217 protein-coding genes and 1 tRNA gene (2 of these 218 running past the window's edge) are annotated in these 224,871 nt (G+C 67.6%); 103 read left to right on the forward strand and 115 right to left on the reverse strand.

Translation table 11 applies throughout. The features are described 5' to 3' along the window. Both HAV18_RS27215 and dprA read right to left on the reverse strand, forming a co-directional pair. Positions 1-257, reverse strand: the 5' portion of a protein-coding gene (locus HAV18_RS27215) for a thioredoxin family protein (protein ID WP_166962370.1). Its footprint begins 124 nt before the window's first position; only the first 257 of its 381 coding nucleotides appear in the window; the start codon lies at positions 255-257; its stop codon lies off the left edge, out of view. A gap of 36 nt (positions 258-293) precedes the next feature. Beyond that, positions 294-1,613: a DNA-processing protein DprA gene (dprA, locus tag HAV18_RS27220; protein ID WP_243771784.1), complete on the reverse strand. Its 1,320-nt coding sequence runs from the start codon at positions 1,611-1,613 to the stop codon at positions 294-296. A 185-nt stretch (positions 1,614-1,798) separates the two neighbouring features. On the opposite strand from dprA, the gene def reads away from it, so the two are divergent. The 14 genes from def (at position 1,799) to HAV18_RS27290 (ending at position 14,621) form a co-directional block, all read left to right on the forward strand. Continuing rightward, positions 1,799-2,302: a peptide deformylase gene (def, locus tag HAV18_RS27225; RefSeq protein WP_166962376.1), complete on the forward strand. Its 504-nt coding sequence runs from the start codon at positions 1,799-1,801 to the stop codon at positions 2,300-2,302. A 34-nt stretch (positions 2,303-2,336) separates the two neighbouring features. Beyond that, the gene (fmt, locus tag HAV18_RS27230; protein ID WP_166962379.1) at positions 2,337-3,320 is read left to right on the forward strand and encodes a methionyl-tRNA formyltransferase; all 984 of its coding nucleotides are present in this window, start codon (positions 2,337-2,339) and stop codon (positions 3,318-3,320) included. Positions 3,321-3,440: 120 nt separating this feature from the next. Beyond that, positions 3,441-4,076 (forward strand): LysE family translocator, encoded by a 636-nt coding sequence (locus HAV18_RS27235; protein ID WP_166962382.1) that lies wholly within the window; start codon positions 3,441-3,443, stop codon positions 4,074-4,076. A 100-nt stretch (positions 4,077-4,176) separates the two neighbouring features. Next, positions 4,177-5,034 (forward strand): zinc metalloprotease HtpX, encoded by an 858-nt coding sequence (gene htpX, locus HAV18_RS27240; RefSeq protein WP_014895693.1) that lies wholly within the window; start codon positions 4,177-4,179, stop codon positions 5,032-5,034. A 220-nt stretch (positions 5,035-5,254) separates the two neighbouring features. Next, entirely contained in the window at positions 5,255-6,646 is a 1,392-nt protein-coding gene (gene rsmB / locus HAV18_RS27245) for a 16S rRNA (cytosine(967)-C(5))-methyltransferase RsmB (protein ID WP_166962385.1), read from the forward strand. Beyond that, a complete protein-coding gene (locus HAV18_RS27250; RefSeq protein WP_166962388.1) occupies positions 6,643-7,233 on the forward strand; it encodes a DUF4390 domain-containing protein in 591 nt (196 codons plus the stop codon). Before rsmB ends, HAV18_RS27250 begins: the two co-directional genes overlap by 4 nt. Beyond that, positions 7,223-9,637 (forward strand): sensor histidine kinase EsaS, encoded by a 2,415-nt coding sequence (esaS, locus tag HAV18_RS27255; RefSeq protein WP_166962391.1) that lies wholly within the window; start codon positions 7,223-7,225, stop codon positions 9,635-9,637. The genes HAV18_RS27250 and esaS overlap by 11 nt, the downstream gene beginning before the upstream one ends. After that, positions 9,638-10,339, forward strand: a complete 702-nt coding sequence (gene esaR / locus HAV18_RS27260) for a response regulator transcription factor EsaR (protein ID WP_021163978.1) — start codon at positions 9,638-9,640, stop codon at positions 10,337-10,339. A gap of 60 nt (positions 10,340-10,399) precedes the next feature. Continuing rightward, positions 10,400-10,475: transfer RNA gene (locus tag HAV18_RS27265), tRNA-Phe, on the forward strand. Between the two features lie 357 nt (positions 10,476-10,832). Further along, positions 10,833-11,567: a 7-cyano-7-deazaguanine synthase QueC gene (queC, locus tag HAV18_RS27270; RefSeq protein ID WP_166962394.1), complete on the forward strand. Its 735-nt coding sequence runs from the start codon at positions 10,833-10,835 to the stop codon at positions 11,565-11,567. Between the two features lie 75 nt (positions 11,568-11,642). Next, a complete protein-coding gene (gene queE, locus HAV18_RS27275; protein ID WP_021163976.1) occupies positions 11,643-12,275 on the forward strand; it encodes a 7-carboxy-7-deazaguanine synthase in 633 nt (210 codons plus the stop codon). An 18-nt stretch (positions 12,276-12,293) separates the two neighbouring features. Then, entirely contained in the window at positions 12,294-12,746 is a 453-nt protein-coding gene (gene queD, locus HAV18_RS27280) for a 6-carboxytetrahydropterin synthase QueD (protein WP_089451443.1), read from the forward strand. A 307-nt stretch (positions 12,747-13,053) separates the two neighbouring features. Continuing rightward, complete coding sequence (locus HAV18_RS27285; protein ID WP_166962397.1) at positions 13,054-13,839, forward strand: HpcH/HpaI aldolase/citrate lyase family protein; 786 nt, start codon at positions 13,054-13,056, stop codon at positions 13,837-13,839. Then, on the forward strand, positions 13,836-14,621 hold the full coding sequence (locus HAV18_RS27290; RefSeq protein WP_166962400.1) for a tetratricopeptide repeat protein: 786 nt from the start codon (positions 13,836-13,838) through the stop codon (positions 14,619-14,621). The genes HAV18_RS27285 and HAV18_RS27290 overlap by 4 nt, the downstream gene beginning before the upstream one ends. 110 nt (positions 14,622-14,731) lie before the next feature. On the opposite strand, the gene rodA is transcribed toward HAV18_RS27290, so the two are convergent. The 5 genes from rodA to HAV18_RS27315 form a co-directional block, all read right to left on the reverse strand. Further along, positions 14,732-15,880, reverse strand: coding sequence for a rod shape-determining protein RodA (gene rodA / locus HAV18_RS27295; protein WP_039353786.1), 1,149 nt, complete (start codon positions 15,878-15,880; stop codon positions 14,732-14,734). Between the two features lie 11 nt (positions 15,881-15,891). After that, positions 15,892-18,171 carry a penicillin-binding protein 2 gene (mrdA, locus tag HAV18_RS27300; RefSeq protein WP_166962403.1) on the reverse strand — a complete coding sequence of 760 codons (2,280 nt, stop codon included), beginning with the start codon at positions 18,169-18,171 and terminating at the stop codon, positions 15,892-15,894. Positions 18,172-18,285: 114 nt separating this feature from the next. Continuing rightward, positions 18,286-18,798 (reverse strand): rod shape-determining protein MreD, encoded by a 513-nt coding sequence (gene mreD / locus HAV18_RS27305; protein ID WP_166962406.1) that lies wholly within the window; start codon positions 18,796-18,798, stop codon positions 18,286-18,288. Further along, entirely contained in the window at positions 18,795-19,853 is a 1,059-nt protein-coding gene (mreC, locus tag HAV18_RS27310) for a rod shape-determining protein MreC (protein WP_166962409.1), read from the reverse strand. Before mreC ends, mreD begins: the two co-directional genes overlap by 4 nt. 126 nt (positions 19,854-19,979) lie before the next feature. Further along, positions 19,980-21,023 carry a rod shape-determining protein gene (locus HAV18_RS27315; protein WP_004189550.1) on the reverse strand — a complete coding sequence of 348 codons (1,044 nt, stop codon included), beginning with the start codon at positions 21,021-21,023 and terminating at the stop codon, positions 19,980-19,982. A gap of 367 nt (positions 21,024-21,390) precedes the next feature. Here HAV18_RS27315 and gatC point away from each other — a divergent pair, with 367 nt between their 5' ends. The 5 genes from gatC (at position 21,391) to HAV18_RS27340 (ending at position 26,500) form a co-directional block, all read left to right on the forward strand. Beyond that, positions 21,391-21,690 (forward strand): Asp-tRNA(Asn)/Glu-tRNA(Gln) amidotransferase subunit GatC, encoded by a 300-nt coding sequence (gene gatC, locus HAV18_RS27320; RefSeq protein WP_039353798.1) that lies wholly within the window; start codon positions 21,391-21,393, stop codon positions 21,688-21,690. A gap of 69 nt (positions 21,691-21,759) precedes the next feature. Further along, positions 21,760-23,250: an Asp-tRNA(Asn)/Glu-tRNA(Gln) amidotransferase subunit GatA gene (gene gatA / locus HAV18_RS27325; protein WP_166962412.1), complete on the forward strand. Its 1,491-nt coding sequence runs from the start codon at positions 21,760-21,762 to the stop codon at positions 23,248-23,250. A gap of 2 nt (positions 23,251-23,252) precedes the next feature. Next, a complete protein-coding gene (gene gatB, locus HAV18_RS27330; protein ID WP_166962415.1) occupies positions 23,253-24,728 on the forward strand; it encodes an Asp-tRNA(Asn)/Glu-tRNA(Gln) amidotransferase subunit GatB in 1,476 nt (491 codons plus the stop codon). 118 nt (positions 24,729-24,846) lie between these two features. Continuing rightward, the gene (locus tag HAV18_RS27335; RefSeq protein WP_166962418.1) at positions 24,847-25,686 is read left to right on the forward strand and encodes a polyphosphate kinase 2 family protein; all 840 of its coding nucleotides are present in this window, start codon (positions 24,847-24,849) and stop codon (positions 25,684-25,686) included. A gap of 40 nt (positions 25,687-25,726) precedes the next feature. Then, positions 25,727-26,500: an exodeoxyribonuclease III gene (locus HAV18_RS27340; RefSeq protein ID WP_166962419.1), complete on the forward strand. Its 774-nt coding sequence runs from the start codon at positions 25,727-25,729 to the stop codon at positions 26,498-26,500. Between the two features lie 125 nt (positions 26,501-26,625). On the opposite strand, the gene HAV18_RS27345 is transcribed toward HAV18_RS27340, so the two are convergent. Further along, a complete protein-coding gene (locus HAV18_RS27345; protein WP_166962422.1) occupies positions 26,626-27,678 on the reverse strand; it encodes an NAD(P)-dependent alcohol dehydrogenase in 1,053 nt (350 codons plus the stop codon). 229 nt (positions 27,679-27,907) lie between these two features. Between HAV18_RS27345 and HAV18_RS27350 the strand changes: the two genes are divergently transcribed. After that, positions 27,908-28,852 carry an AraC family transcriptional regulator gene (locus HAV18_RS27350; RefSeq protein ID WP_166962425.1) on the forward strand — a complete coding sequence of 315 codons (945 nt, stop codon included), beginning with the start codon at positions 27,908-27,910 and terminating at the stop codon, positions 28,850-28,852. 9 nt (positions 28,853-28,861) lie between these two features. On the opposite strand, the gene HAV18_RS27355 is transcribed toward HAV18_RS27350, so the two are convergent. The 7 genes from HAV18_RS27355 to argB all read right to left on the reverse strand — a co-directional run bounded on the left by HAV18_RS27355 (position 28,862) and on the right by argB (position 35,911). Beyond that, a complete protein-coding gene (locus HAV18_RS27355) occupies positions 28,862-29,929 on the reverse strand; it encodes a M48 family metallopeptidase (RefSeq protein ID WP_166962428.1) in 1,068 nt (355 codons plus the stop codon). Next, on the reverse strand, positions 29,919-31,340 hold the full coding sequence (locus HAV18_RS27360) for an AmpG family muropeptide MFS transporter (protein WP_166962430.1): 1,422 nt from the start codon (positions 31,338-31,340) through the stop codon (positions 29,919-29,921). The genes HAV18_RS27355 and HAV18_RS27360 overlap by 11 nt, the downstream gene beginning before the upstream one ends. A 119-nt stretch (positions 31,341-31,459) precedes the next feature. After that, on the reverse strand, positions 31,460-32,068 hold the full coding sequence (metW, locus tag HAV18_RS27365) for a methionine biosynthesis protein MetW (RefSeq protein ID WP_166962431.1): 609 nt from the start codon (positions 32,066-32,068) through the stop codon (positions 31,460-31,462). Further along, positions 32,065-33,210, reverse strand: coding sequence for a homoserine O-acetyltransferase (locus HAV18_RS27370; protein WP_166962434.1), 1,146 nt, complete (start codon positions 33,208-33,210; stop codon positions 32,065-32,067). The genes metW and HAV18_RS27370 overlap by 4 nt, the downstream gene beginning before the upstream one ends. 384 nt (positions 33,211-33,594) lie before the next feature. Continuing rightward, a complete protein-coding gene (gene slmA, locus HAV18_RS27375; protein WP_166962436.1) occupies positions 33,595-34,257 on the reverse strand; it encodes a nucleoid occlusion factor SlmA in 663 nt (220 codons plus the stop codon). Further along, positions 34,224-35,015 (reverse strand): pyrimidine 5'-nucleotidase, encoded by a 792-nt coding sequence (locus HAV18_RS27380; protein ID WP_166962438.1) that lies wholly within the window; start codon positions 35,013-35,015, stop codon positions 34,224-34,226. The genes slmA and HAV18_RS27380 overlap by 34 nt, the downstream gene beginning before the upstream one ends. Continuing rightward, positions 35,012-35,911: an acetylglutamate kinase gene (argB, locus tag HAV18_RS27385; RefSeq protein ID WP_006754950.1), complete on the reverse strand. Its 900-nt coding sequence runs from the start codon at positions 35,909-35,911 to the stop codon at positions 35,012-35,014. Before argB ends, HAV18_RS27380 begins: the two co-directional genes overlap by 4 nt. 305 nt (positions 35,912-36,216) lie before the next feature. Between argB and HAV18_RS27390 the strand changes: the two genes are divergently transcribed. From HAV18_RS27390 to HAV18_RS27400, 3 genes are all read left to right on the forward strand, one after another. Next, entirely contained in the window at positions 36,217-36,441 is a 225-nt protein-coding gene (locus tag HAV18_RS27390; protein WP_166962441.1) for a cysteine-rich CWC family protein, read from the forward strand. A 91-nt stretch (positions 36,442-36,532) separates the two neighbouring features. Then, positions 36,533-37,951: an ATP-binding protein gene (locus HAV18_RS27395; RefSeq protein ID WP_166962443.1), complete on the forward strand. Its 1,419-nt coding sequence runs from the start codon at positions 36,533-36,535 to the stop codon at positions 37,949-37,951. Positions 37,952-37,964: 13 nt separating this feature from the next. Further along, positions 37,965-38,507 (forward strand): response regulator transcription factor, encoded by a 543-nt coding sequence (locus HAV18_RS27400; protein ID WP_021156278.1) that lies wholly within the window; start codon positions 37,965-37,967, stop codon positions 38,505-38,507. Positions 38,508-38,529: 22 nt separating this feature from the next. On the opposite strand, the gene HAV18_RS27405 is transcribed toward HAV18_RS27400, so the two are convergent. From HAV18_RS27405 to dapF, 9 genes are all read right to left on the reverse strand, one after another. Next, entirely contained in the window at positions 38,530-38,892 is a 363-nt protein-coding gene (locus HAV18_RS27405; RefSeq protein WP_166962446.1) for a hypothetical protein, read from the reverse strand. A 178-nt stretch (positions 38,893-39,070) separates the two neighbouring features. Next, positions 39,071-40,414: an ATP-dependent protease ATPase subunit HslU gene (hslU, locus tag HAV18_RS27410; protein ID WP_166962448.1), complete on the reverse strand. Its 1,344-nt coding sequence runs from the start codon at positions 40,412-40,414 to the stop codon at positions 39,071-39,073. Positions 40,415-40,424: 10 nt separating this feature from the next. Further along, complete coding sequence (hslV, locus tag HAV18_RS27415; RefSeq protein WP_011353540.1) at positions 40,425-40,961, reverse strand: ATP-dependent protease subunit HslV; 537 nt, start codon at positions 40,959-40,961, stop codon at positions 40,425-40,427. A gap of 234 nt (positions 40,962-41,195) precedes the next feature. After that, positions 41,196-41,612: an RNA polymerase-binding protein DksA gene (gene dksA / locus HAV18_RS27420; RefSeq protein ID WP_006477498.1), complete on the reverse strand. Its 417-nt coding sequence runs from the start codon at positions 41,610-41,612 to the stop codon at positions 41,196-41,198. Positions 41,613-42,108: 496 nt separating this feature from the next. After that, the gene (locus HAV18_RS27425; RefSeq protein WP_208102152.1) at positions 42,109-43,281 is read right to left on the reverse strand and encodes a GTP-binding protein; all 1,173 of its coding nucleotides are present in this window, start codon (positions 43,279-43,281) and stop codon (positions 42,109-42,111) included. Positions 43,282-43,384: 103 nt separating this feature from the next. Continuing rightward, positions 43,385-44,599, reverse strand: coding sequence for a class I SAM-dependent rRNA methyltransferase (locus HAV18_RS27430; RefSeq protein WP_059236576.1), 1,215 nt, complete (start codon positions 44,597-44,599; stop codon positions 43,385-43,387). 76 nt (positions 44,600-44,675) lie between these two features. Further along, positions 44,676-45,596 carry a tyrosine recombinase XerC gene (xerC, locus tag HAV18_RS27435; protein WP_166962452.1) on the reverse strand — a complete coding sequence of 307 codons (921 nt, stop codon included), beginning with the start codon at positions 45,594-45,596 and terminating at the stop codon, positions 44,676-44,678. A 14-nt stretch (positions 45,597-45,610) separates the two neighbouring features. Continuing rightward, the gene (locus tag HAV18_RS27440) at positions 45,611-46,339 is read right to left on the reverse strand and encodes a DUF484 family protein (protein ID WP_048025614.1); all 729 of its coding nucleotides are present in this window, start codon (positions 46,337-46,339) and stop codon (positions 45,611-45,613) included. A 37-nt stretch (positions 46,340-46,376) separates the two neighbouring features. Then, on the reverse strand, positions 46,377-47,246 hold the full coding sequence (dapF, locus tag HAV18_RS27445; protein WP_166962455.1) for a diaminopimelate epimerase: 870 nt from the start codon (positions 47,244-47,246) through the stop codon (positions 46,377-46,379). Positions 47,247-47,662: 416 nt separating this feature from the next. On the opposite strand from dapF, the gene HAV18_RS27450 reads away from it, so the two are divergent. After that, on the forward strand, positions 47,663-47,941 hold the full coding sequence (locus tag HAV18_RS27450) for a type II toxin-antitoxin system RelE/ParE family toxin (protein ID WP_166962457.1): 279 nt from the start codon (positions 47,663-47,665) through the stop codon (positions 47,939-47,941). Between the two features lie 13 nt (positions 47,942-47,954). After that, positions 47,955-48,257 (forward strand): HigA family addiction module antitoxin, encoded by a 303-nt coding sequence (locus tag HAV18_RS27455; RefSeq protein ID WP_166962459.1) that lies wholly within the window; start codon positions 47,955-47,957, stop codon positions 48,255-48,257. Positions 48,258-48,287: 30 nt separating this feature from the next. Here HAV18_RS27455 and HAV18_RS27460 read toward each other — a convergent pair whose 3' ends face one another. Beyond that, entirely contained in the window at positions 48,288-49,172 is an 885-nt protein-coding gene (locus HAV18_RS27460) for a lipid A biosynthesis lauroyl acyltransferase (RefSeq protein WP_166962462.1), read from the reverse strand. A gap of 266 nt (positions 49,173-49,438) precedes the next feature. On the opposite strand from HAV18_RS27460, the gene metK reads away from it, so the two are divergent. Continuing rightward, positions 49,439-50,626: a methionine adenosyltransferase gene (metK, locus tag HAV18_RS27465; RefSeq protein ID WP_166962464.1), complete on the forward strand. Its 1,188-nt coding sequence runs from the start codon at positions 49,439-49,441 to the stop codon at positions 50,624-50,626. 122 nt (positions 50,627-50,748) lie between these two features. On the opposite strand, the gene HAV18_RS27470 is transcribed toward metK, so the two are convergent. Beyond that, on the reverse strand, positions 50,749-51,090 hold the full coding sequence (locus tag HAV18_RS27470) for a hypothetical protein (protein WP_166962467.1): 342 nt from the start codon (positions 51,088-51,090) through the stop codon (positions 50,749-50,751). A gap of 352 nt (positions 51,091-51,442) precedes the next feature. Here HAV18_RS27470 and HAV18_RS27475 point away from each other — a divergent pair, with 352 nt between their 5' ends. Beyond that, positions 51,443-52,216 (forward strand): phytanoyl-CoA dioxygenase family protein, encoded by a 774-nt coding sequence (locus tag HAV18_RS27475; RefSeq protein ID WP_166962470.1) that lies wholly within the window; start codon positions 51,443-51,445, stop codon positions 52,214-52,216. A 140-nt stretch (positions 52,217-52,356) separates the two neighbouring features. Here HAV18_RS27475 and HAV18_RS27480 read toward each other — a convergent pair whose 3' ends face one another. Next, the gene (locus HAV18_RS27480; RefSeq protein WP_006482797.1) at positions 52,357-52,563 is read right to left on the reverse strand and encodes a DUF3185 family protein; all 207 of its coding nucleotides are present in this window, start codon (positions 52,561-52,563) and stop codon (positions 52,357-52,359) included. A gap of 191 nt (positions 52,564-52,754) precedes the next feature. Between HAV18_RS27480 and mgrA the strand changes: the two genes are divergently transcribed. After that, the gene (gene mgrA, locus HAV18_RS27485) at positions 52,755-53,798 is read left to right on the forward strand and encodes an L-glyceraldehyde 3-phosphate reductase (protein ID WP_166962472.1); all 1,044 of its coding nucleotides are present in this window, start codon (positions 52,755-52,757) and stop codon (positions 53,796-53,798) included. A 111-nt stretch (positions 53,799-53,909) separates the two neighbouring features. Here the strand turns inward: mgrA and HAV18_RS27490 are convergent, their stop codons facing one another. Further along, positions 53,910-54,095 carry a hypothetical protein gene (locus tag HAV18_RS27490; protein WP_011353526.1) on the reverse strand — a complete coding sequence of 62 codons (186 nt, stop codon included), beginning with the start codon at positions 54,093-54,095 and terminating at the stop codon, positions 53,910-53,912. A gap of 353 nt (positions 54,096-54,448) precedes the next feature. Beyond that, complete coding sequence (locus HAV18_RS27495) at positions 54,449-55,330, reverse strand: DMT family transporter (RefSeq protein WP_166962474.1); 882 nt, start codon at positions 55,328-55,330, stop codon at positions 54,449-54,451. 794 nt (positions 55,331-56,124) lie between these two features. Here HAV18_RS27495 and HAV18_RS27500 point away from each other — a divergent pair. Continuing rightward, entirely contained in the window at positions 56,125-56,337 is a 213-nt protein-coding gene (locus HAV18_RS27500) for a hypothetical protein (protein WP_011353523.1), read from the forward strand. Positions 56,338-56,395: 58 nt separating this feature from the next. Further along, positions 56,396-57,418, forward strand: a complete 1,023-nt coding sequence (locus HAV18_RS27505) for a serine/threonine protein kinase (RefSeq protein WP_208102154.1) — start codon at positions 56,396-56,398, stop codon at positions 57,416-57,418. An 81-nt stretch (positions 57,419-57,499) separates the two neighbouring features. Here the strand turns inward: HAV18_RS27505 and HAV18_RS27510 are convergent, their stop codons facing one another. Both HAV18_RS27510 and HAV18_RS27515 read right to left on the reverse strand, forming a co-directional pair. Continuing rightward, a complete protein-coding gene (locus HAV18_RS27510; RefSeq protein ID WP_166962479.1) occupies positions 57,500-58,942 on the reverse strand; it encodes a coniferyl aldehyde dehydrogenase in 1,443 nt (480 codons plus the stop codon). Positions 58,943-58,981: 39 nt separating this feature from the next. Next, a complete protein-coding gene (locus tag HAV18_RS27515; RefSeq protein WP_166962482.1) occupies positions 58,982-59,446 on the reverse strand; it encodes a hypothetical protein in 465 nt (154 codons plus the stop codon). A 416-nt stretch (positions 59,447-59,862) separates the two neighbouring features. On the opposite strand from HAV18_RS27515, the gene HAV18_RS27520 reads away from it, so the two are divergent. Continuing rightward, a complete protein-coding gene (locus HAV18_RS27520; RefSeq protein ID WP_166962485.1) occupies positions 59,863-61,503 on the forward strand; it encodes a GMC family oxidoreductase in 1,641 nt (546 codons plus the stop codon). 29 nt (positions 61,504-61,532) lie between these two features. Here HAV18_RS27520 and HAV18_RS27525 read toward each other — a convergent pair whose 3' ends face one another. The 6 genes from HAV18_RS27525 to fliF are packed head-to-tail and all read right to left on the reverse strand — an operon-like array spanning position 61,533 to position 68,360. After that, positions 61,533-62,894, reverse strand: coding sequence for a flagellar hook-length control protein FliK (locus HAV18_RS27525; RefSeq protein ID WP_166962488.1), 1,362 nt, complete (start codon positions 62,892-62,894; stop codon positions 61,533-61,535). A gap of 30 nt (positions 62,895-62,924) precedes the next feature. Then, positions 62,925-63,383: a flagellar export protein FliJ gene (gene fliJ / locus HAV18_RS27530; protein ID WP_166962490.1), complete on the reverse strand. Its 459-nt coding sequence runs from the start codon at positions 63,381-63,383 to the stop codon at positions 62,925-62,927. A gap of 5 nt (positions 63,384-63,388) precedes the next feature. After that, the gene (gene fliI, locus HAV18_RS27535; RefSeq protein WP_208102161.1) at positions 63,389-64,903 is read right to left on the reverse strand and encodes a flagellar protein export ATPase FliI; all 1,515 of its coding nucleotides are present in this window, start codon (positions 64,901-64,903) and stop codon (positions 63,389-63,391) included. A gap of 32 nt (positions 64,904-64,935) precedes the next feature. Continuing rightward, positions 64,936-65,619 carry a flagellar assembly protein FliH gene (gene fliH / locus HAV18_RS27540; protein WP_166962496.1) on the reverse strand — a complete coding sequence of 228 codons (684 nt, stop codon included), beginning with the start codon at positions 65,617-65,619 and terminating at the stop codon, positions 64,936-64,938. Then, positions 65,612-66,607 (reverse strand): flagellar motor switch protein FliG, encoded by a 996-nt coding sequence (gene fliG / locus HAV18_RS27545; RefSeq protein WP_166962500.1) that lies wholly within the window; start codon positions 66,605-66,607, stop codon positions 65,612-65,614. Before fliG ends, fliH begins: the two co-directional genes overlap by 8 nt. After that, positions 66,597-68,360 (reverse strand): flagellar basal-body MS-ring/collar protein FliF, encoded by a 1,764-nt coding sequence (fliF, locus tag HAV18_RS27550; RefSeq protein WP_166962503.1) that lies wholly within the window; start codon positions 68,358-68,360, stop codon positions 66,597-66,599. The genes fliG and fliF overlap by 11 nt, the downstream gene beginning before the upstream one ends. A 249-nt stretch (positions 68,361-68,609) precedes the next feature. On the opposite strand from fliF, the gene fliE reads away from it, so the two are divergent. The 6 genes from fliE (at position 68,610) to HAV18_RS27580 (ending at position 72,722) form a co-directional block, all read left to right on the forward strand. After that, entirely contained in the window at positions 68,610-68,954 is a 345-nt protein-coding gene (gene fliE, locus HAV18_RS27555; protein WP_166962506.1) for a flagellar hook-basal body complex protein FliE, read from the forward strand. A 200-nt stretch (positions 68,955-69,154) separates the two neighbouring features. Next, complete coding sequence (gene fliS / locus HAV18_RS27560) at positions 69,155-69,589, forward strand: flagellar export chaperone FliS (RefSeq protein ID WP_166962509.1); 435 nt, start codon at positions 69,155-69,157, stop codon at positions 69,587-69,589. Then, the gene (locus HAV18_RS27565; RefSeq protein WP_166962512.1) at positions 69,586-69,918 is read left to right on the forward strand and encodes a flagellar protein FliT; all 333 of its coding nucleotides are present in this window, start codon (positions 69,586-69,588) and stop codon (positions 69,916-69,918) included. Before fliS ends, HAV18_RS27565 begins: the two co-directional genes overlap by 4 nt. A gap of 130 nt (positions 69,919-70,048) precedes the next feature. Continuing rightward, positions 70,049-71,404: a flagellar hook-length control protein FliK gene (locus tag HAV18_RS27570; RefSeq protein ID WP_166962514.1), complete on the forward strand. Its 1,356-nt coding sequence runs from the start codon at positions 70,049-70,051 to the stop codon at positions 71,402-71,404. Then, positions 71,401-71,718 (forward strand): EscU/YscU/HrcU family type III secretion system export apparatus switch protein, encoded by a 318-nt coding sequence (locus HAV18_RS27575; protein WP_166962517.1) that lies wholly within the window; start codon positions 71,401-71,403, stop codon positions 71,716-71,718. The genes HAV18_RS27570 and HAV18_RS27575 overlap by 4 nt, the downstream gene beginning before the upstream one ends. A gap of 269 nt (positions 71,719-71,987) precedes the next feature. Beyond that, positions 71,988-72,722 (forward strand): PepSY-associated TM helix domain-containing protein, encoded by a 735-nt coding sequence (locus HAV18_RS27580; RefSeq protein ID WP_166962520.1) that lies wholly within the window; start codon positions 71,988-71,990, stop codon positions 72,720-72,722. Between the two features lie 98 nt (positions 72,723-72,820). On the opposite strand, the gene HAV18_RS27585 is transcribed toward HAV18_RS27580, so the two are convergent. The 10 genes from HAV18_RS27585 to HAV18_RS27630 all read right to left on the reverse strand — a co-directional run bounded on the left by HAV18_RS27585 (position 72,821) and on the right by HAV18_RS27630 (position 82,618). Next, positions 72,821-73,846: an XdhC family protein gene (locus HAV18_RS27585; RefSeq protein ID WP_166962523.1), complete on the reverse strand. Its 1,026-nt coding sequence runs from the start codon at positions 73,844-73,846 to the stop codon at positions 72,821-72,823. Between the two features lie 210 nt (positions 73,847-74,056). Next, on the reverse strand, positions 74,057-74,560 hold the full coding sequence (locus HAV18_RS27590; RefSeq protein WP_166962526.1) for a hypothetical protein: 504 nt from the start codon (positions 74,558-74,560) through the stop codon (positions 74,057-74,059). Between the two features lie 544 nt (positions 74,561-75,104). Further along, positions 75,105-76,511, reverse strand: a complete 1,407-nt coding sequence (locus HAV18_RS27595; RefSeq protein WP_166962529.1) for an amino acid permease — start codon at positions 76,509-76,511, stop codon at positions 75,105-75,107. Between the two features lie 228 nt (positions 76,512-76,739). Continuing rightward, positions 76,740-77,396 carry a response regulator transcription factor RqpR gene (rqpR, locus tag HAV18_RS27600; protein ID WP_166962532.1) on the reverse strand — a complete coding sequence of 219 codons (657 nt, stop codon included), beginning with the start codon at positions 77,394-77,396 and terminating at the stop codon, positions 76,740-76,742. Positions 77,397-77,403: 7 nt separating this feature from the next. Next, positions 77,404-78,219: a quorum system sensor histidine kinase RqpS gene (gene rqpS / locus HAV18_RS27605; RefSeq protein WP_166962535.1), complete on the reverse strand. Its 816-nt coding sequence runs from the start codon at positions 78,217-78,219 to the stop codon at positions 77,404-77,406. Between the two features lie 415 nt (positions 78,220-78,634). After that, positions 78,635-79,405: a ferredoxin--NADP reductase gene (locus HAV18_RS27610; RefSeq protein ID WP_011353501.1), complete on the reverse strand. Its 771-nt coding sequence runs from the start codon at positions 79,403-79,405 to the stop codon at positions 78,635-78,637. A 234-nt stretch (positions 79,406-79,639) separates the two neighbouring features. After that, positions 79,640-80,287, reverse strand: a complete 648-nt coding sequence (locus HAV18_RS27615) for a LysE family translocator (RefSeq protein ID WP_166962538.1) — start codon at positions 80,285-80,287, stop codon at positions 79,640-79,642. Positions 80,288-80,442: 155 nt separating this feature from the next. After that, on the reverse strand, positions 80,443-81,258 hold the full coding sequence (locus tag HAV18_RS27620) for an endonuclease/exonuclease/phosphatase family protein (RefSeq protein ID WP_039354781.1): 816 nt from the start codon (positions 81,256-81,258) through the stop codon (positions 80,443-80,445). A gap of 5 nt (positions 81,259-81,263) precedes the next feature. Further along, positions 81,264-81,752, reverse strand: coding sequence for a hypothetical protein (locus HAV18_RS27625; protein ID WP_166962541.1), 489 nt, complete (start codon positions 81,750-81,752; stop codon positions 81,264-81,266). A 146-nt stretch (positions 81,753-81,898) separates the two neighbouring features. Further along, a complete protein-coding gene (locus HAV18_RS27630) occupies positions 81,899-82,618 on the reverse strand; it encodes a nitroreductase (protein ID WP_166962544.1) in 720 nt (239 codons plus the stop codon). Positions 82,619-82,848: 230 nt separating this feature from the next. Between HAV18_RS27630 and HAV18_RS27635 the strand changes: the two genes are divergently transcribed. From HAV18_RS27635 to HAV18_RS27680, 10 genes are all read left to right on the forward strand, one after another. Continuing rightward, positions 82,849-83,829 carry an AAA family ATPase gene (locus HAV18_RS27635; RefSeq protein ID WP_166962547.1) on the forward strand — a complete coding sequence of 327 codons (981 nt, stop codon included), beginning with the start codon at positions 82,849-82,851 and terminating at the stop codon, positions 83,827-83,829. A 176-nt stretch (positions 83,830-84,005) separates the two neighbouring features. Beyond that, complete coding sequence (locus tag HAV18_RS27640; RefSeq protein WP_166962550.1) at positions 84,006-85,115, forward strand: NAD(P)/FAD-dependent oxidoreductase; 1,110 nt, start codon at positions 84,006-84,008, stop codon at positions 85,113-85,115. Positions 85,116-85,596: 481 nt separating this feature from the next. After that, the gene (locus tag HAV18_RS27645) at positions 85,597-85,908 is read left to right on the forward strand and encodes a high-potential iron-sulfur protein (protein ID WP_021163765.1); all 312 of its coding nucleotides are present in this window, start codon (positions 85,597-85,599) and stop codon (positions 85,906-85,908) included. A gap of 190 nt (positions 85,909-86,098) precedes the next feature. Beyond that, positions 86,099-87,406: an MFS transporter gene (locus tag HAV18_RS27650; RefSeq protein ID WP_166962553.1), complete on the forward strand. Its 1,308-nt coding sequence runs from the start codon at positions 86,099-86,101 to the stop codon at positions 87,404-87,406. Between the two features lie 327 nt (positions 87,407-87,733). Beyond that, the gene (locus tag HAV18_RS27655) at positions 87,734-89,362 is read left to right on the forward strand and encodes an ABC transporter substrate-binding protein (protein WP_166962555.1); all 1,629 of its coding nucleotides are present in this window, start codon (positions 87,734-87,736) and stop codon (positions 89,360-89,362) included. 110 nt (positions 89,363-89,472) lie between these two features. After that, positions 89,473-90,483, forward strand: coding sequence for an ABC transporter permease subunit (locus tag HAV18_RS27660; protein WP_166962557.1), 1,011 nt, complete (start codon positions 89,473-89,475; stop codon positions 90,481-90,483). A 4-nt stretch (positions 90,484-90,487) separates the two neighbouring features. Then, positions 90,488-91,405: an ABC transporter permease subunit gene (locus HAV18_RS27665; RefSeq protein WP_166962559.1), complete on the forward strand. Its 918-nt coding sequence runs from the start codon at positions 90,488-90,490 to the stop codon at positions 91,403-91,405. A gap of 1 nt (position 91,406) precedes the next feature. Beyond that, positions 91,407-92,405: an ABC transporter ATP-binding protein gene (locus tag HAV18_RS27670; protein WP_166962561.1), complete on the forward strand. Its 999-nt coding sequence runs from the start codon at positions 91,407-91,409 to the stop codon at positions 92,403-92,405. Then, positions 92,402-93,418 (forward strand): peptide ABC transporter ATP-binding protein, encoded by a 1,017-nt coding sequence (locus tag HAV18_RS27675; RefSeq protein WP_166962563.1) that lies wholly within the window; start codon positions 92,402-92,404, stop codon positions 93,416-93,418. The genes HAV18_RS27670 and HAV18_RS27675 overlap by 4 nt, the downstream gene beginning before the upstream one ends. Then, on the forward strand, positions 93,411-94,556 hold the full coding sequence (locus HAV18_RS27680; RefSeq protein WP_166962565.1) for a TraB/GumN family protein: 1,146 nt from the start codon (positions 93,411-93,413) through the stop codon (positions 94,554-94,556). Before HAV18_RS27675 ends, HAV18_RS27680 begins: the two co-directional genes overlap by 8 nt. A 547-nt stretch (positions 94,557-95,103) precedes the next feature. On the opposite strand, the gene pxpA is transcribed toward HAV18_RS27680, so the two are convergent. The 3 genes from pxpA to pxpB all read right to left on the reverse strand — a co-directional run bounded on the left by pxpA (position 95,104) and on the right by pxpB (position 97,656). Continuing rightward, entirely contained in the window at positions 95,104-95,868 is a 765-nt protein-coding gene (gene pxpA, locus HAV18_RS27685) for a 5-oxoprolinase subunit PxpA (protein WP_048026612.1), read from the reverse strand. Positions 95,869-95,935: 67 nt separating this feature from the next. Next, complete coding sequence (locus HAV18_RS27690) at positions 95,936-97,003, reverse strand: biotin-dependent carboxyltransferase family protein (RefSeq protein WP_166962567.1); 1,068 nt, start codon at positions 97,001-97,003, stop codon at positions 95,936-95,938. Continuing rightward, positions 97,000-97,656, reverse strand: a complete 657-nt coding sequence (gene pxpB / locus HAV18_RS27695) for a 5-oxoprolinase subunit PxpB (RefSeq protein WP_166962569.1) — start codon at positions 97,654-97,656, stop codon at positions 97,000-97,002. Before pxpB ends, HAV18_RS27690 begins: the two co-directional genes overlap by 4 nt. Before the next feature lie 148 nt (positions 97,657-97,804). Here pxpB and HAV18_RS27700 point away from each other — a divergent pair, with 148 nt between their 5' ends. Then, positions 97,805-98,317 carry a winged helix DNA-binding protein gene (locus tag HAV18_RS27700; RefSeq protein WP_027788908.1) on the forward strand — a complete coding sequence of 171 codons (513 nt, stop codon included), beginning with the start codon at positions 97,805-97,807 and terminating at the stop codon, positions 98,315-98,317. A 74-nt stretch (positions 98,318-98,391) separates the two neighbouring features. Here the strand turns inward: HAV18_RS27700 and HAV18_RS27705 are convergent, their stop codons facing one another. After that, the gene (locus HAV18_RS27705; RefSeq protein ID WP_166962571.1) at positions 98,392-99,000 is read right to left on the reverse strand and encodes a 5-formyltetrahydrofolate cyclo-ligase; all 609 of its coding nucleotides are present in this window, start codon (positions 98,998-99,000) and stop codon (positions 98,392-98,394) included. A gap of 8 nt (positions 99,001-99,008) precedes the next feature. Between HAV18_RS27705 and HAV18_RS27710 the strand changes: the two genes are divergently transcribed. The 4 genes from HAV18_RS27710 (at position 99,009) to HAV18_RS27725 (ending at position 103,928) form a co-directional block, all read left to right on the forward strand. Then, positions 99,009-100,961 carry a lytic transglycosylase domain-containing protein gene (locus HAV18_RS27710; protein WP_166962573.1) on the forward strand — a complete coding sequence of 651 codons (1,953 nt, stop codon included), beginning with the start codon at positions 99,009-99,011 and terminating at the stop codon, positions 100,959-100,961. 57 nt (positions 100,962-101,018) lie between these two features. Beyond that, on the forward strand, positions 101,019-101,978 hold the full coding sequence (locus HAV18_RS27715; RefSeq protein WP_166962575.1) for a complex I NDUFA9 subunit family protein: 960 nt from the start codon (positions 101,019-101,021) through the stop codon (positions 101,976-101,978). Between the two features lie 64 nt (positions 101,979-102,042). Further along, the gene (locus HAV18_RS27720) at positions 102,043-102,690 is read left to right on the forward strand and encodes a glutathione S-transferase family protein (RefSeq protein ID WP_166962577.1); all 648 of its coding nucleotides are present in this window, start codon (positions 102,043-102,045) and stop codon (positions 102,688-102,690) included. Further along, positions 102,687-103,928 carry a multifunctional CCA addition/repair protein gene (locus HAV18_RS27725; protein WP_166962579.1) on the forward strand — a complete coding sequence of 414 codons (1,242 nt, stop codon included), beginning with the start codon at positions 102,687-102,689 and terminating at the stop codon, positions 103,926-103,928. Before HAV18_RS27720 ends, HAV18_RS27725 begins: the two co-directional genes overlap by 4 nt. Before the next feature lie 45 nt (positions 103,929-103,973). On the opposite strand, the gene HAV18_RS27730 is transcribed toward HAV18_RS27725, so the two are convergent. Continuing rightward, the gene (locus tag HAV18_RS27730; RefSeq protein ID WP_166962581.1) at positions 103,974-104,759 is read right to left on the reverse strand and encodes a helix-turn-helix domain-containing protein; all 786 of its coding nucleotides are present in this window, start codon (positions 104,757-104,759) and stop codon (positions 103,974-103,976) included. 432 nt (positions 104,760-105,191) lie between these two features. Here HAV18_RS27730 and HAV18_RS27735 point away from each other — a divergent pair, with 432 nt between their 5' ends. Further along, positions 105,192-107,042, forward strand: a complete 1,851-nt coding sequence (locus HAV18_RS27735; protein ID WP_166962583.1) for a M24 family metallopeptidase — start codon at positions 105,192-105,194, stop codon at positions 107,040-107,042. Positions 107,043-107,061: 19 nt separating this feature from the next. On the opposite strand, the gene HAV18_RS27740 is transcribed toward HAV18_RS27735, so the two are convergent. The 4 genes from HAV18_RS27740 to flgA form a co-directional block, all read right to left on the reverse strand. Then, positions 107,062-108,417, reverse strand: a complete 1,356-nt coding sequence (locus HAV18_RS27740; protein WP_166962585.1) for an SGNH/GDSL hydrolase family protein — start codon at positions 108,415-108,417, stop codon at positions 107,062-107,064. 184 nt (positions 108,418-108,601) lie between these two features. Next, positions 108,602-109,042, reverse strand: coding sequence for a flagella synthesis protein FlgN (locus HAV18_RS27745; protein ID WP_166962587.1), 441 nt, complete (start codon positions 109,040-109,042; stop codon positions 108,602-108,604). Between the two features lie 355 nt (positions 109,043-109,397). Next, positions 109,398-109,727 (reverse strand): flagellar biosynthesis anti-sigma factor FlgM, encoded by a 330-nt coding sequence (gene flgM / locus HAV18_RS27750; RefSeq protein WP_166962588.1) that lies wholly within the window; start codon positions 109,725-109,727, stop codon positions 109,398-109,400. A gap of 118 nt (positions 109,728-109,845) precedes the next feature. Next, positions 109,846-111,102 (reverse strand): flagellar basal body P-ring formation chaperone FlgA, encoded by a 1,257-nt coding sequence (flgA, locus tag HAV18_RS27755; RefSeq protein WP_166962590.1) that lies wholly within the window; start codon positions 111,100-111,102, stop codon positions 109,846-109,848. Positions 111,103-111,306: 204 nt separating this feature from the next. On the opposite strand from flgA, the gene HAV18_RS27760 reads away from it, so the two are divergent. The 12 genes from HAV18_RS27760 (at position 111,307) to flgL (ending at position 123,216) form a co-directional block, all read left to right on the forward strand. Further along, positions 111,307-111,795 (forward strand): flagellar basal body rod protein FlgB, encoded by a 489-nt coding sequence (locus HAV18_RS27760; RefSeq protein WP_166962592.1) that lies wholly within the window; start codon positions 111,307-111,309, stop codon positions 111,793-111,795. Positions 111,796-111,835: 40 nt separating this feature from the next. After that, complete coding sequence (gene flgC / locus HAV18_RS27765; RefSeq protein ID WP_011353470.1) at positions 111,836-112,261, forward strand: flagellar basal body rod protein FlgC; 426 nt, start codon at positions 111,836-111,838, stop codon at positions 112,259-112,261. A gap of 64 nt (positions 112,262-112,325) precedes the next feature. Further along, positions 112,326-113,087 (forward strand): flagellar hook assembly protein FlgD, encoded by a 762-nt coding sequence (flgD, locus tag HAV18_RS27770; protein ID WP_166962594.1) that lies wholly within the window; start codon positions 112,326-112,328, stop codon positions 113,085-113,087. A 33-nt stretch (positions 113,088-113,120) separates the two neighbouring features. Then, entirely contained in the window at positions 113,121-114,362 is a 1,242-nt protein-coding gene (gene flgE / locus HAV18_RS27775) for a flagellar hook protein FlgE (RefSeq protein ID WP_166962596.1), read from the forward strand. Positions 114,363-114,381: 19 nt separating this feature from the next. Then, a complete protein-coding gene (gene flgF / locus HAV18_RS27780) occupies positions 114,382-115,140 on the forward strand; it encodes a flagellar basal-body rod protein FlgF (protein ID WP_166962598.1) in 759 nt (252 codons plus the stop codon). 34 nt (positions 115,141-115,174) lie between these two features. Continuing rightward, positions 115,175-115,963 (forward strand): flagellar basal-body rod protein FlgG, encoded by a 789-nt coding sequence (gene flgG / locus HAV18_RS27785; protein ID WP_166962600.1) that lies wholly within the window; start codon positions 115,175-115,177, stop codon positions 115,961-115,963. A gap of 21 nt (positions 115,964-115,984) precedes the next feature. After that, the gene (flgH, locus tag HAV18_RS27790; protein ID WP_166962601.1) at positions 115,985-116,677 is read left to right on the forward strand and encodes a flagellar basal body L-ring protein FlgH; all 693 of its coding nucleotides are present in this window, start codon (positions 115,985-115,987) and stop codon (positions 116,675-116,677) included. Between the two features lie 5 nt (positions 116,678-116,682). After that, entirely contained in the window at positions 116,683-117,867 is a 1,185-nt protein-coding gene (locus tag HAV18_RS27795) for a flagellar basal body P-ring protein FlgI (RefSeq protein WP_166962603.1), read from the forward strand. After that, positions 117,868-118,851 carry a flagellar assembly peptidoglycan hydrolase FlgJ gene (gene flgJ, locus HAV18_RS27800; RefSeq protein ID WP_166962605.1) on the forward strand — a complete coding sequence of 328 codons (984 nt, stop codon included), beginning with the start codon at positions 117,868-117,870 and terminating at the stop codon, positions 118,849-118,851. Between the two features lie 218 nt (positions 118,852-119,069). Further along, positions 119,070-119,825: a flagellar brake protein gene (locus HAV18_RS27805; protein ID WP_021164374.1), complete on the forward strand. Its 756-nt coding sequence runs from the start codon at positions 119,070-119,072 to the stop codon at positions 119,823-119,825. 194 nt (positions 119,826-120,019) lie between these two features. Next, positions 120,020-121,963: a flagellar hook-associated protein FlgK gene (gene flgK / locus HAV18_RS27810; RefSeq protein WP_166962607.1), complete on the forward strand. Its 1,944-nt coding sequence runs from the start codon at positions 120,020-120,022 to the stop codon at positions 121,961-121,963. A 17-nt stretch (positions 121,964-121,980) separates the two neighbouring features. Next, positions 121,981-123,216 (forward strand): flagellar hook-associated protein FlgL, encoded by a 1,236-nt coding sequence (gene flgL, locus HAV18_RS27815; RefSeq protein WP_166962609.1) that lies wholly within the window; start codon positions 121,981-121,983, stop codon positions 123,214-123,216. 117 nt (positions 123,217-123,333) lie between these two features. Here the strand turns inward: flgL and HAV18_RS27820 are convergent, their stop codons facing one another. Beyond that, positions 123,334-123,963 (reverse strand): hypothetical protein, encoded by a 630-nt coding sequence (locus HAV18_RS27820; RefSeq protein ID WP_166962611.1) that lies wholly within the window; start codon positions 123,961-123,963, stop codon positions 123,334-123,336. A gap of 389 nt (positions 123,964-124,352) precedes the next feature. Between HAV18_RS27820 and HAV18_RS27825 the strand changes: the two genes are divergently transcribed. Then, positions 124,353-125,660: a solute carrier family 23 protein gene (locus tag HAV18_RS27825; RefSeq protein ID WP_166962613.1), complete on the forward strand. Its 1,308-nt coding sequence runs from the start codon at positions 124,353-124,355 to the stop codon at positions 125,658-125,660. Between the two features lie 58 nt (positions 125,661-125,718). Here the strand turns inward: HAV18_RS27825 and HAV18_RS27830 are convergent, their stop codons facing one another. After that, positions 125,719-126,603 (reverse strand): transcriptional regulator GcvA, encoded by an 885-nt coding sequence (locus HAV18_RS27830; protein ID WP_166962615.1) that lies wholly within the window; start codon positions 126,601-126,603, stop codon positions 125,719-125,721. A gap of 96 nt (positions 126,604-126,699) precedes the next feature. On the opposite strand from HAV18_RS27830, the gene HAV18_RS27835 reads away from it, so the two are divergent. The 9 genes from HAV18_RS27835 to HAV18_RS40210 all read left to right on the forward strand — a co-directional run bounded on the left by HAV18_RS27835 (position 126,700) and on the right by HAV18_RS40210 (position 135,662). After that, positions 126,700-127,338, forward strand: coding sequence for a chromate transporter (locus HAV18_RS27835; RefSeq protein WP_166962617.1), 639 nt, complete (start codon positions 126,700-126,702; stop codon positions 127,336-127,338). Further along, positions 127,335-127,862: a chromate transporter gene (locus HAV18_RS27840; protein ID WP_166962619.1), complete on the forward strand. Its 528-nt coding sequence runs from the start codon at positions 127,335-127,337 to the stop codon at positions 127,860-127,862. Before HAV18_RS27835 ends, HAV18_RS27840 begins: the two co-directional genes overlap by 4 nt. Before the next feature lie 57 nt (positions 127,863-127,919). Next, on the forward strand, positions 127,920-128,621 hold the full coding sequence (locus HAV18_RS27845) for a YoaK family protein (RefSeq protein ID WP_166962621.1): 702 nt from the start codon (positions 127,920-127,922) through the stop codon (positions 128,619-128,621). A 316-nt stretch (positions 128,622-128,937) separates the two neighbouring features. Then, positions 128,938-130,059 carry a porin gene (locus tag HAV18_RS27850; protein WP_166962623.1) on the forward strand — a complete coding sequence of 374 codons (1,122 nt, stop codon included), beginning with the start codon at positions 128,938-128,940 and terminating at the stop codon, positions 130,057-130,059. 375 nt (positions 130,060-130,434) lie between these two features. Further along, complete coding sequence (locus tag HAV18_RS27855) at positions 130,435-130,665, forward strand: hypothetical protein (protein WP_166962625.1); 231 nt, start codon at positions 130,435-130,437, stop codon at positions 130,663-130,665. Positions 130,666-130,908: 243 nt separating this feature from the next. Continuing rightward, positions 130,909-132,264, forward strand: a complete 1,356-nt coding sequence (gor, locus tag HAV18_RS27860) for a glutathione-disulfide reductase (RefSeq protein ID WP_166962626.1) — start codon at positions 130,909-130,911, stop codon at positions 132,262-132,264. Positions 132,265-132,372: 108 nt separating this feature from the next. After that, positions 132,373-134,775, forward strand: a complete 2,403-nt coding sequence (locus HAV18_RS27865) for a DUF3274 domain-containing protein (RefSeq protein WP_243771785.1) — start codon at positions 132,373-132,375, stop codon at positions 134,773-134,775. 11 nt (positions 134,776-134,786) lie between these two features. Then, positions 134,787-135,500, forward strand: coding sequence for a hypothetical protein (locus HAV18_RS27870; protein WP_243771786.1), 714 nt, complete (start codon positions 134,787-134,789; stop codon positions 135,498-135,500). Positions 135,501-135,539: 39 nt separating this feature from the next. Next, the gene (locus HAV18_RS40210) at positions 135,540-135,662 is read left to right on the forward strand and encodes a hypothetical protein (RefSeq protein WP_279573958.1); all 123 of its coding nucleotides are present in this window, start codon (positions 135,540-135,542) and stop codon (positions 135,660-135,662) included. A gap of 88 nt (positions 135,663-135,750) precedes the next feature. Here the strand turns inward: HAV18_RS40210 and HAV18_RS27875 are convergent, their stop codons facing one another. The 11 genes from HAV18_RS27875 to HAV18_RS40070 form a co-directional block, all read right to left on the reverse strand. After that, positions 135,751-137,052: an FAD-binding oxidoreductase gene (locus HAV18_RS27875; RefSeq protein WP_166962630.1), complete on the reverse strand. Its 1,302-nt coding sequence runs from the start codon at positions 137,050-137,052 to the stop codon at positions 135,751-135,753. Between the two features lie 25 nt (positions 137,053-137,077). Continuing rightward, the gene (locus HAV18_RS27880) at positions 137,078-138,382 is read right to left on the reverse strand and encodes an FAD-binding oxidoreductase (RefSeq protein WP_166962632.1); all 1,305 of its coding nucleotides are present in this window, start codon (positions 138,380-138,382) and stop codon (positions 137,078-137,080) included. Positions 138,383-138,494: 112 nt separating this feature from the next. Beyond that, positions 138,495-140,069, reverse strand: coding sequence for a DUF3138 family protein (locus HAV18_RS27885; RefSeq protein ID WP_166962634.1), 1,575 nt, complete (start codon positions 140,067-140,069; stop codon positions 138,495-138,497). Between the two features lie 116 nt (positions 140,070-140,185). Further along, complete coding sequence (locus HAV18_RS27890; protein ID WP_166955215.1) at positions 140,186-141,025, reverse strand: ABC transporter permease subunit; 840 nt, start codon at positions 141,023-141,025, stop codon at positions 140,186-140,188. Then, positions 141,022-142,008 carry an ABC transporter permease subunit gene (locus HAV18_RS27895; RefSeq protein ID WP_166962636.1) on the reverse strand — a complete coding sequence of 329 codons (987 nt, stop codon included), beginning with the start codon at positions 142,006-142,008 and terminating at the stop codon, positions 141,022-141,024. Before HAV18_RS27895 ends, HAV18_RS27890 begins: the two co-directional genes overlap by 4 nt. Before the next feature lie 10 nt (positions 142,009-142,018). After that, positions 142,019-143,173, reverse strand: a complete 1,155-nt coding sequence (locus HAV18_RS27900; protein WP_166962638.1) for an ABC transporter ATP-binding protein — start codon at positions 143,171-143,173, stop codon at positions 142,019-142,021. Between the two features lie 188 nt (positions 143,174-143,361). Then, complete coding sequence (locus tag HAV18_RS27905; RefSeq protein ID WP_166962640.1) at positions 143,362-144,477, reverse strand: polyamine ABC transporter substrate-binding protein; 1,116 nt, start codon at positions 144,475-144,477, stop codon at positions 143,362-143,364. 61 nt (positions 144,478-144,538) lie between these two features. Next, positions 144,539-145,981 (reverse strand): aspartate aminotransferase family protein, encoded by a 1,443-nt coding sequence (locus HAV18_RS27910; RefSeq protein WP_166962642.1) that lies wholly within the window; start codon positions 145,979-145,981, stop codon positions 144,539-144,541. A 37-nt stretch (positions 145,982-146,018) separates the two neighbouring features. Beyond that, complete coding sequence (locus tag HAV18_RS27915) at positions 146,019-147,356, reverse strand: glutamine synthetase family protein (RefSeq protein WP_166962644.1); 1,338 nt, start codon at positions 147,354-147,356, stop codon at positions 146,019-146,021. 29 nt (positions 147,357-147,385) lie between these two features. Beyond that, positions 147,386-148,174: a gamma-glutamyl-gamma-aminobutyrate hydrolase family protein gene (locus tag HAV18_RS27920; RefSeq protein WP_166962646.1), complete on the reverse strand. Its 789-nt coding sequence runs from the start codon at positions 148,172-148,174 to the stop codon at positions 147,386-147,388. Between the two features lie 283 nt (positions 148,175-148,457). Further along, on the reverse strand, positions 148,458-148,682 hold the full coding sequence (locus HAV18_RS40070) for a hypothetical protein (RefSeq protein WP_072437498.1): 225 nt from the start codon (positions 148,680-148,682) through the stop codon (positions 148,458-148,460). A 413-nt stretch (positions 148,683-149,095) separates the two neighbouring features. Here HAV18_RS40070 and HAV18_RS27930 point away from each other — a divergent pair, with 413 nt between their 5' ends. After that, positions 149,096-149,647: a cupin domain-containing protein gene (locus HAV18_RS27930; protein WP_166962648.1), complete on the forward strand. Its 552-nt coding sequence runs from the start codon at positions 149,096-149,098 to the stop codon at positions 149,645-149,647. Positions 149,648-149,744: 97 nt separating this feature from the next. Then, the gene (locus tag HAV18_RS27935; protein WP_166962650.1) at positions 149,745-151,235 is read left to right on the forward strand and encodes an aldehyde dehydrogenase; all 1,491 of its coding nucleotides are present in this window, start codon (positions 149,745-149,747) and stop codon (positions 151,233-151,235) included. 63 nt (positions 151,236-151,298) lie between these two features. On the opposite strand, the gene HAV18_RS27940 is transcribed toward HAV18_RS27935, so the two are convergent. Continuing rightward, complete coding sequence (locus tag HAV18_RS27940) at positions 151,299-151,499, reverse strand: heavy-metal-associated domain-containing protein (RefSeq protein ID WP_011353438.1); 201 nt, start codon at positions 151,497-151,499, stop codon at positions 151,299-151,301. 363 nt (positions 151,500-151,862) lie between these two features. On the opposite strand from HAV18_RS27940, the gene HAV18_RS27945 reads away from it, so the two are divergent. Beyond that, complete coding sequence (locus HAV18_RS27945; RefSeq protein WP_059521142.1) at positions 151,863-152,195, forward strand: cupredoxin domain-containing protein; 333 nt, start codon at positions 151,863-151,865, stop codon at positions 152,193-152,195. A 12-nt stretch (positions 152,196-152,207) separates the two neighbouring features. Continuing rightward, positions 152,208-153,044, forward strand: a complete 837-nt coding sequence (locus HAV18_RS27950; RefSeq protein WP_166962652.1) for an FTR1 family protein — start codon at positions 152,208-152,210, stop codon at positions 153,042-153,044. Between the two features lie 117 nt (positions 153,045-153,161). Here the strand turns inward: HAV18_RS27950 and HAV18_RS27955 are convergent, their stop codons facing one another. The 7 genes from HAV18_RS27955 to HAV18_RS27985 form a co-directional block, all read right to left on the reverse strand. Beyond that, a complete protein-coding gene (locus HAV18_RS27955; protein ID WP_166962654.1) occupies positions 153,162-153,380 on the reverse strand; it encodes a hypothetical protein in 219 nt (72 codons plus the stop codon). Further along, positions 153,380-153,832 (reverse strand): hypothetical protein, encoded by a 453-nt coding sequence (locus HAV18_RS27960; RefSeq protein ID WP_166962656.1) that lies wholly within the window; start codon positions 153,830-153,832, stop codon positions 153,380-153,382. Before HAV18_RS27960 ends, HAV18_RS27955 begins: the two co-directional genes overlap by 1 nt. A gap of 59 nt (positions 153,833-153,891) precedes the next feature. After that, positions 153,892-155,709 carry a glutamine--fructose-6-phosphate transaminase (isomerizing) gene (gene glmS, locus HAV18_RS27965; RefSeq protein WP_166962658.1) on the reverse strand — a complete coding sequence of 606 codons (1,818 nt, stop codon included), beginning with the start codon at positions 155,707-155,709 and terminating at the stop codon, positions 153,892-153,894. 54 nt (positions 155,710-155,763) lie between these two features. Beyond that, on the reverse strand, positions 155,764-157,125 hold the full coding sequence (gene glmU, locus HAV18_RS27970; RefSeq protein WP_166962660.1) for a bifunctional UDP-N-acetylglucosamine diphosphorylase/glucosamine-1-phosphate N-acetyltransferase GlmU: 1,362 nt from the start codon (positions 157,123-157,125) through the stop codon (positions 155,764-155,766). Between the two features lie 135 nt (positions 157,126-157,260). Next, positions 157,261-158,256, reverse strand: a complete 996-nt coding sequence (ttcA, locus tag HAV18_RS27975) for a tRNA 2-thiocytidine(32) synthetase TtcA (RefSeq protein ID WP_166962662.1) — start codon at positions 158,254-158,256, stop codon at positions 157,261-157,263. Continuing rightward, complete coding sequence (locus tag HAV18_RS27980; protein ID WP_166962664.1) at positions 158,253-158,657, reverse strand: dihydroneopterin aldolase; 405 nt, start codon at positions 158,655-158,657, stop codon at positions 158,253-158,255. Before HAV18_RS27980 ends, ttcA begins: the two co-directional genes overlap by 4 nt. Positions 158,658-158,735: 78 nt before the next feature. Further along, positions 158,736-159,479: an SDR family oxidoreductase gene (locus HAV18_RS27985; RefSeq protein WP_166962666.1), complete on the reverse strand. Its 744-nt coding sequence runs from the start codon at positions 159,477-159,479 to the stop codon at positions 158,736-158,738. Positions 159,480-159,492: 13 nt separating this feature from the next. Between HAV18_RS27985 and HAV18_RS27990 the strand changes: the two genes are divergently transcribed. Beyond that, positions 159,493-160,686 (forward strand): class I SAM-dependent methyltransferase, encoded by a 1,194-nt coding sequence (locus HAV18_RS27990; RefSeq protein ID WP_166962668.1) that lies wholly within the window; start codon positions 159,493-159,495, stop codon positions 160,684-160,686. A 12-nt stretch (positions 160,687-160,698) separates the two neighbouring features. Continuing rightward, positions 160,699-160,893 carry a DUF2905 domain-containing protein gene (locus HAV18_RS27995; protein WP_059667113.1) on the forward strand — a complete coding sequence of 65 codons (195 nt, stop codon included), beginning with the start codon at positions 160,699-160,701 and terminating at the stop codon, positions 160,891-160,893. A gap of 24 nt (positions 160,894-160,917) precedes the next feature. Here the strand turns inward: HAV18_RS27995 and HAV18_RS28000 are convergent, their stop codons facing one another. From HAV18_RS28000 to HAV18_RS28025, 6 genes are all read right to left on the reverse strand, one after another. Then, on the reverse strand, positions 160,918-161,139 hold the full coding sequence (locus HAV18_RS28000; protein WP_011353424.1) for a hypothetical protein: 222 nt from the start codon (positions 161,137-161,139) through the stop codon (positions 160,918-160,920). Positions 161,140-161,239: 100 nt separating this feature from the next. After that, entirely contained in the window at positions 161,240-162,148 is a 909-nt protein-coding gene (locus HAV18_RS28005) for a carbohydrate kinase (protein WP_166962670.1), read from the reverse strand. Continuing rightward, a complete protein-coding gene (locus HAV18_RS28010; protein WP_166962672.1) occupies positions 162,145-163,425 on the reverse strand; it encodes an AGE family epimerase/isomerase in 1,281 nt (426 codons plus the stop codon). The genes HAV18_RS28005 and HAV18_RS28010 overlap by 4 nt, the downstream gene beginning before the upstream one ends. Continuing rightward, entirely contained in the window at positions 163,422-164,441 is a 1,020-nt protein-coding gene (locus tag HAV18_RS28015; protein ID WP_166962674.1) for a LacI family DNA-binding transcriptional regulator, read from the reverse strand. Before HAV18_RS28015 ends, HAV18_RS28010 begins: the two co-directional genes overlap by 4 nt. A gap of 481 nt (positions 164,442-164,922) precedes the next feature. Next, on the reverse strand, positions 164,923-166,761 hold the full coding sequence (locus tag HAV18_RS28020) for a phosphodiesterase (RefSeq protein ID WP_166962676.1): 1,839 nt from the start codon (positions 166,759-166,761) through the stop codon (positions 164,923-164,925). Positions 166,762-167,247: 486 nt separating this feature from the next. Continuing rightward, positions 167,248-168,273 carry a bile acid:sodium symporter family protein gene (locus HAV18_RS28025; RefSeq protein ID WP_166962678.1) on the reverse strand — a complete coding sequence of 342 codons (1,026 nt, stop codon included), beginning with the start codon at positions 168,271-168,273 and terminating at the stop codon, positions 167,248-167,250. Between the two features lie 346 nt (positions 168,274-168,619). Here HAV18_RS28025 and HAV18_RS28030 point away from each other — a divergent pair, with 346 nt between their 5' ends. From HAV18_RS28030 to HAV18_RS28040, 3 genes are all read left to right on the forward strand, one after another. Continuing rightward, positions 168,620-169,102: a peptide-binding protein gene (locus HAV18_RS28030; RefSeq protein ID WP_166962680.1), complete on the forward strand. Its 483-nt coding sequence runs from the start codon at positions 168,620-168,622 to the stop codon at positions 169,100-169,102. A gap of 345 nt (positions 169,103-169,447) precedes the next feature. Further along, on the forward strand, positions 169,448-170,524 hold the full coding sequence (locus tag HAV18_RS28035) for a porin (RefSeq protein WP_048247776.1): 1,077 nt from the start codon (positions 169,448-169,450) through the stop codon (positions 170,522-170,524). 180 nt (positions 170,525-170,704) lie between these two features. Then, on the forward strand, positions 170,705-171,667 hold the full coding sequence (locus HAV18_RS28040) for a LysR family transcriptional regulator (RefSeq protein ID WP_166962682.1): 963 nt from the start codon (positions 170,705-170,707) through the stop codon (positions 171,665-171,667). 122 nt (positions 171,668-171,789) lie between these two features. Here HAV18_RS28040 and HAV18_RS28045 read toward each other — a convergent pair whose 3' ends face one another. Further along, on the reverse strand, positions 171,790-172,749 hold the full coding sequence (locus HAV18_RS28045) for a nitronate monooxygenase family protein (RefSeq protein ID WP_166962684.1): 960 nt from the start codon (positions 172,747-172,749) through the stop codon (positions 171,790-171,792). A 267-nt stretch (positions 172,750-173,016) separates the two neighbouring features. Here HAV18_RS28045 and HAV18_RS28050 point away from each other — a divergent pair, with 267 nt between their 5' ends. Then, complete coding sequence (locus HAV18_RS28050) at positions 173,017-173,913, forward strand: alpha/beta fold hydrolase (protein ID WP_166962686.1); 897 nt, start codon at positions 173,017-173,019, stop codon at positions 173,911-173,913. Positions 173,914-173,946: 33 nt separating this feature from the next. Here HAV18_RS28050 and HAV18_RS28055 read toward each other — a convergent pair whose 3' ends face one another. After that, complete coding sequence (locus tag HAV18_RS28055) at positions 173,947-174,438, reverse strand: Lrp/AsnC family transcriptional regulator (RefSeq protein WP_166962688.1); 492 nt, start codon at positions 174,436-174,438, stop codon at positions 173,947-173,949. A 112-nt stretch (positions 174,439-174,550) separates the two neighbouring features. Here HAV18_RS28055 and HAV18_RS28060 point away from each other — a divergent pair, with 112 nt between their 5' ends. Next, the gene (locus HAV18_RS28060) at positions 174,551-175,453 is read left to right on the forward strand and encodes a DMT family transporter (RefSeq protein ID WP_166962689.1); all 903 of its coding nucleotides are present in this window, start codon (positions 174,551-174,553) and stop codon (positions 175,451-175,453) included. A gap of 263 nt (positions 175,454-175,716) precedes the next feature. Here the strand turns inward: HAV18_RS28060 and HAV18_RS28065 are convergent, their stop codons facing one another. From HAV18_RS28065 to HAV18_RS28085, 5 genes are read right to left on the reverse strand one after another with little or no spacing between them, the layout of a single operon-like run. Then, complete coding sequence (locus tag HAV18_RS28065) at positions 175,717-175,923, reverse strand: DUF1289 domain-containing protein (RefSeq protein ID WP_166962691.1); 207 nt, start codon at positions 175,921-175,923, stop codon at positions 175,717-175,719. Then, positions 175,920-176,426, reverse strand: a complete 507-nt coding sequence (locus HAV18_RS28070; RefSeq protein WP_166962785.1) for a YbaK/EbsC family protein — start codon at positions 176,424-176,426, stop codon at positions 175,920-175,922. Before HAV18_RS28070 ends, HAV18_RS28065 begins: the two co-directional genes overlap by 4 nt. Before the next feature lie 26 nt (positions 176,427-176,452). After that, a complete protein-coding gene (locus tag HAV18_RS28075; protein ID WP_166962693.1) occupies positions 176,453-177,385 on the reverse strand; it encodes a hydroxymethylglutaryl-CoA lyase in 933 nt (310 codons plus the stop codon). A 32-nt stretch (positions 177,386-177,417) separates the two neighbouring features. Further along, on the reverse strand, positions 177,418-178,359 hold the full coding sequence (locus HAV18_RS28080) for a glyoxylate/hydroxypyruvate reductase A (protein ID WP_166962695.1): 942 nt from the start codon (positions 178,357-178,359) through the stop codon (positions 177,418-177,420). 4 nt (positions 178,360-178,363) lie between these two features. Beyond that, entirely contained in the window at positions 178,364-178,537 is a 174-nt protein-coding gene (locus HAV18_RS28085) for a hypothetical protein (RefSeq protein WP_166962697.1), read from the reverse strand. Between the two features lie 303 nt (positions 178,538-178,840). Here HAV18_RS28085 and HAV18_RS28090 point away from each other — a divergent pair, with 303 nt between their 5' ends. Then, positions 178,841-179,464 (forward strand): alpha/beta hydrolase, encoded by a 624-nt coding sequence (locus tag HAV18_RS28090; RefSeq protein WP_166962699.1) that lies wholly within the window; start codon positions 178,841-178,843, stop codon positions 179,462-179,464. A 54-nt stretch (positions 179,465-179,518) separates the two neighbouring features. Here HAV18_RS28090 and HAV18_RS28095 read toward each other — a convergent pair whose 3' ends face one another. The 3 genes from HAV18_RS28095 to HAV18_RS28105 all read right to left on the reverse strand — a co-directional run bounded on the left by HAV18_RS28095 (position 179,519) and on the right by HAV18_RS28105 (position 183,157). Then, positions 179,519-181,639 carry a phosphocholine-specific phospholipase C gene (locus HAV18_RS28095; protein ID WP_166962701.1) on the reverse strand — a complete coding sequence of 707 codons (2,121 nt, stop codon included), beginning with the start codon at positions 181,637-181,639 and terminating at the stop codon, positions 179,519-179,521. Between the two features lie 45 nt (positions 181,640-181,684). Further along, positions 181,685-181,969 carry a hypothetical protein gene (locus HAV18_RS28100; RefSeq protein ID WP_166962703.1) on the reverse strand — a complete coding sequence of 95 codons (285 nt, stop codon included), beginning with the start codon at positions 181,967-181,969 and terminating at the stop codon, positions 181,685-181,687. A 267-nt stretch (positions 181,970-182,236) separates the two neighbouring features. Then, complete coding sequence (locus HAV18_RS28105) at positions 182,237-183,157, reverse strand: LysR substrate-binding domain-containing protein (protein ID WP_166962704.1); 921 nt, start codon at positions 183,155-183,157, stop codon at positions 182,237-182,239. A gap of 112 nt (positions 183,158-183,269) precedes the next feature. Between HAV18_RS28105 and HAV18_RS28110 the strand changes: the two genes are divergently transcribed. Beyond that, entirely contained in the window at positions 183,270-183,908 is a 639-nt protein-coding gene (locus HAV18_RS28110; RefSeq protein WP_166962706.1) for a glutathione S-transferase family protein, read from the forward strand. A gap of 55 nt (positions 183,909-183,963) precedes the next feature. Here the strand turns inward: HAV18_RS28110 and HAV18_RS28115 are convergent, their stop codons facing one another. Then, positions 183,964-185,244, reverse strand: coding sequence for an MFS transporter (locus HAV18_RS28115; protein WP_166962708.1), 1,281 nt, complete (start codon positions 185,242-185,244; stop codon positions 183,964-183,966). 106 nt (positions 185,245-185,350) lie between these two features. On the opposite strand from HAV18_RS28115, the gene HAV18_RS28120 reads away from it, so the two are divergent. The 3 genes from HAV18_RS28120 to HAV18_RS28130 all read left to right on the forward strand — a co-directional run bounded on the left by HAV18_RS28120 (position 185,351) and on the right by HAV18_RS28130 (position 187,104). After that, on the forward strand, positions 185,351-186,400 hold the full coding sequence (locus tag HAV18_RS28120) for a LysR substrate-binding domain-containing protein (protein WP_166962710.1): 1,050 nt from the start codon (positions 185,351-185,353) through the stop codon (positions 186,398-186,400). 96 nt (positions 186,401-186,496) lie between these two features. Then, positions 186,497-186,724 (forward strand): type II toxin-antitoxin system Phd/YefM family antitoxin, encoded by a 228-nt coding sequence (locus HAV18_RS28125; protein WP_407062441.1) that lies wholly within the window; start codon positions 186,497-186,499, stop codon positions 186,722-186,724. Continuing rightward, positions 186,724-187,104: a type II toxin-antitoxin system VapC family toxin gene (locus HAV18_RS28130; RefSeq protein WP_166962714.1), complete on the forward strand. Its 381-nt coding sequence runs from the start codon at positions 186,724-186,726 to the stop codon at positions 187,102-187,104. The genes HAV18_RS28125 and HAV18_RS28130 overlap by 1 nt, the downstream gene beginning before the upstream one ends. A gap of 21 nt (positions 187,105-187,125) precedes the next feature. On the opposite strand, the gene dapA is transcribed toward HAV18_RS28130, so the two are convergent. Further along, a complete protein-coding gene (dapA, locus tag HAV18_RS28135) occupies positions 187,126-188,019 on the reverse strand; it encodes a 4-hydroxy-tetrahydrodipicolinate synthase (RefSeq protein WP_166962716.1) in 894 nt (297 codons plus the stop codon). Positions 188,020-188,470: 451 nt separating this feature from the next. Here dapA and HAV18_RS28145 point away from each other — a divergent pair, with 451 nt between their 5' ends. Both HAV18_RS28145 and HAV18_RS28150 read left to right on the forward strand, forming a co-directional pair. After that, positions 188,471-189,490 carry a sulfate ABC transporter substrate-binding protein gene (locus HAV18_RS28145; protein WP_166962718.1) on the forward strand — a complete coding sequence of 340 codons (1,020 nt, stop codon included), beginning with the start codon at positions 188,471-188,473 and terminating at the stop codon, positions 189,488-189,490. A gap of 179 nt (positions 189,491-189,669) precedes the next feature. Next, positions 189,670-190,632, forward strand: a complete 963-nt coding sequence (locus HAV18_RS28150; protein ID WP_166962720.1) for an ion channel — start codon at positions 189,670-189,672, stop codon at positions 190,630-190,632. A 43-nt stretch (positions 190,633-190,675) separates the two neighbouring features. On the opposite strand, the gene HAV18_RS28155 is transcribed toward HAV18_RS28150, so the two are convergent. Beyond that, on the reverse strand, positions 190,676-191,290 hold the full coding sequence (locus HAV18_RS28155; RefSeq protein WP_166962722.1) for a glutathione S-transferase family protein: 615 nt from the start codon (positions 191,288-191,290) through the stop codon (positions 190,676-190,678). 198 nt (positions 191,291-191,488) lie between these two features. Beyond that, positions 191,489-191,716: a hypothetical protein gene (locus HAV18_RS28160; RefSeq protein WP_243771787.1), complete on the reverse strand. Its 228-nt coding sequence runs from the start codon at positions 191,714-191,716 to the stop codon at positions 191,489-191,491. 57 nt (positions 191,717-191,773) lie between these two features. Between HAV18_RS28160 and HAV18_RS28165 the strand changes: the two genes are divergently transcribed. The 3 genes from HAV18_RS28165 to HAV18_RS28180 all read left to right on the forward strand — a co-directional run bounded on the left by HAV18_RS28165 (position 191,774) and on the right by HAV18_RS28180 (position 197,828). Then, on the forward strand, positions 191,774-192,331 hold the full coding sequence (locus tag HAV18_RS28165) for a sugar O-acetyltransferase (RefSeq protein ID WP_166962726.1): 558 nt from the start codon (positions 191,774-191,776) through the stop codon (positions 192,329-192,331). A 1,005-nt stretch (positions 192,332-193,336) separates the two neighbouring features. Then, positions 193,337-193,561 (forward strand): hypothetical protein, encoded by a 225-nt coding sequence (locus HAV18_RS28175; RefSeq protein ID WP_166962728.1) that lies wholly within the window; start codon positions 193,337-193,339, stop codon positions 193,559-193,561. Positions 193,562-194,255: 694 nt separating this feature from the next. Further along, positions 194,256-197,828 (forward strand): indolepyruvate ferredoxin oxidoreductase family protein, encoded by a 3,573-nt coding sequence (locus tag HAV18_RS28180; protein WP_166962730.1) that lies wholly within the window; start codon positions 194,256-194,258, stop codon positions 197,826-197,828. A 94-nt stretch (positions 197,829-197,922) separates the two neighbouring features. On the opposite strand, the gene HAV18_RS28185 is transcribed toward HAV18_RS28180, so the two are convergent. Beyond that, the gene (locus HAV18_RS28185; protein ID WP_166962732.1) at positions 197,923-199,590 is read right to left on the reverse strand and encodes a Na+/H+ antiporter; all 1,668 of its coding nucleotides are present in this window, start codon (positions 199,588-199,590) and stop codon (positions 197,923-197,925) included. A 296-nt stretch (positions 199,591-199,886) separates the two neighbouring features. Between HAV18_RS28185 and HAV18_RS28190 the strand changes: the two genes are divergently transcribed. The 5 genes from HAV18_RS28190 (at position 199,887) to HAV18_RS28210 (ending at position 204,096) form a co-directional block, all read left to right on the forward strand. Further along, on the forward strand, positions 199,887-201,173 hold the full coding sequence (locus HAV18_RS28190; RefSeq protein ID WP_166962734.1) for an EAL domain-containing protein: 1,287 nt from the start codon (positions 199,887-199,889) through the stop codon (positions 201,171-201,173). A gap of 164 nt (positions 201,174-201,337) precedes the next feature. Next, positions 201,338-201,721 carry a hypothetical protein gene (locus tag HAV18_RS28195; RefSeq protein WP_166962736.1) on the forward strand — a complete coding sequence of 128 codons (384 nt, stop codon included), beginning with the start codon at positions 201,338-201,340 and terminating at the stop codon, positions 201,719-201,721. Beyond that, entirely contained in the window at positions 201,718-202,122 is a 405-nt protein-coding gene (locus HAV18_RS28200; RefSeq protein ID WP_166962738.1) for a hypothetical protein, read from the forward strand. Before HAV18_RS28195 ends, HAV18_RS28200 begins: the two co-directional genes overlap by 4 nt. Positions 202,123-202,204: 82 nt before the next feature. Then, positions 202,205-202,930 carry a copper homeostasis protein CutC gene (locus tag HAV18_RS28205; RefSeq protein WP_166962740.1) on the forward strand — a complete coding sequence of 242 codons (726 nt, stop codon included), beginning with the start codon at positions 202,205-202,207 and terminating at the stop codon, positions 202,928-202,930. A gap of 77 nt (positions 202,931-203,007) precedes the next feature. After that, positions 203,008-204,096, forward strand: a complete 1,089-nt coding sequence (locus HAV18_RS28210) for a suppressor of fused domain protein (RefSeq protein ID WP_166962742.1) — start codon at positions 203,008-203,010, stop codon at positions 204,094-204,096. 72 nt (positions 204,097-204,168) lie between these two features. On the opposite strand, the gene HAV18_RS28215 is transcribed toward HAV18_RS28210, so the two are convergent. The 6 genes from HAV18_RS28215 to HAV18_RS28240 all read right to left on the reverse strand — a co-directional run bounded on the left by HAV18_RS28215 (position 204,169) and on the right by HAV18_RS28240 (position 210,111). After that, entirely contained in the window at positions 204,169-205,524 is a 1,356-nt protein-coding gene (locus HAV18_RS28215) for a cytosine permease (RefSeq protein WP_166962744.1), read from the reverse strand. A 220-nt stretch (positions 205,525-205,744) separates the two neighbouring features. Continuing rightward, positions 205,745-206,740 (reverse strand): biotin-dependent carboxyltransferase family protein, encoded by a 996-nt coding sequence (locus tag HAV18_RS28220; RefSeq protein ID WP_166962746.1) that lies wholly within the window; start codon positions 206,738-206,740, stop codon positions 205,745-205,747. Further along, on the reverse strand, positions 206,730-207,605 hold the full coding sequence (locus tag HAV18_RS28225; RefSeq protein ID WP_166962748.1) for an allophanate hydrolase subunit 1: 876 nt from the start codon (positions 207,603-207,605) through the stop codon (positions 206,730-206,732). The genes HAV18_RS28220 and HAV18_RS28225 overlap by 11 nt, the downstream gene beginning before the upstream one ends. Next, entirely contained in the window at positions 207,602-209,059 is a 1,458-nt protein-coding gene (locus HAV18_RS28230; protein ID WP_166962750.1) for an acetyl-CoA carboxylase biotin carboxylase subunit, read from the reverse strand. The genes HAV18_RS28225 and HAV18_RS28230 overlap by 4 nt, the downstream gene beginning before the upstream one ends. Before the next feature lie 4 nt (positions 209,060-209,063). Beyond that, positions 209,064-209,306 carry an acetyl-CoA carboxylase gene (locus tag HAV18_RS28235; RefSeq protein ID WP_166962752.1) on the reverse strand — a complete coding sequence of 81 codons (243 nt, stop codon included), beginning with the start codon at positions 209,304-209,306 and terminating at the stop codon, positions 209,064-209,066. Between the two features lie 22 nt (positions 209,307-209,328). Further along, entirely contained in the window at positions 209,329-210,111 is a 783-nt protein-coding gene (locus HAV18_RS28240; protein WP_166962754.1) for a 5-oxoprolinase subunit PxpA, read from the reverse strand. A 258-nt stretch (positions 210,112-210,369) separates the two neighbouring features. Between HAV18_RS28240 and HAV18_RS28245 the strand changes: the two genes are divergently transcribed. Then, entirely contained in the window at positions 210,370-211,287 is a 918-nt protein-coding gene (locus tag HAV18_RS28245; protein WP_166962756.1) for a LysR family transcriptional regulator, read from the forward strand. A gap of 68 nt (positions 211,288-211,355) precedes the next feature. On the opposite strand, the gene bioB is transcribed toward HAV18_RS28245, so the two are convergent. The 9 genes from bioB to aceK form a co-directional block, all read right to left on the reverse strand. Further along, complete coding sequence (gene bioB, locus HAV18_RS28250) at positions 211,356-212,375, reverse strand: biotin synthase BioB (RefSeq protein WP_166962758.1); 1,020 nt, start codon at positions 212,373-212,375, stop codon at positions 211,356-211,358. A 55-nt stretch (positions 212,376-212,430) separates the two neighbouring features. Next, positions 212,431-213,150, reverse strand: coding sequence for a dethiobiotin synthase (gene bioD / locus HAV18_RS28255; RefSeq protein ID WP_166962759.1), 720 nt, complete (start codon positions 213,148-213,150; stop codon positions 212,431-212,433). Further along, positions 213,147-214,373, reverse strand: coding sequence for an 8-amino-7-oxononanoate synthase (gene bioF / locus HAV18_RS28260; protein ID WP_166962761.1), 1,227 nt, complete (start codon positions 214,371-214,373; stop codon positions 213,147-213,149). Before bioF ends, bioD begins: the two co-directional genes overlap by 4 nt. Beyond that, positions 214,370-215,716: an adenosylmethionine--8-amino-7-oxononanoate transaminase gene (gene bioA, locus HAV18_RS28265; protein WP_166962763.1), complete on the reverse strand. Its 1,347-nt coding sequence runs from the start codon at positions 215,714-215,716 to the stop codon at positions 214,370-214,372. The genes bioF and bioA overlap by 4 nt, the downstream gene beginning before the upstream one ends. A gap of 512 nt (positions 215,717-216,228) precedes the next feature. Continuing rightward, entirely contained in the window at positions 216,229-217,500 is a 1,272-nt protein-coding gene (locus HAV18_RS28270; protein ID WP_166962765.1) for a dienelactone hydrolase family protein, read from the reverse strand. Positions 217,501-217,606: 106 nt separating this feature from the next. Continuing rightward, a complete protein-coding gene (locus HAV18_RS28275; protein WP_166962767.1) occupies positions 217,607-218,044 on the reverse strand; it encodes a YchJ family protein in 438 nt (145 codons plus the stop codon). Between the two features lie 37 nt (positions 218,045-218,081). Continuing rightward, complete coding sequence (locus HAV18_RS28280) at positions 218,082-218,711, reverse strand: SDR family oxidoreductase (RefSeq protein ID WP_166962769.1); 630 nt, start codon at positions 218,709-218,711, stop codon at positions 218,082-218,084. 161 nt (positions 218,712-218,872) lie between these two features. Beyond that, a complete protein-coding gene (gene can, locus HAV18_RS28285; RefSeq protein WP_166962771.1) occupies positions 218,873-219,640 on the reverse strand; it encodes a carbonate dehydratase in 768 nt (255 codons plus the stop codon). Between the two features lie 56 nt (positions 219,641-219,696). After that, on the reverse strand, positions 219,697-221,514 hold the full coding sequence (aceK, locus tag HAV18_RS28290; RefSeq protein WP_166962773.1) for a bifunctional isocitrate dehydrogenase kinase/phosphatase: 1,818 nt from the start codon (positions 221,512-221,514) through the stop codon (positions 219,697-219,699). A gap of 304 nt (positions 221,515-221,818) precedes the next feature. Here aceK and HAV18_RS28295 point away from each other — a divergent pair, with 304 nt between their 5' ends. Continuing rightward, positions 221,819-222,898 carry an MBL fold metallo-hydrolase gene (locus HAV18_RS28295; protein WP_166962775.1) on the forward strand — a complete coding sequence of 360 codons (1,080 nt, stop codon included), beginning with the start codon at positions 221,819-221,821 and terminating at the stop codon, positions 222,896-222,898. Positions 222,899-222,914: 16 nt separating this feature from the next. Here the strand turns inward: HAV18_RS28295 and HAV18_RS28300 are convergent, their stop codons facing one another. Together HAV18_RS28300 and HAV18_RS28305 are read right to left on the reverse strand one after the other, a co-directional pair. Continuing rightward, on the reverse strand, positions 222,915-224,561 hold the full coding sequence (locus HAV18_RS28300; protein WP_166962777.1) for an ABC-F family ATP-binding cassette domain-containing protein: 1,647 nt from the start codon (positions 224,559-224,561) through the stop codon (positions 222,915-222,917). 299 nt (positions 224,562-224,860) lie between these two features. Further along, a protein-coding gene (locus HAV18_RS28305) for a tetratricopeptide repeat protein (RefSeq protein ID WP_166962779.1) crosses the window boundary here: on the reverse strand, positions 224,861-224,871 show its end. The gene runs 1,378 nt beyond the window's last position; the window shows 11 of its 1,389 coding nt (coding positions 1,379-1,389); its start codon lies beyond the right edge, outside the window; it ends in the stop codon at positions 224,861-224,863.

The following is a 224,871-nucleotide window of genomic DNA, read 5'->3' on the forward strand; positions in this document are numbered from 1 at the left end:
GCGGTGTGGGTATCTTCGATCAGGATCGTCGGGAAGTTCTCGACGTCGAGATCGTCGAGCTGGTCGGCATGCGTTTCGATGTCGATCCAGGCAAAGCAGGCGTCCGGATGCGCGTCGGCGAGCTGGTCGAAGGCCACCCGGTAGTCGCGGCACGTGCCGCACCACTCGGCGCACAGGCAGGCGACGAGCAACGTGCCGGGATCGGCGAGGCGCTCGGCGATCCGATCCGCATCGGTGTCGAGGTTCAGCGCGGGCATGGATTTCCTTGGGTATCGTCGGCGGCATGGCCGCCCCTATGCGGGGGAATGTAGCATGCCGCGCACCGGCGGGGTGCGCGCCGCGTCAACCCGCGCGAAGCGTCCGCCGGGGAGGCTGGCGACGCGGCCGGCCAGTTCCAGCGCGAGCAGCGCACGATGCAGCACGTCGTCGGACAGGCCGCTGTGATCGGCGAGCCATTCGTAGGTGACGGGGCCGTATCCCAATGCGGCAAGCACGGCCTGTTCGGACGGGTTGTCGGGTAGCGGTGGCGGTGCTTCGATTCGGGCTGGCGGCGCGACCGCAACGACCGGATCGGCTGGCGCGACGCCGGCGGCCTCGGTTCCGCGGCGGTCGGTCGCGCTGGCAAGCCGATTTCCGGGGCGCGATGCGTCGCCCGTCGCGCAAACCGTCGGTTCGCCCAGCCCGTATTCCTCGAGCACGTCGAGCGGTGCCGCCGTCAGCTTCGCGCCTTCGCGGATCAGTGCGTGGCAGCCCTGCGCGAGCGGTGCGTGGATCGAGCCCGGCATCGCGAACACATCGCGCCCCAGTTCGTTCGCGAGCCGCGCGGTGATCAGCGAGCCGGAGCGCGGGGCGGCCTCGACGACGAGCGCGCCGATCGCCAGCGCGGCGATCAGCCGGTTGCGCTGCGGGAAATGCGCCGCGCGGGCCGGCGTGCCGAGCGGCCATTCCGACACGATCGCGCCGTGCGCGGCGATCTCGTGGGCGAGCGCACGGTGTCGCGCCGGATAGACGAGATCGGCGCCGGTCGCGATCACCGCGACCGTGCCTGAGCGGCCGTCGAGCCCGCCGCGATGCGCGGCGCCGTCGATCCCGAGCGCGAGGCCTGACACGATCGGAAGCCCGGCGTCGGACAGTTCGCGTGCGAAGCGCGTCGCATCGGCGAGCCCCTGCGGCGTCGCGTGACGGCTGCCGACCACGGCGAGACCGCGCGCGTGCAGCAGGTCGAGCCGGCCCTTTACATATAGCAGCGGCGGCGGATCGTGCAGGTCGCGCAGCCGCGGCGGGTAGGCCGGATCGTTGAGCGTGACGAGCGCGTTGCCCGGCGCGTCGAGCCAGGCGAGCGCGGCGTCGGTGCGCGCGTCGAGATCGCCGCGCTCGCTCGCGCTCACGGCCTGGGCGGCGGCGGGGCTGGTGATGGCGGCGATCGCCTGGCCGGATGCACGCAGCAGCGCGTCCGGCGAGCCGAATGCGTCGAGCAGTGCCTGCAGCGCGGCGGGGGTGAGGCCGGGTGCATGCGCGAGCTGCAGCCACGCGCGCAGCGCGGAAGTGGTCAGCGCTTGCGGCGACATGAGGCGCCCCTCGAATGTGGTGGCCAGCGGACCGCGTGGCGCCATGATAAAATTTTCATCATCCGAAATACTCGACAGGGCCGCGCGCGCAGGCGCCCGGCCAATTGCAGGAGGCGTGATCCGCGGCATTGAATGGCCACGCGTCCGCCTCATCTTCATTGCATACCGGCGGCAGCGCCAGCCGGCCGGATGGCCGATGCGGCACGCCACTCCACCGAATACCGAACGCCATGGCATTACTCAATATTCTTCATTACCCCGACAAGCGGCTGCACAAGGTCGCGAAGCCCGTCGACAAGGTCGACGACCGGATCCGCAAGCTCGTCGCCGACATGGCCGAGACCATGTACGCGGCGCCCGGCATCGGCCTTGCAGCCACGCAGGTCGACGTGCACGAGCGCGTGATCGTGATCGACATCTCCGAGGAGAAGAACGAGCTGCGCGCGTTCATCAACCCCGAGATCGTGTGGTCGAGCGACGAGAAGCAGATCTATGAAGAGGGCTGCCTGTCGGTGCCGGGCATCTACGACGAAGTCGAGCGTCCCGATCATGTGCGCGTGCGCGCGCTCAACGAGCAGGGCGAGACCTTCGAGCTCGACTGCGAGGGCCTGCTGGCCGTGTGCGTCCAGCACGAGATGGATCACCTGATGGGGCGCGTGTTCGTCGAATACCTGTCGCCGCTCAAGCAGACGCGTATCAAGACGAAGATGAAGAAACTCGAACGCGCGATGTGACGCGCGTTCGCCCTGCCCGCTCCCGAAAGCTGTCATGACCCATACGTTGCGCGTGATTTTTGCCGGCACGCCGGAATTCGCCGCGGCTGCCCTCGCCGCGATCCACGAGGCCGGTTTTCCGGTGCCGCTCGTGCTTACCCAGCCCGATCGCCCTGCCGGGCGCGGGATGAAGCTGCAGGCAAGCGCGGTGAAGCGCTACGCCGTCGAGCACGGGATGCCCGTCGCGCAGCCGCCGTCGCTGCGCCGCGCGGGCAAGTACCCGGCGGAGGCGGCCGACGCGATCGAGCTGCTGCGCTCGACCCCGCATGACGTGATGGTGGTCGCCGCATACGGCCTGCTGTTGCCGCAGGAGGTGCTCGACATTCCGCGCGGCGGCTGCATCAACATTCATGCGTCGCTGCTGCCGCGCTGGCGCGGCGCTGCGCCGATCCACCGCGCGATCGAGGCCGGCGACGCCGAGACGGGCGTCACGCTGATGCAGATGGACATCGGCCTCGACACCGGCGCGATGATCGAGGAGGCGCGCATCGCGATCGTGCCCGACGACACGACCGCGACGCTGCACGACCGCCTCGCCGCCGACGGCGCACGGCTGATCGTCGACGCGCTCGTGCGGCTCGAGCGCGACGGCGTGCTGCCGGCGACGCCGCAACCGGCCGACGGCGTGACCTATGCGGAAAAGATCGGCAAGCACGAAGCGGCGCTCGACTGGCGCAAGCCTGCCGACGTGCTCGCGCGCCAGGTGCGTGCGTTCGATCCGTTCCCGGGCGGCGTCGCGACGCTCGATGGCGCGGCAATCAAGCTGTGGGCGGCCGAGCCCGTGGCGGCGCGCGGCGACGCGCTGCCCGGCACGATCGTCGAAGCCGCGCCGGAAGGCGTGGTCGTCGCGTGCGGCAGCGGCGCGCTGCGCGTCACGCAGTTGCAGAAACCGGGCGGCAAGCGCCTGCCTGCCCGCGAATTCCTGGCCGGCTCGCCGCTCGCCGCAGGCCAGCGTTTCGCGCTGACTGACGTTGCCTGAAGCGGCCTGACCGCCATTCGACACGGCCTGCCGGGCGTACGCAATCGGCCGGATGGCCGAGTCGCGCGGCGCGGCAGGCGCGCGTAGAATTTCCCTGCGCTCTCCGGTTTCGAGGTTTTCATGTTCGGCATCACCCATTTCGGCTTCTTCGTGCTGGCAGTCTTCCTGCTGAACGTCACGCCCGGCCCCGATACGGCCTATATCGTCGGCCGCAGCGTCGCGCAGGGCCGCGGCGCGGGGCTGATGTCGGCGTTCGGCATTTCGGCCGGCTGCTGCGTTCACGCGCTCGCCTGCGCATTCGGCCTGACCGCGCTGCTCGCGGCGTCGGCTGCCGCGTTCACGGTGATCAAGCTGGTTGGCGCCGCCTACCTGATCTACCTCGGCGTGCGGATGATCATCGCGAAGCAGGCGGTCGAGCCGTCGGGCAAGGCGGCCACGCAAGCCGCGAAGCCGCTGCGCCAGCTGTTCATGCAGGGCTTCTGGACCAACGTGCTGAACCCGAAGGTGGTGCTGTTCTTCGTGTCGTTCTTCCCGCAGTTCGTGTCGGCCGACAGCCCGCACAAGGCATTGGCGTTCCTGACCCTCGGCGGCGTGTTCGTCGCGATGAGCACGGTGTGGACCAGCCTCGTCGCCTGGGTCGCGGGCAGTGTCACGGAGCGCTTTTCCGGCAAGCCGGGTGTCAAGAAGTGGCTCGACCGCACGATCGGCAGCGCTTTCGTCGGCCTGGGCCTTCGTCTTGCAGCATCGCAACGCTGAGATTGAATTTTTCCGGCAAGACCTTATCTAACAAATCGCTTACAATTTTCCGTCGCGCCCTGTGATGCGCGGCGGGTCCCCTGACGGATAAGGAGTGGGTATGTTCAATTGGGTCAAAACGGCGATGCTGATGGCCGGGATCACGGCCCTGTTCATCGTGATCGGCGGGATGATCGGCGGCTCGCGCGGCATGACGATCGCGCTGCTGTTCGCGCTCGGCATGAATTTCTTCTCGTACTGGTTCTCCGACAAGATGGTGCTGCGCATGTACAACGCGCAGGAAGTCGACGAGAACACGGCGCCGCAGTTCTACCGGATGGTGCGCGAGCTGGCCACGCGCGCGAACCTGCCGATGCCGCGCGTCTACCTGATCAACGAGGATGCGCCGAACGCGTTCGCGACGGGCCGCAACCCCGAGCACGCGGCGGTTGCCGCGACGACGGGCATCCTGCGCGTGCTGTCGGAGCGCGAGATGCGCGGCGTGATGGCGCACGAACTCGCACACGTGAAGCACCGCGACATCCTGATCTCGACGATCACCGCGACGATGGCGGGCGCGATCTCGGCGCTCGCGAACTTCGCGATGTTCTTCGGCGGGCGCGACGAGAACGGCCGGCCGGCCAACCCGATCGCGGGTATCGCGGTCGCGCTGCTCGCACCGATCGCCGGCGCGCTGATCCAGATGGCGATCTCGCGGGCACGCGAGTTCGAGGCCGACCGCGGCGGCGCGCAGATTTCCGGCGATCCGCAGTCGCTCGCGACCGCGCTCGACAAGATCCATCGCTATGCGGCAGGCATTCCGTTCCAGGCGGCCGAAGCGCATCCGGCCACTGCGCAGATGATGATCATGAACCCGCTGCATGGTGGCGGATTGCAGAACCTGTTCTCGACGCACCCGGCCACCGAGGAGCGCATCGCGCGCCTGATGGAGATGGCGCGTACCGGCCGCTTCGATTAAGCCACGGCGCCTCGCGCGGCAGTTGCCGCGCGGGGGCCGCCACGACACCCCGCACGCTTTGCGCTGCGGGGTGTTTCATTTGTGCGTGCCGTAAAGGGGCCAAAGGGGCTGCAGCGTCGCACGCTACAATGCCCGGTTTGGGATCGCAGGGCCATGCGAGCACCGTGATCCCGCCGTTTGCCGTATTTGTTTGCCGCGCTTGTTTGCCGAATTTGCTCCGATGACACGAACCCGTTCTACCGCTCCGTCTTCTTCCGGCCGCCCGGCGCGCCTGTCCGCGCTGCATCTCGCGCCCGATTCGCTCGGTTTCGCACTCGACGCGGCCGCGCAGGCGGTCGATGCGGTACGACGCGGCACCGCGCTGCCGGCGGCACTCTCGGCGGTATTCGCGCATATGGCGCCCGATACGCAGGCACTCGCGCGCGGGGCGACGCAGGACGTCGCGTACCGGACGATGCGCCGCCTCGGCAGCGCGGACTGGCTGATCGGCCGGCTCGTCAGCAAGGCGCCGCCCGCGCACGTGCAGGCAGTACTTGCCGGCGCGTTTGCGCTGCTGCTCGACCCGGCGGACGAGGCCGCATATCCGGCGTTCACGGTGGTCGACCAGGCCGTGACCGTGATCGGCGCCCGCCGCGAATGCGCGTTCGCGAAGGGGATGGTCAACGCGGTGCTGCGCCGGTTCCTGCGCGAGCGCGACGCGCTCGTCGCGGCGCTGCAGGACGATGTCGTCGCACGCTGGAATTACCGTGCGTGGTGGGTCGATTCGGTGAAGCGCGCATGGCCCGACGCATGGCAGGAGATCCTCGCTGCCGGCGAGCGCCAGGGGCCGCTGACGCTGCGCGTGAATGCGCGTCGCGCGAACGTCGACGCGTATCTCGATACGCTGCGCGCGAGCGGCATCGAAGCGACCGCGATCGGCCGGCATGCAGTGCGGCTCGCGTCGGCGTTGCCGGTTGATCGCATCCCGGGGTTTGCCGACGGCGTCGTGTCGGTGCAGGATGCCGGTGCGCAGCTCGCCGCCGAATGGCTTGGCGCGCGCGACGGCATGCGCGTGCTCGACGCGTGCGCGGCGCCCGGCGGCAAGACCGGCCATATTCTCGAACTCGCCGACGCGGAAGTCGTCGCGCTGGAAAGCGACGCCGCGCGCGCGGCGCGGATCGGCGAGAACCTCGTGCGGCTGTCGCTCGAAGCGGACGTGTGCGTCGGCGATGCGGGTGCGCCCGGCGCGTGGTACGACGGGCGCCCGTTCGATCGTATCCTGGCCGACGTGCCGTGCTCGGCGTCCGGCATCGTGCGTCGGCACCCCGACATTCGCTGGCTGCGCCGCGAGGCCGACATCCCGGCGCTCGTCGCGGAACAGCGCCGCATCCTGTCGGCGTTGTGGCCGCTCGTGAAACCGGGCGGCGAACTGCTTTACGTGACCTGTTCGGTCTTCCCCGAAGAAGGCGAATTGCAGGCCCGCTGGTTTGAAGCGGCCTGTGAAGATGCGGTACGATTGGACGCCCCCGGCCAGCTGCTGCCGGGCGGAGTGCAGGGAGGGGCTGCCGTCGGCGCACTCGACCAGAACACCGATCACGACGGATTTTTCTACGCGCGGTTTCAGAAACGGTGACGATCAAACACCTTTTTCCACTTCGGCTCGCGGCCGTCCTGATGGTCGCGTTGACGCTGTGCCTGGCCGTCGTCCGGCCGGCGCATGCCCAGTCGATCGCCGTGCAGCGCGCGTCGCTCCAGGCCGACGGAAGCGGCTGGAGTCTCGACGCCCGTTTCGATTTCGAGCTGAACCCGAACCTCGAGGATGCCGTGAACAAGGGCATTCCGGTGTATTTCACGACGGATTTCGAGTTGAGCCGCGCGCGCTGGTACTGGCTCGACGAACAGCCGGTATCGGTGTCGCAGACGATCCGCCTGTCGTTCCAGCCGCTCACGCGCGAGTACCGCGTGTCGACGGGCGGCCTGCAGCTCGGCTTCCCGTCGCTGAAGGACGCGCTCGCAGTCATCAGGCACATCACGTCGTGGCACGTGATCGATCGTAACCAGGTGCGCGCGGGCGAAACCTACACGGCATCGGTGCGGATGCAGCTCGATACGGCGCTGATGCCGAAGCCGTTCCAGGTCGATGCCGTGAACAATCGCGACTGGACGCTCGGGTCCGACTGGAAGCGTTTCAACTTCACGGTGACCGAACGTGCTAAATAAAGTGCGCCGCGCGGCCAGCGGGAAGAGCCTCCTCGTTCGCGTGATCGTCTCGACCGTCGCGCTCACCGCGCTGCTGCTGCTCGTGCTGCTCGCGGCCGCGAGCGCGAACACCGAATTCTTCGATCGCTACTACTCGTGGCTGTACGCGACGAACATCGTCGTCGCGCTCGTGTTCCTGCTCGTGGTGCTCGGGCTGATCGGGATGATCGTCGTGCGCCTGAGGAGGGGCAAGTTCGGCACGCGGCTGCTCGCGAAGCTCGCGGTGTTCTTCGCGCTCGTCGGCGTGGTGCCCGGCGGGATCATCTACATCGTGTCGTACCAGTTCGTGTCGCGCAGCATCGAGTCGTGGTTCGACGTGAACGTCGAGACGGCACTGACGGCCGGCCTGAACCTCGGCCGCGGGATGCTCGATGCATCGCTGTCCGATCTGCAGACGAAGGCGCGGCTGATGTCCGACCAGCTCGCGAGCGCCGATGCGAACACGAACGGCACGACGCTCACGCTGCTGCGGCTGCGCGACCAGTTCGGCGTGCAGGACGCGACGATCGTCGAGCCGGGCCGCGGCGGCTCGGGTGCGGCACCCGAGCTGCACATCGTCGCGCAGGCGTCGGGCAATTTCGCGGCGCTGATTCCGGACGACCTGCCGACGTCGCTGATGTTGAGCCAGGCGCGCGAGCATGGCGCGTACGCGGCGATCGAAGGCGAAGTCGACGGCGATCCGCGCGCGCACGGCGCGAAGGGGGCGCTGCGATTGCGTGTCGTGCGGCCGATTCCCGATGCAACGACATCGCTGCTGCAGCCGGCGGAACGCTTCCTGCAGCTCACGCAGCCGGTGCCGCCCACCCTCGCCCACAACGCGGACGCCGTACAGCGCGCGTATCGCGAGTATCAGGAAAAGGCGCTCGGCCGCACCGGGCTGCGCAAGATGTACATCGGCACGCTGACGCTCGCGCTGTTCCTCGCGACCTTCATCGCGATGATGCTCGCGCTCGCGCTCGGCCAGCAGCTCGCGAGGCCGCTGTTCCTGCTCGCGCAGGGCACGAAGGAGGTCACGGAAGGCGACTACACGCCGAAGCGCGAGATCAAGACGCGCGACGAGCTCGGCTTCCTCACGCAGTCGTTCAACGCGATGACGCGCCAGTTGTCCGAGGCGCGGCTCGCGGTCGAGAAGAACCGCGTCGCGCTCGAGCATTCGAAGACGTATCTCGAGAGCATCCTCGCAAACCTGACGGCCGGCGTGTTCGTGCTCGACCGCCAGTTCCGGCTGACGACGGCCAATCGCGGCGCCGAGCGGATCTTCCGGCAGCCGTTCAACGCGCTGATCGGCGCGACGCTCGACCGGATCGGCGTGGCCGCCGGGTTCGGCGCGATGGTGCGCAAGGCGTTCGCCGATCGCGAGGCAGCGTCCGATGGCGGCAGCGGCGATCGCGGCCACTGGCAGCAGCAGTTCGCGATCGAGGTGCCGGGCGAAGCCGATCCGCTGACGCTGCTCGTGCGCGGCACGCGCCTCGTGTCGACGATCGAGGGGCAGGCCGACGATCCGCAGACGTCCGGTTACGTCGTCGTGTTCGACGATATTTCCGACGTGATCTCCGCGCAGCGTTCGGTCGCGTGGGGCGAGGTCGCGCGCCGGCTCGCGCACGAGATCAAGAATCCGCTGACGCCGATTCAGCTGTCGGCGGAGCGGTTGCAGATGAAGCTGTCCGACAAGCTCGCACCGTCCGACGCCGATGTGCTCAAGCGTGGCGCGACGATGATCGTCAACCAGGTGGCCGCGATGAAGCGCATGGTCGACGATTTCCGCGAGTACGCGCGCACGCCGCCGGCGGTGCTCGCGAACCTGCAGTTGAACGAACTGGCGAGCGAGGTGCTCGGGCTGTACGGCGTGGGCGAAGGCAAGAGCCCGATCGTCGCCGAGCTCGCGCCGTCGCTGCCGGTGATTCGCGGTGACGCGACGCAACTGCGCCAGGTGATTCATAACCTGCTGCAGAATGCGCAGGATTCGGTCTCGGAGTCAGCGCATCCACGTGTGTTGATCGAAACCAAGACAGTAGAATATGGCGATCCCGACGCCGAGGGCAAAACGCGCGTCGCGGTACGTCTCACCGTGTCCGATAACGGGCCCGGTTTTCCGGCGCGCATCCTGACCCGCGCGTTCGAGCCTTATGTGACGACGAAGGCGAAGGGCACGGGGCTGGGGTTGGCCACGGTCAAGAAAATCGTCGATGAGCACGGTGCGCGGATCGATCTGCGCAATCGCATGCACGGCGAGACCGTCGAGGGTGCGCAAGTGTCGATTCTGTTCCTGCAGATGGCGAGCGATGCGCCAGGCGCCGAATCGGGCGTGCAGGACGGGACGGCCCCCGCCAAGACAAAAGCAAGTGAGCAGACAAAGGCAGCGTAAATGGCAACCATCCTGGTGGTAGATGATGAAATGGGCATCCGGGAATTGCTCTCGGAGATCCTCAGCGATGAAGGACATGTCGTCGAGGCGGCGGAGAACGCGCAGGCCGCGCGGGAATACCGGTTGAATCAGGCGCCCGATCTCGTGCTGCTCGATATCTGGATGCCCGATACCGACGGCGTGACGTTGCTCAAGGAGTGGGCGGCGCAGGGGCTGCTGACGATGCCCGTGATCATGATGTCCGGGCACGCGACGATCGATACGGCCGTTGAGGCGACGAAGATCGGCGCGCTCGATTTCCTCGAGAAGCCGATCGCGCTGCAGAAGCTGCTGAAGTCCGTCGAGCACGGTCTCGCACGCGGTGCGGCGCCGGTGTCCGCGAACGCGGCGGCGAAGGCCGGTGCAGGGCAGGCGGCGGGGCCCGCGGCGGTCGCGTCCGCAGCCGCGCTGCCGACGCTTGGCGACGACATGGCCTCGGCACTCGGCCTCGCTGGGCAGACGGCAGCGATCCCGTTCGACATCCCGTTGCGTGAAGCGCGCGATGCGTTCGAGCGCGCGTACTTCGAATATCACCTCGCGCGCGAAAACGGCAGCATGACGCGCGTCGCGGAGAAGACGGGCCTCGAGCGCACGCACCTGTATCGCAAGCTCAAGCAGCTCGGTGTCGAGCTCGGCAAGAAGCCGTCCGAAGGCGCCGTATAAAATATTTTGCGAAAGCGCTTGCTCAGGTACGAATAGCTCGATATACTTTCATTCTTCGTTGGCCCGGTAGCTCAGTTGGTAGAGCAGCGGATTGAAAATCCGCGTGTCGATGGTTCGATTCCGTCCCAGGCCACCAGAATTAAAACCCCAAGAATCGGAAGGTTCTTGGGGTTTTTCGTTTGTGGTGGGGTTTGCGTGATGAGCGCGTGGGGCGGCATGCCCGGCAGTATTCGCGAGGGCATGATAAAATCCGTGTCCGCTCAATAACTTAGCGCATCGCTTCATGCGCACGGCAGGCTGCCAGCGTGGCGCCGCCGTGGCGCGCGGCAACGATGCCGCGCGATGGGCGGTATAAGCGCCTGGCCGCGTTCGCGGCCGACTGCGCTGCCTATACTGGTCGAGCCGGCCCAGGCCGGCACGCGTCGGGCCGCCCGGCGGCAGCCGGCCCCGGGGCGCAGCGCGACGCGAGCCTACACATTCACGGAGTATCACGGTGATTCGGACAGACGCTAAAGACGGCGCGCTCGTGTTGTTTTCCGGCGGGCAGGACTCGGCCACGTGCGTGGCATGGGCACTCGAACGCTACCAGACGGTCGAGACGCTCGGCTTCGATTACGGCCAGCGCCACCGCGTCGAGCTTGAATGTCGCGAAGGCGTTCGCGAAGCGCTGAAGAGCCGGTTTCCCGCGTGGTCGGACCGGCTCGGCGACGATCACATGATCGACCTGTCGGTGCTCGGCGCGATCAGCGATACCGCGATGACGCGCACGATCGAGATCGAGACGGCGGCGAACGGCTTGCCGAACACGTTCGTGCCGGGCCGCAACCTGATGTTCATGACGATCGCCGCGGCGATCGCCTATCGCCGCGGGCTGCGCGTGCTGGTCGGCGGGATGTGCGAGACCGACTTTTCGGGCTACCCCGACTGCCGCGACGACACGATGAAGGCGCTGCAGGTCGCGCTGAATCTCGGGATGGACACGCGCGTCGTGCTCGAGACACCGCTGATGTGGCTCGACAAGGCGCAGACCTGGCAGCTCGCCGAGCAGCTCGGCGGCGAAGCGCTCGTCGAACTGATCCGCGTCGAGACGCACACGTGCTACGTGGGCGAGCGCGCGGAATTGCACGATTGGGGCTTCGGCTGCGGCGAATGCCCGGCCTGCAAGCTGCGCAAGCGCGGCTACGAGGCTTACCTGAAGGGCGAGCGGGTGACCGAAGCGCCGCTGTGACGCGGATGCGCCGGCAGCGCTGGATGGATGACGGATTCTGATCGATAACGAGCGGCGCGAGCCGGACGAAGGACGATGACTTACGCGGTCAAGGAAATTTTCTACACGTTGCAGGGCGAGGGCGCGAACGCGGGCCGGCCGGCCGTGTTCTGCCGGTTCGCCGGCTGCAACCTGTGGTCGGGCCGCGAAGAAGATCGTGCGGAGGCCGTGTGCCGCTTCTGCGATACCGACTTCGTCGGCACCGACGGCGAGAACGGCGGCAAGTTCAAGGACGCCGAGGCACTCGTCGCGACGATCGCCGGCCTGTGGCCGGAGGGCGAGGCGCACCGCTTCGTCGTTTGCACGGGCGGCGAGCCGATGCTGCAACTCGACCAGCCGCTCGTCGATGCGCTGCACGCGGCGGGCTTCGAGATCGCGATCGAGACCAACGGCTCGCTGCCGGTGCTCGAATCGATCGACTGGATCTGCGTGAGCCCGAAGGCCGATGCGCCGCTCGTCGTCACGAAGGGCAACGAGCTGAAGGTCGTGATCCCGCAGGACAACCAGCGGCTGGCTGACTACGCGAAGCTCGACTTCGAGTATTTCCTCGTGCAGCCCATGGACGGCCCGTCGCGCGACCTCAATACGAAGCTCGCGATCGACTGGTGCAAGCGTCATCCGCAGTGGCGGCTGTCGATGCAGACCCACAAATATCTGAACATTCCCTGAGCCACGGCTTTTGACATCGTGCTGATTACCCGAAAACTCGAATTCGACGCGGGCCACCGCATTCCCGATCACCGCAGCCAGTGCCGGAACCTGCATGGTCATCGCTACGTGCTCGAAGTCACGCTGCGCGGCGATCTCGTCGATACCGAGGGGGCGCCCGACCGCGGCATGGTGATGGATTTCGCCGACGTGAAGGCGCTCGCGATGGAGCACCTGGTCGGCAAGTGGGACCACGCGTTCCTGGTCTACGCTCGCGACGATGTCGTGCGCTCGTTCCTCGAGCAGATGGCCGACCACAAGACGGTCGTGATCGACCGGATCCCGACCGTCGAGAATCTCGCGGCGATCGCGTTCGATATCCTCGCGAGCGTGTACGACGCGCACTACGGCGTGAACCTGCGGCTCGAGCGCGTGCGCCTGTACGAAACGCCGAACTGCTGGGCCGACGTCGAGCGCCAGCCCGGCCGCTGATCCCGCCATTCCTGCAGCCCCGCCAGCCGGCGCGGGCTGCCTGAAGCTGCACCTCGCGGCTTCGTCCCGCCTCGCTCCCCGCCGTTCCCACATTCCGCGTAACGCCGCGCTATGATCGTTGCGTGGCGCCGAAAAACGCAGCCGTGCGCCGTCGCGCGGCCGGCGCTGTCAGATCGGCCGCCCACGGCCGACCAAGGTTCCAGGGCCTGGTCCTGGCGCCGCCGTGCTTCGCTGCCCGGCATGCCGCGCTCCGCCTTGCCCGTTGCTTGTCCCGTTCGATTGCCGTTCCGTCCAGGAGGCCGTATCGATGAGCACGCTCACCAATTCCCTCAAACAACGTCTGCGCGACGGCGACGAGCCGCTGTACGGCCTGTGGCTGTCGCTCGGCAGCGACTCGGCCGCGGAAGCGCTCGCGCATGCCGGCTACGACTGGCTCTGCATCGACATGGAGCACGCGCCGAACGACAGCCGCGATGTTGCATCGCAGTTGCGCGCGATCGCAGCCGCCCATCTGCCGAGCGAACCGGTCGTGCGCGTGCCGGCGCGCGAGCCGTGGCTCGTGAAGCGCGCGCTCGACGCGGGCGCGCGCACGCTGATGTTTCCATGCATCGAGACGCCCGACGATGCCGCGCACGCGGTGCGGCTGACGCGCTATCCGTCGCCCGAATCACCGGATGGGCTGCGCGGTGTCGCGGGCATGGTGCGCGCGGCGGCGTTCGGGATGCGCCGCGATTACGTGCAGACGGCGAACGCGCAGGTCGCGGTGATCGTGCAGATCGAATCGGCGCGCGGCGTCGACGAAGTCGAGCGGATTGCGGTGCTGCCCGGCATCGACTGCCTGTTCGTCGGCCCGGCCGATCTCGCGGCGAGCCTCGGGCATCTCGGCGACATCCGCCACCCGGATGTCGAAACGGCGATGGCGCGCGTGCTCGCGGCCGGCAGGCGGGCCGGCGTCGCGGTCGGCATCTTCGCGGGCGATACGACGGCCGCGCGCCAGTATCGCGAGGCCGGCTACCGGATGATCTCGCTGTCGGCCGACGTCAGCTGGCTGTTGCGCGCAACGCGGCAGGCGCTGCAGGAGGTACGGTCATGAACGGTGGCGACGGCGCGCGCCGTGGGCGCGCGCAGGGTGGGATCGGGGTGCGCGGGCGGATCGGCGCGATGCTCGGCCTGTGGTGCGTGTGTAGCGTGTGTATTGCGGCCGGCGCGCAGGACGCGCCGCAAGCGAAGCCCGATCCGTCGCACGAGACACAATCGGCGGTCGCCGACTACAACGCCGGCGACTATCGTGCGGCGCTGGTGCAGTTCCACGACGCGGCGGAGCGTGGCGACCGTCTCGCGCAATTCAACTACGCGATGATGCTGCTGACGGGTGAAGGCGTGACGGCGAACGTAGACGAAGGGCTGCGCTGGCTGAAGCGCGCGGCCGACGCGAACATGTCGCATGCGCAGTACGTGTACGGCCGGATGCTCGACGACGGCGAGTTCGTCGCGCGCAATCCGGCCGAAGCGCATCGCTGGTTCCTGCGGGCGGCGAAGCAGGGGCACGTACAGGCGGCGCTGTCGCTCGCGAACCAGTTCCTCGACGGGCGCGGCACGCCGCGCGACAACCGGCAGGCGTTCACCTGGTACAAGCAGGCCGCCGACGCGGGCGAGCCGACCGCGCAGTACGTGACCGCATCGTTCTACGAGCGCGGTGGCGACGGCGTCGCGCAGAACCTGAACATCGCACGGGCGTATTACGCGGCGGCGGCCGCGCAGGGCGACGAAACGGCCGGGCTGAAATTCAAGGAGCTGAGCGCGCGGCTGAAGGCGCAGGGGCCGGCATCGGGGGCTGGCGCGGAGCCGGGAGGGTCGCACGCGCCGGCGCCGTGAACGGGGGCCGCGCCACTCCACACCGCACGATGCGGCCGTGTGCGCCATGCGCAGTCGAAAAAAAACGGCGCCGGGGCGCCGTTTCTCTTTCTGCGCTGCGTGCCGCGCGGTCAGCTCTTCATCAGCCGCCGCTGCCGCCCGACGCTCATGATCATCCCGATCGCGATGCCGAGCGTCGTGAGCGCCGTGCCGCCATAACTCATGAACGGCAGCGGCACGCCGACGACCGGCAGCACGCCGCTCACCATCCCGATGTTGACGAACGCATAGACGAAGAACGCGAGCGTGAGCGAGCCCGCGAGCAGGCGGCCGAACAGCGTCGCGCCCTGCGCGGCGATATAGAGCCCGCGTGCGATCAGCGCCATGTACAGCGTCAGCAGCACGAGCCCGCCGACGAGCCCCCATTCCTCGGAGAACACCGCGAAGATGAAGTCGGTGTGCTTCTCCGGAATGAACTCGAGGTGCGCCTGCGTGCCTTTCAGGTAGCCCTTGCCGAGCACGCCGCCCGAGCCGATCGCGATCACGGCCTGGATCGTGTGGAAGCCCTTGCCGAGCGGGTCGGAGGTCGGGTCGAGCAGCGTGCACACGCGGTGCTTCTGGTAATCGTGCATCAGCGGCCACTGCACTTCGGGCTGGCAGATGCGCTCTTCGAACACGGCGATCGAGCCGACCGCGATCACGCCTGCGACGAGCACCGGCACGATCAGCTTGAACGACAGGCCGGCGAGGTAGATCACGAAGAAGCCGGCCGCGAATACGAGCAGGCCGGTGCCGAGGTCGGGCTGCTTTGCGATCAGCCCGACCGGTACCAGCAGGATCCCGAACGCGGCGATGAAGTCGTACCAGCGCAGCCCGCCCTCGCGGCGCTGGTAGTACCACGCGAGCATCAGCGGTGTCGCGATCTTGAGGATTTCCGACGGCTGGATCACGACGCCGACGTTCAGCCAGCGCTTCGCGCCTTTCTTGGTCATCCCGAACAGTGCGACCGCGACCAATAGCGCGACCCCGAACGTGTAGAGCGGGACCGCGAAGCGCATCAGCGTCGTGGGCGGGATGTTGGCGATCACCCACATCAGCACGAACGTCAGCAGGATGTTGCGCAACTGGTCCTCGACGCGGCCCGGCATGTCGATCGCCGCGCTGTACAGCGTGACGATGCCGACGCACAGCAGCAGGAACACGATGAGGGCGAGCGGGCGGTCGAAGCCCGCGAACATCTGCTTGATCTTGTCGAGCCAGGCGCGCTTGTCGAATTGCATGCCTTTCTCCGTTAATGAGCGGTGCCGGCGTCCGCCGCCTTCGCGGGGGCGGTCGCACGGTGGTTGTCGTCGCGCGGCGTGGCGACGAGCGGCTGCGCGTCGCTGGCGGGCCGGCGTGGCCGGTGCGGGCGCCGGATCGGCGGCAGGCTCGCGGCCCTCGGCGCGGCGGCGCTGGCCGACGGGGCGGCGCCCGCGACGGCGGCGGCCGACGCTTCGGAGGCCGCCGCGGCCGAAGCCGCTTCCGCCGCGCTGGCCGGGGTCGGCACGACCGGTTGCGGCAGCGCCGTGAAGCCGGCCGCGACGGCAGCAGGCCTGTTCGCGTCGCCGATCACCGGCGCGTTGACGGGTTCGGTTGCCGACGCCGCAGCAGCCACGGCCGCGGCCTCGTTCTGCGGGTTCTGGCGGTCGACGAGGTAGAAGTCGAGCACGCGGCGCGCGATCGGGCCGGCGGCCTGCGCACCCCAGCCGCCGTTTTCGACGACCAGCGCGACGGCGATCTGCGGATGGTCGACCGGCGCGTACGCGATGAACAGCGCGTGGTCGCGCAGGTGCTCGGCAAGCAGGTGGCCCTTGTAGTTGGAGCCTTGCAGCGAGAACACCTGCGCGGTGCCGGTCTTGCCGGCGGCGAGGTACGGCGCGCCGCGGAACACCTTGTACGCGGTGCCGGACGGGTTCTCGATCACGTTCTCCATCCCGCGCTTCACGACGTCGATGTCGGCCTGCTTGAGCGGGATCACTTCGCTTTCCTTCGGCACGGTCAGGCGGCGCCCGCGCGAAATCGGATCCTCGATTTCCTTCACGAGATGGGGTTTCATCACGACGCCGTTGTTCGCGAGCGTCGCGGTTGCGTGCGCGAGCTGCAGGATCGTGAACGAGTTGTAGCCCTGGCCGATCCCGAGGCTGATCGTCTCGCCGTCGAACCACTTCTGCTGCGCGGCCTTCTTGAACGCCTTCTTCTTCCAGTCGGTCGACGGCAGGATCCCGCGCGCCTCGCCCTGGATGTCGATCCCGGTGATCTGACCGAAGCCGAACGGCTTCATGAAGTTCGCGATCGAGTTCACGCCGAGGTCGCGCGCGAGCATGTAGAAGTAGGTGTCGTTCGACACCATGATCGCCTTGTTCATGTCGACCCAGCCCTGGCCCGAGCGCACGTCGTTGCGGAACGTGTGGCCGCCGAACGTGAAGTAGCCGGGATCCTGGAAGCCCCAGCCCGGCGTGCGCTTGCCGAGCGTCAGGCCGGCGAGGGCCATGAACGGCTTGTACGTCGAGCCGGGCGGGTAGGTGCCGTGCAGCGGGCGGTTCAGGAGCGGCTTGTCGGTCGAGCTGTTCAGCTCGTCCCAGGTCTGCTGGTCGATGCCGTCGACGAACGAGTTCGGGTCGAAGCTCGGCGACGACACGAACGCGAGCACGTCGCCCGTCTTCGGCTCGATCGCGACCAGCGCGCCGCGCTTGCCGGCGAACGCCTGCTCGGCGACCTGCTGCAGCCCGATGTCGAGCGACAACACGAGGTTGTTGCCGGGCGTCGCCTGCGTGCGCGACAGCGTGCGCACGGGCCGGCCACCGGCCGTCACCTCGACTTCCTCGAAGCCCGTCAGCCCGTGCAGCTCGGTCTCGTAGCTCTGCTCGACGCCGATCTTGCCGATGTAGTCGGTGCCCTTGTAGTTGTTCGCGTCGCGGCGCGGATCGTAGTTTTCCTGGTCGCTGTCGTTGTCGTCGCTCATCGCGTCGATGCGATCCTGGTCGCGCTTCGAGATCCGGCCGATGTAGCCGATCACGTGCGCGGCCGTGGTGCCGAGCGGATATTGGCGGAACAGCCGCGCGCGCACGTCGACGCCGGGGAAGCGGAAGCGCTGCGCGGTGAAGCGCGCGACTTCCGCGTCGGTGAGCCGCGTGCGGATCGGCAGGCTCTCGAAGTTCTTCGAGTCTTCCTGCAGCTTCTTGAAGCGGCGGCGGTCGCGTGCGTCGATCGGGATGATCTCGGACAGCTTGTCGATCGTGTTGTCGAGCGTGTCGTCGAGCTTCGACGGCGTGATTTCGAGCGTATAGGCCGAGTAGTTCTTCGCGAGGATCACGCCGTTGCGGTCGGTGATGATCCCGCGGTTCGGCACGATCGGCGCGACCGAGATGCGGTTTTCCTCGGCCTGCAGCGCGTATTTGCCATGCTGCATCAACTGCAGGTAGAAGAAGCGGCTCGCGAGCAGCCCGAAGCAGACGAACACGAAGATGCCCGCTGCCGCGACGCGCAAGCGGAACTTCGAGAGCTGCTGTTGGGTGTCGTTGAATTCGGTCATGCGGTTACGATCGATCTGGCCCGCGCACGGCGTGCGGGTGCGGGCGAGGTGCCGCCCCGGAGCGCGGCGCGCGGCGGGCGTGGAGGCGGCGGGTGTTCAAGGCGGGCCCCTGGCTCAGATGGGGCGCGTATCGTCCGGATCGACCGGGCGGCGTTGCGGCATCAGCAGCAGGTGGCTCGCGATCGGCCAGAGCGCGGCCTCGACGAAACCGTCGACCAGGTAGCGCCAGCCCGGGAACGCGGCGCCCATCACAAGGCGGATCACGAACGGGACGAGCTGCGCGACGACCAGCAGCGGCGTGACGTACAGCACCTGCACGCCAATCGGCATCCACAGCACGCGACGGTGGATCGTGATCGCGCCGTACGACAGCAGCGTATACGCGAGCGCATGCTCGCCGAGCAGCCCCGCGTCATGCACGTCCATCAGGATGCCGAGCGCGAACGCGACGCCCATCCCGACCTTGCGCGGCTGGTGGATGTTCCAGAACAGCACCACGAGCGCGACGAAGTCGGGCACGCCGGGCAGGCGGCCCCACGGCATCAGGTTCAGCAGGAACGCGGCGGCGAGGCTGAAGACGATGAAGTACGGATTGACCGGCTGCAGGATGTATTGCGGGCGATTCATCGCTGGGCTCCTGGTTGCCCGGCCGCGGGCTTCGCGGGCGCGGCGGCGGGCTTGGCCGGAGCGGCAGGCGCCGGCTTGGCGCCGGGCTGGGCCGCGGCGGCCGGCTTCGCACTTGCGTCAGCCTTGTCGGCCTTCTCGCCCTTCGCGGCGGCTTTCGCGCCCTTCTTGCCCTTCGCGTTCTTGTCGGCGGCCGGATCAGGCTCGGCCGGGCGCGGCGGGATGTCGTTCTGGTAATGCAGCACGAGCATCTGGCGCGCGCCGCGCACGGCGGCGATCGGCGCGCAGGTCACGCGCGCGAACGCCGTATCGGCGAGCTTGTCGACCCGTGCGACCTTCGCGACCGGCAGGCCGGGCGGATAGACGCCGTCGAGGCCGCTCGTGACGAGCTCGTCGCCGACGACGAGATCCGCGCTCGTCGGCACGAAGCGCAGGTCGAGCGAATCGCCCTTCGGCGTGCCGTAGATCACGCTGCGCAGGCCGGTGCGCAGCACCTGCACGGGAATCGCGAGATCGCGGTCGGTGATCAGCGTGACTTCGGCCTGCAGCGGGAACACGCGCGTGACCTGGCCGATCACGCCGTCCTCGCTGACGACGGGTGAGCCGCCCTGGATGCCCTGCTGCGAACCTTGCCCGATCACGATCTTCTGCGTGAACGGATCGCTCGTGTCGTACTGGATCTCGACCGGCGTCGATTGCGTCGCGATGTGCTGGCGCAGCTCGAGCACCGCACGCAGATGCGCGTTTTCCTGCGAGAGCACGGCGGCCTGGTTGGCCTGCGTGGACAGCTGCAGGTTGCGCTTGCGGAGATCGTCGTTCTCGTGGCGCAGCGACGCGCCGGTGACGGCGATGTCGGCCGCGCCCATGAACAGGTCGCGCGGCACGAGCGCGGCGCGCTGCAGCGGATAGAGCACGGTACCGAGCACGCCGCGAACGATTTCGAGCGTGCTGAAGCGCGCGTCCGACACGAGGAGCGCGATGGCGAGGGCAACGAAGAAGATGAGCCGCGCGAGCGCGGGCGGACCTTGCTTGAAGAGGGGCGGCGGACTGTATTCCATGGTCGGCGCCGGGCGCGTGTGATCGGTTAAATGATGCTCAGACGCGCAAACGGCGCGGCGGTTCGTTCTAAACGAGCGATCCGGCCACGCCGCGGGTGCGTCATATCAACGAAACAGCTTAGACGATCACTCGTACGAGAAGATGCTGCCCAGCTTGTCCATGCGCTCGAGCGCCATGCCCGAACCGCGTACGACGCAGGTGAGCGGATCTTCCGCGACGAGCACCGGCAGGCCGGTTTCTTCCGCCAGCAGGCGATCGAGGTCGCGCAGCAGCGCACCGCCGCCCGTCAGCATCATCCCGCGTTCGGCGATGTCGGCGCCGAGTTCCGGCGGCGTCTGTTCGAGCGCGATCTTCACCGACGACACGATCTGGTTCAGCGGATCGGTCAGCGCTTCGAGGATTTCGTTGCTGGAGATCGTGAAGCTGCGCGGAATGCCTTCCGACAGGTTGCGGCCCTTCACTTCCATTTCCTTGACTTCGGAACCCGGGAACGCGGAGCCGATTTCCTTCTTGATTGCCTCGGCGGTTTGCTCGCCGATCAGCATCCCGTAGTTGCGGCGGATGTAGTTGACGATCGCCTCGTCGAACTTGTCGCCGCCGACGCGGACCGAACCCTTGTACACGATGCCGCCGAGCGAGATCACGCCGACTTCGGTCGTGCCGCCGCCGATGTCGACGACCATCGAGCCGGTAGCTTCCGACACCGGCAGGCCCGCGCCGATCGCGGCCGCCATCGGCTCCTCGATCAGGTAGACCTGCGATGCGCCGGCACCGTGCGCGGCTTCCTTGATCGCGCGGCGCTCGACCTGGGTCGAGCCGCACGGCACGCAGATGATGATGCGCGGCGACGGCGAGAACATGCGCGACTCGTGGGCCGTCTTGATGAACTGCTTGATCATCTGCTCGGTGACGGTGAAGTCGGCGATCACGCCGTCCTTCATCGGGCGGATCGCCTCGATGTTGCCCGGCACCTTGCCGAGCATCTGCTTGGCTTCCTTGCCGACCGCCTGGATCGTCTTCTTGCCGTTGGGGCCGCCTTCCTGGCGGATCGACACGACGGACGGCTCATCGAGCACGATGCCCTTGCCGCGCATGTAGATCAGGGTGTTTGCGGTGCCGAGGTCGATCGCGAGATCGTTGGAGAAGTAGCTGCGCAAAAAACCGAACATTCAGAATCCTGTTTCGCTCTGGGCCGGCCCTGCATAGCGAGCGCTGAGGGCGGCAGCGGAAAAAATAACAGCCTCGGGAAGCGTGGCGGAAGCGGCCGCCGCGGCGCACGAAGCTGCGAGTGATGTCTACCGGGGATCGCACGATGCACGCACGGCTTGCCGAAGCGAGGCGAAACGGTGCGGGAAAAGGCTGCCGGGTTTGGGTCGAACGCGTAATGATACCTTATAATTTCACGGTATTTGAATCGAAACGGGCGGTATTTTTGCCGCTTCGGTCCCGATTTTTGAGGGTGGGATCGCACCCTCCAACCCCCCGCCGCAGTGCTGCTTTTGATGCGCTGCGCAGCCTTGTTTTTCCGGTGATCGCATGGCCCTGACCCTGACCGATGTGAAACGCATCGCGCACCTGGCGCGACTCGAAATGGCCGACGCCGACGCCGAGCACATGCTCGGCCAGCTCAATGAACTCTTCGGCCTCGTCGAGCAGATGCAGGCGGTCGACACCGCCGGCATCGCGCCGCTCGCCCACCCGATCGAACAGATCCAGGAAGTCGCGCAACGCCTGCGCGACGACGCCGTGACGGAAGTCGTCAATCGCGACGACAACCAGCGTCCGGCGCCGGCCGTCCAGGACGGCCTCTATCTTGTGCCGAAGGTGATCGAGTAAGCATTCGATGACAAGCGCGCCGCCGCGTTCGCGCCGCGCGCCACCCAGAATTCCCAGGAAAACCACTCAATGCACGCAAAAAGCCTGACCGAACTGCGCGCCGCGCTCGCCGCCAAGGAATGCTCGGCCGTCGAGCTCGCGCAGCACTACCTGAAACGGATCGATGCCGCGCGCGACCTGAACGCGTTCGTCCACGTCGATGCCGATCTGACCCTCGCGCAGGCGAAAGCCGCCGACGCGGAGCTCGCGCGCGGCGCGGGCGGCGCGCTCACCGGCCTGCCGATCGCGCACAAGGATGTGTTCGTCACGCGCGGCTGGCACTCGACCGCCGGCTCGAAGATGCTCGCGAATTACGAGAGCCCGTTCGACGCGACCGTCGTCGCCCGCCTGCAGGCGGCCGGCATGGTCACGCTCGGCAAGACCAACATGGACGAGTTCGCGATGGGCTCGTCGAACGAGAATTCGGCGTTCGGCGCGGTGAAGAACCCGTGGGACACGAACGCGGTGCCGGGCGGCAGCTCGGGCGGCAGCTCGGCCGCCGTCGCCGCACGCCTCGCGCCGGCCGCGACCGGCACCGACACCGGCGGCTCGATCCGCCAGCCCGCGTCGTTCGCGGGCGTGACGGGCATCAAGCCGACCTACGGCCGCGTGTCGCGCTACGGGATGATCGCGTTCGCGTCGTCGCTCGACCAGGGCGGCCCGATGGCGCAGAGCGCGTCCGACTGCGCGCTGCTGCTGAACGCGATGGCCGGCTTCGACGAGCGCGACTCGACGAGCCTCGAGCGTGACGACGAGGATTTCACGCGCCATCTCGGCCAGCCGTGGGCAGCCGGCAACGACGCGGGCAAGCCGCTCGCGGGCCTGCGCATCGGTTTGCCGAACGAATATTTCGGCGAAGGTCTCGCCGACGACGTGCGCGCGACGATCGACGCGGCACTCAAGCAGTATGAAGCGCTCGGCGCGACGCTCGTGCCGGTGTCGCTGCCGAAGACGGAACTTTCGATCCCCGTGTACTACGTGATCGCGCCGGCGGAAGCCTCGTCGAACCTGTCGCGTTTCGACGGCGTGCGCTTCGGCCACCGCGCAGCGCAGTACGGCGACCTGCTCGACATGTACAAGAAGTCGCGCGCCGAAGGCTTCGGCCCCGAGGTGAAGCGCCGGATTCTGGTCGGCGCGTACGTGCTGTCGCACGGCTACTACGACGCGTACTACCTGCAGGCGCAGAAGATCCGCCGCATCATCGCGAATGACTTCCAGGAAGCGTTCAAGTCCTGCGACGTGATCATGGGCCCGGCCTCGCCGACGGTCGCATGGGATCTCGGTTCGAAGGGCGACGATCCGGTGCAGATGTATCTCGCGGATATCTACACGCTGTCGGTGAGCCTCGCCGGCCTGCCCGGCATGAGCGTGCCGTGCGGCTTCGGCGCGGGTGCGAACGCGAAGCGCCCGGTCGGCCTGCAGATCATCGGCAACTATTTCAACGAAGCCCGGATGCTGCAGGTCGCGGATGCGTTCCAGCGCGCGACCGACTGGCACAAGCAAGTTCCGGCAGGGGTGTAAGCATGGCTACTCAATGGGAAGTCGTTATCGGTCTCGAGACGCACGCGCAACTGTCGACCGTCTCGAAGATTTTCTCGGGCGCGCCGACGCAGTTCGGCGCCGAGCCGAACACGCAGGCGTGCCCGGTCGACCTGGCGCTGCCGGGCGTGCTGCCGGTGCTGAACCGCGGCGCGGTCGAGCGGGCGATCCGCTTCGGCCTCGCGATCGGCTCGACCATCGCGCCGCGCAGCATCTTCGCGCGCAAGAATTATTTCTACCCCGATCTGCCGAAGGGCTATCAGATCAGCCAGTACGAGATTCCGGTCGTGCAGGGCGGCCAGATCACGATCCAGGTACCCGCCAACGAGAAGGCCGGCAAGGCAGCGTACGAGAAGACGGTCAACCTGACCCGCGCGCACCTTGAGGAAGACGCCGGCAAGTCGCTGCATGAAGACTTCGCCGGGATGACGGGGATCGACCTGAACCGCGCGGGCACGCCGCTGCTCGAGATCGTCACCGAGCCGGAAATGCGCAGCGCGGCCGAGGCGGTTGCCTACGCGAAGGCGCTGCACGGGCTCGTCGTGTGGCTCGGCATCTGCGACGGCAACATGCAGGAAGGCTCGTTCCGCTGCGACGCGAACGTGTCGGTGCGCCCGGTCGGCCAGGAGAAGTTCGGCACGCGCGCGGAAATCAAGAACCTGAACTCGTTCCGGTTCCTCGAGGAAGCGATCAATTTCGAAGTGCGTCGCCAGATCGAGCTGATCGAGGACGGCGGCGAAGTCGTGCAGGAAACGCGCCTCTACGATCCGGACAAGCGCGAGACGCGTTCGATGCGCAGCAAGGAAGACGCGCACGATTACCGCTACTTCCCCGACCCCGACCTGATGCCGCTCGTGATCGGCCAGGACTGGATCGAGCGCGTGCAGTCCGGCATGCCCGAGCTGCCGGCCGTGATCCAGCAGCGCTTCGTCGAGCAGTACGGCGTGTCCGCGTATGACGCGGGCGTGCTGACGTCGAGCAAGGCGATGGCCGCGTACTTCGAGTCCGTGGTCGCGAAGGTCGGTGCGGCGAACGCGAAGATCGCCGCGAACTGGCTGATGGGCGACGTATCGTCGCAGCTGAACCGCGACGGCATCGAGATCGACGCGATCCCGGTGTCGGCCGCGCAGCTCGCGCTGTTGCTGCAGCGCATCGCCGACGGCACCATCTCGAACAAGATCGCGAAGGAAATCTTCGCGACGATCTGGGACGAGAAGGCGGACGACGAAGGCGCGGCCGACCGCATCATCGACGCGAAGGGCCTGAAGCAGATCTCCGACACCGGCGCGCTGGAAGCGATCATCGACGAGGTGCTCGCGGCGAACGCGAAGTCGGTCGAGGAATTCCGCGCGGGCAAGGAGAAGGCGTTCAACGCGCTGATCGGCCAGGCAATGAAGGCAACGAAGGGCAAGGCCAATCCGCAGCAGGTCAACGAACTGTTGAAGAAGAAGCTCGGCTGAGCATGAGCGCGCGTCTGAACCGCGCTTGACGACGGGCCGCCCCGAACCAGTTCGGGGCGGCCCGTTGCGTTTGGTGGATGCGTTATCGTATGCACCACAGCGTTCAACGGAGGAACGAATGGCGAAACAACCCGCGCTCGACGATTTCCGCGTGCCTTACAGCACGCGTGAGAAGGAAGCCGCAGCATTCAAGCTCGATGCGTTCGACCCGGCCGCGAAGCCGTTCTCGTCCGGTTCGAAGGACGACGACCGCGAACGGCTGTCGGCCGTGTCGACCGAGCTCGACGTGCAGCAGGAGCGCCTGCACACGCAGCAGAAGAAGCGCGTGCTGCTCGTGCTGCAGGGGATGGATACCAGCGGCAAGGACGGCACCGTGCGCGCGGTGTTCCGCGAGGTCGATCCGCTCGGCCTGCGCGTCGTGCCGTTCAAGGCGCCGACGCCGATCGAGGCCGCGCACGACTTCCTGTGGCGCGTGCATGCGCAGGTGCCGGCCGCGGGCGAGCTCGCGATCTTCAACCGCAGCCACTATGAAGACGTGCTCGTGCCGCGCGTGCTCGACCTGATCGACGCGAAGGAATGCGAGCGCCGCTACCGGCAGATCCGCGATTTCGAGACGATGCTGGTCGAGAACGGCACGACGATCATCAAGTGCTTCCTGCACATCTCGAAGGACGAGCAGCGCGAGCGGCTGCAGGCGCGTATCGACGATCCGACCAAGCACTGGAAGTTCGACATCTCCGACCTCGACGCGCGCAAGCACTGGGACGCGTACCAGTCCGCCTACCGCGACGCGCTCGCCGCGACGTCCGCCGAGCATGCGCCGTGGTACGTGATTCCGGCAAACTCGAAGACGCACCGCAACGTGATGATCGCCGAGCTGCTGCTGCGCACGATGACCGACATGAAGCTGGAATTCCCGCCGCCGAAGCCCGAGCTCGAAGGCGTGAAGATCCGTTAAGCTGCCCCCCTGTAAAACATCGAACTGAACGGAATCCGACATGATGCGAGTGATTACCGCCAACCTGAACGGCATCCGCTCCGCCGCGAAGAAGGGCTTCTTCGAATGGCTCGGCGAACAGAACGCCGATTGCGTGTGCGTGCAGGAAATCAAGGTCTCGGCCGACGACCTGCCGGCCGAATTCGTCGAGCCGCACGGCTTCAAGAGCTATTTCCACCACGCCGAGAAGAAGGGCTACAGCGGCGCGGGCGTGTACAGCCGCCGCGAGCCCGATGACGTGATCATCGGTTTCGGCAGCAGCGAATTCGATACCGAAGGTCGCTATGTCGAGGCGCGCTACGGCAAGCTGTCGGTCGTGTCGGTGTACGTGCCGTCCGGCTCGAGCGGCGAAGAACGCCAGCAGGCGAAGTACCGTTTCATGGACGAATTCATGCCGCACCTCGCTCAGCTCAAGAAGAAGCGCGAGGTGATCCTGTGCGGCGACGTGAACATCGTCCACAAGGAAATCGACATCAAGAACTGGAAGAGCAACCAGAAGAACTCGGGCTGCCTGCCGGAAGAGCGCGAGTGGCTCACGAAGCTGTTCGACGATGTCGGCTATGTCGACGTGTTCCGCACGCTCGACCCGCGCGCCGAGCAGTACACGTGGTGGAGCAACCGCGGCCAGGCATACGCGAAGAACGTCGGGTGGCGGATCGACTACCAGATCGCGACGCCGGGCGTGGCCGGCACCGCGAAAAGCACGTCGATCTTCAAGGACATCAAGTTCAGCGATCACGCGCCGCTGACGATCGACTACGACTACAAGAAGTGATCTTCTGCGCTACGCGTTGCGCGTAGCGGTCGAACCCTCCGGTCGCCGGATGCAGAACGGGCCGCATGTCGAACATGCGGCCCGTTCCGTTTGGGGCGGCGAGCGTGCGAGCCGCCCGGCGGCGCTTACTGCTTGATCGACGCCATGTCGATCACGAACCGGTACTTCACGTCGCTCTTCAGCATCCGCTCGTAAGCGGCATTGATCTGCTGCATCGGAATCGTCTCGATATCCGACGTGATCCCGTGCTCCGCGCAGAAGTCGAGCATCTCCTGCGTTTCCGCGATCCCGCCGATCAGCGAGCCCGCGAGGCGGCGGCGCTTGAAGATCAGGTTGAACACCTGCGGCGACGGGTGATCGTGCTCCGGCGCACCGACGAGCGTCATCGTGCCGTCGCGCTTCAGCAGGTGCAGGAACGGGTTCAGGTCGTGCTGCGCGGCGACCGTGTTCAGGATGAAGTCGAAGCTGTTCAGGTGCGCGTTCATCTGCGCTTCGTCCTTCGAGATCACGACTTCGTGCGCGCCGACGCGCTTGCCGTCCTCGATCTTCGACGGCGACGTCGTGAACAGCACGACGTGCGCACCCATCGCGCGCGCCAGCTTCACGCCCATGTGGCCGAGGCCGCCAAGGCCGACGATGCCGACCTTCTTGCCGGGGCCGACGTTCCACTGCCGCAGCGGCGAGTAGGTCGTGATCCCTGCGCACAGGAGCGGCGCGGCGCCGGCCGGGTCGAGCGTCTCGGGCACGCGCAGCACGAATGCCTCGTCGACGACGAGCTGCGTCGAGTAGCCGCCGAACGTGACGTCGCCCGTCACGCGATCCTGGCCGTTGTAGGTGCCGACGAAGCCGTTCTCGCAATACTGCTCGAGGCCGTCGGCGCAGCTCGGGCAGGTGCGGCACGAATCGACGAGGCAGCCGACGCCGACCAGCTCGCCGACCTTGAAGCGCGAGACCTGCGGGCCGGTCGCGGTCACGCGGCCGACGATTTCATGGCCCGGCACGACCGGGTAGATCGTGTTGCGCCATTCGTTGCGCGCCTGGTGCAGGTCCGAGTGGCAGACGCCGCAGTAGAGGACGTCGATCTGGACGTCGAGATCGCGCAGCGCGCGACGCTGGAATTCGAACGGGGCGAGCGGCGACTGCGAATCGGTTGCCGCGTAAGCGTAGGTGGTGCTCATGCAGGGGGCTCCTTGTCCGGGAAAAACTTCCGGCGAAACGAACTGCCGTCGCACCATGTGGCGATGCGGCGAGGCAGGACGTCATCGTAAGGAGAGCGGCGGCGCAGCGAAATACACGAAGGTCTGGAAGATTTGCCTATTCCTCTCGAATTGCACGCGAACGCCCGTCAAAACGCATTCAAGGTGCTACATTGCGAGCCAGATTCTCTTGCCGGACAGGACCACGCCGATGAGCTTCCAGCCCCTTTTTGCCGATGCGGGCGACCATGTGCAGCGCCGCATGATCGAGCTGCACACGCGCCTCGCGCCTAACGAGGGTGACACGCTCGCGGCGCTCGATGGCGTTCGCTTTTTTCGCGTGAGCCGTCCCGCGCCGCGCATGCCCGTGCTGTACGAACCGAGCATCATCGTCGTGTGCCAGGGGCGCAAGCTCGGTTATCTCGGCGGCCGTTCGTTCGTGTACGACGCGCAGCAGTACCTGGTGCTGTCGGTGCCGCTGCCGTTCGAGTGCGAGACCTTCGCGAGCATGGACGAGCCGTTTCTCGCAATCTCGATCCGCGTCGACCTCGCGGTGATCGCCGAGCTCGCGATCCTGCTCGACGAGACGCTCGGCGCGGCCGCGAGCGAGCCGCTCGGTGTCTATTCGACGCCGCTCGACGCGCCGCTGGCCGACGCGGTCGTGCGGTTGCTCGAAGCGCTGGCTTCGCCGCACGACACGCGCGTGCTGGGGCCGGCGATCATGCGCGAGATCGCGTATCGCGTGCTGACGGGCGCGCAGGGCGACGCGATCCGCGCGGCGCTCGTGCAGCAGCATCACTTCGGCCGCGTCGCGAAGGCGCTGCGGCGCATCCATGCGGACCTGAAGGCCGACCTCGATGTGGAGACGCTCGCGCGCGAGGCCGGGATGAGCCTCGCGGTGTTCCACGCGCAGTTCAAGCACGTGACGGCGACGTCGCCGATGCAGTACGTGAAGGCCGCACGCTTGCACCAGGCGCGGCTGATGATGGTGCAGGACGGCGTCGGCGCCGGTACGGCGGCCGCGCGCGTCGGCTATGCGAGCGCGTCGCAGTTCAGTCGCGAGTTCAAGCGGCTGTTCGGCCGCAGTCCCGGTGACGAAGTGCGCTGGATGCGCGAAAGCGGGGTCCGCCTGGCCGTGGTCGATACGGACGCGTAGCGTCCGGCGTCAACCGGCGCGCCGCACGACCTTGCGCCGCTGCGCGCTGATGCCCGCGTAGTCGGGCAGCGTATCGACGTGCTTGCCGATCGCCTTCGCGTACAGCGGCATCAGGTCCGGCAGCCGGTTCAACAGATCCTGGCGCCGCGCGGTGCTGTACGGGTGCGTGTAGATGAAGCCCGTTGCCTTGTTCGCGCGCGTCGCGACCGCGAGCTTGTCCCACAGCGTGATCGCCGCGCGCGGATCGAAGCCCGCGCGTGCGGCGATGTCGCCGCCGATGACGTCGGCTTCGGTCTCGTCGGTCGGGTCGTAGTGAAGCGACTGCAGGCGCTCGCCGAGGTTCAGCGCCTGCGGCAGCGGATCGCCGACGCCGAACAGCGGCGGCAGCGCGGCGGCGCGCAGCGAAGTTTGCGATGCCGCGCTGAAGTTGCTGCGCGCATGTTCGCGCAGCGCGTGCGCGATGCCGTGCGCGACCAGCACGCCGAGCTCGTCGTCGTTCAGCCGGATGCGGTCGAGCAGGCCGCCGTACACGAGCACCTTGCCGCCCGGCAGGCAGGTCAGGCGGATGTCGCGCGAGCGAATCACGTTCACGTCCCACGCCCAGTTCTTCACGCGATCGTTCCACTTCACCGAATACGGCGCGAGCTTCGCGACGATCGCGCGCAGGCGCTTCACGCGCGGCTGGTTCGCGGGCAGCAGGCGGTTGCTGTCGGCGGCCGCCTGTACGATCTGCGCGTATTCGTTCGCGGTGAGCTGCTCGAGCAGCGGCGACGGCAACAGCGTGCGGAATGCGATCGCATTGCCGTAGCGGACCTGTGGCGTCGTCGGCGCATAAGCCTTCGTCGACGCGGCGGCGCCGGTCGGCTGCGCGGGTTCGGCGGCGGCCGGTTGGGCGGGGACGGCGGAAGTCGACGTTGCAGGCGGTGAAGCCGGTGCAGCGGCCGGCGCGGAGCCCGCGGCGGTTGCGCTGGGCGCGCCGGTGTCGGCCGCATGGGCGAACCCCGCGGCGAGCGCTGCGGCACCGACGCTCCACGAAGCCGCAACGCGTGCGAGGCGGTGCAGGCGGTCACTGCGCACGGCTGGCCTCGCCGTTGCGTGCGGTGCCGTTCCACGGCGCGATCTTGAACAGCAGCAGCATGCCGGGAATCGCGAGCGCGGTGCACGCGATGAAGTAGTCGAACCAGCCGATCTTCGCGACGATGAAGCCGCTCGCGGCCGACGCGAGCGTGCGTGGCACCGACGCGAGGCTCGTGAACAGCGCGAACTGCGTGGCCGTATAGCGCGGGTCGGTCGTGCTGGCGATGTACGCGACGAACGCGGCCATCGTCAGGCCGGTCGTGAAGGTTTCGAAGCCGTAGACGAGTGCGAGCGCGACGGTCATCGGGCTCAGATGCGGCGTGACCTCGAAGCCGAAGATCGACAGGAACGACGCGAGCGCGTGGCTTGCCGTGACCGTGAATTCGTAGAGCACCGCGAGCACCGGCGAGCTGGGGCCGACCTGCGCAAGCCACGCGAAGCCGAGCGTCGACACCATCTGCAGTGCGCCGAAGACCCACAGCCCGCGGCCGATGCCGATCTTCACGAGCCAGATGCCGCCGATGATGCCGCCGGCGACGCTCGCGACGAGCGCGGTGGTTTTCGCGACGATGCCGATCTCGGTGCGCGAGAAGCCGATGTCGAGGAAGAACGACGTCGACAGCGTGGTGGCCATCGTGTCGCCGATCTTGAACAGGAAGATGAACGCGATGACGAGCAGCGCGCCGGCCCAGCCGTCGCGCTGGATGAATTCGCGGAACGGCAGCACGATCGCGTCGCGCAGGTTGCGCGGCGGTGCGCCGACCACTTCGGGCTCGCGCACCAGCAGCGTCATCAGGATGCCCGGCAGCATGAACGCGCCGGTGAGCGCGAACACGGCGTCCCACGGCATGTGGTCGGACAGGATCAGTGCGAGCGAGCCGGGAATCAGCGCGGCGAGCTTGTACGCGTTCACGTGCACCGCGTTGCCGAGGCCCTGCTCGGTGTCGCGCAGCAGCTCGCGGCGATACGCGTCGATCACGATGTCGGAGCTCGCGCCGAAGAATGCGACGAGCGTGGTGAGTGCGGCAACCGTCCAGATCGAGTCGCGCGGCGACACGAAGCCGAGCGCTGCGATCGCGCCCGCGACCAGCACCTGCGTGAGCAGCATCCAGCCGCGCCGGCGGCCCGGCCGCCAGCCGGGCAGGCGCGGGATGTAGCGGTCCATCAGCGGCGCCCACAGGAACTTCCACGTATACGGGAACTGGATCAGCGCGAACAGGCCGATTTCCTTCAGGTTCACGCCTTCCGAGCGCAGCCATGCCTGCACGAGGTAGACGAGCGTGAACAGGGGCAGGCCCGACGTGAAGCCCAGGAACACGCAGATCAGCATGTGCGTGTTCAGATAGGCTCGCCAGCCGGGGTGCTCCTCGTGAGCGGTGAGTGCGGGCGCCTCGTGTGGCGTTTTCGACATGGACAGAAACTGGGTAGCGTTGACTGATTGCGGCGGCAGCGCAGGCGGTGGCGCGGGTAGCACAGGAGCGCGGCCGCGCGTGCGTGCGGGCCGTCGGCGTTCGTCAACGGCCTCCCGGCTCAGCTGCGCTTGACGCGATAGACAGCAAGACTACCACGCCAGTTCGCTCCCCATCGAATCGGCTGGCCTTCGTGCAGCACGACGCGGTCGAGGATCGTGACGCCGACTTCGGGCGCGAGCGCCTCGAAATCCTCGATCGTCAGCACCCGCACGTTCGGCGTGTTGTGCCACTGGTACGGCAGCGATTTCGACACGGGCATCCGGCCGTGCAGCACCGACAGCCGGTGCGACCAATAGCCGAAGTTCGGGAACGACACGATGCACTCGCGGCCGACGCGCGCCGTTTCGCGCAGGATCGCGGCCGTCTGGTGAATCGTCTGCAAGGTTTGCGACAGGATCGCGATGTCGAAGCTGTGGTCTTCGAACAGCCGCAGGCCGTCCTCGAGATTCTGCTGGATCACGTTGATGCCGTTCTTCGCGCTCGCGAGCACGCCCGCATCGTTCAGTTCGATGCCGTAACCGGTGACGTCCAGTTCTTCCATCAGCAGCGCGAGCAGCGAGCCGTCGCCGCAGCCGAGGTCGAGCACGGTCGAGCGCGGCTCGACCCAGCGCGCGATCGTGCGGAAGTCCGCGCGCGCGGACAGGGAATTCAGCGCTTGCTGGTTCATGCACCCACCTCGTTGGCGATTCGTTCGTAATACGCGCGGATCAGGTTGTGATAGCGCGCGTCGTCGAGCAGGAACGCGTCGTGACCGTGCGGTGCGTCGATTTCCGCGTAGCTGACCGTGCGCTTGTTGTCGAGCAGCGCCTTCACGATCTCGCGCGAGCGTGCAGGCGCGAAACGCCAGTCGGTCGAGAAGCTCGCGATCAGGTATTTCGCCTGCGTCTGTGCGAGCGCGGCCGTCAGGTTGCCGTCGAATGCCTTCGCCGGGTCGAAGTAGTCGAGCGCGCGCGTGATCAGCAGGTAGGTGTTCGCATCGAAGTAGTCGGCGAACTTGTCGCCCTGGTAGCGCAGGTACGACTCGACTTCGAACTCGACGTCGAAGCTGAAGTTGTACGCGTCGAGCGCGCCGTCGGCGCGGCGCAGCGCACGGCCGAATTTCTCCGCCATGTCGTCGTCGGAGAGATACGTGATGTGGCCGATCATTCGCGCGACGCGCAGGCCGCGCTTCGGCTTCACGCCGTGCGCGTAGTAGTCGCCGCCGTGGAAATCGGGATCGGACAGGATCGCCGAGCGCGCGACCTCGTTGAACGCGATGTTCTGCGCGGACAGCTTCGGCGTCGACGCGATGTCGATGCAGTGCGCGACGCGCTCCGGATACATCAGGCTCCATGCGAGCGCCTGCATGCCGCCGAGGCTGCCGCCCATCACCGCGGCGAAGCGCTCGATGCCGAACGCGTCGGCAACCCGCGCCTGCGCGTGCACCCAGTCCTCGACGGTGACGACCGGGTAGCGCGCACCGTACGGCTTGCCGGTCGACGGATCGACGCTCATCGGGCCGGTCGAGCCGAAACACGAGCCGAGGTTGTTCACGCCGATCACGAAGAAGCGGTTGGTGTCGAGCGGCTTGCCGGGGCCGACCATGTTGTCCCACCAGCCGGTGCTGCGCGGATCGTCCGCGTAGACGCCGGCGACGTGGTGCGACGCGTTGAGCGCGTGGCAGACGAGCACCGCGTTCGAGCGCGCGGCGTTGAGTTCGCCGTACGTCTCGACGACGAGCTGATAGTTGCCGATGACGCTGCCGCTTTGCAAGCGCAGCGGTTCGGCGAAGTGCATGGTCTGTGGAGCGACGATGCCGATCGATTCCATTCGTTCCGCCTTATGCCTTGTGACTGGGCGGCTAAATGGTGTCGGCAAGGCGCGGAGTCGGAGATGCGCGGCTGACGACCTCTTTAGCCGCATTTGTAGTGAACCGCCGGGGAACGACGCATCGACGCATCAAGCCCCGGCCGGTTCGCGCGCCCGCAATCGAGTCAGCAAATCGGCGCGCTTCCGGCCTGCCGCCAAGGAGGCGGCAAGTCGGACGAGTATAGCGGAATTCGGCAGGGCACGGATTTCGCGGCACAGCCGCCGGTTTGCAGGCGCGAATCGTCGAGTATCGACGGAGAGGCGCCCGGCATGAACAGGAGCGACGCGCAGTCGCCAGTCGTGCCGGAGCGGCGAGCGTGGTTTTGCTGTCGGCGAACGCTCCGCTTACTGCAGGATCAGCAGCAAATGCGCATCGGCCTGCTCGCCGGGCGATTTCTGGAACCCGCCCTTCGCGAAGCGGTGCCACCTGCCGATCACGTAGCTGACGAGCAGGCTGGCGCGCGCAGCGGGGTCGTAGTCGGCCGGCAACGCGAACGACGCCGCGCCGTCGGGCGCATGCGCTTCCGTGCGCGCGACCCGCAGGCACTGCTTGACCGTCGCCTCGATGCGATCGAGCAACTGGTTCACGCGCTCGGTGAGCCGCTCGTCCTCGCCGACGAGCGCCTCGCCGGTCAGCACGCGCGTCATCCCGGGGTTCTTCGCGGCGAAATTGAGCATCGTCAACGCGATCGTGCGGGCCTGCAGCACGCCGTTCGGCTCCTTGGCGACGATCTGGTTGACGAGACCGAACAGCGCCTCCTCGATGAACTCGATCAGGCCTTCGTACATCTTCGCCTTGCTGGAGAAATGCCGGTACAGCGCGGCTTCCGACACATCGAGCCGGGCCGCGAGCGAGGCCGTCGTGATTTTTTCGGGCTTCGGTGCCTCGAGCATCGCGGCGAGCGTCTGCAGGATCATCACGCGCCGCTCGCCCGGCTTCGGGCGCCGGCGGGACGGCGTGGCCTGGTCTTCCGTTACGGCTTGGTCCTGCGGGTAAGTCGGCTGCATTTTTGTCGCCCCGATCGTGTGCCCAGTCGCAGCGATTTTAACGAACGAATGCGCTGGTCGACATAATGCGGCCGGCCGATGTTCGGCAGATCACCCGGCAGGTGGCCGGTGATCCAGACCGTGCCGATGCCGAGGCGCTTGTAGTGCTTCAGGTGGCTGCGGGTATCTTCGACGAGGATCGCGTCGCTCATGCGTGCGTGCGCGGCGCGTAGCGCCCGGCGCAACATCGTGTGATCGGGCTTCGCGCGCCACGTGCGGCGGTCGCGCATGTGCTCGATCGCGATCACGCGCTCGAACAGCCGTTCAATGCGCAATTCGCGCAGCACCGCGCGCGCGTAGTTCTCCGGCGCGTTGGTCAGCAAGAGCTTGCGGCCCGGCAACGCGGCGAGCATCCGCGCGAGGCCGCGTTCGGCGCGCACCATCGCGGGCAGGTCGGAAAACGTGTGGACGACCCGCAGGAAGTCGTGCGGATCGATCGGATGATGGCGCGTGAGGCCGAGGAGCGCCGCGCCGTAGCGCTGCGTGTAGCCGGTGCGCAGCCGGTCGGCCTCAACGCGCTCGACCTCCAGCGCGTCGATGATGTATTGCGTCATCGCCCTGTTGATCTCGGGAAAGATCGCGTGCGATGCGTGGTGCAGCGTGTTGTCGAGATCGAACAGCCAGACGGGCGAGCCGGCGCGCGGCCGGCTGCGCGAAATGCGCCGGCGTCGCAGTGGCGCCGGCAGATCGGGACGGGTGGTTTTGCGGCGCGCGCTCAATGCGAGCGGATCATCGTGCCGAACGGCTGCTCGGTCAGGATTTCCAGCAGCACCGAGTGCTCGATCCGGCCGTCGACGATGTGCACCGACTTCACGCCGCTCTTCGCAGCATCGAGCGCCGACGAGATCTTCGGCAGCATGCCGCCCGAGATCGTGCCGTCCTCGAACAACGCGTCGATCTCGCGTGCGGACAGGTCGGTCAGCAGGTTGCCGTCCTTGTCCATCACGCCGGGGATGTTGGTCATCATCAGCAGCTTCTCGGCGTTCAGCACCGTGGCGAGCTTGCCCGCGACCAGGTCTGCGTTGATGTTGTACGAGAGGCCGTCTTCGCCGAAGCCGATCGGCGAGATCACCGGGATGAACGCGTCGTCCTGCAGCGCCTTCACGACCGCCGGGTTGATCGCCTCGACTTCGCCGACCTGGCCGATGTCGATGTACTGGCCAGGGTTGTCGCGGTCCGGCATCAGCAGCTTGCGCGCGTGGATCAGGCCGCCATCCTTGCCCGTCAGGCCCACCGCGTGGCCGCCGAAGTGGTTGATCAGCGTGACGATGTCCTGCTGCACTTCGCCGCCCAGCACCCACTCGACGACTTCCATGGTCTCTTCGTCGGTGACGCGCATGCCCTGGATGAAGGTGCCGGCCTTGCCGATCTTCTTCAGCGCCTGGTCGATCTGCGGACCGCCGCCGTGGACGATCACCGGGTTGATGCCGACCAGTTTCAGCAGGATCACGTCGCGCGCGAAGCCTTGCTTGAGCCGCTCTTCCGTCATCGCGTTGCCGCCGTATTTGATGACCACGGTTTTCCCGTGGTAACGGCGGATATACGGCAGCGCCTCGGCGAGGATTTCTGCTTTCAGCGTCGGGGCGATCTGCGAGAGGTCGATGGGCTCGGACATGGCGGCGGCTCTGGCTGGGAACGGTTGAAACACGGCGAATTGTACAGGAGTGGCGCAGCGCAGCATCGGGTTTTTGGGCGGGCCGGAACACCGGCGCGCGGCTCGGGCATCGCGCGCCGCGGCCCGCCGGCTATGGCGCGGCGCGATGCGGGCAGCGATACGGGCAGCGGTGCGCGGGCGGCGGCGGCGAGGTGGCGCGCGGGCGTTCGCGACGGCCATTGGCCGAGTGGCCGGCGTGCAAAATCCGTTCGCCGCGCTATGCTTGTCGCGTAGGGCGGCTTCACGCCCGCTTCCGCGCTTCCGCCATGACCGATTCTGCCGCCGACGCCCGTTCCGCCCCGCGCCGTGCGCGCTGCCCGCACTGCGGGCGCAGCTTCGACTGCGGCGCCCGCACGCAGCCGTTCGAATGCTGGTGCGCGTCGATGCAGGCATTGCCCGACGGTACGCCGCCCGCAGCCGGCACGCGCTGCCGGTGCCCCGAGTGCCTGGCCGACGAGATCGCGCAGCGGTTGGCCGGCGCGACCGGCTGATGGCACCTGCCGCGCACGCAGGCATCCCGCTCACCGCACGCCGATCCGGCCCCGCTAGAGGCGCTGCCCGCTAAACGGGTAAACTGCTCGGATGCAACGAATCACCACCACCGGGCGCGTCAACCTCAGTCACCTGTTCTGGCTCCGCAATCTCGCGATCATCGGCCAGCTCGTGACGATCGGCGTCGTGCAGACCTATTTCGGCGTGCATCTGCCGTTGCCGGCGATGCTGATGGTCATCGCGCTCGAAATCGTTTTCAACGCGCTGACCTGGGTGCGCGTGCTGCGCGCGCGGCCCGAGACCAATTTCGAGCTGCTCGGCCAGCTGTGGGTCGACCTCGGCGCGCTGTCCGCGCTGCTGTTCCTGTCGGGCGGCACGACCAACCCGTTCGTGTCGCTGTACCTGCCTTCGCTCGCAATCGCGGCGGCGGTGCTGCCGTGGCACCTGATGATCTGGCTCGCGGCGTTCGCGGTCGCGTGCTACGCGGCGCTCGGCTTCGACTCGGTGCCGCTCAACATGGACAACCCCGCGAACCTGTTCGACTACTACCGTACCGGGATGTGGGCGAACTTCATGGTCAGCGTCGGGCTGATCGCGTGGTTCGTCGCGCGCATGTCGAACGCGCTGCGCCAGCGCGACGCGGCGCTCGGCGAAGCGCAGGCGCACCTGCTGCGTGACGAGCGGGCGGTCGCGCTCGGCGTACAGGCCGCCACCGTCGCGCACGAGATGGGCACGCCGCTGTCGACGATCGCGATGCTCGCCGAAGAGCTGCGCGACGCGGCGCGTGCCGACCCGGGGCTGGCCCGCTACGAAGCCGACCTGAAGGTGCTCGAAGAGCAGATGACACTCTGCACGTCGGCGCTCGCGCGCCTGCGCAGCCGCGCGAGCGCACCCGCGAGCCGCCAGCCGGTGGATGACTGGCTCGACACGTTCGTCGAACACTGGCGCTTGCGGCATCCGCACGTGCAGTTCGAGCTGCTCGGTGCGCGTCCGGCGGGCGTCGCGCTCGACGACACGGTCGCGGCCGGCCAGATCCTGACGATCCTGCTCGACAACGCTGCGCGCGCGAGCCCGCAGCGCGTGACGCTGGCCGCGAAGGTCGCGCACGCCGGCACGGCCGACGAGATCGAATTCGAGGTGTGCGACGACGGGCCCGGCATTCCGGCCGCGTTGCGCGAGTCGCTCGGCGCGATGCCGGTCGACAGCACGCAAGGCGGGCACGGGGTCGGCCTGTATCTCGCATTCAGCGCGGCCGCGCGGCTCGGCGGCGAGATCGAACTGTCCGACGTCGTGCCGCGCACGACGGGCGGCAACGGGCGGGCCGGCAGTGCGGCGAATGGTCACGCCGCGGCAGGCTCGGGGCAACGCGCGGGGCAGCGCGTGGCCGAACGGACAACCGGCACGCCGGACAACCGCCCGGCCGGTACGCCCGCCTCGCGCGGCACGCGGGCCGTGCTGCGCCTGCCTGCCGTGCGCGTCGCGGTGCCGGCTGCCTCAACCAACACGTAGACGGAGAAACCACATGAGCGAGAACAATTTCCTGGTGATCGACGACAACGAGGTGTTCGCGGGCACGCTCGCGCGCGGCCTCGAGCGCCGCGGTTACGCGGTCCAGCAGGCGCACGACAAGGAGGCGGCGCTGCGGCTCGCCGCAGGCGGCAAGTTCCAGTTCATCACCGTCGACCTGCATCTCGGCGAGGATTCGGGCCTGAGCCTGATCGCGCCGCTGTGCGACCTGCAGCCCGATGCGCGGATCCTCGTGCTGACCGGCTACGCGAGCATCGCGACCGCCGTGCAGGCGGTGAAGGAAGGCGCCGACAACTATCTCGCGAAACCCGCGAACGTCGAGTCGATCCTCGCCGCGCTGCAGACCAACGCGACCGAAGTGCAGGCCGACGAGGCGCTCGAGAATCCGGTCGTGCTGTCGGTCGACCGGCTCGAATGGGAGCACATCCAGCGCGTGCTGGCCGAGAACAACAACAATATTTCGGCGACGGCGCGCGCGCTGAACATGCATCGCCGCACGCTGCAGCGCAAGCTCGCGAAGAAGCCGGTGCGGCAGTAAGCGGGCACGTGCGCCCGGCGCGTCAGGCGGGTGTGCCCGGGGCTCGCGACAGGCAGGCGACGATCTCGCGTTTCAGCAGGAGCGTGAGCAGCGCCGAGTAGACGATATTTCCGAGCAGCGGCGCGAGCCCGCCGATCAGGATGGCGATGGCCAGCGGCCATGGCTTTGCCGATACGCAACTCGCGACGAAGCGGATGCCGATGCTGAACGCCACGCTGGCGAGTGCGATACCCGCCAGCGTGCCCAGCCACGCGAGCACAAACGCGACGTTGTAGCGCCGCAGCGAATCCCGCCTGATCCGGCGCATGAGCGACAGGATGTCGGCGCGCGTGAGTGCGAGCAAGGCCGGCACGATTCGGCCGGCGACGGACGGGTAGAGGATCATTCGAAAGCGGCGACGAATGCGTCTGTTCGTAGTCTGAGGAATCCAGATTATAGGGACGCACCAGAGCGCTTGCCATCTGCCCCGTTCCAGGGGCAGGCACGTGCGCTGCATCATGTGGCCATGAAAAAACGGGCGACCCCGGAAGGGGCCGCCCGTTTTTCGTCGGACGCTGCGCGCGTTACAGCACGTAGCGCGACAGGTCTTCGTCCTGCGACACTTCGCCGAGCGCGCGATCGACATACTTCGCGTCGATCGTCACACGCTCGCCCGCATGGTTGCCGGCCGAGAACGACACTTCCTCGAGCAGTTTCTCGATCACCGTGTACAGCCGGCGCGCACCGATGTTCTCGGTCTTCTCGTTGACCGCATAGGCGATCTCCGCAAGACGGCGGATGCCGTCCTGGGCGAATTCGAGCTGCACGTCTTCGGTCGCGAGCAGCGCCTGGTATTGCTTGACGAGGCTCGCGTCGGTCGCGTCGAGGATCGCCTCGAAGTCTTCCACCGACAGCGAGTCGAGCTCGACGCGGATCGGGAAGCGCCCCTGCAGTTCCGGAATCAGGTCGCTCGGCTTCGCGAGGTGGAACGCGCCGCTCGCGATGAACAGGATGTGATCGGTCTTCACCATCCCGTACTTCGTGTTGATCGTCGTGCCTTCGACGAGCGGCAGCAGGTCGCGCTGCACGCCCTGGCGCGACACTTCGCCGCCGCTGCCTTCGTTGTTGCGCGACGTGATCTTGTCGATCTCGTCGAGGAACACGATGCCGTTCTGCTCGACGTTCTGCACGGCCTTCGTCTTCACTTCCTCGTCGTTCAGCATCTTCGCCGCTTCCTCGTCGGTCAGCAGCTTCAGCGCTTCCTTGATCTTCACCTTGCGGCGCTGTTTCTTGCCGCTGCCGAGGTTCGAGAACATCGAGCGGATCTGCTCGGTCATCTCTTCCATCCCCGGCGGCGCCATGATGTCCATGCCGGCCGACGGCTGCTCGAGGTCGAGCTCGACTTCCTTGTCGTCGAGCTGGCCTTCGCGCAGGCGCTTGCGGAACGTCTGGCGCGTCGCGTTGTTGTCGTCGTTCGCGTGTTCTGCGTTGCCGCCGAAGCCCACCGCGCGCGGTTGCGGCAGCAGGATGTCGAGGATGCGGTCTTCCGCCTGGTCGGTCGCCTTGCTGCGCACCTTGCGCATCTCGGTTTCGCGTGTCTGCTTGACCGAGGTCTCCATGAGGTCGCGCACGATGCTGTCGACGTCACGGCCGACGTAGCCGACTTCGGTGAACTTGGTCGCTTCGATCTTGATGAACGGCGCATCGGCGAGCTTCGCGAGGCGGCGCGCGATTTCGGTCTTGCCGACGCCCGTCGGCCCGATCATCAGGATGTTCTTCGGCGTGATTTCCGTGCGCAGCGGATCGGCGACCTGCTGGCGGCGCCAGCGGTTGCGCAGCGCGACCGCGACGGCCTTTTTCGCCTTGTTCTGGCCGATGATGTGCTTGTCGAGTTCCGAGACGATCTCGGCAGGGGTCATGGTGCTCATGGTGCGGTCCTTACTCGATCGTTTCGATGATGCGGTTGTGGTTCGTATAGATGCACATGTCACCGGCGATCTCGAGCGACTTCTCGACGATCTCGCGCGGCGACAGCTCGGTGTTCTCCGCGAGCGCGCGGGCCGCGGCCTGCGCATATGCACCGCCCGAGCCGATCGCGCAGATGCCCTCTTCGGGGTCGAGCACGTCGCCGTTGCCGGTAATCACGAGCGTGGTGGTCGCATCGGCCGTGATCAGCATCGCCTCGAGGCGGCGCAGCATCCGGTCGGTGCGCCAGTCCTTCGCGAGCTCGACGGCCGCGCGGGTCAGGTTGCCCTGGTGCTTCTCGAGCTTCGCCTCGAAGCGGTCGAGCAGCGAGAACGCATCGGCGGTGCCGCCCGCGAATCCGACCAGCACCTGGTTGTTGTAGATCCGCCGCACTTTCCGCGCGCCACCCTTCATGACGATGTTGCCGAGGGTTACCTGGCCGTCGCCGCCGAGCGCGACCTTGTCGCCGCGCCGGACCGAAACGATGGTCGTGCCGTGAAATTGCTCCATCTGCGTTCCTTGAGAAAAACGGGGAAGAGTCGGGCGGCGCGAGGCGCCGCCGCGTAACTCGCAGTGCGCCGGGAAGCGGCCCGGCGCGCGTCCGTTTCATTTTAGGGCGGGCGCGGGGATATCAAGAGGCGGGAGGCAAATCGGCGAACCGGGAACCGGTGCCGGAAAAACAAAAAGCGCGCGGCAGGCCGCGCGCTTTCGGGAAGCAGCGTGTCTGAGCGGAACGCCGCTCGATCAGTCGCCGAACAGCTTCTGGCGCAACTCGCGGCGCTCCTGCGCTTCGAGCGACAGCGTGGCGGTCGGGCGGGCGAGCAGGCGCGGAATGCCGATCGGCTCGCCGGTTTCCTCGCACCAGCCGTAATCGCCGGAATCGATGCGGGCGAGCGACTGCTGAACCTTCTTGAGGAGCTTGCGTTCGCGATCGCGCGTGCGCAGCTCGAGCGCGTGCTCTTCCTCGATCGTCGCGCGATCGGCGGGATCGGGCACGATCACCGTCTCGCGCAGGTTCTCGGTCGTCTGGCCTGCATTCTTGAGGATGTCCGCCTGCAACTGTTCGAGCCGATTTTTGAAGAAGGCGAGCTGATCCTCATTCATGTAATCCTTGTCGCTCATCTTCAGGATTTCGGCTTCGGTCAAGAGTTTCTTCGTCATCTGCTTGCTTCTTCAATGTGCGGCAAATCAAGAGATATTGCCTGCACTTTGGGATTACCCGCAACCGCGCTTGCAATCATTTGCGATTTGCCGCCGCGGGGCCGAAAGCCTCTGGAAAACCGGTTCTCAAATACCAGGATAGGCCTGGCGCGGAGTTGCGCGCGCTGCGAACCGGTGTGCTGCGCGGCACATCGCATCGGCCGCGGCCGGGAGGCGGATTGGCGATCCGGCGCGGTTGCGATGCCCGGAAAACTGGTTCAGCAAGAACCGGGCCTGTTTGTTGCCGTACTCCAGCGGGCACGTATTGTAACTGAATCGCAAGCGGGCGCCGTATCGGGTCGATCCCCGTCGGCTGCGCCAATATCTAGAAAATATAACGCGCAAATCGCGAAAAAGCGATGACGGCGAAACCCTGCCCGAAAAGGCGGCTCCGCGGCCGCCGCAGCCGCCTGCGAGGCGGCCGCGCGGCGGCGTGTGCGGCGGTTGCCCGCGCGCGTCAGGCGAGGCAGGCGTCGAGGCCGTCGGTGATCAGGTCCTGCGGCAGATCGACGCCGATGAACACCATCTTGTTCGTCTTCTTCTCGACCGGCAGCCACTTCGCGGCGAGGTCGCTGCCCATCATCTGGTGCACGCCCTGGAACACGACCTTGCGGTCGACGCCCTTCATGTACAGCACGCCCTTGTAGCGCAGCATCCGCTCGCCGTAGATCTGCAGGATGCCGCCGAGGAAGTCTTCCAGCTTGTTCGGGTCGAACGGGCGGTCGTTGCGATACACGAACGACTTGATCTTGTCGTCGTGGTGCGCGTGGTGATGGTGGTGGCCGTGGTCGTGATCGTGCGCGCATTGACCGTGATCGTGGTCGCAATGGGCGTGATCATGGCCATGGTCGTGATCGTGGTGGTGGTGCGCGTGATCGTCTTCGGCGAGGAAGTCGGGGTCGATCTCGAGCTTCGCGTTCAGGTTGAAGCCGCGCAGGTCGAAGATTTCCTTGATGTCGGCTTCACCGAAGTTCACGACCTTGATCGCGGCCTTCGGGTTCATGTGCATCAGGCGGTGCTTCAGGCCGGCCACCGTCTGGTCGTCGACCAGATCCGACTTCGTGATGAACAGCCGATCGGCGAAGCCGACCTGGCGCTGCACGACTTCGTGCTCGTCGAGCTGCGCGTTCGCGTGCTTCGCGTCGACCAGCGTGATGACCGCGTCGAGCAGGAAGTCGTCGGCGATTTCGCTGTCGATGAAGAAGGTTTGCGCGACGGGGCCCGGGTTTGCGAGGCCGGTGGTTTCGATCACGATGCGGTCGAAGTCGAGCTTGCCTTCGCGCTTCTTCGCGGCGAGATCGCCGAGCGCGCGTGCCAGATCGCCGCGGATCGTGCAGCAGATGCAGCCGTTGCTCATCTGGATGATCTGCTCGTTCGAATCCTGTACGAGGATTTCGTTATCGATGTTCTCTTCGCCGAACTCGTTCTCGATCACGGCGATCTTCATGCCGTGCTGTTCGTTCAGGATGCGCTTGAGCAGCGTCGTCTTGCCGCTGCCGAGGAAGCCGGTGAGGATGGTGACGGGAGTGGCCATGTCAATCGCCTGTGGTTCGTGAATCGGGGTCAAAACCAGGATGTGCGTCGCGCCCGGGCGTTGCCAGCTGGGGCGCACAACCATCCATTGAAACATACCTGTCAAGCCCCCGCCCGTCGTCCGGACGACAGGGGAGAGCGCGAATCCGCCGGGCGCCAGGCCGCGGCCGGCGGACGGTTACGCGCGTAGATCGGGGCGATCAGACGATTTGCAACAGCAGGCCCTTCAGATATTCGCCTTCCGGGAATGCCGCGAGCAGCGGGTGATCGACGCCCGCGCCGAGGCGCTTCAGGATGCGCGCGTCGACCTTCGCGTCCGCTGCCGCGCCCGCGACGATCTTCTGGAACAGGTCCATGTCGATCGCGCCCGAGCACGAGTACGTGAACAGCAGGCCGCCCGGGCGCAGCAGCTTGAAGCCGCTCAGGTTGATGTCCTTGTACGCGCGCGCCGCGCGATCGACGCTGTCGCGGGTCGGCGCGAACTTCGGCGGATCGAGCACGATCAGGTCGAAACGCTCGCCTTCGTCGACGAGGCGGCGCAGCGTCTTGAATGCGTCGGCGTCGAGCCAGGTCGCGCGTTCGGCGTCGAAGCCGTTGGCGACGACGTTCTGCTGCGCGAGCGCGAGTGCATCGCCCGACGAGTCGATCGACACCACACGCTTCGCGCCGCCCTTGAGCGCCGCGAGCGAGAAGCCGCCGGTGTAGCAGAAGCAGTTCAGCACGTCGCGGTCGGCCGCGTACTGCGCAACCAGCGCGCGGTTGTCGCGCTGGTCGACGTAGAAGCCCGTCTTGTGGCCGTTCGGCACGTCGACGTGATAGCGCACGCCGTTTTCGTTCGAGATCAGCGTCGCGGGCGGCGCATCGCCGGCCAGCACGCCGGTCGTCTGTTCGAGCCCTTCCTTGTCGCGGATCGACACGTCCGAGCGCTCGTAGACGTTCGGGCAGCCGGTCGCGCCGGTGAGCGCCGCGACGATCGCGTCCTTCCACGCTTCGACGCCCGCAGCCATGAACTGGCAGACGAGCTGGCCGCGCGGCGCGGCGCCGGCTTCGGCGGTGTCCGCGACGTAGTAGTCGACGATCAGGCCCGGCAGCCCGTCGGCTTCGCCGAACACGAGCCGCACCGCGCCCGTGCCCGACACCATCGTCGTGCGGTGCGCGACCGCGCGCTGCACGCGGCGCTTGAAAAACGCGTGGTCGATCGGCTCGTTCTCGTCGAAGCTCCACACGCGCACGCGGATCTGCGACTGCGGGCTGTACGCGCCGCGCGCGAGGAAGCGGCCGTCGTGCGCGCGCACGAGCACGGTCGCGCCGGGCGCGGGCTTGCCGTCGACGCGGTCGATCGCATTGGCGTAGACCCACGGATGGCGGCGCAGCAGCGATTTTTCCTTGGACGGCTTGAGGGTGACGGTTTGCATGATGAGATCGAAATGGGCCGCGACGGAAGCCGACCGTGATCGGTCGCCGGGCGCGGCGGGTAACACGGGAAGCGCGTCAGTCGCGCTTCTTCGCGCGCGGATGCGCGCTGTCGTAAATCTTCGCGAGGTGCTGGAAGTCGAGCGACGTATAGACCTGCGTGGCGGACACGCTCGCGTGGCCGAGCAGTTCCTGCACCGCGCGCAGGTCGCCGCTCGACTGCAGCACGTGCGTCGCGAACGAGTGGCGCAGCACGTGCGGATGGACGTTGGCGGGGATGCCCGCGGCAAGCGCCGCGCGCTTCACGCGGTCGCGCACGACGCCCGGCGACATCCGGTTGCCGCGCACCGACACGAACAGCGGATGCGGATCGTGCTTCACGAATTCGCCGCGCACCGCGAGCCATGCGTTCAGCGCATCGATGGCCTTGCGGCCGACCGGCACCTTGCGCTCCTTGTTGCCCTTGCCGCGCACGGTGACTTCGGCTTCGGCGAGATCGAGCCAGCCGGCCGACCGGTAGCCGTCGGCCTGCGTGTACATGACGTCGAGCCCGATCAGCTCGGCGAGGCGCAGCCCCGACGAATAGAACAGCTCGAGGATCGCGTGATCGCGGATGCCTTCGGTCGTGCCGGCGAGCGGTGCGTCCATCAGTGCCGATGCATCGTCGACCGACAGCGCCTTCGGCAAGGTCTTCGGGCGTTTCGGCGCGCGCACCGCGGCGACCGGGTTCGCGGGCATCTCGATGCGCTGCGCGAGCCAGCGGTAGAACGCGCGCCACGCGGACAGCCGGTGCGAGATCGACCGGGCGGACAGCCCGCCCGAATGCGCGCGCGCGACCGCGCCGCGCATGTCGGCAGCCGTCAGCGCTTCGAGCGGCCGGCCGTTCGCGAGCTTCTTCAGTTCGTCGAGTTCGTGCGTGTATCCGCGCAGCGTGTGTTCCGACAGCTGCCTGACGTGCTTCAGGTTCGACAGGTAGGCGGCGACCGGATCGTCTGTCATCGCGTGCGGACGGGTCAGTGCGGCAGCAGGCGCGTGAGCGCCGCGCTCGCGAGCGTCGCGATCTGCGCGAGGAAGTCGGTGGCCATCCCGTCGTGGAAGCGGCGCGGGTCGGGCGAACCCAGCACGAGCAGGCCGAACGCGGGCGCATCGGTGCCGGCGAGCGGCGCGCGCAGCGCGAGCAGCGCGACCGATGCGGCCGAGCCGTCGCCGGCCGGCGGCGCGGCTTCCGCGCCTTCCGCCGCATTCGCGGCCGGTGCGGCGACCGCGGGTGCGAGCCACTGCGCGGCCTCGAAGCCCGTGTTCGCACCGCAGTACGGCGTCGACAGGCCGTTCGTGAACAGGCGTACTTCCTCGCCGACCTGGCGGGCGAAGTCGGCCTGCGAGTAGGTGTCGGCGACGTCCCACACGCGCAGTGCCGTCTGCGGCACGTCGAATACGTCGGCGATGCCGTCGGCGATCGTGCGCGGCAGGGCGTACGGATCGCGTTCCGCGATCACGCGCGCGGTCCAGCGGCTGAACTTCGCAGACAGGCTGTCGTTCTCGTGGCCGTAGCGCACGAGTTCGGCGAGCCGGCGCTCGAGATGCTTGTTCTTGTCGCGCAGCATTTCCATCTGCCGCTCCTGCAGCGAGATCGCGGCCTTGCCGTGCGGGTTCGCGAGACGGATCGTCGCGAGCAGTTCGGCGTGCTGCGCGAAGAATTCGGGATTGGCGAGCAGGTAGTCGGCGACTTCGCGATCGTTCATGTGGCTGGAGCGTTCAGTTATCAAGGACGTTGCAGGGTCAGGCGTGCAGCTCGATCTCGCCTTCGAACACGGTCGCGGCGGGCCCGGCCATCATCAGTGCGGCCGCTTCGTCGCGCGCGCCGTCCCAGCTGATCGTCAGCGTGCCGCCGTGCGTGTGCACGGTCACGGGCGAATCGAGCAGGCCGCGCCGGATGCCGGCCGCGACCGCCGCGCACGCGCCGGTGCCGCACGCGAGCGTTTCGCCCGCCGCGCGTTCGTACACGCGCAGCTGCACTTCGCTGCGCGACACGATCTGCATGAAGCCGGCGTTCACGCGCTCCGGGAAGCGTGCGTGGTGCTCGATCAGCGGGCCTTCTTCGAGCACCGGATACGCTTCGGCGTCGTCGACGATCTGCACCGCGTGCGGGTTGCCCATCGACACCGTCGAGATCCAGCGCGTCGCACCGCCGACGTCGAGCGGCCACAGCGTGTCGCGGCCCTGGGCGCGGCCGTCGAGGCCCGCTGCATCGAACGGCACCAGCGCCGGCGCGAACACGGGCGCACCCATGTCGACGACGACTTCGCCGTTGTCCTGCATCGTCAGCGTGATCAGGCCCTTCATCACCTGCACGCGCACGCTGCGCTTGTCGGTCAGGCCGCGGTCGCTGACGAACTTCACGAAGCAGCGCGCGCCGTTGCCGCAGTGTTCGACCTCGCCGCCGTCGCAATTGAAGATCCGGTACTTGAAATCGGCGCCGTCGACGGTCGGTTTTTCGACGAGCAGCAGCTGATCGGCGCCGATGCCGAAGTGGCGGTTGGCGAGCGCACGCACCTGCGCTTCGGTGAGCGGCGGCAACGCGCGCGAATAGCCGTCGAGCACGACGAAGTCGTTGCCCGCGCCGTGCATCTTGGTGAACGAGAGTTTCACTGGGTCCGGATTTCCATGACGAACAAGGCGGTCGGCACGGTGCGAACGGTCGGTCGCCATGCAGGGAGGCGTCGTTCGTCGTGCTGATCTCAACCGCAAATGATACATGCAGCCGACAGGGGCGTCCTGCGCGGAGGCGGGGCTTCGCGTCGTCCCGGCGGGCCGGGCGGGCGGCATCTGTCGATTGGTCGACTGTTCGATGAGGTGGCGAGCAGACAAATTGCCATGGTGTCGCGGGCGCAGTCGCAGCGGAGGCGGGGCGGGCGATGCGTACCCGATGCGCGGCGAACGTACGGGACGACCCGCACGCGCGTTTTCGTACCGGTCAAATTGACAGGGAAATCAAGTGATTCGTATAGTCTGGCTATACACATTCGGGCCATGCTTTCGATATCGCGCTCGAGTGTGGGAGGTCCATGATCAAGTCATGGGTACACAAGGGGCTGGAAGCGTTTTTCGTCACCGGGAACAAGGCGGGCATTCGTCCCGATCACGCGCCCAGGCTGCGGCGCATGCTGGCGCGTCTCGATGTCGCTGGCACGCCGCACGACATGAATGTGCCCGGCTGGCGCTTTCACGGCCTCGTCGGCGGGCTGGACGGATATTACGCAGTCGGCGTCAACGGCAACTGGCGGCTGACATTCCGATTCGAGGGCCCCGATGTCGCTCTGGTCGATTACCAGGACTACCACTGAGGTGATTCAAGCCATGACCCGCATCTTCAATCCGCCCCATCCGGGCGAAACGCTGCGTGACGACGTGCTGCCGGCGCTTGGCCTGACCGTCACCGAAGCCGCGTCGCAGCTGGGCGTGACGCGTGCCGCATTGTCGCGGATCCTGCATGGCCACGCCGGCATCTCGCCGGAAATGGCGCTGCGCCTCGAAGCGTGGCTCGGCGAGGAAAATGGGGGGAGGGCCGATCTGTGGCTCGCGCAGCAGTCGGCCCACGATCTGTGGCGGGCGCGCGCGAAGGGCGCGCCGAAGGTGGCACGAGCGCAGGCGCGCGTATGACTGCACGCCTGCGAACGTCTTCCGGCAGGGTCAGTACAGGCTCGGCTCGCCGGGCGGGCGCGTCTTGAAGCGCTTGTGGACCCAGTAGTACTGCTCGGGCATCAGCGGGATCTGTTCCTCGAGGAATTCGTTCATCCGCCGCGCGTCGAGATCGTCGTCGCCGGTCGGGTAGTTGGCCCACGGCTTGAAGACCTTCAGCCGGTAGCCCTTGTAGTTCGGCAGCACTTCGCCGATAAAGGGCAGAACCTGCGCGTGGCCGGTCTTGGCGAACCGGCCCACGGCCGTCAGCGTGCAGGCGGGTATGCCGAAGAAGGGCACGAACGTCGAGTTGCGCAGCCCATAGTCCATGTCGGCGCCGAGCATCACCGGCTTGCGGTCGCGCAGCCAGCGCAGCACGGTACGCGCGCTGTCGGCCCGGCTTGCGAGTTCCGCACCGAAGCGGCTGCGGCCTGCTTTGGCCGCAGCTTCTATTTCCGGGCTCTTCATCGGCGTATAGAGCGAGCCGCACGTCCGGCCGAGTGCGAGATTGATCGCCATCGAGCCGGCCTCGATGCCGACGAAATGGAACCCGAGCAAGAGGGTCGGCGGCATGTCCGGATCGGTGAGGTCGACCTCGCTCTCTACCGTGAACAGCTTGCGATAGGTCGCTTCCGACGCGAACCACTGGTAGCTGCGCTCGACGTAGCTGCGGATCGCATGGCGGAAATGCTGGCCAGCCACTTCCTCGCGCCGCGCGTCGCTCCAGTCCGGGAAGCAGAGTTTCAGATTGGTGTGTACGATGCGCTTTCGCCGGCTGGGGATCTTGTAGAGCAGCCAGCCGAGACCATCGCCGAACCGTGCGGTCAGGCCGTACGGCAACAGGGCGAGCAGTTTCAGCAAGCCAATGGCGAGGTGCGTGCCTAGACGACCTAGCATGCGAAACCTCCGTGGGACCGGCTGGCCGGCGCGTTGCGAACAGGGTGGTAAGACAGCGGAAGATGCAGCACGGGCGGCGCTCTGTGACAATTCAGGAAAGCCGCTATAATACGGGCTTCGCCGAGTTAACTGACAACTTGCGGGGCGAAGCCGGTTGGCGTCATACGCGCTGCCCGGTCCTGGTAATCCGCTAAAGCGTCGCCGCTTCAGGCCCAAACGAAGCTGGCTACGTGAAACCAACCGTAACCACACAGGAGCCTGAAAAAGTGGCAAACGATTATCTCTTCACGTCCGAATCCGTCTCCGAAGGCCATCCGGACAAAGTCGCGGACCAAATCTCGGACGCGATCCTCGACGCCATCCTCGAGCAGGACAAATATTCGCGCGTTGCGGCGGAAACGCTGTGCAACACGGGTCTCGTCGTCCTGGCCGGTGAAATCACCACGACGGCCAACATCGACTACATCCAGATCGCGCGCGACACGATCAAGCGCATCGGCTACGACAACACCGAATACGGCATCGACTACAAGGGTTGCGCGGTGCTCGTCGCGTACGACAAGCAGTCGCCGGACATCGCCCAGGGCGTCGATCGTGCACACGACGACAACCTCGATCAAGGTGCGGGCGACCAGGGTCTGATGTTCGGTTACGCGTGCGATGAAACGCCGGAACTGATGCCGCTGCCGATCTATCTGTCGCACCGTCTCGTCGAGCGCCAGGCCAGCCTGCGCCGCGACGGCCGCCTGCAATGGCTGCGCCCGGACGCGAAGTCGCAGGTGACGGTCCGCTACGTCGACGGCAAGCCGCATTCGATCGACACCGTCGTGCTGTCGACGCAGCACGCACCGGACATCGAACTGCCCGCGCTGCGCGAAGCCGTGATCGAGGAAATCATCAAGCCGACGCTGCCGGCCGACCTGATCAAGGGCGACATCAAGTTCCTCGTGAACCCGACCGGCCGGTTCGTGATCGGCGGCCCGCAGGGCGATTGCGGCCTGACCGGCCGCAAGATCATCGTCGACACGTACGGCGGTGCCGCACCGCACGGCGGCGGCGCATTCTCGGGCAAGGATCCGTCGAAGGTCGACCGTTCGGCTGCGTATGCAGGCCGCTACGTCGCGAAGAACATCGTCGCCGCCGGCCTCGCGTCGCGCGCGCTGATCCAGGTGTCGTACGCAATCGGCGTCGCCGAGCCGACCTCGGTGATGGTCAACACGTTCGGCACGGGCCGCGTGTCGGATGCGGTGATCACGAAGCTCGTGCGCGAGCATTTCGACCTGCGCCCGAAGGGCATCATCAAGATGCTCGACCTGCTGCGCCCGATCTACGAGAAGACGGCTGCTTACGGCCACTTCGGCCGCGAAGAGCCGGAATTCTCGTGGGAAGCGACCGACAAGGCGCTCGCACTGGCCGAAGCGGCTGGCGTCGAGCCGACGGCACGCGTCGCGTAAGCGTCGTTCGCCTGAAATGAAAAACCCCGGCTAGCCGGGGTTTTTTTATGGGTTCCGATCACCGGGGCAATCGGACAACGGCGCGACGGCGATCGTCGCGCGCGGTGCCCGCCGGCGTGCGCTCAGCGTGCGCCGAACCCGAACCAGCCGTCGCTGGCTGCGAGGCGGCGCGGGCGGTTGACGCGGCGCTGGGGCCCGAGCGTGCGGCGCAGCGCGAGCGCGCGCAGCGATGACGGTTTCTGCAGCAGCGAGCGCAGGCCGGCACGGCGCGAGAACGCCTGCGCGCTCATCATCGAGAAAAATGCGTGGAACCACGCACGGATACCGTCCAGCCGGCTGTGTGCGGGCGTACGCTCGGCCAGCGCCTGCGTGCGTGCGCGGTGATGGCGCAGCGGGCGGGCAGGAGCGGGCGGCACAACGCGCTTTGCAGCGCGGCTGAGACGGGAAGTCAGACGGAATGGCATGTGAACGATGCTTCGCTTGTATGGGTGGCGCCCTTGAGAGCGCACTGGTATGAACGGCCTCGGATGGCGCAACGGATCCTACCGAAACTCGTTGCGCGCCGCGCCCGCCAGAATTGACAGGCCGCGACAGGCTACAGGGGATTCATGACGGGCAAAAGTCGCGATAAACCCTTGTGCCAAAAGGCGTGTGCCGCATACCGCCTGTCGGTGAGGCCAGCGCCGCGCCGCACAGTTCCCTTGAGCCTGATCAAATCCGCGATTGGCATGCCCCTGCGCACGACAATGGTGCTGTTCGCGGCATCCGACGCCGATTTACAATCGTCACATTCACACAATAAACGTCTGGCATCCCATGTCGTCTCCATTGCAGTCGGAATCGATCCGCGAGCAAGTCGCGGAATTGCGTGAGCGCGGCTTCGTCGTCGCGCGTGGCCTCGTCGGCGGCGAGCAGTGCGCGGCGCTCAGGCAGATCGCGGAGCGCCAGTTGCGGGAGGCGGCCGAGCCGATCGAGTTCGAGGCGGATCTGCGCTACCCGGGCGCGCCCGAGTCCAAGCATGCGCCGGGCGGGCATACGGTGCGGCGGCTGCTCGATGCGTACTCGCGCGATCCGGCGTTCGCCGAGCGCGCGATCGCACCCGAAATCGGTGCGTGGATGCGCGAGTATTTCGGCGAAGAACCCGTGCTGTCGCGCGCGCATCACAACTGCATGATGACGAAGCATCCCGCGTACGGCAGCCTGACCGGCTGGCATCGCGATTTCCGCTACTGGTCGTTCGAGCGCCCGGACATGGTGTCGGTGTGGCTCGCGCTCGGGCCGGAAACGAACGAGAACGGCGCACTGTGGCTCGTGCCGGGGTCGCATACGGCAGAATTCGGGCCTGAAGCGTTCGACGATGCGAAGTTCTTCCGCAGCGACCTGCCGGCGAACAGGAAGATGATCGATGCGGCCACGTGCCCGTCGCTGCAGACGGGCGACGTCGTGTTCTTCCACAGCAACACGCTGCATTCGGCCGGGCAGAATCGTTCGGACCAGGTGAAGTTCTCGCTCGTGTACACGTATCACGGCGCGAGCAACCGGCCGCTGCCCGGCACCCGCTCGGCGGCAAAATCGGAAGTGCAGTTCTAGGTTCGGATCGAATGGGCGGTGATACCGCCGCGGTCACGCGATGCGGTGCATCGCGGGCGTTTGAAGCAACGGGCGGCCTGGCCGCCCGTTTCGTTTGGCGCGTGCCGATCGGGCCGTACGTGCAGCGCGCGGCTGCGCGATCAGCGCTTGCCGCCCGGCATCGCGAGGCCGATCAGGCCGACGAACGATGCGACGGCACCGCCCGCGATCAGCAGGATCGTCTTCGTCGCGGGCGAACCGGTGAAGAAGCGCGACACGTTGTCGTTGATCGAATGGAACGACTGGCCGCCGAAATACAGCAGCACGACGCCGCCGACGAGCAGCGCAACCGAGATGACCCGGGACATACCTACCTCGCTGAAACGGTGATTCGAGACGCCGCAGTGTAGGGGACGACCGCGCCCGCGTCCATCGCCTTGCCCGCCGTGCGCGCGCCGGCCGCTTTCGTTACCATAGTCGTCGTATGACTCCTTCGCCGTCGCCGCGCCGTGTGCGCGGCAGGCGCGTCCCTTCCCCGATGTCCTGACGGAACAGACTCATGGCCTACGAAGCAGCTTCCGAACGTTATGCCGACATGCAATACCGCACCTGCGGCCGATCCGGGCTCAAACTGCCCGCACTGTCGCTCGGCCTGTGGCACAACTTCGGCGACTCGACGCCGATCTCGACGCAGCGCGACATCCTGCGCACCGCGTTCGACCTCGGCATCAACCACTTCGATCTCGCGAACAACTACGGGCCGCCGTACGGCAGCGCCGAAACCAACTTCGGCCGGCTGCTGAAGGAGGATTTCCGGCCGTACCGCGACGAGTTGCTGATCTCGACGAAGGCCGGCTGGGACATGTGGCCGGGGCCGTACGGCAGCGGCGGCGGATCGCGCAAGTACGTGCTCGCGAGCCTCGACCAGAGCCTGCAGCGGATGGGGCTCGACTACGTCGACATCTTCTATTCGCACCGCTTCGACGCGCACACGCCGCTCGAGGAAACGGCGGGCGCGCTCGCGTCGGCCGTGCAGCAGGGCAAGGCGCTCTATATCGGCATTTCGTCGTATTCGGCAGCGAAGACGCGCGAGATGGCCGAGCTGCTCGCGCAGTACAAGGTGCCGCTGCTGATCCACCAGCCGTCGTACAACCTGCTGAATCGCTGGGTCGAAACCGAACTGCTCGGTACGCTCGACGAGATCGGCACCGGCAGCATTGCGTTCACGCCGCTCGCGCAGGGGCTGCTCACGTCGAAGTACCTGAACGGCGTGCCGGCCGACGCGCGTGTGAACAAGCCGGGCGGCGGCTCGCTGAAGCAGGATCACCTGAGTGCGGACAACCTCGACCATGTGCGCAAGCTCAACGCGATCGCCGAACGGCGCGGGCAGAGCCTCGCGCAGATGGCGCTCGCATGGGTGCTGCGCAACGGCCGCGTGACGTCCGCGCTGATCGGCGCGAGCCGTGCGGAGCAGGTACGCGAAAACGTCGGCGCGTTGAAGAACCTCGAATTCTCGGCGGAGGAACTCGCGGAGATCGATCGTTACGCGACCGAAGGTGGCATCAATCTGTGGGAAAAGCCGTCCACCGATCAGGCGATCTGACCGGAAGTCGATACGGCATGCGAAACAACATCGCGTGCCGTATCACGGGCTAGCGGGCAACACATCGCATCGCTGCGGTGCAGCGATGCGCGTGATACGCAGACAGTCGCGCTAGATCAGCGCAGGCAGCCCTTCAACGAGCAACACCGCGACGCCGACGCCGAGGATGACGCCGAGCACGCGCAGCAGGTTGTGACGGAATTCGGTTGCGCACGGTACCGCGCCGAGAAATAGCGCTCCGGCCAGCGCCATCGGAATCAACAGGATGAAGTCGCCGATCGTGAAATAGGTCGTCATGCGTGTCTCCAGTGTCGGCCGGAGTTAGCGCTTCAGCGCTTACTTCGGCCCCATCCCTGTGGGATCTCGGCCCGAGTTGGCGCTCTAGTGCCTACTCCGGCCCCATGCCGGGTGTTTCTAGTGTGGGTCCGACCCATTTGCGAGCGGGGCGGTCAATTCGAGTATAGGCAACCGGCAGCGCTTTTCGCTATCCGAACCATTAAAAATCAGCGGAAAGCCCGGCGAATCACGCATTTTTCCCGCAAGTTAGACGAACGCCTTGCACGCATCTTTCCTGTTCCTTTCGATTTTCGCGGAATGGTCGTATGTGTCGATGCGGGCCGCCGCACCCGCAGGCGCGGCGGCCCGTCCACTTACGCGCGCTCGGGTTGCACGCGGGCGGCCGGCGCGCGGAACACGAGCGCGAGCCCCGCGATGATCGCGCCCATGCCGGCGAGCGCGAGCGGCTCGGGCCGGTTGCCGAGCCACACGGCGTCCATCAGCGTGGTGACGACGGGCACGAGATAGAACAGGCTCGTCACGTTGACGAGATCGCCGCGCTGCATCAACCGATAGAACAGCAGTTGCGCGATCACCGAAATCACGATGCCGAGCCACAGCAGCGGGATCACGAATGTCCAGCTCATGTCGAACGACACCGGCCGGAACGGCACGATCGCCACACACAGCGCGAGGCCGATCGCATTCTGCAGCGGCAGCACGTCGGCGGGCGCCGCACGTACGCGCTTTTGCAGCAACGAGCCTGCGGTCAGCGCGACGAGTGCGGTGAGCGCGCACGCGATGCCCGCGAGCGACAGGCCGCCGTCGCCCGCGCCACGGCACACGACGAGCGCGAGGCCGGCCAGTGACAGCGCGAGCCCCGCGATGCGCACGGGTTGCCAGCGCCGCTCGACGATCGCGAGCGTGAGGATCGGCTGCACGCCGAGGATCGTGGCGAGCACGCCCGGCGCGATCCCGCGTTCGAGCGCGAGCAGGTAGAAGATCGAATAGCCACCCATCATCAGCAAGCCGGTCAGCGCGGCCATGCGCCGCTCGCCGCGCGGCGGCAGCCAGCGTTTGCGCACGAAGGCCAGCCCGAGCAGCACGAGCGATGCAAGGGCGAAACGTGCGGTGAGAAAGACGAACGCGGATGCGTGACGCAGACCGAGTTCAGCGAAGATCGCGCCGCTGCTCCACAGCAGTACGAAGAGCGACGTCGCTCCATGCGCGGTGAGCGCGCGTTTGAACGAAACCATGTGAATCCACCTGTCGAACGGATCGGAACGTTCCATCCGCGCGCGCAGCAGCGAGCCGTGCGTCACGACGCACGAATGCAAGCCTGCGGGCGAATGAAAGACGAAACGGAAGCCGGCTGGTCAGCCGGCGCGTGCCGCCGGAGGGGGCGGCGCGGCGCCGACGAGCGGCGGTGCGACAGGAGGAGGAAGAACCGACGGATGCGCGCACGCCTGCGGCCGCGAGTCGAACTGCGGCCGGGATTTTGCGAGGGCGGACGTGAACGGATGCATCGTGTCGGAATGCGCTTGAACGCGAATGAGCATCAAAGGTACCGCAAGGCCGGCATCGGACGCAACCACTGTCGGTGGCGTCGCATGACGAAGGGCGGCGTGCGGTGAGGCGGACGGTGCGTGCGCGCACGTCGTTGTGCGGGCCGCGTTCAAGGCAGGGGGAAGGCGATGACGGGGTAGTGTGGTTCGGCCACTGCAGTCGCGCGAATTTTCCTGGCGACCCGGCACCGAGCCTACGATGCGCGCGTCACGTGCGCGCCGCGGTGCCAAGGCGGATTCGGCGGACGGTCACATTCGACAGGGTATGATGGGGGTAACCGGGCCGGCAAGCGCTCGTCCGGTGCAGTGGTTGATTGGAGACATTCGACGAATTCGCGGCACTTCGCCTGCTTCTTCTTCTTTTCGCGCTTCGATAAACCGTGAACAATGGGATTACGCGCAACGCTCCGACGAGAGCGCGCGGATCGTGCATTTGCCGGCTCGCCAGCGAGCCGGGTTTCAAGATTCAAGAGTGGGGAACCATCATGCATGTCGGGTCGATTGTCTGCACTACCCATATCGCGGTGCCGAAGGGCGCGCGCGGCATCGTCCAGCGCGTCCTGGGCGACATGGCTATGGTGACCTGGTACGCGGGCGTACCGGGCGAGTCGAAGGAACTCAACACCGAGCCGTTCTTTCTCGAGGACCTGATCGACACCGGCGAATCCGTGCTGCCGGCCGGCGCGGCGCTCCACTAAGCGCACACGTCGCACCGGGCGCTCGTCTTTCAGCCCGGCTGGCGGCACAATGCGGGGCATGACAGACGCTACTTCCGCTCCCGCTTCTCCCGCCAGCCCGCCGTTCGCCGGACTCACGCCCGAGTGCGTGCTCGACGCGCTCGACAGCGTGCTGATGCCGGCCGGCCTGCGCACCGACGGGCGCCTGCTCGCGCTCAACAGCTACGAAAACCGCGTGTATCAGGTGGGCATCGAAGACGGCCCGCCGGTCGTCGCGAAGTTCTACCGTCCGGCACGCTGGTCGGACGAAGCGATTCTCGAAGAGCATGCGTTCGTCGCCGAGCTCGCCGCACGCGAGATTCCGGCGGTGCCTGCGCGCGTATTCGACGGCCTCACGCTGCACGCGTTCGACGGCTTCCGCTTCTCGATCTTCGAGCGGCGCGGCGGCCGGGCGCCCGATCTCGATCGCAGCGACACGCTCGAATGGCTCGGCCGCTTCATCGGCCGGATCCATGCGGTAGGCGCGACCGAGCCGTATGTCGCGCGTCCCGTGCTCGACATCAAAACGTTCGGCTATGAGCCGCGCGACTACCTGCTCGCGCACGATTTCATTCCGGATGAAGTACGACCGGCCTACGAGACGGTCGTCAGGCTCGCCCTCGAAGGCGTCGAGGCCGCGTTCGAGCGCGCGGGCGAGATCCGCCTGCTGCGCACGCACGGCGACTGTCATCCGAGCAACGTGCTGTGGACCGATGCCGGCCCGCACTTCGTCGACTTCGACGACAGCCGGATGGCGCCGGCGGTCCAGGATCTGTGGCTGCTGCTGCCGGGCGATCGCGAAGGCGCGTCGCGCGCGCTGGCGGACCTGCTGGCCGGCTACGAGGATTTCTGCGAATTCGAGCCGCGCGAGTTGCATCTCGTCGAAGCGCTGCGCACGCTGCGGCTGATTCACTACGCGGCATGGCTCGCGCGACGCTGGGACGATCCCGCCTTTCCCGCCGCGTTCCCGTGGTTTAACACGCATCGTTACTGGGAAGCGCGCGTGCTCGAGTTGCGCGAGCAGATCGGCGCGATGCAGGAAGGGCCGCTGTGGCCCGTGTGACGGCACGCGCGGCACCTGCGCCGCGCGGCATGCCGAAGCGGGCCGCGGCGCGATGCGCGCGGCCCGTTCGATCCTTTCCGTTCAGAACTTCAGCATCAGCTTGATCAGCGCGGCGAAGCGCTTGCCGTACGGCGGCGCGAGCAGGTTGCGTGCGTTCAGGCGCGCCTGCGTGAGCACCGGTTTCATCTTCGAGAACGTGACGAAACCGTCGTAGCCGTGATACGCGCCCATGCCGCTCGCACCCACCCCGCCGAACGGCAGGCTGCCGCATGCGATGTGCATCAGCGTTTCGTTGATCGACACGCCGCCCGAGATCGTTTCGCGCATCACGCGGTCGATCGTGCCGCCGTCCTCGTCGAACAGGTAGAGCGCGAGCGGACGCGGGCGCGCATTCACGTATGCGATCGCTTCGTCGAGCCGCTCGTACGGCACGAGCGGCAGCAGCGGCCCGAAGATTTCCTCCTGCATCAGTTGCGACGCGGCCGGCACCTGCGTGACCGCGCATGGCACGAAGCGGCGCGATGCGGGATCGGATTGCGCGTCGGATAGCGGATGCAGTTGCGCGCCGCCCGCCTGCGCGTCGCTTGCGAGCTGCTGCAGCCGAGCGTAGTGCCGCGGCGACACGATCGTCGTGTAGTCGCCGTTCGCCGACAGGTCGGGGTACATCTTCGCGAACCGTGCCCGCGCGCGCTCGATGAACGCGGCTTCCATCCCGCGTGGCAGCAGCACGTAGTCGGGCGCGATGCAGGTCTGGCCCGCATTCAGCGTCTTGCCCGCGACGATCGCGTCGACGGCCGCATCGAAGCGCGCGTTCGGCCCGACGATCGCCGGCGACTTGCCGCCGAGTTCGAGCGTGACGGGCGTGAGGTTGTCGGCGGCCGCGCGCATCACGTGGCGGCCGACGTGCGTCGAGCCGGTGAACAGCAGATGATCGAACGGCAAGCCGCTGAACGCGGCGCCCACTTCCGCATCGCCGTTCACGACCGCGACGTGGTCGCGCGTGAAGGTCTTCGCAATGAGCTGCTCGAACAGCGCCGACGTGCGCGGCGTCAGTTCGGACATCTTGATGATCGCGCGGTTGCCGGCCGCGAGCGCGCAGATCAGCGGGCCGGCCGCGAGCAGCACCGGGTAGTTCCACGGCACGACGATGCCGACCACGCCGAGCGGTTGCGGAATCACCTTCGCGCGCGCCGGGCGCAGCCACTTGTTCATCGGCTTGCGGATCGGCTTCATCCAGCGCTTGCCGTGCTTGAGCGCGTCGTCGATCTCTTCCTTCGCCATCCAGATTTCCGACAGCAGCACTTCCTGCTTCGCGCGATGGCCGAAATCGGCGCTGATCGCTTCGGCGAGTGCGTCCGCATGGTCGATCAGCATCGTGCGCAGCGCGCGCAAGTGCTGCACGCGCGTTTCCCATGCCGGGTACGGCGCGCGCAGGTAGGCCGCGCGCTGGTCGCGTAGCAGCGACGTCAGTGCATCGACCGACGGCAGTGCTTGCGGGGCCAGTTCGGGCAGGTCGTTCTTCATGTCGTCTCCTCCAGTTGGGCCAGGCTGGTCGGCCGGCCGTCACGCCGCACGCGCACGCTCGGCGAGCGCGGCGACGCGGATCGGGGTGGTGCGTGTCGCGCGGCGCGGGGCCGGATGCGACTTGTGCTCGAAAACCGGTTGAAGCGTGCAGCGGGCGTCGCATCCACGCGACGGTGTGCGCATCCGGAAACCGTGTTGCGGCGCATGGACATGCAGCGCGATGCGACTGTGGCCGGGCGCGCGACGGTGCGGCGCGACTACCCGTCGTTGCACCGAAGCGGGGTAGTGCGACAGGTCCGTCAAATCATGCCGCAGCGCATCGTGCTGCTGCGGCGACAAACCGTCCAAACGGTCGGCGACGACACGTGCCGTTCGATTTCGATCGACTGTGCGCATGACGCGGGGCATCTCCGCGCGAGCAGCCGTTTGAAATGAAATGCGGACTGCGCGCATCGCATCCGGGCAACCCGGTCGGCACGCAGCCTGCAGAACCTGGCGCTGCATCGTCGTTTCTCCCGTTTCGCGACGGATCGGCTTCTCGTGGCCGGCGCGTCGCGCAAAGCGAATCGATACATCTTAAATTTAGTTCACGCGGGCGTTTAGAGGAATCGCTCTTGAATCCGCGCGCCGCGCGCGCGACGGCCATTCCTACAATGCCCGAACGCTAGGGTCTGTTTGCATATGGAACGCACATGCGAATGCCCGAAATCGCTCGTAGGGCAAGAAGTGAGGAGCGCCGTTTGGCCGAGCCAAACAAGCGACGAGCGACGCCGCCATACGGGCGATTTCGGGCATTCCCGTGACATGAACTCTTCAATTCGGGGCAACGCATGTGCGTTCCATATGCAAACAGACCCTATAGAGGGGACGCGGTCGCGCGGCGGTGCCGGGCGCCTTCCATGACACGACGGAGACGTGACATGCAATACGACTACATCATCGTCGGCGGCGGTTCGGGCGGGTCGAGCCTGGCAGGCCGTCTCGCCGATGCCTGCCCCGATGCGACGATCGCGCTGATCGAGGCCGGCTCGCATACGGAGCGCAACCTGCTCGTCAACATGCCGGTCGGCATCGCGGCGCTGGTACCGTTCAAGCTCGGCACGAACTACGGCTACGAGACGGTGCCGCAGCCGGGCCTCGGCGGGCGGCGCGGTTACCAGCCGCGCGGGCGCGGGATGGGCGGCTCGAGCGCGATCAACGCGATGATCTACACGCGCGGCCACCCCGGCGACTACGACGAATGGGCGCAGCTCGGCGCGACCGGCTGGGGCTGGCAGGACGTGCTGCCGTATTTCCGCCGCGCGGAAGGCAACGAACGCGGCGCCGATGCGTGGCACGGCGCGGACGGCCCGCTGTCGGTGTCGGATCTGCGCTTTCGCAATCCGTTCTCCGAACGATTCATCCAGGCCGCGCATGCGGCCGGCTATCCGCTGAACGACGATTTCAACGGCGCGACGCAGGAAGGCGTCGGCTTCTATCAGGTCACGCATCGCGACGGTTCGCGCTGCAGCGTCGCGCGCGCGTATATCTACGGCCGCGACCGGCCGAACCTGCACGTGATCACCGATGCGACGGTGCTGCGGGTCACGTTCGACGGCAAGCGTGCGGCCGGTGTCGCGGTCGCGCGCAACGGGCGCGTCGAGACGCTCGAAGCGCGCGCGGAAGTGATCCTGTCGGCCGGCGCGTTCAATTCGCCGCAACTGCTGATGTGCTCGGGGATCGGCCCGGCCGAGCAACTGCGCCGGCACGGGATCGCCGTCGTGCAGGATGCGCCGGACGTCGGCACGAACCTGATCGACCATATCGACTTCATCATCAACACGCGCGTGAATTCATCGGAGCTGGTCGGTGTGTGCTTGCGCGGGATCGCGAAGATGACGCCCGCGCTCGCGCGCTATTTCTCGAGCCGCACCGGGATGATGACGAGCAACGTCGCGGAGGCCGGCGGTTTCATCAAGAGCGATCCGTCGCTCGAGCGTCCCGACCTGCAGCTGCATTTCTGCACGGCGCTCGTGGACGACCACAATCGCAAGATGCACTGGGGCTTCGGCTATTCGCTGCACGTGTGCGCGCTGCGGCCGTTCAGCCGCGGCACGGTGGCGCTCGCGAGCGGCGATGCGCGCGACGCACCGCTGATCGATCCGCGCTTCTTCAGCGATGCGCGCGATCTCGACCTGCTCGTGCGCGGCACGCAGGCGATGCGCAGGATTCTGTCGCAGGCGCCGCTCGCGTCGCAGGGCGGGCGCGAGCTGTATACGCGGGCGGACCAGGGCGAAGCGGAGCTGCGCAAGACGATCGTCGAGCATGCCGACACGATCTATCACCCGGTCGGCACCTGCCGGATGGGTTCGGACGCGCGCGCGGTCGTCGATCCGCAACTGCGCGTGCGCGGCGTCGAAGGGTTGCGCGTGGTGGATGCGTCGGTGATGCCGACGCTGGTCGGCGGGAACACGAATGCGCCGTCGGTGATGATCGGCGAACGCGCGGCGGACTTCATCGTCGCGGCGCGCAAGGGCGGGGTGCCGCGCGGTGAGGCGGCTGCCGCGGTGCACGGCCGCTGAACGCGGCGCGCGCACTCGGGCAGCCATGCTCAGGCAAACGTATCGACGAGGCCGGCGCGGCTCACGCTCGCGGCGGCCGGTGCGGATTGCGCAACGTCGGCCGGTGCATCGACGGCTGACGATCCGCCGCTCCCGCGCCGCGACGACTGGCCGCCGGAGAAGGTCTGTTGCGGGTTCTGCTGCTGCGAAGCGAAGCCGCCGTCGCTGACGGTCGCGCTGCCGAGCCCGAGCCCGCCCGCTTCCATTGCCTCGCGCAGCTTCGGCAGCGCGGCTTCGACTGCTTCGCGCACCTGCGCGTGCTGCGACACGAACAGCGCGTGCGCGTTGTTGTCCGCGACGCGCAGCACGACCTGCAGCGGCCCGAGATCGGCCGGATTGAGCGTCAGTTCGGCGCTCTGCTGGTGCGCATTCGACAGGAACACGACCTTCTGGCTCAGCGCGTCCGTCCAGTCCGGGGTGCCGACGTGCGGTGCGAGCACGTGCGCGTTCGCGGCGGCGATCGCGCCCGCGGCCGGCGACAGCTGCAGGTTCGCCTGGGCCGCGGCCGCAGCCGTGGCGCCCGCCGCGAGCGTCGCGCTGGCGGCCGGATCCGTCGCTTCGCTGGCGGCCGCGAGTGCGTGCTGCTCGCCCGACTGCGCGTTCGCGTTGGCCTGCAGCGCCTGCGCGGTGGCTTGCGTCGGCGTTTGCTGGGTGCCGAGCGCACCCTTCGCGTCGGCGAGCGTGCGGTCGAAGGTCGGCACCTTCGGTGTCAGTGGCGCGGTGGCGCCGGTCGATGCGGTCGATGCCGGTGCCGACGCTGTCGCGCCGGCCGCGGGTATCGCGATCGCGCCCGAGCCGCCCGTCAGCCTGTCGAGCGCGGTTTGCAGCGCATCGCGGACCGACGCCGGCGTGGCCGGCTGGGCGGCCGCGCCGGCGTCCTTTGCCGTGTGATCCGCCAGCGTGGCCGTGGCATCGGGCTGGCCGGACACGGCCGTCTTTTGTGCAGCGGCAGCGGCGGCAGCAGCAGCCGGATCGGCCGGCGTCGCGTTGTCCGTGCGCGCCTGCAGTTGCGCCTGCACGGCCGCGGCTGCCGCGAGCGCGGCGGCGTCGGGGTTGGTGGCGGCGTTCGTGGTCGTATCGTCGGTCGCGTCGTCGTCATCGGTCGCGGACGGCTTCGTGCCGGCGGCCGGCTTCGACGAAGCCTGTTTCGTCGAAGCATCCGGCACGCCGGCATTCGACGAATCGCGACGCGCGACGACGCTTTGCTTCAGCGTCTGCGCGAACGGCACGGCGCTCGTGGCGGTCGCGGCATCGTTGCCGGCGGCGGTGCCGGACGAACCGGAGCCGCGGGCGGCCTTGAGTGCGGCGCCGGCGGTGTCGATCAGCGCGCCGAGCAGGGGCAGGGGAGGCATGGCGTTCTCTCGTTCGAATGCGGTGGTCGGTTACGACGAGCGGGCCGCGTCGGCCCGCATGCGCAGGATCTTTGCGGCGTGTTCGTCGGAGTCGCGTTGTTCGCGCCGGGCGTCGCGCTGCGCTTCCTGCGCGACGCCGCGCGCCTGCAGGATTTCAAACGAGCCGACGGTGCGTTTCTTCTGTTGCCAGTTCGGGCGTGCTTCGTCGATGCGGACTTCGGCCGCGGCGAGCACGTTGCGCTGCTGCGTGATCGCGGCGTCGAGGGTGTCGATGAACGCCTGGAAATTGCGCCAGTTGCCGGCCGGCATCCCGTGCTGTGCGGATTGCGAGAAGCGCGCGTGGTATTCGTCGCGGTAGCGCAGCAGCGCGTCGAGCTGCTCGGCGGCCGCGGTGCGGTCGCGCTGCGCGGTGCCGAGCTGCCTGGCGGCCGAGTCGAGGTCGTCCTGCGCGCGGTCGAGCAGCAACTGAAGGGGAAAGCCGTGAGCCATCTGGATCAGCCTCCGTAAGCGTCGAACAGTGCATCGAGCCCGGCGAGGCTCGACGCGAAAGGTGCGCATTCGCGAAAGCCCTGCTGCAGGAACGCCTCGATGCGCGGATAGAGCGCGATCGCGCGGTCGAGCTGCGCGTCGCGGCCGGGCGCGTACGCGCCGACCGCGATCAGGTCGCGATTGCGCTGGTAGCGCGACAGCATCTGCTTGAACTGGCGGACGTGGTCGAGATGCGTTTCGTCGATCAGCGCGGTCATCGCGCGGCTGATCGACGCCTCGATGTCGATCGCCGGATAGTGGCCGGCCTCGGCGAGCGCACGCGACAGCACGACGTGGCCGTCGAGGATCGCGCGCGCCGAATCGGCGATCGGGTCCTGCTGGTCGTCGCCTTCGGTCAGCACCGTGTAGAACGCGGTGATCGAGCCGCCACCCTCCGGCCCGTTGCCGGTGCGCTCGACGAGCGCGGGCAGCTTTGCGAACACCGACGGCGGGTAGCCCTTCGTCGCGGGTGGCTCGCCGATCGCCAGCGCGATCTCGCGCTGCGCCATCGCGTAGCGGGTCAGCGAATCCATCAGCAGCAGCACGTGCTTGCCCTGGTCGCGGAAATACTCGGCGAGCGACGTCGCGTAGGCCGCGCCCTGCATCCGCAGCAGCGGCGACACGTCGGCCGGCGCCGCGACGACGACCGAGCGCGCGAGCCCGTCCTCGCCGAGAATCTGTTCGATGAATTCCTTCACTTCGCGGCCGCGTTCGCCGATCAGCCCGATCACGATCACTTCCGCGCTCGTGTAGCGCGCCATCGTGCCGAGCAGCACCGACTTGCCGACGCCGGAGCCCGCGAACAGGCCCATCCGCTGCCCGCGGCCGACGGTGAGCAGCGCGTTGATCGCGCGCACGCCGACGTCGAGCACATGGTGGATCGGTTCGCGCTCGAGCGGGTTGATCGACGGCGCCGACAGCGGCGCGTCGACCTTCGACGCGAGCGGGCCGAGGCCGTCGAGCGGGCGGCCCGACGCGTCGACGACGCGCCCGAGCATCTCCCAGCCCACCGGCAGCCGCTTCGCGCCCGCGAGCGGATCGGCGACGGGCGCGCTTTCGCGTGGCCACACGCGTGCGCCGGGCAGGACGCCGGCGACGTCGGTGGTCGGCATCAGGAACAGGCGATCGCCGGCGAAGCCGACGACTTCGGCTTCCGCGTGCGGCAGCGTGCTGCCGGGCGGCAGTTCGATCGTGCATTCGGCGCCGACCGACAGGCGCAGCCCGATCGCCTCGAGCACGAGGCCGGCCGCGCGCGTCAGGCGCCCGCACGGCCGCAGCGGCAGCGCACGGTGGCTGCGCGCGGCGAGCCCGTTCAGGTGGGAGCGCCAGTGCGCGAGATGCGGGTTGTGCGGCGCGTGTGGCGCGGCGCCGGAGGCGTCGGCCGCTGCAGCGGCGCCGTGTGCGTGTGCGTCAGGTGCGGCGTCGGGCGCGGTGTCGGGGCCGAACGATGCGAGCGCGAGTTCGCGTTCGAGCGGCGTCATGCCGTCGTGTGCCAGCGCTTCGGGCGGCCGCGTCACCACGTGCTCACCTTGCCGATCGCGGCGGCGACGCGCTGCCAGCGCGTGGGCAGCGTCGCGTCGACCTCGCCGGTCGCGGCGTGCGCGCGGCAGCCGCCGCGATCGATCGACGCGTCGGTGCGCACGTTCCAGCCGAGCGTATCGAGATCGTCCTGCAGATAGGCTTCGACGACGGGCAGATCGGCCGGATTCACCGCGAGATGCGGCGCGCCGGCGAGCGCGGGTTCGGCCGCGAGCACGTCGCGCACGGCCGCGACGAGCGCGGCCGGGTCGTGCTTCACGTGCTGGCGCACGACCTGCTGCGCGATGTCGAGCGCGAGCTGCGCGATGTCGGCGGCAAGATCGTGCTCGACGCTCGACACGGCCTCGCGGAACGACGCGGCGAGCGCCGCGAGCTGCGCGGCCTGTTCGCGCGCATCGGCCTGGCCGACTTCAAATCCTTGTTCGCGGCCCTGTTCGAAACCGGCCTGGTAGCCGAGCGCCTGGCCTTCGACGTGGCCGGCCGCATGGCCTTCGGCGTGCGCGGCGTCGCGCACGCGCTGCAGGTCCTCGGCGAGCGCGGCGGCGGCTGCTGCCGCGTCGTCGGGCGGCGGCGGGGGCGGCGGCGGGTCGAACGACGCCATCTCCCACCGCTGGTAGGCGGTGAGGGTGCCCGCGCGATCGCTCGCCGAATCAGACATACGCGTCTTCCGCCTTGCCGCCGATCGCGATCGCGCCGCTCTCGGCCAGGTTGCGCACGATCTGCAGGATGCGGCGCTGCTGCGCCTCGACGTCGGACACGCGCACCGGGCCGCGCGCGTCGAGATCCTCGGCGAGCAGTTCGGCCGCGCGCTGCGACATGTTCGCGAGGAACTTCTGGCGCAGTGCCGGCGGCGCGCCCTTCAGCGCGATGATCAGCGTTTCCGACTCGACTTCCTTGAGCACCATCTGGATCGCGCGGTCCTCGAGGTCGAGCAGGTTTTCGAACACGAACATCTGGTCGATGATCTTCTGCGCGAGTTCGGCGTCGTACTGGCGCACGCTTTCGAGCACGCCTTCCTCATGCACGCTCGTCATGAAGTTCAGGATCTCGGCCGCGGTGCGGATGCCGCCCATCGGGCTGCGCTTCAGGTTGTCGCTGCCGGACAGCAGGCCCGTCAGCACGTCGTCGAGCTCGCGCAGCGCGGCCGGCTGGATGCCGTCGAGCGTCGCGATCCGCAGGATCACGTCGTTGCGCAGCCGCTCGGTGAAGCACGACGCGATTTCCGACGCCTGGTCGCGGTCGAGGTGCACGAGGATCGTCGCGATGATCTGCGGATGCTCGTTCTTGATCAGTTCGGCCACCGCACCCGAGTCCATCCACTTCAGGCCCTCGATGCCGCTCGTGTCGCTGCCCTGCAGGATGCGGTCGATCAGCACGCCGGCCTTGTCCTCGCCGAGTGCCTTGGTCAGCACCGAGCGGATGTAGTCGCTCGAATCGAGCGACAGCGCGGTGTGCTGCTCCGCTTCCTTCGCGAATTCCTGCAGCACGTCCTCGACCTGCTCGCGCGTGACATTTTTCAGCGCGGCCATCGCGACGCCGATCTTCTGGACCTCGCGCGGCGCGAGGAACTTGAATACCTGCGCGGCTTCTTCCTCGCCGATCGACATCAGCAGCAGCGCGCTCTTGGTCAAGCCTTCAGCGTTCATCGGACACCCAGTTCTTCACGACGGTGGCGACGATCTTCGGATCCTGGCGGGCGATCGTGCGCGCGTAGTCGAGGTTGCGTTCGTAGCGGTTCTTCTCGTTTTCGAAGCCGAGCAGCATCGGGTCGGGTTCCTCGGCCTTGACCGGTGCCGGCAGGCCGTCGAGCAGGACCGGATCTTCCGGCGCGGCGAGCGCCGCCGCGACCGGCTCGGGCGGCGGGAACGCGCGGCGCATCGCCGGGCGCACGAACATGAAGTAGAGCGCCGCCGCGGCCGCCGCGATGCCGAGCCACTTCGCGGCTTCCTTCGCCATCTCGATCATGTCGGGCTGGCGCCACCACGGCAGGTCGGCGTACGGGTCGCTCGCGGTCGAGAACGCGCTGTTCACGACGTTCACCGAGTCGCCGCGCTTCTCGTCGTAGCCCATCGCATCCTTCACGAGCTGTTCGACCTGCGCGAGCTTCGCGGGCGGCAGCGGCTGCATCGTCACGTGGCCCTTCGCGTCGGCGACCGGCTGGTAGTTGACGACGACCGCGACCGACAGCCGCTTCACGCTGCCCATCGGCTGCTCGAGATGGCGGATCGTCTTGTCGACTTCGTAGTTGGTCGTCTGGTCCTTGCGGTCGCTCACGGGCGTCGTCTGCGGCCCGTTCTGGCCGTTGCCGGCGACGATCGGTGCGGACGCCGGCTGCGGCGGCGTGTTCGACAACGCCCCCGGCACGCCCGACGCGCCGCCCTGCGCGAGTTCGGTCGCGCTGCTGGTCTGCTGGCTGCGGATCGCGGATTGCTGCGGATTGCCGTTCGGGCCGTAGCTTTCCGACGTCTGCTCGATCTTCGAGAAATCGAGGTCCGCGCTGACCTGCGAGCGCGCGTTGCCCGCGCCGAAGATCGGCGCGAGGATCGCGTCGATGCGCTTCTGCGTGTTGTGTTCGACCTGCTGCACGTACTTGAGCTGGCTGGCGTCGAGGCCGGATGCCGATGCGGTCTGGGTCAGCAGGTTGCCGTCCTGGTCGACGATCGTCACGTTCTTCGCGGGCATGTCGGGCACGCCGGACGACACCATCCGCGTGATCGCCTGCACCTGGCCCTCGTCGAGCACGCGGCCCGGGTAAAGGTCGACGAACACCGACGCGCTCGGCGATTCCTTGTCGCGCACGAACACCGACGGCTTCGGGATCGCGAGATGCACACGCGCGCCGCGCACGGCGTTGATCGATTCGATGGTGCGCTGCAGCTCGCCTTCGAGCGCGCGCTGGTAGTTGATCTGTTCGGCGAACTGGCTGATGCCGAATTTCTGGTTGTCCATCAGCTCGAAGCCGACCGAGCCGCCCTTCGGCAGCCCCATCGCCGCGAGCTTCAGGCGCGTTTCATGCACCTGGTTCGACGGCACGAGGATCGCGCCGCCGGCATCGGCGAACTTGTAGGGAACGTTTGCCTGCTGGAGCGCGGCAATGATCGCGCCGCCGTCGCGGTCCGACAGGTTGCTGTACAGCACGCGGTAGTCGGGCGCGCGGCTCCACAGCACGAGCGCGGTGATCACGGCGACCGCGAACGCGACGGCGATCAGGAACGGCAGCTTCGGGTTGCCCTTCATCCGCGAGATGCCGGGAATGCGTTCCGCGAAGCCGCCGAGGCCGAAGTCCGCGCCGGCGCCACCCACGCCCGGCATCGCGGCGGCCGCGGCGGCGCCGGGCGCCGGGCTGGCGAGGCCCGCGCGGGCGTCGGGATTGATCAGCGAGTTGGCCTGCGAATCCATGCGTCGAGTTTCTCCGGAGCGGGACGACTGAGCTCGCTCGGACGAGCGGGCGGACAATGACACGATGCGATTATCGTGACCCGGGCCCTACTCCGATCGACCGAAAAGAGCGGGGTTTCCCCCGTACTTTCTCGGCTTTGACGCGCGTCACGCTGCTATCCTTTTTCGCGATCCGGCATGGTGCGCGTGGTGCGGCGCCGGCGGAAACACCCGGTGCTCCGGGTCACTTCTCTCAGTTTTGGGGACAGCATGACTGCGAACGTCAGCGGAATCGGTTCGGTGTTGCAACAGATGCAGTCGATGGCCGCGCAGGCGTCCGGCGGCGTCGCGAGCCCGACGGCAGCGCTGGCCGGCTCGGGCGCGGCGACGGCCGGCACGTTCGCGAGCGCGATGAAGGCATCGCTCGACAAGATCAGCGGCGACCAGCAGCACGCGCTCGGCGAGGCGCAGGCATTCGAGGTCGGGGCGCCGAACGTGTCGCTGAACGACGTGATGGTCGACATGCAGAAAGCCAACATCGGCTTCCAGTTCGGGCTCCAGGTCCGCAACAAGTTGGTGAGCGCTTACAACGAAATCTCGCAGATGTCGGTCTGACGCAACGGGCATCCGGCGACGGGCATCCGGACAGGGTTATTCAGGGAAGGGCTCCGCGCTGGCCGGCGCCTTCGGCGCCTGGCGGCAGGCCCGGCTTGCCTAAAGCTTTCCAAATCCCTTCCGATAACTCCGGTGAAGGCCGCGTCGTGCGATGCACGACGGCGGTTCCCGTATAGCCAAGGCATAACAAGGAGATGCGCATGTTTTCCCCAGGACACGCTGGAGCCAATGCCTACGCGCGTGTCGGCGTCGAGACGGGGGTGATGGGCGCCTCCCCGCACCGGTTGATCGCGATGCTGTACCAGGGCGCGCGGCAGGCGGTTGCGCTGGCACGCCTGCATTTGCAGCAGGGCAATGTGTCCGCGCGCGGCGATGCGATCGGCAAGGCGATCCGGATCGTCGAGAGCGGGCTGAAGGCGTCGCTGAACCGCGACGCGGGCGGTGAGATCGCGGAGCGGCTGGACGCGCTGTATGCGTATATCGGCCGGCGTCTGCTGGAAGCGAACGCGCAGGCGAGCGACGCGATGCTGGTCGAGGTCGACGGGCTGCTCGCGACGCTCGAGGAAGCATGGACGGGGATCGCCCCGGAGGTCGCGCGGATGGCCGCGCAACAGGCAGTGGAAGCATCACGATGAATCGCAAGGCCGAATACTTCGCACGTTATGAGGCGCTCGCCGCCGTGTCGGGCCGGATGCTGGGCGCCGCCCGCAGCGCCGACTGGAGCGCGTTGCCGGGGTTGCAGGCCGAATTCATGCAGCTTGTCGACGGGCTGAAGGAGGCCGATCCGGGCGTCGTGCTCGACGAATCGGATCTCGGCCGCAAGCTCGACCTGATCCGCCGCATCCTGGCCGACGACGCCGCGATCCGCGATCTCGCGAGCCCGGACGTCGCGCGGCTGTCCGCGCTGTTCGAGGCGCGGCGCTCGACCAAGGTATTGACCGATCTCTACCGCGCGCGCGGGTAGGGTCCGTTTCCGGGGAAACGGGCGCGGGGGCGCACGAGCCCGTTGCGGCAGGCGCGCAGTTCCCGCGAGCGGCACCGGTGTGCCGTTCCCGGATTCGCAACGATGTGGCTGAGGTGAGCAGGCTCCGATCATGACCGGTATCGACTCCGTTGCGGCCGCGCTGCTGGCGAGCCGCCTCGACAGCTTGCTGACCGGCACCGTGTCGGCGCCCGCCGGCGGCGGCGCGACCTCGCAGGTCGGCACGCCGGGCACCGGCGCGCCATCTTCGCCTTCGGCCGGCAGCCCGCCCGCCGCGCCGCCAGCCTCCACACAGACCGCGCTGTCCGACGTCGGGCGCGTGCTCGACGCGATCTCGCGGGCCGGCGGCGACTCGACGCCGGCCATTGCCGGGCGCGTGCCGCTGCTGGCCGATCCCACCGTGCTGTTGACCGACACGGCCTTGCCGGCCCGCGCACCGGCCGCCTCCGATCCGGCCGCGTCTTCCACGTCGGCCTCCACCGCGGCGTCGTCCGCCGCGGCGACGCGTGACGCGGCCGCGACCCTGCCGGTCGCGGCGCTGCGCGCAGCGCTCGCGCAGGCCGTGAGCGAAAGCGGTCTTTTCTACGAATCCCATCTGGCGCAGTGGCTGGCCGGCCAGCGCCCGCTCGCGGCACTGATGCGCGAGCCGCAGGCGCGCCTCGCGGCCGCGCTCGCGCCGGCCGACCCGGATGCCGCGCAGCACGGCTCGACCGACGTGCTCGACGAGCTGCTCGCGCAACGGCCACCGCTGCCCGCGACCGCGCGGGCGACGGCGCAGCCGGGCACGCCGGCCCAGGGCGGCGCGTCGGCTCGCGATCCCGCGCAGGCGTTGCCGGCGGGCGCGCGGCAAGGCGCGGCGCTGCCTCCCGATACCTTCGATCTGCTCGGCGAGCGCCCCGATGCGCGCGGGACGCCCGCGCGGGCCGAATTGGCCGCCGCCTCGTCCGATTCCCAGGCGCAGACGCTTGCGCCCGTGCATCCGGCCGCCGTACCGCTCGTCAGGCAGCAGCTCGACGCGCTCGCGACCGACCAGTTCCGCTGGACGGGCGAGGCGTGGCCCGGCGCGCGGCTCGACTGGACGATCGAGCCGGACGATCCGGGCAGCCGCGCGCCGCGCGGCGACGACGGCGCGGGCGACGGCATCGCATGGCGCACGCGCCTGACGCTGACGTTGCCGTCGCTCGGCACGGTCGACGCGGAACTGGTGCTGAACGGCACGCAACTGGTCGCGCGGTTGCGTGCGAACCAGACGGGCGCCGACCGTCTCACGCGGCACGAGGCTGCACTGCGGCAGCGGCTCGAGGTGTCGGGGCTGCGGGTGGGCGGGCTGTCGATCCGCGCGGTCGACGACGGCCCGGACGGCTTCGACCTGTTTGCAGCCCAGGCGGCGGCCGCCGCGTATGCGCGCAGTTCTGCCGGCGGCCCGGCGACGCGTGCGCCGGATGTCGACGACGAGGCGCTGCAATGAGCATGACGTCCCGCAAGCGCGCGGCCGCGCTCGTCTACGACCCGAAGGGCGGCGATGCGGCGCCGCGCGTGGTCGCGAAGGGCTACGGCGTGCTCGCCGAGATGATCGTCGCGCGCGCGCACGATGCGGGGTTGTACGTGCATACGGCACCGGAGATGGTGTCGCTGTTGATGCAGGTCGACCTCGACGACCGGATTCCGCCGCAGCTCTACCAGGCGGTCGCGGATCTGCTCGCATGGCTGTACGCGCTCGACCGCACCGAGCCTGCGCCGGACGACACCGCACCGCGCTTTCCGCTGCCGCCGCTGCGCTGAATCGCCCGGCATCGCGCGACTTCTTACGAAATGCTGTCCCGGCCTTGCAAGGTTACTTCGTAGACATTTTTCGTTTATCGGCCGGCATCGTGGCGCAATACGCGTGCTTCGTCATCGATTCCGCTTTTATCAGGCTTGTCGCTGCGTACCCGGGCGGATTGAGTTGGCAATTAATTTATGTAATGATATCCATTCTCATTTTCATGTTGCTCGGGCGGCGCGCACTCTCTGCGCGCCGCCCGTTGTTTTGAACGAATGGAACCTTTCGCGTGAACGCGCCCGAAACGATCAATCCGCCCAGGACGGGTGCTTCCCGCGCGGGCGTCACCGTGCTGCACCCGGCGGCCCGCCCGCTGAGCGACGACGAACTGGCTGCGCGCCGCCAGCGTTCGCGCCGCGCGACCTTCATCAAGTGGCTGCGCAAGGTGCACGGCTGGGTCGGGCTGTGGGGCGCGGTGCTCGGGCTGCTGTTCGGCGTGACGGGCGTGCTGCTCAACCACCGCGCGCCGCCGCTGAAGATTTCGACGGGCGAGCCGCAGGTCGAGGAAATGCAGATCGCACTGCCGGATCCGGCACCGAAGACGCCCGCCGCGATGACGAAGTGGCTGCAGCACGAGCTGCATTTCGACGGCAAGCCGGGCCGCATGCGCAAGGAAGCCGCGCAGCCCGTCGCTTGGGGCGACAAGCGCGTGATGCAGCCGGAGCACTGGCAGATGGGCCTGTTCGGCCCGCATCAGAACCTGCAGGCCGAATACTGGGTCGGCAACGGCTACGTATCGGTGAAGCGCACGGGCAACACGTTTCTGACGACGCTGAACAACCTGCATCGCGGTGTCGGGATGAATCTCGGCTGGGTGCTGCTGATGGACACGATCGCGGGCTCGCTGATCCTGCTGTCGCTGACCGGCGTGCTGCTGTGGACCGAGTTGAACAAGCGCCGCACGGTCGGCGTCGTGCTGGTGGTCGGTTCGGTTGCTGCAGCGCTTGCCGCCGGCCTGACCTGATCGGCGACCCGCGCCTGCCTGGTGCCGGCGCGTGCCCTTTCGTCAACTTCGTCGGCTTCGTTCGTTGCGGCCGCGTATCCGGTGCGACCGCGCGCCGATCAGAGGCCGCAGGCCGCGCCGCTGTTCGCCGCGATCTCGCGCGCGGCCTTCGCGCCCTCGACCTGCAGGATCGTCGGCAGCGACACGTGGTTCTTCGCGGCGGTGATCTCGGCGAGGATCGAGATCGCGATTTCCGGCGGCGTCCGGCTGCCGATGTAGATGCCGGCCGGCCCGTGCAGCCGGCCCAGTTCCGCTTCGTTCAGGTCGAATTCGCGCAACCGTTCGCGCCGTGCCGCGTTGTTGCGCCGCGAGCCGAGCGCGCCCACGTAGAACGCGGGTGTTTTCAGCGCCTCCATCAGCGCGAGATCGTCGAGCTTCGGATCGTGCGTGAGCGCGATCACGGCCGAACGCGCGTCGAGGTTCATGTCGAGCACCGTATCGTCGGGCATCGTGCGTACGACGCGCGTGCCCGGCACGTCCCACGCATCCGTGTATTCCTCGCGCGGATCGCACACCGTCACCTGGTAGTCGAGCCCGACCGCGATCTGGCACAGATAGCGCGACAACTGGCCGGCGCCGATCACGAGCATCCGGTAGCGCGGCCCGTGGATCGTGACGAGCCGCTCGCCGTCGAATGCGAGCCCGTCGGCTGCCTGCGCGGGCGACAGCGATGCGCGGCCCGTCGCGAGCGTCATCGTGCGCGTGACGAGGCGCCCGGCCTCGACTTCCGCGCACAGCGCGGCAATCCCGCTGTCGCGCGTGAGCGGTTCGAGCACGAGCTGGATCGTGCCGCCGCAAGGCAGCCCGAAGCGATGCGCTTCCTCGGCCGTCACGCCGTACTTGAGCGCTTCCGGGCGCGCGTCGGCTGCGATTCCGCTCGCATGCACGCGGGCGATCAGGTCGTCCTCGATACACCCGCCGGACACGGAGCCGACCACGAGCCCGTCCTCGCGTACCGCGAGCATCGCGCCTTCGGGGCGGGGCGACGAGCCCCACGTCTTCACGACCGTCACGAGCAGCACACGGCGCCCTTCTTCGAGCCAGCGCGCGCTGGATTTCAATACATCGAGATCGACGCTTTCCATCATCTTCTTCCTGTTGCCGGGCGCGCCCGCCGATGCGGGCCGCCGTTCGATGGCGCGATTATGAACCGGCCGCGGCAAGCGTGCAGTCAGTGGGGAAGGCGCAAAAACGGGGAAGGGAGAAGCGGTGCGGCGGGGAAGGCTGGCAGGACGGCCCGTATCGGGCCGTCGGCAGGTTGCCGGGCGGATGCACCCGCCCGGCGGGGCGATGCGTCAGAGTGAGCCCAGGTACTGCGTCAGGTTGCGGATGTTGTTGTCATACGCGCTCGCCGTGCCAAGCTCGACGCCGCCGCTGCGCACGTAGTACTCGAACGGCACGGAGCGGGTGCCGAAGAACGGCAGGAAATTGTCCGGCTGCAGCGTCGTGCCGTTCAGGCCGATCGCCCAGTTCCGCGACTTGTACAGCTCGAGCTCGCGGATCGTCGCCTGGACCTGGTTCGTCTCCGACGCGCGAATCGCGGCGATGTGCTGCGTCAGCGTCTCGATGTTGGCCTGGTACGCGCTCGGCTCGCCGACCGAGACGCCACGCGCGCGGACGTAGTAGCTGAACGGCAGGTTGCGTTCGGTGAAGAACGTCAGGAAACCGTCCGGCGCGAGCGTATCCCCGTTCAGCCCGATCGCCCAGTTCTTGCTCTGATAATCCCTGAGCCCCGCAATCGTCTGGTTGGCCGCGCTGATTTCGACTTTCGCCGTGACGTTGACCAATGTATTGCTCATAACAGACCTCTCTGGTTCTTGTTGAACTTCGGACAGGTGCAGCGACATGCCTCCAGGCGGAGGCAATTCAATACCAGCGACCGGGTTACCCGGTTTTGATTTTTTAATTAAAAAGATGCTGAAAATTCGTTTGTGAATGGGCAATGAATTTCTGTTTAATGAAAACGCTCTTCGATGAAATCGATTGCATCACGCCACGCTCACGCTTCGGCGTCTTCCCCGTCTGACCTAGGCTGGGCGGGTGTGTTCGCTCGGCCGACCTGAATACTAGTTTGGCGAATGCAAGAGTTCAACATCGATCGCGAGATTATTTTATTCTATTCATATTCAATTCAATCGAATTACATTTTTAATCAATTAATATGCTGATCGGAATCGAATATATCGGTATTCGAAAAACGATCGGTGAGAATGGGAATTGCCGCGCGCATCGTTGCGGGAAACGCAACGCGGCGGCGCGACGAGCGAGGGAAGGGCGGGGAGGGGGCGGGGCCGGTATCCGGCCCCGCAGGTGCGCACCGTGCCGCGTGCGGCACGGTGGCGCTCAGTGCGCGTCGTGGTGACCGTGCGCGAGCTTCGAGTGGTGACGCGAGTACAGGAAGTAGATCACGAGGCCGATCACGAGCCAGATGCCGAACGCGGCCCACGTGACGGGCTGCAGGTTCAGCATCAGGAACAGGCACGATGCGACCGCGAGGATCGGCACGACCGGTACGCCAGGGCAGCGGAACGCGCGCGGCAGGTCGGGGTGCGTGCGGCGCAGCACGAGCACCGCGATCGACACCATCGAGAACGCCGCGAGCGTGCCGATGTTGATCAGCTCGGCGAGCACGTTGAGCGGCACAAGCGCGGCGATCAGCCCGAAGAACAGGCCGACGAGCCAGGTCGTCAGGAACGGCGTCGCGTAGCGCGGGTGCACGCGCGACAGCATCGCCGGCAGCAGCCCGTCGCGCGACATCGCGAAGATCACGCGCGTCTGGCCGTAGCTCATCACGAGGATCACGGTCAGCATGCCGAGCACGGCGCCGAGATCGATGAAGCCTGCCACCCAGTTCTCGCCGGCAACCTGCAGCGCGTACGAGATCGGGTGCGAGATGTTCGCGTACTGGGCCGACGGCACGATGCCGGTCGCGACCGCGGCGACCGTCACGTACAGCACCGCGCACACCGCGAGCGACGCGATGATGCCGATCGGCAGGTCGCGTTTCGGATTCTTGACTTCCTCGGCGGCCGACGACACCGCGTCGAAGCCGATGAACGCGAAGAACATCACGGCCGCAGCGCCGAACACGCCGTTCCAGCCGTGCGGCATGAACGGCTTCCAGTTCGCGGGCGTCACGTGGAACACGCCGACCGCGATCACGAGCAGCACGACCGACACCTTGATGAACACCATGATGTTGTTGATGCGGGTCGATTCGCGGATGCCGATCGACAGCAGCGTCGTGATCACGATCATCACGAGGAACGCGGGCAGGTTGAACCATGTGACGACACCCGGCACCGCGCCGGGCGCGGCCGTCAGCACGGTGGGCAGCGTCAGCCCGAAGCCCTGCAGCAGCGACTGCAGGTAGCCCGACCAGCCGACCGACACGGCCGACGACGCGAGGCCGTATTCGAGCATCAGGTCCCAGCCGATGATCCACGCGACGAGCTCGCCGAGCGTCGCGTACGAGTACGTGTAGATCGAGCCGGCGACAGGGATCGTCGACGCGAATTCCGCGTACGACAGCGCGGCGAGGCCGCACGCGATCGCGGCGATCACGAACGACAGCATCAGCGCGGGGCCGGCCTGCACGGCGCCGGTACCGGTCAGCACGAAGATGCCGGTGCCGATGATCGCGCCGATGCCGAGGAAGGTGAGGTCGATCGCGCCGAGCGCTTTCTTGAGCCCGGCGGCATGCGCGCCGGCGATCATGCGATCGACGTTTTTCTTGCGGAAGAGAGACATTGCGGATGAATCGCCAGCGCGCGCGGGCGCGGTAGCGCTGACTGAGTGAAAACCCGCAATTTTAGCCGATTTGGCGCGCAAGACCCGCTGCGGTGCAGCGATGTGTCGCGAAATAGTCCGATAAAACAAGCGCTTGCGCGCCAAAAGGAGGGGCGGCGGGGCGGCAGCGGACAGCGGCGCGGCATGCGCCGCGTCGCTGGATCGGACGCATCGGGTCGGGCGGGGAAATCAGGCGCCGGCCGAAGGCGCCATGTCGACGAGCCGGTTGCTCATCACGTAGAACGTGAGTTCAGCGTTGTTCGACAGCCGCATCTTCTCGAGCAGCCGCGACCGGTACACGCTCACCGTCTTCACGGACAGCGACAGCGTGTTCGCGATGTCGGTAAGCCGCTTGCCCGACGCGAGCATGCAGAGCGTCTGGTATTCGCGGTCGGACAGCTTCTCGTGCGGCAGCGGCTCGTTCTCGAACGACACGTATTCGGCGAGCGCCTCGGCCATCGCGGGGCTCACGTACTTGCGGCCGGCCGCGACCTGCTGGATCGCGCCGATCATCTGCGCGGCGTTGACCGTCTTCGACAAGTAGCCGGCGGCGCCGGCCTTCAGCGCGCGTACCGCGTACTGATCCTCGCGGTACATCGAGAACATCAGCACCGGCGTGCGCGGCAGCTTGCGCTTGAGGCGCTTGAGCACTTCGATGCCGTTCGTGTCCGGCAGCGAGATGTCGAGCAGGATCGCGTCGAATTCCTGTTTGTCGACGGCAGCCATCGCGTCGCCGCCGTTCTCGGCCTCGGTGACGTTGCGGGCGACGCCGCGGTCGATCAGCAACTGGCGGATCCCTTGCCGGACGATCGCGTGATCGTCCACGAGCAGGATGTTCAGGCTCATGACGACCTCACGAAAGCGACGCGCGGCGGGCCGCGACGGGCACCGCGAGCAGCGAGTCCCAAGCGAAGCGCGCGGTGACGCGCGTGCCGTGGCCGGTTTCCGGTGCGGCCGTCTCGAAGCTGCCGCCGAACGCCTCGCAGCGGGCGCGCATGCCGGCGAGACCATAGCCGGTACGGCGGCTCCGGGAGAAACCGGTACCATCGTCGGAGACAATCAGTGACAGATGCGTGCCGTCGGTGGCGATCCGCACGTCGACCGAACTCGCGCGTGCGTGCTTCGCGACGTTCGACAGCGCTTCCTGCGCGACGCGGAACACCGCGAGCGCGCTGGCGCCGGAGATCTGCGTCAGGCGCGCATCGGCTGCGCATACGAAGCTGGTGCGCAGGCCCGTGCGTGCCGCATGGGTGTCGACCCACGACGACAGCGTGCCGACCACGCCCGCGTCGAGCGCCGGCGTGTCGCGCTCGTCGATCAGCCGGCGATTCGCGTCGGTCGCGGCGTCGAGCGCCTGCTGCGCCAGCTCCAGCGCGCGCAGGCAACCGTCCGGCGCATCGGCCGGCAGCCACGTTTGAACGTTTGCGAGCGCGAAACGCGCAGCGGTGAGTTCGGCGCCTAGCCCGTCGTGCAACTCGCCGGCCAGGTGGCGGCGGGCTGCTTCGTCGGCGGCGAGCAATTGGGCAGACAGTGCTGCGATCCGCGCGGCGGAGGCGTCGCGTTTCGACGCGGCGTCGGCAATGGGCGGAGTCGCGGCGCAGCCCGGCACGAGCTGTTGCGACGGGAACGGGGCGTGGGCGCCCAAAGGCGCGTTAAGCGACGTATCCATGACTCTCCCTGCTGTCAGAAAGCGGTTCAGACACCGGCTGGCTGCGTGGATCGGCTGCCGTTTCGAAGACGGTCGCCGCCAGAGAATCGCCCCCTGCCGAGGTAACAAAAGTTACGTCTTGTAACACTTGCATCCGACCCTTCCACTCTCATCCGAACGGCAACCACGCGCGCCGAATAATATCTCAAAATTTCTGAAAAGGTCATGTCGGGCGGACATTTAAGGGTAAATGTGAATAATCGGAATGAACGTGTTGTAGGAAAAACACTGACACCCGAGCACCGGACGATGACGTATCCAAATGTAACTAATTGAGATGGGATGATCCCAATTTGTTACGAATTCGCCAAGTAGGGACGAAAAAAAACCGGAGCTTTCGCTCCGGTTCTTGATGACGCGCAAATTCGGGGATCGATCAGTCCACGAATGCGCGCTCGATCACGTAGTGGCCCGGTGCGCTGTTCTTGCCTTCGACGAGGCCGGCCTGCTTCAGCAGGTCGGTCGTGTCCTTCAGCATCGCGGTGCTGCCGCACAGCATCACGCGGTCGTTTTCCGGCGAGAACGGCGGGACGTCGAGATCCGTGAACAGCTTGCCCGTCGCGATCAGGTCGGTGATCCGGCCTTCGTTGTCGAACGCTTCGCGCGTGACCGTCGGGTAGTAGACGAGCTTTTCCTTGATGATGTCGCCAAGGTACTCGTGGCCCGGCAGGTCGTGCTTGATGAAGTCCATGTACGCGAGTTCGCCCTTCAGGCGGCACGTATGCGTCAGGATCACCTTGTCGAAGCGTTCGTAGATGTCCGGATCGCGGATGATCGACATGAACGGCGCGAGGCCCGTGCCCGTCGACAGCATCCACAGCGTCTTGCCCGGCAGCAGGTTGTCGGCGACCAGCGTGCCCGTCGGCTTCTTGCCGATCAGCACCGTGTCGCCCACCTTCAGGTGCTGCAGGCGCGACGTCAGCGGGCCGTTCTGCACCTTGATGCTGAAGAATTCGAGATGCTCTTCGTAGTTCGGGCTGACGATCGAGTAGGCGCGCGCGAGCGGCTTGCCGTCGACTTCGAGGCCGACCATCGTGAATTCGCCGTTGTTGAAGCGCAGGCTCGCCTCACGGGTGCAGGTGAAGCTGAACAGCGTGTCGGTCCAGTGATGGACGGATTGGACGGTGGCGGTGTCGTATTTGCTCATGGCTTTGAAAACGGACGCGCGTGGCGAACGCGAGTAACGGGCCCAAAAACGGGCAAAAAAACCGAGTGCGGCGGCCCGATCGCGGATCGGCCGGCTGGCGCGTCGGACACGCGCCTTCTCGATGACAGACGATTGAGGAACTCGTTATTTTACCCTGTTGGCGCGGATCGCGGGCTTGACCCCCGCGCCTGCGCGGATTTGGCGCAACGAATCATTTCAATTTGCTTTCATTTTTCAACGCTCGGCCGCGAGCTTCGCGCCGAGGCCGACGAGTGCCACGCCGCACAGCGCGTCGAGCGGGCGCCGCACGCGCTGGTAGCCGCGTTGCGCGCGCGGGCTCGCGAACAGGTATGCGACGCACGAATACCAGCCGGCCGACAGCACGCCGATCGTCACCAGCACTGCGCCGTTGAACCATAGCGGCACGTGCGCGGGCAGCATCGCCGCGAACACGCTGGTCCAGAACGCGCACGATTTCGGGTTCGTCAGGCACGTGAACAGGCCGCTGCGATACGCGCGCAGGTAGTCGCGCGCGTGCGGCGCGGCCAGCGGCACGCGTTCGTCGGGCGCGTCAGACGGCGCCGCGTCGCGGCGCACGCCCGAGCGCAGCAGCTTGAAGCCGAAATACACGAGGTACACGGCGCCGCCGATCCGGATCGCCTCGTACAGCCATTCGACCTGGTGCAACAGGGCCGCGAGGCCGAGCATCGCGAGCGTCGCCCAGGCGACCGACGCGGTGCCGACGCCGAGCGCCGACGCGGCGCCGAGGCTGCGTCGCCCAGCGAGCGACAGTTGCGAAATCATGAAGAAATTCGGGCCGGGGGTGATCGCCGCGACGAGATAGACGACGGCGATTTGCAGCAGGATCGGCAGGTAGGTCATGGCGGCGCGGCCCGGTGGCGGGCGCGGGAGGAATGGGCAAGCCGTTAATGTAGCGCGCGCCGCACGGCCGCGCTTTGGCCGCGTGGGACCGCGGCCGTGATCGACTCGCGATCGCGGTCGATATCGCGGCCGTTACGGTGGTCGTATCGCGGTCGTTATTGCGGATCGAGGCGCAGGCGCGCGATGTACGGCAGGTGGTCCGACAGCCACGCGGCCTCGCCGGACGGTGCGCGCCATTCGAGTGGGGTCAGCCCGCGCACGAACATCTTGTCGAGCGCGAGCGCCGGCGAGAACGCGGGGAACGTGCGGCCCGATTCGCCGAGCAGCGTCGCGACTTCGGACAACCCGATCTCGCCGAACAGCGCGACCGAATCGTTGCGCCAGTCGTTGAAGTCGCCGGCGAGCATCAGCGGGCCGTCGCCTGCGTTGCGCACGATCCAGTGCGCGATCCAGTGCATCTGGCGCAGCCGCGCGGCGCGCGTGAGCGCGAGGTGCGCGCACAGCAGCGTGACCGGGCGCGCGCCCGCGAGCGTCGCGCGCGCGACCAGCAGCCCGCGCCGCTCGAAGCGGTGCGCCGAGATGTCCCAGCGGCCGCCGAGGTCGAGCGGATGCGGCGACAGGATCGCATTGCCATGCCGCCACGACGGCTTGAACACGTTCGGCCCGAGCGCGATCTGCCAGTCGAGTGCATGCGCGATCTCGGTGGCCTGGCAGTGCCATACGTCGTCGACCGCGTCGTCCATCGGCGCGCCGAAGCCGGGCGCGAGCACGGGGCGTGGCATGCGGCGCGCCATCGCTTCCTGCAGGAAATACACGTCGGCGTGGGTCGACTGCATCCAGTTGCGCATCGCGTTCCACGCGGTGAAGCCGAGCGGTGAGCGGCCCTTGTGCAGGTTCCAGCTCACCGCGGTGATTTCGTCGGGTGCGGCGTGCGGTTCGGCGAACGGCAGGGACAGGGCGTCGGCGGACATGACGCTCAATCCTTCGCGACGTGCGCACGCACGCGGTACACGAGGTGCGGACGCTGTTCGACGAGCGTCCAGTCGGTCCACGCGTCGCCGCCGACCGTCAGGCCGGGGTGGCTCGCGACGATTTGCCGCGGCGACGCCGGCACGCACGGATCGCTGCGCGTGGCGTTTTCGTCGTCGAGCGTTTCCTGCACGTCGAGCGCGAGCGACACCGTGTTCGCGCCGGCATCGACGGTGAGCGGCGCGACCGTCACCGAGCGCGAGCGCTCGGTCGGCACGACGCGCGCGGCGTTGCCGCAGCCGACCGGCACGGCGGAAGGGTAGCGATGGGTATCGGTACGGGTCTGACCCACGGTGGTGCGCTGCTGGAACGTGTCGATGGTCTGACCGTCGCGTACCACCTGGATCTCCCACGCGACGGAGGTCGGCGCGGGGCTCTGCGCATGGGCCGCGAGCGCGACGCTCGCGAGCAGGACGGCCAGGCCGTGTTTCAGCATGAAACGTCTCCGGAAACGCGCAATAGCGGGGAACGGACGCACATCTTACGCCCGATCGATTTCGATCGCGATGTGACAGGACGCGCGGCGACAGGGGCGCCGCACGATGCGGTCCTGTTCGAAAGGTAGGGCCGCGTCATGCGTTTTCAAGCGAAAAAACGCGCGAACTCGGCGACGGGCGCACGCTCGGTGACGAGGCGGTTCTCGATCGCGTCCGGGTCCGCATGGCCGAGCGACATGCCGCAGACCAACTGTTCGTTGGCGGGAATGCCGAGGTGTTCGGTGACGATCCGGTGAAACGGCACGAACGCGGCCTGCGGGCAGGTATCGAGCCCGCGTGCGCGCGCGGCCGTCATCACGCCCTGCAGGAACATCCCGCAGTCGAGCCATGCACCGTGGGTCATCACGCGGTCGAGCGTGAAGAACAGCGCGACCGGCGCATCGAAGAAACGGAAGTTGCGCGCGTGCTGCGCATGCATGCGCGCCTTCTCGTCGCGGCCGATGTTCAACAGGCCGTACAGGTCCCAGCCGACCTTGCGGCGCCGGTCGATATACGGCGACACCCATTCGCGCGGGTAGTAGTCGTACTCGGCGACGTATTTCTCGTCGCGCGCGGGATCGTCGTGCGCCGCGGTGAGCGCGGCGGCGAGCGCATCGCGCGTGGCGCCCGTCGCGACGTACACGCGCCATGGCTGGATGTTGGTGCCCGACGGCGCGCGGCTCGCGGCTTCGAGGATCGCCTCGAGCGTGTCGTGCGGCACCGGTGTCGGCAGGAACGCGCGGATCGCGCGGCGCGACGTGAGCGCCGCGTCGACGGCGCCGATCGCATCGGCATCGGCGCACGGGGAAGCAGTGGGGACGGACATCGGCATACCTTCGGGACGGGGGCCGACGCGCCGCGCGGGCGCCGTCGGCCAAGGCCGGAGCGGCGGATGGGTGAACCGACGATCATACGCCGCGGTGCGCCGGCGTGCAGCGCGCGCGGGTGTTAGCAGCAGACGCGCGTGGCTGCTTGCTTGCGCAGGGATGCGGGATCGCTACACTGAAATCGTAAGGGTCTGATGGTCGTGTGACGGCAAGCGGCAGCGAGGTTGGTATGACGACGGCGATGGTGAAACAGGAACTGGCGGTGGCGTCCTTCAGCACGGTGTACGACCTCGAGCAGGTCGAGACGGCGCTGAGTGACCTGAACGAGAGCGCGAGCGACGCACTGCGCGCCACCTACGAGAGGATGCTCAAGACGGGCAACCTGCGCTTCTGCGTGAAGCCGAACCGGATGCCGTCGTTCGACGCGCTCGGCGAGGCATTGCCCAATTTCGCCGAGCCGCTCGACGACGTGCGCAAGCAGGTCGCGCTGTGCCTCGAAACCGATGACCGGCTCGAACTGATGCCGATCCTGCTGCTCGGGCCCCCGGGCATCGGCAAGACGCATTTTGCGAAGGCGCTCGCGCAACTGCTCGGCACCGCGTACCACTACGTGCCGATGAGTTCGCTGACGGCCGGCTGGATCCTGTCGGGCGCGTCGTCGCAATGGAAGAACGCGAAGCCCGGCAAGGTGTTCGAGGCGCTCGTGAACGGCAGCTACGCGAATCCGGTGATCGCGGTCGACGAGATCGACAAGGCCGGCAGCGATGCGCAATACGATCCGCTCGGCGCGCTGTACGCGTTGCTCGAGCACGACACCGCGCGCGCGTTCATCGACGAATTCGCGGAAGTGCCGATCGATGCGGGCAACGTGATCTGGATCGCGACCGCGAACGAGGCGCACGCGATTCCGGAGCCGCTGCTCAACCGGATGAACGTGTACGAGATCGAACCGCCCGATGCGGCCGGCGCGCGCCGGATTGCGCAGACGATCTACGACGAGATCCGCACGTCGCATGCGTGGGGGCGGCGCTTCCCGGATACCCTTGGCGACGACGCGCTCGACGTGCTGGCCGCGACCCCGCCGCGCACGATGCGCCGCGCGCTGCTGCACGCATTCGGCGCTGCGCGGCTCGACGGGCGCGACGCGATCGGGCCGCGCGACATCCGGGCCGACGAGGGCGCCGCGAAGCGCCGGCCGATCGGCTTCTGAACGAGCGGCGCGCACGGCCGCGGCGGCGTGCGCGCCGTGCAGTGCCGTGCGCCATGCCGTGCGTCGTACGTCATGCACGGCGTTGTCGCGATACGCTGCACGACCTTCGGCAAGCGGGAGAACCGGGACGTACAATTCTATTCTCTCCCCTCGACGCGCGAGCGGCGCGAAACGTCATGGAGCAGATGGATTGTGTCGTGATCGGCGCGGGCGTCGTCGGTCTTGCGATTGCGCGCGAGCTGGCCGCGCGCGGGCGTGAAACGCTCGTGCTCGAGGCCGCCGATGCGATCGGCACGGGGACGAGTTCGCGCAACAGCGAAGTGATCCATGCGGGGCTCTACTATCCGCGCGGGTCGCTGAAGGCGATGTCGTGCGTGCGCGGGCGCGACCTGCTGTACGAATTCTGCGAGACGCATCACGTGCCGCACCGGCGCACCGGCAAGCTGCTCGTCGCCACGAGCCCGGCACAGGTGAAGCAGCTGAAAGCGATTGCCGCGCGCGCGACCGAAAACGGCGTGCTCGACCTGATGCCGCTCACGCGTGTCGAGGCGCAGACGCTCGAGCCTGCGCTCGAATGCGTCGAGGCGCTGTTCTCGCCGTCCACCGGCATCGTCGACAGTCACCAGCTGATGCTCGCCCTGCTCGGCGACGCGGAGCGCGACGGCGCCGTGTGCGCGCTGAAAGCCCCGGTCGAATCGATCGACGTGCTGCGCGGCGGGCGCTTCGTCGTGCGCACGGGCGGCGACGCGCCCGCCGAGATCGAGGCCGCCTGCGTGATCAACAGCGCGGGCCTCGGTGCCCAGGCGCTGGCGCGCCGCACGCGCGGCCTCGACCCGCGCTGGGTGCCGCCGCTCTATCTCGCGCGCGGCAACTATTTCAGCCTGTCGGGCCGCGCACCGTTCTCGCACCTGATCTACCCGATGCCCGACCGCGCGGGGCTCGGCGTGCACCTGACGCTCGACCTCGGCGGCCAGGCGCGCTTCGGCCCCGACGTCGAATGGGTCGATGCGCTGCGCTACGAAGTCGATCCCGCACGCGCGAGCGCGTTCTATGCGTCGATTCGCGCCTTCTGGCCAGGCTTGCCCGATGACGCGCTGCAGCCGGCCTACGCGGGCATCCGGCCGAAGGTCGCGGGCCCCGGCGAGCCGCCGGCCGATTTCATGGTGCAGGGCGCCGCGCAGCATGGCGTGCGCGGGCTCGTGAACCTGTTCGGCATCGAGTCGCCGGGGCTCACCGCGTCGCTCGCGCTCGCGCAGCGCGTGGGCGACATGGCGGCGTACCGCTGACGTGGCAGGCGTGTAGCGGGCGTGTGTCGGCCAGGTTGCGGCCACGTGGCGGCCGTGTGAATTTCCTTATCTCCGGAATTTCGGCGCGCACATTTATTCGCTTGAGCGTTATTCTGTCGAACGGCTGTACAGGGTCTGTCTACCGATGGAACACGCATGCGTTGCCCCGAGAAGGGCCGCTCGCGAGGCGCGCGACGCCGCGAATACTGGACGTATTCGCAAGGAGCGCAACGCGGCGAGCGGCCCTTCTCGGGGCAACCCCTAATCGGTATCGTTTCCACGGGAAGGCCCGAAATCGCTCGCATGGCGGCGTCGGTCGTCGCTTGTTTGGCTCGGCCAAACGGCGCTCCTCCCTCCTTGCCTGCGCCCCGCAAGGAAGTCCCCTTGGGGGACGAGCGATTTCGGGCCTTCGCATGCGTGTTCCATCGGTAGACAGACCCTGGAACAGCTTTCAAACCAATAACGTTGGAGCGAGTCCCCCATGAAAACATCCCGTCGGAGTTTCCTGATTACGAGCATTGGTGCCGTGTCCGCGCTGGCGCTGTCGCGCGAAGCGCTGGCTGATGCGCCGATGCTGTCGGAAACCGATCCGACCGCAGTGGCGCTCGGCTACAAGGCCGATGCCACGAAGGTCGACAAGACGAAGTACCCGAAATACGCAGCGGGCCAGGATTGCGCGGCCTGCATGCTGTACCAGGGCAAGAAGGGCTCGGCCTCCGGCCCGTGCGGCGCCTTCCCCGGTAAGCAGGTGTCGGCGAAGGGCTGGTGCAGCGCCTTCTCGAAGATGGGTTGAGCCCCGTGCGGCATCGTGCGATGCCGCATTGTGGCGAAAACCGCAAAACGCCCGCCATCGAAAGATGGCGGGCGTTTTTTAATGCTTGAAAACGGTTCCGTCGCTTTCTACACTCGCTGCAAACCAGCGCGCCGCGGGCACCCGTGTGCCGCACCGCCCGACACGGCGAACTGACGAGGACGAGGCACGCATGGCGACGATTGCGAATTCAACGAAAACGATCCGGCCCGAGCGTGCGCTGAACCGGCGCGCGGTGGCGGCCGCCGTGATCGGCAACGCGCTCGAGTGGTACGACTTCACGGTGTTCGGCTTCATGACGGTCGTGATCGCCGAGCTGTTCTTCCCGACCTCCAGCGAATATTCGTCGCTGCTGCTGACGACCGCGACGTTCGGCGTCGCGTTCTTCATGCGCCCGATCGGCGGCATCGTGTTCGGGCTGTACGCCGATCGCGCCGGCCGCAAGGCCGCGCTGTCGCTCGTGATCCTGTTGATGACGGCCGGCATCTTCCTGCTCGCGGTCGCGCCGCCCTATGCGGCGATCGGCATCGGCGGCCCGATCCTGATCGTGCTGGGCCGGCTGCTGCAGGGCTTCTCCGCGGGCGGCGAATTCGGCAGCGCGACGGCGCTGCTGATCGAGGCCGCGCCGTTCTCGAAACGCGGCTTCTACGGCAGCTGGCAGATGGCGAGCCAGGCGGCCGCGCTGCTGATCGGCGCGCTCGTCGGCGCGGCCGTCACGCGCGGACTGTCGCACGATGCACTGCGCAGCTGGGGCTGGCGCGTGCCGTTCATCCTCGGGCTCGTGATCGGCCCGATCGGCTTCTACATCCGCCGCCATCTCGCCGATTCCGAAGCGTTCCTGCATGCGCAGCAGAGCGCGCGCCGCGCGACACTCGGCGACGTGTTCACGCGCCACCCGCGCGAGGTGCTGTGCGGGCTCGGCTCGGTGATCGCGCTGACGGTGACGATCTACGTGCTGATCAGCTATCTGCCGACCTTCGCGGTGAAGCAGCTGAAGCTGCCCTATGCGGAATCGTTCTACGCGGTGATTGTCGGCAACCTGCTGCTGATGGTGCTGTCGCCGGTCGCCGGCGCCTGGTCGGACCGCATCGGCCGCAAGGGGCTGTCGCTGTGGTCGCTGGTGCTGACGCTCGTGCTGATGTACCCGCTGTTCGCGTGGCTCGACGCGGCGCCGAGCATCGCGCGGCTGATCGCGGTGCAGGCCGTGCTGTCGGTCACGCTCGCAGGCTACTACGGGCCGTTCGGCGCGATGATCGCCGAGCTGTTCCCGGCCAACGTGCGCTCGACCGGGCTGTCGATCGCGTACAACGTCGCGGTGATGCTGTTCGGCGGCTTCGGGCAGTTCATCGTCACGTGGCTGATCAAGGTCACGGGCACGCCGCTCGCACCGACCTACTATGTGATGGCGGGGATCGCGCTGTCGATCGTCGCGGTCGCGTTCGTGCCCGCGCGCAGCGCCGACCTCGACGCGCCTGCGTGACGAAATGACGACATGACGATTTGAAGACGGTCATCGGATCGTTTCGCAAAACGCAATGATGTGCTGCAGAACGCGCGGAAACCGTGTGTCGAACCTTCGTGTTCGCGCCCGAATTGTTTAGTCGTCGAACGAAACTAGCGCGAGATGAACGGAATTGTCGCTCGCGCGCGTTGTCGCATTTTTTACCCACACTAAAAATCGGCAAAAACCCGCGCGGGCATATAGAAGAGTTTTTTCTCCAGCTTGTTGCCACATCGTTAGCTCAAGTAATATCCGCGTACACCGGCCCCGGGCGGGCCGGTTCCGATCTGGAGACCTGGAGGAAACATGGAATACAACCGTCTGTTGCACACCCTGCGTGTTACCGCCATTGCAGGCGTGGCAGCGGCATCGCTCGGCGTCGCGGGTTCTGCATTCGCACAGATCCCGAACAAGACTCTCGTCTACTGCTCAGAAGGCAGCCCGGCGGGTTTCGATTCCGCGCAATTTACGACCGGCGTCGATTTCACCGCCGCCACGTTCACCGTCTACAACCGCCTCGTCGAATTCGAGCGCGGCGGCACGAAGGTCGAGCCGGGCCTCGCCGAGAAGTGGGACGTGTCGCCGGACGGCAAGGTGTACACGTTCCACCTGCGCCACGGCGTGAAGTTCCACACGACCGACTTCTTCAAGCCGACGCGTGAATTCAACGCGGACGACGTGCTGTTCACGTTCCAGCGCATGCTCGACCCGAACCAGGCGTTCCGCAAGGCGTACCCGGTGTCGTTCCCGTACTTCACCGACATGGGCCTCGACAAGCTGATCACGAAGGTCGAGAAGGTCGATCCGTACACCGTGAAGTTCACGCTCGCCGAGCCGAACGCGCCGTTCATCCAGAACATGGCGATGGAATTCGCATCGATCCTGTCGGCCGAATACGGCGACCAGCTGATGAAGGCAGGCAAGGCCGCAGACATCAACCAGAAGCCGGTCGGCACGGGCCCGTTCGTCTTCCGCAGCTACACGAAGGATGCGACGATCCGATTCGACGGCAATCCTGATTACTGGAAGAAGGGCGAAGTGAAGATCTCGAAGCTGATCTTCTCGATCACGCCCGACCCGGGCGTGCGCGTGCAGAAGATCAAGCGCAACGAATGTCAGGTGATGACCTATCCGCGTCCGGCCGACATCGCGACGCTGAAGGCCGAGGCGGGCGTCGACATGCCGTCGCAGGCCGGCTTCAACCTCGGCTATCTCGCGTACAACGTCGAGCACAAGCCGGTCGACAAGCTCGAGGTGCGTCAGGCGCTCGACATGGCGATCAACAAGAAGGCGATCCTCGAATCCGTCTACCAGGGTGCCGGTCAAGCCGCTACCGCGCCGATGCCGCCGACCCAATGGTCGTACGACAAGAACCTGAAGATGGCCGCGTACGACACCGCGAAGGCGAAGGCGCTGCTCGCGAAGGCCGGTTATGCGAACGGTTTCGAGATCACGCTGTGGGCGATGCCCGTGCAGCGCGCGTACAACCCGAACGCCCGCCTGATGGCCGAGATGATCCAGGCCGACTGGGCGAAGATCGGCGTGAAGGCGAAGATCGTCACGTACGAGTGGGGCGAGTACATCAAGCGTGCGCACTCGGGCGAGCAGGACACGATGCTGATCGGCTGGACGGGCGACAACGGCGACCCGGACAACTGGCTCGGCACGCTGCTCGGCTGCGAGGCGATCAAGGGCAACAACTTCTCGCACTGGTGCTACAAGCCGTTCGACGAGCTGGTCCAGAAGGGCCGCACGACGACGGGCCAGGACGCGCGTACGAAGCTCTACATGCAGGCTCAGCAGATCTTCGCGCAACAGCTGCCGTTCTCGCCGGTCGCGAACTCGACGGTGTACCAGCCGGTGCGCAAGAACGTGGTCGACATGCGTATCGAGCCGCTTGGCTATGTCCGCTTCGATGGTGTTGGCGTGAAGTAACACGCCTGTCGTAAGCTGTCGCGAAGACCGGCTAATTCATCCGGCGGCGGGAGGCCAAAAGCTTCCCGTCGCCGGTCGCACATTTCCCACAAGAAAATACGAGACGCATCATGTTCACATTCGTGTTGCGCCGCGTGGGCATGGTGATTCCGACTTTCATCGGCATCACCATCCTGGCGTTTGCGCTGATTCACCTGATACCGGGCGACCCCATCGAAGTAATGATGGGCGAGCGCGGCGTCGATCCCGCGATGCACGCAGAGGCGATGAAACGCCTCGGGCTCGACCAGCCGCTGCCCATGCAGTACCTCCACTACATCGGCCGGGCGCTGCATGGCGATCTCGGCACGTCGATCATCACCAACACGAGCGTTGGCGGCGAGTTCTTCGCGCGCTTCCCGGCGACCGTCGAGCTGTCGCTGTGCGCGCTCGTGTTCGCGCTCGCGGTCGGGCTGCCGGCCGGCGTGATTGCCGCATTGCGGCGCGGCTCGATCGTCGACCACGGCGTGATGGGCACCGCGCTCACCGGCTACTCGATGCCGATCTTCTGGTGGGGGCTGATCCTCATCATGGTGTTTTCGTCGTACCTCGGCTGGACGCCCGTGTCGGGGCGCATCGCCGTCGAATACGACTTCCCGCACCCGACGGGCTTCATGCTGATCGACGCGCTGCTCGCGCCGGATGAAGGCTCGTTCAAGTCGGCGGTCAGCCACCTGATCCTGCCCGCGATCGTGCTCGGCACGATCCCGCTCGCGGTGATCGCGCGGATGACGCGCTCGTCGATGCTCGAAGTGCTGCGCGAGGACTACATCCGCACCGCACGCGCGAAGGGGCTGTCGCCCGCGCGCGTGGTCGTCGTGCATGCGCTGCGCAATGCGCTGATCCCGGTCGTCACCGTGATCGGCCTGCAGATCGGCACGCTGCTCGCGGGCGCCGTGCTGACCGAGACGCTCTTTTCGTGGCCCGGTGTCGGCAAGTGGCTGATCGATGCGATCGGCCGCCGCGACTATCCGGTCGTCCAGGGCGGCATCCTGCTGATCGCGACGCTCGTGATCGTCGTGAACCTGGTCGTCGACCTGCTGTACGGCGTGCTGAATCCGCGCATCCGCCACACGAGGTAATCCCATGAGCAATCTGCAAAACACCTTGCCGACCGAATCCGCGCCGGCCGGCGGCCGTGCGCTCGCGCTGCGCGAGTTCTGGGCCAACTTCTCGCGCAACCGCGGCGCCGTCGGCGCCGGCGTCGTCGTGATCGTGCTGATCCTGGTCGCGCTGCTCGCACCGCTGCTCGCGCCGCACAGCCCGGTCGAGCAATACCGCGACTTCGTGAAGATCCCGCCCGCATGGCTCGACGGCGGCAACTGGAAATTCATCCTCGGCACCGACGAAGCGGGCCGCGACATCCTTTCGCGCCTGATGTACGGCGCACGGATGTCGTTCTGGATCGGCTTCGTGTCGGTCGTGCTCGCGCTGATCCCCGGCATCGTGCTCGGGCTCGTGGCGGCGTTCTTCCAGAAGTGGGCCGACACGCCCGTGATGCGCATCATGGACGTGCTGCTCGCGCTGCCGTCGCTGCTGCTCGCGGTCGCGGTCGTCGCGATCATCGGCCCGGGCCTCACCAACACGATGTTCGCGATCGCGATCGTCGCGCTGCCGGCCTATGTGCGTCTCACGCGCGCGTCGGCGCTCGGCGAGCTGCAGAAGGAGTACGTGACGGCGTCGCGCGTGGCCGGTGCCGGCACGCTGCGCCTGATGTTCTCGCAGGTGCTGCCGAACTGCACGGCGCCGCTGATCGTGCAGGCGACGCTCGGCTTCTCGTCGGCCATCCTCGACGCGGCCGCGCTCGGCTTCCTCGGCCTCGGCGTGCAACCGCCGACCGCCGAGTGGGGCGCGATGCTGGCGTCCGCGCGCGACTACATCGACAACGCGTGGTGGATCGTGACGATGCCGGGCCTGTCGATCCTGATTTCGGTGCTCGCGATCAACCTGCTCGGCGACGGGCTGCGTGACGCGCTCGATCCCAAACTGAAACGGATGGCCTGACATGACCCAGAATCTTCTGACCATCCGCAATCTCGCGGTGAACTTCAACGGCCTGCCCGCCGTCGACCGGATCAACCTGTCGATCGCGCCGGGCGAGGTGGTGGGCGTCGTCGGCGAGTCGGGTTCCGGCAAGAGCGTGACGATGATGGCGCTGATGGGCCTGATCGACGCGCCGGGCAAGGTGACGGCCGACGAGGTCACGTTCAACGGCGTGGATCTCCTGAAGGCATCGCCGAAGGCGCGCCGCAAGATCGTCGGCAAGGACATCGCGATGGTGTTCCAGGACGCGCTGACGAGCCTGAACCCGAGCTACACGGTCGGCTACCAGATCAAGGAAGTGCTGAAGCTGCACGAAGGGCTGCGCGGCGACGCGCTGCACCGGCGCGCGCTCGAACTGCTCGACCAGGTCGGCATTCCCGATGCGAAGAACCGCATCACGTCGTTCCCGCACCAGATGTCGGGCGGGATGAACCAGCGCGTGATGATCGCGATGGCGGTGGCGTGCAACCCGAAGCTCCTGATCGCCGACGAGCCGACCACCGCGCTCGACGTGACGATCCAGGCGCAGATCATGGATCTGCTCGTGAAGCTGCAGAAGGAGCGCGGAATGGCGCTCGTGCTGATCTCGCACGACCTGGCCGTGGTGTCGGAGGTCGCGCAGCGCGTCGCGGTGATGTACGCGGGCGAGGTGATCGAGACCAATAGCGTGCCCGACATCTTCCGCGCGCCGCATCATCCGTACACCGAAGCGCTGCTCGCGGCGATTCCCGAGCACAATAAGGGGGCGCGTCGCCTTGCCGCATTGCCCGGCATGGTGCCGGGCCGCGATGATCGCCCGTCCGGGTGCCTGTTCGCGCCGCGCTGCAAGTACGTCGTCGACGACTGCCGCAAGGCGCGCCCGGCGCTCGACACGCTGGTGTCCGGCAACGATGCGATGCGCGCACGCTGCATCAAGCCGCTCAACGTTTCCAACCTCGACCTGACGGGAGGTGCACGATGAATGCAGTCAATCAAACGCGTGCCGAGCCGCACGACGAGGAAGCCGTGCTGGTGGCCGACGGCCTCGCGAAACACTATTCGGTGAAGCGCGGGATGTTCGGGCAGGGCACGGTGAAGGCGCTGAACGGCGTGTCGTTCTCGCTGAAGCGCGGCAAGACGCTCGCCGTCGTCGGTGAGTCGGGCTGCGGGAAGTCGACGCTCGCGCGCCAGCTCACGATGATCGAGACGCCCACTTCGGGCAGCCTGACGATCGACGGCAAGAACGTGGCCGGTGCAAGCCGCGAGACGGTCGCCGAGCTGCGCCGCCGCGTGCAGATGGTGTTCCAGAACCCGTTCGCGTCGCTGAACCCGCGCAAGACCGTCGAGCAGACGCTTTCCGAGCCGCTCGAGATCAACGCGAACCTGACGGCCGCCGAGCGCGCGCAGCGCATCGCGCAGATCATGCGCACGGTCGGCCTGCGGCCCGAGCACGCGAAGCGTTATCCGCACATGTTCTCGGGCGGCCAGCGCCAGCGTGTCGCGATCGCGCGCGCGATGATCCTCGATCCGCGCATCGTCGTCGCCGACGAGCCGGTGTCCGCGCTCGACGTGTCGATCCAGGCGCAGATCCTGAACCTGTTCATGGATCTGCAGGAGCAGTTCAAGACGAGCTACGTGTTCATCTCGCACAACCTGTCGGTGGTCGAGCACGTCGCGGACGACGTGATGGTGATGTACTTCGGCAGCGTCGCCGAGCTCGGCGACAAGGCGACGATCTACGCACGGCCGCGCCATCCGTACACGCGCGCGCTGATGTCGGCGACGCCGGCGATCTTCGAGGAAGACCGCCGCGTGCAGATCAAGCTGCAGGGCGAATTGCCGTCGCCGCTCAATCCGCCGTCGGGCTGCGCGTTTCACCAGCGCTGCCCGTATGCGGTCGAGCGCTGCCGTGCGGAGGAGCCGCAGCTGCGCGAGGTCGACGGCCGGCACGTGGCCTGCCATCGGGCCGAGGAGGTAGGGGAGGCGAATGCCTGAAGCGTTGGCGGCGCGCGCGTCCGGCGTGCGCCGTGCGGGGGCAAGCAGCGCGCGCGTGATGCGCGCGTACCGCTACGCGCGGCGCTGGAGCGTGCGTACCGTCACGGGCGCGGCGCTGGCCGGCGCGTGCGTGGCGGCCAGCCTCGTGGTTCCCGTCGAATCCGCGCGCGCCGAAGGGCGCGCGCCGGCCACTTCACCGATCCATCCGTCGCAAGTCCCGCCGCCCGGCATGAGCCTGCCGGGCTTTCACGCCCCTGCCGTGTCGAACGGCACGGTCGTGAGCGGCGCGGTGCGCGTGCAGCCCGCGCGCATGCCGTTCTACGTCGCGACCAAGGGCAAGGTGACGCTCTACGTGCTCGGCACGCTGCACACGGGCGATCCGTCCGATTACCCGAGCGCGCAGCCGTTCCGGCCGCGCATTCTCGCGGCGCTCGCCGCGTCGCCGACGCTCGCGCTCGAGCTGTCGCCCGACGACCTGCTCGAATCGCAGGACGACGTGTCGAAGTACGGCGTATGCCGCTACCCGTGCCTGCAGCGCCTGCTGCCGGAGCCGCTGTGGCAGCGGCTCGCGGCGCGCCTGCACGGCAACCCGGCCGCGCTCGCCGAGATCCGCAAGATGCGGCCGTGGCTCGCGGCGCTCGTCGTCGAGACCTACGATTCGCTGTCGGCCGGCCTGCAGACCGAGTACGGCACCGAGGCGCAGTTGCAGAACGTGTTCCTGAAGAAGAAGGGCGGCCGCGTGATCGGGCTCGAGACGCTCGCCGAACAGATGCGCGCGTTCACCGGGCTGACGCTCGCCGAGCAGCGCGAGATGCTCGCGCAGGACATGGTGCAGACGCCCGCGCAGAACGCCGACGACATCAAGGCGCTGCACCGGCTGTGGCGAATTGGCGACGCCGATGCGATCTCGGCATGGGCCGTCGCGAAGAGCGAACGGCTCGCGCGTTCGAAGGTGTTGTCGGCGTCGATCGACGACAAGATCCTGTACGAGCGCAACCGCCGCTTCGTTGCACGGATGACGGCAATCGCCGCACCGAACCGGCCGCTGTTCGTCGCAATCGGCGCGCTGCACCTGGGCGGCCCGCGCGGCGTGCTCGAATTGTTGCGTCAACAAGGTTACAGGGTCGACGCGAACTGATCGCCGTCAACGCGCCCGAACCGATCCTCCCCTGTTTGATCGACGTTGTGCGAGCGGCTTGAACGCCTGTATGGGCACGCAATCCGATAAGGAAAACCCTCGAATCGTCAGAAAATAGCGTTTCAAACGATTGACATCCCGATCTGCCAATATCTATCCTTCGATCCACAAGTTGAAAAAATGAAAAGAATAGAAAAAGTTCTACGGGGTAGCAGAAAATAAAGCGCGGGGTTAGCGCGTTGCCGGCACGTGATGCACGTGCCGGCCGCGGAAGTGTCTGCATGTACGGCGGGGCCAATCATCGTCGGACAACAACAAGGCATGCAGGCCGACTTGCGGGATAAGCGGCGTTCCGTCGTCCCACCGGGGAATGCAGTGATCGGGCGGCGGCGGACGTTTTTTAATCCGGAAGATTTTTCCGGTCACCGTCGAAAGACGGTTTCGGGGGGCGAATCGACAGACGGCGAAGCCGCAGCGATTGCGCCAACGGAAAAGCGCCACGAGGGCGCTTTTTTCTTTTGTGCGACGGATAACGCGACCAGCTGGATCACGCGCGTTCGTCGGCCTGCAGCATGCCGGGCGCGACCACGTCGACACCCACCGCCTCGAGCGCGGCGCGAATCCGCTTCGCGAATACCAGTGCATGCGGCCCGTCGCCGTGCAGGCAGACGGTCTGCGCATTGAGCATCACCCATTCGCCACCGATCGCGCGCACCTGACGGCTGCGCACCATGTCCAGCGTGCGCGCGATCATCGTGTCCTCGTCGTCGATCAGCGCGCCGGGCTGGTTGCGGGGCACGAGCGAGCCGTCCGCGCGGTAGCCGCGATCGGCGAACACTTCCTCCACCGCGGCGAGCCCCGCGTGCCGCGCGGCCGCGACGAACACGCTGTTGGCGAGCCCGAATACCGCGAGCGACGGATCGAAATCGCGGATCGCGGACACCACCGCATCGGCGATCATCGGGTCGCGTGCGGCCTGGTTGTACAGCGCGCCGTGCGGTTTCACGTGCGCGATGCGTCCGCCCTCGGCCTGCGCGATCGCCGACAGCGCGCCGAGCTGGTACAGCACGCCCGCGTAGATGTCGCCGGCCGGCAGCTGCATTTCCTTGCGGCCGAAATTCTCCGGATCGTGAAAGCTCGGATGGGCGCCGATCGCCACGCCTTTCTGCACGGCCCAGCGCACGCAGTCGCGCATCGCGTTCGCACCGCCCGCATGCCACCCGCATGCGATGTTCGCGGACGTGACGAGGTCGAGCAGCGCCTCGTCCGAACCGCATCCTTCGCCGAGATCGGCATTCAGATCGATTTCCATGATGTTCCTCGTCCACTGATTGCGTGGCCCGTCTTTGCTACTGCCTTCGGTACTGCTACCGCCATTGTCATGCCGCGCGCGATTGGGCGCGGCGGCGCGCTTCCTCGCGCAGGTCGATCGCAACGTCGATCTGCCGCAGATAGGCACGTTCTGCGGTCAGGGCGGCGCGCGCGGCGTCGGGTGTCGTGCGCACGAAGCGGATCGGCAGGTTGAGCCGCGCCTGCGCGAGTTTCCACAGATCCGCACGGATCACCGTGCCGATCTTCGGGTAGCCGCCGGTGGTCTGCGCGTCGTGCATCAGCACGATCGGCTGGCCGTTCGGCGGCACCTGGATCGTGCCGGGCAGCACCGCATGCGACAGCAGCTCGGCCGGCCGCTCGCGCACGAGTTCGACGCCGGCCAGCCGATAGCCCATGCGGTTGCTGTTCGCCGTGACGAGCCATTCCTCGTCCCAGAACGCCTGCTGTGAATCGGCTGCGAACGACGCGTAGTCGGGGCCCGGCAGCACGCGCACGGGCATCGCCCACGGCGCATGCGCGGGGCGGTGGCGGCGCGGCGGCTCGTCGACCCGCACGAACGCGCACCACGCCGGCGCCTTTACCCCGAATTCCGGCGCATCGGCCGCGAGGCAGCCCATTCCGGCCGGAAGCACACCGACCGGGAGGCGATCGCCGTCGCGCAGCGCGCGGCCGCCGAGGCCGCCGAAGCGCGACGCGAGATCGGTGCTGCGCGAGCCGAGCATCGGCAGCACGTCGATGCCGCCGGCGATGCACAGGTAGCCGCGCATCCCGCGTTTCGCAGCCGGAAGCACGAGCGTCTGCCCGGCCTCGACCGGCAGGCTCCACCACGAATATACGCGCCGGCCGTCGAGCGTGGCGCCGAACTCGGTGCCGGTGATCGCGATGCGGGTCGCGCGGGTGAAGCGGAACGCGGCCGGGCCGATCGTGATTTCGACGGCCGCCGCGTCGGGACGGTTGCCGACCAGCCGGTTGCCGACCTCGAGCGCGAGGCCGTCGAGCGCGCCGCCCTGCGCGACGCCGAGATGGCGCGCGCCGCGGCGCCCGAGATCCTGCACGGTGGACAGCGGGCCGGCCCGCACCACCTCGATGGTGCCCGGTGCGTTGCTCTGGGTCATCGTGCGTCGACTCCCGCAATGGTGAAGCGCACGCGGTCGCCGGGCAGCAGCAGCGTCGGCTGCGGCCGCGCCGGATCGAACAGCACCTGTGACGTGCGGCCGATCAGTTGCCAGCCGCCGGGTGACTTGGCCGGGTAGACGCCGGTTTGCGCGCCGCCGATGCCGACCGAGCCGGCCGGCACCTCGAGGCGCGGCGCCGCGCGGCGCGGCGTGTGCAGCGCGGCATCGAGCCCGCCGAGATACGCGAAGCCCGGCTGGAAGCCGACGAAGAACACGACGTAGGCGCCGGCTGCGTGGCGCGCGACGACCTCGTCGGCCGACAGGCCGGTATGGGCGGCGACGGCCGGCAGGTCGGGGCCGGCTGCGCCGCCGTACTCGACCGGGATCTCGACCTCGCGACCGTCCGCATGCTCGACGTCGGCCGTCTCCCACGCGTCGCGCAGCGCCGGCGTGAGCGACTCGGCCGTCGTGGCGAGCGCGTCGAATACGATCGTCAGGTTGTTCATGCCGGGCACGACGTCGACCACGTCGGGCCACGCGCGCGCGGCCTCGGCAACGGCCCAGACGCGGCGCTGGCAATCGAGCGTGGCGGGTGGCGGCACCTCGCAGACGAGGGCGGCATCGCCGAGCGGATAAATGCGGGGTTGCGTCATCGGACTGGCACGGTTCGGACGGCAATGTTAGCGCACATTGTCAATAAAATATCGACATCTTCCCAATAAGCGTTTTCGCCTAGCCCGTATGTCCGGGCTTGTGGCGTACACTCGGCACACCCTGTCATCCGGCTTGCTCCGCCTTTCCATGAAGCGTCCTGCGACCAAGATCGTGTCATCCGAACACCTCGTTTCCGATTCGAGCGCGGAGCTGTCGGAGCTCGAATACGGGCTCATCATGGCAGGCAATGCATTCAACCGGTGGATGGTGCGCTGCATGTCGGCGGCAGGCGCGAAGGACATGACGGCGGTCGAGGTGTCGCTGCTGCATCACGTCAGCCATCGTGAACGCAAGAAGAAGCTCGCCGACATCTGCTTCGTGCTCAATATCGAGGATACGCACGTCGCGACCTATGCGCTGAAAAAACTGATCGCCCGCGGCTATGTGAAGAGCGAGAAGAATGGCAAGGAGGTGTTTTTCTTCGCGACCGACGCGGGCCGCGACCTGTGCCTGAAGTATCGCGAGGTGCGCGAGCACTGCCTGATCGAGACGCTGAAGGACAGCGGGCTCACCAACGAGCAGATCGGCGATGCGGCGCAGTTGCTGCGCAACGCATCGGGCCTGTACGACACGGCCGCGCGCGCGGCGGCGTCGCTGTAAACGGTTGCGCCGAGGGTGGCGCGCGGCCATGCGCTGACGGGCGTGCGACGCCGGACGCGGCGCCGCCCGCGGCATCACCCGGCGGCCGGGTAGAGCGCGCCGTCGGTCACGATCCAGCGCAGCGCGAGATCGTGCGCTTCGGCCGGCAGGGCGTCGACGCGGCATGCTTCATAGGCGATGCCGACCGTCACGGGCGGCTGGCTGCCCGGCCACGTGGCGAGCGTGCGGTCGTAATAACCGCCGCCGTAGCCAAGCCGGTACCGCTGCAGATCGAATCCCACACAGGGGATCAGCAACAGGTCGGGCACGACGACGATTCCCGACGCCGGTTCCGGAATCCGGTGATGACCTTCGCGCATCGGCGTGTGCGTGTCCCATGCGTGGAACTCGAGCGGCGTGTGTCGCTCACCGATCACGGGCAGCGCGGCGCGCCGGCCGGCACTGGCCGCGCACCAGGCGAGCACCGCATCGCGCGCATCGAATTCGCCCGCCAGCGGCCAGTAGAACCCGACCGTGCGCGGCGCGAGCCGTTCGAGCAGCGTGCGCAGCCGCGCGTCGAGCGCGGCGTTCGCGGCGGGTTGCGACGCGGCGTCGCGCCGCGCGCCGGACAGCGTTTTGCGTAGCGCAACCTTCGGGTTTGGCACAGGGTTGCGTGCTATGCTTTCGCTCACTTCGCGCTCCATTCAAAACGATGTCGAACAGCCTTTTCCGAGTATATCGCGCGGTCGCGCTGACGCTTTCGGCCACCGCGCTCGTCGCGGGCACTGCCGCGTGCGCCGCACCGAACGACGATACGGTCTCCGGGGACGACCAGACCTTCGTGCAGCTTCGTGAAGCCGCGCGCCGCAACGACGCCGCGAAAGCCGCCCAGCTCGCGTCGATGATTCCGAACTATCCGGTACCGTCCTACGTCGAGTATTTCCAGATCAAGCCGCAGCTGTTCGATGCGACGGGCCGCGCGCGCGCGGACGCGCCGGACGCGCCCGTGCAGTCGTTCCTGCAGCGCTACGACGGCCAGGCGATCGCCGACCGCCTGCGCAACGACTACCTGCTCGTGCTCGGCGCGCGCCACGACTGGCGCAACTTCGACGATCAATACAAGCGCTTCGTGCTCGACGACGACACGCAGGTCAAGTGCTATGCGCTGGAATCGCGCGCGGCGCGCGGCGAGAACGTCGCTGACGCGGCGCGCGCGCTGCTCGTCGAGCCGAAGAATTACGGCGACGCGTGCGTCGACCTGATCACCGCGCTGACGGTCAACCAGCAGTTCACGAGCGACGACGTGTGGCAGCAGGCGCGCCTCGCGTACGAGCAGAACTACACGACGCTTGGCGGCAAGATCGTCGACGCGCTCGGCCCGCGCCCGGTCGGCTTCGACCAGGCGACGAGCGCGCCGCCGCTGTACCTCGCGCGCGGCGTCGGCCCCGACGCGACGTCGCACCAGCTCGCGCTGATCGCGCTCGGCCGCATGGCGCGCAACGATCCGGACGCGGCAGCCGGGATGCTGACGTCGGTCGCCGCATCGCTGAACAAGCAGGAACAGGCGATCGCGTGGGGTGCGATCGGCTACCAGGGCGCGATCAAGCGCTCGGCGCTCGCATCGGTCTGGTACGCGAAATCCGCGAACGCGCCGCTGTCGAACCCGGGCTACGAATGGCGCACGCGCGCCGCGCTGCTCGCCGGCAACTGGCCGATGGTGCGCTGGTCGATCGAGCAGATGCCGCCGTCGCTGCGCGACGATCCGGCCTGGATCTACTGGCATGCGCGCGCGCTCAAGCAGAGCGGCGACACGCTGCAGGCGAACCAGGAATTCGAGCAGGTCGCCGGCCAGTTCAACTTCTACGGGCAGCTTGCCGGTGAAGAGCTCGGCCAGCGCACGACGATCCCGCCGCGCACGAAGGTGAGCGACGGCGAGATCGACGCGATGAGCAAGATTCCGGGCTTCGCGCTCGCGCAGCGTTTCTACGCGCTGAACCTGCGCCTCGAAGGCAACCGCGAATGGAACTGGCCGCTGCGCGGGATGACCGATCGCCAGCTGCTCGCGGCCGCCGAGTACGGCAAGCGTGTCGACCTGCTCGACCGCACGGTCAACACGGCCGACCGCACGAAAGCCGAGCACGACTTCACGCTGCGCTACCCGTCGCCGTACCGCAACATCGTCGAGCGCTACGCGCAGTCGACGGGCCTCGACACCGAATGGGCGTACGGGCTGATCCGCCAGGAGTCGCGTTTCATCACGAGCGCGCGTTCGTCGGTGGGCGCGGGCGGCCTGATGCAGCTGATGCCGGCCACCGCGCAGATGGTCGCGAAGAAGCTCGGCATGGGCACGATCTCGCGCACGCAGATGCACGACATCGATACCAACATCCAGCTCGGCACCTGGTACCTGGCGGATATCTACAACAACTTCGACAGCTCGCCGGTGCTCGCCACGGCCGGCTACAACGCGGGCCCGGGCCGGCCGCGCCAGTGGCGCCAGGTGTTGACGCAGCCGGTCGAAGGCGCGATCTTCGCAGAAACGATTCCGTTCAACGAGACGCGCGACTACGTGAAGAACGTGCTGTCGAACACCGTCTATTACGCGGCGCTCTTCGAGGGCAAACCGCAGTCGTTGAAGAAACGTCTAGGCATGATCTCGCCCTGATCCGCAATCTTCACACTGCCGCGCGAGACGCGGCAGTGTTCTTTTGAGGTTCCTGACATGGACCGCCAGACCGTCGCGCTGCTGGGCGGCACCGGCTTCATCGGCAGCCGGCTCGTCAATGCGCTGATCGACGCCGGCAAGCAGGTACGGATCGGCACGCGCCGGCGCGACCACGCGCGCCACCTGCAGATGCTGCCGGTCGAAATCGTCGAACTCGAAGGGCTCGACACCCGCACGCTCGCGCGCTTCGTCGCCGGTGCGCACGCGGCGATCAACCTCGTCGGCGTGCTGCACGGCGGCCGCGGTACGCCGTACGGGCCAGGCTTCGAGCGTGCGCACGTCACGCTGCCCGCCGCGCTCGCGACCGCCTGCACCGAGGTGGGCGTGCAGCGCGTGCTGCACATGAGCGCGCTCGGCGCCGATTCGCACGGCGCGAGCATGTACCAGCGCTCGAAGGGCGACGGCGAGGCCGCGCTGCATGCGATCGCGGCGACCGATTCGCTCGCGCTGACGATCTTCCGCCCGTCGGTCGTGTTCGGCCCCGGCGATGCGTTCCTCAACACGTTCGCGAACTTGCAGCGCACGGTGCCCGTGCTGCCGCTCGCGATGCCCGATGCGCGCTTCCAGCCCGTGTTCGTCGGCGATGTCGTGCGCGCGTTCGTCAACACGCTCGATCTCGCGGCCGCACACGGCAAGACCTACGAGCTCGGCGGCCCGACCGTCTACACGCTCGAGCAACTGGTGCGCTATTGCGGCACGCTCGTCGGCCGTCAGGCACGCATCGTGCGGCTGCCCGACGCGCTCGCGCGGCTGCAGGCGAGCGTGTTCGAATGCCTGCCCGGCGAGCCCGTGCTCACGCGCGACAATCTCGCGACGATGTCGGTGCCGAACGTGCTGTCGGGGCCGCTCGCGCCGGAGCTCGGGATCTCGCCCGCGAGTCTCGAAAGCATCGCGCCCACGTATCTCGGCAATACCGCGCAGCGGTCACGGTTCGACTGGTTCCGCTCGCGCCGCTAGGCTGGCCCGGGGTGCCGTCGTTCCGCTTCTTTCTTTTCACTTTCGCGCTTTCCGGAACACCGTCATGAAACTCGTCATTGGAGACAAGAACTACTCGTCGTGGTCGATGCGTCCGTGGCTGCTGCTCGCGCATTTCGGCATCCCGTTCGACGAGGTCGCGATCGAGCTGCGCCACGACGACACGGCCGCACGCATCCTCGAGTATTCGCCGTCCGGCAAGGTGCCGTGCCTGATCGACGACCACGGCGTCGCGATCTGGGATTCGCTCGCGATCGCCGAGACGCTCGCCGAACGCTATCCGCAGTTTCCGATGTGGCCGGCCGATCCACTCGAGCGCGTGCATGCGCGCTGCGTCGCGGCCGAGATGCATGCGGGCTTCGCGGCGCTGCGCACGCAGATGGGCATGAACGTGCGCGCGTCGATGCCGGGACGCGGCGCGACGCCCGAGGCGCTCGCCGACGTCGCGCGTATCGATGCGCTGTGGAGCGCGTGTCTCGAGGCGTCGGGCGGGCCGTTCCTGTTCGGTGAATTCGGGATCGCCGATGCGATGTACGCGCCGGTCGTGATGCGCTTCAATACGTACGCGCCGGGCCTGTCGCCGGAAGCGGCCGGCTATGCGGCCCGCGTGACGGCGCTGCCGGCCGTCCAGCGCTGGATCGACGCCGCGCGCCGCGAAACGAACGTGATCGCCGAATACGAGCCCCGGCCATGAACATCTACGCAGTAGGCGGCGCCATCCGCGACGAATTGCTCGGCGTGCCCGTGCAGGACCGCGACTACGTGGTGGTGGGCGCGACCCCCGAGCAGATGGCCGCGCAGGGCTTCCGGCCGGTGGGCAAGGACTTCCCGGTCTTCCTGCATCCGCGGACGCAGGAGGAGTACGCGCTGGCGCGCACCGAGCGCAAGACGGCGGCCGGCTATCACGGCTTCCAGTTCCATTACGCGCCGGACGTCACGCTCGACGAGGATCTCGCGCGGCGTGACCTGACGATCAACGCGATGGCGCGCGAGGTGAGCCCGGAGGGTGAGCTGGTCGGGCCCGTGATCGATCCGTTCGACGGGCGGGCCGACCTGCGTTCGCGCGTGTTCCGCCATGTGAGCGATGCGTTCGTCGAGGATCCGGTGCGGATCCTGCGCATCGCGCGCTTCGCCGCGCGGTTCGCGGATTTCACGGTCGCGGACGAAACACTCGCGCTGATGCGGCGGATGGTCGACGCGGGCGAGGTCGACGCGCTCGTGCCCGAACGCGTCTGGCAGGAAATCGCGCGCGGGCTGATGGAGGCGAAGCCGTCGCGGATGTTCGCGGTGCTGCGCGAGTGCGGCGCGCTCGCGCGCATCCTGCCCGAAGTCGATGCGCTGTGGGGCGTGCCGCAGCGCGCCGACTACCACCCGGAGGTCGACACGGGCGTGCACGTGATGATGGTCGTCGACTATGCGGCGAAGCAGGGTTATTCGCTGCCGGTGCGCTTCGCGGCGCTCACGCACGATCTCGGCAAGGCGACGACGCCTGCCGACGTGCTGCCGCGCCATATTGGCCACGAGGGTCGCAGCGTCGACCTGCTCAAGCCGTTGTGCGAGCGGCTGCGCGTGCCGAACGAATGCCGCGATCTCGCGCTCGTGGTCGCGCGCGAGCACGGCAACCTGCATCGCGTGATGGAGATGGGCGCGGCCGCGCTGGTGCGGCTGTTCGAGCGCAGCGACGCGCTGCGCAAGCCGGCGCGTTTCGCCGAGATGCTGCAGGCGTGCGAATCGGATGCGCGCGGGCGGCTTGGGCTCGATGCGCAGCCGTATCCGCAGGCCGAGCGGCTGCGCGTCGCGCTTGCGGCCGCGCGCAGCGTCGATGCCGGCGCGATCGCGCGTGGCATCGGCAACGATACGGAGAAGATCCGGGAAGCCGTGCATCGCGCGCGGGTCGAGGCCGTCGCGCAGGCGCTCGAGATTGGCGAATAGGGGCGTCGGGTCGGGAAGGGCGCGCGTCGCGCGCCTGGAAAGCCGTTACGCCTTCTTCTTGCGCGCCGGCTTGGCGGCCGCCGGGCGTTTGCCGGCGGATGCGCGCGCCTTGGCCGCAGCCTTCTTTTCCTTTTCTGCCGCGCCGGCGTCACGCTCGCGATCCGCCCGTTTGGGCGCCGACCCGCGGCGGCTCGTACGCGGCTCGCCCGGTGTGGCGCGCACGACGGGGGCCGGTTTCCTGGCGTCCATCGTCGCGGACACGAATCCGGCGCCACGGTCGTCGAACAGCGGCAGCGTGCCGACCGCGATCACCTCGGCCGGCCCGTCGCCCACGTTGGCGACCCGATGCCGCTTGCGCGCGTCGAAGTGCAGCGAGTCGCCGGGCGACAGCGGGTAATCCTTCTTGCCGACCGTGTAGCAGATCCGGCCGGCCAGCACGTACACGAATTCGTCGCCGCCGTGCGCCACCCATTCCGAGCGGTAGCCTTCCATCATCTGCACCTTGAGCGCGTTGATCTGGCTGCCGTCGAACGTGGTGGACAGGCGTTCGTACCACTGCGACGTGGCGTCGAGCGCGTACGGCTTGCGGCGGCCCTCGTGCGAATCGGGCTGCGCCTGGCGCGGCTGTTCGATCAGCGCGCCGAGCGGCACGCCGAGTGCCTTCGCGACGTTGACGAGCGACGACAGCGAGATGCCCGTGAGATGGCGCTCGACCTGGGACAGGAACCCGACCGACAGTTTCGCTTCGGTCGCGACTTCCAGCAGCGTCTTCTTCGCTTCCCGGCGCAGGCGGCGAATGCGCTGGCCGATACGCATGATGTCTGAATCCATGAATCTCTTTCGTGGCAACGAGTCGGGAGGCGAGCGGACGGGCGGTGCAGCCGCCGGACAGGGATTTCCGCGCATCGCACGAAGCACGGCCGTCGGGACGGCGATGCCGGCGCATTGTACCGCGCGGTGTTGCCGGGTGAATTCACGCTGTGCCGGAATGCGCAAGCGTCGCGCCGATTTTAGCCCTACGAAAATTTTGGCTTGACCTCAATTTCAGCGTGCTCTAGATTCTGTCGCGCGCATCAAAAAAAGTTAAGTGAGACGAAATTTTTTCAAGGGCCTGCCGCCGGGACGGTACGGCGGCCCGGCGCCATGCCGCGCCGGGTCGAGCGTCGACCGTGCGGCGGCGCCGAGCCGCGTCAGCCCTGCCTCGGGCCTGCACCCCCGCCGCGTCACCGCCGGCCGCCGACAACAATGCATAACGGGCTTCCGATGATCGATCGACTGAAATACAGCTTCTCCGGCCTTCCCCCGTACGACGCGTCCGTCGCCGACACGCAGGCCGGTTTGTCGCGCCTGCTCGATGCCGCGCGGCTCGACGCGGTGCTGGTCACGTCGCAGGACGAGTACGTGACCGAGTACCTGCCGCTCGCCAACAATCCGCGCTACGCGGTATCGGGTTTCGACGGCTCGGCGGGCTGCGGGATCTTCCTGAGCGCGGCGACCGCGCAGGCGCTCGGGCTGCCGCCGTTCGTGCTGTTCGTCGACGGCCGCTATCACCTGCAGGCCGAGCAGCAGTGCGATCCGGCGCGGGTGCGCATCGAGAAGCTCGCGATGAACGTGACGATCTGGCAGGCGATGGCCGACTGGCTGGTCACACACGGTAGCCGGCTCGCACGGGTCGGCTACGACGCGCGGCGGATCAGCGTCGGGCAGCGCGATCGCCTGTTCGAGCAGACACAGGCCGCGTCGCTCGACTGGACGAGTCTCGCCGAGCGCGAGATCGATCGCGCGATCGCGTTGCCGGGCTGGGTCGTCGAGCGGCCGATCTTCGAGGTGCCGGAAGCGATGACCGGCCTGAGCGTCGCGCAGAACCTCGACGCGCTGAACCGCAAGCTCGCCGCGCATACCGGCGCGCCGGACGGCAAGACCGCCTTCTTCACCTGCGCATCGGACGACCTCGCGTATCTGCTGAACAGCCGCGGTTATCACATCCCGAATGCGTCGTCGCACCTCGGCTTTCTGTTCGCGGTGGGCGGGCAGGTTGTGTTGTTCCTGCCGGAAGGCTGCGACCGCTGCGAAGTCACGCTCGAGTCGTATCCGGCGCTGCATGTGATCCGGCGCGATGTCGCGGCGCTCGAGCGCTTTCTCGCGCCGTTCGCGGTCGAGCACGTGTGCTACGGCTTCGAATCGGTGAACTGCGCGCTCGTCGACGCGGTGAAGCGGGTGTGGCCGCAGGCGCGGCATGCCGACTTTAACCCGGTCGAGGCGATGCGGGCCGGCAAGACGCCGGCGGTGCTCGACCGGTTCCGCGACGCGTTTGCGCGCAGTTCCGCGGCGATCGCCGAGACGATGCGCTGGGCGAAAGCCGGCGAGCCGGGCGCGCGCCATACCGAATACGACCTGGCGCGCGCGATCAACGACGCGTACGGCGCGCGCTCGGCGGTCGCGCTGACGTTTCCGTCGATCGCGGCGAACGGCGCGAACAGCGCGTTCGCGCATTACACGGCGGCGAGCGCCGAGGTCGAGCTGACGGAAGGCGAACTCGTGCTGCTCGACAGCGGCGCGTATTACGAAGCAGGCTTCGCGACGGACTGCACGCGCGTGGTGCTGCGCCGCACGCACCCGGAGACGGTCGCGCAGCCGTGGCAGCGCGAGATCTATACGGTCGCGCTGAAGGCCTGCATCAAGGGGCTCGTCACGCGCTTCCCGAGCACGGCCAAGGGCGGCGACGTCGATGCGCTCGTGCGCCAGGTGTGCCGCGATCACGGCCACGATTTCGGCCATGGCACCGGGCACGGCGTCGGGATTCACGTGCACGAGGGCGGCGTGCGGTTCGCGCCGGGCGCGCAGTACGGGCTCGTGCCGAATGCGGTGATTTCGGTCGAGCCGGGCATCTACTTGCCGGGCAAGGGCGGCGTGCGGATCGAGAACATCGTGATCATCCGTCAGGACGACGCCGAGCCGGATACCGTGACGTTCGAGAACATCGTGACGGTCGGCTACGACTGGGACCTGATTGATCTCGACCTGCTGGACGACGACGAGCGCGCGTACCTGCGCGACTACGAGCGGCAGTGCGTGGCGCGCGGCACGCAGGTCACCGCGTGTCCGCTGCTGTAGGCACCGCCGCCCGCGCCGGTCAGTTCAGCAGGCGCGCCCGCACGAACGGCGCGATCCGCTCGGCGAGCCACGCATGCGTGCGTGTCGTCGGGTGCAGCGTGTCCCAGAACACGAAGCGCGCCGGGTCGCGGCAGTCCGCACGCGGCGTCTGCGCACTCAGGTAGGTGAGCGACGACGGTTTCGGGATGTCGAGGCATGCGCGCTTCGCGTCGTCGAAGCCGTATTGGGTCGGGTGGTTCAGCAGGTCGTCGAACAGCGCGTACGCATCGAACACCTCGAGCCGCAACGTCGCGCCGTAGCGCGCGCGCAGCGCGGCGGCCGCGTCGGCGAGGCGCTGGTTGTAGTCCTTGACCTGCGCGGCGACGCTCGCCGTGTCGGTGCGGGTCGTGAACACCGGGGCGCGCGACACGTCCGGCAGCGTGACGAGCATGATCCGCGTCGCGCCGGCCGCGGCGAGCCGCTCGAGGCTGTCGCGCACCGCATTCGCCGCCTGCTCGGGCGAGCGCCCGTAGTTCACCAGGTCGTTGCCGCCCGCGAACACCGCGAACAGCGTGTTGGCGGGCCGGTAGTCCGGCGCGCGATCCATGTATTCGCGCCACGAGTCGATCTGCTGCACGAGCCCCGGCACGACGAGGTACTGGTCGGTCGCCGCACCGCCGATCGCCCAGTTGTAGAACGGAAGCCGCAGCGCGTTCGCGAGATATTCCGCCCACACCGGGCCGTTGCTGAAGCGTCCCGCCTGCCAGCTCGTGGCGTTCGGCAGCTTCCACTGGCTCGCGTTGAACATGTTCTGCGTGTCGGACAGGCTGTCGCCGAACACGATCAGCTTGTTGACGCGCGCGTCCTGCTGCGCGGCGTCGACGGTCCACACCGTGTAGTTGAACGACAGCGCGTTGTTCGCCGCGACCGCCTGCACGAGGTCGGACTTGATGCCCTTCGCGGCCAGCGTCTTGCGGCATACGTCGGCGAGTGTGTCCTGCGCCGTCGTGCTGTAGAACATGTTCTTCCACTGCGTGATGCCGCCCGCCCACCAGTAGCCGGACACGCGATACCAGTCGCCGCCGGCCGGGTCGCGCGCCCATTCGTAGGTCGCGGCCGGCTTCAGCGGATCGGCGTCGATCCGGTACCAGCAGCGCAGGTAGGTGTAGGTGTCGGACCCGCGGCGCGACGCGCGCGGCGTCGCGCCGGGTGTGCTCGATGCGGCCGGCGGCACGATGTCGGGGCCGGCCGGCGACATCGACATGTCGCCCGTCGGCGTGGGCAGCGGCGCGGGGCCGGCGGCCTGCGCGGCGGGGAGCGTCAATGCGGCGCCCAGCGCCGCGACGGCGGAAACGGCGGCGACGCGGTATGGCAACGGAATGCGGAAATATGGCATGCGGCCCTCTTCTGATTGTTGTGACGGAACGGCGGCGCGGCTGCGCAGCCGTGTATCGGAAGGGACCGTGGTTGCCGGGTTCGAGCCCGGTCTGTCGAAACTTGAGATGCCGCGAACGGCGGCGGGGTGCTACGAGGTGCGGCAGGGACGGTAGCGGCGGCGCCGCCGCCGGTCAGTCAGTGTTTCAGCGCGTGAGTGCCGACACGCGCCCGTCGGGGCCATAGACGCCGGCCGGCGCGGGCGCCGAGCGCAGTACCGCGAGCGCGCGCTCGTTGTAGTCCATCCGGATCCGGATCAGCATCCCGTTGTTCGCATTGGCCTGGCGCGCGCGTTCGGCGGACTGTTGCAGCAGCTGCCAGCGGCCGGCGAGGCGTGCATCGCGCTCGGCGGCCTGGTCCATCCCCTTCTTGCCGGACGGAAAGCCGAGTGCGGAAAGCTGGGTGTCGCGCGTGCGTTCGAGCTGCGCGAGCCGGTCGATCAGCTCGCTCTTCTTCTCGACGATCCCGGGCAGCATCTCGAGCGGCTGGGCCATCGTCAGCGCCTTTTCCTCGTAGGCGAGCAGGGACGCGAACGCCTCGACCGTCGCGTGTTCGTCGTTGACCGTGGCCAGCAGCTCTTCTCTCATCGCGTCATGCTCGTCGCGCCGGCGCGGGTTGGGCGCCGGCAAACCGGGGGACCGGCCAGGGCCTGCTCACGCTAATAACGGGCTTGCGAACGAGCCTTGCCGGCTGCAGTGCAAGGAGCAAGGAGCGCCGTTTGGCCGAGCCAAACAAGCGACGCGCGACGCCGCAATGCGGCCGGCAAGGCTCGTTCCCCTGATTGGAAAAAATCCGTTGTGGGGCTGGCCACCAGAAGGGCCGATCGCTGCGTCATACTCCTCGCGAATACGTCGAGTATTCGCTTCGTCGCAATCCTTGCGCTCGGCCCTTCTGGTGGCCAGCGCAAGCCCGTTATTAGCGTGAGCAGGCCCTAGGCCGGCTTCAGCTGCCCGGGCGCTGCTGCTGCAGCAGCTCGCGGGCGGTATTCAATACGCCGTCGGCAATCTTGTTCGCGTCGATCGTCAGCGTGCCGTTGTTCAGCGCGTCCTTGATCGACTGGACCAGGCCCGTGTCGATGTCGCCATTGCCGGACGCGGATACCGAACGCAGCTGGCCGGACAGACCCGACAGGTTCACGGTCGTGTCGCCGCCGGTCGACCCTGCATCGCCCGCTTGCGCGGACGAAGACGAGGCCGTGCCGGATTGCGCACGGGTCGCGCCGTTGCCGGTCGGCGCCAGGGGGCTCGGGTTCGGAGTGGAATCGATCTTCACGATGGGTTTCCTGTTCGGTTTGACCCAGATAACGGCCGGGTCGGCCCGAACTTTAGCATCGCGAGCCCGAAATGCTCCGAATAAACAATTCTTTACACTCTTGCGGCGAGATCCGTCCCTATAACGGAATTTCCACGGTGCCGGCGTCCTTGACGATCGCCGTGACGATCTGGCCCGCCGCCATTCGCACCCGTACCGACTGGCCGGGCGCGGCGTTTGCCAGCGCGCTGCCCTCGGCCGAAATCGTGAAACCGGGCCCGGCCGCGACGACCCGCACCGTCTGGCCGGCCGACACCGACGCCGCGCTCTTCAGCAGGTCCTGCCGCAGCGGCAGCCCGGCCGAGATGCGCGCGAGCGCGGTCGAGCCGATCGCCTGCGCCGGATCGGTGATCACCGCGAGCGGCAGCACCGTCAGGTCGCCGTCGCGGGCGACCAGGTCGGCCGCGGAGAGCGGCTCGCCGGGCGCGATCTGGCGCGCGGCGACGTAATAAGTGGCCTGCACGGTGACTTTCGCCTGCAGGTAGACGGTCCACGGCCGCTCGCCCGCGCAGCGCACGCCGACCGTCGTGCGGCCCCACAGGCGCGCGCCGGTCGGCAGGAACGGTTCGAGCGTCGTGCACGCGGCGAGCCCGCGCGGAAACGCGGTCGTGACCGTCGCGGAGGGCTTGCCGGGCAGGCCCGCGATCTGTTGCTGCAGGAACGCGAGGGCCGCGCGGCGGATCGACTCGGGATCCTGCTGGCCGGGCGGTGTCACGGGCTGGGCCGCATTGGCCGCATTAGCGGCATTGGCCGCCGGGGCCGGGTTGGCGGAACCTGCCGTCGTGCGCGGCGCCGGTAAGGCCGACGCGGCGCGGGCCGCCGCCACGCGCGCGGCGATCGCCGGCTGCGGGGCGGGCCGTGAGGGATTCGACGCGGGCTCGGCCGTGCCGGCGACGACCGTCGCGATCGCATTCGGATCGGCGGCGCGCGGCGTGCCGTATCCGGCGTTCGTGCGGGCGGCTGCGTAGACGGGGCGAGGCGCAGCGGCCGGCGCAGGAGCCGGCGGCGGGACGGTCGTCACGACCATCGTGCCGGCCGGTTGCGGCGCGTAGCCGGCAGCGCCGGCACCCGCGCCGCTCGCCGCGCGACCCGCGTCCGGCGCCAGGACTGAACCCGTCGCCGCATTCCCGCCGAACGGCCCGCTGCTCGCCGCATTGGCGTGCGCGAGCGCGGTTTCGGCCGTCTCGCCGCGTCCGGGAATCACGATCATCCCGTCGTCCGCTTGTGCGGCCGGGGCGGCGATCCAAAGCGCCGCAGCGAGCGCAAATGCACGCGCAAACGCACGCCGGACGTGCGTGAGCCGCCCGTTCCTGCCGCGAAGTGCGCTGCCAGTCATCGCCGTATCCCCGATCCGTTGCTCCGCTTCGCATTCTAGGGAGCGGGGCCGTCGCGCAAACGATGAATAGAGGGGGCCTTTGCCGCGTTATTCGCCCGATTGCCGGTTGCGTCCGGCGCCTACCATCGCTGTCATGGAAAAAAGCCTCTCGGGTCGCCATCCGGCGCGAGGGGCGTGCAGCGCTTCATACGGAGAGACGCACACATGCTGGACAAACTCGATGCGGAATTCGCGTTCAGCCGACAGGCGCTCGACGTGCGCGCCTACCGGCAGGAACTGCTGTCGTCGAACATCGCGAACTCCGACACGCCCGGCTATCAGGCCCGCGACGTCGATTTCGCGTCGACGCTCGCGCGCTCGTTGAAGCAGGCGGGCGGCGGCCTCGCGCCGAGCAATGCCGGGCAACTGCCGATGACGCAGCCGGCCGGCGTGACGAGCGGCATGTCGATGGTGTCAACGGCGGCGGGCCACATGGCCGGCACCGCGAAGCTGATCCCGACGGGCGGCCCGGCGGACGACTACGGCCGCGCGCAGTACCGGATGCCGCTGCAGCCGTCGCTCGACGGCAACACGGTCGATCTCGACGTCGAGCGCGTGCAGTTCGCGAACAACGCGCTGCACTACCAGACCGGGATGACCGTGATGACCCAGCAGATCAAGGCGATGATCGCCGCGATCTCGACGAACCAGTGACGGCGCGCACCGCCTCCGAATCCGAGCAAAAGGAGCTTTCATGCCTTCGTTGATGAACATCTTCGGCGTCGCCGGCTCGGCGCTGTCCGCGCAGTCGCAGCGCCTGAACGTCACCGCGTCGAACCTCGCGAACGCCGACAGCGCGACCGGCCCCGACGGCAAGCCGTACAAGGCCAAGCAGGTCGTGTTTGCGACCGACCCGATCGGCGGCGCGCGCACCGCGTCCGGCCAGGGTGTGGGCGGCGTGCGCGTGACGAAGGTGATGGACGACCCGTCGCCGATGAAGTCGACCTACGACCCGTCGAACCCGGCCGCCGACTCGAACGGCTACGTGCAGATGCCGAACGTCGATCCGGTGCAGGAGATGGTGAACATGATCTCGGCGTCGCGCTCGTACCAGGCCAACGTCGAGACGCTGAACACCGCGAAGACGCTGATGCTCAAGACGCTGACGATCGGCTCGTAAGCCGAACGCCAACCGACCTTACAGACCCGACAGTTCCGAAAGTTCAGACAGAAGGTTACCCACGATGGCTTCCTCCAGCACGACGATCGGCAGCAACGGCACGAGCGTGTCGAACCTGCCGACCGACACGATGAACACCAACAACGTGTCGTCGACCAACGGCACGTCGGCGAGCGACCTGCAGGCGACGTTCCTGAAGCTGCTCGTCACGCAATTGCAGAACCAGGATCCGACCAGCCCGGTCGACAGCTCGCAGATGACCTCGCAGCTCGCGCAGATCAACACGGTGAGCGGCATCGCGCAGCTGAATACGTCGCTCACGTCGCTGTCGACGCAGCTCACGGCCGGCCAGCAGACGCAGGCCGCGATGCTGATCGGCACGAACGTGCTCGCGCCGGGCAACGCGGTTGCGGTGAAGAGCGGCGCGGCGTCGCCGTTCGGCGTGTCGCTGGCGAGTTCGGTGTCGAACCTGACGATCACCGTGAAGAACGCGGCGGGCACCGTGGTGAACACGATCAACGCGGGCGCGCAGTCGGCCGGCACCGTGCCGTTCAACTGGAAGCCGACCGACTCGGCGGGCAACGCACTGCCGGACGGCAAGTACACCGTCACCGCGTCGTACACCGACAGCAACGGCACGCCGCAGCCGGCCACGACGCTCGCGGCCTCGACCGTGCAGAGCGTGATCAAGCAGGCGGACGGCACGGCGGGGCTCGTGCTGTCGAACGGCACGACGGTGGGGCTGTCCCAGGTCGCGTCGATCTTCCCGAACACCACGTCGTCCGCGTCGTCTTCGTCCTCGTCCGGCGGCACCACCACCAACTGATACTGATCGAGCATTCTCGAAACGGAGACCGAAATGGGTTATCAACAGGGTCTGAGCGGCCTCTCGGGTGCATCGAACGCGCTCGACGTGATCGGCAACAACATCGCGAACGCGAACACGGTCGGCTTCAAGTCGAGCACCGCGCAGTTCGCCGACATGTACGCGAACTCGGTCGCGACGTCGACCAACACGCAGATCGGCATCGGTACGGCGCTGAACTCGGTCGAGCAGAACTTCAGCCAGGGCGGGGTCACCACGACGAACTCGTCGCTCGACGTCGCGATCAACGGCAACGGCTTCTTCCAGATGTCGAACAACGGCGTGACGACGTATTCGCGCGACGGCACGTTCCAGCGCGACAAGAACGGCTACATCATCGACTCGCAAGGCCGCAACCTGATGGGCTACATGGCCAACGCGGGCGGCGTGATCAACACCGCGCAGACCGTGCCGCTGCAGGCGCCGACGACCAACATCGCGCCGACCGCGACGACCAAGATCTCCGCCCAGTTCAACCTGAACTCGCAGGACACGGTGCCGGCCAAGACGCCGTTCAGCGCGACCGACAACACGACGTACAACTACTCGACGTCGATCCAGGTATACGACTCGCTCGGCGGCTCGCAAGCGGTCAACATGTATTTCGTGAAGTCGGCGGCCGGCACGTGGGAAGCATACGCGGGCGTGCAGGGTGGCGCGACGACCGACCTCGGTACGGTCACGTTCAACTCGTCGGGCGCGATCCAGAGCACGACGACGGGCACGCCGGCCACGCCGACCACGTCGCTCGGCCAGTTCCAGTTCACGGTGCCGAACACCGACGGCTCGGCGACGCCGCAGAACCTCACGCTCGACCTGACCGGCACGACGCAGTACGGCGGCAAGGACGGCGTGAACAACCTCGCGCAAGACGGCTACGCGAGCGGCACGCTGACGACCTACACGATCGGCACCGACGGCAAGCTGACCGGCAACTACTCGAACGGCCAGACCGCCGTGCTCGGCCAGATCGTGCTCGCGAACTTCAACAACCCGAACGGGCTGGTGAACCTCGGCGGCAACCAGTACGCGGAGAGCTCCGCGTCGGGCGTGCCGCAGGTCTCGGCGCCGGGCAGCACGAACCACGGCACGCTGCAGGGCAGCGCGCTCGAGAGCTCGAACGTCGACCTCACGTCGCAGCTCGTCAACCTGATCACCGCGCAGCGCAACTACCAGGCGAACGCGCAGACGATCAAGACGCAGCAGACCGTCGACCAGACGCTCATCAACCTGTAAGCGCGGATAACGCTCAGCCATGGACCGACTGATCTACACGGCGATGACAGGTGCGTCGCAGTCGCTCGACCAGCAGGCGATCGTCGCGAACAACCTCGCGAACGCGTCGACGACGGGCTTTCGCGCGCAGCTCGCGACGTATCGCGCGGTGCCGATGAATTTCGGCGACGGCAGCACGATCGACCCGACGACGACGCGCACCTACGTGCTCGCGTCGACGCCCGGCGCCGATTACGCACCGGGTCCGATCACGCGTACCGGCAACCCGCTCGACGTCGCCGTGCAGGGCGCCGGCTGGCTGTCGGTGCAGGCGGCCGACGGCAGCGAGGCGTACACGCGCGCCGGCAACCTGCACGTCGACGAGAACGGCCAGCTCGTCAACGCGAGCAACCTGCCGGTGGTCGGCAACGGCGGCCCGATCTCGGTGCCGCCGAACGCGGAAGTGACGATCGGCAAGGACGGCACGGTGTCCGCGCTGATGCCGGGCGACCCGCCGACGGCGGTCGCGATCGTCGACCAGATGAAGCTCGTGAATCCCGATCCGGCCACGCTCACGCGCGGCAACGACGGGTTGTTCCGCACCGCCGACGGCAATCCGGCCGACGCCGACCCGAACGTGGTCGTCACGCCGAATTCGCTCGAAGGCAGCAACGTCAACCCGGTGACCGCGATGGTCGCGATGATCGACAACGCGCGCGCGTTCCAGCTTCAGTCGAAGCTGATCCAGACGGCCGACCAGAACGAGCAGTCGGCGAACCAGCTGCTCAACTTCAGCTGAGCGCCCGCGCCAGCTTACGCAGGAGAATCGACAAGTGAACCGTTCGCTCTACATCGCCGCCACCGGCATGAATGCGCAGCAGGCGCAGATGGACGTGATTTCGAACAACCTCGCGAACACCAGCACGAACGGCTTCAAGGCGTCGCGCGCGGTGTTCGAGGATCTGCTGTACCAGACCATCCGCCAGCCCGGCGCGAACTCGACGCAGCAGACCGAGCTGCCGTCGGGCCTGCAGCTCGGCACCGGCGTGCAGCAGGTCGCGACCGAGCGCCTGTACACGCAGGGCGGCCTCACGCAGACCGGCAACTCGAAGGACGTCGCGATCAACGGCGCGGGCTTCTTCCAGGTGGTGATGCCGGACGGCACGAACGCGTACACGCGCGACGGCTCGTTCCAGACCAACGCGCAGGGCCAGCTCGTCACGTCGAGCGGCTACCAGATCCTGCCGGCGATCACGATCCCGCAGAACGCGACGTCGCTGACGATCGGCAAGGACGGCGTGGTGACGGTCACGCAGGCGGGCTCGACCAATTCGGTGCAGATCGGCGCGCTGCAGATCGCGACCTTCATCAACCCGGCCGGCCTCGAGGCGCGCGGCGAGAACCTGTTCTCCGAGACGACGTCGTCGGGCGCGCCGAACGTGTCGCAGCCGGGCCTGAACGGCGCGGGCGTGCTCAACCAGAACTACGTCGAAGCGTCGAACGTGAACGTCGTGCAGGAGCTCGTCAACATGATCCAGACGCAGCGTGCCTACGAGATCAACAGTAAGGCCGTGACGACGTCCGACCAGATGCTGCAGACCGTCACGCAGATGAAGAGCTAACCGGAAAGTCCCGTCGTCGCCATGAAGCAGGTTCGCCTCCTCCCGTCAGCCACCGTCCGCGCCGCATGCGCGGTCGCGGTGGCGGCGCTCGCCGCCGGTTGCGCGCAGATCCCGCACGACCCGATCATCCAGCAGCCGATGACGGCGCAGCCGCCGAGGCCGATGTCGATGCAGGCGCCCGGCTCGATCTACAACCCCGGCTACGCGGGGCGGCCGCTCTTCGAGGATCAGCGGCCGCGCAACGTCGGCGACATCCTGACGATCATGATCGCGGAGAACATCAACGCGACCAAGTCGTCGGGCGCGAACACGAACCGGCAGGGCAACACCGACTTCAACGTGCCGACCGCCGGCTTCCTCGGCGGGCTGTTCGCGAAGGCGAACCTGTCCGCGACCGGCGACAACAAGTTCGCGGCGACCGGCGGCGCGAGCGCGGCGAACACGTTCAACGGCACGATCACGGTGACCGTCACCGGCGTGCTGCCGAACGGCAACCTGGTGGTCAGCGGCGAGAAGCAGATGCTGATCAACCAGGGCAACGAATTCGTGCGCTTCTCGGGCGTCGTGAACCCGAACACGATCTCGGGCGCGAACTCGGTCTACTCGACGCAGGTCGCCGACGCGAAGATCGAATATTCGGCGAAGGGCTACATCAACGAAGCCGAGACGATGGGCTGGCTGCAGCGCTTCTTCCTCAACATCGCGCCGTGGTGATGACGATGCAGAAGACGCTTCTCGACCGCCTGTCGGCCCGCGCGCATACCGCCGCGCGGCTCGCCGCCGTGTTCGCGGCCGTGGCCGCGGCCTGCCTGTTCGGCGCGGCGCCCGCGCACGCGGAACGCCTGAAGGATCTCGCGCAGATCCAGGGCGTGCGCGACAACCCGCTGATCGGCTATGGCCTCGTCGTCGGTCTCGACGGCACGGGCGACCAGACGATGCAGACGCCGTTCACGACGCAGACGCTCGCGAACATGCTCGCGAACCTCGGCATCTCGATCAACAACGGCTCGGCCAACGGCGGCGCATCGCAACTGAGCAACATGCAGCTGAAGAACGTCGCGGCCGTGATGGTGACCGCCACGCTGCCGCCGTTCGCGCGGCCGGGCGAGGCGCTCGACGTGACGGTATCGTCGCTCGGCAACGCCAAGAGCCTGCGCGGCGGCACGCTGCTGCTCACGCCGCTGAAAGGCGCGGACGGCCAGGTGTATGCGCTCTCGCAGGGCAACATGGCGGTCGGCGGCGCAGGCGCCAGCGCGAACGGCAGCCGCGTGCAGGTCAACCAGCTCGCGGCCGGCCGGATCGTCGGCGGCGCGATCGTCGAGCGCGCGGTGCCGAACGCGATCGCGCAGATGAACGGCGTGCTGCAGCTGCAACTGAACGACATGGACTACGGCACCGCGCAGCGGATCGTGTCCGCGGTCAATTCGAGCTTCGGCCCGGGCACCGCGACCGCACTCGACGGCCGCACGATCCAGCTCGCCGCGCCGGCCGATTCGGCGCAGCAGGTCGCGTTCATGGCCCGGCTGCAGAACCTCGACGTCAGCCCGGACAAGGCCGCGGCGAAGGTGATCCTGAACGCGCGCACCGGCTCGATCGTGATGAACCAGATGGTCACGCTGCAGAGCTGCGCGGTCGCGCACGGCAACCTGTCGGTCGTCGTCAACACGCAGCCGGTGGTGTCGCAGCCGGGTCCGTTCTCGAACGGGCAGACGGTGGTGGCGCAGCAGTCGCAGATCCAGCTCAAGCAGGACAACGGCGCGCTGAAGATGGTGACGGCCGGCGCGAATCTCGCCGACGTCGTGAAGGCGCTGAACACGCTCGGCGCGACGCCCGCGGACCTGATGTCGATCCTGCAGGCGATGAAGGCCGCCGGCGCGCTGCGCGCCGACCTGGAGATCATCTAAATGGCAGCCTCTCTCCCGAACGCGAACGACCTCACGCAGCGCTTTGCGCTCGACGTGCAGGGTTTCGACGCACTGCGCGCGCAGGCGAAGCAGTCGCCGCAGGCCGGCGCGAAGGCGGTCGCCGGCCAGTTCGACGCGATGTTCACGCAGATGATGCTCAAGAGCATGCGCGACGCGTCGCCCGACGGCGGGCTGTTCGATTCGCATACGTCGAAGCTGTACACGTCGATGCTCGACCAGCAGCTCGCGCAGCAGATGTCGACGCGCGGGATCGGCGTCGCCGACGCGCTGATGAAGCAACTTCTGCGCAATGCGGGGCAAGGCGCGGGCAGCGACACGGCGGCCGACGTCGGCGCGGGCGGCCTGGGCGCGGGCGGCCTCGGCACGTCCGGTAACGAAGGCGGCCTCGCCGCGATGAACGCGATGGCGAAGGCCTACGCGAACGCGGCGAACAACGGCGGGCTCGCCGGCACGCGCGGCTACTCGGCCGGCAGCGCGCTGACGCCGCCGCTGAAGGGCGCGAGCGGCGTGCAGGACGCCGACGCGTTCGTCGACCGGCTCGCGGGCCCCGCGCAGGCGGCCAGCGCGTCGACCGGCATCCCGGCGCGCTTCATCGTCGGCCAGGCCGCGCTCGAATCGGGCTGGGGCAAGCGCGAGATCCGCGCGAACGACGGCTCGACGAGCTACAACGTGTTCGGCATCAAGGCGACCAAGGGCTGGACCGGCCGCACGGTGTCGGCGCTGACGACGGAATACGTGAACGGCACGCCGCGCCGCGTGGTCGCGAAGTTCCGCGCGTACGATTCGTACGAGCACGCGATGACCGATTACGCGAGCCTGCTGAAGAACAATCCACGCTACTCGGGCGTGCTGAGCGCGAGCCGCAGCGTCGAAGGCTTCGCGCACGGAATGCAGAAGGCCGGCTACGCGACCGACCCGAACTACGCGAAGAAGCTGATTTCGATCATGCAGCAGATCGGCTGACGGCCCCGTCGGCTACCGCTGTCATCCCCTCTGGACCGCGCCCGGCAGCCCGCCGCGCGCGGTTTCAACGTTTGCGCGAAAAAAATCCCCGTTTCGATCTAAACTTTCGGTCAGCACTGCCGCTAAGTGTGAGAGACCTGCGACCGGGCCCCCGTTCTGGCCCGGTTTTATTGCGCACCGGTTGCCCGGGCGCCCATGACAAGAAAGACCGGCTAGCCATGAATATCGAAACGTCGACGGACCCCAGCCTGGATGCAGGCCACTCCGGGCCCGACTATGCCCGCCGCAATCCGCTGGAAATCGGCGTGCAGCTGCGCAACCTCGTGAACCGCGGCGATTTCCTGACCGTCCAGTATCCGGGCGGCCAGCTCGTCACGCGCCTGCTCGAGGTGGATGTCGGCGCGCGGACGTTCACGTTCGACTGGGGTGCGCTGTCGGAGCAGAACGCCGGCATCCTGGGCGCGTCGCACTGCACGTTCGCGGCCGCGCCGGAGGGCGTGCGCGTCGAATTCTCCACGGGCACGCCGCGCGAGACGCGCTACGAGGGGCTGCCCGCGTTCGTCGCCGATTTCCCCGACGTCCTGATGTGCATCCAGCGCCGCGAGTATTTCCGCGTCGATGCGCCGGTCGTCGATCCGTACGTGTGCCGCGGCAAGCTGCCGGACGGCGAGAGCTTCCTGTTCGAAGTGCATAACCTGTCGCTCGGCGGCGTGGGGCTGCGCACGGCCGACGAACGCGTCGAGGCGCTCGAGGTCGGCACGTTGCTGCCCGACGTCGAGCTCGAGCTGACCGGCCACGGCAAGCTGTCGCTCGACCTGCAGCTCGTGTCGCAGCGCTCGACGCAGATGCCGAACGGGTCGCGTCGCTACCAGCTCGGCTTCCGTTACATGTCGCTGCCGGGCAGCGCGGAGAACACGCTGCAGCGGCTGATCACCCAGCTCGAGATGAAGCGTCGCTCGCTCGCGCGGGCCTGACGCGCAAGCGGCGGCCAGCCCCGCATGGGGCCGCCCGAGCGAGCAAGCGGCACGACCGGCCGCACGCTTTCACCGGCGACGTGCGAGCGCGCGTCGCGCGTGCATTTTTTCCTCAATTTTTTCCAGAAGCGGCCGTTATACCGGGAGTCACGCAACCCGGCGGCCGCAGTGCGGCCGGCTTATCAGGATCGCGCATGTCCAACTCACTCATGAACCTCGGCGTCAGCGGCCTGAATGCCGCGCTCTGGGGCCTCACGACGACCGGCCAGAACATCAGCAACGCGGCGACGCCGGGCTATTCGGTCGAACGCCCCGTCTATGCCGAGGCAAGCGGCCAGTACACGAGCAGCGGCTACATGCCGCAGGGCGTGAACACCGTCACCGTGCAGCGGCAGTACAGCCAATACCTGAGCGATCAGTTGAACGGCGCGCAGACGCAGAGCGGCGCGCTGTCGACGTGGTATTCGCTCGTCACGCAGCTGAACAACTACGTCGGCAACCCGACGTCCGGCATCTCGTCCTCGATCACGAGCTACTTCACCGGGCTGCAGAACGTCGCGAACAGCGCATCCGACTCGTCGGTGCGGCAGACCGCGATGAGCAATGCGCAGACGCTCGCGAACCAGATCACCGCGGCCGGCCAGCAGTACGACGCGCTGCGCCAGAGCGTCAATACGCAGATCTCGAGCACCGTCACGCAGATCAACGCGTACACCGCGCAGATCGCCCAGCTGAACCAGCAGATCGCGTCCGCGAGCAGCCAGGGCCAGCCGCCGAACCAGCTGATGGACCAGCGCGACCTCGCGGTGTCGAACCTGTCGAACCTCGCGGGCGTGCAGGTCGTGCGCAACAGCGACGGCTACAGCGTGTTTCTCGCGGGCGGCACGCCGCTGGTCGTCTCGAACACGAGCTACCAGCTCGCGGCCGTCACGTCGCCGTCCGATCCGAGCGAGCTGACCGTCGTGTCGCAGGGCATCGCCGGCGCGAACCCGCAGGGGCCGAACCAGGCCCTGTCCAGCACGTCGCTGTCGGGCGGCACGCTCGGCGGCCTGCTCGCGTTCCGCAGCCAGACGCTCGATCCGGCCGAAGCGCAGCTCGGCGCGATCGCGACCAGCTTCGCCGCGCAGGTCAACGCGCAGAACGCACTCGGCCTCGACCAGTCGGGCAACGTCGGCGGCAACCTGTTCACGACCGGCACGCCGGCCACGTACGCGAACCAGGGCAACACCGGCACCGCGACGCTGTCCGTGTCGTTCGCGAATTCGGCGCAGCCGACTACGAGCGATTACACGCTGTCGTACGACGGCACGAACTACACGCTGACCGACCGCGCGACCGGCACGGTGGTCGACCAGCAGAAGGGGCCGATGCCGGTTACGCTCGGCGGGGCGAGCGGCCTGAACTTTTCGATCGCATCCGGCAAGATGCAGCCCGGCGACCAGTTCACCGTGCTGCCGACGCGCGGCGCGCTTAACGGCTTCGGCCTCGCGACGTCGAACGGCTCGGCGATCGCGGCGGCGGCGCCGTTCGTGCCGTCAGCCACCACGACGAACACGGGTACCGGGACGATCGGCGGGCTGTCGGTCACCAGCGCGACGGCCGCGGCCAACCCGCACAACTACACGATCACGATGGGCGGCACGACTGCCAGCCCGACCTACACGGTCACCGACAACACGGCCGTACCGCCGACGACCACGGCCGCGCAGCCGTTCCAGTCCGGCTCGCCGATCACGCTGACGGCCGGTGTCACGGTCACGGTGTCGGGCACGCCCACGGCCGGCGACACGTTCAAGGTCGCACCGAACACGGGCGGCACGAACGACGGCAGCAACGCGCTCGCGCTGTCGAAGCTCGTCAACTCGAAGGCGTTCGGCAACGGCGCGACCACGCTGACGGGTGCGTACGCGAACTACGTGAACAGCATCGGCAACACGACGAGCCAGCTGAAGTCGTCGAGCGCCGCGCAGACCTCGCTGATCGGCCAGATCACCCAAGCGCAGCAGTCGGTGTCGGGCGTGAACCAGAACGAGGAAGCGGCCAACCTGATGCAGTACCAGCAGCTCTACCAGGCGAACGCGAAGGTGATTCAGACCGCGTCGACGCTGTTCCAGACCGTGCTCGGCCTGTTCAACTGATTTCGGGGATCAAAGCGATGCGGATTTCCACCACGCAGTTCTACCAGATGAACGTCGCGCAGATGAACGATCAGCAGGCGCAGCTCTCGCAGCTGTACCAGCAGATCTCGAGCGGCGTGAGCCTCTCGACGCCTGCCGACAATCCGCTCGGCGCTGCGCAGGCGGTGCAGCTGTCGATGACGTCGGCGACGCTGTCGCAGTATTCGTCGAACCAGAACACCGCGCTGTCGTCGCTGCAGGCGGAAGACCAGACGCTCTACAGCGTCAACAACCTGCTGAACAGCATTCATACGGTCGTGATCCAGGCCGGCGACGGCTCGCTGTCCGACAGCGATCGCTCGGCACTGTCGACGCAGCTGCAGGGCTATCGCAACCAGTTGCTGACGCTCGCGAACTCGACGGACGGCTCGGGCAACTACCTGTTCGCGGGCTTCCAGTCGACCACCGCGCCGTTCGCGAATGCGCCGGGCGGCGGCGTGACGTACAGCGGCGACGGCGGTTCGCGGCAGGTGCAGATCGCCGACGCGACCACGGTCGCACAGGGCGACACGGGCGCGAGCGTGTTCCAGTCGGTGCCGATGCTCGGCAGCCAGCCGGTGCCGGTCGCTGGTGCGGGCAACACGGGGACGGGCACGATCGGCGCGGTGTCGATCACCAGCCCGTCGGCCGCGACCAATACGCACCAGTTCACGATCGCGTTCGGCGGCACGGCCGCCGCGCCGACCTATACGGTCACCGACAACACCGTCGCGCCGCCGACCACGACCGCCGCGCAGCCGTATTCGGCCGGCGCCGCGATCACGCTCGGCAACGGCCTGTCGGTGCCCGTGTCGGGTAGCCCGGCCCCCGGCGACACGTTCACGGTCACGCCGGCGCCGAAGGCCGGCACCGACGTGTTCGCGGCGCTCGACTCGATGATCGCCGCGCTGAAGGTGCCGGTCAGCAGCAACACCGCCGCCGCGGCAGCGCTCCAGAACGCGATGACCACCGGCACGACGAAGCTGAACAACATGATGACGAACGTCCTCACCGTGCAAGCGTCGGTCGGCGGCCGCGTGCAGCAAGTGAAGGCGATGCAGACGGTGAACCAGACCAACACGCTGCAGGTCACCAGCAACCTGGCCGACCTGACGAGCACCAACATGGTGTCGACGATCAGCCAGTTCCTGCAGATGCAGAACGCGCTGACGGGCTCGCAGAAGGCTTACGCGCAGTTGCAGAACCTGTCGTTGTTCCAGTACATCAATCCCTGATGTGTGACGCGCCGGCTGCGATGTGAGCGCACGCTTGCGTTGCGGCCGGTAGTGGGTCCCAACGGACCGGAACCGGGGCGAGGCGCCGACTTCGGTTTGTCACGAATGGGCGCTTGCTCAGTCATCCGGGATATTTCCCGGTGCACACAGTTTCATCGACTTCATCGGCACCGCGCCTCGAATATTCTCTTCGGGAATGAGGGAAAACGCCGGCCAGTCTGCTTCATTGACATAGACCTCCCCGGTCTTGCACCGCATGTGCGCCTGGCGTGGCTGCGTATCGCACCACGCGCCGTCTATGGCACATCGCTGCCAGCGCGGAATCGTGCCTGATACCGCGACGGAACCGCGCGATGCCTTGCTGTACGTCGGCACCTCGCGCGTCACGATGGCCATGTACATGAAATCGAAATCCGTCTGGACGGGCCGGGCCGCTTCGGCTTCCCGGTAGTGTCGGTGAAGTTCTGCGACGTAGTAGCAGCCTGCTGCGAGCAGTACGGCGGCGGACAGGCACAGGGCCGTCAGCGAGAATCGCTTGACGGTGACATGCGCGCGTCGCGTGGCAAGGTGACCAACCAGAACAAAACCGAGCAGGCAGGTGCCGACCGTCGAGATGAATATGCCGGCGGACCGGTTCTCGCAGTCGTAACCACACATCGGGGCAAAGGCGAGCATCAGCCCGGCTGCGGCATATCCGGATGCGATGCCGGTAAAGGCAAATGCGAGAAGGGAGACTGCGCGATTCATTTGATTTCCCGGAAGCGCGTTTTCGTCGATTGTCCGAGGTCGGAGAATTCGAACGCGTAGTCGGCAGCGAACGAATTGAATCCGACCATGCGGCTGAAGGCAGCAATTGCGTTGAGCGGCCCGCTGATGGTCAGACTGGCGCCATTTCATCAATCGATGTGCCCGCGACGTGCATTGTCGGCGGATTTACCGTCGCGCCTCCAGTGCCGTGAGACGGAGACGATACCCGTCCGCCCCTATTTTTCGGTCGATGCAATACACAGCGTCCCGGCGGCCCGTCCGGGCTTGCCGCGCTTGCCAGCCCCATTTCCGCTCCGTAAACTCGCGCCAGATTCCAGACCGGCGCATCCTCCGCAGCCGGCGACCGAACGACAGGAGCCCTTTTCCCCATGTCCGATTCCTACTTCCCGCGCTGGCGGGTGCAATCGACCGGCGCGGCATCGCGCGTGGTCGGTCCCGACGAGCGCCTCGCGTGGCCGCAGATGGTCGCGATGGGCGTGCAGCACGTCGTCGCGATGTTCGGCTCGACCGTGCTCGCGCCGCTGCTGATGGGCTTCGACCCGAACCTGTGCATCTTCATGTCCGGCATCGGCACGCTGCTGTTCTTCGTGCTGGTCGGCGGCCGCGTGCCGAGCTACCTCGGCTCGAGCTTCGCGTTCATCGGCCTCGTGATCGCGGTGACCGGCTACGGCGGCAGCGGCCCGAACCCGAACATCCCGGTCGCGCTCGGCGGGATCATCGCGTGTGGTGTGGTGTACGTCGCGATCGGCGCGCTGGTGCAGGCGATCGGCACGAACTGGATCGAGACGCTGATGCCGCCGGTCGTGACCGGCGCGGTGGTCGCGGTGATCGGGCTGAACCTCGCGCCGATCGCGGTCAAGGGCGTGTCCGCGTCGACCTTCGAATCGGTGATGGCGCTCGTCACGGTGCTGTGCGTTGGCGGCGTCGCGGTGTTCTCGCGCGGCATGGTGCAGCGCCTGCTGATCCTCGTCGGCCTGGTGATCGCCTACGCGATCTATGCGGTCGCGACCAACGGGATGGGGCTCGGCAAGCCGATCGATTTCTCGATCGTCGGGCAGGCGGCCTGGTTCGGGGTGCCGAGCTTCCGCGCGCCGGTGTTCGATCCGCACGCGATGCTGATGCTGGCGCCGATCGCGGTGATCCTGGTCGCGGAGAACCTCGGCCACATCAAGGCCGTCAGCGCGATGACGGGTGCGAACCTCGATCGCTACGTGGGCCGCGCATTCATCGGCGACGGGCTCGCGACGATCGTGTCGGGCAGCGTCGGCGGCACGGGCGTGACGACCTACGCGGAGAACATCGGCGTGATGGCCGTCACGCGGATCTACTCGACGCTCGTGTTCGCGGTCGCCGCGCTGATCGCGATCGTGCTCGGCTTCTCGCCGAAGTTCGGCGCGGTGATCCAGACGATCCCGGGCCCCGTGCTCGGCGGCGTGTCGATCGTCGTGTTCGGGTTGATCGCGGTGACGGGCGCGCGGATCTGGGTCGTCAACAAGGTCGACTTCTCCGACAACCGCAACCTGATCGTCGCGGCCGTCACCCTCGTGCTCGGCGCCGGCGACTTCTCGCTGAAGATCGGCGGCTTCGGGCTCGGCGGGATCGGCACCGCGACCTTCGGCGCGATCATCCTGTACGCGATCCTGCGCAAGGAAAAGGAACCGGGCCCGGTGGTCTGAACCGCCGGCGGGCGGTGTCCTGCCGCCCGCGTCATCTTCCGCGTCGAACGTCGATGCGCTACGCGCCGACGTTCGACTGCGTCTGCAGCCACGCGCAGAACTGCGCGACGAGCGGATCGTCGGCCGGCGCGCGCGGCGCGATCCACCAGTAGCTGCGCGTCGCGATGCGCGGCCCCTCCAGCGGCATCACCAGCCGGCCGCTCGCGAGCTCGTCGTCGATCAGCGGCAACGGGCCGAGCGCGACGCCGAGCCCGTCGACGGCCGCCTGCAGCGCCAGGTAGAAGTGGTCGAACGACTGCCGCTTGCGCCCCTTCATCGTCACGCCGGCCGCCGCGAACCAGTCGCGCCAGCCTTCCGGTCGGGTATCCGAATGCAGCAGCACGTGGCGCGCGAGATCGTCCGCGCGCGCGATCGGCACGCGTTTGAGCAGCGCGGGGCTGCAGACCGGGATCACGCTTTCGTCGAGGAAGTGGCCGCTCGTGCAGTTCGGCCAGTGGCCGGGGCCGCGGCGGATCGCGACGTCGAAGCCGTTCAGCGTGTCGAGCGGCGCATTCGACGTCGACAGCTTCAGCTCGACGTTCGGCACGTCGCGCTGGAACCGCGACAGGCGCGGCAGCAGCCATTTCATCGCGAAGGTCGGCAGCGCGTTGATGCGCAGCACGCGCGCCGCGCCGGTGTTGCGCAGCTGTTCGGTCGCGTGCGCGATGCTGTCGAATGCCGCGCGTACGGTGTCCAGGTAGCGGCGGCCTTCGTCGGTGAGCTTCACGCGCTTGCCGTAGCGGTGGAACACCGGCTTGCCGAGCCATGCCTCGAACCCGGCGATCTGCCGGCTGATGGCACCGTGAGTCACATGCAGCTCGTCGCCGGCGGCGCTGAAGCTTTCATGTCGTGCCGCGGCTTCAAAGGCCCGAAGCGCGGAAAAGGGCGGGAGATCGCGTGCCATGCTTGTGATTCTAGATCACAAGGGCGCGCCGATAAAATCGTTTTGCCACGATCCGGAACGGCGGTAACCTCGGTTCACCGTTTAGTGAGGAGCACCATGCAATCCGTTTTTCCGCCTGCCGCCCCGCCGCCCGCCGCGGCGCCCCGCAGCGTCGGCCTCGCCGAGCTGTTCACCGGGTTCCTGTCGCTTGGCCTCATGTCGTTCGGCGGCGCGCTGCCGTTCGCGCGGCGCACCATCGTCGACGAGCGCAAGTGGCTCTCCGCCGACGAATTCACCGATCTGCTCGGGCTGTGCCAGTTCCTGCCGGGCGGCAACGTGATCAACCTGTCGGTGGCCGTCGGCATGCGCTTTCGCGGCGTGGCCGGCGCGTTCGCCGGCATTCTCGGGCTGATTGCGGGCCCGACGCTCGTCGTCGTCGCGCTCGGCGTGCTGTACGCGAAGACGCAGAACGATCCGCACGTGCAGCACCTGTTCTCGGGGCTCGCGGCCGCGGCCGCCGGGCTGCTCGTCGCGATGGCCGTCAAGGTCGCGAAGCCGCTGCGGCACGCACCTGCGGCGGCCGGCATCGCGGTGCTCGCGTTCGTCGCGATCGCGGTGCTGCGCATCCCGCTCTTGACCACGATGCTCGTGCTGACGCCCGTCAGCATCTGGCTCGCGTCGCGCCGCCGCGACGCAGGCACGCCGCAGCCGGCGCCGGCCGCGGCGCGCGACCCGCAGCAAGGAGGGCGGCCATGAGCGACACGCTGATCGCCATCGCGACGATCTTCAGTCAGCTGTCGCTGCTCGCGTTCGGCGGCGGCAACACGATCCTGCCGGAGATGCAGCGGCAGGTCGTCGATGTCCATCACTGGATGAGCGCGCACGAGTTCACCGCGCTGTTCGCGCTGGCCCAGGCGGCGCCCGGGCCGAACATGATGATCGTGTCGCTGGTGGGCTGGCACGTGGCCGGCTGGAGCGGGTTGCTGGTCGCGTCGCTCGCGAAGTTCGGGCCGTCGTCGCTCGTCACCGTGCTCGCGCTGCATGCGTGGGAGCGCTTTCGCGATCGGCCGTGGCGCCGCTACGTGCAGCAGGGGATGATGCCCGTCACCGCCGGGCTCGTCGCGGCGAGCGCGGTGCTGATCTCCGAGGCGTCGAACCGCACGGCGATCCAGTGGGGCATCACGGCCGCGTGCGCGGTGCTCGCGTGGCGCACGCGCATCCATCCGCTGTGGCTGCTCGCGGGCGGCGCGCTGATCGGGCTCACGGGCATCGGGCAGTAACCGGCTCAAACTGGCCGCCCGTGCGCCATACTGGCGCGAATCTACACGGGAGGCTCGATGGATCTCGACGGCGCCAGCCGCAATCTCACTGTCGCCGCGTTGCTGACGCTGTCCGGCGGCTACCTCGACGCGTACACGTATGTGGGCCACGGCCACGTGTTCGCGAACACGATGACCGGCAACGTCGCACTGCTCGGCATCAACGTGTCGGCCGGCGAATGGGCGGCCGCGCTGCACCACGTGCCGCCGCTCGGCGGTTTCGTGGTGGCGGTGTTCGTCGCGCACCTGCTCGGCCTCGCCGCGCAGCGCGGCTGGATGCGGCATACCGCATTCGCGAGCCTGCTCGTCGAGATCGCCTTTCTCGGCGTCGCCGCGAGCGGCCTCGTCGGCGCGTCGAGCGCATGGCTGATTCCGGGCATTTCGTTCGTCGCGACGCTGCAGACGCTGTCGTTCACCCATCTCGAGGAACTGTCGTACACGTCGGTGATGACGACCGGCAACCTGCGCCGCGCCGCGCAGAAGCTGTTCGTCGGGCTGATCCCGCGCTACGACGCGGGTGCGCTGCACGACTCGGCGCTGCTCGCGACGATCAGCTTCTGTTTCCTGGCCGGCGCGGTGGCCGGCGGCCTCGTCACGCGGCTCGTGCCGGAGCTCGCGCTGTGGGGCGCCGTGCTGCTGCTCGCCGGTGCGTTCGCGGAGATCCTCCGGCGTGCGTGGCGGCGGCGCGCGACGCACGGCGAGCCGCCGGCGGAGGCGTGACAGGGCATCCCGCCGGCGACCCCGGCCGCCTGCCTGTTCCCCTGCGCCCGCAGGGTGATGCTTACAGATCCGACATGCCGTAAGCCGCGTAGCCGGAGGATGCCGTGCGGCATCCGATGCCCGCCGGGTGCGCCTCGCCCGCGCAGCGTTGTGCGCGGGCGACAGTTCCGCCGTTACCGCGCATTTCAATTTCTTTCAACGATTGCACTCGTCATATGATTCAGCCCACATCGCGCGCGCCATGAACGTGAGCGATCGCCACCCGGCTGCGCACGCGGCCGGCCATGAATGGAGACACCTACAAAAAGGAAAGCTCATGAAGCAGACCACCCGACTCGCAGCCATCGCAGGGGGCGCCGCGCTCGCATTTGCCAGCCAGTACGCGGCCGCACAAAGCTCGGTCACGCTCTGGGGCGTCGCCGACGCCAGCATCCGTTACCTGACCAACGCCAATGCCAAGAACGACGGCCTGCTGTCGATGACCAACGGCGCGATCACGAACAGCCGCTTCGGCATCTACGGCACGGAAGACCTCGGCGGCGGCCTGAAGGCCGTGTTCAACCTCGAAAGCGGTGTGAACCTGCAGAACGGCGCATTCGCCGACAGCGGCCGCCTGTTCAACCGCGCAGCGTACGTCGGCCTGCAGAGCCCGTACGGCACGGTGACCCTCGGCCGCCAGAAGACGCCGCTGTTCGACCTGCTGTCGGATACCTACGATCCGCTGACGGTCGGCAACTACCTCGAAAACGCGTGGCTGCCGGTCGCACTCGGCGGCGGCCTGTATGCGGACAACCAGATCAAGTACACGGGCAAGTTCGAAGGCCTGACCGCGAAGGCGATGTACTCGACCGGTACCAACTACGAATCGACCGGCACCGGCGGCTTCTCGGGCCAGATCCCGGGCTCGCTCGGCAAGGGCAATGCGTGGGGCGTGTCGCTGTCGTACGTGATGGGCCCGCTCAGCATCGCGGCCGGTGCGCAGCAGAACAGCGACAACTCGGCGCGCAAGCAGACGATCTACCACGCGAACGTCGTGTATGCCTTCAGCAAGGCGAAGATCTACGCGGGCTACCTGCGCTCGAAGGACGACACGGGCTTCGTCGACAGCCTGCTCGCGCAGAAGACGATTCCGGTCGCGAAGGGCACCGGCCGGATCGACGACGGTCCGTTCGCGGGCGTGAGCTGGCAGGTCAGCGCGCCGCTGACGCTGACGGGCGCGTTCTACTACGACCATATGCGCAATGCGATGACCGAGAACGGCACGCTCGCAAGCGGCAACCGCTACGCGGTCGTCGGCATCGCCGAGTACGCGCTCAGCAAGCGCACGGAAGTCTACGGCACCGTCGACTTCAACAAGACGACCGGCGCGGCGAACGTCGAGCTGCCGGGTCGCAACAACCAGACCGGCATCGCGATCGGCCTGCGCAATATCTTCTGACGAACGTCGGAACGCATGTGCCGGCAGTCGTCCGGCATGCATCGAAGGGGCGCCGCGAGGTGCCTCTTTTTTTTCGTCACGCGACCTTCATACGCGCGCACGACTATTCGGCGAATGCTCCATCAGGAGACCCCCGCGCCGTAAGGGATCCGTCGGCAATCCAGAACATACTTTTACAGTACGCGCGAAGGCTTTCCGCTACGCTGCGTGCATCGCCCGCTGCGTGCCGTCAGGCCCGCGCGTGCGTCGTTCCGGTGGCGCTCGGCGAGCGCGGCCGGCCAGGTGCGTAACTTGTGTATCCGGTGATGACAATCGCGGTCTGCCGGTTTTTTTCGTGGGACGATGCGCTCACGATTTTCTTGAAAGGGGATGACGATGGGTATCCTGGACACCGTGGGTGAAATCGCTGGCGCAGTCGCAGCCGTTGAAGGCGCGGAAAAGCTGGATCCGGATGCGGGCCTGCTGACCAAGGCGGCGGCTGCCGTCGCCGGCTTCAAGGGCGCCGAGGCAGTCGAAGGTCTGCTCGAGAAGAAAAAGGAAGAGCAGCCCGAGCAGCAGGCGGACGACACGCAGGCGACGGACGGCAGCGACACGTCGCAGGCCTGAGCATGGCGGCTGGTCCGGCCGCGGGCGCGCCCTTCGCGCGCCGGGCGGACCGGTGCCGCGCAGCCGGCAGGTCGGGCATGCGGTCGATCGGTGACGCATGACACACCCGGCAGCTGGTTTGACCGGCGAGAGGCCACGTCTCTCGCCGTTTTTTATTGGGCGTGCGCCCGGCCGCGCCGTGCCCCGCACGAATCCCCGAATCTTGCTATCGTGCCTCCATCCGAACTGCGATGAGGCAATGCGATGGATTTCGACTACGACCTGTTCGTCATCGGCGCCGGCTCCGGCGGCGTGAGGCTCGCGCGGATGTCCGCGTCATACGGCGCACGCGTCGGCATAGCGGAAGAAGAGCAGATCGGCGGCACCTGCGTGCTGCGCGGCTGCATCCCGAAGAAACTGCTCGTCTACGCATCGCACTACCCGCACGAAGTCGAGGACGCGAAGGGCTTTGGCTGGACCTTCGGCGCCGGCACGCTCGACTGGCCCGCGCTGATCGCCGCGAAGGATCGCGAGATCAACCGGCTCAGCGACATTTACATCAACCTGCTGCGGCAATCGGGCGTCGAGATGCACGCGGGCCGCGCGACGCTCGTCGATGCGCACACCGTCGCAATCGGCGAACGCAGCATCCGCGCGCGGCATATCGCGATCGCGACCGGCTCGCGCCCGTCGTCGCCGGCGCGGCCCGGCATCGAGCACACGATCACGTCGCGCGAGGCGCTGTCGCTCGCGACGTGCCCCAAGCGCATCGCGGTGGTCGGCGGCGGCTATATCGCGGTCGAGTTCGCGGGCATCTTCAATGGCTTCGGCAGCCACGTCGACCTGTTCTATCGCGGCGAGAAGATCCTGCGCGGCTTCGACGACGACGTGCGCCAGTTCCTGACCGACGAGATGACGAAGCAGGGTGTCGCGATCCACGCGCGTGCGGTGGTCGAGTCGATTGAACGCGCGGACGACGGCACGCTGAGCGTGCGCGTCGGCGATGCGCGGCACGGGCCGTACGACCAGGTGCTCTATGCGACCGGCCGCGTGCCGAACGTCGACGGGCTCGGACTCGAACAGGCGGGCGTGATGCTCGACGCGCGCGGCGCAATTGCGGTCGACGCGTATTCGGCGACATCGGTGCCGTCGATCCACGCGATCGGCGACGTCACGTCGCGGCCGCAGCTCACGCCGGTGGCGACGCGCGACGGCGGGCTGCTCGCACGCACGCTGTTCGGCGGGTCGCGTGTCGCGGCGGATCATGCCTACGTGCCGTCGGCCGTGTTCAGCCAGCCCGAGGTCGCGACGGTCGGCCTGACCGAAGCCGACGCGCGTCACGCGCATGGCGAGGTCGACATCTACCGTACGTCGTTCAAGGCGCTGCGCCATACGTTGTCGGGTCGCGACGAGCGCACGCTGATGAAGCTCGTCGTCGCGCGCGACAGCCAGCGCGTGGTCGGCGCGCACATGGTCGGCCGCGATGCGGGCGAGATCATCCAGGGGATTGCAATCGCGATTCGCGCGGGGGCGACGAAGGCGCAGTTCGACGACACGATCGGTATTCATCCGACCGCGGCAGAGGAGTTCGTGACGATGCGGCAGAAGGTGGCCGACTAGCGAGCGGCGGGTCGCCGGCCGCGCATTCCCTTCGCATTCCGCTATCGCTCGTCCGGCGATGAATGCCGCCGTGTGCATCGCGCGTCGACGCGCGATGGGACGACAGCCATGCAGCAGCAATCGGGCGAATCGAGATCGGAGAAGCGCAGGCGCTGCAATCGCTCGGACCTGGTCCGTGCTAATTCATACGAGTCTGATTTCACTCTGTCCGCCGGGCGGTTAGGATTGCGCGGGTTGTCGTGCAAACGTTTGCCTGGAGGGCTCCTTGACTGCGAACACGGTCATTTCCGACGCGGCTGCACGCGCAGGCGTCAACATCCACCAGTTCTACAGCCTGGATCCTGCTGTGCTGCGGACATCTACGAGTTCGAAGGCGCGCACGGGATCGGGGAGCAGTTCACTCTCAGCGACGGCATCACCGGGCGGGCGGTTGCGAACCGGCCATACAAGATCCAGCTTGCCAATGGCCAGATTGTCGAGGGCATCACCAGCGACAAAGGCGAGACCTGGCTCAGCCGGCGGGATGTCGCCCAGGGCCTCAAGCTGCTGCTCGAGAAACACCAGGAAGGCTGTTTCATGACTGACGAAACCAACCAGCCAGACAATGCGGCCGACGGCGCAGATGCGCCGAAGCCCTATCAACACCCGTTTGCAACGCGCATCGTGCCGATGCAGCGCGATCATCTCGGGCAACCCTATTGGGAGTCCTATCACACGCCGAGCAGTTTCGAGGTGCGCGCCGAGTGCCGCATTCCTCCACATATTCCGGGCGTCATCATCTTCGTGCATGGCGTCAACTCTACGGGTGAGTGGTATGACGCGGCGGAACAGGGGCTGTGTGATGGCCTTAATGATCGGTTGCGGCGCACGGACGGAACGGCTCTTATACCCAACACATATACAGATGAGCCTGAACTGGATGGTGGGCCCAGGGTGCGCCGGATCAAAAAGAACGGACCCTCACCGGTGATTCGTTTCTACTGGGGTTACAGCGCGGAGCCCGGCACTGAACGCAACTGGCGCATCCCGATGCGCAACCCGCGCGGTTTCGATGCATGGACCCCTGCGTGCACGAACGAGAAAGGTCCGTGGTATTGGGGTGGCGGCCCCTTCCAGAACGGCACCAACAACTTGCAGCAGGTATGGAGCGAAGCAGGCTTCAAACGTCATGTGCTCGGATTCGACATGGAGGCGTTGAACACCGAAGCCGATCGTCAGTTGCAGGATGCGCCGCCGCGTACGTACTACGCACACGCAGCCCAAAGACTGGCCGACTTGATCGACCGGATACGCAACGAATGCCCGCGCGATACGGTGACGGTGATGTCGCACAGCCAGGGCACCATGATTGCGCTGGCGGCGACAGCCTTATGCAAAGCGCGCGCGCCCGATGCGCTGTTCGTGATGAACTCGCCGTACGCCCTCGATGACAAGATCACCGATGCATTGGCCTGCGGTGCGGAGCGCCCCACTCCCGAAGCGCGCGTCGGTACCTTCCGGAACATCGCAAACCGGATCAAGCAGGACAAGCGCGAGATGACCGAGGCGCGGATGAAGCAGCTTCAGTGCGGCGCATCCGAGGACATGGATTTCTGGCGGCCTGACAACCAGCGAAAGTCCGGCGTGCATGAGCGTGACAATCACGGCCGGCTGTATGTGTACTTCACGCCGCACGATCGCGTGATGGGTGCGGTACCGCTGCAAAGCATCGGCTGGCAGGGCGTGGACGACACGTTGCTCGACGAGTTGGGCGATACCGTCAAGCAGCGCATGCTGGCGCGCGGTACGCCGGTGGGCGACGTACCGGGCGTGAAGAAATTCGGGACGTTGCCACCGACACCCGAGGACAAGCTCGTAGCCGGCGCGAAGCCGACCGATTTCTGGAATGGAAACCGGGATATTTTCACGCCGCTCGTGAAACTGTGGGCGGTACCGCATCCCGACAAAACCGTGACGATCAACGCCGAAGAAGTGCCGGATCCGGTCACGGCGGACGAGATGCGGCAGTTCGAAAACGCACGTAAAGGGGTCGATGAAATGGGCAAGTGGATTCCCGATCCCAATGATCCCAACACCGGGAGCTACGCTGACCCCGACTACCGTTATATGCGCTCGATTTACCAGCCGGAGCGCACCGTGACGACCGAGGACATTTATACCTCCAGGCGCACGACTCGGCCCGAGACCCAGGACGAGATGCTGCAACGACTCGACACCTATCGCGCCGAGCCGACCAATCACAGCACGTTGCCGCAGCACCAGGCATTCATGCGCCGCGTGGTGGCTTACGACCTGCCAGTCGGTTTCTGTGATGCGTATGAGAAGCCGGCACTCCGGAACCGCCTGATGAAATTGGCTGACTGGACGCAGGGCTATGACGATTACTTTGAAAGAGGTGTCCCTCGGAACATCGTCAAACCGTCGTATATCGATTGGGAAACGGTTGCTGACGAACAAAGCAAGACCGAAGCCGAACGACTTCGGCAACAGCAATGGAAAGGGGGCGCGTAATGAGATACGTCATGACCATAATCGTGCTGATCGTTCTTGTGCAGGGGTGTACGGCGCAGACGCCGCGGCATTCGAGCTTCGGACTCGGAGATTTCATGAGTTCAACGATCAAGGAGTTGCCGTATGACTCGCCGCCCCAGGTCATCTACCGAATCGATGACCACCGCTTTGTTACGCTGGAACGTTACCGGGACTGTCATCACGGGGAATCGTATTACAACGATACGCGTGCTGGAATCCGAAAGTATCTGGGGCGAGGCATGTTTGAGAATTTCCAGGGGCGTATCGTTAATGCGGATCTGACTGGAAGGAATATTGTTTTGCCACTTGCCTATCCAAAGGGATTGATTTGCGGAAATGGTGAAAAAGGTTGCGTGGTGCCATTCTGGTATTCGACGGATGGCGGTAAGACTTTTGCCACGAAGGTTTACATGGATCACAGCTTTGACGCCTTCGAGGATTCGAAGAAATATACAGTGGTAGTTACAAGCGACAGCGCCTTCATTTCCAAGAGAATCAGTGAAACGGTAAACGCGGTTGACACTGACCGTTATCCGCTCATTCCTGGTTTTGTATATGGGACAGGCCCGCTGCCCTCAGGTAAGCGTATTGAGTTTGACGCGAAGATTCCCGGCAATCTTCGCACGCCCTCCGGCCAGGACCGCATCACCTGCGATGCATCGATCCAGCCGACGAACCCCGACGCGCCGCTGGTACCCCAGTGACGCGCGAGCGTTCACCGCGCGTCAAACAAGACCATCATCATGAAAGCACCCGTAGGCGATGCGTCGAGGTCCGTCTGCGGAGTGAGCTATGCAGGCTACGGGGAGTGGATCGAGCGGGTCGACTGGTGGAATTTCCAGTGCCGCAGCGAGCGGGCCGAGTGACGGCAATGAGCGCAGGCCCACGTGGTTGGTCGTATCGCCAGATTCTTCGACGATGCAACGAAATTCTCGCCCGGTTCGCCGCGCCCGCTCAATGCATGCCGAACGCGTCCAGCAGCCGATACCAGCTCATCGCGAGCACGAGCGCCGGCGTGCGCAAGGCCTCGCCGCCCGGGAAGTCGCGATGCCGGATCTTGTCGAACAGGTCGAAGCGGCTCGCCTGTCCGTTGATCGCTTCGGCGATCAGCTTGCCCGCGAGCGCGGTCGTGTTCACGCCGTGCCCCGAAAACCCCTGCGCGAAGTACATCGTCGGCGCGATGCGGCCGAAGTGCGGCGCGCGGTTCATCGTGATGTCGACGAAGCCGCCCCATGCATAGTCGACCTTCACGTCCGCCAGTTGCGGGAACGTCTTCAGCATGTCCGCGCGCATCGCCGCGGCGAGGTCGCGCGGCTCCCGCGTCGAATAGCTGACCTTGCCGCCCCACACGAGCCGGGTGTCGGGCGCCGGCCGGAAATAGTCGAGCACGAAGCGGCTGTCGCAGATCGCCGCGCGTGCGGGCATCAGCGCGGCGGCGCGGGCTTCACCGAGCGGCTCGGTCGCGATCACGTAGGTGCCGACCGGCATGATCTTCTTCGACAGCGCGGGCGCGAGCGTGCCGACATAGGTGTTGCACGCGAGCACGACGAAGCGCGCGCGCACGTTGCCGCCGCTCGTCTCGACGACATGGCCGCCCGCGACGTCGAGCACGCGCGTCACGCAGCTGTCCTCGTGGATGCGTACGCCCGCATCGGTCGCCGCACGCGCGAGGCCGAGCGTGTAGTTGAGCGGATGGAGGTGGCCGCTGTCCGGGTCGTACAGGCCGCCGCAATAGCGCTCGGACTGCACGTAGTCGCCGAGTTCCTCGGCTTCGACGAAATGAAAGCGGTCGTAGCCGAAGCGTTTCGCGGCTTCGTCGCGCCAGCGCTTCAGCGAATCGGCGTCGCGCTCGGTGTTCGCGGCGGTCAGGTAGCCGGGCACCAGCGCGCAGTCGATGTCGTGCTGCGCGATGCGCGACTTCACGAGCGACAGCGTTTCGAGCCCCATGTCCCAGATGCGCTTCACGTCGCCTTCCGGCATGAACTGCCCGAACGTGTCGATGTCGCACGCAAAGCCGCCGATCAGCTGGCCGCCGTTGCGGCCGCTCGCCGCCCATCCGACCCGCGACGCTTCGAGCACGGTCACCGAATGGCCGCGCTCGGCAAGGTTGAGCGCGGCGGACAGGCCCGTGAGGCCCGCGCCGATCACGCACACGTCGGCATCGATCGTGCCGGCGAGCGGCGCGTGGCGGGTCGTATCGTTGGCGGTCGCCGCGTAGTAGGACGCGACGTGCGGCTGGTTGGCGAATGTCTGCATGGTCAGGAGAACGGAGAAAGTAGGCTCAGAACAGCTCGCGCACGCGGTGGTACAGCATCCCGAGTTCGAGCGCGGGCTGCCGCCAGGCGTCGCCGCCGGGGAAACGCCGGTGGCGCATGCTTGCGAACAGGTCGAACGCATGCGTGTCGCCCGCGATCGCGCCGGCGACCGCGCGTCCGGCGATGCCGGTGAGCGCGACACCGTGCCCGCTGAAGCCCTGGACGTAGAAGAAGTTCGGATCGAGCGCGCCGAAGTCCGGCGCGCGGTTGCGCGTGACGTCGACGAAGCCGCCCCATGCGTGGTCGACGCGCACGTCGCCGAGCTGCGGGAACACGCCGACCATGCGCCGCCGGATCGTTTCGGCGAGCGTGGCGGGCGACGCGCCGGCCGAATTCGCGCGGCCGCCGAACAGCATCCGGTGGTCGGCCGACAGCCGGAAGTAGTCGAGGAAGAAGTTGTTGTCGCACACGGCTTCGCGCTGCGCGATCAGCGCGTCTGCACGTGCCTGGCCGAGCGGCTCGGTCGCGATGATGTACGACGCGATCGGCGCAATGCGGGCAGCCGTCGCGGCCGGCAGCACGCCACCGGGGCCCGCGTTGCAGCACGATACGACGAAGCGGCAGCGCACGTCGCCCGACGGCGTGCGCACGACCGGCCGCGCGCCGCGCACGATGTCGAGCGCGGGCGTATGCGCATACAGCGCGACGCCTTCGCGGCGCGCGGCCTCGGCGAGGCCGAGGCAGTACTTGAGCGGATGCAGGTGACCGGACAGCGGATCGTGCACGCCGGCCAGGTAACGCGTCGATGCGATGCGTGCGTGGATCGCGCCGGTGTCGAGCCAGGCGAGCGATGGATGGCCCCAGCGTGACGTCGCGGCGTCCATCCACGCGCGCAGGTCGTCGATGCGGCGCGGCTTCGTCGCGACCGTCAGGTAGCCGCGCGTGAAGTCGCAGTCGATCCCGTAACGTGCGATCCGCTCGGCGATCAGCGCGACGCCGTCGAGCGACAGCGACCACGCGGCGCGTGCACCGTCGGCGCCGAGCTGCCGCTCGATTTCCTCATCCTTCGCGAAGCCGGTGATGGCCTGGCCGCCGTTGCGGCCCGACGCGCCCCAGCCGGGCCGGTGCGCATCGATCACCGCGACGGTGAGCCCGCGCGCGCGGCAGTCGAGCGCCGTCGACAGGCCCGCGAAGCCGGCGCCGATCACGCACACGTCCACATCGATCGTGTCGTCGAGCGCGGGATCGTCCACGGCGGGGCGCACGGCCGTCGCCTCGTAGTACGAGTCGCGCGCGAGCGCATCGGCGCGGCGGGTGAAAGACTGCGTCATCAGACCGACTCCCTCGTTGCGGCTGGAACGCGATGCGTGCTGCATCGTGTTCCAGCCGGTAAAAACGGCGCGGGACGCCGTGCGCGCGGCACGGCGCCCCGCGTGTGCTGCATCAGAACGAATAGATGAACTGCGTCGCGAGCAGGTCGTTGGACTTGCTGTACGAACCGTCGTTGCGCAGGAACACCTTGTTGTTCGCCCAGTCGTGCCGGTATTCGACCTTCACGGTGATCTGCTGGGTCGGATAGAACAGCAGGTCGAGCGCAACGTCCTGACGGATCGCGCCCTTGCACTCGAAGCCGAGGCCACCGCCGGCCTTCGACGTCGCGAGGCAATCCGAATCGACGCCGAAGCCGTTGTTCGGATCCATCCCGTTGCCGTTCAGCGAGATGCCGCCGCCGCCGCCGCCGTTCTTGCTGTTCACGAGTGCATCGTAGCGCAGCGTGACGCCCATGCGGCCGACCACCGGCGCGTTGAACTTGCGGTGCGCGAGCAGCGACAGGCCGTACCACTGCGCGAGTCCACCGTTGTACGCCGCATGCTGCTGCTGGCCGTAGTCGAGTTCCGCGTTGTACTGGATGTCGGCGAGCGTGTAGGTCGCGTCGGCTTCCGCGAAGAAGAACGTGCCGTATCCGCTCGGCGATGCGCCGCCGGGGCCGTAGTGGACGACGCCGTTGCTGTCGATCGCGCTCGACAGCGTCTGGCGGCCGATGTTGAACGATCCGCCGAGGTCGAGCGCGCTCGACCACGTGTAGTCCGCACGGGCGGTGAAGGTCGGCACCTTGTTGCTGGTCGTGATCGGGTCGCCGAGCGCATTGGTGCCGGTCTGCGTGACCGAGCCGTACGTGCGGTACTGCTCGTTGCCGACGAAGAACTTCCACGCCCAGTTGCCCTTCGTGTAGTTCGCACCGGCACCGATGTAGCTGCCCGGATCGGAGAAGTCGTACAGCAGGTTGTGCGTGAGCGTGAGCATCTGGTTCGACTGCTGCACCTCGTAGCCGCCGAAGCTCGGGATCAGGCCGGCCACGAGCGTCGTCTCGGCCGTGATCGGCACGTTGACGACCGCCGTGTTCAGGATGTTGTTGCCGATGTTGCCGCGCGAGTTCTGCAGCAGCGTGATGCCGTTGCCGCGGTTCGGCATCAGCGTGATTTCCGCCGACGGCGCCATCGGGCCGACGCCGAACGTCTTCTTGATGTCGAGGTAGAGATCGCCGAACGTGCTGTTGAAGTAGTTGTATGCGCTCTCGTGGTTCGCGAACAGGAACGACGACGTGCCGGCCGCGCGGTTGTAGATGTAGGTCGGGTCGATGTAACCCGTCACCGACAGGCCGGCGAGCGGGCCCGTGTTGGCCGCGTCCGTCAGCGAGTCGACCTTCAACTGCTGGTTCGCGATCTGCTGCTTCATTTCGCCGACTTCGTCGTTGGTCAGCGTCGCCTGCGCCTTGCCGTAATCCGGCGAGCTCGGGTCGACGGCCACCGCGACCGGCGCTACTCCGGCCTTCGTGCCGGCCGTCGCGACCGTGGCGCCGCCCGGCTTCGCCGAGAGCTGCGCCTGCATCGCCTTCATCTGTTTCTGCAGCGCCGCGACCTGCGCCTGCAGCGCCTTGATCTCGGCGGATGTCGAGTCGGCCAGCGCGATGCCCGGCAACGCGCCGGCCACCAGCAGGCAGATCAGTTTCTTCTTCATTGCGGATTCTCCTTGTCGTGCGCCTGTCGATACGGAATCGAATCGCGCGCCCCCCCTGGGGCAGCGCGCCTTGCTTGTCTGCAGTGCTTGTTATCGATGAAACGGAAAGGGAAGGGTCACGCCACCGCGAACGCCGCCTTCATGTCGGCCACCCGGCGCCGTTCGCGCGCGATCATCATCCGGTTCACGACGATCACGCCGATCGTCACGGCCGTGATGAACAGCGTCGCCAGCGCGTTCATCTCCGGGTTCAGCCCCAGCCGCACACGCGAGAACACCACCAGCGGCAGCGTCGTCGACCCAGGCCCCGACAGGAACGCCGACAGCACCAGATCGTCGATCGACAGCGTGAACGACAGCAGCCACCCCGACAGCAGCGCCTGCGAGATCAGCGGCAGCGTCACCACGAAGAACACCTTCAGCGGCGTCGCGCCCAGGTCGAGCGCCGCTTCCTCCAGCGACTTGTTCATCTCCTTCACGCGCGACTGCACGATGATCGCCACGTACGACACGCACAGCATCACGTGGCCGATCCAGATCGTCAGCATCCCGCGGCCCTTCGGCCAGCCGAACATCTGCTCCAGCGCAACGAACAGCAACAAGAGCGAGATGCCCTGGATCACTTCCGGAATCACCAGCGGCGCGTTGATCATCCCCGTGTACAGCGTGAAGCCCTTGAAGCGGCCGAAGCGCGCGAGCACGAAACCCGCCCACGTGCCGATCACGACCGACGCGGTCGCCGTCAGCAGGCCGATCTTCAGCGACAGCCATGCGGCGGTCAGCAGCTCGTCGTCGTCCAGCAGCGCGCTGTACCACTTCAGCGAGAAGCCCGACCACACCGTCACCAGCTTCGACTCGTTGAACGAGTACACGATCAGGCTGATGATCGGGATGTACAGGAACAGGAAGCCGAAGGCGAGAACGCCCGTCGACAGCGGTTTGCTCGGCTTGATCATTTCGCGTCCTCCAGTTCCTTGACCTGGTAGTACTGGAACAGCGCCATCGGCACCAGCAGCAGCATCACCATCGCGACCGTCACCGCGGACGCCATCGGCCAGTCCATGTTGTTGAAGAATTCATCCCACATCACGCGGCCGATCATCAGCGTGTCGGCGCCGCCCAGCAGTTCCGGAATCACGTACTCGCCCACCGCCGGGATGAACACCAGCAGGCTGCCGGCGATGATCCCGTTCTTCGACAGCGGCAGCGTGATCCGCGTGAACGCGACCCACGGCTTCGCGCCCAGGTCGTACGCGGCTTCGAGCAGCGTGAGGTCCATCTTCACGAGGTGCGCGTACAGCGGCATCACCATGAACGGCAGGTACGAATAGACCATCCCGATGTAGACACCCGCGTCGCTGTGATAGAGGCGCAGCGGCGTGTGGATGATGCCCAGCGCGATCAGCGTGTGGTTCAGCAGGCCGTCATCCTTCAGGATGCCGATCCATGCGTACACGCGGATCAGGAACGACGTCCAGAACGGCAGCATCACGGCCATCATCAGCACGTTGCGGCGGTTCGGTTCCGAGCGCGCGATGTAGTACGCCATCGGGTAACCGATCAGCAGGCACAGCACCGTCGATACGGCGGCCATCTTCAGCGAGCTGAGGTAGGTCGCGATGTACAGGTCGTCCTGCAGCAGGAACGCGTAGTGCGACAGCTGCAGCGCGAAGTGCACGACGCCGTCCTTGAACTCGACGAGCGACGTGTACGGCGGAATGCCCATCACCTGGTCGGCGAAGCTGATCTTCAGCACCAGCACGAACGGCAGCGCGAAGAACACCGCGAGCCACACGAACGGCACGCCGATCGCGACGCTGCGGCCCGACGGCAGGAAGCGCGACAGCAGCGCGAAGCGGCCCGGGCGGGCCCGGCCGGCGCCGGTGCTCGCGGCGCCGGACGACACCGGCGCGGACGGAGTGGAAGCAGAGGTTCTCATCGTGGCGTCCTCATTGCGTCAGCACGACGCCGCTCGCCGGCGACCACGACACGAACACGTCGTCGTTCCACGCCGGAGCCGTATCGCTCATCAGGTGCGAGCTCGACAGGTTCGACACGACCGTCTTGCCGCTCGGCAAGCGCACGTGGTACAGCGAGTAGCTGCCCATGTACGCGATGTCGGTCACGACGCCGCGCGCCCAGTTGTGTTTCGAACCGGGCTTCTCACGCGACACGTGGATGCGTTCCGGACGCACCGAGATGCCGACCGGCATCCCGAGCGGGCCCGTGATGCCGTGGCTCACGTACATGCGCGCTTCGAGGTCGTCGCTCTCGACGAAGATGTGATCGGGCTCGTCCTCGACCACGCGGCCTTCGAACAGGTTGGTCGAGCCGATGAATTCGGCCGAGAAGCGGCTGTTCGGGAATTCGTAGACTTCGCCCGGCGCGCCGATCTGCACGATCTTGCCTTCGCTCATCACCGCGAGGCGGCTCGCCATCGTCATCGCCTCTTCCTGGTCGTGCGTGACCATCACGCAGGTCACGTCGACCTTCTCGATGATGTTCACGAGTTCGAGCTGGGTTTTCTGGCGGATCTTCTTGTCGAGCGCGGACATCGGCTCGTCGAGCAGCAGGAGCTTCGGGCGCTTGACCAGCGAACGCGCGAGCGCGACGCGCTGCTGCTGGCCGCCTGAAAGTTGATGCGGCTTGCGCTGCGCGTACTTGCTCATCTGCACGAGCGCGAGCGCGTCGGCTACGCGTTCCTTGATCTCGTTCTTCGGCGTGCCTTCCTGCTTCAGGCCGAACGCGACGTTCGATTCGACCGTCATGTGCGGGAACAGCGCATACGACTGGAACATCATGTTCACCGGGCGGCGGTACGGCGGCAGCGATGCGAGGTCCTCGCCGTCGACGAAGATCTTGCCGGAGGTGGCCGTCTCGAGCCCGGCGAGCATGCGCAGCAGCGTGGACTTGCCGCAGCCCGAGCTGCCGAGCAGCGCGAACAGTTCGTTCTTCGCGATCGTCAGGTTCACGTTGTCGACGGCCGTGCTGTCGCCGAATTTCTTCACGACGTTTTCGATGCGCACGAAGGCGTCGTTTTGCGTACGGGCCGCGGTGGCCGGTTGGGTCTGTCGTGCAGCAGCGGAAGAGGGTATCGATTGCATGGGATTCACCATTCGTTCTTCACGGATTGCAGGCGTGAGCGCTCCCGCGCGAGGCGCGCAATGCGACTCACGGACAACGGCTCGGGCCGGATGGAACAGTGCGCGCGGCGCGCGCGAGCGGACGGAGGTCCGCGGATCTCAGGCGGGCAGGCGTGAAGCGATACCTGCGCCGCCGGAATGCTTGGCGATCAGTGGCCGGTCTTCAGTTGGGCCCACAGGCGGTTCTGGAGACGCAGGATGTCGGCCGGCATCGGCTTCATCAGCACCATCTTCTTCAGCACGTCTTCGGGCGGGTAGACGGTCGGATCCTGTGCGACGCCCGGCGTGACGAACTGGTGCGCGGCCTTGTTCGCGGTCGGGTAGAACACCGTGTTGGTGATCGCCGCGTTGACCTTCGGATCGGATACGTAGTTGATCCACTTCAGTGCGGCCTCGGGGTGCGGTGCATCCTTCGGGATCACCATCACGTCGAACCACAGCAGGCCGCCTTCCTTCGGGTTCGAGAACTTGATGTCGTACGAACGCTTCGCTTCGGCCGAGCGGCGATGCGCGATGCCGACGTCGCCCGACCAGCCGAGCGCGACGCACACGTCGTTGTTCGCGAGGTCGTTGATGTAGCCGGACGAGTTGAACTGGGTGATGTACGGGCGGACTTTCTTCAGGACTTCGAAGGCAGCCTGGTAATCGCCGGGGTTCTTGCTGTTCGGATCCTTGCCCATGTACTGCAGCGTCGCGGCGAACACGTCGACGGCCTGGTCGAGGAACGACACGCCGCAGCCCTTCAGCTTTTCCATGTTGGCCGGGTCGAACACCAGCGCCCAGCTGTCGACCGGCGCCTTGTCGCCGAGTGCCTTCTTCACCGCCTGCGCGTTGTAGCCGATGCCGTCCGTGCCGTAGGCCCAGGGCACGCCGTACTGGTTGCCCGGATCGGCATCCGAGATCATCTTCATCAGCAGCGGGTCGAGGTTCGCGAGGTTCGGCAGCTTCGACTTGTCGAGCTTCTGGTACACGCCGGCCTGGATCTGCTTGGCCATGTAGTTCGACGTCGGCACGACGATGTCGTAACCCGAACTGCCGGCAAGCAGCTTCGCCTGAAGCGTGTCGTCACTGTCGTAGTTGTCGTACTTGACGTGGATACCCGTTTGCTTCTGGAAGTTCGGGATCGTGTCCGGTGCGATGTAGTCGGACCAGTTGTAGACGTTCAGGTCCTCGGCATGCGCCGACGGACTGGCGACTGACGTGAACGCTGCCGCGGCGGCAAGGGCGGCAACAGAACAGGCTTGGCGAAGAAAGCAGGCACGCATGGTGGAATTCCCCTGGTTATGGCAGCGTGCGGCGCCCGCCGCACGCCTGTAGGCAAAGCCGTTACGAAATACCCAGTTGCTGGGCGGTTGCATCGACGGCCTTCTTTGCCTTCGACACGAGTTCATCGATTTCCTGGCGCGTGATCACGAGCGGCGGCGACAGCAGCATCCGGTCGCCGGTCGCACGCATGATCAGGTTGCCGTTGAAGCAGAAGTCGCGGCAGATCGTGCCGACGTCGCCGCCGTTCGCGAAGCGGCGGCGATCGGCCGGCGATTCGGCGAGCTGCAGGCTCGCGACGAGGCCGTGGCCATGCACCTCGCCGACGATGGGGTGACGCGCGAAGGTCTCGCGCATCAGCGCCTGGAAGTACGGGCCCGTGTCGTTCTTCACGCGTTCGACGATCCCTTCGTCGCGCAGCAGCTTCAGGTTCGCGACCGCGACGGCCGCGGCGACCGGGTGGCCCGAGTACGTGAGGCCGTGGTTGAATTCGCCGTTGTCGATGATCGGCCGCGCCACGCGTTCGTGAATGCCGACGGCCCCCATCGGCACGTAGCCCGACGTGAGGCCCTTCGCCATCGTGATCAGGTCCGGCTCGAAGCCGAAGTGCTGGTGTGCGAACCATTCGCCGGTGCGCCCGAAGCCGCCGATCACTTCGTCGGCGACGAGCAGGATGTCGTACTTGCGGCAGATCCGCTGGATTTCCGGCCAGTACGTCGACGGCGGGAAGATCACGCCGCCCGCGCCCTGGAACGGCTCGCCGATGAATGCCGCGACATTCTCCGCGCCGAGTTCGAGGATCTTCGCCTCGAGCTGCTGCGCGCGTGCGAGGCCGAATGCTTCCGGCGTTTCGCCGGCCGCCGCTTCGCCGAAGAAATACGGCTGGTCGATGTGCACGATGTTCTCGACCTTCGACGGCATCTGCTCGTGCATGTAGCCCATCCCGCCGAGCGTGCCGCCGGCGATCGTCGAGCCGTGGTAGCCGTTCTTGCGCGAGATCACGAACTTCTTCTGCGGCTGGCCCTGCACGCGCCAGTACTGGTGCACGAGGCGCAGTACGGTGTCGTTGCCTTCCGAGCCGCTGTTGCAATAGAAAAAATGATTGAAGCCGGCCGGCGTCACTTCCGCGAGCATCGCGGAGAGTTCGATCACCGGCGGGTGCGTGGTCTTGAAGAACGTGTTGTAGAACGGCAGTTCCTGCAGCTGGCGATACGCTGCGTCGGCAAGTTCCTTGCGGCCGTAGCCGACGTTCACGCACCAGAGGCCGGCCATCCCGTCGATGACCTTGTTGCCGTCCGAGTCCCACAGGTAGACGCCGTCAGCCTTCACGATCACGCGGCTGCCGGCGCGGTTCAGTGCGCCCATGTCCGAGAACGGGTGGATGTGGTGCGCGGCATCGAGCGCGCGGTATTCGGCGGTCGAGCGCGCCTGCGTCGCGCGCGGTGCGGCAGCCGGCGCGCTCGGCGCGGCGGGCTGGATCCAGGCAGATTCGTTGCGATAAGTCATGTTTCCTCCGTGTTTCCGTATTCGGTCGTGTGCACGCTCAGACGTGCAGCAGCAGGTGGCGGCGTTCCCACGAGCTGATCACGCGGAAGAACGCTTCGTATTCGGTTTCCTTCAGCGCGAAATACGCCTTCAGGAACTTGTGGCCGAGGATCTCGCCGAGCGGCTCGCACGCGGCCATCAGCGTCAGCCCTTCCTCGAGGTTGCGCGGCAGCTGGTACGGCAGGTCGTAGCCGTCGCTGACGAGCGGCTCGGTCGGCTCCAGGCGCTGCGTCATGCCGAGGTAGCCGGCCGCGAGCGTCGCGGCGAGCGCGAGGTACGGGTTGCAGTCGACGCCCGGGATGCGGTTCTCGATGCGGCGTGCCGACGGGCCCGAGTGCGGGATGCGGAACCCGACCGTGCGGTTGTCGTAGCCCCACTGCACGTTGATCGGCGCGGCCATGAAGCGCGACAGCCGGCGATACGAGTTGATGTACGGCGCGAAGATCGGCATCAGCGCCGGCGTGTACTTCTGCAGCCCGGCGAGGTAGTTGTAGAACATCGACGTCGCGCCGCCGGTTTCCTGCGACGTGAACAGGTTCTGGCCCGTCTCCTCGTCGACGATGCTCTGGTGCACGTGCATCGCCGAACCCGGTTCGTCTTCCATCGGCTTGGCCATGAACGTCGCGTACATGTTGTGACGCAGCGCGGCCTCGCGCACCGTGCGCTTGAACAGGAACACCTGGTCGGCCAGCGACAGCGCGTCGCCGTGCATGAAGTTGATCTCCATCTGCGCGGCGCCGACTTCGTGGATCAGCGTGTCGATGTCGAGGTTCTGCGCTTCGCAGTATTCGTAGATGTCCTCGAACAGCGGATCGAACTCGTTGACGGCCTCGATCGAATACGACTGGCGGCCCGTTTCGGGGCGGCCCGTACGGCCGACCGGCGGACGCAGCGGCAGGTCCGGGTCCTTGTTCATGTCAACGAGGTAGAACTCGAGTTCCGGCGCGACGACGGGCTTCCAGCCCTTCGCCTTGTACAGGTCGAGCACGCGGCGCAGCACGTAGCGCGGCGAGATCTCGACCGGCGAGCCGTCGAAGTGCACGCAGTCGTGGATTACCTGCGCGGTCGGGTCAATGGCCCACGGGATCAGGCGGATCGTCGATTCGTCGGGCACGCACACCATGTCGGGGTCGGTCACGCCGGTCAGCGAGCCGTCCTCCGGATATTCGCCGGTGACGGTCTGTACCATCACGGCCTGCGGCAGCCGCATCGATTCACCGGAGGTGAACTTGTTGCGCGGCGTGATCTTGCCGCGCGCGATGCCAGCCATGTCGGGAATGATCGCCTCGACTTCGGTGATCCGGTGTTGTTTCAGAAAACTTTCGATGTCTTGCATGTCTGTTCTCGTTGGTTGGGTCGGCGCGCTCAGGCGAGCGCGGCGGCGGCCGTGGCGTGCGTGCGGGCGTCGCGACGGGCGCGGCAGGCGTCGCCGAAGGCGCGGAAGATCGCGCTCGACAGCGGGTCCTGCGCATGCCGCCATTCCGGATGCCATTGCACGGCGAGGGCGAAAGCCGGTGCATCGACGACGCTCACGGCTTCGATCAGGCCGTCCGGTGCGACGGCCTCGACGGCGAGGCCGGAGCCGAGCTGCGCGATGCCCTGCTTGTGCAGCGAGTTCACGTGCACTTCGTCGCGGCCGCCGGCGAGCGCGTGCAGCTTGCCGCCGGGCGTCAGGCGCACGACGTGCGCGGGGCCGTATTGCGTGTCCATCGGCGTGTTGTCGTCCTCGCGGTGATCGGCGAAGCCCGGCACGTCATGCACGCGCTGGTGCAGCGTGCCGCCGCAGACGACGTTCAGCTCCTGGAAGCCGCGGCAGACGGCGAGCACGGGCACACCCGCGGCGATTGCCGCGCGCAGCAGCGGCAGCGTGGTCGCGTCGCGGGCCGGGTCGTGCTTCGTGCCGGGCGCGCTCGGTTCGCCGCCGTACAGGTGCGGCTCGACGTTCGAGTAGCTGCCGGTAAACAGCAGGCCGTCGACCGTGTCGAGGATGTCGTCGGTCGACTGGCGCTCGCCGAGCGCGGGCAGCACCATCGCGAACGCTTGCGCGCCGTCGACGATCGCGGCGACGTATTTGTCGCCGACCGTATGCGACGCGTGTGCGCCGATTTGCGTGTGGTCGGCGGTGATGCCGACGAGGGGTTTCCTTCTTTCCATGACGTCAATCAGTTATCCGGAAGGTTGTTGCGTACGTCTTGCCGGATGTGGCGAAACGCCGGCGTGCAACAACCCCGCAGCCTTGCGTGGGACGCAGGGCCGCTGGTGAATGGGCGCAACGGGATGGCGTGGCGATCCGCGCTGCGCGCGACGATCAGGCCGTCGTTCGTTTCATTGCGATACGCGACGCCGCAACGAATGCGCGAACGCGTTCCGTCACCGCACGGACGATGCGGTTGGCGAATCAGCGGATGAAACGAACGACGTAAAGAAAGGAGAGGCGCTACGGCAGCAGCGACGCCACTTCGTCGGTATCGACGGCGACGAATGCGCGTGCGGATACGGCGTTGTGACGCCGAACGGAACGACGGGACAGGATGGTGTAGATCGACAGATGCTGCAGGCGAGGACTATGCCAGCCGCAACTGCCATCGGAAGGGGACGCCGCGCTGCGCGAACTTCGCGCCACGCTTCGATCCCACCTCACCAGAGGGCCACGGACTCTCACGATTACACTCGACTGGGTTGTTGAAAGTATTGAACACCTGACCGTTTCGACGCGCTGGGCGTTTAAAATAATCAAGGCGCCGGTTACGCGTCATTTACATTGATGGGCATCAATTTTTGCGTTGCAATAACGTTTTTTGATGCCGATGAAAGCTTGATGACGCTAACCTGAGAGCCAGCATATACGAGCCAAAAACGGCGTCAAATGTTTTTTAACGGTGTTGCATCAGGGCTTTCCCGAGCAGTGCGAACAAAAGATTCGCAAACGGAATAATCGACAAGGTGTTCATTATTTCGAACGCCTTTCAGGGTTTTCCCCGCTGATGTACGGCATAAAGTGATTAGAATATTCAACGGCTGTCCACCGCGTCGTTTCACTTTGTCACCGCACCTATCGTGTCCGAAACCGAATCGATGTCCACCGAAGTCGCCGAGCGCCTGCGTTTCGTGCGCAACAAGCATGGCCTGTCGCAGCGCGAACTCGCGAAGCGGGCCGGCGTGACCAACGGCACGATCTCGCTGATCGAACAGGGCCGCGTGAGCCCGTCGGTCGGCTCGCTGAAGAAGCTGCTCGAATGCATCCCGATGAGTCTTGCGGAGTTCTTCACGTTCGAGCTCGCCGAATCGCGTTCGGTCGTGTCGCGTCGCGACGAGATGCCGAACCTCGGCAACGACACGCTCGCGTTTCACCTGGTCGGCGCGAGCATGAAGGACCGCAACATGTGCATCCTGCGCGAGATCTACCAGCCGCAGGCCGATACGGGGCCCGAGATGCTCGTGCACGCAGGGCACGAGGGCGGTGTCGTCGTGTCGGGCAAGCTCGAGCTGACCGTCGACGGCGCGACGTGGCTGCTCGACCCCGGAGACGGCTACTACTTCGAAAGCCGTTTGCCGCACCGTTTTCGCAATCCCAGCGCGGACCTGATCTGTGAGGTCGTCTCGGCCAATTCGCCGGCGACCTTCTGACCTTCCGGTCGCGCATCACCGCATTCGCTGCCGGCCGGCTGCGCGTCACGCGCAGCGGCGTGCCGCATCGCGAATGCCCAAAAACTGAGGCATCCTGATGAACAAGTTGACTTTGGCTGACTGGCAGGACAAGGCGGCGTCGCTCGAGATCGAAGGGCGCGCATTCATCGACGGCGCGTCGCGCGACGCGCATGGCGGCAAGACGTTCGACTGCGTGAGCCCGATCGACGGCCGCGTGCTCGCGAAGGTCGCCGATTGCGGCGAAGCCGACGTGAACGCGGCCGTTGCCGCGGCGCGCCGCGCGTTCGACGCGGGCGTGTGGGCTGGGCTGAACCCGCGTGCGCGCAAGGCCGTGCTGCTGCGCTGGGCCGCGCTGATGCGCGAGCATCTCGACGAGCTGTCGCTGCTCGAAACGCTCGACGCCGGCAAGCCGATCGGCGACACGACGACGGTCGACGTGCCGGGCGCCGCCTATTGTGTCGAATGGTTTGCGGAAGCGATCGACAAGGTGGGCGGCGAAGTCGCGCCGGCCGATCATCATCTCGTCGGTCTCGTCACGCGCGAGCCGGTCGGCGTGGTGGCCGCCGTCGTGCCGTGGAATTTCCCGATCCTGATGGCCGCGTGGAAATTCGGCCCCGCGCTCGCCGCCGGCAACAGCGTCGTGCTGAAGCCGTCGGAGAAATCGCCGCTGACCGCGATCCGGGTCGCGCAGCTCGCGTACGAGGCCGGCATGCCGGCGGGCGTGTTCAACGTCGTGCCGGGGGCGGGCGAGCCCGGCAAGCTGCTGGCGCTGCATCGCGACGTCGACTGCATTGCGTTCACGGGCTCGACGGCAGTCGGCAAGCTGATCATGCAGTACGCCGCGCAGTCGAACCTGAAGCGCGCGTGGCTCGAACTCGGCGGCAAGTCGCCGAACATCGTGCTGCCCGATTGTCCCGATCTCGACCGCGCGGCGCAGGCGGCCGCCGGCGCGATCTTCTACAACATGGGCGAGATGTGCACGGCGGGTTCGCGGCTGCTCGTGCATCGCGACATCAAGGATGTGTTCATCGAGAAGCTCGTCGCGGCCGCGCGTGCGTACGTGCCCGGCAATCCGCTCGATCCGTCGGTGTCGATGGGCGCGATCGTCGACGGCATCCAGCTCGAGCGTGTGCTCGGCTATATCGAGGCCGGGCGCAGCGAAGGCAGGCTCGTCACCGGCGGTGCGCGCGTGAAGGAGGAGACGGGCGGCTTCTACGTGGAGCCGACGGTGTTCGAGGTGAAGCCGGATGCGAAGATCGCGCGCGAGGAGATCTTCGGGCCCGTGCTGTCGGTGATCGTGTTCGACGACGTCGACGAGGCCGTGCGGATCGCGAACGACACCGAATACGGGCTGGCCGCGGCCGTGTGGACGTCGAACCTGACGACCGCGCACGACGTGTCGCGTCGGCTGCGCGCGGGCACCGTCTGGGTGAACTGCTACGACGAGGGCGGCGACATGAACTTTCCGTTCGGCGGCTACAAGCAGTCGGGCAACGGCCGCGACAAGTCGCTGCACGCGCTCGAGAAGTACACCGAGCTGAAGTCGACGCTGATCCGGCTGCGCTGACGGGAAATCGGGCGCGGGCACGGCGCCGTACGGCGGTGTGCCCGCGCCCGTGGCGTGCGGGCGTTATGCGGCACGCAGTGCGGGGTGGAAGCCGGCGGCTTCGATGATCGACTGCACGCGCTCGGCGCCTTGCGCCGATTCGACCTTGACGATCTTCGCCGCGACGTCGATGTCGAGCTTCGCAGCGGGATCGGCAGCCGTCACCGCACGCGTGATTGCATTGGCACAGCCGCCGCAGGTCATGTCCTGGACTTCGAATTCCATCGTGTTCTCCTGAGTTGACGATTGACAAGCATCGACAGCATGAAGCTTGCCACGGTGGGAAGGTCAAGCGTACGCGTGTCGCCGAAAATCAGTGTCGCGGCCTCGGTGTGACGACAGTAGTGCCGCGACAGCATGTTGCAAAGATGAAGTCTGATGAATGGCGAGCGAGCCTGCGCCGTCATTCCGAACTTGTCCGGATTGACGGCGAAGCGTTCCAGGCAAAGTCAGGCGGATGCCTTGCCGGGCAACGCGCGAAGGTGAGCGATGAAGCACGATCACCATGCTGCCAGTAAGGGTACGCGAGATGAAAATGCGAATCGATCTTAGTATCGGCTCCCTTCGATATTTCAATTCGTTACCCCCATGAACCGTTTTGCTTTCGGCTTTGCGCTGGCGCTGCTGGGCGCATCGGCAACCTCCGCATTCGCGGCCGACGATGTCGTCAATCTGACCCTGAAGGATCACAAGTTTTCGCCGGACGGCGTGACGATTCCGGCCGGCAAGAAAGTGAAGTTCGTCGTGAAGAACCTCGACGCGACGCCCGCCGAATTCGAGAGCGACGACTTCAAGGCGGAGAAGGTCGTGCCCGCGGGCAAGTCGGTGGAGATCCTGGTCGGGCCGCTGAAGGCCGGCACGTACGAATTCCACGACGAGTATCACGAAGCGCAGTCGAAGACGCACCTGAGCGTCAAGTAAGCCCATATCGCCATGTTGTCTACTGCCCTGATCGTTTTTCGTGAAGTGCTCGAGGCCGCGCTGGTGGTCTCGATCGTGATGGCCGCCACGAAGGGCGTGCCGCGGCGCGGCTGGTGGGTCGGCGGCGGGCTGGTTGGCGGCGTGATCGGCGCCGGCCTGATCGCGGCGTTCGCCGACGTGATTTCGCAATGGGCATCCGGCATGGGGCAGGAGGTCTTCAACGCGGGCGTGATGTTCGTCGCGACGCTGATGCTCGCGTGGCACAGCATCTGGATGAGCCGGCACGGCCGCGAGATGGCGCTGCAGATGACCGAGGTCGGGCGTGCCGTCGCGGCCGGCAGCAAGCCGCTGACGGGGCTGGCGATCGTGGTCGGCGTCGCGGTGCTGCGCGAAGGCTCCGAAGCCGTGCTGTTCCTGTACGGCATCGCCGCGGGCGATCCGGGGCAGACGCCGCAGATGATCGCCGGCGGGCTGCTCGGCGTGCTCGGCGGTGCAGGGCTTGGCTACGGGATGTATGCGGGCCTGCTGCAGATTCCGCTGAAGCGTTTGTTCTCCGTCACCAACTGGCTGATCGTGCTGCTCGCGGCGGGCATGGCGAGCCAGTGCGTCGGCTTCCTGCTCGCGGCGGGCCTCGTACCGTCGTGGGGCGATGCAGTCTGGGATACGTCGTGGCTGCTCAAGGAGTCGAGCATCGTCGGCAAGGCGCTGCATACGCTGATCGGCTATACCGCGCGCCCGGCGGGCATCCAGATCGTCGCGTACCTCGCGACGCTGGCCGCGATTGTCGGGCTGGCACGGTTCGTCGGCCGGCCGCAGGCGGCGGTGCGGCCGCCACGGCCTGCGGCCTGAGTTGTCCGGTTCGAACAGGAAAGGGGCGTCCATGACGCCCCTTTTTTCATGTGCGGTTCGCGGCCGGCCGGTGCGCGGCGTCGACGATAGTGCGCAGGCTGCGCACGCCGAGCCCGCTCAGCGGTGGCTGTCGATCCATGCGCGGGCCCATTCGATGCCCGCTTCGCGCGCGTCGTCCTCGGTGTCGAACACGCCGAGCACGCCGGATGCCTCGACGAGCTTGTTGTTCTGCGTGATCGTGCCGCTCGCCGCGAAACGTTCGGGCTGCAGGATCTCGTCCTGCTGCAGGATCGCGTGGCCCCAGATCTGGTAGCCAAGGTAGGTTTGCGCTTCCATTATCGAGTCACCTCCGCGGAGCGGTTGTGCGTGCCGACCTGCAGCACGTTGCCATCCGGCGTGTATTGCCGGGGGATGTCGGAGAACTTGAGCGTGTACTTCGCGTCGGGGTCGGCAGGCTGCATCACCGTGAGGCGGCCCGGCGCGGGCTGTGCGACGGGGCGCGGTGCGGCGGGCGCCACGGCCGTGGCCGCGGGACGATGCGAACCGGCTTTCACGGCTTGCGCGACGCGGCGCTTGTGCGGCTTCACGGCGGCTTTCGGCGTTGCGCTCGCATGTTTCTCCGCGCTCTTGCCGGCGTGCACGTCGGCGCCCGCATGCGCGGCCGGCGTACGTGCTGCCGGCTGCCGCGCCTCGGGCGGATTCCAGACTTCGACGTAGTGCTCGGCGGCCCAGCCGGTCGACGCGAACGTCAGCGCCAGCAAACCGCATCCAAACAGTCTTACTACCATTGTGTCTCCGTCTGTCTGGCCAGCGCGCACGTTGTGGGCGCGCCGACCTGCTTCCCGCCTTACTCCACCGTCACCGATTTCGCGAGGTTCCGCGGCTTGTCGACGTCGGTGCCGCGAGCGCACGCGGTGTGATACGCGAGCAGTTGCAGCGGCACGACGTGCAGGATTGGCGACAGTTGCCCGTAGTGCTCCGGCATCCGGATCACGTGCAGGCCGTCGTCATTGACGATCTGCGTGTCGGCATCCGCGAACACGTACAGCTCGCCGCCGCGCGCGCGCACTTCCTGCATGTTCGACTTCAGCTTCTCGAGCAGCGTGTCGTTCGGCGCGACCGTGACGACCGGCATCGCTTCCGTGACGAGCGCGAGCGGCCCGTGCTTCAGCTCGCCGGCCGGATAGGCCTCGGCGTGGATGTACGAGATTTCCTTCAGCTTCAGCGCGCCTTCGAGCGCGATCGGGTAGTGCAGCCCGCGGCCGAGGAACAGCGCGTTTTCCTTGCGCGCGAATTCCTCCGACCACGCGATGATCTGCGGCTCGAGCGCGAGCACGCTGTTCAGCGCCGCCGGCAGGTGGCGCAACTGCTTCAGGAATTCCGCTTCCTGCGCGGCATCGACGTGCCCGCGCAGCTTGCCGAGCGTCGCGGCCAGCACGAACAGCGCGACGAGCTGGGTCGTGAACGCCTTCGTCGACGCAACGCCGATCTCGGTGCCCGCGTGCGTCAGGAACTGCATTTCGGTGAGGCGCACCATCGCGCTCGTCGCGACGTTGCAGACCGCGAGCGTGTGCGTGTGACCGAGCGACTGCGCGTGCTTGAGTGCCGCGAGCGTGTCGGCCGTCTCGCCCGACTGCGAGATCACCAGCACGAGCTGGCGCGGGTTCGGCACCGATTCGCGGTAGCGGTATTCGCTCGCGATCTCGACCTGGGTCGGGATCTTCGCGATCGATTCGAGCCAGTACTTCGCGGTGAGGCCCGAGTAGTAGCTCGTGCCGCACGCGAGGATCAGCAGGCTGTCGATGTCCGCGAACGCGGCGGGTGCTGCGTCGCCGAACAGCGTTGCGTCGAACGCGTCCGTTTGCGGCACGGTATCGCTGATCGCGCGCGGCTGCTCGAAGATTTCCTTCTGCATGAAGTGGCGATACGGGCCGAGCTCGACCGCGCCGCCGTACGCGCTGACCACGCGGATCTCGCGCTGCACGGTGGCGCCGTGGCGATCGACGATCTTCACGCCGTCGAGCGACAGCTCGCACATGTCGCCTTCCTCGAGGAACGTGAAGCGGTCGGTGCTGCCCGCGAGCGCGAGCGCATCGGACGCGAGGAAGTTCTCGCCGTCGCCGTGGCCGACCACGAGCGGCGAACCCTGGCGCGCGCCGACGACGGTATGCGGCTGGTCCTTGTGGATCACGGCGATCGCATACGCGCCATGCAGCTGGCCCACCGCTTCGCGCACCGCGTCGAACAGGTTGCCGCGATACAGGCTGTGCACGAGGTGGGCAATCACCTCGGTGTCGGTCTGCGACACGAATTCGTAGCCCTTCGCGCGCAGCGCTTCGCGCAGCGTCTCGAAGTTCTCGATGATGCCGTTGTGGACGAGCGCGAGCGCGTTCGACGAGAAGATCGGGTGCGCGTTGTGCGTGACGGGCGCGCCGTGCGTGGCCCAGCGCGTGTGCGCGATGCCCGTCGTGCCTTCGAGGTGCGACTCGCGCACCTGCGTGTCGAGATCGGCGACGCGCGCGACGCTGCGCGCGCGCTTCGGTGCGCCAGGCTCGAGCACGGCGACGCCGCACGAGTCGTAGCCACGGTATTCGAGGCGCCGCAATCCTTCGATCAGCACCGGAACGATATTACGCTGCGCAACTGCGCCGACAATGCCGCACATGAATGGTCAATCCTGTAAGTCGACGCGGGCGCCGCCGGGGCGCCCGCAAAAGGTTCAGCTCTTCTTCTTGACCGGGCGGACGTAGCCGCTCTTCGCGATCTGGGTCTTCTCGTTCAGCGCGAGCAGGCCGTCGGCCACGTCCTTCCAGATCGTCGTGCCGGCGGCGATCGTCACGCCGCGGCCGACGCGCACGGGCGCGACGAGCTGCGTGTCGGAGCCGACGAACACGTCGTCCTCGATCACGGTGCGGAACTTGTTCGCGCCGTCGTAGTTGCAGGTGATCGTGCCCGCGCCGATGTTCACGCGCGCGCCGATGTCGGCGTCGCCGATGTACGTGAGGTGGTTCGCCTTCGAGCCGCGGCCGATCACCGCATTCTTCACCTCGACGAAGTTGCCGACGTGGGCTTCGTCCGCGAGCTGCGCGCCGGGGCGCAGCCGCGCGTACGGGCCGATCACGGTGTTAGCGCCGAGCTCGGCGCCGTCGATGTGCGTGAACGCGTCGATGCGCGTGCCCGCGCCGACCGACGCGTTGCGGATCACGCAGTTCGCGCCGATCGTCACGTTGTCGGCGAGCGTCACGTTGCCTTCGAACACGCAGTTCACGTCGATCGACACGTCGCGGCCGCAGCGCAGCGTGCCGCGCACGTCGACGCGTGCCGGATCGGCGAGCGTGACGCCGTCGACGAGCAGCGCGTCGGCGATATTGCGCTGGTGGATGCGTTCGAGCTCGGCGAGCTGCGCCTTGCTGTTCACGCCGAGCGTTTCCCATTCCTCGTCGGGCTGCGCGGTGACGACCTCGAAACCGGCCTCGATCGCGAGTTCGACGACGTCGGTCAGGTAGTACTCGCCCTGCGCGTTCTCGTTCTTCAGCGCGCCGAGCCACATCGACAGCTGGGCCGTGGGCGTGACGATGATGCCCGTGTTGATCTCGGCGATCTTCAGCTGTTCGGGCGACGCGTCCTTCTGTTCGACGATGCGCGTGACGAAGCCGGCCGCGTCGCGCACGATGCGGCCGTAGCCGGTCGGATCGTCGAGCGTGACGGTCAGAATCCCGTAGCGGCCCTCGCGTGCGGCATCAACGAGGCGCTGCAGCGTCGATGCGCGCGTGAGCGGCACGTCGCCGTACAGCACGAGCGTCGGTTGAGCGGGATCGAGGAGCGGCAGCGCCTGGCGGACCGCGTGGCCGGTGCCGAGCTGCTCGGCCTGCACCGCGAACTGGACGTCGGGCGCGCCGACGGCGGCCTGGACCTGCTCGGCGCCGTGACCGACGACGACGACCAGCCGGGACGGCTGCAGCGTGCGCGCGGTGTCGATGACGTGGGAGAGGAGCGGCCTGCCGGCCAGGGGGTGAAGCACTTTCGGCAGCGCGGAACGCATGCGCTTGCCGGTGCCTGCCGCCAAAATCACGATATTCATGGCGCCAGCTTGTCAGAGGAGTTCGAAGCCGTCCATTTTAGCATGCGGCCCCCGCCGTTCCGGGGCTGTCGCGGCGGGGCGACAGCGCCGGAAAAGGGCCGCGCGGCCCCGTTCCGACGGGTGTTCGGACCCCGCTTACAGGTCGTCGAACTGGACGATCGAGATCGGTTTGGCGGCGCCCGGCGCGGCCGTGTCGTCGCCCGACGCGCACGGTTCCTCGTCGAACGCGATGTCGCCTTGCGGATCGGCAACGCCGGTCGCGCGCAGCGACTGGAACGGGTACAGCGTGGTGTCCATCAGGTGCGACGGCACGACCTTCGCGAGCGCGTTGAACATGTTCTCGACGCGGCCCGGGAAGCGCTTGTCCCATTCGCGGATCAGCGCCTTCATTTCCGCGCGCTTCAGGTTCGGCTGGCTGCCGCACAGGTTGCACGGGATGATCGGGAATTCGCGCAGTTCCGCGTATTTCTCGAGATCGGTTTCCTTCACGTACGCGAGCGGGCGGATCACGATGTTCTTGCCGTCGTCCGACTGCAGCTTCGGGGGCATTCCCTTCAGCTTGCCGCCGTAGAACATGTTGAGCAGCAGCGTCTGCACGATGTCGTCGCGGTGGTGGCCGAGTGCGATCTTGGTCGCGCCGAGTTCGCCGGCCACGCGATACAGGATCCCGCGGCGCAGCCGCGAGCACAGCGAGCAGGTCGTCTTGCCTTCGGGCACGAGCCGCTTGACGATGCTGTAGGTGTCCTGGTTCTCGATGTGGAACGGCACGCCGACCTGTTTCAGGTATTCGGGCAGCACGTGCTCGGGGAAGCCCGGTTGCTTCTGGTCGAGGTTCACCGCGACGATGTCGAAGTCGATCGGCGCGCGCTCGCGCAGGCGCAGCAGCACGTCGAGCATCGCGTAGCTGTCCTTGCCGCCCGACAGGCACACCATCACCTTGTCGCCTTGCTCGATCATGTTGTAGTCGCCAATGGCCTGGCCGACCTGGCGCACGATCCGCTTGAACAGCTTGTTGTTCTCGTACGCTTCCTTCTGTTCACGGCGCGTCAGCACCTGGCGGCCCGCCGGGGCGTCGGTTGCGTCGAGGGTGGCGGCATCGGCCGCCGTGTCATTCATGTGGGGGGCGTTCATGCGCGCTCCTCGTCCTTGATGCGAAAGACTTCGACGCCGACGGCGTCGCAGTCCGGATAAGCGTCCGGTTTCTCGGTACAGACGCGTACCGCGCGCACGGCATCGTGCGCCAGCAGGTGCGTGGCGATCGCGTCGCACAGCGTTTCCTGCAGGTGGATGTGGCCGCGCGCCACGCATTGCGCGACGCTCTGCTTCATCAGGTCGTAGTCGACGACTTCATGGAGACGGTCGTCGACGGGGGTGGACAGCGCGAGCGGCACGAACAGGTCGACGTTGATGACGACGCGCTGCTCGCCGCGCTTCTCGTGTTCGAAGGCACCGATGTTGATGTGCACTTCGTAGTCGCGCAGGTAGAGCCTGCGGCAGTCCGCGAGGCGGGGGTGCAGGAGAGCGGAAAACATGGTCGTCCCAGTCAAATTGGCGTGCGCACACGCAAAGCGGCGCGGGCGGCGGCAGTCAGGCCGCGCGATCCGCGCAGTTCATTCATTCGGGCCGGCGGCGGGCGGCACGAGGTGCTCGCCGCCGTCGACGGTCAGCGTCGCGCCCGTGACGCCGGGCGCGCTCGCGAGATAGCAGGCCGCCGCCGCGATGTCGTCCGCGTGCGGCGCGTGGCCGCGCACCAGCGCCGCGACCCGCACCTTCGGCGCGAGCGCGAGCGCCAGCGCCGCCGTCGCGCGGTTCAGCGCGGCCTGCATCAGCGCGTGCGACAACTGCGCCGGCGCAGGGTGAAACAGCGCCTGGTCCAGCACGTGGATCGCGCATGCGCGCAGCGCCTCATGCTCGCGCGCGGCGTCGGGCGTCGCGTCGGCGAGCGCGCGGGCCAGCGCGAGCGGCGCCGTCACGTTGCGCGCGAGTGCGCCGGCGAGCGACGCACCGTCCACCGTGTGCGCGTCGTCGGCGCCCGCGCTGGCGCTCACGAACACCGCGCACGCGGGCCGGCCGAGCGCTGCGCCGCATGCGGCGACGAGCGCGGCGGCGTCGGCTTCCAGGGCCAGATCGGCGTCGAGCACGACCGCGCGGCGGCCGAGCGCCGCGACTTCGGCGACGAGCGCGTCGGCGGCCGCGCGCGGCGTACCGGGGCTGCGCTGCAGCGCGACGTCCCAGCCGCGCCGTGCGAATCCCGTCGCGAGCGCACGACCGATCGACGCGGCGTCGGCCGCGCTGCCCAGGGCACCGGTGACGAGCGCCACGCGCTGGGTCGACGTATCGGCTGAAACGGTCATTTACAATGCCGGGATGAACCCGAAAGCTCACGAACCCGCTAGTTTACCTGCTCCCGGCCCTGACGCGCTCGCGCAGTCCGAAACCCTTGCCGCGCAACTGCGCGACGAGATCGCGGCGGCCGGCGGCTGGCTGCCGTTCGACCGCTTCATGGAGCGTGCGCTGTATGCGCCCGGCCTCGGCTATTACAGCGGCGGCGCGCGCAAGTTCGGGCGCCGCGCCGACGACGGCAGCGACTTCGTCACCGCGCCCGAGCTGTCGCCGCTGTTCGCGCAGACGCTCGCGCAACCGGTCGCGGAAGCGCTCGCGGCGAGCGATACGCGCCGCGTGATGGAATTCGGCGCCGGCACGGGCAAGCTCGCGGCCGGGCTGCTCGCCGCGCTCGACGCGCAGGGCGTCGAACTCGACGAATACCTGATCGTCGACCTGTCCGGCGAACTGCGCGGACGGCAGCGCGACACGATCGAGGCCGCCGCGCCGGCGCTGGCCACGAAGGTGCGCTGGCTCGACGCGCTGCCCGAACGGTTCGACGGCGTCGTGGTCGGCAACGAAGTGCTCGACGCGATGCCGGTGCGGCTGTTCGCGAAGGCGGGCGGCGTGTGGCACGAGCGCGGCGTCGCGCTCGACGCGCGGCAGGCGTTCGTGTTCGACGACCGCCCCGCCGACGCAGCCGGCCTGCCGCCGGTGCTCGCGGGTCTTGACGACGCGCACGACGGCTACGTGACCGAGACGCACGAGGCCGCGCTGGCGTTCACGCGCACCGTCTGCACGATGCTCGGGCGCGGCGCGGTGCTGCTGGTCGACTACGGCTTTCCCGCTCACGAGTACTACCACCCGCAGCGCGACAGCGGCACGCTGATGTGCCACTACCGGCACCATGCGCACGACGATCCGTTCCTGTACCCGGGGCTGCAGGACATCACCGCGCACGTCGAATTCACCGGCATCTACGACGCGGCTGTCGCGACCGGCGCCGACCTGCTCGGCTACACGTCGCAGGCGCGCTTCCTGCTGAACGCGGGCATCACCGACGCGCTGGCCGCGATCGATCCGTCGGACATCCGTGAATTCCTGCCGGCCGCGAACGCGGTGCAGAAGCTGATCTCCGAGGCAGAGATGGGCGAGCTGTTCAAGGTGATCGCGTTCTCGCGCGGCATCGACGGCACGCTCGACGCGTTCGCGCGCGGCGACCGCTCGCACGCACTCTGACGGGAGCCCGGCATGCTGCGCTGGCTGTTGACGACGTTCGTCGCGGTGATGATCCTGACGCGCTGCTGGCCGTGGCTCGGCAAGCTCGGCATCGGGCGGATGCCGGGCGACGTCACGCTGACGCTCGGCGGGCGGCGCTACCCGTTCCCGTTCATGTCGACGCTGGTGCTGACGATGCTGCTATCGATGGTGGCGCGGCTGCTCTGAGCCGCGCCTGACGAGCGGTACGCGTTACAGCTCGATCTCGCCGAGAATCCGGTGCGCGAGCGCTTTCGCCTCGTCGAACGCTTCTTCCTCGCTGGGGCTCGTCGAGTGGACGTCGTAACGCGTGTTCTCGGTGTCGTCCCCGTCGTCGCGCGCGAGGATCACGTAACCCTGGAACTGCCCGTTGCCCGCATGCTGGGTATGCGCCTTGGCCGTGTAGATGCCTTTCGTGAACGTGTTCGTGTCCATCGTGCTCTCCCGCAAAAGGACACTTCATCGTAGCACTGCGGCGCAGCATGTACAGCGTCGCTTATCGGTGACCGAACAGCGTCCGGTCACCGTCTTTCCCTCAGCGTTCGATCAGCGCGACGACCTCGTCGAGCGTCGGCGCGTGCGCGCCCGTATGCCGGCACGCGGCGGCGCCGGCCGCCAGCGCGAACCCGAGATGCTCGCGCCACGTGCGCTGCGGCGCGGCCATCAGGCTGAACAGCATGCCGCCGATCGACGCGTCGCCTGCGCCGACGGTGTCGGCCACCTCGACGCGCGGCGGGCTGGCCTCGTGCACGTCGCCGTCCGCGTAGAGCGTCGCGGCCTGCGCGCCGCGCGTGACGAGCACGGCCGCGCGCGGGTTCAGCGCGCGCACCGCCGCGATCGCGTCGGGGCCGTCGCCGCCGAACAGGTGCCGCAGGTCTTCGTCGGACACCTTGATGAGGTCGGCGAGCGCCGCCATTTTCTCCAGCGTCGGCCGGTACGCGGCCGTCATCAGGTTCCGCACGTTCGGATCGAAGCTGATCTTCACGCCGCGCGCGTGCAGATCGGCCGCGAGCGCGGCCAGCGTGCCCGCGAGCGGTTCGCGCACGAGGCTGATGCAGCCGAAATGCGCCCATTTCACGTGGTCGGTCCAGCCGGCCGGCAGCCGCGCGGGATCGAACGCGAGATCGGCGCTCGCTTCGCCGATGAAGAAGTACGCGGGCGGGCGCGTCTCGTGGACGATCGCGAGCAGCGGCGGCCGTGCGACGCGCTGCAGGAAGCGCAGGTCGAGCCCGGCCGCTTCGCTCGTGCGCCACAGGTCGTCGGAGAAGCAGTCTTCGCCGATCGAACCCGCGAGCGCGCTCGGTACGCCGAGCCGCGCGACCGCGCGCGCGACGTTCCAGCCGGCGCCGCCCGGCACCGAGGTCCATTGCGCATCGCCCGCGCGCACCATGTCGGTCAGGATGTCGCCCGCCGACACGAAAGCCGGAAACGTGCCGCCGCTCATTGCGTTGCCTCGCTGCGCTGCGCGCGCGCGAGGGTCGCGAGCACGTCGTAGCACGCGCCCATCGTGTGATAGTCGGTCTTGCCGGCCGGGCTCTTCTCGTCGCTGTACTTGCGGTTGTCGCAGGTGAGGATGCGGTACCACGCGCCGTAGCGGTGATCGACGAAGTGCGCCCAGCTGTAGCGCCAGATCTCGTCGTACCAGTCCCAGAAGCGCTCGCTGCCGGTGCGCGCGCCGAGCATCGCGGCCGCCGCGAAGGTTTCAGCCTGCACCCAGAAGTACTTGTTGTGGTCGCAGATCGTGAAGTCGGGGCCGAAGCCGTAGTACAGGCCGCCGTGATCGGCATCCCACGCGTGCGTGAGCGCCGCGTCGAACAGCTCGGCCGCGCGCGGCACGAGCCAGTCGAGCGGGCGGTGCCGCTCGAGGATCAGCAGCAGCTTCGCCCATTCGGTCTGGTGCCCGGGCTGGAAGCCCCACGGACGGAAGATGTTCGAGCTGTCTTCCTTGTTGTAGTCCCAGTCGATCGACCAGTCCGCATGGTAGTGCTCCCACACGAGCCCGCCCGACAGCGCGGCCTGGCGCTGCGTGATGTGGGACGCGAGCTTTTCCGCGCGATCGAGGTACGTGAGGTGGCCGGTCGCCTCGTAGGCCGCGAGCAGCGCCTCCGTCATGTGCATGTTCGCGTTCTGGCCGCGGTACGACGACACGATCCAGTTCGGCGTCGCGTCGTCCGCATACAGGCCCGCGGCCGCGTCCCAGAAGCGGTGCTCGGCCAGCTCGTAGGTCGCCGCGATCAGCGGACGCGCCTCGTCGATGCCGGCCATCGTCGCGTGCGAGGCCGCGAGCAGCACGAACGCGAGCCCGTAGCAGTGGCGCGTGCCGTCGAGCGTCTCGCGCTTCGCGCCGTCGCGCCAGTCGAGTTCCCAGTCGTAGCCCTGCAGTTCGTCGTCCCAGTGCGCATCGCGCAGGAAGCGCAGCCCGTGGCGCGCGTATTCCAGGTGGCGCGGATCGCCGAAATGCCGGTACGCCATCGCGTAGTTGAAGACGAACCGGCAGCTGCTGACGAGGTGGCGCGACGTGCGGTTGTAGATGCTGCCGTCGTCGCGGAAGTAATGGTAGAAGCCGCCCGTCGGATCGAACGCGTTGGTTGCGTAGAAGCGCAGCGTGTCCTCGATGTGCGACAGCAGGAACGACGGATCGCGGAAGCTCGCGACGAACGGCGCGGCTTGCGTGTGGGCGGCCGGTGCGGCCGTGCAGGGTTGGACCGGGGGCATGTTCATGATTCGGTAGCCGTTGCGATATCGAGTGCCGGGGAGCCGGCGGGCTGGCTGCTGGCCCGCACGATCAGCTCGACGGGCAGGGAGATCTCGGTGCGCTCGGGTGAGTCGGCGAGCAGCAGTTCGACGCCGCGGCGGCCGAGCGCCTCCTTGTCGACCGCGAGCGTCGTGAGCGGCGGGCTCGCGTGCGCGGCGGCCGGGATGTTGTCGAAACCGACGATCGCGATGTCGTCGGGAATGCGCAGCCCGCGCGCGGTGCACACGCGCTGCGCGGCGAGCGCGGCCGCGTCGTTGTATGCGAAGACCGCTTCCGGGCGCGGGCCCGGCGCGTCGAGCAACTGCTCCATCGCACGCGCGGCGCCCGTGTCGGGATCGAGCCCCGCGTCGATCGTCACTTCATAGGCGGGATCGAACAGTCGCCCGGCCTCGAAGAACGCGCGCCGGTAGCCGATCGCGCGCTGCGCGATGCTGAAGTGCGCGGGCGAGCCGCCGATGAACGCGATCCGCGAGCGGCCGGTGGCGAGCAGGTGGCGCATCGCGAGCGCCGCGCCCGTCGCGTTGTCGATGTTCACCGAGCGCAGGCCGGGTGCCCACAGGTCGATCAGCACGAGCGGCCGGCCGGTCGCGGCGAGCGCCTCGATCGTCTCCGGCTCGATGAAGCCGGCCACCGCGATCGCGTCGGGCGCGTGCGGGCGCATCTGGCGCAGCACGTCGTCGTTCGGCCCGACCGTGAGCAGCGTCGGCACGATGCCGCGCTCGCGGCATGCGTCCTCGACGCCGTGAAGCACGTGCGAGAAGAACGGGCTGGCCGGAAAGCGGTTGTGCTGGCGGTGCAGCAGGAAGGTGAGCCGGCGGATGCGCGGCCGCAACTGCGCGGGATCGTAGCCGAGCCGCTGCGCGATCTCGACGATGCGCGCACGCGTTGCTTCGGACAGGCCCGGCTGGTTTTTCAGCGCGCGGGAGACGGTGCCGATCGAGACCTCTGCCGCCCGCGCCACATCGCGAATGGTGGTTCCCATCGTTCGGGGTCCGGTTTGTTTAGGGTGAAAGCGATTGTATAGTAAAACATATCGCGGAATTCGGGCCGGATAGCCGGGGAATACCCGCGAATAACGGGTTTTTAAGCGCTAATCTGCGAAAACACCGTTACTAAAAATACTAAACAAAACGCGAAAAAGGCAAGGTGGGCGTGCGGGTGTCCGGCGAGCGGGGCGTGGCGGCCGGCGGGCCGGTTTCAGGCAAGCGTGCACGCGTGCCTGGCGGCCTGCTCAGGTCGGCGGGAACGCGGTGCGCAACGAAGGGCCGGGCCGCGTGACGGGGCGGGACGTGACGGGACGGGACGGACGAATGGGCGAACGGGCGAACGGGCGAACGGGCGAACGGGCGAACGGGCGAACGGACGAACGGACGAACGGGCGAACGGGCGAACCGGCGAACGCGCGCCACCGCCGTATCGGGCGCCGCCGTGCCCGCGAACGATGGACGCCGGCCGCCCACCGTTCAACGGATGGCCGCGGCCGGTGGTTCGCTGCGATGGCGTAGCGCGGCGCGGCCCGCATCGAGATCGACGACCGCGAGTCCGTCCGGCTGCTGTTTCGCGCGCCGCTTTGCGAGCGCGGCGACCGATGCGATCTCGTCGCTGCCGTAGCGCTTCGCGCCGTGCGCGCCGGCCGGCACGCCGACCGCGCCGATCGCCATCGTCACGAAGCCGAAGAACGCCGGGTTGCCGTGGCGGTCCTCGCCGTGCAGCCCGCCCGCCTGCCGGTCGGCCTGCGTGTAGAAGAGCTGCGCGCCGTCGTTGAAGTGTGCGATCGCGTCGGCGGCGCGTTCGCGCCAGTCGTCGCGCTGGAACAGCACGAGGAAATCGTCGCCGCCGACGTGCCCGAGAAAGTCGCGCTGCGGATCGCACACGCCGGCCAGCACCGTCGCGGCGAACTTCAGCACCTCGTCGCCTTGCCAGTAGCCGTACTGGTCGTTGAACGGCTTGAACTGGTTCAGGTCGACGTAGCACGCATGAAAGCCGGCGTCGCGCTGGAGCAGGCGGTCGATGTGCGCGCTGATCGGGATGTTGCCGGGCAGGAACGTCAGCGGATTCGCATAGCGCGCGGCCTCGATGCGCATCTCGGTCACCGCACGCACGAGGCTCTCGCCGGTGCCGAGCCCGATGTAGCGGCCGTGTTCGGTGATCACGAAGCCGTCCGCGAGATAGCGCTGGTCGTGGCTCGCGAGCAGCATCGCGAGCTGCTCGAACGTCGTCGCGTTGTCGATCATCAGCGGGGCGTCGTTCGCGAACTGCAGGCACGGCTTCTTCCCGAACACCTCGCGGTGGTACGGCAGCGCGAAGCGGTCGATGAAGCCGCGGCGATTCACGAGCGCGACGGGCCGCCCGCGTTCGACGAGGGCGACCGCGTGCAGGTCGGGCATCCGGTTGAACAGGTCGAGCACGTCGTTGCTGGTCGCGTCGCGCGGCAGCGCCGGCGCCGGAACCAGCATCTTCCCGGCGATCGTGCCGGCCGGGCGCACCGAACGCGTCGCGCCGGGAAACACCGCGATGTGCGGCGCGCGGATCGCGTCGCGCGCGGCCGGCGCGACGACCCGCGACGGCTGCGCGTTCGGCCGGCCGAGCAGGAAGCCCTGCACGCAGCAGATGCCCATGTCGCGCACGACGATCAGGTCGCATTCGTTCTCGATGCCTTCCGCGATCAGTTGCGCGCCGCTCGCCTGCGCGAAGTGCTGCATCGCCCTCACGGCCTCGAACTTCAGCGGGTCGCGCGCGATGTCGTGGATGAAGAAGCGGTCGATCTTCACGACGTCCGGATGCAGGCGCAGCCACAGGTTCATGCTCGCGTTCGCGGTGCCGTAGTCGTCGAGCGCGAACTGGATGCCGGCGTCGCGCAGCGATGCGACCGCCGGCCCGATATGGGCGACGTCCGTCGTCGCGTTCTGCTCGGTCAGCTCGATCACGATGCGCTCGGCGTCGATCCGCGCGCGGCCGAGCAGCAGGCGGGCGCGCTCGCGTTCGCGCGCGAGCTGCAGGATCGTGCCCGCGCTGAAATTGAGGAACAGCTTGCCGTCGCAGCCGAGCGCCGCGAACGCGTCGAGGCAGGTGAGTGCGGCGGCCTGTTCGAGCGCGATGGTCTCGCCTTCGCGCGCGGCCTGCGCGAACAGCGCCGCGGGCGGCTCGAGGTCGGTGCCGCGCGGGCCGCGTATCAGGCCCTCGTAGCCGACGACCGTCCCCGACCCGAGATCGACGATCGGCTGGAAGACGGCGGCGAGCGCGCGATCCGCGATCAGGCGCGTGGTGCTGGCGGCAGCGGAGTCGGAGTGGGGCGCGGGCATGGGCGAGGGCAGCCGAATCGACAGGACGCCCGACTTAACGGCACCGCCCGCGGAGAATTGAATGAAGATTTCGTGACGCGATGGGCGTTGCTGGTGCATCGCGCCCGCGGGCGCGTTGGTGCGCAGTTGGGAGGGCGGTGGTGCGGCGGCGCGCTACGAAGCGCTCGCTGCTTAGCCCTAATCGGTGTCCAAGCTTACTTGACCACTTCAGGGAAAGCGGAAAGCGGAAAGCGGAAAGCGGAAAGCGGAAAGCGGAAAGCGGAAAGCCGAAAGCCGAAAGCCGAAAGCCGAAAGCCGAAAGCGGAAAGCGGAAAGCCGAAAGCCGAAAGCCGAAAGCCGAAAGCCGAAAGCCGAAAGCCGAAAGCCGAAGCGCCAAAACGCCAAAACGCCAAAACGCCAAAACGCCAAAACGCCAAAACGCCAAAACGCCAAAACGCCAAAACGCCGGGACGGCACCACCCGATGGCCTTCCCGCCGCCCCGCTCGTCAGCGTTTCCCCGCGCTCAGCGCGCCGGGCGCCGCGTCGCCCTCGTCGTGCTCGCCGCTCATGTCGCGCGCCCCCCAGCGTTGCGCGAGCGCCGCGCACGCCATCAGCTGGATCTGGTGGAACAGCATCAGCGGCAGCACGATCGCACCGACCGCGTTCGCCGAGAAGATCACCTTCGCCATCGGCACACCGGCCGCGAGGCTCTTCTTCGATCCGCAGAAGATGATCGTGATCTGGTCGGCACGGTTGAAGCCGAGCCGCTTGCTGACGAACGCGGTCAGCAAGAGCGCGATCGCGAGCAGCACGAGGTTGACGACGAGCAGGCCGCCGAGCGCGCGCGGCGGGATCTGGTGCCACAGGCCTTCGTTGACGGCCTCGCTGAATGCGACGTAGACGACGAGCAGGATCGAGCCCTGGTCGACGAAGCGCAGCACGCCGCGGTTGCGGTCGATCCAGCCGCCGATCACGGGCCGCAGCAACTGGCCGGCGATGAACGGCACGAGCAGCTGCATCACGATGCTGCCGACGGTGCTCCACGGCGACGCGGCGGCGGCCGACTGCGACGTGATCATCAGCCCGACGAGCGCCGGCGTGACGAAGATCCCGAGCAGGCTCGACGCGGATGCCGCACACACGGCGGCCGGCACGTTGCCCTTCGCGATCGACGTGAACGCGATCGACGACTGGACCGTCGACGGCAGCGTGCACAGGAACAGCACGCCCGCATACAGCGTCGGCGTGACGAGCGGCTGCAGCACGGGTTTCAGCGCGAGGCCGAGCAGCGGGAACAGCGCGAACGTGCTGAGCAGCACGACCGCGTGCAGCCGCCAGTGGGTCGCGCCCGCGACGACGGCTTCGCGCGACAGCTTCGCGCCGTGCAGGAAGAACAGCAGGCCGACGGCAATGTTGGTCGCCCAGTTGAACGCGTGGGCGGCCGGGCCGCGGCAGGGCAGGAGGCTCGCGAGCACGACGGTGCCGACGAGCGCGAGCGTGAAGTTGTCGGGAAGAAAACGGGGACGGGCCATCGGGAACTCGATTCGGAAGCGACTCAGGCGCGCGTCGCGCGCGCGGATGGCGCCATTGTCCCGGTTGGTGATTCACTACACAAATTCATTGTGAGAATCGATTGATGAACCAATCTCATGCAGCAGCGCTCACGGTACCGGCCCGGCCATGCGTAAAACGGCAGAAGAATGTTCTGTCCCGGTCGCATGCTGAAGTGAAAAAACCTAGCAGTAACATGGTGTTACACCGATGCCGGCGACATAACACTTTTTGGCTCGACACGCTTTCGGACCGCCCATAAATTACTGCTGAAAGCCTTGGGTCGGCCGAAAGGAACCGGCGGCGGGCATGGACAGGCACTGAACGATGACGGAACGGGTGAAACGGAAGATCGGACGATGGGTGGCAGGCGTGCTCGGCGCGCTGCTGATGCCGCTCGCGCTCGCGCAGCCGCCCCACGGAGGTCATGCGTTCGGCGGCCACGGCTTCGGGGGCGGCGACATGCGCGCGTACGGTCAGTCGGCTGGCGGTGTACCTGTCTGGCGCCGCGTTGCGCCCCCCGCCGGTGCACGCGCCGGCGGCGTGAGCGGCTACGGCTCTCGCTGGGGGCTGCGGCCGACGCCGTCGTACGGCCATTACGCCGCGCAGAACCCGTATCGCCCGATCAGCGCCGACGTGCGCCAGGTGCCGCGCCCGCCGGGCGGCGGTAACGTACCGCTGCGCGCCGGTTCGATCCGCGCCGACGTCGCGCGCTACAACGAGGAGCGCGGTGGCCGTCCGATGCCGCCGCCCCGTTCGCAGGAAGAGCCTGCGCATTCGCCGTTTTTCTCCCCGTTCTACCGAAACTGAGCGCCCGCGCGCTCGTCCCCTCGCCGGCTGATGCGAATTCGCCACAGTCGCGCACAGATTTCCGCTGATTTTCCCGCCGCATTGCGCTATCTTTCGCGCCCGGTTCGCGTGTGCCACGCCGCCGTCCGGCCGTGCGACCGCGTTCGCGCCGGGCCGCCGGCGGGTACCCGGCCATGTATCAATTCCGCGAAGTTAATGCCGCCGCTATACCAGCAATAAGTGTGCGCAATTTTGACCGGACGAATGATCCGTAAAGATGGCTGCGCCCCATACGACGCAAGCACTCGGCTCCAAAAAACAACGCTCGCGCCACTTATCGACAATTCGACAAAATCTGGAGATCCAATGAAAGCATTCGCTCGCCGTGCGTCGCGCACGTCCGTCAAGCTGATCGCCGCGGCTGCCTGCGTGGCGGCTACCGCTCCCGTCCATGCACAGTCGAGCGTGTCGCTCTACGGTCAGGTCGACGAATGGGTCGGCGCAACCAAGTTCCCGGGCGGCGACCGCGCGTGGAACGTGAGCGGCGGCGGGATGTCGACGTCGTACTGGGGCCTGCACGGCACCGAGGATCTGGGCAACGGCTACAAGGCGATCTTCACGCTGGAAAGCTTCTTCCGCGCGCAGAACGGCCAGTTCGGCCGCTTCCAGGGCGACACGTTCTTCGCGCGCAACGCGTACGTCGGCATCGATTCGCCGTACGGCACGGTGACGGCCGGCCGCCTGACGACGCACCTGTTCCTGTCGACGATCCTGTTCAACCCGTTCTACGATTCGTACACCTTCTCGCCGATGGTGTACCACGTGTTCCTCGGCCTCGGCACGTTCCCGACCTACCCGAGCGACCAGGGTGCCGTCGGCGATTCGGGCTGGAACAACGCGCTGTCGTACACGTCGCCTTCGTTCGGTGGCCTGAATTTTGGCGCGATGTACGCGCTCGGCAACCAGGCCGGCGACAACCGTTCGAAGAAGTGGAGCGCGCAGTTCAACTATGCGAACGGCCCGTTCGCGGCGACCGCCACGTATCAGTACGTGAACTTCAACAACGGCCCGCAGGACCTGAGCGCACTCGTCACCGGCATGAAGAGCCAGGGCATCGCGCTCGTCGGCGCGACCTACGACCTGAAGCTCGTGAAGCTGTTCGGCCAGTACATGTATACGAAGAATGACCAGGTCGCGGGCAGCTGGCACGTGAACACCGCGCAAGGCGGCGTGTCGGTGCCGCTCGGCGTGGGCAGCGCGATGGCGTCGTACGCGTATTCGCGCGACGCGGGCGGCCTCGACCAGACGCGCCAGACCTGGGCCGTCGGCTACGACTATCCGCTGTCCAAGCGCACGGACGTCTACGCGGCGTACATGAACGATCACATCAGCGGCCTGTCGAGCGGCAACACGTTCGGCGCCGGCATCCGCGCGAAGTTCTGACGCGCACGCGCGGCCGGCTCGCCGGTCGCACGCGAAAAACGCGTCCCGACTGCATGTTTTCCCGCCAGAACGGCGCCGCCACCCGCGGCGCCGTTTTGCCTTTCTTGACCTTTCTGTTTCCTCGCCTTTGTTACCCTATCTCGTAATTGGACCATTCCCCCGTCATTACGAGCTAGTTCGATGGATACCCTCGTCAGCATGAATGTGTTTCGCTACGTCGTCGAAGTGGGCAGCTTCGTCGGCGCGGCCGAGCGCATGCAGATGTCGGCTGCGATGGCGAGCAAGCACGTGATGCATCTCGAGCAGCAGCTCGGCGCACGGCTGCTGCATCGCACGACACGACGCGTCGCGCCTACCGAGGCCGGACGCGAATATTACGAGCGCCTCGTGCAGGCGCTGTCTGAACTCGACGAAGCCGGGCAGGCCGTCGGCGCCGCGAGCGTGGTGCCGCAAGGCAGGCTGCGCGTCACGTCGCTGTCCGCGTTCGGGCTGCGGCACGTGATGCAGGCCGTCACCGATTATGCGGGCCGGTTCCCGGACGTGACCGTCGACATGACGCTGTCCGATCGCGTGGTCGACCTGATCGAGGAAGGCTACGACGTCGCGGTGCGCGCGGCGCCGAACGGATTGAAATCGTCGTCGCTGGTCGCGCGGCAGATCGCGACCGCGCACATCCTGCTGGTCGCGTCGCCCGAGTATCTCGAGAAGCACGGCACGCCACAGACGATCGCCGATCTCGCACACCACAACTACCTGCGGCGCGACTCGAATTCGACGATGCTCGACTCGCTGGTGATCGACGCGGCCGCCGCGTCGCGCGTGAACCTCAACGGCAACCTGATCGTGAATCACCTCGAAGGGCTGCGTGCGGCCGTGCTCGCGGGCGCGGGCATCGCGCTGCTCGGCACCGAGGTGGTCGGAGACGACATCGAGTCCGGCCGGCTCGTGCCGGTGCTGCTCGATGCGGTGCCGCCGCACGAGGCGCCGATCTATGCGGTCTACGCGAGCCGTCGCCACGTGTCCGCGAAGGTGCGTTCGTTCGTCGACTTCCTGGCGGCGCGTTTCGAAGGGCAGTCGCTGTGCCCGTCGATCGAATCGCACCTGCGCGTGCTGCCGATTACGCGGATGAAGCGCGCGGTGTGAACCGCGCATCCCGCCGCGGCGGGGCGATGAAAAAACAAAAAGCGCGAACCGCTGCGGCTCGCGCTTTTTGTTTTGTCCGACGGTATGCGCGCCGGTGGCGGCCGTGAAGGCCGCCGCATCCGTCAGCGCGGGATGCCGAGGCGCGCCTTCGCGTCGTCGTACTCGCGCTTCAGCCGCTCGACGAGCGCGCCCACGCTCGGCAGGTCGTCCATCAGGCCGACGCCCTGGCCGGCACCCCAGATGTCCTTCCACGCCTTCGTCTTGTCGCCGCCGAAATTCATCTTGGTCTTGTCCGATTCCGGCAGCGCGTCCGGATCGAGGCCGGCCTTCTCGATGCTCTCGCGGATGTAGTTGCCGTGCACGCCCGTGAAGAGGTTCGTGTAGACGATGTCGGACGATTTCGCGTTCACGATCGCGTGCTTGTAGTCGTCGATCGCGTGCGCTTCCTGCGTCGCGATGAAGCGCGTGCCCATGTAGGCGAAGTCGGCGCCCATCGCCTGCGCGGCGAGGATCGAGCCGCCGTTCGCGATCGCGCCGGACAGCACGATCGGGCCGTCGAAGATCTTGCGGACTTCGCCGACGAGCGCGAACGGTGACGTCGTACCCGCGTGGCCGCCCGCGCCGGCCGCGACGAGGATCAGCCCGTCGACACCGGCTTCGAGCGCCTTCTGCGCGTGACGCAGGTTGATCACGTCGTGCAGCACGATGCCGCCGTAGCTGTGCACCGCGTCGACGATCTCGCGCGCCGGCGCGCGCAGGCTCGTGATGAAGATCGGCACCTTGTGCTCGACGCAGACGCGCACGTCGTGTTCGAGCCGTGCGTTCGACTGGTGGACGATCTGGTTGACCGCGATCGGGCCGATCACCGCGTCGGGGTGTTTCGCCTTGTGGTCGGCGAGCTCGGACTGGATCTGCGTGAGCCACTCGTCGAGCAGTTCGGCCGGTCGGGCGTTGAGCGCGGGGAACGAACCGACGATGCCCGCCTTGCATTGCGCGAGCACGAGTTCGGGGTAGCTGACGATGAACATCGGCGACGCGATGACGGGCAGCGTCAGGTTCTGCAGGACGGTGGGCAATGCCATGTGATGTCTCCAGTCTCCAGGGGGCGGCCGCGCGGTCGCGCCGCCGCCATGCTTTGCGGTCGAACGGTAATTCGAGTGTAGCTGCGAAACGAGGTCGTCCTTATTAATACGAACGATCGTGCGATTCTACGCGAGCTTAACAAATCGCGCGGTGTGGCGGCAATCGAGTGAGTGTTCTCTTTCTACGGATTCTGGTGTTTACCGCGCTGTGAAGACGCGCCGGCGCTCCTAAAATAGTCGCCATAACAAACCAACGAGAAACAAACCATGTCGTTTGAGGCGTTTGCACCGTTTCGCGTGACGGTGCAGGACACCGACATCTTCGGTGTCAAAGGAGGCGCGGGTCCGCCGCTCCTGTTGCTGCACGGACATCCGCAAACCCACATGATCTGGCATCGCGTTGCCGCGACGCTCGCGGATCATTTCACGGTGATCGCCACCGACCTGCGCGGTTACGGCGCGTCGGGCAAGCCGCCGAGCGATGCGCAGCACGCGCCGTATTCGAAACGTGCGATGGCGGCCGACCAGGTCGCGGTGATGCGGCATTTCGGTTTCGAGCATTTCCATGTGTGCGCGCACGACCGCGGCGCGCGGGTCGCGCACCGGCTCGCGCTCGATCACGCGGACGCCGTCGAGCGGATGATGCTGCTCGACATCGCGCCGACGCTTGCGATGTACGAGAAAACCGATCGCGCGTTCGCGACCGCGTATTTCCACTGGTTCTTCCTGATCCAGCCGGAGCCGCTGCCCGAGATGCTGGTCGGCGCGCATACCGATGCGTACATCGAGCGCGTGATGGGCAACCGGTCCGCCGGGCTCGCGCCGTTCGCGCCCGAGGCGCTCGCCGCGTACCGGGCCGCGCTCGCGCAGCCGGGCGCCGTGCATGCGATGTGCGAGGACTACCGCGCGTCCGCGACGATCGATCTCGAGCACGACCGTGCGGATCTCGAGCGCGGCAACAAGGTCGCGTGCCCGCTGCGCGTGCTGTGGGGCGAGAACGGGATCGTCGGCCGCTGCTTCGATCCGCTCGACGAATGGCGTCGCGTCGCGCGCGACGTCAGCGGCCGCGCGCTCGAATGCGGGCATTACATTCCGGAAGAGGCACCCGTCGCGCTGATCGACGAACTGCTCGCGTTCTTCGAGGCGCGCGACGCGGCTGCGTAAGGGGGCGGACGGGCGGCGCGTGCCGCCCGCTGCTCAGCGGTGCGCGCCGTCGTCCTCGACGAGCGGCGGCAGGCGGCGCGGCACCGGCGTCGATTTCACGATCGCGGTGCTCGTCTCCGCGCGCTCCGTCACCTTCGACAGGATGTCGTCGAGGTGCTCGATCGTGCGCAGGTAGAGCCGGCAGATGAAACAGTCCTCGCCGGTCACCTTGTCGCATTCGACGAATTCGGGAATCCGCCGCAGCAACTCCTCGACCAGATGCAACTGGCCGGGCAGCGGCTTCACGCGGACGATCGCCTGCAGCGTGTAGCCCAGCGCGCGCGGGTCGAGCTCGACGGTGAACGCGGCGATCACGCCTTGCGCCTCGAGCCGCCGCACGCGATCGGCGGTCGCGGGTGCCGACAGCCCGATCTGCCGTGCGAGTTCACTGGTTGCGATGCGCGCGTCGTCGGCCAGCGCCGCGAGGATCGCGCGGTCGGTCGCGTCGAGCGACGTGACGGCAGGCGGGGAAAGGCGTTTCGGCATGATTGCTTTGCTTTCGAAGGTGAATCGTTTGTTTCACTTCAGTTTAGCCATGGTTGCCGCGAAAGCAAGTTTCTAGAATCGATGTCATCCACTCTCTTCAACGGAGTTCATGATGGCCTCGAATGAAATGCGCCGCGGTGCCGCCGAGATGATCGTCGCGATGATGATGTCCGGCACGATCGGCTGGCTCGTGATGTCGTCGCAGCAGCCGCTGACGAACGTCGTGTTCTTCCGCTGCCTGTTCGGCGCCGCGACGCTCGCGATCGTCTGCGCGGCGTTCGGCTTCCTGCGCCGCGCGCTGTTCTCGCCGAGGATGCTCGCGCTTGCAACGCTCGGCAGCGTCGCGATCGTCGCGAACTGGCTGCTGCTGTTCGCCGCCTATTCGCGTGCATCGATCTCGATGGCGACCGCCGTCTACAACACGCAGCCGTTCATGCTCGTCGCACTCGGCGCCATCGTGTTCCGCGAGCGGATCACCGCGTCGACGGTTGCGTGGCTCGCGCTCGCATTCGTCGGACTCGTCGCGGTGGTGCGCGTCGAGCCGGCCGTGCTCGCGGTGCCGGGCGAATATCTGGAAGGTGTCGCGCTGTCGCTCGGTGCGGCGTTCCTGTATGCGATCTCGTCGATCGTCACGAAGCACCTGAAGGGCACGCCGCCGCATCTGCTCGCGCTGCTGCAGGCAGGCCTCGGCGTCCTGCTGCTCGCGCCGTTCGCGCACTTCGGCACGTTGCCGGCGACCGCCGCGCAATGGCTCGACCTCGTCGTGCTCGGCGTCGTGAACACGGGCCTGATGTACGTGCTGCTGTACGGCGCGATCCAGAAGCTGCCGACCGCGATGACGGGTGCGTTGTCGTTCGTCTATCCGGTCGTCGCGATCGTCGTCGACCACGTTGCGTTCGGGCAGACGCTCGCGTGGACGCAGGTGTTCGGCGCGCTGCTGATCCTGCTCGCGGCGGCCGGCGTGAATCTTGGCTGGCGCATCGTGCCCGCGCGTCGCGCGGCAGTCGGCAGCTGAAACGGTCGTGCGATTCGGCGCCGCTGCGGGCATCGTAGCGGCGCGCCGAATGCGAATTTCAGGAACGAGTATTGCGGGCGGATGGCGCGTGCATGGCGAGCGAAAGCGGTGCACGCGCACGCGTGAAAGACGCTGTAAGAAGTTGTAGGGAAACACCCGATGCGAGCGGTGCGCGTCGCTCGTATGATGCGGGCTGTGACGTTGATCACGTTCACAGGATTCCGATCTCATGCCGTTCGCCTGTCAGGTTGAACGGCTTTTTTTTATGCACCGCTCCTCGCAATCAGCCGCCGCCGCGCATCGAGCCGCGCGAGCAACGCGCGCCTCGCGTCGTCATCCGACGTACGCCACCCCTTGATCTCGTCGCGCGTGCGCAGGCAACCCGCGCACCAGTCGGTGCGCGGATCGATCCGGCATACGTCGGTGCACGGCGAGGCCACCGTGCCGATCGGCACCACGACGTCGCTCATGCGGGTTCCCGCAACGCGACGTCCGCGACCGGCGCGCCCGTCAGCGACACGAGTTCGTTCGGCGACAGGTTGAACACCGCATGCGGATGGCCGGCGGCTGCCCACAGGCTGTCGAGTTCGAGGAGATCGGCGTCGATCAGCGTGACGGGTTCGACGAGATGGCCGATCGGGCAGACGCCGCCGATCGCGTAGCCGGTGTTGTCGCGCACGAACTTCGCGTCCGCGCGGCCGACCGCGCCGACCTGCGCGGCGACCTTCTTTTCGTCGACGCGATTGACGCCGCTCGCAACCACGAGCACGGGCGCGCCGTCCGACTGCCGGCGAAACAGGATCGACTTCGCGATCTGCGCAACCGAGCAGCCGAGCCCGGCTGCGGCCTCGGCCGACGTCTTGCCGGTTTCGGCGAGCATCACGATGTCTTTCGCATGGCCGCGCTCGCGCAGCAGCAGCGCGACGCGTCGCGCGGAATCGGGAAGTGAATCGAATGCAGCAGGTGTCGTCATGTTGAAGAATCCATCGAATACCGGGGTCATGCGCAGTTCGCAGCGTCGGCCGCGCTCTGCGCCTTGGCGAGCAGTGCGCGACCGGCGCGCGACACGTTCGCGCGGCCGATCGCGTTCGAGATGAAGTCGCCGGCGGCGACGACCTGCGCGAGGTCGACGCCGGTGTCGATGCCGAGGCCCTGCATCAGGTACAGCACGTCCTCGGTCGCGACGTTGCCGGTCGCGCCCTTTGCGTACGGGCAGCCGCCGAGGCCCGCGACCGACGCGTGGAAGATCTCGATCCCTTCGAACAGCGCCGCGTAGATGTTCGCGAGTGCCTGGCCGTAGGTGTCGTGGAAGTGGCCCGACAGGCGTTCGCGCGGGAACACGCGCGTGACGGCCGACAGCACTTCGCGCGTGCGCTTCGGCGTGCCGACGCCGATCGTGTCGGCGATGTCGATCTCGTCGCAGCCGAGCGCCGCGAAGCGCTCGACGACGTCGACGACCGAGGCGACCGGCACTTCGCCCTGGTACGGGCAGCCGAGCGTGCACGACACGCTGCCGCGCAGCCGCAGGCCCGCATCCTTCGCCGCCTTCGCGACGGGCTCGAAGCGCGCGATGCTCTCGGCGATGCTGCAGTTGATGTTCCGCTGCGAGAACGCCTCGCTTGCCGCGCCGAAGATCACGACTTCGTCGGCGCGCGCGGCGAGCGCATTTTCGAAGCCCTTCAGGTTCGGCGTGAGCACCGAGTACACGGTGCCCGCGCGGCGCTCGATGCCGGCCATGACTTCGGCGCCGTCGGCCATCTGCGGCACCCATTTCGGCGACACGAACGACGCGGCTTCGATGTTGCGGAAGCCGGCCTGCGACAGCCGGTCGACGAGCGCGATCTTCACGTCGGTCGGCACGAAGGTCTTCTCGTTCTGCAGCCCGTCGCGCGGGCCGACTTCGACGATCTTGACGGCGGTGGGGAACGTCATGGTTGTCTCCTGGTTTTCATGTAAGGCTGAATTCAATAGCCGCGCGCGTAGTCGACGATGCCGCCGACGCGCTCGCCACGCTCGAACGCGCGGATCTTGCCGGCGATCTGCTCGACGGCCTCCGCCCGCAGCGTTTCGGCCGAGCTGTGCGGCGTGATCGTGATGCGCGGCGCGCGCCAGAACGGGTGATCCTCGGGCAGCGGCTCCTGGTGGAACACGTCGAGCGTCGCGGCGGCGACGCGGCCGCTCGCGAGCGCGTCGAGCAGGTCGGCTTCGACGAGATGCGCGCCGCGCGCGACGTTGACGACGTACGCGCCCGGCGCGAGCCGCGCGAAGGCGCGCGACGACAAGACGCCGTCGGTGTCGGGCGTGCTCGGCAGCAGGTTGACGAGTACCTTCGCGCCGTCGATGCATGCGTCGAACGCACCGTCGCCGGCGAAGGTTTCGACGCCGTCGAGCTGCTTCGCGCTGCGGCTGTAGCCGCGCACCGGAAACCCGAGGGCGGCGAGCGCGCACGCAACCTGTGCGCCGAGCACGCCGAGGCCGAGCACGGCGACGGTGAAGCTTGCGCGGGCATGCGGTTCGAGCGGGCGCCAGCGGCGCTCGCGCTGCTGGAGTTCGTATTCGTCGAAGCGGCGCAGGTAGCGCAGCACCGCGTGCGTCACGTATTCGACCATCTGCTGCGCCATGCCAGAATCCTCGAGCCGCACGAGCGGCACGTGCGGCGGCAGCGTGCCCGGATGCGCGCGGTCGAGCGCAAGCAGCGCATCGACGCCCGCGCCGAGATTGAAGATTGCGCGCAGCCCGTCGCGCGGGGCGAAGAACTCGCGCGGCGCGCGCCAGACGAGCGCGTAGTCGGCGGCAGCCGTATCGCCCGGCTGCCACGCGCGCAGGTGGGCTTCCGGCAGCGCGTGCGCGATCTCGTCGCGCCACGCGGCGGCTTCCTGGTGCGGGGAATAGAACAGGATCTTCATGCCGTCACTTCGCGAACGATTGGCCGATATTCATGTGGACGCAATCGCAGTCGGCCCGGTGAACCGCATTGCGGCCCGTGCTGCGGCCGGGCAAGCCGGCGTGAACCACGCCGGCGCGGCGCGTCACGGGAAAAGCGGGATCGAACGGGCGCAGCGCGCCGGCGGGCGTAGCGGACATCGGGCATCTCCTGACGACAGCGCCCGGCGCGTCGGCGCCCGGCCCTGTTTCGCGTGAAGCTGACGGGAAGCCCACATTCTACGGTTTCGCGGCGCATCGCGCGCCGGTGCTCGGGGCGGGCGACCGGTGTGGGTGACCGCCCCGGGGCGCCGTTCGGCGGCCGGCCGCCCCGCGGATGGCCGGCCCACGGATGGCCGGCCCCCGGATGGCGCCCCACGCAAAAGCAAAGCACAAAATATTGGTTCGGCCGCCGGGGACGCCGCGCCACAATCGAAGCCCGTCTTCAAGCAAGCGAGGGCAATCATGCGCGCATGCAGCAAATCGGCGTGGCCGCCGCGGCTCGTCACCGTTCCGGGCCTGCACGGCAGCGAAGGCGCTCACTGGCAGACCTGGCTCGAACGGCAGTTCCCGCGCTCGCTGCGCGTCGAGCAGGACGACTGGGACGCGCCCGATCTCGCGCGCTGGGCGCAATCGGTGCGCGCCTTGCTCGACCGCGAACGCGGCCCGTTCGTGCTGGCCGCGCACAGCTTCGGCTGCCTCGCGACCGCGCATGCGCTCGCGCAGTGGCCGCAGGTGGGCGACGTCGCGGGTGTGCTGCTCGTCGCGCCCGCCAGTCCGAAGAAATTCACGTTTGCCGGGCCGTTCGACGCGCGCCGGCTCGCCGTGCCGTCGATCGTGATCGGCAGCGAGACCGATCCGTGGATGCCGCTTGCCGATGCGCGCACGCTCGCGCAGCACCTGGGCAGCGCGTTCGTGAACCTCGGCGACGCCGGGCACATCAACACCGCGGCCGGCTTCGGGCCGTGGCCGCGCGCGAAGTACTTCGTCGACACGCTCGTCCACTGCGCGGCACCGCTGCGCTTTCGCGACGCGGACGACGGCTTCGAAGCCGCACTCGTCGACCGCGCGCTCGCGTACGCGGTCTGACTCTGACGGACCGGGCGGGTGCCGCGCGGCACGGCGGGTGCCGCGCCGTTGCGCTTACGCCGCGGCGACGGGCCGCACCGCGGCCGGATCCGAATAGCTCGGCCGGCCGTTCTCGACGTGGCCCGCGAAACGGCGCGAGAAGGTGCCGGCCGAGCCGTCGCTCACCGTCACGTCATACCATTGGTGGCTTGCCGCGAGTGCCCACTGCTCGACGCGCTCGTCACCGCCATGCAGCGTCACTTGCCGCGACGGCGCGCCGTACGCGTTGTCGGTCAGCGTCAGCGTGACGTGAGCCCCGCCAGGGTTGCGCAGCTTCAGGTACAGGTTCCCGTTCGCGACGTCGTAGCCGGCCTTTACTTCCGGCTGCGCAGGGTTGCGGTGCTGCACGGCCGGGGCCGACACATTGCCCGAGAACACGCGCACGAAGCCGTTCGGCCCGTACACCGAGAACGTGTATGCGCCGTTCGTCGCCGTCAGGTCGAAGTCCGCATGCAGCACGCGGCGTGCGCCGACCGTGTAGCGCCACGGGCCGTCGGTGCGGTTCGTCGCATACACGTGGAAGTGCGCGCCCTGGTTGCCGCGGTTCGCGAATTCGATGCGCAGCTTCGTCCCGCCGTAGATGCTCGCGTTCACATGCAACTCGTACGGCAGCGCACGTGCCGGCCGCACGCCGGGCTCCTGCGGGTCGACCGGCGACGGCGTCGCGGGCACGGTCGGCGCGGGCTGCGACGTGCACTGCTGGTCGGCGATCGAACGGTACTGGCTCGTGTCGGGCAGCGGCGGGAACGACGCGTCGGACGAGCGGAAGTCGAATGCGGCGGTGAGGTCGCCGCACACCGTGCGGCGCCATGGCGTGATGTTCGGTTCGTCGATGCCGAAACGTTCGCCGATGAAGCGGATCACCGACGTGTGGTCGAACACCTGCGAGCACACGAAGCCGCCCTTCGTCCACGGCGAGACGACCGTCATCGGCACGCGCGGCCCGAGGCCGTACGGCAGGCCGTCGGCCGTATAGCTGCCGCCGCGGCCGGGGTTCACGACCGTATGCAGCTCGCCGTCGGTCGTCACGGTCGACGCGCCTTGCGCGGCCGACGTCGGCGGCTGCGGCGGCACGATGTGGTCGAAGAAGCCGTCGTTCTCGTCGTACATGATGAACAGCACGGTCTTGCGCCATACGTCCGGGTTCGACGTGAGCGCGTCGAGGATCTGCGACGTGTAGTTCGCGCCGTACGCGGGCGTGTATTTCGGATGCTCGGAGAACGCGGCGGGCGGGCACAGCCACGACACCTGCGGCAGCCGGTCGTTGATCACGTCGTTCTTCAGGTCGTCGAGCGTGCGCACCGTCTGCGCGCGCTGGTACAGCGACGAGCCGGGCTTCGCGTTGATGAAGTTCGCGAAGTTCTGCAGCACGTTCGTGCCGTAGTTGCCGTTGTACGGATCGTTGCCCGTCGTGCCCTGCTGGTAGATCTGCCACGATATGCCGCGCGCTTCGAGGCGCTCGGGAAAGGTCGTCCACGACAGCAACTGGTATGCGGGCGGCCCGTCGCCGTCGACGTAGTCGCTGTTGTCGAGCAGCGGACCGCCGAACTTGCCGGTCGGGTCGACGGTGCCCGTCATCAGGTACGAGCGGTTCGGGTGCGTCGGCCCCGGCAGCGAGCAGAAATAGTTGTCGCACACGGTGAACGCATCGGCGAGCGCGTAGTGGAACGGGATGTCCTCGCGCACGTGATAGCCCATCGTCATGTCGGTCTTGTTCGCGGGCCACTGGTCATAGCGGCCGCCGTCGATCGCCGCGTGCGTCTTGTACCACGAGTGGTCGAGGTCGCCGACGCACTGCGCGCTGGTGGTCAGCGTGTTCAGCCGGAACGGCAGCACGGGCTTGGTCGGGTCGGCCTTCGACGGCTGGTACCACACCGGCTTGCCGTTCGGCAGCGGGATCGGGAAGCGGTCGTTGTAGCCGCGCACGCCGCGCAGGTGTCCGAAGTAATGATCGAAGGAGCGGTTTTCCTGCATGAACACGACGATGTGCTCGACATCGCGGATCGTGCCGGTGCCGCGCGCGGCGGGAATCGCGAGCGCGCGGCGGATCGATTCGGGGAATGCGTTGAGCGCGACGGCGGCGCCCGCGGATTGTGCGACGGTATGCAGGAAACGGCGGCGGCTCGATGACGTCATGTTATTTCACCTCGGTTCTGCGGTCGGGGGACGAAAGCGGCGGGATCAGCCTGGCGACGACGCGGCGGCGCTCGACGCGGCCGCATTTGCCGCGGGCTTCGCGTCGTCGTCGTCATCGGGCGGGTAGTGCACGACGGGCGGTGCGAGCGGCGCGGCATCGGACGCGGCGGCGTTTGCGGTTGCATCGTTGTTGAATGCGCTGGCGGAGCCGGCCGATGCGCCGGCCTGCTGCGACGCGTCGGCCGTGGGTGCGTCGTGCGGCGCGTCGTCGCTGCAGGCGGCGACGAAAGCAGCGGCACAAAGAACGACGACGACGGCAACGCGATGCATGACTTCTCTCCTGGCAGGCTGATCGGGAAACGTTTTCGAGTATGCCGATGCGATGCGACGTTTCGGTGAATCGTTTGCGACCGGCGCGTGATCGCAGAATGCTTTCGATATCCTGACCATTCACTTGCACGACGTGGCGGGCGTGCAATATTTCCCGGCGGACGATGCGAGTCGGGCACTTTTACCCGGGCACGCGATGCGATGCATGAGCGCGTGCACGGCAGCCTGACCGGTCATTGATGGACGCGTGCCGCCGATCGCGTTGCGTCAGCGCCGCGGGGTGCGTCGCCGCACCTCGCTGCGCAGCCAGTCGAGCCAGGTGCGGATCGCCGTTTCATGCGGATGGCCGGGGCGCCACACGACGTAGTGCGCATACACGTCGGTCACGCGCACCGTCGATACGCGCACGAGGGTGCCGTCCGCGAGTTCGGGCTCGATCAGCGAGCGGCGCGCGAGTGCAACGCCGCGTCCTTTCAGCGTCGCGTCGATCAGCGCGTTCGCATCGGTGAAACGCGGCGCGCGCGCGGATTCGGTAAGGTCGAGCCGGGCGGCCTGGAGCCACGGTTCCCAGGGCTGCGCGGGATGGCGCAGCAGCGTCGCGCGCACGAGATCGGCCGGCGCGCGCGGCGCGACGCCGTCGCGATTGCGGTACGCGGGGCTCGCGACCGGAAAGATCGTCTCGTTCATCAGCTTCTCGGCGACGACGCCCGGCCACGTGCCGGGCCCGTAGCGCAGCGCGACGTCGATGCGGTCGCGCTTGCGCAGCGGTGCGAGCGCCACGTCCGGGTGCAGCGCGATCGCAATGTGCGGATGCGCGGCGGAGAAGCGCGGCAGGCGCGGCGCGAGCCAGCGTTCGGCGACGCTCGGCAGCACGCTGACGTTCAGCGTGACGTCGCAGGTGCGCGGCCGGCTGCGTACCGTGAGCGCCGGCTCGAACGCGCGCTCGAGCACGCTGAGGCCCTGGCGCACCTGCAGCGCGAGCGCGTGCGCGGCGTGCGTCGGCGTCGCGCCGTTGCGTTCGCGCGTGAAGAGCGGGTAGCCGAGCTGCGCCTCGAGCGTGCGGATGTGCTGGCTGACGGCGCCTTGCGTGAGCGCGAGTTCGTCGGCCGCGCGCGTGAAGCTCTGCAGCCGCACGGCGGTCTCGAACGCACGTAGCGTCTGCAGCGGAGGAAGGTGGATGCGTCGCATGCGGGTATTAGTAACACTAATGTCCGAGCACGACAATTCATCGTTTGCGGCGGGCATGCACGCGTTCCTACACTCGGTTCCGTCTTCCACAGCCCCGTCGGGCCACATCACCATGAACGCATATCGTCTCTATCTTTCGCCGGGCGCCTGCTCGCTCGCCGCTCACATCGCGCTGGAGGAAACCGGCGCGCCGTTCGACGTCGAGATCGTCTCGGTGCAGAAGCAGCAGAACCTCGACGCGCGCTATCTCGCGATCAACGCGAAGGCGCGCGTGCCCGTGCTTGCGATTCCGGGCGAGCCGCGCGTGCTGACCGAAACGCCGGCGATCCTCACGTATCTCGCGCGCCGTTATCCCGATGCGCAATTGTTGCCGCTCGGCGATCCGCTGCGCGAGGCGCGGTGCCACGAATGGCTCGCCTGGCTGGTCGGCTGGGTGCATGGCGTCGGTTACGGCGCGCTGTGGCGGCCGGGTCGCTTCATCGGCGATCCGGCGCTGCACGGCGCGGTCAGCACGCACGGGCGCAGCACGATCGAAGCTGCGAACGAGACGATCGAAGCCGCGCTGGCCGACGGTCGGACGTGGGCCGAGCCGGGCGCGCATTCGATCGTCGATCCGTTCCTGTTCGTGCTGTATCGCTGGGGTGTCGCGATCGGATTCGACATGACGCAGTACCCCGCGTGGACGGCCCATGCGCAGCGCGAGGCCGAACGGCCGGCCACGCGACGCGCGCTGGCGCGCGAGGCGGGCTGACGCAGGCGTGGGCGTTCGTGGTGCAGGCCACGCGCCCGCGTGCAATGCGCTCGCGTCAGCGCGTGGCGAACAGCGGATAGGTCGCGCCGGCGACCAGCGCGGCCGCGAGCCAGACCACGCTCCACGAACTGACGGCGAGCAGCGGCGGAATCGCGAGCGGCGTTGCGAAGAGCCCGAGGTAGACGACCGTGTTCGCCATCCCGAGCGCGGTGCCCGCGTGGTTCGCACCCGCGAGCGTCGCGAGCTCCGTGTACGCGACGCCATGCCACGCCGATACGCAGATGCCCGCTAACACCAGAATCGCGACGATCGCGGCGAGCGGCACGCGCGGGCTGCCGGCCGTCGCGGCTGCGAGCAGCGTGAACGAGCCGGCCGCGACGAGCACCGAGCCGCGCAGGTACGCGCGCCGGTTGCCGTGCCGGTCGGTATGGCGGCCGCTCCAGACGCGCATCACCATCGCGCCGAGCTGCAGCACGACCATCGCCGAGCTGATGCCGGCGAGGCCGAGCCGGCCGAAGTCGTGCAGGAACACCGTCGCGAACGTGAGCACCGCGAACTGCGGCGCGCACAGCAGGCCGATGCCGAGCACGATGCGCCACACGCGGGCGCTCGCGAGCGGGCCGTGCGCGAGCCGCGCGGGTTGCACGGGTTGCGGCCGTGCGGCCGGTCGATGCGCGACGCCGGGTGTGGCGGCCGGTTCGGCGGGCGGTTCGTGCAGCCAGCGCCAGGTCAGCACGGCCGACCCGGCGCACAGCAGCATCAGCGTACCGAATACCGCGGCGAACCCCAGATGCGACGCGAGCGACGGCAGGAGCGCCGCGCCGACGCCGCCGCCGAGCGGCACGGCCGTCTGGCGGATGCTCATCGCGAGCCCGCGTTCGCGCTCGCCGAACCAGCGCATCACCGCGCGCCCGCTCGACCCGTTCACGCTGCCGCCGAGCAGGCCGACGCAGCACATCGCCGCGACGACGCGCGCAAGCGGCGGCACCGCGTGCGCGCTCGGGACGAGCGTGCACACCATCAGCGCGAGCATGGCGGCCGTCGCGACGAGCCCGGTCAGCAGTACGCGGCGATCGCCGAAACGGTCGGCGGCGATTCCCCACGGCAGCTCGGACAGCGCGACGCCGAAGCCGAGCGCGCCGAGCACGAGGCCGAGCGCGCCGTTGTCGAGGTGGTAGGCCGTGCGCATCCACACGGCGGTGGTCGGAATGCCTGCCGCCGCGGCCGAAAAGCTCATGTTCGCGGCCACGCCGGCGGCCAGCACGCGCCAGCGATGGGCCGGGCCGCGTGCGTCGCGGGCGGGCGAGGAGGGAGTGGCGATGCAGGTGGTATCCATGGCGGCAGGCCCGGTTGGAAATTGACATCGACAGTCTGGCCGCCTACATTCATCCTGAAAATCGGAAAGTTTTTTATGAATCGTTCGATAAAACGGGATGGTTGATATGTCCGGACACGACATTCCGCGCGACGGTGGCGCTGCGCTCGCGCTGACCGATGCCGCGCTGGCCCGACCCAACTTCGACGTGGCGGCGCTGCGCAGCCTCGTCGCGGGCGTGGATCTCGGCAGTTTTGCGAAGGCGGCCGACCGCGTCGCGCGCTCGTCGTCGGCGGTGAGCGCGCAGATCCGCAAGCTCGAGGAGCAGGCAGGCACGCCGTTGTTCGTGAAGGCCGGACGCGGGCTCGCGCTGACCGATGCCGGCGACGCGATGCTGCGTTATGCGCGGCGGATGATCGAGCTGAACGACGAGGCCGCCGCGGCCGTGCGCGGCGTGAATCTCGACGGCTGGGTGCGTGTCGGGTTGCAGGAGGATTTCGGCGAGGCGATCCTGCCTGACGTGCTCGGGCGGTTCGCGCGCGCGCATCCGAAGGTGAGGATCGAGGCGCGTGTGGCGCGCAATGCCGACCTGCTCGACCGGCTCGACGCGAACCAGCTCGATCTCGCGCTCGTGTGGGGCGATCCGGCGTCGGCGGCGCTCGTGTCGCGGGCCGGGATCGACAGCGAGGTGATCGCGCAGGTGCCGATGCAGTGGGTCGGGGCGGCGGGGGCGGGCGGGTTCGGCATGCCGGGTGGGGCCGACGAGGGCGCGGAAGGCGGGGCGGATGCCGCGCACGCCGTAGCGGGTGGCCGTGCCGCGGGCGAGGCGCTGCCGCTCGTCGTGTTCGACCGGCCGTGCCGCTTCTTCGGCGCCGCGACCGACGCGCTCGATCGCGCGGGCGTGCCGTGGCGCATCGCGTTCACGACGCCGAGTCTCGCCGGGTTATGGGCCGCGGCGGCGGCCGGCCTCGGGCTGACGGTGCGCTCGCACTACGGGCTGCCCGCGTCGGTGCGCGTCCTCGATGCGTCGTCGTGCGGGTTGCCGGCGCTGCCGAGCCTGCCGCTGATCCTGCTGCGGCGCACGTCGTCGGCGACGCCGACCGTCGACCGGCTCGCGCGGATCGTGACGCAGGCGGTAAGGGATGCGACGGAGGGGGCGGTGGCGTTGGCGGCGTGATGCCGAGCGACATACGAGAGTCTTGCTGGACGTTCGGCCTATTGGAGCAATGGGGCGAATGTCGTGAGAATGGTGGGTCACTCAATGGAGCCCATCATGCAAGTTGCCACTGTCCCCGAAGCCACGATCGATCTCCAACGGCTGCTCGATGCCGCGATCGCAGGCGAACGCGTTGTGATCATGCAGGACGGCAAGCAGTCGGTCCGGCTTGTGCCGCTCAGGCCGATTCACCCATTCGGTGCCCTCGAGGGGCAGATGTGGATTGCGGATGATTTCGATGCGCCGCTTTCCGTCGAAGAACTGGCCGCATTCATGGGGAAGTAATGCGGCTGCTGTTCGATACGCACATCTTTCTCTGGGCAGTGGCGAACGATCCGAAGCTGAGCGCTCGCGCGCGCAGCCTGATTACCGCTGCCGATGAAGTGTTCGTCAGCAGCGCGAGCATCTGGAAAGTGGCGATCAAGGCCGGGAAGGGAAAGCTGGATGTCGATGTGGATCGTCTGGTCGACAAGATCAACACGAGCGAGTACCGCGAACTGCCGGTTCGCGTCGCGCACAGCGCTGCCGTGCGCCATCTGCCCCACTATCATCTCGATCCGTTCGACCGGCTGCTCGTCGCGCAGGTGTGGTGTGAACCGCTGCTGCTTGTCACCGCGGACGGCCATCTTTCGCAGTATGGCGCGTCCCGGATTCTGACGGTCTGAAACAGTTTTCGGCGCGAAATCCTACGCCGCTGCGGCAGCTTGCGTCGACGCTTCGAGCGCCGCACAGATCGTTGCCAGTCGCTCCTTCAACCCTTCACTCGCGGGCACGAACGGCAGCCGCAGCCCGTCCTCGCACCACCCCTGCGCGGCCAGCACGGCCTTCACGGGTGCCGGGTTCGGCTCCGCGAACAGCGCCGCGACGAGCGGCTGCAGCGCGACCGACAGGCGCCGCGCATCGGCGAGCCGGCCGTCGCGCAGCAGCGCATGGATGCGCACGTGCCATTCGGGCAGCACGTGCGCGCTGCTCGCGATCGCGCCGTGCGCACCGGCGCACATCGCCGCGAAGTTCTGGTTGTCGTCGCCGGACAGGATCGCGAGCGGCGTGTCGTGCACGAGCCGGCTCATCCGGTCGAGCGTACCGCCGCATTCCTTGATGCCCGCGACGCGCGGGTCGCGCGCAAGCGCCTGCAGCGTGTCCAGTTCGACGTTCACGCCGGTGCGGTACGGGATGTTGTAGACGAGCACCGGCAGGTCGGCCGCGTCGACGATCGCCTCGACGTGGCGGCGGATACCGTCCTGCGTCGGCCGCACGTAGACGGGCGGCGTGACGAGCAGCCCGTCCGGCCGTAGTGCCGCGAGTTCGCGTGCACGTGCGGCCGCGAAATGCGTTGCGCTCGCGGTCAGCCCGACGACGATCGGCAGCCCGGGCGCCGCGTCGCGCAGCGTCGCGAACACCGCATCCTGTTCACGTGCATCGAGCAGTACGCCTTCACCGGTCGTCGCGCCCGCGACGAAGCCCGCGATGCCCGCGCCCGCATAGTGGCGCGCGAGTCGCGCGAGCGCGGCATGGTCGACTTCGCCGTGGTGGAATGGCGTGATGATCGGCAGCCAGATACCTTCGAAACGTGTGTTCATGCAAAGCCTCATGGTGGAAACGGAGTGGGAAGGAACCGTTCCGCCGGCGGAGGGCCGGAGTGAGGCATGCGTGCAAGGAGAATGAAACGACCTGCGGGCATCCCGTCCGGCATTCGCCTGACGGGACGCGACGTCCCCGTCAGTCGAGGAGTCGTTTTTTCAGTTTCAGCCCGGCCGCGCGCGTACCTGCCGCGATGGCGGCGAGGATCGGAAGCGAGCGCTGGGTAGCGGACATGGATGAACCGTAAGTGGGCTGAGCGGCGATCTTAACACCGGATTCGATGCGCGCGCGAGCGTCCACCGCCGTTTAGCAGGATTCGAGATTTGCTTTCCACGACTGATTGGAAAGCGCGCCGCGCCCGGCCGCTAGAATGCCCGCTTACGTTTCGATGACAGCGCGTACGCGTGCCGTCACGCACATTCACCACCACTGGAAACGGGGCATATCACGATGGCAAGCATGAAGGGGATCGGCCGCTGGCTGCATACGGGCGCGGCGGCGGCGCTGGTCGTGGCGGCGACGGCGGCGCACGCGGATACGTCGATCCTGAACGTGTCGTACGACGTGACGCGCGAGCTGTACAAGGACATCAACACGGGCTTTGCCGCCGCCTACAAGCAAAAGACCGGCGAGACGGTCGCGATCAAGCAGTCGCACGGCGCGTCGAGCGCGCAGGCGCTGTCGGTGCTGCAGGGGCTGCAGGCCGACGTCGTGACGATGAACCAGCCGAACGACATCGACCTGCTTGCCGAGCGCGGCCAGCTGCTGCCGAAGGACTGGCGTGCGCGTTTCCCGGACAACAGCTCGCCGTATTCGACCACGATGGTGTTCCTGGTGCGCAAGGGCAACCCGAAGGCGATCAAGGACTGGAGCGATCTGGCGAAGCCGGGCGTCCAGGTGATCATCGCGAACCCGAAGACGTCGGGCAACGGTCGTTATGCGTATCTTGCCGCGTGGGGCTTCCAGAAACAGAAGGGCGCGACCGACCAGCAGGCGCTCGACTTCGAGAAGGCGATCTTCCGCAACGTGCCGGTGCTCGACTCGGGCGGCCGCGGTGCGACGACCACGTTCACGCAGCGCGGCATCGGCGACGTGCTGGTCACGTTCGAGAACGAAGTCGCGCTGATGGACACCGGTGCATCGGGCGCGCAGTTCGACGCCGTGTATCCGTCGGCGAGCATTCTCGCGGAGCCGCCCGTCGCCGTCGTCGACAAGGTCGTCGACAAGAAGGGCACGCGCAAGGTCGCGCAGGCGTATCTCGACTACCTGTACACGCCGGAAGCGCAGGAGATCATCGCGCAGCACCATCTGCGCCCGCGCGACGCGAATGTGCTGAAGAAGCATGCCGCCGAGTTCAAGGCGCTGAAGACCTTCAGCGTCGAGCAGGTTTTCGGCAGCTGGGCGAACGCGCAGAAGGCGCATTTCGCGGACGGCGGCACGTTCGACCAGGTGATCGTCGACCGGAAGTGAGCGCCGCGCGCATCGCGCGCGTGTCCGCACGCTGACGACGCAGCCGGCCGCTTCCGCGGCCGGCTTTTTTTGTTCCGCGCGGCCGGCGGCGCGGCGGAGGTCCATTCCGAACCGGCCCGCATTCCCGGCCGCTGCCGCGCGTGCTACGCTCGTCGCCTCCCTGCTTCCGGCGCCGCGCGATGAATGTCGATTCGTCCTCCCCAGCCTCCCGCGGCCGTGGCCGCAAGATCTGGTCGGGCACGCGCCCGGTCATCGCGTACGGGATGCCGCCGCTCGGCTGGCGTGACCTCTATCACCGCGCGCTGACGGTGAGCTGGCCCGTATTCTTCCTGTCGCTCGCCGTGCTGTTCCTGCTGCTCAACGGCGGCTTTGCAACGCTCTACCTGCTCGGCCGCGAGCCGATCGCGAACCAGTCGCCGGCCGGATTCGGCGGCGCGTTCTTCTTCAGCGTCGAGACGCTCGCGACCGTCGGCTATGGCGACATGCATCCGCAGACCCTCTATGCGCACCTGGTCGCGACGTTCGAGATCTTCATCGGGATGTCGGGCATCGCGCTGGCCACGGGGCTCGTGTTCGCGCGGTTTTCGCGGCCGCAGGCGAAGATCCTGTTCGCGCGCAACGCGATCGTCCGGCCGCTGAACGGCAGGATGACGCTGATGGTGCGGGCCGCGAACGCGCGCCAGAACGTGATTGCCGAGGCGCAGGCGAAACTGCGGCTGATGCGTATCGAAGGCACGCACGAGGGCTACACGCTGCGCAAGATTCACGACCTGCCGCTCGTGCGCAGCGAGCATCCGATTTTCCTGCTCGGCTGGAACCTGATGCACGTGATCGATGAATCGAGCGCGCTGTTCGGCGAGACGCCCGAATCGCTCGCGGCGCGCGACGCGTCGTTGCTGATCACGATCGAAGGCTCGGACGAGACGACCGCGCAGGTGATGCAGGCGCGTCACACGTGGGTGCACGGCGAGATCCGCTGGCGTCACCGCTATGTCGACCTGATGCACGACGAAGACGGCATCACGCACATCGACTACACGCATTTTCATGAAGTCGTGCCGATCGACGTCGACACCGACGAGCGCGGCTCGCCGGGCGTGGTGGTCGAAGCGGGCGCCGCGGCGTCGGGCCCCGCCGCGTAGGTGCGCTCGCGGGCGGCTGGCGGCGCCGCCCACGCGCTACACGTCACGCGTGCAGCAACCGCGCTGCTTCGCGCTGTTCGATCGCGACCGCGCGGCGGAAGGCGTCGCGGTCCTCGGCGCGCGCGACATAGTCGCCGAGCACGCCTTCGTGCGGCAGCAGATGCGCGTCGAACGCGATCTTCAGCGTGCTGGCGAGCAGCAGGTCGGCCGCGGTGAAGCGGTCGCCGACGAGCCACGGACTATGGGCGAGCGCCTGGGCGAGTGCGCGCTGCACGCGTGTGATGTTGCCCCAGCCGAACGCGACGGGATTGCCCGACGCGCCGGTGAATTTCTCGGCCATCGCCGGTTCGAGGCAGGTCGGTGTGAAGAACATCCATTGGAGAAAGCGGCCGCGCAGCGGATCGTCGGGTGCGATGCCGAGCCCGGCACCCGGACAGCGGTCGGCAAGATAGAGCAGGACGGCGCCCGATTCGGCGAACGGTACACTGCCGTCGTCGAGCGCGGGCAGCTTGGCCATCGGGTTGACCTGCACGAACGCGTCGCTGCCTTGCTCGTGCGAGCGCAGGTCGATCGGCACGAGTTCGTACACCACGCCGAGTTCCTCGAGCATCCACAACGCCCGGAATGCCCGGGTCTTCGGCCAGTAGTAGAGCTTCATTGTGCCTCCGCGTTTGGGTGCAGCTGTCGGTCCGGTGGATGCTCAAGCGTACCCGAGCGCCGGAGGTTCGGACAGGGGCGCCCGGCGAGGGGTGTCCATCTGCGGGTGACGGCCGGATGCGTTGTGTGTCGGGCGGAAAACCGGGCAACGCCTGATGTCATAAGGGAGTAGTTGAATAACTAGTAATATTAAAACTAGTTATATATAAGGCGAAAAATCCCGGAATAGACCGGCGTCACTTGCACGGCATTGCCGCTCCCGCAGCGCCCGCAGCGCCCGCAGCGCCCGCAGCGCCCGCAACACCGGCAGCGCTCGCGGCACCGACAGCACCGAAAGCACCGAAAGCACCGAAAGCACCGACAGCACCCGCAGCACCCGCAGCACCCGCAGCGCTTGCAGCGTCCGCGCACAAGCCAACACTGGCATCCGGCCGCGCTCGCCGACGCAACGCGAAACAGGGAAATCATGGGAGACAACTCGCGCATGGCAAACGACGACCGCACCACGATCATTCCGAGAAGAACGCCGGAATCGGCGGCGATGGTGGCCGAGGTCAAGCGGGCGATGGCGATCGCCGCGCGGATCAACCGCCTGACATTCGACGATGCCGCTGAAGTCCGCGCATTGTTCGGCGAACTGATCGGCACGCCGGTGGACGACGGCTTCGTGCTGATCCCGCCGTTCCATGCGACGGGCGGCACCGGCATGAAGCTCGGGCGCAACGTGTTCGTCAACCAGAACTGCACGTTCTACGATCTCGGCGGGCTCGAGATCGGCGACGACGTGATGATCGGGCCGAACGTCAGCCTCATCACGTCGGGCCACCCCGTCGAACCTTCGCGGCGGCGCGACTTCGTCATTGCGCAGCCGATCGTGATCGGACGGAACGTATGGATCGGCGCCGGCGCGACGATCATCGGCGGTGTGACGGTGGGCGAGAACTCGGTGGTTGCGGCCGGCGCGGTCGTCACGCGGGATGTCGCGCCGAATGTGCTGGTCGGCGGTAATCGGGCCGCTGTCATCCGGTCGATTGCCGAATGACGCTGCGAGCGGGCGCGCGCCTGTTCGAAGCAGTCTGGCCGGCCGGATGTGGATAACCCGCCCGCGAGGCGACTCGAAACGCTGTGCATTTGAATGGTGAGGGTGCGGCCGAGGCCGTCCGGGCGGGGCTTTCCGGTGACTGTCCGATAGCTGCCGGCGGGTGCGCGAGCCGCGCCTGCCGATGTTCAGGCGAAGGTCGCGCGGTGCGATCGGTTGTGGATATCCCCACGCCGAAACGACTCGGCGCCCTGTGCATTTCACAGGTGAGGGTCACCGGATGATGCGAAGTGGATGAAGCGGGTTGTGGACAACTCACCCACGAAACGACGCGAAATGCTGTGGAATTCAACGGTGAGGGTCGGCGCCCGATCCCGTGGCGCGCCTTTTCCGGCGCGGTTTCCTGACTTTTGCCGAGGTTCAGCGCGCCGCGCATTCTAGCCGAACGCGCGCGTGCGTGGCCGAACCGCGCATGCGCCCCGACGTGGATATCCCGGCATCGGCTGCCACCCGAAGGGCCGTGCATTCTAACGGCGAGCGCGGTGGAGTGGTCTGCAATGCGCAGATTTTGCCGCGCATCGCCGCGTTCGCGAGCGACTCGACGTGCCCGGCGATGCAAAGGTGCGCATCAACACACGACAGAGGGCAGCGCACCAGAGTGTGATCATCCGGCCGCCCAAGCCCAAGCCGGCACCCAAGCCGAAACCCAAGCCGAAACCCAAGCCGAAACCCAAGCCGAAACCCAAGCCGAAACCCAAGCCGAAACCCAAGCCGACACCCAAGCCGACACCCAACCCGACACCCAACCCGACACCCAAGCCGACACCCAAGCCGACACCCAAGCCGACACCCAAGCCGACGTCGACGCCGCATGAAGCGTCTTGCACGTCCGGTTCGCACGCGAGCATGAGAGCGAGGACAGCACGTGCTCCCGTGTGGATATCCGGCTGCCGAAACGACTCGCGGCACTGTGCATTTCGACGGTGAGTGTCAGCGTCCGATCGGCCGATGAGCCGCTTCCGGCATGGATTGCCGGCCGGCGGCGCGTTGCCGGACTCGCATCTCCGATTGCGCGGCGGATGCGCGGCCCATGTGGATATCCTGCGTCCCGGATCACTCGAAGCGCTGTGGTTTTCAGCGGTGAGGGTGCCCGCGCGGCAGGACGGCAACCCCGGATCGCGCGTGGATAACCGCCATTGCAGCAACTCGAAGCCCGGTGAATTTCAACGGTGAGCGCGAGCCCGCGATTGTGCAGCATGCGGGCTCCGGCGTGGCTATCCGGGCGAGATACGGGCCGACAAACCCACTCGCGATCCTGTGTATTCGAACGGTGAGGGTGAACGGCGGATCGACGCAATGCGCCGGTTCCGGTGTGGATATCCATCGCCGAAACCCACTCGCCGTGCTGTGAATTTCAACGGTGAGCGCCGGTACTCGAGCGTGCCTCATGGCGATAACGGTGTGGATATCCCGGCCCCCACGCCACTCCAAACGCTGTGCAATCGAACGGTGAGCGAGCCCGACCGGGGGAGCGGCATTGTGGACATCCCGCGCCGCCGACCAATCGGAACGCTGTGCATTTCAAGGGTGAGAGTGACCGCCTCCAGTCGCCGAAACCCTTGTCGCACGGGGCACGAGCTTCAGTTGGCGCATTCCCGGGCCCTCGTCGGGCAATCGCGTGCTTTCCCGACAGGCGGCCCGCCTGCCCTGACACGCCGCCCATCCCGCCCGATTGCCGTGCGCGAAAACTCACTCAAATTCCGGCAAAAAGCTGCGCAGTTTTTCTCGCCGCGGGCCCGGCCGAGCAAGATGAGAAAAAACATTCTCGGCTGCGCGCGAAAAAATAGAGCCATTCGCTGCCGGCCCCCACGCGTCGTCCGACGCCCCGCCACGCAGCCCAGAACAGCACAATCCGGAGACATCCCCCATGACCGCCCGCTTGCCCGTCGACGGCTCGCCCGTCCTGTCCGACTACCGCCTGACCGACAACCTGACCGCGACGCACGGCCGGATCTTCCTCACCGGCACGCAGGCGCTGGTGCGCCTGCTGCTGATGCAGCGCACGGTCGACGCCGAACAGGGGCTCAACACGGCCGGCTTCGTCAGCGGCTATCGCGGTTCGCCGCTCGGCATGGTCGACCAGCAGCTGTGGAAGGCGAAGAAACTGCTCGACGCCGGCGGCGTGCGCTTCCTGCCCGCGATCAACGAGGAACTCGGCGGCACGGCCGTGCTCGGCACGCAGCGCGTCGAGGCCGATCCCGAGCGCACGGTCGAGGGCGTGTATGCGATGTGGTACGGCAAGGGCCCGGGCGTCGACCGCGCGGGCGATGCGCTGAAGCACGGCAACGCGTACGGTTCGTCGCCGCATGGCGGCGTGCTGGTGGTGGCGGGCGACGACCACGGCTGCGTGTCGTCGTCGATGCCGCACCAGAGCGACTTCGCGATGATCGCGTGGCACATGCCGGTCGTGAACCCGGCGAACATCGCCGACATGCTCGAATTCGGCCTGTACGGCTGGGCGCTGTCGCGCTACTCGGGCGCGTGGGTCGGTTTCAAGGCGATCTCCGAAACGGTCGAGTCGGGCTCGACCGTCGACCTCGACGCGTTGCAGACGCAGTGGCCGGCGCCTGAAGGTTTCACGCCGCCGGCAGGCGGCCTGCACAACCGCTGGCCGGACCTGCCGAGCCTCACGATCGAAGCGCGCCTCGCGGCGAAGCTCGACGCGGTGCGCCATTTCGCGCGCACCCACAGCATCGACAAGTGGATCGCGCCGAGCGCGCAGGCGAACGTCGGCATCGTGACCTGCGGCAAGGCGCACCTCGACCTGATGGAGGCACTGCGCCGCCTCGACCTGACGGTGGCCGACCTCGACGCGGCCGGCGTGCGGATCTACAAGGTCGGCCTGTCGTATCCGCTCGAGATGACGCGCATCGAAACCTTCGTCGACGGCCTCGCCGAAGTGCTCGTGATCGAGGAGAAGGGCCCGGTCATCGAGCAGCAGATCAAGGACTACCTGTACAACCGCACGGAAGGTGCGCGCCCGCGCGTGCTCGGCAAGCACGACGCCGCCGGCGCCTGCCTGCTGTCCGAGCTCGGTGAACTGCGCCCGTCGCGCATCCTGCCGGTGTTCGCCGACTGGCTCGCGCGCCACAAGCCGGCGCTCGACCGCCGCGAACGCGTCGTCGATCTCGTCGCGCCGCAGATCCTGTCGAACGAGGCGGACGCCGTGAAGCGCACGCCGTACTTCTGCTCGGGCTGCCCGCACAACACGTCGACGAAGGTGCCGGAAGGCTCGATCGCGCAGGCCGGCATCGGCTGCCACTTCATGGCGTCGTGGATGGAGCGCGACACGACGGGGCTGATCCAGATGGGCGGCGAGGGTGTCGACTGGGCCGCGCACGCGATGTTCACCAACACGAAGCACGTGTTCCAGAACCTCGGCGACGGCACCTATTTCCACTCGGGCATCCTCGCGATCCGCCAGGCGGTCGCCGCGAAAGCGAACATCACGTACAAGATCCTCTACAACGACGCGGTCGCGATGACGGGCGGCCAGCCGGTCGACGGCAGCATCTCGGTGCCGCAGATCGCGCGGCAGGTCGAGGCGGAAGGCGTGTCGCGCTTCGTCGTCGTGTCCGACGAGCCGGAGAAGTACGACGGCCATCACGGCCAGTTCCCGACGGGCACGACGTTCCATCACCGCAGCGAACTCGACACGGTGCAGCGCGAGCTGCGCGAGACGCCGGGCGTCACCGTGCTGATCTACGACCAGACCTGCGCGGCCGAGAAGCGCCGCCGCCGCAAGAAAGGCGAATTCCCCGACCCGGACAAGCGGCTGTTCATCAACGACGCGGTGTGCGAAGGCTGCGGCGACTGCGGCGTGCAGTCGAACTGCCTGTCGGTCGAGCCGCTCGAGACGCCGCTCGGCCGCAAGCGCCGCATCGACCAGTCGTCGTGCAACAAGGACTATTCGTGCGTGAACGGCTTCTGTCCGAGCTTCGTGACGCTCGAAGGCGCGGCGCTGAAGAAGGCCGCGGGTGCCGCGTTCGATGAAGCGGCGCTCGCCGCGCGCGTCGGTGCGCTGCCGGTGCCGGCGACGCATCTCGACGCGGCGCCGTTCGACATGCTCGTGACGGGTGTCGGCGGCACGGGCGTCGTGACGGTCGGCGCGCTGATCAGCATGGCCGCGCACCTCGAAGGCAAGAGCGCGTCGGTGCTCGACTTCATGGGCTTCGCGCAGAAGGGCGGCTCGGTGCTGTCGTTCGTGCGGATCGCGTCGAGCGACCGGTGGCTCAACCAGGTGCGCATCGACACGCAGCAGGCCGACGTGCTGCTCGCGTGCGACATGGTCGTCGGCGCGAGCGCCGAGGCGCTGCAGACGGTGCGTCACGAGCGTTCGCGGATCGTCGTCAACACGCATCGGATCCCGAACGCGTCGTTCGTGCAGAACCCCGACGCGAACCTGCATGCGGACGCGCTGCTCGAGAAGATGCATCACGCGGCCGGCGACGGCTACCTGTCGAGCTGCGACGCGCAGGCGCTCGCCGCGAAGTTCCTCGGCGACTCGATCGGCGCGAACATCCTGATGCTCGGCTATGCATGGCAGCTCGGCCTCGTGCCGGTGTCGCTCGCGGCGATGATGCGCGCGATCGAGCTGAACAACGTCGCGGTGCCGATGAACAAGCTCGCGTTCTCGATCGGCCGGATGGCGGCGGGAGACGCGGCGGGCCTCGATGCGTTGTGGAACGCGCGTCACACGGTGGCCGCGCATGCCGCGCCGGAGACGCTCGCCGAGCTGATCGCCGATCGTGAAGCGCGGCTCGACGCGTACGGCGGCGCTCGTTATGTCGAGCGCTACCGTGCGCTCGTGAGCGCGGCGCGCGCGAAGGGCGACGACGCGCTGACGCGCGCGGTCGCGACGACGTTCTACCGGCTGCTCGCGGTGAAGGACGAATACGAGGTCGCGCGCCTCTACACGGACGACGCCTTCCGCACGGCGCTCGAAGCGCAGTTCGAAGGCGTGCCGGGGCAAGCTTATCGCGTGAAGTTCAACCTCGCGCCGCCGACGGTCGCGAAGGCCGGCAGCGACGGCAGCGCACCGAAGAAGCGCGTGTTCGGCCAGTGGATGTGGCCGGTGTTCGGCATGATGGCGCGCGTGCGCAGCCTGCGCGGCACGTGGCTCGATCCGTTCGGCCGCACCGTCGAGCGCAAGATGGAGCGCGCGCTTGCCGACGACTACGAGACGACGCTTGCGCGTGCGTTCGCCGCAATGACGGCGGGCAATGCAGCGCAAGTCACGCAGCTGGCCGACTTGCACGCCCGCGTACGCGGCTTCGGTCACGTGAAGGTGCGCAACCTGGCCGGCGTGAAGCGCGCGGAGCGCGAGCTCGCGCTGCAACTCGGTATCGATGGGGCAACGAGCGTGGCCGTGCAGCACGCGCTCGACGAGATGAAGGGTGCGGGCATGCTGAAGGGGATTCCGGTCGTCGTCGCGAAGTAACGCGAGGCGCGGGCGGATGTGAAAACGGCGACGCTTGTGCGTCGCCGTTTTTTATTGGGCGGCCGCTGCTGAGTATAGGCAGCGGCCGGCCCCTTTAGAGAATGCCTTTCTTGCGCGTCGACAGCGCGGTTTCAGACAGGTCGATCTCGCGGAGCAGCTTAGTCAGCGTCTCGTCGGAAATCTTGCTGTCGCTGCGCAGCCGGTACAGCGCGGAGCGTTCCGCGCGCACGGCCGCGATCCGCATCTGCAGTTCCATCGTTTCGGCCTGCTTCGCTTCGGCGCGCGGCGCGGGGCCGTCCTCGGCGAGCGTCGCGAGGCGGCGGCGGTACTGGTCCATCACGCGTGCGGAGATGTCCGCGCAGCGCGCGGCACCCGATTCGTCGAGATCGGCCGAGATCGCGTCGTGCGACGAGTCGATCGCGCGGATCGCGGCCTGCGCGGCGGCCGCGCGCGCGGCGCGTTCCTCGTCGCCGAGCGGGCTGCGCGACGAACGCACGCCGCGCAGCAGCAGCGGCAGGCCGACCACCGCGACGACGAGCGAGCCGAGGATCACGGCCGACGCGACGAAGATCGCCGTGTCGCGGCCCGGCAGCGGCACGCCGTCGGACAGCGCGACCGGAATCGACAGCACGCCGGCGAGCGTGACCGCGCCGCGCACGCCGCCGACCGTCATCACCGCGATCGTGCGGATGCCGGCCATCGTGCCGGCGAGGCCCTGGCGCGCGGCGCGACGGCTCGCGATCCAGCGCAGCAGCCAGACCCACAGGAAGCGGATCGCGTACAGCGCGAGCATCATCGCGCAGACGTTGAAGATCATCCGGCCGACGAGCGCGTCGCTCGTGTGGTGCGCGTCGACGAGCGTGCGGCCGATGATGTGCGGCAGCTGCAGCCCGAGCATGATGAACACCATGCCGTTGAACACGAACTCGATCATCGCCCACGTGCTTTCGGCGCGTACGCGCGATGCAACGGTGCTTTTGCGCGAGAAGCTCGTGTAATTCATCATCATCCCGGCCGACACGGCCGCCAGCACGCCCGACAGGTCGAGGTGCTCGGCGAACAGGTAGGCCGCGAACGGCACGAGCAGCGTCATCACGATGCCGGGGGCCGGATCGCCTTCCTGCTCGGCGTTCAGGAAGCGCGTCGACAGCGCGCTGAACACCCACGACACGATCGCGCCCGTGGCGAGCCCGCCGGCCGCGACGATCACGAACGTGACCGACGCGTCGCGCAGCGAGAACATGCCCGTCAGCGCGGCCGCGATCGCGAATTTCAGCGCGACGAGGCCCGACGCGTCGTTCATCAGCGCCTCGCCCTCGAGGATGTGCATCAACTGCGGCGGGATCCGGCCCTTTCCTGCGATGCCCGACAGCGCGACCGCGTCGGTGGGCGACAGCACGGCCGCGAGCGCGAACGCGATCGGCAGCGGCAACTCGGGTATCAGCCAGTGCGCGAAGTAGCCCACTGCGAGTACCGTCATGAATACGAGCCCGAATGCGAGCATCAGGATCGCGCGGCGCTGCAGGTACAGCTCGCGCTTCGGAATCCGCCAGCCGTCCGCGAACAGCAGCGGCGGAATGAACAGCAGCATGAAGATTTCGGGATCGAACGTGACGTGCAGGTTCAGCTTCGGCCACGCGAGCATCGCGCCGAAGGCGATCTGCATCAGCGGCAACGGCAGTTGGAACGGCAGGATGCGCGTGACGGCGCCGGACAGCGCGACGGTCAGCAGCAGGATCAGGACGGTGAAGACGATTTCCATCGATACGGCGAATACGGGGAATGAAACGATCGTACGGAGTGTAGCGTGACAGCGTGACGGGTGCGTTCGAGCGGCCGGTGCGTGCGCACGAAAATGGTGCGTCGTGCGTGTGCCACGATGGTGCGGCTGCCCGGTGCGCCCGCGCGGAGTATGGGTTGTGCGCGCCTTGCACGGAGCTTGCTTGATGCTGGTCAGCCGTCCGGCTTCGACCGGGCAACCGAGGGTCCAACCATGACATTGCACGCGCCGTTCGCTTCGCCGGGCGCCGCGTTCGAAGGCATTAGCAGGAGGAAGGTATGACGATCGTGCAACAGGAGCGTCCGGCCGCCGCGTCGCCGTACCGGTTCGAGCGGGAGGTGAGTTCCGGCCTCGAACGCCTGGCGACGCAGCACCGCGACCTGACGCTCACGACCGTGTTCCAGCCGATTTTCAGCCTGTCGCACCAGCGTGCGGTGGGCTACGAGGCGCTGTTGCGTGCGCACGATGCGCTCGACCGCGCCGTGTCGCCGCTCGACGTGTTCGGCGAAGCCGCGCGCCAGGGCGAACTGCTGCAGCTCGACCGGCTCGCGCAGGCGCTGCATCTCGAGAACTTCGCGCTGCTCGGCGCCGAGCGCGAGTGGCTGTTCCTCAACGTGCATCCGGGCGTGCTCACCGACCCGTTCCAGGCGGCGGCGCTGCTCGCGAACCTGAAGCGGCTCGGCATGCCGCCGCGCCGCATCGTGCTCGAAGTGCTCGAACAGCGCGCGGAGGACGTCGAGCGGCTTGCCGAGGCCGTGCGCGAATTCCGCACGCACGGCTTCCTGATCGCGCTCGACGATTTCGGCGCGGGCCACTCGAATCTCGAGCGGATCTGGCAACTGAACCCGGACATCGTGAAGCTCGACCGGATCATGCTGTCGCACGCGGCACACCGGACAGGGCTCACCGCGATCCTGCACGGGCTCGTGACGCTGTTGCACGAGGCCGGCAAGCTGGTGCTCGTCGAGGGCATCGAGACCGAGCACGAGGCGCAGATCGCGCTATCGTGCGAGGCCGATTTCGTGCAGGGCTACTACTTCGGCCGGCCGGCGCCGGGGCTGCCCGACAGCGCGGCCGCGACGGGCTGCATCGGCGAGCTGACCGAGCGTTTTCGCCAGCAGACCGAAGCGCGCGAGCGGCGCGATGCGCAGCGCCTCGCGCCGTACCTGCGCGCGTTCGAGCGCGCGGCCGAGCGTCTCGCGGCCGGCGAGCCGCTCGACGAGGTGTGCTGGAACTTCCTCGCGCTCGACGCGGCCGCGCGCTGCTTCCTGCTCGACGCGCACGGCCGCCAGTCGGGCCGCAACGTCGTGCTGCGCGCCGACCGCGCGCTCGCCGAGGCGCGCTTTTCGCCGCTGGCGGACGCGCAGGGCGCGAACTGGCTGCGCCGGCCGTATTTCCGCTCGGCGATCGCCGAGCCGGGGCGCGTGCAAGTCACCCGGCCATACCTGTCGATCAACGAGGCGCAGCCGTGCGTGACGCTGTCGGTGGCCGTGCGCGTCGGAGATGCGCAGCGCGTGCTGTGCGGCGATATCGACTGGGGCGACGACGAAGCGGACGCCGGCTAGCGCCGAGCACATCGCAGGCGGCGAGCAGGGTGAGCGAGGCGGGCGTCGCGGGCCGGCCGTTGCGTTCGCCGCACGCTTCCCCGACAATGGCGCGACCGCGGCCATCGTGACCGCGCGCGCCGTCCCGGGGGCCAACCATGGCGGCGAATAAAGAGGAAAACACAATGAAAAGACCGATTTCGCTGACCATTCTCGCGTGGATCATCATCGTGACCAACGCGATCACGGGCATCTACACGCCATTCACGATCGGCATGCCGACCACCCAGGCGCTGCTGTCGCACTACCTGCTGCCTGTCTGGGCGACGCTCGGCATCAGCGTGATCATCGAAGTCGTGAACGTCGTGATCGGCATCGCGATCCTCAAGGGCCGCGAATGGTCGCGCAAGACCTACATCGCGATATCCGTGTTCAGCTTCGCGTTCTCGTTCATCAACATGCCGGCGTCGATGTTCGCGGTGCTGATTCCGGGTTTCCTGCTGTTCGCACTGTTCGTCTACCTGCTGTTCCGGCGCCCCGCGACCGCGTATTTCCAGGCGAACGCATGAGCTTCGTGCGCAACGCGCTCGCGATCGTGCTGTTCACGATCGCGGGCATGTGCGTGATCACCGCGCAGATGATGGCGTTCATGAAGCTCGGCCATACGGGGGCGATGCTCGTGTTCGTTGCGGTGTTGTTCGTGTTGTCGGCCGTGTTCCTGTCCGTCGGTGCGTTCGCCGGCGCGTTCCGGCCACGCGCGCGCGGCGCAGGCATCGCGCTGCTCATCGCGACCGCGACCACCGCGTTCGGGATGATCGGCTGGGTGACGTTCCTGCTCGCGCCGGGGTTCGTCGACGTGATGCAGCAGCAGGGCGTGGACATGAACGTGCGGATGTTCCGGTTCGCACCCGGCGCCGTGGTGACCGGCCTGTCCGCGCTCATCGGCATCTGGCTCGCGCGACGCGGCTGACGGCGCGGCGCCCGGCACGCTGGCGTCCGTCACGCGGCTCGGCTAGGATGCGCGAATTGTCCTGACGATTCGCGGGCCGCCCATGAACCGAAACGCCGCTTCTTCCGTCCTCCTCGAAGTGATCGCCACGACCGTCGGCGATGCGAAGGCCGCCGCCCGTGCGGGCGCCGACCGCCTCGAGCTCGTGACCGCGATTACCGAAGGCGGGCTGACGCCGAGCGTCGGCCTGATCGAGGCCGTCGTGGCCGCCGTGCCGATTCCCGTCAACGTGATCGTGCGGCCGCACAGCCGGTCGTTCGTCTATGACGCCGACGACCTGCGCGTGATCGAACGCGACGTGCGCGCGGCGGTCGCGGCCGGTGCGAACGGCGTCGTGTTCGGCGCGCTCGACGCGCACGGCGACGTCGATCTCGGCGCACTGGCCCGCGTCGCGGCCGCCGCCGACGGCCGTTCGCTCACGTTCCACCGCGCGTTCGACGTCGCGCGCGATCTCAACGCCGCGTTCGACGCGCTGCTGCGCGTGCCGGCCGTCACGTCCGTGCTGACGTCGGGCGGCCATCCGTCGGTGCTCGACGCGGTCGCGACGATCACACGGCTCGCGCGGCAGGCGGCCGGTTCGACCTGCACGGTGCTGGCAGGCTCGGGGCTCACGATCGACGCGGTCGGCGATTTCGTCCGCGCGACCGGCGTACGCGCGGTGCATTTCGGCTCGGGCGTGCGGCCGCGCGGCGAGGTGCTGGCACCGGTCGATCAACCACTCGTCGAGCGCGTGCGCGCGGCGATCGACGGCGCGGCGGCGCACGTGTGACGCACACGGCGGCCTGCAGGCCGCCACCGCGCGCACCGACACCACACACCGGGACACCGCCCGGGAGAGAGGGCCACATGACGGATGCATCACACGACCCGCAGGACGGCGCAGCCGACGACAGCGCGCCGGGCTGGGACGCGATCGACGGCGCGCTCGCACGCGTCTATCCGGGGCAGGAGCCGAAGCACTACGCCACGCTGCTGAAGTGGCGGCTCGGCGGCCGCGATCCGCTCGACGGGATCAGCGTGTGGAAGCGCGCGGAACCCGTGCCGCACTGGCATTTCGTCACATACGGGCTCTCCGAGCTGTATGCGAAGGAGTCGGACGATCCGGCCGTCAGCGGCTTCGGCTTCGAGCTGACGATGCGCGTCGCCTGCGGCACCGCCGACGAAGAGCCGCCGAACTGGGTGTTCAGCTTCCTGCAGAATCTTGCGCGCTACGTGTTCGAGAGCGGCAACGCATTCGACGACGGCCACTGGATGACGGCCAACGGCCCGATCGCGCTCGATTCCGGCACGCAGCTCTGCTCGATGGGTTTCGCATTCGATCCGGAGCTGCCGGCGATCGATACGCCGCACGGCCGCCTGGCGTTCCTGCAGATTGTCGGGCTGACGCTCGACGAGGAGCGTGCCGCGAAGCGCTGGCGCACGCGCTCGCTGCTCGACACGCTGGCGCCGCACATGCCGCTCTGGGTGACCGATCTCGACCGAGCGTCGCTGCTCGAGCGCGCGGACGTGCGCGAGCAGGTCGACGCCGGCACGCAGCGCGATGGCTCGTCGAGCGGCTACCTGTTCACCGACGTGCTCGGATGGGAAACGCGCAAGCGGCTGCTGCGTGCGTCCGTGATCGACATCACCGTCGGCGCGCGGCAGGTGGACGAACTCGTCACGCTGCTGCCGCTGCGGTTGCCGTTCGACCGGCCGTTCCGGCTGGTGGGCCACGACGGCGCGGTACGGTTCGTGCACGGCGACGCGAACGGCGTGACCGACGAGGACGGCACGCTGACGCTGCGGCTCACCGACGCGACGGTGCAGGCGCTGGCGCGCACGCTGCAGCCGCGCGCCGGTGAGTATGCGGTCGACGGGCTCGACGGCGTGCGCTGGCGGGTCGAGAAGACGGTGATCCGTGACGCGCAGGGCAACCCGGTGCAGACGATCGGCTAAGCTGCTGCCGTGCCGTGCCGTGCCGTGCCGTGCCGTGCCGTGCCGTGCTGTGCCGCCACGGGCGCGGCCGCGTCACGTATTCCGCACGAACCAGGTCCGCTTCGCGGTGCCGAGCAGCGCGCGATAGACGACCCACGACACGACGAAGGTCGCCGGCGCCGACAGCGATGCGGCGAACCCGGTCGCCTGGTTCAGTGCGAGCCCCGCGAACGCGCCCGCGAACCACGCGGTCAGCCCGCCCGGGTTGAACACCGGCACATGCGCGTCGCGGCATTCGACATCGTCGCCGACGAGCTGCCCGTAGCGCGCCGACAGGATGTGCGCGAGCGCGACACCGACCCACGCGACGACGAAGATGCCCTGGTACGCGAGCGCCTGCAGGATCCGCGAGAAGATGTCGGCCATCATCAGCGCATAGACGACCGCGCCGACCACGAGCGCCCACACGAACTTCGGCGCGCGCAGCCCGGCGACCTTCTGGAAGAACGCCTGCATGTTGACGGTCGCGAGGTAGTAGTTCGCGGTGTTGATGCGCGACTGCGTGACCCACACGAACAGCAGCCCCCACACGCCCATCAGTTTCAGCAGCGCGAGCACGACCGACACTTCCGACAGCGTGCCGAGCCCGGGAATCGTGCTGACGAGATAGATGCCGGCCGCGCCGTTGACGAGGAACGTGACGAGATAGAACGGCATCCCGAAGTTGAAGCGGCCGTGATAGCGGGCGTCCTCCTTGCGGCCGAAGCGCGCGTAGTCGAACGTGAACATCATCAGCACCCATACGCCCATGTAGTAGACGAAGCATTGCCACCAGCCGCCGGCCGGTGCGCCGCCCGCGGGCCCGAAATCGAGCCATGCGGCGTGATAGCCGTACTCGGCCGTCGCGAGCCCGACCGCCGCGAGCAGCCCGAGCAGGTAGAACGGCAGCAGCACGCCGTTGAACTTGTCGAGCCAGTGCTGCACGCTGCCGAACACGAGCGGCACGCTGTAGCAGACGACGATCAGCGCGGCCCACTTGTAGTCGAGCGCCGGAAACTGGTGATGCGCGGCGACCGCGATCACCGAGCCCTCGAACACCGCGTAGTAGATCGCCGTCGCGAAGAAGATCAGCGTCGCGAGTGCGGCCCCCGCGCTGCCGAACAGCACGCGCGAGAACAGCGCGACCGACAGGCCGGTGCGAATCGCATAGCGGCTGATGATCGAATTGACGGCGCCGTACGACACCACCGACAGCGCCATGCCGATCAGCGCGTTGCGTGCGCCGTAGGTGAGCGCGAGCGTCGCGCCGACGACGATGTAGAACACCGCGCTGCAGACGGCCCACCACGCCATCGTCAGCGAAAAGGGCGGCATGCGCGCGTGATCGGGAATGGCGAGCGTCGACAGGTCGAGATCCTCGTCGGTGCGGGCCTGTGCAAGGTTGGCCATGATCGTGCTCCTTGATGAGCAAAACAGCGGACGACGTCTGGGCCGCGGCACGTGCGGTCCGCAGGGTTGCCCCGACGTCGGGCGGGCAACCGGTCCGGCAGAAACGGCGCGCAAGCGTCCCCGCCGCGCGGCGCGCGGCCGCGCGGGCGGGAAACGAAAGCGAAGGATGAAAGCGGAGGGCGGCGAACGGCGCCCGGCACGATGGCCGGGCGTCCGGCGCTCAGTCCTGCAGCACGGCGCGCAGCAGCGCGAGGCGCCGCTGGTACTCGCGGCGCGCCGCGAGCGCATCGGCCATCGTCACGCGCACGAAGCGCGCGCGATGGTTCGGCTGCATCTGGCCGATCAGGTCCATGTCGGCGCTGATGACGGTGCCGATCGTCGCGTAGCCGCCGCCCGACACCGCGTCGCGGTGCAGGATGATCGGCTCGAGCCCGGCCGGCACCTGGATCGAGCCGATCGGATAACACGCGTCGACGATGTTCGACGGATCGGCGCCCGCGCCGAACGGCTGTTCGCGCGGCCGGAACTGCAGCGCTCGCCCGTTCTTGTAGCGGTAGCCGATGCGGTCGGCTTCGGGCGCGACCGTCCATTCGTCGTCGAAGAACGTGTGCGCCGATGCGTCGGTGAGCCGGTAGTGGTACAGGCCCGTCAGCACGCGCAGTTCGACCTGGCTGTCGAGCGGCCGGACGACCGCCGCCGGCAGCTCGCGCCCTTCGCGATGCATGCCGCGTGCGGCGCCGATCGGCAGCCGGTCGCCCTTCTGCAGGCGCCGGCCCGCGTGGCCGCCGATCGCGCCGAGCGCGTAGGTCGAGCGGCTGCCGAGCACGACCGGCACGTCGATGCCGCCCGCGACGGCCACGTAGGCCCGCGCACCGCCCTTCACGTAGTTGAACGACAGCACGCTGCCCGCACGGATGCGCAGCGCGATGTTGCAGCACTGCCCGACGCCGTCGATCTTCGGTGTCATCTCGGCGCCCGTGACGGCGACGAGTGCGTCCGCATGGAACAGCAGCTCCGGGCCGAGCAGCGTGCATTCAAGCACGGCCGCCTGTTCGGGATTGCCGACCAGCAGGTTTGCCGCGCGCGACGCGTACTGGTCGAGCGAGCCCGACGGCGGGATGCCGACGTGGTAGTAGCCTTGCCGGCCCGTATCCTGGACCGACGTCGCGAGGCCGGGCTTGATGACCTCGATCAGGTTGTGCGCGTCAGCTGGCATGCAGCACCTCGACGAGAGAACGGTTGACCGCATCGGGATCGCGCAGGAACGCGTCGAGCGAGAATTTCACGGGGCGCACGCGCAGCGAGAACGTGCCCGCTTCGACGGCCGCCACCGCGGCGTCATAGGCGTCGCGATCGATCGGCTGGAACTTCACGATGTCGCCGGGCCGGAAGAACACCATGAAATCGCGCAGGTAGTCGAGCCGCTGCGCGGGATCGAAGATCGGCGCCGGCGTCACGCCGAACATCTGGTAGCCGCCCGCGCCGCGCACCGAATAGATGCAGCCGAAGCAGCCGCCGTGGCCGACCGTCAGCTTCGGCGTGTCGGTGCGCGGCCGCAGGTATTTCGGCACTTCGAGCTGGCGTTCGCGCTCGACCATCTGGTACATGAACGGCAGGCCCGCGACGAAGCCGACCATCGACACGAACCACGGCGAACCCGAGTGCGCGGCGATGAAATCGTCGATGTCGCGCTTGCCGTTGATCCGCGCCGCATATTCGAGATCGGTCGACGACGGGTCCTGGTGACGCTCGCGAAACCGCATCAGCGTCTCGTGCGTCCACGGGTCGTTGTAGAGCACCGGCACCTCGACGATGCGCGTGTCGAGTTCGAGCGGTGCGTCGCCGACCTCGGCCTCGATCGTCTTCAGCAGCGCGACGAGCGCGTCGGGCTCGATCACGTCCGGGTCGTAGCGCACCTGGTAGGACGCATTCGCCGGGCAGATCTCGGTGATGCCCGGCACCGCGCGCCGCTGCAGCTCGCGCGTGATCGCCGTGCCCTTGAAGAAGGCGTCGAGCGACATCGCCTCGCTGATCTCGACGAACACGAACTCGTCGCCGCCGAACGTATAACGGGTCGTCACAGGGCCTCCCCGACGCGCGCGGCGTCCGCGGTTTCGGGCTGCCGGGCGGCGGCCGTCGCGGCCTCGCGCCATTGCGGCATCCATGCTTCGAGAAAATTCGTGTGATAGCGGCCCGCGCGCACGTCGTCGTCCGCGAGCAGCGCCGCGTGCAGCGGCGCGGTGGTCTTCACACCGCCGACGTGCAGTTCGCCGAGTGCGCGAGACAGGCGCCGCAGCGCGGCCGCGCGGCTCTCGTCGTGCACGATCAGCTTCGCGAGCAGCGAGTCGTAGTACGGCGGCACGACGTAACCCGGATAGAGCAGCGAATCGACGCGCACACCGGGGCCGGTCGGCCACACCAGTTCGTCGATCCGGCCGGGATTCGGACGAAAATCCTGCAGCGGATCTTCCGCGTTGATCCGGCATTCGAGCGCCGCGCCGCGCATCGCGATGTCCGGCTGCGCGAACCGCAGCGGCTCGCCGTCGGCGATGCGCAGCGTCTCGCGCACGAGGTCGATGCCGGTGATCGCCTCGGTCACCGGATGCTCGACCTGGATGCGTGTGTTCATCTCGATGAAGTAGAACTCGCCGCGCGCGTCGTCGAACAGGTATTCGAGCGTGCCGGCACTGCGATAGCCGACTTCGCGCGCGAGGCGCGTGGCCGACGTGCACAGCGCGTCGCGCTGCGCCGGCGTGAGCGACGGCGACGGCGCTTCCTCGAGGATCTTCTGGCGGCGTCGCTGCAGCGAGCATTCGCGCTCGAACAGATGGATGACGTCGCGGCCGTCGCCGAGCACCTGCACCTCGATGTGCCGGGCGCGCGCGATGAAGCGTTCGAGATAGACGCCGCCGTCGCCGAATGCGGCCTGCGCCTCGCGCTGCGCGAGCGGCAGCTCGGCGTCGAGCTGCGCGGCGTCGTGCGCGACGCGGATGCCGCGCCCGCCGCCGCCCGCGGCCGCCTTGATCATGATCGGATAGCCGATGCGCGCGGCGACTGCGCGGGCCTCGTCGAGCGACTGTACGACGCCGTCGCTGCCGGGCACCGTCGGCACGTTCGCGCGCCGCGCGGTGTCACGGGCGCGCGCCTTGTCGCCCATCGTCGCGATCACCTGCGAATCCGGCCCGACGAAGATCAGCCCCGCCGCCTCGACCTGCGCGGCGAACGCGGCATTTTCGGACAGGAAGCCGTAGCCGGGATGGATCGCGTCCGCGCCGCATTGCCGCGCGGCGTCGAGGATCGCGGCGGGATTCAGATAGCTTTTCGCTGCATGCGACGAGCCGATGTGGATCGCCTCGTCGGCCATGCGCGCGGCGAGGCTGTCGCGGTCGGCGTCGCTGACCACGGCGACCGCGCGCATGCCGAGTTCGCGCGCCGCGCGGATCACGCGCACCGCGATCTCGCCGCGATTCGCGACCAGCACGGTCTTGATCCGCGACGGGCGATAGAACGTGTCGGGGGAGGTTGCCGGCTTCATCGCGTCACCCCTCGATCCGCATCAGTACCTGGCCCGCGTCGACCGGTTCGCCGTCCTCGACGAGCAGCTCGACGACGCGGCCGGCCGCGTCGGCTTCGATCTCGGTGAACTGTTTCATCACTTCGACGAGGCCGACCACGGCGCCCGCGGCAACCGTCGCGTCGATCGCGACGTAGTAGGCCGCATCGGGCGACGGGCGCCGGTAGAACGTGCCCGGCAACGGGCTGACGATATCGTGCAATGCCATCTGGCGTCTCCTTGAATCGGGTTCAGTGATGGGCGGCGAGCGGTCGCGGCCCGGCGGTCCGGATGCCTTCGCGAATCAGCGCGTGGCGCGTCGCGCGCACGAGGTCGAGCGCGCCCGGCGTGTCGCTGTGGATGCAGACCGAATCGAAATCGATGTCGATATCGTCGCCGTCGATCGTGCGCACCTTGCCGTCGATGCACGCGCGCAGCACCTTGTCGGCGATCTGCTGCGGGTCGAGGCGGCCGACGCGGCGCGTGAACACGATCGAGCCGCTGCGGTCGTAGTCGCGGTCGGCGTAGAACTCGCGGATCACCGGCTGTTCGTACTCCATTGCCACGCGATAGGTGACCGACGCCTCCATGCAGTACAGCCACAGGCCGGGGTCGACGCGCTGCAGCGTCTCGATCAGCAGCCGCGAGAACGCTTCGTTGGCTGCCGCATGCATGTAGAGCGCGCCGTGCGGCTTGACGTGCTGCAGGCTCACGCCGTTCAGGCGCGCGAACTCGCGCAACGCGCCGAGCTGGTACAGGATGTCGTGGACGAGCGCCTGCGGCGTTTCGGTGATCGTGCGGCGGCCGAAGCCGACCAGATCGCGAAAGCCCGGATGCGCGCCGATTCCGACGCCGGCGTCGCGCGCGAGCTGCACCGTGCGCGCCATGATGTTCGGATCGCCGGCATGAAAACCGGTGGCGATGTTCGCCGAGCTGATGAGCGGCATGATCTGCTCGTCGACGCCGTCGCCGATCGTCCACGGGCCGAAGCCCTCTCCCATGTCGGAGTTCAGGTCGACGCTGTGCTTCCTCATACGGTGTACTCCTCCAGGTTCTCCGGTTCGCGTGCGTCGTGGCGCATGCCGAAACCGTGTTGAACGCAGGTTAGCCGCGTGGGTTGCGTCAAAAAAGTTCTATTTTTATATGCAGGCATATCGATTTTTTCGATATCCCGGAAAGCGACCGCCAAGGGCCGCCGGAGCAGCGGTGGCAGGGTTTTCACGCAGCCCGGTTGATGGGCGCCGCATGGTTGATATGATGTTTATCGCATGCCCATCAGTTTTCCCTCGACCATGGCCCTGACCCTCAGACAGCTCAAGTACTTCGTCGCGACCGCCGAGCTCGGCCAGATCTCGCAGGCCGCGATCCAGCTCACTATTTCGCAGTCGGCCGTAACGAGCGCGATCAAGGAGCTGGAGGACAGCCTCGGCACGCAGCTCTTTCTGCGCACGCCGTCGGGTGTGACGCTCACCGACACGGGGCGGCGCTTCCTGAATCACGCGTACACGATCCTGTCGTCGGTCGACGAGGCGATGCGGATCCCGAACCTCGAAAGCACGCTGACCGGCACGCTCGCGATCGCCGCGAGCTACACGGTGCTCGGCTATTTCCTGCCGCATCACGTGCTGCGGTTGAATACGCTCTATCCGCGCCTGACGATCCACCTGCATGAACTGAACCGCGAGTCGATCGAGGAAGGGCTGATCGCGGGCCGCTACGACATGGCCGTGCTGCTCACGTCGAACGTGTCGAATCCCGAGCTCGTGCTGGAGCCGGTGATCCATTCGGTGCGCCGGCTGTGGGTCGGCGCGCATCATCCGCTGCTCAGGCGCGAGAGCGTCACGTTCGCGGAGGTCGCACACGAGCCGTTCGTGATGCTGACGGTCGACGAGGCCGGACAGACGGCGCTGCGCTACTGGAACGAGACGCCGTACCGGCCGAACGTGATCCTGCGCACGTCGTCGGTCGAGGCCGTGCGCAGCATGGTCGCGAACGGCAGCGGCGTCGCGATCCTGTCCGACATGGTGTATCGCCCGTGGTCGCTCGAAGGGCGGCGTATCGAGACGATCGTGCTGCGCGACCCGGTACCGCCGATGAGCGTCGGCCTCGCGTGGCGCAAGAACATCGAGCTGAGCCCCGCGATGCACGCGGTGCGCGACTACTTCCGGCACACGTTCATGGAGCCGCGCGCGCTGGGCGGCATGGTCTGAGTGGCGCGCGCGGACGAAAAAAAGCCGGGGCATGCCCCGGCTTTTTCGTTGGCAGGCCGTGCTGCCGCTTACGCGTTCGCCGACATCGCGTCCGCGTCGCTCGAGCGGATACCGAGGCGCTCGAACAGCGCACGATCCTTCTGCGATTGCGGGTTGCTCGTCGTCAGCAGCTGGTCGCCGTAGAACATCGAGTTCGCGCCCGCGAGGAAGCACATTGCCTGCAGGCCGTCGTCGAGCTGCTCGCGGCCGGCCGACAGGCGTACGACGGCCTTCGGCATCGTGATCCGCGCAACCGCGATCGTGCGCACGAATTCGAACGGGTCGAGCGGCGCGGTGCCTTCGAGCGGCGTGCCTTCGATCGCGACGAGGTTGTTGATCGGCACCGAATCCGGATACGGGTTCAGGTTCGCGAGCTGCGAGATCAGGCCGGCGCGCTCGCGGCGCGATTCGCCCATCCCGATGATGCCGCCGCAGCAGACGTTGATGCCCGCGTCACGCACGCGGTCGAGCGTGTCGAGGCGGTCCTGGTAGGTGCGCGTCGAGATCACCTGGCCGTAGAACTCCGGCGACGTGTCGAGGTTGTGGTTGTAGTAATCGAGGCCCGCGCTCGCGAGTTCCTGCGCCTGCTCGTCTTCCAGCATGCCGAGCGTCATGCAGGTTTCGAGGCCGAGTTCCTTCACGCCGCGCACCATCTCGGTCAGCGCCGGCATGTGGCGCTCCTTCGGGTTGCGCCACGCGGCGCCCATGCAGAAGCGGCTCGCGCCGTTCTCCTTCGCCGTGCGCGCAGCATCGAGCACCGCGTCGACGTCCATCAGCTTCTCGGCCTTCAGGCCCGTGTCGTGGTGCGACGACTGCGAGCAGTAGCCGCAATCTTCCTCGCAGCCGCCCGTCTTGATCGACAGCAGCGTCGACAGCTGCACTGCGTTCGCGTCGAAGTGCTCGCGGTGGACCTGCTGCGCGCGGAAGATCAGGTCGTTGAACGGCAGCTCGAACAGCGCGACGACGTCGGCGACGCGCCAGCGTTGCGAGGCCGGAGCGGCCACGGGAATCGCGTCGGGTTGCACGGTGGCGGTCTGGGCTTGGGTCATATCGTTTTCCTGTCCTGGTCGGGGATGGGGGATCGGGGGAGCTGTTTCGGTTGGGTCAATGCTGCGCGGCGCGCAGCGTATCGACGAGCGCGGCGATGTCGAGCATCGCCGCGGCGGATTCGGGGGCAGCCGGGCTCATGTGCGGAATGCGGCCGAGCAGCGGCGCGCCGTGCTCGCGGGCGAGCCAGTCGCGCATCGTCGCGACGTTCTCGTCGGGGAACGACATCGCCGGGTCGACGTGGTTCGCGACCCAGCCGGCGAGCTTGAGGCCGCGCGCGGCAATCGCGTCGGCCGTCAGTAGCGCGTGGTTGATGCAGCCGAGCCGCACGCCGACCACGAGCACGATCGGCACGCCGAGTGCGACCGCGAGATCAGCCAGGTCCTGCGTGTCGTTCATCGGTACGCGAAAACCGCCGGCGCCTTCGACGACGACGATATCCGCGCGCGTCAGCGCTTCGCGATGACACGCGACGATCGTGTCGATATCGAGCGTCACGCCCTCCCGCGCGGCGACGATATGCGGCGCGGCCGGTGCCTTCAGCAGGAACGGCGTGCGCAGCTCCGGCGGCAGCACGACGTTCGCGGCCGCGTCGAGCTGGTCGGCGTCCTCGTTGCGCCACACGCCGTCGCGTTCATACGCGCCGGCCGCGACGGGCTTGAGCGCGGCTGCACGCAGGCCGTGCCGCGCGAAGCCGTGCAGCATCGCGGCCGACACGAAGGTCTTGCCGATTTCGGTGTCGGTGCCCGTGACGAAAAGCGAAAGCGGGGCGGTCATGCAGCGGCCTCCCGCGGGGCCGCGTCAACGGAGGCTGCAGCCCCCTCGCTGGCTTCGATCAGCGCGGCTTCGAGTCGCGCGAGATCGTCGAACGAATGCGCAGCCGACAGCGACACGCGCAGCCGCGACGTGCCGACGGGCACCGTCGGCGGCCGGATCGCGGGCACCCACAGGCCGTGCGCGTCGAGCGCGCGCATTGCCGTGAGCGTCGCGTCGTTGCTGCCGATCACGAGCGGCTGCACGGCCGTGTGCGAATCGACCGGCTGCCAGCGCGTGTTGCGCAGCAGCGCGCGCGTGCGTTCGATCAGCGCGGCGAGATGCGCGCGCCGCGCATCGCCTTCGTCGCCCGCGATCACCTTCAGGCTCGCGGATACTGCGTGCGCGACGGCCGGCGGCGCGGCCGTCGTGAAGATGTAGCTGCGCGCGCGCTGGATCATCCATTCGATCACGGTCTCGTGCGCGATCACGAACGCGCCCGCGACGCCGGCGGCCTTGCCGAGCGTGCCGACGTACACGAGATTCGGCGAACGCAGCGCGGCGGCCGCGAGCGCGCCGCGGCCCTGCGGGCCGAGCACGCCGAAGCCGTGCGCATCGTCGACGACGAGCCACGCGCCATGGCGCTCGGCCAGCGCGACGAGTTCGGCGAGCGGTGCTACGTCGCCATCCATGCTGAACACGGTATCGCTGACGATCAGCTTCGTTTCGGCATCCGATGCTTCGAGCAACGCGGCGAGTGCGGCCGTGTCCGCGTGCGGATAGACCTGTACGTTCGCACGCGACAGCCGCATGCCGTCGATCAGCGACGCATGGTTCAGCGCGTCTGAAAAGATCGTCGCGCCCTTGGCGGTGAGCGCCGTCATCGCGGCGAGGTTCGCCATGTAGCCGGTGCTGAAGTACAGCGCGCGCGGCGCGTCGGAGAAGCCGCCCGCGAAGCCCGCGAGTTCGTCCTCGAGTGTCGCGTGCGCACGCGAATGGCCGCCAAGCAGGTGCGAGCCGCCGCTGCCGGAGCCGTAGCGCTGCGCGCCTTCGGCGAACGCGGCGACGAGCGCCGGATGCGCGGCGAGGCCGAGATAGTCGTTGCTCGCGAAGCCGACGATCTCGCGGCCGTCGACGGTCATGCGCGCATCGCACGCGGTGTCGGCGGTGCGGCGCACGCGGCGCAGCCCTTGAGCGTCGAGATCGGCGAGGCCGCGTTGCAGCGCGTCGAGCAGAGGGTGCGTCATCGTGCGATCTCCGCGAGTGTCACATCGAGCGTGTCGCGCGTGCGTTGCGCGAGCCACGCGATGTCGTCGTCGGTCATCACGTACGGCGGCATCAGGTACACGGTCGTGCCGATCGGGCGCAGCAGCAGCTCGCGTTCCAGCGCGCGTTCGAAGAAGCGTCGCGAGAAGCCGCGCGCCGCGTCGCCGTCGAGCGCGACGTCGAATGCGAACAGCGTGCCGCGTTCGCGCAGGTGGCGTACCTGCGGGTGCGCGTCGAGCGGCGCCAGCGCGGCACGCAGCGTGGCCGACTTGCGGGCATTGGCCGCGAGCACGTCGTCGCGCGCGAAGAGGTCGAGCGTTGCAACCGCGGCGCGGCACGCGAGCGGGTTGCCCGTGTACGAATGCGAGTGCAGGAAGCCGCGCGTCATGTCGTCGTCGTAGAACGCGGCGAACACGTCGTCGCGCGTGAGCACGAGCGACAGCGGCAGGTAGCCGCCGCTGATGCCTTTCGACAGGCACAGGAAATCGGGCCAGACGCCGGCCTGCTCGCACGCGAAGAAGGTGCCGGTGCGGCCGCAGCCGACCGCGATCTCGTCGGCGATCAGGTGCACGCCGAATTCGTCGCACAGCGCGCGCAGCCCGCGCACGTAGGACGGATCGTGCATCGCCATGCCGGCCGCGCACTGCACGAGCGGCTCGACGATCAGCGCGGCGATCCGGTCGCCGCGTTCGACGAACAGGCGCCGCACGTCGGCAAGCGCGCGGCCCGCGACGTCGGCGGCCGTTTCGCCCGGCTGCGCGCCGCGCGCGTCGGGTGACGCGACGACGTGTGCATGGCGGATCAGCGGGTCGTATGCGTCCTTGAACAGCGCGACGTCGGTTACGCCGAGCGCGCCGATCGTCTCGCCGTGATAGCTGTTCGCTACGCAGACGAATTCCTGCTTGTTCGCGCGGCCGCGGTTGCGCCACGCGTGGAAACTCATCTTCAGTGCGATCTCCACGGCCGACGCGCCGTCCGACGCGAAGAACGCGTGGCCGAGCGTGCGCGCGGTGAGCGCATGCAGCCGCTCCGCGAGCTCGATCGCGGGCTCGTGCGTGCAGCCGGCGAGCATCGCGTGCTCGAGCGTGTCGAGCTGGTCCTTCAGCGCCGCGTTGATGTCCGGGTTCGCATGGCCGAACAGGTTGACCCACCACGAGCTGATCGCGTCGAAGTAGCGGCGGCCGTCACGGTCGTACAGCCACACGCCCGCGCCACGCGCGACGGGGATGAGCGGCAGGCGCTCGTGATGCTTCATCTGGGTGCAGGGATGCCAGACCGCGCGCAGGCTGCGCGCGACCCAGTCGTCGGTGGCTGGCGTACTCAAGGCGGCTCCGGGGGATAAAACGGCCGCGCGGCATCGACGGGATGCCGCGCGGCGGGACACGAAACGCGCTGAGATTAGCGTGTTCCGCGACCCGTTGCACTACCGGTTACAAACGCCGCAAAGCCTTGTCGGACGGGAGTTCGACGCAGATCGGGGCGGCTCGGGACGGTACGGTTCAGAAGTCCGGAAATGACCGCAGATGACGACGTTCGAGTGAGCCCCCCCAACTGAAAAAAATCGTGGGTCGGGCGGTGCGACTGCGCAAAAAAATCGGGGAGCGAAGGGAGAAAGGGCGGCGCGGGACGATGTGGCCCCCGTGCGATCGGAAAGCGTGACCACGAGCAGGCGGCAAAGGGAATCTGGATGGAGCGCGGCGAGCCGGCGCGTTCACACCGGCATGCGTCGCGTGCCACGTGTGCGACATCCGCTACGAACGCTGCGCGCAGCGCGTCCGCGACGGGATGGGAAAGGGGGGAGGAAAAACGAAAAACGGCGGCGAAGGCCGCCGCTCGTCAGCGCGAAGCCAGGGCAGGCGTACCGGTGTCGCGTGCGTTGCTGTCGTCGTTGTCGGCCGTCTGCGTCGTGTTCCACACGACCCGGTCGTTGACCGCATACAGCCGGCACGCGCCCGCGCCTTGCTTCGCGCAGTTGTCGAGCGCGAGCGCCATCGGGTCGTCGCCGCCTTCGGCCCACGACCACGCGCCCTCCGACGACACCGCGAACGCGCGGCTCGGATGCTGGTTCAGGAAGCGGCGATAGCCTTCACGGCCGGCTTCGTCGACATACGGCACCGCGTTGACCGAGTCGATCGACGCATAGCCGCTCGCCTTCGGCTCGTGCGGATTAGCGACCGCGTAACGCACCGAGGTCGGCAGGTTCAGCTGCGCGAGGAATGCGTTGACGGCCGGCCACCACACGGGCACGCCGTCGCGGTCGACGATCAGCCGGTGCGCGTCGTCCTTGTAGCGGCCGAAATCGATGAACTGGGCCTGCGTGCCGTGCGAGACGTACGCGTCGTGCATCTGCGCGACGAGCCCCGGCGTCCACACCGAATCGTTGTCGCCGTACAGCCACAGCGACCGCACGGCCGTGTGCGCGCCGTACTGGTCGAACGCGTCGACGAGGTTTTTCTGCCAGCCGTCGCAGAGGTCCTGGCGCAGCCCGCCGGAGAAGTTGATGATGCCGCGCACGCCCGGTGCGGCTTCGGTGCCGTACGCGACCGATACGAGGCCGCCGTGCGACGTGCCGGCGACGACGATGCGCGACGCATCGACATACGGCTGGCGCGACATGTAGCGCACCGTCGCGTCGACGTCGGCCGCCTGCGCGAGGCCGTTCTTGCCGACGTTGCAGCCTTCCTGCTGGTACGTGCCGTCCGAGCCCGCGAAGCCCTGGCGGTTCGGCGCGATCACCGCATAGCCGCGGCGCACGAATTCGCGCGCGAACGCGAGCGGCCGGCTGCGCGGCTGCAGATGGAGATCGCCGGTGTTCTTGCCGTGGTTGAAGACGACGAGGGGGAACGGGCCGGGGCCGTTCGGCTTGAAGAGCGTTGCCTCGAGCGTGACGGAGCCCGCTGCGTCGGCGGGAATGCGGAGGATCTGTTCGTTGAGGTCGGCGGCGACCTGCGGCAGGTTCGAATCGCCGTAGTCGAAGCGTTCGGCGTGGGCGAGCGACCCGCTGACGCCGGCACCCGTCCCCGAATTTGCGTTCGGCAGCGTACCGGCCTGAGCGGCCGACAGCGCGCATGCCGCCATCCATCCCACCAATACCTTGCTGAACGCCATTCGTAAGCCCTGCCATGCAACATGACCAATTCGAGGTCATCGTAGCCCGACAAATTCGGGTTGTGCAATGCGGGAATTACCCGGCGTCTGACACAGCAACTATTTGTCAACGTTCACTTACTTCGCCGTCGACGTAGCGCCAGAAACCATGCTCGTCACGCTCGAAACGGCTCGTCTCGTGGAGCCGGTAAGCGCGTCCGCCAACCTTGTAGCGGGCCACGAATTCGACCTCCGCGTGCCGTTCGTCGAGCGGCGTATGGCGCTTGACCGTGAGGCCGAGCCAGCGCGGCGCGTCGAGCGCTTCGGGGTCGGTGTCGAGATCGGGCGGGCAGGTGCGCGCGGCCCACGTCGCGCGCAGGTAGTCGGTCGCGCCGAGCACGTACGCGCTGTACCGCGAGCGCATCAACTCGAGTGCGCTCGGCGCGGCTTCGCCGCCGTCGATGAAGCGGCCGCAGCAGGCCGCGTAGCGGGGCGCCGGCGCTTTGCCGGCGGGTGCGGGGGACGCGCCGCCGCACGGGCACGCGTCAGGTCGGTTCAAAATCATGCGAAACAGGAATTAACGACGCCAGGTTGTCGGCTGCCTACCAGCTCAGCTCGATACCGTCGTACTGGAAGAAACGGCCGTTTGCCTGCGACACGTCCGAGCCGGATTCGGCGATCACGCGGCGCATGCCGGTCACGCTGGTTTCCGGATCGATCGCGGCCTGCGCGCCGCCCATGTCGGTGCGCACCCAGCCGGGATGGAGCGAGATGCACGCGGCGTGGCGCGTCTGCAGCGACGCGATGCGCAGCGCGTCGTTCAGCGCGGCCTTGCTCGCGCGGTACAGCCAGCCGGTCGTGCCGGTCGCCTCGGCGATGCTGCCCATCCGGCTCGACACGACGGCCAGCACGCCGCGTGCGTCCTCGACGAGCGGCAGCAGGATCGGCAGCAGCTGCATCGGCCCGCGCACGTTCGTATGCATCACCGCGTCGAAATCCTCGGCGGTGATCGTCTCGACACCTTCGGTGCGCGGCCCGTACACGCCCGACACCAGCACGGCCGCGTCGAGCCGCTCGCCGTCGAGCTTCCAGCCGAGCGCCGCGATCTGCTCGGGCTGCGCGATGTCGAGCGCATGCGCGGTCGCGATGACGTTCCAGCCGTCGCGCCGGTATTGCCGGACGAATTCGCGGCCGAGGCCGCGCGATGCGCCGACGATCATTACGGTTTTCATGTGCGCCGCTCCTTTGCGTTGCGCCGCCGTCGTGGCGGCGTCAGGTCAACCCGATGCCGATGCCGATGCCGATGCCGATGCCGATGCCGATGCCGATGCCGATGCCGATGCCGATTGCGCTTGCGCCGCCGCCGTTGTCGCGGTGGCGGCGCGATGACGCGTTACTGCGCGTCGTCGCACGGCTTCAGCGTGGCGGCGACCGCCTGCGCGACGCCTTCGAGCCGCGCGGCGTCCGCCGCGATCATGTCGTTGTCGGGGGCATGCTGGCCGCGCGCGGTGAGCGCGGCCACGCAGCGCTTGTAGGTTTCGTCGAGCGCTTCGAAGTTCGACACGGCCATCCCGAGGTTGCGCATCCGGCCGTCGTGCACGCCGTACACGAGCCCGTGCACGGTGAGCGACTGGCCGCGTGCCCACGCATCGTTGACGATCGTCGTGCGGCACACGTTGACGACCTGCTCGATCGAATTCAGTTCGATCAGGCGGCGATAGCGCGCTTCGCCCACCGGCCATTCGTCGAGCAGCGCCGCGTGGCGCTCGCGCACGTCCTGCACGTGATGCAGCCAGTTGTCCGCGAGGCCGACACGCCGGTTGTGCAGCGCCGCATTCACGCCCGAGCAGCCGTAGTGGCCGACGACCATGATGTGCTTCACGCGCAGGATGTCGACCGCGAACTGGATCACCGACAGGCAGTTCAGGTCGCTGTGCACGACGACGTTCGCGATGTTGCGGTGGACGAACACTTCGCCTGGCGGCAAGCCGATGATCTGGTTCGCGGGCACGCGCGAATCCGAGCAACCGATCCACAGGTATTCGGGCGCCTGCTGGTCGGCCAGGCGCGTGAAGAACTCGGGATCGTCGGCGAGCTTGCGTTTGACCCACGCGTCGTTGTTGTCGAACAGATGTGAAAGCGGGTTGTCTTGGGTGTTCATCGGTGTGGATTCCGTGTGCGGAAATCAGGTCGATATCGGATTCGGTGTAACCGGCGTCAGGCGGCGCGCTGCGCGTCGCCTTCGCCGTCGTTCTGGTCCGCCGCGCCGAAGCGCGCGGGGTAGCGCACGCTGAAGCGCAGCGCTGCGTCGTAGGGATAAAAATCGGGCAATTCGCCCTGCAGCAGCTTGTCCTTGCTCGCCTGCCACAGCGCGGGATCGAAAAAGTCCGCGTGATGCTTCATGAAGACGTCGCGCACGCGCGGGTCGCCGAGCAGGAACGGCCCGTAGGTCTCCGGAAAGATGTCGTGCGGGCCGACGGTATACCACGGTTCGCCGGACAGCTCGTCTTCCTCGTTGCGCGGCGGCGGCACGCGGCGCACGTTGCAGTCGGTCAGGTACTCGATCTCGTCGTAGTCGTAGAACACGACGCGGCCGTGGCGCGTGACGCCGAAGTTCTTGTACAGCATGTCGCCGGGGAAGATGTTCGCCTTCATCAGCTCCTTCACCGCGTTGCCGTACTCCTTCACGCCGTGCTCGATGTCGGAATCGGTGCCGTTCTGCAGGTACAGGTTGAGCGGCGTCATCCGGCGCTCGATGTACAGGTGCTCGATCACGAGATTGCCGTCCTCGTATTCGAGCAGCGACGGCACTTCCTTCTCCAGCTCGCGCACGAGCGCGTGGTCGAGCCGCGCGATCGGCAGCGCGACGCTCGAATACTCGAGCGTATCGGCCATCCGCCCGAGGCGGTCGTGGCGCTTCACGAGCTGGTACTTCTCCATGATCTGCGCGCGCGTCGTTTCCTTCGGCGGCGGGAAGTGATCCTTGATGATCTTGAACACGTACGGGAACGACGGTAGCGTGAACACAAGCATCACGAGGCCCTTGATCCCGGGCGCGATGATGAAGCGGTCGCTCGAATGCGACAGATGGTGCAGCAGGTCGCGATAGAACAGGTTCTTGCCCTGCTTCTGCAGGCCGACCGACGTGTAGATCTCCGCCTTCGGCTTGCCCGGCATGATCGAGCACAGGAAGTCGACGTACGCGGACGGCACGCCCATGTCGACGAGGAAATACGAATGCGAGAAGCCGAAGATGATCATCAACTGGTCGCGGCGCAGCAGCACGGTGTCGAGCGAGAGCACGCCCGGCCGCACGTGGCGGATCGGCACCGCGAACGGCAGCACGCGGTCGGCGTTGATGATGCGGCCGACGATGTACGCGCTCTTGTTGCGGAAGAACAGCGACGACAGCACGTGGATCTGGAAATTCGGCGCTTCGTCGAAGTGGCCGAATTCGTCGTGGATCGCCTGCATCACGCAGGCGATGTCGCGCGGGAGATCGTCGAACGCCGGCTCGAGCTGGAAGTTCGTGACGATGCGCTCGAGCGTGGCCGCGAGCCCGTCGGTGCCCGGATAGTACGCGCGGTAGGTCGGCTTCGCGGCCGGCTCGTCGTTCTCCAGATACTCGGTCGAGATCGCCGGGCGCACGAAGATGAAATCGTTGCTGAAGTACGAGCGGTGCAGGATCTTGCAGCACACCGAATTGAAGAAGGTCTCCGCGCACTCGGGCTGGCGGTGCGACGTGAGCAGGCCGATGTAGTGCAGCTTGATCTGCTGCCACACTTCGTCGTCGATGTTTTCCGCGTCGTATTCGTCTTCCAGCACCTCGACGCATTCCTTCACGCGATCGTCGTAGGACGTGATCCGCTCGCGCGCGAGCCGCTGCAGCCCATGCCAGTCGCCGTGCTCGTACAGCGTCTTCGCTTCGACGGCTGCCTCGCGGAAGATCCGGTAGTGGCGGTCGAAGTTCTCGAGCATCGTCTGCGCGACGTCGAAACCGATCTGCGAAGACAGCAGTTTGGGGAAGTGATTCATCGCGTGCAGGCTCGTTCGGGAGGGGCTGTAAGCACTCGCCATTTTAGCGCCCAAGCGGGCGGTTCAAGGACTTTGCGGCGATGCGCGGCCGGCAGGCAGGCGGCCGGTTATCCGCCGTTGGATGCCGTTCGGTGCATCTTCGCGTAAAGATACGGGTACAGAACCGATTCTGACACGAACTTTTTTTGACGGGCCGGCGGCCGCCGGGCACGCGTTGGGCGCGACGGCGATAGAATCGACGCAACGCCCGCCACGGCCTGCCGCCGGCGCGCATTCGCACAGATAACGACGAGACACCCCACCGATGAACGCACTGGAACACCAACTCGATTACCCCTTCGCCGACACGCTGCCCGCCGCGGGCGATACGTTCGAGGTCGCGCCCGGCGTGCGCTGGCTGCGCATGCCGCTGCCGTTCTCGCTCGATCACATCAACCTCTGGCTGCTGCGCGACGAGATCGACGGGCAGGCCGGCTGGACGATCGTCGATTGCGGGATCGCGTCGGATGCGATCCGCACGCACTGGGAGCAGATCTTCGATACGCATCTCGACGGCCTGCCCGTCCTGCGGGTGCTCGTCACGCATTGCCACCCCGATCACTTCGGCCTCGCGAACTGGCTGTGCGAAGGCGGCGACAAGGGCCGCTGGAACGTGCGGCTGTGGATGACGCTCGGCGAGTACATGTTCGGCTGCCTGATGGCGGCCGGCAACGGCTCGAACGCGGGCGGTGCGGCGGCAGCCGATCATTTCGCGCGCCACGGGCTGACCGATCCGGCCGCGCTCGACAAGCTGCGCAACCGCCGCAACTACTACTCGGATCTCGTGCCGGCCGTGCCGCCGCGCTACCGTCGCCTGCGCGAAGGCGATGCGGTGACGATCGGCGCGCGCACGTGGCGCGTCGTGACCGGCTTCGGCCATTCGCCTGAACATTGCGCGCTCCACAGCGAAGCGGACGGCGTGCTGATCTCCGGCGACATGGTGCTGCCGCGCATCTCGACGAACGTGTCCGTGTTCGACCTCGAGCCGGAAGCGAACCCGCTTGCGCTGTACCTGCAGTCGCTCGGCCGTTACGAGACGATGCCGCCCGATACGCTGGTGCTGCCGTCGCACGGCAAGCCGTTCCGCGGCGTGCGCACGCGCATCGCGCAACTGCGCGAACACCATGACGCGCGCCTGGCCGAAGTGCGCGTCGCGTGCGCGGAAAAGCCGATGAGCGCGGCCGACATCGTGCCGATCATGTTCCGCCGCCGCGAGCTCGACATCCACCAGATGACGTTCGCGCTCGGCGAGGCGCTCGCGCACCTGAACCTGCTGTGGCTCGCGGGGGAGCTCGTGCGCGAGCAGGGCGACGACGGCGTGCTGCGGTTCCGCACCGCCGGCTGACACAGCTTCGTCCACCTCATGCGACGGGTTCGTAGCACCACCCGTCGCGCTGCCATTGCATCGTGTGCGTCGGGTCGAGCGCCGCGAGAAACGCGGTGTCGTGCGACGCGACCACGATCGCACCAGGGAAGCCGGCCAGTGCGGCCTCGATCGCATGCACCGATTCGAGATCGAGGTGGTTGGTCGGCTCGTCGAGCAGCAGCAGTTGCGCGGGCGTGCCGCGCCACAACGCGCAGGCGAGCGCGGCCTTCAGCCGTTCGCCGCCGCTCAACTGCCGTGCAGGCTGCGTCGCGCGCGCCGCGTCGAGCTGCAGCAGTGCGAGCCGGCTGCGCAGGTCGCCTTCGGCGAGCGGTGTATCGAGCAGCCCCAGTTGCTCGACGATCGAGCGCTCCGGATCGAGCAGCGCAAGCTGCTGGTCGAGATACGCGGCGCTTACGTGCGTCGTGCAGGTGCCCGAGCGCGGCGCGAGCTCGCCCGCGAGTAACCGCAGCAGCGTCGATTTCCCGCAGCCGTTCGGGCCCGTCAGCGCGATGCGCACGGGGCCGCTCGCCGACCACGTGATCGCATCGGCCGCGCCGGCGATGCGCCACGGCAGTTGCGCGCGTTCGAGCGTGAACAACTGGCGGCGTGCGCTGACCTCGGTGCCCGGCAGCGACACCAGCACGGGCGCATCGGTTTCGACGCGCGCGGCCGCCTGCTGCACGCGTTCGTCGAGCGTCGCCTTGAAGTCGCTCTGGTGGCGCCGGACCTGCCCCATGATGTTGCGCGCCGCGCCCTTGCGGCTTTGTTTCGCCCCCGACGACAGGTTGGCCGTCTTCGCGTCGCGCAGCGACGCAGCCGCATGGCGCTGGATCGTGTCGTGTTCCTGTTCGAGCCTGCGCCTGATGCGTCCGCGTTCGGCACGCACGTTGTCGAGCGCCGCTTGCGCGGCATCCTGATCCGCGTCGCGCTGCGCGCGGTAGAGCGCGTAGTTGCCACCATACGAGCGCACGCCTTGTGGCGTCAGCTCGACGATGCGTTGCACGCCGGCGAGCAGCGCACGATCGTGGCTCACGATGACGACACCGCCGCGCCAGCCGTCGAGCGCCGCGCGCAGCCATGCGCGGCCCGGCGCATCGAGATGGTTGGTCGGTTCGTCGAGCACGAGCAGGCCGGCACCGGACAGCAACGCGCCGATCAGCGCGACGCGCGCGAGCTGGCCGCCGCTCAGTGCGTGCGCGGGCGTGTCGGGCCGCACGTCGTGCAGGCCGGCTGCGTCGAGCGTCGTGCGCAGCCGTTCCGCGAGATCCCAGCGATCGCCGATCAGGTCGAAGTCGTGCGGTTCCGCGCGGCCTTCCCCGAGACGCGCGAGCGCGCCGAGCGGCGCATCGAGCGCGGCGACCTGCGAGACGGTTCGCGGGTTTGCCGCCGCGTTGTCGTCGTCATGCTGCTGCGCGACGTAGACGACGGGCGTGTGCCGCTCGATCGTCCCCGCGCTCGGCGCGCAGCGGCCAGCGATCAGTTGCGCGAGTTGGCTCTTGCCGATGCCGTTGCGGCCGACGATGCCGGTCGGCGTGCGGTCGATGGAGAGGTCGAGCGAATCGAACAGCGTGAAGCCGTCGTCGAAGCGGAAGGAAACGTGATGGAGCGCGACGAGCGCGCCGGTGGGCGTGGCTGCAGCCATAAGCACCTCCAAAAATGCGTGAAGACCTTCGCGCGCGGCGTGCGTGGCACGGCGGCGAAAACATTTCGGGAAGGCTTAGTTGTTCACTTTGGCTGGCGTCCGGTATGAGCAATGAGCGCGCAGTGTAGCAAGCGCGGCGAGCGGGCCGCAAGCGACGGCCCGACGCACCGTCGCTCGCGCGCCACGCGCGAGGGTCGCACGACTGCACGGTGACGTGCCGTGCAGTTCTGCGGTAGCGGCGGGCTCGTGCGATGACCGCTCACGCTCGTGCGCATGATGGTGGCCCGGGTCGGGCGGCGTCAGCGTGCGA

This window comes from Burkholderia sp. D-99, assembly GCF_011605345.1.
GTDB lineage: Bacteria > Pseudomonadota > Gammaproteobacteria > Burkholderiales > Burkholderiaceae > Burkholderia.

Excerpts from the sequence above, each read along its gene's own strand:
- HAV18_RS28195 (WP_166962736.1), top strand. The coding sequence starts at position 201,338 with ATGAAAAGACCGATTTCGCTGACCATTCTCGCGTGGATCATCATCGTG.
- HAV18_RS27905 (WP_166962640.1), bottom strand. The coding sequence starts at position 144,477 with ATGCGTGCCTGCTTTCTTCGCCAAGCCTGTTCTGTTGCCGCCCTTGCC.
- HAV18_RS27990 (WP_166962668.1), top strand. The coding sequence starts at position 159,493 with ATGAACCCGAAAGCTCACGAACCCGCTAGTTTACCTGCTCCCGGCCCT.
- HAV18_RS27290 (WP_166962400.1), top strand. The coding sequence starts at position 13,836 with ATGAACGGTGGCGACGGCGCGCGCCGTGGGCGCGCGCAGGGTGGGATC.
- HAV18_RS27450 (WP_166962457.1), top strand. The coding sequence starts at position 47,663 with ATGATCAAGTCATGGGTACACAAGGGGCTGGAAGCGTTTTTCGTCACC.
- HAV18_RS28155 (WP_166962722.1), bottom strand. The coding sequence starts at position 191,290 with ATGAAGCTCTACTACTGGCCGAAGACCCGGGCATTCCGGGCGTTGTGG.
- gatB (WP_166962415.1), top strand. The coding sequence starts at position 23,253 with ATGGCTACTCAATGGGAAGTCGTTATCGGTCTCGAGACGCACGCGCAA.
- HAV18_RS27510 (WP_166962479.1), bottom strand. The coding sequence starts at position 58,942 with ATGAAGAACGACCTGCCCGAACTGGCCCCGCAAGCACTGCCGTCGGTC.
- HAV18_RS27885 (WP_166962634.1), bottom strand. The coding sequence starts at position 140,069 with ATGAAGAAGAAACTGATCTGCCTGCTGGTGGCCGGCGCGTTGCCGGGC.
- HAV18_RS28075 (WP_166962693.1), bottom strand. The coding sequence starts at position 177,385 with ATGACGTTCCCCACCGCCGTCAAGATCGTCGAAGTCGGCCCGCGCGAC.
- fliJ (WP_166962490.1), bottom strand. The coding sequence starts at position 63,383 with ATGGCTCACGGCTTTCCCCTTCAGTTGCTGCTCGACCGCGCGCAGGAC.
- HAV18_RS27935 (WP_166962650.1), top strand. The coding sequence starts at position 149,745 with ATGAACAAGTTGACTTTGGCTGACTGGCAGGACAAGGCGGCGTCGCTC.
- HAV18_RS27830 (WP_166962615.1), bottom strand. The coding sequence starts at position 126,603 with ATGGCACGCGATCTCCCGCCCTTTTCCGCGCTTCGGGCCTTTGAAGCC.
- HAV18_RS27875 (WP_166962630.1), bottom strand. The coding sequence starts at position 137,052 with ATGCAGACATTCGCCAACCAGCCGCACGTCGCGTCCTACTACGCGGCG.
- HAV18_RS27350 (WP_166962425.1), top strand. The coding sequence starts at position 27,908 with ATGAGCTTCCAGCCCCTTTTTGCCGATGCGGGCGACCATGTGCAGCGC.
- HAV18_RS27370 (WP_166962434.1), bottom strand. The coding sequence starts at position 33,210 with ATGGAATCGATCGGCATCGTCGCTCCACAGACCATGCACTTCGCCGAA.
- HAV18_RS28050 (WP_166962686.1), top strand. The coding sequence starts at position 173,017 with ATGTCGTTTGAGGCGTTTGCACCGTTTCGCGTGACGGTGCAGGACACC.
- HAV18_RS27570 (WP_166962514.1), top strand. The coding sequence starts at position 70,049 with ATGACCGGTATCGACTCCGTTGCGGCCGCGCTGCTGGCGAGCCGCCTC.
- HAV18_RS27945 (WP_059521142.1), top strand. The coding sequence starts at position 151,863 with ATGAACCGTTTTGCTTTCGGCTTTGCGCTGGCGCTGCTGGGCGCATCG.
- htpX (WP_014895693.1), top strand. The coding sequence starts at position 4,177 with ATGTTCAATTGGGTCAAAACGGCGATGCTGATGGCCGGGATCACGGCC.
- HAV18_RS27995 (WP_059667113.1), top strand. The coding sequence starts at position 160,699 with ATGCTGCGCTGGCTGTTGACGACGTTCGTCGCGGTGATGATCCTGACG.
- HAV18_RS28270 (WP_166962765.1), bottom strand. The coding sequence starts at position 217,500 with ATGGCGTTCAGCAAGGTATTGGTGGGATGGATGGCGGCATGCGCGCTG.
- pxpA (WP_048026612.1), bottom strand. The coding sequence starts at position 95,868 with ATGGAAATCGATCTGAATGCCGATCTCGGCGAAGGATGCGGTTCGGAC.
- HAV18_RS27405 (WP_166962446.1), bottom strand. The coding sequence starts at position 38,892 with ATGATCCTCTACCCGTCCGTCGCCGGCCGAATCGTGCCGGCCTTGCTC.
- HAV18_RS27980 (WP_166962664.1), bottom strand. The coding sequence starts at position 158,657 with ATGTTTTCCGCTCTCCTGCACCCCCGCCTCGCGGACTGCCGCAGGCTC.
- gatC (WP_039353798.1), top strand. The coding sequence starts at position 21,391 with ATGGCCCTGACCCTGACCGATGTGAAACGCATCGCGCACCTGGCGCGA.
- HAV18_RS28020 (WP_166962676.1), bottom strand. The coding sequence starts at position 166,761 with ATGCCCGCGCCCCACTCCGACTCCGCTGCCGCCAGCACCACGCGCCTG.
- HAV18_RS27820 (WP_166962611.1), bottom strand. The coding sequence starts at position 123,963 with ATGAATCGCGCAGTCTCCCTTCTCGCATTTGCCTTTACCGGCATCGCA.
- HAV18_RS27360 (WP_166962430.1), bottom strand. The coding sequence starts at position 31,340 with ATGTCGAAAACGCCACACGAGGCGCCCGCACTCACCGCTCACGAGGAG.
- flgD (WP_166962594.1), top strand. The coding sequence starts at position 112,326 with ATGGCTTCCTCCAGCACGACGATCGGCAGCAACGGCACGAGCGTGTCG.
- fliF (WP_166962503.1), bottom strand. The coding sequence starts at position 68,360 with ATGGATTCGCAGGCCAACTCGCTGATCAATCCCGACGCCCGCGCGGGC.
- HAV18_RS28080 (WP_166962695.1), bottom strand. The coding sequence starts at position 178,359 with ATGAAGATCCTGTTCTATTCCCCGCACCAGGAAGCCGCCGCGTGGCGC.
- HAV18_RS28085 (WP_166962697.1), bottom strand. The coding sequence starts at position 178,537 with ATGTCCGCTACGCCCGCCGGCGCGCTGCGCCCGTTCGATCCCGCTTTT.
- mrdA (WP_166962403.1), bottom strand. The coding sequence starts at position 18,171 with ATGACCGAATTCAACGACACCCAACAGCAGCTCTCGAAGTTCCGCTTG.
- HAV18_RS27525 (WP_166962488.1), bottom strand. The coding sequence starts at position 62,894 with ATGCCTCCCCTGCCCCTGCTCGGCGCGCTGATCGACACCGCCGGCGCC.
- HAV18_RS28240 (WP_166962754.1), bottom strand. The coding sequence starts at position 210,111 with ATGAGGAAGCACAGCGTCGACCTGAACTCCGACATGGGAGAGGGCTTC.
- HAV18_RS27895 (WP_166962636.1), bottom strand. The coding sequence starts at position 142,008 with ATGAGAACCTCTGCTTCCACTCCGTCCGCGCCGGTGTCGTCCGGCGCC.
- HAV18_RS27985 (WP_166962666.1), bottom strand. The coding sequence starts at position 159,479 with ATGACCGTTTCAGCCGATACGTCGACCCAGCGCGTGGCGCTCGTCACC.
- HAV18_RS27490 (WP_011353526.1), bottom strand. The coding sequence starts at position 54,095 with ATGACGACCTATTTCACGATCGGCGACTTCATCCTGTTGATTCCGATG.
- HAV18_RS27460 (WP_166962462.1), bottom strand. The coding sequence starts at position 49,172 with ATGCTAGGTCGTCTAGGCACGCACCTCGCCATTGGCTTGCTGAAACTG.
- flgF (WP_166962598.1), top strand. The coding sequence starts at position 114,382 with ATGGACCGACTGATCTACACGGCGATGACAGGTGCGTCGCAGTCGCTC.
- HAV18_RS28125 (WP_407062441.1), top strand. The coding sequence starts at position 186,497 with ATGCAAGTTGCCACTGTCCCCGAAGCCACGATCGATCTCCAACGGCTG.
- HAV18_RS27645 (WP_021163765.1), top strand. The coding sequence starts at position 85,597 with ATGAAAACATCCCGTCGGAGTTTCCTGATTACGAGCATTGGTGCCGTG.
- HAV18_RS27585 (WP_166962523.1), bottom strand. The coding sequence starts at position 73,846 with ATGGAAAGCGTCGATCTCGATGTATTGAAATCCAGCGCGCGCTGGCTC.
- HAV18_RS28115 (WP_166962708.1), bottom strand. The coding sequence starts at position 185,244 with ATGGATACCACCTGCATCGCCACTCCCTCCTCGCCCGCCCGCGACGCA.
- HAV18_RS28010 (WP_166962672.1), bottom strand. The coding sequence starts at position 163,425 with ATGAACATGCCCCCGGTCCAACCCTGCACGGCCGCACCGGCCGCCCAC.
- HAV18_RS27390 (WP_166962441.1), top strand. The coding sequence starts at position 36,217 with ATGACCGATTCTGCCGCCGACGCCCGTTCCGCCCCGCGCCGTGCGCGC.
- fliI (WP_208102161.1), bottom strand. The coding sequence starts at position 64,903 with ATGACGCCGCTCGAACGCGAACTCGCGCTCGCATCGTTCGGCCCCGAC.
- HAV18_RS27620 (WP_039354781.1), bottom strand. The coding sequence starts at position 81,258 with ATGTCCGCCGACGCCCTGTCCCTGCCGTTCGCCGAACCGCACGCCGCA.
- HAV18_RS28005 (WP_166962670.1), bottom strand. The coding sequence starts at position 162,148 with ATGAGCGGCGGCACGTTTCCGGCTTTCGTGTCGGCGGGCGACATCCTG.
- flgL (WP_166962609.1), top strand. The coding sequence starts at position 121,981 with ATGCGGATTTCCACCACGCAGTTCTACCAGATGAACGTCGCGCAGATG.
- HAV18_RS27285 (WP_166962397.1), top strand. The coding sequence starts at position 13,054 with ATGAGCACGCTCACCAATTCCCTCAAACAACGTCTGCGCGACGGCGAC.
- HAV18_RS40210 (WP_279573958.1), top strand. The coding sequence starts at position 135,540 with ATGAAAGCACCCGTAGGCGATGCGTCGAGGTCCGTCTGCGGAGTGAGC.
- fliE (WP_166962506.1), top strand. The coding sequence starts at position 68,610 with ATGACTGCGAACGTCAGCGGAATCGGTTCGGTGTTGCAACAGATGCAG.
- HAV18_RS27745 (WP_166962587.1), bottom strand. The coding sequence starts at position 109,042 with ATGAGAGAAGAGCTGCTGGCCACGGTCAACGACGAACACGCGACGGTC.
- HAV18_RS28295 (WP_166962775.1), top strand. The coding sequence starts at position 221,819 with ATGAACGCACTGGAACACCAACTCGATTACCCCTTCGCCGACACGCTG.
- HAV18_RS28235 (WP_166962752.1), bottom strand. The coding sequence starts at position 209,306 with ATGGCATTGCACGATATCGTCAGCCCGTTGCCGGGCACGTTCTACCGG.
- def (WP_166962376.1), top strand. The coding sequence starts at position 1,799 with ATGGCATTACTCAATATTCTTCATTACCCCGACAAGCGGCTGCACAAG.
- HAV18_RS28095 (WP_166962701.1), bottom strand. The coding sequence starts at position 181,639 with ATGACGTCATCGAGCCGCCGCCGTTTCCTGCATACCGTCGCACAATCC.
- HAV18_RS28035 (WP_048247776.1), top strand. The coding sequence starts at position 169,448 with ATGAAAGCATTCGCTCGCCGTGCGTCGCGCACGTCCGTCAAGCTGATC.
- dksA (WP_006477498.1), bottom strand. The coding sequence starts at position 41,612 with ATGACGAAGAAACTCTTGACCGAAGCCGAAATCCTGAAGATGAGCGAC.
- HAV18_RS27795 (WP_166962603.1), top strand. The coding sequence starts at position 116,683 with ATGCAGAAGACGCTTCTCGACCGCCTGTCGGCCCGCGCGCATACCGCC.
- HAV18_RS27930 (WP_166962648.1), top strand. The coding sequence starts at position 149,096 with ATGTCCACCGAAGTCGCCGAGCGCCTGCGTTTCGTGCGCAACAAGCAT.
- HAV18_RS27565 (WP_166962512.1), top strand. The coding sequence starts at position 69,586 with ATGAATCGCAAGGCCGAATACTTCGCACGTTATGAGGCGCTCGCCGCC.
- rodA (WP_039353786.1), bottom strand. The coding sequence starts at position 15,880 with ATGCAATTCGACAAGCGCGCCTGGCTCGACAAGATCAAGCAGATGTTC.
- fliG (WP_166962500.1), bottom strand. The coding sequence starts at position 66,607 with ATGAACGCTGAAGGCTTGACCAAGAGCGCGCTGCTGCTGATGTCGATC.
- HAV18_RS27910 (WP_166962642.1), bottom strand. The coding sequence starts at position 145,981 with ATGACTTATCGCAACGAATCTGCCTGGATCCAGCCCGCCGCGCCGAGC.
- mreD (WP_166962406.1), bottom strand. The coding sequence starts at position 18,798 with ATGAATCGCCCGCAATACATCCTGCAGCCGGTCAATCCGTACTTCATC.
- HAV18_RS28185 (WP_166962732.1), bottom strand. The coding sequence starts at position 199,590 with ATGGAAATCGTCTTCACCGTCCTGATCCTGCTGCTGACCGTCGCGCTG.
- flgJ (WP_166962605.1), top strand. The coding sequence starts at position 117,868 with ATGGCAGCCTCTCTCCCGAACGCGAACGACCTCACGCAGCGCTTTGCG.
- slmA (WP_166962436.1), bottom strand. The coding sequence starts at position 34,257 with ATGCAGCCGACTTACCCGCAGGACCAAGCCGTAACGGAAGACCAGGCC.
- HAV18_RS27480 (WP_006482797.1), bottom strand. The coding sequence starts at position 52,563 with ATGTCCCGGGTCATCTCGGTTGCGCTGCTCGTCGGCGGCGTCGTGCTG.
- HAV18_RS28090 (WP_166962699.1), top strand. The coding sequence starts at position 178,841 with ATGCGCGCATGCAGCAAATCGGCGTGGCCGCCGCGGCTCGTCACCGTT.
- HAV18_RS28245 (WP_166962756.1), top strand. The coding sequence starts at position 210,370 with ATGGCCCTGACCCTCAGACAGCTCAAGTACTTCGTCGCGACCGCCGAG.
- HAV18_RS27455 (WP_166962459.1), top strand. The coding sequence starts at position 47,955 with ATGACCCGCATCTTCAATCCGCCCCATCCGGGCGAAACGCTGCGTGAC.
- bioB (WP_166962758.1), bottom strand. The coding sequence starts at position 212,375 with ATGACCCAAGCCCAGACCGCCACCGTGCAACCCGACGCGATTCCCGTG.
- HAV18_RS27740 (WP_166962585.1), bottom strand. The coding sequence starts at position 108,417 with ATGCCATATTTCCGCATTCCGTTGCCATACCGCGTCGCCGCCGTTTCC.
- HAV18_RS27630 (WP_166962544.1), bottom strand. The coding sequence starts at position 82,618 with ATGTCCGTCCCCACTGCTTCCCCGTGCGCCGATGCCGATGCGATCGGC.
- HAV18_RS28040 (WP_166962682.1), top strand. The coding sequence starts at position 170,705 with ATGGATACCCTCGTCAGCATGAATGTGTTTCGCTACGTCGTCGAAGTG.
- HAV18_RS28160 (WP_243771787.1), bottom strand. The coding sequence starts at position 191,716 with ATGCCAGTGTTGGCTTGTGCGCGGACGCTGCAAGCGCTGCGGGTGCTG.
- HAV18_RS28205 (WP_166962740.1), top strand. The coding sequence starts at position 202,205 with ATGAACCGAAACGCCGCTTCTTCCGTCCTCCTCGAAGTGATCGCCACG.
- HAV18_RS27345 (WP_166962422.1), bottom strand. The coding sequence starts at position 27,678 with ATGAGCACCACCTACGCTTACGCGGCAACCGATTCGCAGTCGCCGCTC.
- HAV18_RS27915 (WP_166962644.1), bottom strand. The coding sequence starts at position 147,356 with ATGCAAGACATCGAAAGTTTTCTGAAACAACACCGGATCACCGAAGTC.
- fliH (WP_166962496.1), bottom strand. The coding sequence starts at position 65,619 with ATGTCTGATTCGGCGAGCGATCGCGCGGGCACCCTCACCGCCTACCAG.
- HAV18_RS28105 (WP_166962704.1), bottom strand. The coding sequence starts at position 183,157 with ATGCGACGCATCCACCTTCCTCCGCTGCAGACGCTACGTGCGTTCGAG.
- HAV18_RS27880 (WP_166962632.1), bottom strand. The coding sequence starts at position 138,382 with ATGACGCAGTCTTTCACCCGCCGCGCCGATGCGCTCGCGCGCGACTCG.
- flgC (WP_011353470.1), top strand. The coding sequence starts at position 111,836 with ATGCCTTCGTTGATGAACATCTTCGGCGTCGCCGGCTCGGCGCTGTCC.
- HAV18_RS27665 (WP_166962559.1), top strand. The coding sequence starts at position 90,488 with ATGAGCAATCTGCAAAACACCTTGCCGACCGAATCCGCGCCGGCCGGC.
- mreC (WP_166962409.1), bottom strand. The coding sequence starts at position 19,853 with ATGGAATACAGTCCGCCGCCCCTCTTCAAGCAAGGTCCGCCCGCGCTC.
- HAV18_RS27920 (WP_166962646.1), bottom strand. The coding sequence starts at position 148,174 with ATGGAAAGAAGGAAACCCCTCGTCGGCATCACCGCCGACCACACGCAA.
- bioD (WP_166962759.1), bottom strand. The coding sequence starts at position 213,150 with ATGACCGCCCCGCTTTCGCTTTTCGTCACGGGCACCGACACCGAAATC.
- dapA (WP_166962716.1), bottom strand. The coding sequence starts at position 188,019 with ATGAACACACGTTTCGAAGGTATCTGGCTGCCGATCATCACGCCATTC.
- pxpB (WP_166962569.1), bottom strand. The coding sequence starts at position 97,656 with ATGACGCAACCCCGCATTTATCCGCTCGGCGATGCCGCCCTCGTCTGC.
- HAV18_RS27640 (WP_166962550.1), top strand. The coding sequence starts at position 84,006 with ATGGAGCAGATGGATTGTGTCGTGATCGGCGCGGGCGTCGTCGGTCTT.
- HAV18_RS28130 (WP_166962714.1), top strand. The coding sequence starts at position 186,724 with ATGCGGCTGCTGTTCGATACGCACATCTTTCTCTGGGCAGTGGCGAAC.
- HAV18_RS27850 (WP_166962623.1), top strand. The coding sequence starts at position 128,938 with ATGAAGCAGACCACCCGACTCGCAGCCATCGCAGGGGGCGCCGCGCTC.
- HAV18_RS27625 (WP_166962541.1), bottom strand. The coding sequence starts at position 81,752 with ATGCTGAAACACGGCCTGGCCGTCCTGCTCGCGAGCGTCGCGCTCGCG.
- fliS (WP_166962509.1), top strand. The coding sequence starts at position 69,155 with ATGTTTTCCCCAGGACACGCTGGAGCCAATGCCTACGCGCGTGTCGGC.
- HAV18_RS28180 (WP_166962730.1), top strand. The coding sequence starts at position 194,256 with ATGACCGCCCGCTTGCCCGTCGACGGCTCGCCCGTCCTGTCCGACTAC.
- HAV18_RS27710 (WP_166962573.1), top strand. The coding sequence starts at position 99,009 with ATGTCGAACAGCCTTTTCCGAGTATATCGCGCGGTCGCGCTGACGCTT.
- HAV18_RS27735 (WP_166962583.1), top strand. The coding sequence starts at position 105,192 with ATGATCGATCGACTGAAATACAGCTTCTCCGGCCTTCCCCCGTACGAC.
- bioF (WP_166962761.1), bottom strand. The coding sequence starts at position 214,373 with ATGACGCACCCTCTGCTCGACGCGCTGCAACGCGGCCTCGCCGATCTC.
- glmS (WP_166962658.1), bottom strand. The coding sequence starts at position 155,709 with ATGTGCGGCATTGTCGGCGCAGTTGCGCAGCGTAATATCGTTCCGGTG.
- HAV18_RS27500 (WP_011353523.1), top strand. The coding sequence starts at position 56,125 with ATGCATGTCGGGTCGATTGTCTGCACTACCCATATCGCGGTGCCGAAG.
- HAV18_RS27960 (WP_166962656.1), bottom strand. The coding sequence starts at position 153,832 with ATGGTAGTAAGACTGTTTGGATGCGGTTTGCTGGCGCTGACGTTCGCG.
- HAV18_RS27680 (WP_166962565.1), top strand. The coding sequence starts at position 93,411 with ATGCCTGAAGCGTTGGCGGCGCGCGCGTCCGGCGTGCGCCGTGCGGGG.
- HAV18_RS28150 (WP_166962720.1), top strand. The coding sequence starts at position 189,670 with ATGAATGTCGATTCGTCCTCCCCAGCCTCCCGCGGCCGTGGCCGCAAG.
- HAV18_RS27440 (WP_048025614.1), bottom strand. The coding sequence starts at position 46,339 with ATGAACGATCGCGAAGTCGCCGACTACCTGCTCGCCAATCCCGAATTC.
- HAV18_RS27725 (WP_166962579.1), top strand. The coding sequence starts at position 102,687 with ATGAACATCTACGCAGTAGGCGGCGCCATCCGCGACGAATTGCTCGGC.
- HAV18_RS28275 (WP_166962767.1), bottom strand. The coding sequence starts at position 218,044 with ATGATTTTGAACCGACCTGACGCGTGCCCGTGCGGCGGCGCGTCCCCC.
- HAV18_RS28200 (WP_166962738.1), top strand. The coding sequence starts at position 201,718 with ATGAGCTTCGTGCGCAACGCGCTCGCGATCGTGCTGTTCACGATCGCG.
- HAV18_RS28210 (WP_166962742.1), top strand. The coding sequence starts at position 203,008 with ATGACGGATGCATCACACGACCCGCAGGACGGCGCAGCCGACGACAGC.
- HAV18_RS27845 (WP_166962621.1), top strand. The coding sequence starts at position 127,920 with ATGGATCTCGACGGCGCCAGCCGCAATCTCACTGTCGCCGCGTTGCTG.
- argB (WP_006754950.1), bottom strand. The coding sequence starts at position 35,911 with ATGTCCGAGCCCATCGACCTCTCGCAGATCGCCCCGACGCTGAAAGCA.
- HAV18_RS27615 (WP_166962538.1), bottom strand. The coding sequence starts at position 80,287 with ATGACCTACCTGCCGATCCTGCTGCAAATCGCCGTCGTCTATCTCGTC.
- gatA (WP_166962412.1), top strand. The coding sequence starts at position 21,760 with ATGCACGCAAAAAGCCTGACCGAACTGCGCGCCGCGCTCGCCGCCAAG.
- HAV18_RS28230 (WP_166962750.1), bottom strand. The coding sequence starts at position 209,059 with ATGAAGCCGGCAACCTCCCCCGACACGTTCTATCGCCCGTCGCGGATC.
- HAV18_RS28175 (WP_166962728.1), top strand. The coding sequence starts at position 193,337 with ATGAGCCGCTTCCGGCATGGATTGCCGGCCGGCGGCGCGTTGCCGGAC.
- HAV18_RS28300 (WP_166962777.1), bottom strand. The coding sequence starts at position 224,561 with ATGGCTGCAGCCACGCCCACCGGCGCGCTCGTCGCGCTCCATCACGTT.
- HAV18_RS27235 (WP_166962382.1), top strand. The coding sequence starts at position 3,441 with ATGTTCGGCATCACCCATTTCGGCTTCTTCGTGCTGGCAGTCTTCCTG.
- flgA (WP_166962590.1), bottom strand. The coding sequence starts at position 111,102 with ATGACTGGCAGCGCACTTCGCGGCAGGAACGGGCGGCTCACGCACGTC.
- HAV18_RS27430 (WP_059236576.1), bottom strand. The coding sequence starts at position 44,599 with ATGCAAACCGTCACCCTCAAGCCGTCCAAGGAAAAATCGCTGCTGCGC.
- HAV18_RS27470 (WP_166962467.1), bottom strand. The coding sequence starts at position 51,090 with ATGCCATTCCGTCTGACTTCCCGTCTCAGCCGCGCTGCAAAGCGCGTT.
- HAV18_RS27635 (WP_166962547.1), top strand. The coding sequence starts at position 82,849 with ATGACGACGGCGATGGTGAAACAGGAACTGGCGGTGGCGTCCTTCAGC.
- HAV18_RS28025 (WP_166962678.1), bottom strand. The coding sequence starts at position 168,273 with ATGGCCCGTCCCCGTTTTCTTCCCGACAACTTCACGCTCGCGCTCGTC.
- glmU (WP_166962660.1), bottom strand. The coding sequence starts at position 157,125 with ATGAATATCGTGATTTTGGCGGCAGGCACCGGCAAGCGCATGCGTTCC.
- HAV18_RS27950 (WP_166962652.1), top strand. The coding sequence starts at position 152,208 with ATGTTGTCTACTGCCCTGATCGTTTTTCGTGAAGTGCTCGAGGCCGCG.
- HAV18_RS27865 (WP_243771785.1), top strand. The coding sequence starts at position 132,373 with ATGCAGCAGCAATCGGGCGAATCGAGATCGGAGAAGCGCAGGCGCTGC.
- HAV18_RS27670 (WP_166962561.1), top strand. The coding sequence starts at position 91,407 with ATGACCCAGAATCTTCTGACCATCCGCAATCTCGCGGTGAACTTCAAC.
- fmt (WP_166962379.1), top strand. The coding sequence starts at position 2,337 with ATGACCCATACGTTGCGCGTGATTTTTGCCGGCACGCCGGAATTCGCC.
- gor (WP_166962626.1), top strand. The coding sequence starts at position 130,909 with ATGGATTTCGACTACGACCTGTTCGTCATCGGCGCCGGCTCCGGCGGC.
- can (WP_166962771.1), bottom strand. The coding sequence starts at position 219,640 with ATGAACACCCAAGACAACCCGCTTTCACATCTGTTCGACAACAACGAC.
- HAV18_RS27705 (WP_166962571.1), bottom strand. The coding sequence starts at position 99,000 with ATGGAGCGCGAAGTGAGCGAAAGCATAGCACGCAACCCTGTGCCAAAC.
- ttcA (WP_166962662.1), bottom strand. The coding sequence starts at position 158,256 with ATGAACGCCCCCCACATGAATGACACGGCGGCCGATGCCGCCACCCTC.
- aceK (WP_166962773.1), bottom strand. The coding sequence starts at position 221,514 with ATGAATCACTTCCCCAAACTGCTGTCTTCGCAGATCGGTTTCGACGTC.
- HAV18_RS27505 (WP_208102154.1), top strand. The coding sequence starts at position 56,396 with ATGACAGACGCTACTTCCGCTCCCGCTTCTCCCGCCAGCCCGCCGTTC.
- HAV18_RS27900 (WP_166962638.1), bottom strand. The coding sequence starts at position 143,173 with ATGCAATCGATACCCTCTTCCGCTGCTGCACGACAGACCCAACCGGCC.
- HAV18_RS27475 (WP_166962470.1), top strand. The coding sequence starts at position 51,443 with ATGTCGTCTCCATTGCAGTCGGAATCGATCCGCGAGCAAGTCGCGGAA.
- HAV18_RS28000 (WP_011353424.1), bottom strand. The coding sequence starts at position 161,139 with ATGGACACGAACACGTTCACGAAAGGCATCTACACGGCCAAGGCGCAT.
- HAV18_RS27870 (WP_243771786.1), top strand. The coding sequence starts at position 134,787 with ATGACCATAATCGTGCTGATCGTTCTTGTGCAGGGGTGTACGGCGCAG.
- dprA (WP_243771784.1), bottom strand. The coding sequence starts at position 1,613 with ATGGCGCCACGCGGTCCGCTGGCCACCACATTCGAGGGGCGCCTCATG.
- HAV18_RS27840 (WP_166962619.1), top strand. The coding sequence starts at position 127,335 with ATGAGCGACACGCTGATCGCCATCGCGACGATCTTCAGTCAGCTGTCG.
- flgH (WP_166962601.1), top strand. The coding sequence starts at position 115,985 with ATGAAGCAGGTTCGCCTCCTCCCGTCAGCCACCGTCCGCGCCGCATGC.
- HAV18_RS28055 (WP_166962688.1), bottom strand. The coding sequence starts at position 174,438 with ATGCCGAAACGCCTTTCCCCGCCTGCCGTCACGTCGCTCGACGCGACC.
- HAV18_RS27340 (WP_166962419.1), top strand. The coding sequence starts at position 25,727 with ATGATGCGAGTGATTACCGCCAACCTGAACGGCATCCGCTCCGCCGCG.
- HAV18_RS27495 (WP_166962474.1), bottom strand. The coding sequence starts at position 55,330 with ATGGTTTCGTTCAAACGCGCGCTCACCGCGCATGGAGCGACGTCGCTC.
- HAV18_RS27655 (WP_166962555.1), top strand. The coding sequence starts at position 87,734 with ATGGAATACAACCGTCTGTTGCACACCCTGCGTGTTACCGCCATTGCA.
- HAV18_RS27595 (WP_166962529.1), bottom strand. The coding sequence starts at position 76,511 with ATGTCTCTCTTCCGCAAGAAAAACGTCGATCGCATGATCGCCGGCGCG.
- HAV18_RS28030 (WP_166962680.1), top strand. The coding sequence starts at position 168,620 with ATGACGGAACGGGTGAAACGGAAGATCGGACGATGGGTGGCAGGCGTG.
- HAV18_RS27650 (WP_166962553.1), top strand. The coding sequence starts at position 86,099 with ATGGCGACGATTGCGAATTCAACGAAAACGATCCGGCCCGAGCGTGCG.
- HAV18_RS28045 (WP_166962684.1), bottom strand. The coding sequence starts at position 172,749 with ATGGCATTGCCCACCGTCCTGCAGAACCTGACGCTGCCCGTCATCGCG.
- mgrA (WP_166962472.1), top strand. The coding sequence starts at position 52,755 with ATGGCCTACGAAGCAGCTTCCGAACGTTATGCCGACATGCAATACCGC.
- HAV18_RS27675 (WP_166962563.1), top strand. The coding sequence starts at position 92,402 with ATGAATGCAGTCAATCAAACGCGTGCCGAGCCGCACGACGAGGAAGCC.
- HAV18_RS27890 (WP_166955215.1), bottom strand. The coding sequence starts at position 141,025 with ATGATCAAGCCGAGCAAACCGCTGTCGACGGGCGTTCTCGCCTTCGGC.
- HAV18_RS27315 (WP_004189550.1), bottom strand. The coding sequence starts at position 21,023 with ATGTTCGGTTTTTTGCGCAGCTACTTCTCCAACGATCTCGCGATCGAC.
- HAV18_RS27690 (WP_166962567.1), bottom strand. The coding sequence starts at position 97,003 with ATGACCCAGAGCAACGCACCGGGCACCATCGAGGTGGTGCGGGCCGGC.
- HAV18_RS27940 (WP_011353438.1), bottom strand. The coding sequence starts at position 151,499 with ATGGAATTCGAAGTCCAGGACATGACCTGCGGCGGCTGTGCCAATGCA.
- HAV18_RS28120 (WP_166962710.1), top strand. The coding sequence starts at position 185,351 with ATGTCCGGACACGACATTCCGCGCGACGGTGGCGCTGCGCTCGCGCTG.
- HAV18_RS27720 (WP_166962577.1), top strand. The coding sequence starts at position 102,043 with ATGAAACTCGTCATTGGAGACAAGAACTACTCGTCGTGGTCGATGCGT.
- xerC (WP_166962452.1), bottom strand. The coding sequence starts at position 45,596 with ATGACAGACGATCCGGTCGCCGCCTACCTGTCGAACCTGAAGCACGTC.
- HAV18_RS27335 (WP_166962418.1), top strand. The coding sequence starts at position 24,847 with ATGGCGAAACAACCCGCGCTCGACGATTTCCGCGTGCCTTACAGCACG.
- HAV18_RS27610 (WP_011353501.1), bottom strand. The coding sequence starts at position 79,405 with ATGAGCAAATACGACACCGCCACCGTCCAATCCGTCCATCACTGGACC.
- HAV18_RS27835 (WP_166962617.1), top strand. The coding sequence starts at position 126,700 with ATGCAATCCGTTTTTCCGCCTGCCGCCCCGCCGCCCGCCGCGGCGCCC.
- queE (WP_021163976.1), top strand. The coding sequence starts at position 11,643 with ATGACTTACGCGGTCAAGGAAATTTTCTACACGTTGCAGGGCGAGGGC.
- HAV18_RS27660 (WP_166962557.1), top strand. The coding sequence starts at position 89,473 with ATGTTCACATTCGTGTTGCGCCGCGTGGGCATGGTGATTCCGACTTTC.
- HAV18_RS27425 (WP_208102152.1), bottom strand. The coding sequence starts at position 43,281 with ATGTTTCAATGGATGGTTGTGCGCCCCAGCTGGCAACGCCCGGGCGCG.
- metW (WP_166962431.1), bottom strand. The coding sequence starts at position 32,068 with ATGAACCAGCAAGCGCTGAATTCCCTGTCCGCGCGCGCGGACTTCCGC.
- HAV18_RS28190 (WP_166962734.1), top strand. The coding sequence starts at position 199,887 with ATGACGATCGTGCAACAGGAGCGTCCGGCCGCCGCGTCGCCGTACCGG.
- HAV18_RS27515 (WP_166962482.1), bottom strand. The coding sequence starts at position 59,446 with ATGCAGCGCCAGGTTCTGCAGGCTGCGTGCCGACCGGGTTGCCCGGAT.
- flgE (WP_166962596.1), top strand. The coding sequence starts at position 113,121 with ATGGGTTATCAACAGGGTCTGAGCGGCCTCTCGGGTGCATCGAACGCG.
- HAV18_RS28165 (WP_166962726.1), top strand. The coding sequence starts at position 191,774 with ATGGCAAACGACGACCGCACCACGATCATTCCGAGAAGAACGCCGGAA.
- rqpR (WP_166962532.1), bottom strand. The coding sequence starts at position 77,396 with ATGAGCCTGAACATCCTGCTCGTGGACGATCACGCGATCGTCCGGCAA.
- HAV18_RS28280 (WP_166962769.1), bottom strand. The coding sequence starts at position 218,711 with ATGAAAACCGTAATGATCGTCGGCGCATCGCGCGGCCTCGGCCGCGAA.
- HAV18_RS28215 (WP_166962744.1), bottom strand. The coding sequence starts at position 205,524 with ATGGCCAACCTTGCACAGGCCCGCACCGACGAGGATCTCGACCTGTCG.
- HAV18_RS27590 (WP_166962526.1), bottom strand. The coding sequence starts at position 74,560 with ATGAGCAATACATTGGTCAACGTCACGGCGAAAGTCGAAATCAGCGCG.
- HAV18_RS27575 (WP_166962517.1), top strand. The coding sequence starts at position 71,401 with ATGAGCATGACGTCCCGCAAGCGCGCGGCCGCGCTCGTCTACGACCCG.
- rsmB (WP_166962385.1), top strand. The coding sequence starts at position 5,255 with ATGACACGAACCCGTTCTACCGCTCCGTCTTCTTCCGGCCGCCCGGCG.
- HAV18_RS27855 (WP_166962625.1), top strand. The coding sequence starts at position 130,435 with ATGGGTATCCTGGACACCGTGGGTGAAATCGCTGGCGCAGTCGCAGCC.
- flgK (WP_166962607.1), top strand. The coding sequence starts at position 120,020 with ATGTCCAACTCACTCATGAACCTCGGCGTCAGCGGCCTGAATGCCGCG.
- esaR (WP_021163978.1), top strand. The coding sequence starts at position 9,638 with ATGGCAACCATCCTGGTGGTAGATGATGAAATGGGCATCCGGGAATTG.
- HAV18_RS27715 (WP_166962575.1), top strand. The coding sequence starts at position 101,019 with ATGGACCGCCAGACCGTCGCGCTGCTGGGCGGCACCGGCTTCATCGGC.
- HAV18_RS28110 (WP_166962706.1), top strand. The coding sequence starts at position 183,270 with ATGAACGCATATCGTCTCTATCTTTCGCCGGGCGCCTGCTCGCTCGCC.
- hslU (WP_166962448.1), bottom strand. The coding sequence starts at position 40,414 with ATGAGCACCATGACCCCTGCCGAGATCGTCTCGGAACTCGACAAGCAC.
- HAV18_RS27805 (WP_021164374.1), top strand. The coding sequence starts at position 119,070 with ATGAATATCGAAACGTCGACGGACCCCAGCCTGGATGCAGGCCACTCC.
- HAV18_RS27520 (WP_166962485.1), top strand. The coding sequence starts at position 59,863 with ATGCAATACGACTACATCATCGTCGGCGGCGGTTCGGGCGGGTCGAGC.
- HAV18_RS28065 (WP_166962691.1), bottom strand. The coding sequence starts at position 175,923 with ATGAGCGACGTCGTGGTGCCGATCGGCACGGTGGCCTCGCCGTGCACC.
- HAV18_RS27400 (WP_021156278.1), top strand. The coding sequence starts at position 37,965 with ATGAGCGAGAACAATTTCCTGGTGATCGACGACAACGAGGTGTTCGCG.
- HAV18_RS28100 (WP_166962703.1), bottom strand. The coding sequence starts at position 181,969 with ATGCATCGCGTTGCCGTCGTCGTCGTTCTTTGTGCCGCTGCTTTCGTC.
- HAV18_RS28145 (WP_166962718.1), top strand. The coding sequence starts at position 188,471 with ATGGCAAGCATGAAGGGGATCGGCCGCTGGCTGCATACGGGCGCGGCG.
- HAV18_RS28220 (WP_166962746.1), bottom strand. The coding sequence starts at position 206,740 with ATGCCAGCTGACGCGCACAACCTGATCGAGGTCATCAAGCCCGGCCTC.
- HAV18_RS28060 (WP_166962689.1), top strand. The coding sequence starts at position 174,551 with ATGGCCTCGAATGAAATGCGCCGCGGTGCCGCCGAGATGATCGTCGCG.
- rqpS (WP_166962535.1), bottom strand. The coding sequence starts at position 78,219 with ATGGATACGTCGCTTAACGCGCCTTTGGGCGCCCACGCCCCGTTCCCG.
- HAV18_RS28015 (WP_166962674.1), bottom strand. The coding sequence starts at position 164,441 with ATGGGAACCACCATTCGCGATGTGGCGCGGGCGGCAGAGGTCTCGATC.
- HAV18_RS27730 (WP_166962581.1), bottom strand. The coding sequence starts at position 104,759 with ATGGATTCAGACATCATGCGTATCGGCCAGCGCATTCGCCGCCTGCGC.
- HAV18_RS27760 (WP_166962592.1), top strand. The coding sequence starts at position 111,307 with ATGCTGGACAAACTCGATGCGGAATTCGCGTTCAGCCGACAGGCGCTC.
- HAV18_RS27395 (WP_166962443.1), top strand. The coding sequence starts at position 36,533 with ATGCAACGAATCACCACCACCGGGCGCGTCAACCTCAGTCACCTGTTC.
- HAV18_RS28070 (WP_166962785.1), bottom strand. The coding sequence starts at position 176,426 with ATGACGACACCTGCTGCATTCGATTCACTTCCCGATTCCGCGCGACGC.
- hslV (WP_011353540.1), bottom strand. The coding sequence starts at position 40,961 with ATGGAGCAATTTCACGGCACGACCATCGTTTCGGTCCGGCGCGGCGAC.
- HAV18_RS27955 (WP_166962654.1), bottom strand. The coding sequence starts at position 153,380 with ATGGAAGCGCAAACCTACCTTGGCTACCAGATCTGGGGCCACGCGATC.
- HAV18_RS27700 (WP_027788908.1), top strand. The coding sequence starts at position 97,805 with ATGAAGCGTCCTGCGACCAAGATCGTGTCATCCGAACACCTCGTTTCC.
- HAV18_RS27825 (WP_166962613.1), top strand. The coding sequence starts at position 124,353 with ATGTCCGATTCCTACTTCCCGCGCTGGCGGGTGCAATCGACCGGCGCG.